Below are 230,686 nucleotides of genomic sequence, written 5' to 3' on the forward strand. Positions count from 1 at the left end.
TTCCTTGATTTCAGTATAAGGTCCATCAGTGATGATATTGTTGGGTTTTACAGTTTTAGCTGTTTCCGGTGTGGGCAGAAGTGTATTTCCTTTATCGACCAGCTTATCTTGTGCGGCAATGCTGCCCAGCCAGTTCATCCGTTCCTGAATTTGTTCCGGAGTGGGTTTAAAATCTGAAATGTCTTTTAATCTGAAGATAAGTGCAAATTCTTTCATTGTAATTTTTTTTAAAATGACGATTCTACTTTTAAAATGGGGACAGCTTTTTCAATATAAATGTGAAATCTTATTCTGTTCAGTGTTTCCCGAGAAACTCTAAGATACGAAACAAATGCATAATCTTCAGGTGATGGAAATGTTCAGGGCACTTTTTTCACGTTCTAATATTCCAAATACTTTCCAGTGATCAAGTTCTACAAAAGCACCATCCAGATCTTCCTCTGTAGACAGGGATTCAAAAGTAGAAAAACACACAGAATCATCCTGAGTCAGAGGGCGAATGTCCTCATTATAGTTCAGGTTTAAAATTTCAACTTTTTCGTTTTCAGGGAAATAAAAAATATAATCTGCTCCGTACAAAAAGATATGTTGGCCTTTGAGAGTATTCATGAATTTTTCAAAATTAAGATTACTAAAGTCAACATGCTTTAAGTGTGAGGCCACTTTAGAATTGATAATAGCCCAATGATCTCCGGATGGAAATTCCAAAGTCATAATCTGAATGTCCTTCAATAGGCTTTTGTTTTTCTTTCAGGTCTTCCAGTTTAGCAATGTCCAGAAATCCGTTTCCGTGAGAATAGGAAATATTGTTCCAGTCTTCACAAAAAGATACAGGTGCATTATCCAGATAAAAATTTATAAAATCCTGCCCGTTATATAATTCTTTAATTTCAGATTGTTTCATTTCATTCTTATTCTTACAGAATATTCAGATCTTCTAAGATAGCTATATATTGTAATTTTTTACTTTACATCGTATCTATGGATACTATAGAAAAAGTATATCCCTGATTTGTAGTTCAGGGACTGTACTTTACTTAACCTGAAGGCAGATTATGTATTTTTAATCACTCAATAATGGCCTTGGGTCAAATAAGACTTTAAATGAATGAATCTTTCCTTCAATAATGTGATACCATCCCGAAGCCAGTAATGTTTTTTTTCCCATATCAATATGATACCACATGCAGATATCTTCTCCTGAAATAAAAGTCTTAAGAACTTCATACTTGAATTTCATCTTCTTCATATCGTCGATGTAGGTGGCAGCACTTTCTCTGTGGCCTAATACACCGGTAAATTTGAAATCAGAATCAAGACATTTTTCTGCCTGATCAAAATTTTCTTCATTTAAATATTGAATAAACAGTTCAGCTACATTTTGGGTTGTATTGTCCATAAGTATTTATTTTTATTAGAGACAAAATTAAAAGTTCAGAGAGTATTGCGCTTGTGATTATAGTCACAAAAATCACCCGATAGAAATTTTCTGAACATTAATGATAACAATAGGAGGTCTATGCAGATGTTGCTGAAAATCGGGGCGAAGTTTCAACAGTTGCTGATCGGGAGCTGGCTCTTCAATGTTTTTTAATACAAATCCTGCTTCCATGAGGTGATTGATAATGGTACTGAGTTGATGATGATATTTTTCTACATCCTTTACAAACCAGTTCTGTTTTCTGATCCCTTCCTCAGCATAATGATTGACCGGCCAATATTGTTCACCGTCTAATTCTTCCCATGGTCGTAATGCGGCTGTACATATCGGATGTTCCATCGAAAACAAAAATTGTCCTCCCGGTTTCAAACTTTTGAATATTTTAAGGAAAAGCATTTTTAAATCCTCAACATAATGAAGGGTCATAGAGCTGATGATCAGATCATATCTGTTTTTGCCAAAATCATAATCCTCTAATGCAGAACAGATCCAATCTACTTTGTGAGAAGAAATTCTTTCCCTGGCTTCCGAGAGCATTTTTTGTGAAATATCTAACCCTGTAATCTGTTGTGGATCGTGAAGAAGTAATGATTGAATCTGTTGTCCAAGACCACACCCCATATCAAGAATTGCTTTTCCCTGAACGGGTGTCATTAATTTTTTCATCACAGGTTGCTCCAGTAGCTCATTGAGTCCTTTATCTCCATCCCGGAGTGCTTTATAACCGATAAAAAAATCCGGATTATCATAAATGTTTTGTTTCATAAGACTTTCTAGGTATGAGATAATATGGGTATGATCAGTATTTGTTGTTCAAAAATTTCTTGCAATTCAGAAGTTACAAAGAGATATAAGTCATCATTTTGCCATTTTCGATATTCAAAGCCGGATTGCTCCGGAGTGAATCCTAAAATTACTTCCTCAAACGGGATATCTGTAAATGCTGAAATAATCTGATTGACATTTACTTTTCCCGGACTGAAAATTTCCAGAATGCGAAGCCTCAGATGATCGACTTCTGTGATGACAATACAATTTAATTCTTCGATGTAATAAACAGAGTCCTTATAGCCCATTTCAGGATTAGCATAACAATAGAAGAAAGTAAGAGCTTTACTTTTGACAGGAAAAAGTGTGTTGGAGGCTGCATTTTCAACCAGCTTTTCAAATAATTTTAAATCTTTCTGCTGGTCCAGATCCAATTTCCTTTTCTCATATTTTTCTGAAATATTTAAATTTTTCAGGTGTTGAAATGCCTCAAATTCTGATACAGGATTAAAACCGAATTTTGGGTAGAAATCCAAAACTGTTTCATTGGCAAAAAGGAACATCCCATCATGTTTACCTTTAAAATCAGTCATAATTCGTTCCATTAAAAAACGGCTCAAACCCTGCTTTTGATAGGCCTCATCTGTCATGACTGTTCCGAGTTGGATTAATTTTTTTGTTTTTCCTTCAAAGTTTCCGATAAACAGACTGACAGTTGTATGAGAAACGATCCTTTCTCCATCAAATAAAGAATATAATTGGCAGGTGTTATCCCAAAAACCGGATTGATAATAATTTTCAAAGTCAAAATTCCAGACTTCTTGGGTTAAGCGGTTAAATTCTGATCGCAGCTTTTCATCGTTTTGATACCCGATGTATAAAGTATAGTTTTTTCCGTGGATAGAAACGTTTTCTTTCTTCATTTTTTTGAATTAAAATATCATTCTGCAACGTTGTTTCGTAAGATAGGTCTCCGTCTGACCTTTTTTGTTACAGTTTAAAGTGTTGGGTAATTCTTTATAATACCGGAGTCAGCTTTTGTGATTTTCATGATTTTAGGATGAGCACAGGATTTAAAAAAACCATCATTTAATTTCCGTTTAAATTACAAAAAAAATGGAAAAACAGTACAATAGATAAACTCCTTATACTTTCTGAAATAAAAGATTTTGATCATCTTGAAATGTCTTACTAAATAAATGAATTAAGCAGTAGAAGTCGGATTTTCATGGGCTATTAATTTTATAACTAAAATATCAGTTATTTGATAAACGGACAAGTTTAACAGGAGTTTATTGGGGTTTTTAGGTAATTTCCGCAAAATGGGATCTTTCAGACTAAAGTTTTCTTATATTCACAATATGGCCCTTTCATAAAATTTAATATGCGAATGCATTAAAAACTATATATATTATGGAAATAAGATCTGTGAAATCATTCATCGACTATTACGAAAAAATCCGCTCGAGAACAAATCGTTTAATTGCAGTTGTTCCTCCTGAACATATTGATTTTACCTATAAACAGGGGAAATTTACCATTGGTGATCAGATCAGACATATTGCCGGAATTGAAAGGTATATGTATGGTGAAACCATTTCAGGAAGGAAAAGTGCTTATCCCGGATGTGGAAAAGAACTGGCTGACGGTTACGAAAATATTGTCCTGTTTTTCAATGAAATGCATAGGCAGACTATAGAAATTATTAAAGGATTTTCGGATGAGGATCTTAATCGTAAATGTATAACTCCCGGGGATAGTGAAATTTCTATCTGGAAATGGTTGCGGGCTATGGTAGAGCATGAAATACATCACAGGGCAGAAATATATATTTACCTTAATATGCTGAATGTGAAAACACCTCAGATCTTTGGGCTTTCTGCAGAAGAAGTTCAGGAAAGAAGCGTGAAGATATAGGAAGGTGGATCAACCTTAATGAGACAAAAAATAGTGGCCGTAAATGGATTCTTTACGGCCATTTTAGTATACAAAATTCGTCTGGTAAGTACGGAAATATGATGTGATTTTTATTTTATTTCTCTTTTGAGTGGAAAATGTATTCTGCAGTTGTTTTCGGTATTTTATTTAATTATTTGATATTTAGTTATTTATTTTTGTTTTTATATCAATGAAAATAGAAATATTTTTAAAAAGTCGTAGAACTACTACAAATTTTCAGATTGATGCCCGAATATTTTTTGGATACAATGAACCGTTTTATCTTTGTAATACAATCACCCCATTACAAAATATTAATACCGATTAAAATGTACTAATCATGGCTGAAAAAAATTCTAGAGGAATCTTAAAATTCAACGGAGGAGAAGGACAAAAATTACTTAAGCTCAACTATACAGTATCCAGAGCTATTGACGTGTCAGGACGCGTCGCTTCAGATCCTTCCAATGCATTGATCAAACTTACAGTGGAGGCCACTGAAAAGTCTGATATTCTTGAAAGTCTGCTGAACGGAAAGTATAAACCCACCAGCGGAGAGATTACATTCAATAAGTCCCATGAAGAAGGAACTCTGATTACCTTACATTGGAAAAACGGATATGTCATCCAGCATGAAGTTGATTTTGATGCAATTGACAGCAATAGTATGCTGATCACTTTTATAATAAGTGCCGAGACAATCAACTACGGAAATTCAGAATATGACGGCTTATGGCCCTCATCTGCTAACTAAAATTTAGAATCATCCCCGGTAATATATTATTATAGAATGGTTTGTCTTATGGTACATGCTGTTCTCTTTATATTTTACCGTTATTTATCAATATATTTTTGACGTACTCACGTGTTTTTCATGAGAATGAATAAACCGGTTAAGATGGTTTATTTGAATTTTTCTCAAATAAATCTTTTTTGAATATAAAAATATATCACCAACCTATCAAAATAATAACATTATGTTTAAGGATGATCATTCACCTAAAATGTCTGTTCCCAAAAATGAAACTTTGCTTGCCAATAAAGCTCAGGAAACTATAAAAAATGAGGCTGTAAGTAAGGCTACCCAGGAAATACAGGATAAATCCAGTGGGACAGTGAAGAAAGCTACAGAGAAAATGGCTCAGGCTCAGGCTTATTCAGGAATGGTACAAAGTACCTCGCAAATGTTTATGAATCAGGTAAAACAGCCCAATTCTCCTACTACGGTAGAAAATAAAGTCTGGGCAAAACAACCGACTTCAGGAATATATAATGCAAGCACTATCCCTGGAAATCAAGTGCTGGGGATTAATCGTGTAGTAAAACTGGAAATTGTAATTGATGGTAAAGTCATTAAACATTTCAAGCATTTTAAATTAAAACAAAGTGCTGTAAGGCATCATGAATTTGATCTTATGCTTGCCTATGATACATTAGGAAATCCTGAAAATCATAACCTTGAAGAAGCTCAGAATTTTTTGGGAAAAAGAATTACGGTGATCTTCAGATATAAAGACGTTGAAGATGGTCCCGAAAGAAACTTTGTAGGAGTCGTTACAGAAGTTGGTTTCAGTCAGGAAAAAGGGAGTCTGGGAAATATCGTTCTTACGGGCTCAAGTCCCACTGTGCTCCTGGATGCGGCACCTCATATTCAAAGCTTTGGAGGAGCACAGGAAATCAGCCTGAATAGTATTGCCGATCAGGTGATTAAAGAAGGGCTGGGACAGAATTCATTTGATTTCAGGGTAGATGCCAACCATGGAAATATTTCTTACAGTTCTCAGTACGAAGAAACCCATTACAACTATCTGGCAAGAATTGCAGAAGCATATGGTGAACAGTTCTATTATGATGGCGAAGTTCTTCATTTCGGAAAATTGCCCCCCCAGGAAAAGCCAGTGAAATTAACGTACGGAAGTAGTGTTAGTGATGTGAAAATCAAAATGAAAGCACAACACGTTAATCCAACATTTTATGGATATAACAGTAGCAAAAATGAAAAATTAACTGCTGGAAACTCAAAAATAAACCATACTTCCAATATTGCCAAACGGGCTTATGAAATTTCAGAGAAAACGTTTACCACACCTTCGTTAAGAGTAGCTCCAATAAAAGCGGTTTCGTTTATGGATGTTGAAAATTCTCAAAAAGGAACAGCCGGAAGTAAGGCCTCAGAAGTATTTGTTATCTCAGGAACGACGACCGTTCCATTCCTTTATCCTGGCTGTATTGCTGATATCGAAATGCGAAAAGCAGAGACTAATGAAACCACTTATTTTACCAAACTGATGATTACAGATATGTATCACGAGGTAGATGCAAGAGGATATTATACAGGAACATTTGAAGCGATTGCTTCTGATACGGGATTTATTCCCCGACCAGAATTTCACGCTCCAAAAGCAGATGCACAATTTGCCAAAGTAATTTCCAATACTGATCCCCAAAACCAGGGACGCGTAAAAGTTCAGTTTGACTGGCAAAACGGGTCCAGCACTACAGAATATATACGGGTAATGACTCCTGACGGTGGAGGAAGTGAAAAAGTGAGTAAGAACCGTGGGTTTATGGCAATTCCGGAAGTTGGAGATCAGGTTGTTGTCAATTTTGCTCATCAACATCCTGACCGTCCGTTCGTGATGGGGGGAATGTTTCACGGTGGTGTAGGTGGCGGAGGTGGCGCCGGAAATAATATTAAAAGTTTAAGCAGTAAAAGCGGACATACGGTAAGCCTAAATGATGGTGGTGGAATTACAGTGAAAGATAAAGATCAGAATTCCGTTTTTCTGGACGGAGCAGGAAATATAACCGTTGATAGCAAAATAACAATTACATTGACCTGTGGGAATAGTTCTATTTTTATGGATAAAGATGGAAATATACAGATCAAAGGAAAAGAAATTATTGTACAAGGTGATAATATTGGTGTCGGAGGAACGGCAAGTGTAGGAATCGGAGTAGGGCCGGAAAATGGCGATCCTACTTCCGGAATCGGAATTAAATCTGAAACTTTAGACGTCGGGACCAAAACACTTTCTATGGGGGCAGAAACAGAAGCCAATCTCAGCGGAAAGAAAATTAATATCGGAGGTGGAAGTGAAACCAATATTGTAAGTGGAACCGTAAAATTGAATTAGAACTGATGAATCCGGTAGATTTGGAGTTGGTAAAGTTAAAACGGCAATGGAAGAAGGTTGTTTCAAAGAACGAAGAAAAACCGATGCTTATTTGTTTAGGAGAAAAACATGAAACTGATCTCTTTGATGGATTTTTAAAGTCAAAATTGTCTGAGGATGAAGAAGGAGAAGATATTTTTTTACTTCATTATCAGGAATTCAATGGGATGAATTCCTTCGGGCAAACCTTATTGGATGAATGGAAAGAATATTATGAGATGTTGGGGAAAAGTGAAACAGCCCTTCCTGAATGGAAAACCGATATTCCAGAGGGTGGCTTTAAAACTGATGCTTACAAAGCTTTTTATCCTTTATTGGAATTAAAGAAGAATTTTCCCAGCATTAAAGATTCCAGAATCTATCTCTATATTGCTCCGGTACGTATACATAATATTGAGGAGTTGTCGCTTTGGATTAAAGAATGGTGTAACATCTGCGAAAAAGCAGAAAATAATGATATTAAGCTGGTTTGGACAGAGCACCATACCTACAAAACGTTGCCACATAATTCATCAGCACACAGTTTCAGAGTAGAAATAGATATCCATCAGCTTATGCAGAACACAGCTGCTCACACCAACCGAAAAAAGAACAGTGCAGATACGGATTTTCAGCAGCAGATTCTTATTGCAAGCAATCATTTAAGCAAAGGAAGATTTAAAGAAGCAGAACATGCACTGAAAACTGCTGTAAAACTGGCCAAAGAGCAAAATAATAAGCAAGGAGAGATTTCCGCCTACTTTATGCTGACTCAGGCCTATATTGCAGACAGAAGAAAAGATAGGGCTGAGGATACGTACAGAACTATTTTTGAAGAAGTGGAACCCAATTCACCTTTGCAGGTTCAGATGTATATGAACTACGGAAGTTATCTGTTGGGGAATTCGAAAAAAGGAAAAGCTGAACAAGCCTTTGAAAAAGCAGCAGAAATAGCCCAAACTATTCATGAACCTTCGATGGCAATAGAATGTTACAGAATCATCGGAACATTGAATGATTCTGTTCTGACGAAAGATAAAATGATAAGGTATTTTGAAAAATGTCTGGACATCGCAAAACTCATGGAGCCTTCAGCCAGGGAGCAAAGCAGCATACGGTTTGTTGCTTCAATGCTTATCCTTAAATATGAGGGAGATACAGACAAAAAGAACAGGCTTGACAGCGAAATGAAAAATTATTTTGGTGATGACTGGAAGGTGAGCGTAGAAAGACCAAAAGCAGGTTAATCTCAAATTAAAGTATCATGGCAGATCAAAATAAAAAAACAATAAAACCAATAAAGGTTTCAAAACCGAATATGAACCCGGATCGCTCCTGGAAGGTTAATACAGACGTCACTTCAGTGAGTTGGGATAAAACCATACAGGGATGGAAGCACGGGATGAAAAATAATTTTGACTCCCTGAATCCGGTTTCTATGGTTAAATCTATAGCCGGAGCAGAAGACACTCAGACAAAGACCAGTGGTAATGGTGGCGGGGGAGATAGTGCTGTTACCACTGAAAAAGCAACTCCGGAAAGCAAGGTAAAGCTGATAAAAGTAAATAACCCTACACTTTCCTCTACAGCCATTCAACATACAAGTAAGCATTTTGATATTGTGCTGGCCATCGATATCCACTGGACACTGATTCCGCCACCGCCGTCATTTATGCTGATTCCATTACCGTTGCCACATCCCTTTATCGGGATTGTCTTTGATGTAATGGATTATATTAAATTCACTATTCCTATTCCACAGTTTATCAGGAATATGAAACCTGATCTTCCTGAAAGTATTCCGATGGGGGGCTCAATATATGTTCATGGAAGACATAAGGCAACCACAACTACAAGTGTTATAGGAGTCATTATTCCTTTCAAACATGTAACATCGTTGATTCCCGTCTATATGATTCCCTTTATTCAGGAGGCACCTCATGAAGGAGAAGTGTATTATGGGTCACAAACTGTTTTGGCTCAGGGAAGTAAAATGAGTGGAAATCAGCCGCAGCAGGTTCTTACCTGTATGGGATTTCCTTTCGGAATGACAATGTTGCCGGCTATGCCGAATAAACCGAAGAAAAATCCATTGGCCTATTTTGCTTTTTACAATAACTTTTCAAGTATGTATATCCAGATCAATACGGGAGGACCTGTATTGGTGGGGGGGGCTTTTGTTCCCCATGTATATACGCCGGGAGAGATGCTGATGCGACTTGCGGGGATGTTTCTCATGAGAAGTTTAACCAAGAAAATAGGAAAGGGACTTACTAAGTTTAATCATGTTTTGCAAGGAAAATTCGGGAAGACCAATCCTATTTCAAAAGCTTTGTGTAAAGTGGGACTGGAACCTGTGAATTTTGCTACAGGTGCCATGCTTTTTGAATGGGATGACTTTAAAATTGAAGGAAATACCCCTTTATCCTGGGAAAATGTGTGGTACAGCGACAGACCTTATCAATATGGAATATTGGGAAATGGAATTTTTAATAATCATGATCTTTATATTGTTCCTGATGAAGAAGATAAAGTGGCAGCATGGATTCACCCCGACGAACTTCAACCCATGGCAGTTCCTTATCCTGAAGTGGAAGAAGAACCCACTTACTACAGAAGTCAAAAGATCTGGCAATACAGACCTGATGAAAGGACCTGGATTATTCGTAAAGGAACAGATGTTTATACTTATCAGCGTTTTCATCATCATACTGAAGGTGTGATTTTCAAAGTAGTCTATATTGAATATGGGGATGGAACCATAAGGGAATATGAGTACCAGGATCGTACTATTGTTTTGAAAAGAATCAAAGATGTAAAAAGTGGTTTCAGTATAGAAACTGTTCTTCATCCTGAGTTAAAAAAGATATCAGAGGTTTATTATTGTTATAAAAACCAGAAAGATCTACAGGTTCGCTATGATTATGATGAGTATGGAAATCTTATTCATGTTTGGGACATTCACAAAAAAGCTATTGTTTTTGAGTATGATGGTGAAAATCGGGTCATAAAAAGAACCAACCGAAATGGGATGAGGTATCATTGGGAATATGATGAAAAAGGAAGGGTGGTTCATACCAGAGGCCTTGAAGGATTTATGGAAGGAAGACTTCGTTATGACGAAGAAGAAGGCTATACAGAAGTGATCTATCCCAGACAAAATAACAAAACAGAACAATACTTCTATGATGAAGACTATCTGGTATACAAAAAAATAGATGGTGAAGGAGGGGAAACCTGGTATGATTATACTTCCTATAATGAATTGAAAATGATAGGAACTCCTCAGGGAAGGGTTCAGGGGTATACCTATGATGATATGGGAAATATTGCCATTTTTCATAGCCCTGACGGTGAGGAATACCATTACCAGTACAATGAATTCGGACAGGTGATTGCCCGCTTTTCGCCTTCTGGGGCTTCAGAAACTTGGAATTATGATGATGAAGGAAAGTTAATCAACTATACCGATGCAGCAGAAGAAAGTATTTATTATCAATATGCGGATGACGAAAAGCTTCCTGAAAGTAGCAAAAGAAAAGATACTGTTACTCATTATGAATACAATCAGAGAGGTCAGCTCACCCGATTAACCAATACTGCCGGAAAAGAGCAATATTGGAAATATGATGAGTATGGAAGACTTCTGGCTTTTAGTCCGAAACCCTTAAACAGAACTCTTTGGAACAGAGATAGAATGGGAAGGGTAGTGGAAATCAATGAGCAGGGACAATTACCTTTAAAACTCCGTTATGATGCTTATGATCTTCCTGTGTATGCCACTGATGGACAGGCTGAGTGGCTGATGAGCTATACTGCAATGGGAAGTTTAAAACGACAGGTACGCAGAAATTCACTAACCCTCAGAAAAGAAGAAACATTAGTATTTGGGTATGATGCTTATGAAAATTTAACAAGCATTACCAATGAAAAAGGGGAAGTTTATCATTTTGAAAGAAATAATAATAATGAAGTTACGGGAGAAATAGGTTTTGACGGCCAGAAGAAATTTTTTGTGAGAGATAAAGATGGATTGGTCACTCAAAGCAGAACTCCCCATGGGAAAAATACTTTATATGAATATGATTTAGGAGGCAGGTTGACACAAGTCCATTATCCGGATGGCACCTGGGAAGCGTACCAATACGATTCTTCAGGATTGTTGATTAAAGCAGACAATGAGAATAGCAGTGTAGGCTTTCAAAGAAACAAGCTCGGACTGGTTACCAGTGAAAAACAAGGTGAACACTCCATTCAATATGAGTATGATCAGGATGGTAATCTGATCAGTTTGCTAAGCAGCCTGGGAGCAGAAGTGGATTATTCGTATAATGATCTTGGCTTACTTACGAAGGTAACTGCCAGTAACAAAGATGTTCCTTTACCATGGCATATGAATCTGAATATTAGTCATAACGGACAAATGCACACCCGTGAAATGACAGGTGGTGTAGAAAGTTCCTTTGAATTTGACCATATCGGGATGCCGGTAAGTCAGAAGGTTGTGGTTAATAACAAAAAAACTACTTTCCATAAAGATTACCATTGGGAAGCCGGAAGCCGCTTATTACAGGTGATGGACAGGGTTACAGGAGGAAGAACAAGGTTTGATTATGATGCCTTCGGAAGCCTCATCGCTGCAGAATATTCCAATGGGGAAGTGCAATATAAAAACCCTGACGAGACGGGAAGCCTATATGAAACTGTAAAACGCTCTGATCGTGTATATGATAAAGGCGGAAAACTGATGCGGGATAAAAACTGGTTTTATCATTACGATGAAGAAGGAAATTTACTTTTAAAAAGTAAACGGCCCGTCAACAATATTAAATCTGAACATCGGGAAGAACAGATTGATATACATCCTTATTATAAAAATATTGCTTCCGACTGGATAAAGACATCAAAGCTTCCGGATGGAGCTGCTTTACCTGATGTCAATGAAAACTTTTCTATAGAAATGCAAAATCCGGAATGGGAACCCGGAGACTGGGCTTATTTCTGGATGGCAAATGGAATGCTGGCCTCTGTAAAACGACCTGATGGAAAAGAAGTGAACTTTGAATACGATGCGCTGGGAAGAAGAACTGCAAAAATTGGAGCAAAGAAAATAACTCGGTATATTTGGGATAGCGATGTTCTTTTACATGAGTGGAGTTATGATATTGAAGATATTCCTCTAACAGTAGTTAATGAAGATGGAGGTTTACATAAGCTTCCTGAACCTAAAGAAAATGTCATAACCTGGATTTATGAAGACAATGGCTATACTCCGGTAGCTAAATTAATTGGAGATGAAAAATATTCAATACTAAGCGATTATTTAGGGACTCCGATTCAGGCTTTTAATGAAGAAGGTATTTTAATTTGGGAAAGAGAACTCGATATCTATGGAAATCTAAGGGTAGAAAAAGGAGATTTTAATTTTATCCCTTTTCAATATCAGGGCCAATATTATGATAATGAAAGTAATTTATGTTATAACCGGTTCAGGTATTATGATGTAGAGTCAGGATTATACATTAGCAAAGATCCGGTAGGTTTACTTGGAGGCTTTGGTTTGTACAATTACGTCAAAGATATTAATGTATTATTGGATATTTTAGGCTTAATGGCCAATAATACTGCTATTGGAGACATGGCAGAAAAAAACTTTGTGGACGGATTGGAGAAAAGAGGTTGGAAAATATATACAGAGATTAAAAATGGCTCCCAAAATGGTATTGATGTCGTTGCACAGCACCCTTTGACTAAAAAGGTTCACGTTTTTGAAGTCAAAGCAAATACATCAAGATTAAGTGTCCTTCAGAAAGGAGATGATTATATTCAGAATATCCTGGATGAAATAAGGAATAAAGGAACATTAAGAGGACAAAAAATGGATGCCGGAATGATAAGAACAGCTAATATAATTGATAGAGATATTAAAGTTCATGGTATAGAAGGGAGGTTAATTAAATATAAAGTAAATAAAACTACCGGAGATGCTACTATGACAAGAATGAGTAACTGGCCACAGAAATATAGATAAACAATGGAACACAAAAAAATAATCAACGAATTTAACAAGCAGATTAATAAAACAAAGAAAGAAGGAGTAGATGAAAAGGAGATTACTCAATATTATGATTTAATTAAAGAAAGTATTCAGGATGATATTAAAGATGGTTTTAAAGGAACAATAGCCCGTAACCTTACCTTAGGGATCGGTGTCCATGCCGGAGAATATCCTAAACATTTAATTTTAAATGATCAGAAAGAAGGTTGGAAATATATCACCCGCTATCTATTGTGGCAGGAGCATATTTTAGAAAAGCTTTTTAATGAAAAAGAAGTTACTCCCAGATCAATTGGTTGTATTATTGGAATGTCAGTGCTATGGAATATGGGAGATCTGGCTAAGCTCTCAAGAGCCTATTTTGAGCTTTTATTTGAAGATGACAAAGAAAAATATAAGCATAAAGAAACATATCATTTGTTTATGGCTTTATTGTATGATCTGTACGAGACGAAAGAGATCAATAAAGATTTATATGCTGCTTTGCCTGAAGATAATATTTATAAAAGATTTCTTGCTCATTGGGATACAACAGATCAGAAACTGCTGGGAGATTTACTTTTTGAGATTTGTGATTTTCATATTTACAGCTCTTTAGACCTGAAAGATAAATTTTCTGAAATTCTATCACTGAACTATATCCCTTCGGAGATTCGATTGATTGAGAAAATAAGAAAGGGAAAAGAACTTGTCAATGTTCAGGTTGATCATCCTTTATTGAAAACTCAGCTCGCAGATATCCCTGATCACAAATATGAATGGGATTTGTCTAAAGATGAAATATATCAATTTTTGATACGGAGAGAGTAATCAACAGGCAGTTGAGGATGTACGAACGAAATCAAAAGATAATAAATGATGCCGGGTATTTGAGCAGATGAATCTGGAGACATGAATTGTATTGATTTTGCAAAGAGTCACAGTAAAAATATAAACCAAATCTTATCAAATATACATTATGAAAAAAATATTTTCGGAACTTAAAGGTTTTGTAATCTACAATCCTGATCTTTTAACAAAGTACCTGCTGGAACATAATTTACCAGGAACAAATATTTTGAAATACTTCGTCGAAAACGAACACGGAGATGAAATTACAAAATCAGGAATTGCTATCCCGGTCATCGGAGTAGAAGAGGGGTATTATTCATTCTATCTCTCAAACCATGGAGAGCAGATTCTCACTCAGGAAGAAGTAGCTGTCCAATCACAAGATTGGATATTTCAGTCTACCAGTAATGAAGTGAAAATAGTTGGTATTGGATATTTGAAAGACATTTCTTCCATTAACGATCAAAATAGTGTCAGCATTCCCATAGAAAACGGATGGTTTTCATTAAAAATACACGGCGGAATGAAAAACGGAGAGCGAATATTTGAATTAAATATGCAAAAACAAGACTTTAAACCCATTTTTAATGGTGATCTCACGACTGAATATTATTACGGATAAAAATATAAAGCATATGTAACGCTCAAGTCATATATAAATATCGCTTTTTGTTTCTGATTTTATTTTGTTCTAACAGTTTGTTAATCATATGATTTCGTGTCTCGTTATCGTTGATGCCCCGATAAAAACTGCGCAAATACTCATTTTATTGAAAAAATATTTTGTCAGTATTGAAAAACTTTCTATATTTGCACCACTGAAAACAACGATACAATCGGAGTTTAAGGAGAGTTGGCAGAGTGGTCGATTGCGGCAGTCTTGAAAACTGTTGACTGTAACAGGTCCGGGGGTTCGAATCCCTCACTCTCCGCAGAAAAAGGGTTAAGTCTATAGATTTAACCCTTTTTTTATTCAGGAATGTCAAGAAAAGAAAATTATGATTGCTTTAGATTATTAAGAGTATATGGTTGAGGATTTCTAAGTATATTTAGAATATATGATCATCAGCTATGCCGGAATAGAGTAAAAATAAGTAATATTGTTACTTAAATTAAAATGTTCAATACTGTATGTCAAAACTTCTTAAATATAGAGAAAGTCTGAATCTCACCCAGGAAGAGCTGGCTGCAAAGTCTGGGATTTCCATAAGAACGATTCAACGTATTGAAGCCGGTACTGAACCAAAAGGTTATACTTTAAGAGCACTGGCAAAAGCACTTCATATAAAAGAAACTGAATTATTAAAAAGTCCCGTTAATGAGGTTGTACATTACCAATTGATTAAACTTATCAATTTATCTTCTTTACCTTTTATTATTTTTCCGCCAATGAATATATTCGCCCCATTGCTCATTATGTATTTTAAAAAGGAAAATAATTTAATGGTAAAACAGATTGCTTCTCTTCAAATTTTATGGACATTAGTATCAGCAATTTTATTTTTCTTAAGTCCATTTTTGAATAGGATATTTTCTATTGATTTTCCATTTATATTAATTGTAGCTGCTACAGCTTGTATTATAAATATTTGTATTATCATTCTAAATGCGATTTCAATTGACAGGCAAGGTAGAATGTGTATATTTTTGAATTTCAGCTTTTTATAAGGGTTGTCGTGTGACTGGCGTGTTCTTGTCATGCTAATTTTTCTTATAAATCGATAATCATTTTGAAATTTGTCTCATTGATTAATAGTAAATATTTTAACAATGAAACAATTAAATTTAATTATCGCTATCTTAATTTTATCCTCAATAAATATAAGAGCCCAGGTAAACCAAAAGTCAGAATTATTTATTACCCTCCAGAAAAAAGACAGTATTTTATTTGAACAAGGCTTTAATAAATGTAACCTGAATGCTATCGTGAATCTGATCACTTACGATTTTGAATTTTACCATGATCAAAACGGGATTCAGGACAAAAAAACATTTTTAACTAATTTTAATGAAAGTATTTGTGAAAATCCCAGGGGCAAACCAATCCGAAAGTTAGTAAAAGGAAGTCTCCGTGTTTTTCCTTTATATAATGAAGGAAAATTATATGGTGCCATTCAGTCAGGAATTCATGATTTTTACATGATAAATAATAGAGAACAGCGTTTTACGGAAAACGCAAAGTTTCTTGCAACGTGGATTTTGGAAGAGGGAGAATGGAAGTTGAAAAAAGAACTGAGTTATGATCACAAAAAGCCGGAAAAGTATGATGTCAGGTTTGAAGATGGTTATCCTTTTCCTTTATTCAATACAGATTTAGAAATTCAATCTCTTTTAAAGGATTTAAAAATTCCTTCTTTGTCAATCGGATATATCTATGACGGACAATTGCAGCAAATAAGATCTTTTGGAGAGCAAAAAAAAGATATTCCGGTGAGATACAACAGTATTTATAAAGTAGCTTCACTTACAAAGCCAATTACAGCAATAGTAGTATTAAAGCTTGTTGAGGCAGGAAAATGGAACTTAGATGAACCTTTAGCAAAATATTATATTGATCCCGACATTAAAGAAAGCTCATTTTTAAATCAACTAACAACCAGAAATGTTTTGTCTCAAAAATCAGGTTTTCCCAATTGGAGATACTTAAGAGCAGACAAAAAATTAACGTTTGAATTTAAGCCGGGAACAAAATTTCAATATTCAGGAGAAGGATTTGAATATTTAAGAAAAGCTATTGAAAGGAAATTTAAAAAATCTTTGGAAAAAATTGCAAAAGAAATGCTTTTTACCCCGTTAAAAATGAATGACACCTTTTATTATTGGACGAAGACAACAGATGAAAGCAGATATGCAGTAGAAAGTGATACAATGGGACAACCTATGAAGTATGAAAAATATTATACATCAAATGCTGCTGCAAATTTGCTCACCACAGTTGAGGATTATAGTAAATTTTTAACGCATATTTTACAACATGCAGGGCTTTCACAACAGTTATATAATGAATTTATTCAATCACAAACCGAGGTCAAAACAGGTGTGAATTGGGGATTGGGGATGCAGATTCTTCCCAATCTTCCTGATCATGAATTAGCACTGCAGCATACAGGCGGGGATGATGGAACTAAATGTATGGTCTTGCTTCTTCCAAAATCAAAAAGAGGACTTATTATTTTTATAAATTCTGAAAATGGACTTATTATTTGGAAAAAAATAATTGAGGAATATTTAGGAGAAACAGGTAAAGAAATTGTAAAAAGAAATCTAAATAAAACTGAAAAACAGGATTGATTGATTGATTGATTGATTGATTGATTGATTGATTGATTGATTGATTGATTGATTGATTGATTGATTGATTGATTGATTGATTGATTGATTGATTGATTGATTGATTAAAAGTGTGGGGTAAAATCAAAAGCTCATAACTGAGAAACGGTTTATAAATGGTTGAGGGTTGGATTAAAAAGAGATTCTGTTTTATCTTAAATTGACTTTTAAATTTGAAAATTTCTTATTTTCCAATACCTGAAAAAGCCTTAAAATGTAAAATTCTAAGGCTTTTTTAATTTGTTCTATGACCAATAAGAAGCCCCTGCTCAATATTCTTATTTAATAGAAAATACGTATTTCTACTATTGCACGGTTGATGAGAAATTCTGAAATTCAGGAGAAAAACCATGAACAAGAAAAAACAATTTATTAAAGTACATCCGCATTCATTTCACAGGATTTTAGAAGCGGTCAAAGAATTTGAAAAAGAAAATAATCCTATTCAGGTTGGTGACATTTTGTTAAGCGATTTACTCATAAAGGCGTCGGACTTTTCTATTTCAAAGGCTTCAATTCCTAATGAGGTTAAAACAGCAATACTAAAGACAAATAATAGTACAAATACGGATCCTTCAACTTTGGAGGATAATAAAAGTATGTCTGAATTTGGTTTTGGTAAAATGCAATACCGCTCTTTAACAATTAAGTTGAATCGTATTGCAAATGGGCATAATACTTCAACAACAGAAATGAGTATTGATGAGGTCAAAAGCTGTGGTACTGTAAAAGACTGCATTAGTCTTGTCACGAAGTCATCAGGTTTTTCCTTCAATCAAATACCTTCACTATGAAAAAGAACCATATCTTATTGTTGTTGTTTATTTTCACAACTTTCTTGAAGGGGCAGGATAAAAAAGAGGAAAGTAAATTTTGGAATAAAATTCTGATAGGAGAGTCTATGGAAACTGCAGAACAAAAGGAGAGCCCTGCTCAAATTCAGATAACACTTCCTAAAAAAGACTCTACTTCATGGCTTGTGAACGTTGGAGTTTCGTATGATATTGCAAGCTCAGTGAGAAACTTTTCAAAAATAGAGATCGAATATCATAAGAATACGCTTACAGATAAGAAGCAGAATAATTTTCAGACCGGCTATGGTTTAACCCATTTTTTTTCTGAAAATCCAAGTACTTTTTTTCTGAATGCCGATGCTAAGTATGTTTATGACGGAGTAGATGTTAAAAATTCAATCGCCTCTAATTTGCTTTTTAGTTACTATGGGGATGGGGATGATTTTAAGTTTAATACTCTTCTCAATAGAGACAAGAAGTCCTTTTGGTTCTTGTCTGGTTTTGCAGGAACACAGCTTCAGGGGATCATAAAAGCAAAAGATGAAGCAGCCCAGGGATTTATCGTACGACCATTGTATGTTTTAGGTATTCAATATAATTTTACAAATAAGCCGGGGCACACTTCCAAACCCATTTTTAGGCTTTGGGCTGATTATACTGGAAGATATGACCTGATTAATTCGACAAGTTATCAGGAAAAGTATACCCACCTATTTAAAACGGGTGGTGATATATTCATTGCATACTGGCCGGTAAAAGTATCGGTCGGGGCAAGTTTTAATTATGGCTCAGATCCTATAAAAGGACTCAGGCAACAACAATTTTGGCTGATAAGTCTGAATTTCTCGAGAGGAAGAGAATAATGGTATTTAATAAGTTCGTTTGGAGAAGCGATCTTTGAAAATGATAACGTTTAAATGCTATAAAAGCTGCAACATCAGTCGCAGCTTTTGTTAGCCGGATATGATTTTTTTAAATAATTTCTACATTACAACTTTATTATTTTGTTAATAATTCCTCTTTTGAGAATTAAACGGTATAATAACTTTGATTGTAGTCATCTGTTTCTTATTTTTCACTTTTTTTATTAAAAGCAAAATATACAATGATTACACTGGCAGCCATTAGCACAGAAGCCAAAAGAAATGGTGCTCCTGGAAATCTAAAAGGTACTTCTTCCTGGCTGAAGTAATAAAACAAATTGGTCATGAGAGGAGGCCCTATAATTGAGGTTGCGCTTACTAAGCTGGTTAATGCTCCCTGAAGTTCACCTTGTTCATTTGATGGGATATTCTTCGTGATGAAAGATTGGAGAGCCGGTCCACAGATTCCTCCTAATGAATAGGGAATGAGAAAAACAAACATCATCCAGCCTTCCCAGGCAAAAGCGAATAACAGAAGTCCCAATGAGTAAAAGGTTAATCCATAATATATACTTTTCTTTTCACCAAGCCTTGGGATTATCCATCGTATCAAAACTCCTTGAACTATCCCCAGTAATAATCCCAATACACCAAGAGACATTCCTACCATTCGTTCTGACCATCCAAATCTGTACATTGTAAAGAAATGCCAGTTGCTCTGTACCGCATGAATACCAATATAAATCAGAATCAGTGCAATAACCATATTTGATATTTCCGGATGTTTTCTTAAGAATTTAAGGGATCCTACAGGATTGGCACGTTTCCATTCAAATGATCTCCGTTTGTTTTTGTCAAGACTTTCCGGGAGAATAAAATAGCCATATAGAAAATTTAATAAGCATAGGAAGGCTGCTGCATAAAAAGGTACCCTTGCGCCATAATATCCCAACAGACCTCCCATGACAGGACCAATAACAAATCCTAAACCTATAGCGGCCCCAATCATTCCAAAATTTTTAGCTCTGTCTTCGTCTGTGGATATGTCAGCTATATAAGCTGTAGCTGTTGAAATACTCGCTCCTGTCAGTCCTGCAATTATTCTTCCTAAAAATAGCCAGACAATAGAAGGAGCAAACGCAAGGAATATATAGTCTGCAGCAAACCCCAGAAGAGAAATTAAAATAATAGGGCGTCGCCCATATTGATCACTAAGATTTCCTACAAGAGGAGAGAAAATGAATTGTATAAAAGCATAGACAAAGCCAAGCCAGCCTCCGTATTGAGCAGCTTCGTTAACATCACTGTGAATAAGCTCTTTAATCAGTTTGGGAATTACAGGAAGTATAATTCCCCATCCCGTAATATCAATCAGTATGGTCACAAATATAAACCCAATAGCTGCTTTTTTGTTCAAATTTTTCATGGGGTAAAAATAGAAACAAAGGGATCGTATCTTCTTTACACTTTTATGGGCTTTATGTGCAATTTGTAATATTAATTCTCAACGATTGTAATAATTATTTTGAAAATAAAAATCTACTCATAATACTATCTATTGCTCGTTTCTAAAAGTTCCCGGTGAAACTCCGGTAATTCTTTTAAAATAACGACAAAACAAACTCGTTTCTTCGAAATGGAGTTCATTACTTATTTGTTTTACAGATAAACTCGAAGATTTAAGCAGTGTTTTAGCATGTAATATAACAGTATGATCAATCCATTGTAGTACTGATTTTCCTGTTTTTTGTTTCAAAAAAGTAGAGAGATATTGAGGGGTGAGATGAAGCCTCTCTGCATAAAACTTTACAGTGCGTTGTTGAGTTGCATACTTTGAAATTAACAGGTAGAAATCGTCAATAATTTCATGGGTACGGTTCTTTATAAGGCTTTTATGGTCTTGTAAATCAGAATATGCCTCGGAAATCATGCACATCAGGCTTATAACAAGATGTCGTAACATTTCAGCTTTTCCAGGACTTTCTTTTTTATGATAAAATTTTTGGATAAGACTCAGCAGTTCATTTTGGAGAACGAACTCTTCCTCTTTAAGCCTGATTACCGGTCTCCATCTGATTTGATCATTCATTATGAATTCACGAAGGATAGGAAATGAAGTAATGAAATCCGATGAAAGTGCAATACTTATGATCTCTGCATCGTCACTCAGGGATTTTGTATCAATCATTAATTGAGGCTGCAAAACAGCAATGTCGCCTGCATTGATTTCATATTCAAGAAAATGGATCTGTGCTTTCATGGAACCTTTCATTAAAAAGCCTAGCAACAATCCGTCAAAAAGACGTGTATGCTTGTGATATTCTTTTGCCGGATGATGGTGTTGATGAAGAACAGCTATTCCATCCATCTTTTTTGAAACATCAATATTATACAGCGTATGGACGTTGTCTAAGGTAATAAATAAAGCCATATTCAAATGTCGGCAAAAATGCATATTGATGACAAATATTTATTATTTAATCTGAGTTCAGATTAATATACCCTAAATTCAGATTATTTAACTACCCGAGTTTGTCATAATTTATCCACAAAGCTGTGGCAATATTTTTACATATGTTTTTTTTTCCGGACGGTGGGAACATCTAGTTTTGTAGTACTAAAACTGCCTGCAATGAAAAAAAACATGATACTTTTTTCTTTATTTAAGTTGTTTCAATAGAACAAATTGATTACTGGGGCAGATCTCTTTCAATAGTATTTGCAAGTAATACTGTACATACATAATGGTTTTCAATTTTGCAGACTGCCAATACACAGGAAAAATACTAAACTATAATTATATCATAATGTTTAAAAAATTAACTACAGTATCAGTGCTGACAGCATTGTTTTCTTATAGCCTTGTATATGCACAAAGCGTTGGGGTTAATACGGACAAACCCGGTTCAACACTGGATATTAACGGATCTTTAGCCGCAAAATACAGTACAGTCACTGCTGCGACGTATGCGATGACTTCCGGAGATTTTCATATCTCTTATAACGGGGCAGGAAATACAACTTTTACATTGCCGGCAGCTATATCAGGCGAAGGAAATTTTAAAGGCAGAATGTATACCATTAAGAACAATACTGCTTTTACTATAACCATAAATCCGGCAGCTTCGGAGACAATTAATGGAAATGCCAGTTTCACGGTGGCTCCCAATCAAAGTCTGCAGCTGATCAGTACCGGTCTTACAGGTGCTGCTTCCACATGGGATGTATCAGGAAATTCTTCAGCAGCAATAACAGCAAGTAATGGACTTAGCCTTGTAGGAAATGATGTAAGGCTTGGTGGAACACTGACCCAAAATACCGCTATCGACTATGCAGATAAGGCATTGTATCTGAGAAGCAATAATACAGGTTTCGGACTTACCGGAATCAGTAATATCAATGCGGGAACCAATGCGGCTACGATTTTACAACTGACCAATGATTCGGGGAATGCCCTCAATATGTTTTTAAACTCTTCTACAAGATCCTTCGACGGAGGAGCCAATGCCGCGACCATAAATAATTCAGGTGGCCCGTTGACTGTGGCCGGGAATAATAATTTAGCACAATTTGCGATCGGAACGAGCGGACTGCAGTACAATTATGCGACCTTAGACAGGCTCAGGGTAGACAGTAACGGTGATATCTACATGAACAGACCCGAAGAACCCGGAGGAGGAGGGAATAAGATCTCGGCAAGTAAGGGACATCTTGATTTGAGTGGCTATAACACCCTTAACGGCAGCAGTACACAGGTTTATCTTGGAGCCGACGGATTCAAATATAGTTATAATGGAAGCACTAAGGTAATTATTGATGGTAATGGTACGGTGAGTGCAGCCGGTGGCTTTGTCAACACCTCAGACATGCGTTTGAAAACACAGATTAAAGAAATAGAGTACGGACTACAGGCAATTATGGCTTTGCAACCCAAGCAATATGAACTATCTGATAATCCTGAGATTAAAGGAGGAAAACCGGCTGTGGATCCTGCCTTAAAGTCGCAGCATAAAATCGGATTGCTGGCTCAGGATTTATATAAACAGATTCCCGAGGCCGTCTATAAGCCGAAGGATGATACTAAACAAGCCTGGGCTGTGGATTATACTGCCCTTGTTCCTGTATTAATAAAAGCGATTCAGGAGCAGCAGGTTGAAATAGAGCAGCAAAAAGTAAAAATAACTAAGCTCGAAGCAGAGATACAGGCAATCAAAAAGAAGCTGGGATTGTAAAAACATAACAAAGGTGAAAAATTGTAAACACTAGAATCCACAAGGTTCTAAAAATATAATTTATTTATCGTGAATGGTGTGGTTAATTATTTCTTTGGCAGATAAAATGATTGTAATGAAACGCTCCTCCATTTCTATTAAAATTAAAAAAGCAAAATTATATATCGGTAGCATTTGTGTAAATTTGTTATCAATAGATGGATATGGTAATATATAATGCCGGTCCTTCAGAGATAAACAGAAAATAACCTACTAAAAGAATAAGTTCATGGAATTTTCACCATTTAATGCGGTCGTTAAACTATGTCTTCAGGGAATGAGCCTGGAAGAAAAAAATGAACCGGAAGAAGCCTGTAAAATGTTTATGCAAGGCTGGTCTGAAGCAACCAATGATCTTGAAAAATTTCTTGCTGCCCATTATATATCGCGACATCAAAAAACAGTTTCTGATAGATTAGAATGGTTGAATACCACTCTGAAATATGCTTTGAAAATAAATGATGACACAGTTAAGACTGCATTGCCCGGACTTTATGTAAATATTGCTAAATGTTATGAAGACCTTTCTGACATGGAAAAGTCAGATGAATATTCCAAACGGGCGTCATTATGTAGAGACCATCCTTCAGATAAAGGACCCTTTTATCACGGGACCAAAGCAGATTTAAAAGTTGGAGATCTGTTGATAGCCGGAGGTGATTCTAATTATCAGTCTGATCTCAAAATGAATCATATTTATTTTACAGCTTTGCCAAATGGGGCAGGGTTAGCAGCAGCATTGGCAAGAGGCAATGGACAGGAAAGGGTATACATTGTTGAACCAACAGGGGATTTTGAAAATGATCCTAATGTAACAGATAAAAAATTTCCGGGAAACCCGACCCGTTCTTATCGTTCTCAATTTCCTTTGAAAATTGTAGGTGAGCTAACCGATTGGGTAAAACCGGATCCCGAAGATCTGCAAAAATTCCGGGATAAATTAGGAGATAATGAAGGACAAATTATAAATTAATAAAAAAGGATGAAACAAAATATTGCTTCATCCTTTTTTCTAAGGTAAACTGATTTTTTTGCCTTGTTCAGGAAAAATATAATGTACCTGTAGAGGATTATTCTCCAATAATTCCTTTTTAATAATTTCAGGATTATTGCCTGTAGGCTTTCTATGGGTGACAACAATGTTTAACCCTTCAAGATTTTTTTGCCCGGTTTTTTCTTTTAATTTGTTCAATTCTTCTAACAGCAAATTAGGGGTCAGGTGCCCAAACAATAAGTTTTCAGGCTGGCTGTTTGGAAAAGAAACTTCAATTAAGATGGTCCGTAATTGTTTCTTTTTAACCAAAGGAGCAATGCTTTGCCATAGTTGATCAAGTTTATCGGATTTTTCAATTCTGTCAGCCCCTGTGTCTCCCAAATAAAGCAAATAATCTTCTCCGCTTCTAACGAGTGCTGCACTGCTCTTATAAGGATTAACATGGCTTAGCTCAAATGCTTTTAAAAATAAGGACGTACTTTGTACCGGAACTTCCATACCATTCTGAAGCTCATGGTAATGATACTTTCCAAGAATTGGTTTCTGTCCCTGATCAGCAAAATTGATCCAGGTGTCTGTAATAAAATAGTGATTTTGTAGAATTTGAAGCACTGGTGCAATACCAAAAATATCTTTTTTAGTGTCGGCAGGGGAATTGATGATCAGCCCGGCCAGATGATCCAGATGACCATGGGAAATAAAATATCCTTTTATCTGATCTTTTAAAACAGTTTCTTCCGGGCCTGTAAGGCTTTTCATTTGGATAGCCTTACGTATTCCTGTATTTATAGTTCCTGCATCCAAAGAAATATAGGTATTGTCTTTAGGTGCTCCTACTAAATAAGCAGATAAATTATCTTCTTGTTCTCCACCATATATACCCAGTGGAATGATATCGAAACTTTGAGCCTGACAGCCAAAATGCGCACAGAAAGCAAGTAAAGAGAGTGCAATTTTTTTCATAATATTAAAACTAAATCTATCCTTTTCGATAGAATGAAGCAAAATTACATTATTTTTTGGCGATTATATGAGTGAGGAAGAGGTTATCCATGTAGGAAATTGGATTGTTTTTTTATTTAATACGTTAATTTTAATAAATTTAAACATTAAATTGTTCACAAATAAATGTAAACCATATGCATATTAAACCATTGACTCTTGTTTTAACGATAATTTTTCAATTATGCAGTGTAACAGCGTTTTCACAGAAAACAGCAGGCTTAAATTCTTTACTGGACAAAAACTCTGAATTTGTTTTTCCACAAACAACGGAAAAAATTTCAAAGATTTTACATGTAAAAACAATTTTTTATGAAGATGCCAACGATCAGAAATATGCCAAATGGATTACCAAATCAGGATTAGAATTGTATTGTAGTCTTGGGAAAAACAATGTGGTCAATGAAATGTTTTTTGATATTCCTGATGATCAGGTTTTAGTTGTTGAAAATCTACCTTTTGGTCTTGCGCTGAATAAAAGTACTTTACAGGAAGCGAAAAGCCGCTTTAATCGGTATGGAGCCCAATCTCAAACGCTGGGGAAGGGCAGTATGTATCCCAATGGAGCTCAGCTGACTTTTAAAAAAGGAAAATATTATACAACTTTGCTTTTTGATAACAAGAATCTTTTAAGATCTGTGGGAATTACCACTGAGCTTGTTGATCCTGCAGTAAATTAATATATGCCGTTCATTTTGTAAAGTCTGGTTTAAAATTGTAGGTCAGTTTGAATACTTTTTATCCTGAACCTAAGTTATGTATGCAGGTTACGAATAAAATTGTTGAGATCTTCATTTTTATCAACATCCAATTTTTGTTTTAATCGGTATTTGGTAACACTCACTGTTTTAGGATCTACTTTTAGAGCTGCCGCGATCTGATTGTTATCCATATTCATATAAATATAAGCTGCATATTTTAAATCAAGATTGGTGAGCTTTGTTTTAGTAATTTCATTGAGACGCTTAAAAAAGTTGGGATGTGTTTCCTGTATAATATTTCTGATCGTGTTGAAATTATTATCAACCAACTGTTCATTCTTTATCAAATGATGTAAGTTATTGTCTTTTTGTACATTTTCTTTCAATTCATTAATAAAATTGTTTTTATGTTCCAGTTGAATGGATGTGGCAAGGGCTTGTTTTTGGAGTTGCTCCTGTTTTAGGATGGAAAGTTCATGTTCCATTTTTAAATTTTCTCTTTCAGATTCCAGAAGACTGGTCGTTCTTTTATTCAGTTTTTGACGATAATATAACATAAAGAAGAGAAAGAAGAGACATGCAATTGCAAAGGCAATAGCGGTGATATACCATACTTGGTATTTTTGATACATTTTATTTCTCTCTGCCAGATTATTTTTTTCCTGCTCGGTCTGGTAAAAAGTTTCCAGTGACTTGGTATTATGGTTATATTGTAGTTTATCTTCTTCAAGAGTTGTTGCCATTACTTTCTTTTCATAGGCCAGCGCTTTATCATATAGATGTAGTTTTTCGTAAGCTTCAGATATATTTTGATAAATTGTAAGTTTAAGTATATTAGTCACTTCCTTATCTCCGGTCATAGACTCTGCTTTCAGATAGTATTCTAATGCGGTTGTATTATTTCTCATAAGAGCATACGTATAGCCTATATTATTATAGAGATTGACTAAGTAGAATTTATCATTATCAGTGTATAGTTGTAGCCCCTTGTCATAATTTGCCAGAGCCTCTGGATACTTTGCATTATTTAAGTAAATCAATCCGATATTGGTATAATAAAAAAACTGTAATCTTTTTTTTGCATTGGGATCCTGCACTTGTAAAGCAATGTTGAAGCTTCTGTCATAAGCTGCTTGCGCAGAATCATTATATTTTTTTTCTTGAGTAGTATCAAATTCATACGTGTAAAAATTACCTATATCATTATAACTGGAGCTTATTAAGATTTTATCCTTTGATTGCCTGGCAAAAGCATTGGCCAACGTATAATTTGCAAAATTCCTTTTTTCAGGACGATTTTGGTCTACAGCTGAAAATTTTAAATGATACAGAGTAGCAAGCATAAAATTTTCATTGGGGTGTTTTTTGAAAATACGGATACTCTTCTCCAGGGATTTAATGTATAAATCCCATTGATTTATTGTGGTATAATATGCTGCATAACCATATTCTACATAGGCAATATCAATTTCTTTCCCTGTTTTATCAGCAATTTCTTTTGCTTTTTGTAACGCTTTCAGAAGCAGGTTATTGCTGTCATGGTTATCAATAATTTTATAATAGAGGGAGAGGTAAACATACCCGATCACTTGCCTGGATTCATCGTTTGCTTTTAGAAACTTATTCTCGATAAGAACTTTAGTTTTTTTTAAATTTCTTCCAAATAAAAAGGCATTGAGCTCCTTGAGATCTTTATCATGGTCACTTTGAGCTGATGAAAAAACGGGAAGCAGAAGAAAAATAAAAACTGTAATATACCTTTTCATTTTCAAAATTTGATTTTTAATATTCTATTATTTGTGTTTTTTAGGATATAGATAGGTACGTATTTAGGTCAATCTGACTACGAAAGTGAAAAAATTTTATTCTATCGTATTTTTTCAGTTTTAATAATTACGCACCTTCTCTATTTTCTCTATTGTAAATATACGAATGGTTTGTTAAAATGATAGTAAAACAGTGGAGGTTGTAATGTGTTGATTTGTAACGCCGTGTGCGTGTTGTATATATATTGTATATGTCTCAGATTTCAAATGTATACAAATTGTCGTTCCTATAATTATTGTTAAACCGGTATTTAAAAGATATTTGTCAATATTGATGATATTGTGTTTGGTGACTTATTTTCAATATATGATGTCATACTTAATATTAAATTATAAATAATTGACGAGGCTAGAATGAATTTTAAGCACATACCTATAGGGACTTTAATACAGCAATTAGCCTCAGAAAATGAAGTAGGAATCGTGGAGATCTGTAATTTTTTACAATGCAGCAAAAAAGAAGTAGAACTTATGTACCAGGCCGAAAGCTTAGATACAGAAGTCATATTACAATGGAGCAAATTACTGAAATATGATTTTTTCAGAATCTATAGTAAACACTTAATTGTGTATGCTTCATTAGGCGCTTCTTCCGATTATAAATATACTCCAGAAAAGCAATCTGCAGTACCCGGATTCCGTAAAAGTATTTACACACCTGAAATTATTGAGTTTGTATTGGAACTTATTGAAACCGGTGAAAAAAGTAAACGCCAGATTATAGAAGAATACAGAATTCCTGAAACAACACTACACAAATGGATGGACAGAAACAAAAAATAGAACCTAATTATCAGAGAATCTATACTGATCTTATCAATAAAAAATTTCCCCATAAAATTGAAGAATGTAGAAAATTTTTAGAAAAGCCAAATTTATCAGCATTAGAAATTATTGCATTAAATAAAAAAATTTTTGGATGTACAGAAAAAAGTACGGGCAAACATAAATCTTATACAAAGACGGATATTCTGGAAATTTTGAATTACCAGAAAAAGAATAAATTAAATAATAAAGAAGTGGCAATCCATTTTTCTTTAAGCAGAAACTCTGTGGCCAAATGGAAAAAACAATTCCTGTAAATGTAAAATGATTTTTATTTAATTTTTATTCACCGGAATTTAGATGGTTATTGTTATATTTTATGTAATTTTTGAAGATAATCTACTAAAATTAATTACTTTTATCATAACAAAGTAAATAACTCGTTTTGGGAACAACTCGTAAACCTATTACCGCTTAGCATTAGCCTTAATAACCACAGGCTAATCATTCTTTTGTTTGGGTAATTCTACCTGAACAGGTTGTCATTTGAAACATATTATTAAAAACATTGCTCAAAAAAGCAATGGTATCGGCTATTTCTATTATCTGATCTCATGCATCAGGTAGTATCGTAATAGAATAATATGTAAAAACTAAACAAGAATCATAAGAATGGTAATAAGTAATGAGTCAACAACATATATGGGAGGTAAAAACCAGAAATACCCCCCTTCTAAAAAAGAAATGTAACCACTGTGATGGTGAAAGATTTTACTGCAGTGATAAATTTAGATTAAATGCTCAAAAAAAGAATATTGATATATGGCTGATTTACAGGTGTGTAAAATGTAAAAGCCGCTATAATATGACTTTGTTTTCCAGGATCAGGACAGAATCCATAACCAAAGAAATTTTTAATAAGTTTTCGGAAAACAATGTAGATCTTGCCTGGAAGTATGCATTTTCTTACGAAATCAGAAAGAAAAATAATGTGGAAGCTGATTTGGATAGTGTAGAATATGATATACTATATAGTGATATTTTAGAAGACATGGCGAAGCCGGATAATGAAGAGCTGATGTTTATAATAAAGTGTCCCCTTGAATTTGGGCTTAAAATTTCATCAGTTGTCAGAACCTGTCTGGGACTTTCATCAGGAAAACTGGATCAATTAATTGAAATGAATGCGATTTCGGTTCAGGAAAAATCTTTACAAAAAAAACATAAGATCAAAGATGGTGATATTGTTTATATAGATAAAGAAAAGCTTCTTTCGATCTGTAGTGCAAAGATTGTGTAATAACGTTTTCCGGAAATAGAATAGACCTGCATTTAATGTTGCACGCAGATAAACACTTCATTAGAGGGCTGTTCCGTCGTGGTACAGCCCTTTCTTATACTTTCAGAATTTTTCAGATGGATGTAAAATATTGATATGCTTTAATAAAGTTTGTTGTTCTGCCTCTGATTTTGTAAGACGAATAGCTTCTTCATAATGGGTGATTGCTAATTCATTGTTGATTTCCGTATATAAATAACCTAGTAATCCGTGATAATATTCATTGCCTTTAAGGTTGAGCTTTTCAGCTTCAATAATAGCTTTTTCATTCCCAAAGACTTTAGAAACAGCAAAGGTTCTGTTTAAGGCGGTAATAGGAGAGTACTCCATTATAACAAGCTGATTGTACAAATCTAAAATAGATTTCCATTTTTGTTGATTTGCCGGTGAAGTATGCCAATACGCGATAGCGGCTCCAAATGATATTTTGAAATTTCGATACTGCTTACTTCACAAGCCTTTACCAGATAATAATTACCTTTCTCTATCAGTTCACGATCCCAGCAAGCCTTATTTTGCTGATCAAAAAGAATTACTTCTCCCTGATGATCGATCCGGGCATCAAGCCGGGAACTTTGAAAACACATTAAAGCGAGTAAAGCATTAGTTTGGGTAGTATTTGTAAATGGATAATCTGTTAATATTAAAGTTAATCGGATCGCTTCCAGACAAAGGTCTTTACGAATTAAAATGCTATTGCTTCGCGAAAAATAGCCCTCATTAAACAATAGATACAATGTTTTTAATACAGTTTCAAGTCGTAGCAGGATATCCTTTTTGCTCAGTGATTCTATTTTAAAATGTCGTGTTCTAAGAACTTCTTTTCCTCTTTGTAAACGTTTTTTAATCGTTTCTGTTTTAGAAAGAAATGCATTAGCAATCTCTTCTACGCTGAAACCACACAAAATTTGGAGTGCTAAACTGATTTGTGTTTCCTGAGAATTAATGGGGTTACAAACCCAGAAGATCATTTCCAGTTGGCTATCCGAGATATTTTTGAAATCAAAATCAACCACTTGTGATAGTTCTGTATCATTAATTTTTGCTTGCTGTTGTATGTTTTTCTCAACAATAGCGCTATGTTTAAAATAATCTTTTGTCTTATTCTTTGCCACAGTATACAGCCATGCTGCAGGATTTTCCGGGAGCCCGTTTACCGCCCAATATTCTGAAGCTTTGAGAAATGTTTCACTGGCAATATCTTCTGCTATCTCAATATGCTTTATATTGAAAGATTTGCAAAGGACTGCCACAATTTTGCTGTACTCTGTCCTGAATAAATGCGGAGTTAATTCATTTGGATTCATCAAATTAAAACTAGATGGTATAATACTGGTAAATACAGAATGACGATTGAGTGTATATAACAGGGACCTATGGTTATGAAACCTAAGAAGAAAACTCATCCAGCATATCTGCCGAAGGAACGAAAAATAAAGTTCCTGTTTGAGCGCTGCTGAAATCAAGAATTCTGTCATAATTCCCCACCGGATCACCAATAAACATATTGGTCAGCATTTTTTCTACAGTACTGAAAGTACTTGCATAGCAGATAAAATAGGTTCCCATTTCATTAGTGGCCACATTTCCAAAGGGCATATTATCTCTTACTACCTTAAAATCATCTCCTACATTAGCTAATGCAATATGGGAATTTTTAGGTTTTACATCATCATCCATTTCTATATCCTGTTCTTTAGATCTTCCGATAACTTTTTCCTGATCCTCCACAGAAAGTGATTTCCATGCATTCATGTTGTGAATATATTTCTGAACAAAAAGATAACTGCCCCCGGCGTACTGAGGATCCCCTTCATTGATCACCGCAAAATAATCGCGATCTTGCCCGTGTGGGTTTTCAGTTCCATCTACAAAGCCAAGAATAGATCTGCTGTCCCAGTACCGGAATCCCTGAACCTCAACTACACAATTTGCAATATCTTTCATAAAATCAGAGATTGTAGAGGCCATATCGTATGCAAAACTTTTTTCATCCGCACGAATATGGAAATGCAGATCTCCCCGGGTACTCACAGCAGTATGTTTACTTCCTTTTATTTCTTCAAAACTTTTAAATTCTTTAGGTAATGGTGTAGGCAGTTCAAGCTCTGACCATGCCTCATATCCTATACCCATCACACAACTTGCTTTTGAATCTGGAAACCGGTCAAGCGCAGAATTATTAAGATTGGTGACCAGGGCACACATTCGCTGAAATACAGATTTTATTATAGAAGAATCTATTTCTTGTTTAAAATTCCAGACAAGAAAATAGGTGTTATTGTTTGGATAATCGGTGACATTTTGAGAATTCATTTTGTTCTGTGTTTCGTTTTTAGGCATTTCTGATTATTTCTAATAAATCAAATGTAATGAATGATCATGATACCTCATTACTGTATTCTTTAGATAAACAATTTATGACATTTTTTTCACAAATTATAGCAAAGACTTTTATATTTTTCTTCTTATACCAGCCTTAAAAATGAGTATTATTGTAATACAATTAAACTTCAGTAAAAGACGATGGAGCATTGGGAAATATTTCTCTTTTTTTTGATAATCGCTTTTGTGTATTCATCAGTGGGATTCGGTGGGGGATCAAGTTATCTTGCGGTTTTGGCCATGTATAATCTTCCGTATCAGGAAATACGGTTAACGGCCTTGATCTGTAATGTCATTGTTGTTGTGGGAGGAGTTTATATTTATATTAGAAATAAGCAAATAGATTGGAAGAAAGCAATCCCCATTACTTTCATGAGTGTTCCAATGGCGTACTTGGGTGCAATAGTAAAGATCAGTCAGGAAACGTTTTTTCTGATTTTAGGAGTTACTTTAATTATTGCAGCCATACTCTTATGGATAAAGACAGATACCAGATATGACGAAAAATCAATTGACGTCTCAAAACAATCTGTATCTGGAAACAGTATGTTGGGAGGAGGTATAGGCTTTCTTTCCGGATTGGTAGGGATTGGAGGTGGAATTTTTCTTTCTCCTCTGCTTAATCTTATGAAATGGGATACTCCAAGGAAGATTGCTGCTGTATCTAGTGTTTTTATTTTGGTGAATTCTATTTCAGGGATTTTCGGACAAGCATCCCAATTGACTGTAGGAATTGATTCTGTAAGAGTCATTAGTTTGTGTCTGGCCGTTTTTATTGGAGGACAAACAGGTTCCAGAATATCTCTCAAATGGAATCCTTTGGTTATAAAAAGAATGACAGCAGTTCTTGTCCTTGTAGCCGGGGTAAACGTCTTAATTAAATACTGGTAGACTAATTTAAAAGATAAAAATGAAACTAAAAATATTAGCTTTTGGAATTGTAAAAGACATTTTCGGAGCCTCAAAAAAAGAAATTGAAACAGAAAAAAGCCTTAGCGTAAAAGAATTGAAAATAGTACTGGAAGAAGAATTCCCGGACTTGAAAAAATTAAAATCTTACTTTGTTGCTCTGGATGAAGAATATGCAGAAGATGATCAGATGGTTAACAGTGCTCAAGAAATTGCAATAATACCTCCGGTAAGTGGGGGATAAAAGGATTAATTCACACGATCTTTCTTCAAGACTAAATAGAAACAAAATGATTGATATAAAAATAACGGATAATCCCTTAAGTATTACAGAATGCCTCAATGTAGCAAAGGATTTAGGTAGTGGGGGGATTGCCACCTTTATAGGAGCAGTTCGTAATATGACAAAAAATAAAAAGGTTCTACGTCTGGAATACGAATGCTATGAATCCATGGCTATCAGGGAAATCAAAAAGATCGTGGATCAGGCTGTAGCGCAATTTTCCGTTCGTAATGTGGTGGTTCATCATAGAACCGGAATTTTGTTTCCGGGTGATGCAGCTGTAATAATTGTTGTGGGTGACGGGCACAGAGATGCCGTTTTTGAGGCTTGCCGTTTCATCATTGATACTGTAAAGCAAACTGTTCCCATATGGAAGAAGGAAATTTTTGAAGATGGAGAAGAATGGGTTTCTGCTCATCCATAATTTTAGAGAGCTAAATTTCGTATATTTACTATATCAGATCATTCAGATATGAAAACCAATCTATTAGAAAATAAATCGGTACGTCAGATCGATATTATAAAAGTAAAAGGCAATGAAAATTTTCCTTCTACAGATGATATTGCTGTGGAAGAACCTTTGGAAATAAGGGTTTCCTATGGTCCAAAAGATCATAGAGAATCTAAAAATATATCGGTAACCATGAGAACTCCAGGTAATGATGATGAGCTGGCAGTAGGCTTTTTGTTTACTGAAGGAATTATTTCAGCCGATAATCAGATCAAGAGTGTACAACGCCCGGACGCTGATTGCTCAAGAAATCAGGATAATGTAATTATTATAAATCTGGCAGACGATTTCGTTCCTCAGTTGATGAAGACAGACCGGAATTTTTATACAACATCCAGTTGTGGAGTCTGTGGAAAAGGTTCTATAGAGTCTATCCGGACGGTAAGTTCATTTCATACTATGGAGAGAGAACCTCTTATAATACCGTTGGAAATTCTATATCAATTATCAGAAAACTTAAGATCTTTTCAGAATAACTTTAGTGCTACCGGGGGAATCCACGCTTCAGGTATTTTTGATAGCAGTGGAAGATTGCTGGCACTCAGAGAAGATGTTGGCAGGCATAATGCATTAGACAAATTGATTGGACATGCGCTGTTTACCAACCAACTTCCCCTGAAAAATATAATTTTGGTACTAAGTGGGAGAGCAAGTTTTGAACTGATTCAGAAGGCAGCGATGGCTGGTATCTCTGCAGTTGCTGCTATCGGTGCTCCTTCAAGTCTCGCAATAGATCTGGCAAAAGAATTTGATATAACATTGTTAGGGTTTCTTCGGGAAAACCGGTTTAATATTTATCACGAAAGTAACTCCCATAAAATAATTCGTGCATTCGTGGCAAAAAAGTAAAATGGGTCACAAATTTTAGTGGAAAAAAGAAATAAAGCAATGAAAATAAGAATAAAAGACAACTCAGTAAGATTTCGTTTAACTCAATCAGAGGTTGCAGAACTAGGTAAGAATGGTATTGTTTCCAGTGCGACTGAGTTTATCGACAGCCCTTTTATTTATATGATAGAAAAAACAGAGAATGATGTATTGTCTGCAGCTTTTATTGAAAACAGAATAGTGCTAAAGATGCCTGTGGCAATGATTGAAGAATTAGTGTCAACCGATATTGTTGGTTTCAGTGGTCAGACAGGTGCTGTAAGTCTCCTGATAGAAAAAGATTTTGTTTGCATAGACAATACCATGGAAGATCAGAGCGATAATTACCCGAATCCTAATCTTACATGCTAATCACTTAATACATATAAGAGGTTATGGAAGACAACAATAAAAAGAAAATAGAGGAGGAAATCAGCAAAGAACCTAATGCTGAGAATCCGTTTAGCCTGTTAGATCTGAAGCTGACACATGTAGAAAAAGCTGCAGCAGGAATGCCGGCAGTGTTGGCTGCTTTCAGTGATTTGTTTGAAGAAAGAACTCCTGTCAGAGGAATGAGAGCTTTGTTTAAAATGAATCAGATGGGTGGTTTCGACTGTCCAAGCTGTGCCTGGCCAGACCCCGATGATGAACGCTCAGTATTAGGGGAATATTGTGAGAACGGAGCGAAAGCCCTTGCAGAAGAAGCAACAACTAAGAGGGTGACTCCTGAGTTCTTTAAGCAAAATTCAGTATATGACCTCGCCCAATTGGATGATTATCAAATTGGAAAGATGGGAAGACTTACTGATCCCATGTATCTGGCTCCCGGGGCAACTCATTACGAGCCTATAAGTTGGGACAATGCTTTCAAAAAAATAGCAGATCATTTCAATGCGCTGGAATCGCCGGATGAAGCGGCTTTTTATACTTCAGGAAGAACCAGTAATGAGGCGTCATTTGTGTATCAGCTGTTTGCTAAAGAATTTGGAACGAATAATATGCCTGACTGTTCCAATATGTGTCATGAAACTTCAGGATCAGCACTACGCCCGACTATTGGAATAGGGAAGGGAACTGTAACCCTGGAAGATTTTTATGAAGCTGAGGTCATCATCATTATAGGACAAAACCCAGGAACGAATGCTCCAAGAATGATGAGTGCTTTAGCAAAAGGAAAGAAAAACGGAGCCAAAATTATTGCGGTCAATCCATTGCCGGAAGCTGGTTTAATGGGGTTCATTAATCCACAAAACGTGAAAGCTATTCTTACAGGTGGGGTACAGCTTGCAGATCTTTATTTACCCGTGAAAATCAATGGTGATATGGCGCTGTTAAAAGCTCTTGAACTCCTCTTAATAGAATTTGAAAAGAAAAATCCGGGTAAAGTTTTTGATGAAGAGTTTATTAGAGATAAAACGGTTGGATATGAAGAGTTTTTAAAACAATTTGATCATCTTAGGCTGGATGAACTGGCTGATCTGTCAGGAGTATCTAAGGAAGCTCTTTATCAGGCTGCAGAGATGATTGCTTTCAAAAAACGTATCATCGTCAGTTGGGGAATGGGGCTTACCCAGCAACCTAACGGAGTAGATATGATCAGGGAAATTCTTAATATCCTTTTACTTAAAGGAAGTATCGGTAAACCGGGAGCAGGAGTGTGCCCCGTTCGTGGTCACAGCAATGTACAGGGAAACAGAACCATGATGATTGACGAAAAACCTACTGATGAACAACTTGATCGTCTCGAAAACTTCTATGGATTTAAAATGCCCCGCAAACACGGATATGATGTTGTAAGAGCTATCAAGGCAATTCATGAGGAAAAAATAAAAGTAATGTTTTGTATGGGAGGAAACTTTTTGTCTGCAACGCCAGACACTACCTATACAGCAAATGCTCTGAGAAAGCTTAATCTGTTGGTATGTGTCTCAACCAAACTCAACAGAGGACATCTTGTTCATGGTAAAGAAGCACTGATTCTGCCAACTTATGGACGTAGTGATAAAGACATTGTAAACGGAGAAATACAGATTGTAAGTACTGAAAACTCAATGGGAGTGGTGCAGAGTTCAAAAGGGATGCTGGATGCCGTATCAGATAATTTAATCAATGAAACACAGATTGTATGCCGAATGGCCATGGCTACGCTGGGAAGCAGATCTGTAGTAGATTGGCAATTATATCATGATAGCTATGACGCTGTAAGGGATGCTATTGAACAGTGTATTCCTGGATTTACAGATTATAATGTTCGTGTAAGAGAAAAAGGGGGCTTCTATCTTCCGAATGCTGCAAGAGATGAACAAAGTTTTTCTAAAGAATTACGTGGCAGGGCTCCGTTTACTTTAACGGAAATACCGGATAATAGCCTTGAAGCAGATGAATACATGATGGCAACTACCCGTACCCATGATCAGTTTAATACCACTATTTATGGGCTTGATGACCGATACCGCGGAATTAAAAATGAACGACGTGTCATCTTTATGAACCAGAAAGATATTGATAAGGCCGGATTTAAAGCCGGAGATAAAGTGGATTTATACAACTTTGATGACGGTATAGAAAGAATTGCCCCATTGTTTATTATTGTTTCTTATCAGATTCCTGAAAAAAATACAGTTACCTATTTTCCGGAAACCAATGTACTGGTCTCTGTAAATAATGTGGTAAAAGAGAGCAATATGCCGGCCTCCAAATATGTTAAGATTAAAATAAAAAAACATAATCCTGAAGTCTATAAAAAAGTAGATCAGATGCTCTACAGAGGAGCTGTTCAAAGACCATGACCATCATAATCCGAGTATTACATGAAAAAAATACTGCCTTTGGCGTTCTTATTAATTTCAGGATGGCTATTTTGCCAGTCAGGATTCAAACTTAAAGTAAGCGGAGATGTTTCAAAGCTACTGGAACTGAATCTGACTGATTTATCAAAGATGCCCCGAAAAGAAGCTTCATTAAAAGATAAAGATGGGATTGTTCATAAATATGCCGGGGTTTCACTTTCTGAAATTTTATCTATGGCCGGTGTACCTTCAGGGAAAGACCTTCACGGTGAAAACCTTTCAAAGTATCTGTTGGCAAAGTGTTCTGACGGATACCAGGTTTTGTTTTCACTGGCAGAACTGGATGCTTCCATTGCAGATAAAAATGTAATTGTAGCCGATACCGTTGATGGAAAACTACTGCCTGAATCAAAAGGACCTCTTCGTCTTATTGTGGAAGGAGAGAAAAAACCGGCAAGAAGTTCTTACCAATTGGAAGCATTGACTGTGGGGCAGATTCAAAAATAATTTTTATATTGAAGACTTTACAAAGTTCGTATGATTATCAGGAAGAAGGAACACTGGTTCAAAATGCTTTTTGTATGGCACGGTTCGGTTTTACCGGGGCTGTTGCCACGTCTTTTTTTACTTTTTATTTTGTCTCTGGGAGTTGTATATTTACGTGGAATCATTTTTTCCTTTAAAATTCCACTTAATCCGGCTCCATTAACACTGTTTGGTTTTGTACTGGCTCTGTTTCTTGGTTTTCGGAACAATGTAAGTTATGAGAGATTCTGGGAAGGAAGAAAATTATGGGGAGCCTTATTGAATACGGCAAGATCATTAACCCGGCAGGCATTAACTCTTAAAAATTCAGATTGCAATACGGTTTCCGTTTCTGAGTTTATACAATTATTAGGTGCTTTTATTTTCGCATTAAAACATCAGTTAAGAGGAACGGATGCTCATGAGGATTTACAAAACAGACTTAAAGAAGACCAGCTTACAATTGTTGCCGCATCAAAATATAAACCCACAGTGATTATGAAATTAATGGCTGACTGGGTAAAAAAAATAAAGGATGAAGGTTGTATTGATTCTATTCAGCAGGCACGTTTTGATGAAAATTTTGATAAGCTTTCAGATATTGTAGGCGGATGTGAAAGAATTGTTTCAACCCCGATTCCATATAGCTATAGGGTTTTATTACATCGTACAGTATACATCTATTGTTTTTTATTACCGTTTGGCCTCGTAGATTCACTCAGGTGGTTTACTCCTCTTATTGTTGTGTTTATAGCATACACATTTGTAGCTTTTGAAGCCATTGCAGATGAAATTGAAGAACCTTTCGGTACAGAAGCTAACGATCTGGCTCTAAATAGTATGTCTGTTATGATTGCAGAAACCATTCATGAAATGGCGGGAGAACCAGTTGCAGCTTCCAAAAAAGTAACACAGAATATCATTGACTGATGTTGTAAAAACGGATATTGGGATGGAAAATACAGAAAAACCGGTTATTTATACCATTGGACATTCTGTTCATGATTGGGAACACTTTATAAAGATGTTGAATTCTTTCCATATAAAAGAACTTTTTGATATCCGACGATTTCCCGGGTCTAAAAAATATCCGTGGTTCAGCAAAGATAATCTTGAACGTATGCTGCCGGAAGATAGTATAGATTATTTGCATATGGAAGAGTTGGGAGGCAGAAGAAAAGTACAGCTCAATTCAGTGAATACCCGCTGGCGAAATGAATCCTTCCGTGGATATGCAGATTACATGCAAACCAACGAATTTGTACAGGCGATAGAAAAACTGGAAAATATTGCATTAAAAAAAACAACTGCCTTTATGTGTTCTGAAGCCGTCTGGTGGCGTTGTCACAGAGCTTTGGTTTCAGATTATTTAAAAGTCAAAGGGTGGAATGTTAAACACATAATGAATGTCAATAAGGTGGAAGAGCATTCCTACACTTCCCCTGCAAGGGTATGGGATGGTCAAGTTTTCTATTCTGATGTAGGTTTGTTTGACTAGTTAAAAGCCATGTATCGCAAAAAAAATCGTAATTAAGTGTATGGAAACAAAATTCAAAACAGGAGATAAGGTAAGCTGGAATTCAGAAGCAGGCAGGGTATCGGGAACAATTATAAAGGTTCACACCAAAGACTTCGATTATAAAGGATATACCCATCGTGCGAGTGAAGATGATCCGCAATATGAAATTAAAAGCGATAAGTCTGATCACATTGCAGCCCACAAAGGTTCTGCTCTTACCAAAATTCAATAGGGTTTATGGATGTATTTTTCCCACACCGTCTTTCAACGAAAATACTTCTTTATCAGGAAAAGCTTTTTTTATGATCACAGCAGCTTCTCTGCTACGTTTTCCGGATTGACAGTACACAACAATAGGTTGGGAAATAGAAGAAATAACAGGTAAATAATTTTGCAGCTCTTCCAGCGGAAAATTGTTCCCTCCAATATTGAAATCCTCATGCTCATGTGGAGTACGAACATCGATAATCTGAAATTTTTCTCGTTCCAGGGTTAACTGATCGAAAGAAATAAACTCAACAACTTGAGGTAGGCAGGTAATGGGGGAAGATGTCTTCTTCAGTTTTACAATTTGTGTTCTGCCACTTATAACATCCATCATCCATAATTTTCCTGCCAGAAGATCATTCGATTGTGTTATATATTTTATCGCTTCATTAGCCTGCATACATCCTACGATTCCTGCCAGTGTAGGAATCACACCACCTTCTTTGCAATTGGGAACCTGTGAATCTTCTACATCAGCGAAAACATCTCGATAATTAGGTGAATAGGTGTTGTCTTTTTGTAAAACATTCCAGATGCTTACCTGTCCCTCATATTGATAAATAGCCCCATACACTAAAGGTTTTCCGGCTAATACACACGCATCGTTCAGCAGGCATTTTGTTTCAAAATTGTCTGTTCCTTCAATGATCAGATCAAACTCTGAAATAAGTTCCATAATATTGGAAGAAGAGACTCTGAGACGGTAGGGAATAATAGATACAGAAGGATTTTGTAATTGAAGCTTTTGTGCTGCTATGTCTACTTTGTAAGCTCCGATATCATTCGGGTTATATAAAATCTGACGGTGCAGATTACTCAAAGAAACTGTATCATCATCTGCGATACCTATAGTTCCTACTCCTGAAGAAGTAAGATATTGAGCACACGGACAGCCAAGACCTCCCAATCCTACAATCAGGACTTTTGCGTTAGCAAGCTTTTCCTGAGAAGAATCTCCAAATCCGGGTAAAGCAATCTGACATTGGTAACGTTCAAAAGAGTCATTCATAAATTTTGCTTTTTTATGGAAACAGGATCATTTTTAAAATCATATATGATGTAATCTTATAGTTGCGAATGCAGGAATTATTTTAAATCCTGAGTCAAAATTATCAACTTTTAACCCTCATGGGATTGCATTATCTCTTTAAAATTTCACTCGCTTTCAAAGCATCTTCAGGGGTATTTACATTCATCAAAGCATCAGGGTTTTCTGGTTTTAGAATAAGGGTATCGCTATTGATTAAAACCTTTCTTGGGCATGTATTTCCTATGCCTAGAAAATTCAGCAGTAAAGGGTAGCTTTTGGGTTCCCAGATCGTAATTAATGGTTCAGGCAATCCATCAAAAGGACTTTCATAAGTAGTTGCTGCTTTTTCAGGATCTCTGGATTGTATCAAAAGCTCTAATGATTTCTTGTCCAGCAACGGAAGATCACAAGCTACGACAAGCCATGCCTTATCTCTCTGGGCACGTAGGGCAGAAAGAATTCCTCCGAAAGGCCCCATATTCAGAAAGGTATCAGGAAGAGGATAATAATGAGGATCAATATCTACCATCTGATCTTGTCTGCACGAAATAAAAACTTCGGTACAGAATGGAGCCAGTAAATCAGCAGCAAAATACCGTTGTTCTTTTCCGTGCCAGTTCAGAAGATCCTTAGCGGTCCCCATTCTTCTGCTCTTCCCCCCGGCCAGAACAAGCCCGTTGAGTAACGGAATTGTATTATGCTCTTTTGAAATCATTTTTTCCACCTGATTTTTCGATTAATTTAATTTCTTTAATGATAATATTGTGACTCAAAGCTTTGCACATGTCATAAATGGTTAATGCTGCAATAGAAGCGCCTGTCAGGGCTTCCATTTCCACTCCTGTTTTAGATTCAATAGTTGTGGTACATTCTATGACGATTTCACGATTTTCATTGAGCTCTATCTGAAGGTTGCAATGATCAAGTCCTATAGAATGGCAGAGAGGAATGAGATCACTCGTTTTTTTAGCGCCCATAATGCCCGCTATCGTGGCAATCTGGAAGACGGAACCTTTTTTTGTAGTAAAACGGTCTTGTTGTAAAGCTTCCAAAATATTTTGGGGTAAAGAAATAATGGCTTGTGCAACAGCTTTTCTTCGCGTTATATTTTTGCCACCAATATCTACAATAGCTGGTTGGCCGTTTTTATCAAGATGAGTAAATTCTGACATATATTTTTTTTTACTACAGATGTGAATATTTGTTGGCCACGGATTCACGAATTTTTTAATAAATGCATTAAGTAGATGCTTTTACTGGAACAATCTCAGTCCTATTGATTAAACATGTCCTTATTTTTTACTTACAAATTCATATCATTCGTGTATTAGTGACGTTATTATCTGCAAAATTTTAAAGTTCTCATTTATTTGTTTGTGGTTGATGCATGAAATTTTTATCTGTATGCGCTAATTTATCAATTTGTATTATTCTATGTTTCTATGTGGTAAAAAATATAACCCTACAGAAACATAGAATATCAGTAACATTTTCACATTATTTTAATCATTATACTTCCATGTTTTATAGACTTCCCCTTTTTTAAAGCAATTCTGTTCCAAAGGCAACTCTATAAAAGCATCGGTTTCAGCCAAATGGGAAAAATCTCCTGAACCATTCGTATTCACCGATTCAGCAGTAAGTTGCCCTGATTCATTTACTTTTAGTTTTACCTGTGCAAAATACTGAAGCGGAAATTGAAAGTCGATATCATTTTGTAATACAGCAAATTGATAAGAATCTTCCCTGATTTCCAATGACGTCTTCAGCCACGGAATAAAATACCGGTGAAGGCACATAAATACTGAAACAGGATTTCCCGGAAAAGCAAATATCAATTTTTTGTTCCGGGCTTTACCAAACCAGAAAGGTTTTCCTGGTCTTTGCTTAATTTTATGAAAGAGTTTTTCTATTCCAAGTTCTTCACAGACTTGAGGCAGATAATCAAATTTTCCCATCGAAACACCTCCGGTCATCAAAAGAACATCATATTCATCAATACAACGGATAAGTTCTTTTTTTATCTCTTCATAATGATCATCAAGATGGAGGGTATCCGCATCAATATTATACTTTTTTAAAACAGATTGTACTGTAATACCATTGGATCGCCTTAGCTGATAGGGACTGGGAATCTTTTCCGGACGTATCATTTCATCTCCCGTGGAAATGATAATGATGTTGGGTAGTTTTTTAACTGATATTCTTGTTTTTCCAATTGACGCTGCAATTCCTATGATGGCAGGAGTAATAATCTGATGGGCTTTTACCAGAATTTCGCCTTCTTTTTTATCTTTCCCTTTCAGGTGGATATTTTGCCCTTTTTTACTATTAATATTAACTTTTGCTATTCCACTATCGATAGAGATATCCTCATATCTGATCACTGTATCAACGGTATGGTCGAGAGCCGCTCCGGTCATGATTTCAATACATTCTTCCTCCAGGTCAATAGCAACAGAAGGTTCACCCGCAGATTGTACAGCCTTAATAACAAAAGAACGATTTCCCTTTTCATAAGAACTATGGCATATGGCAATTCCATCCACGGTCGGCCGGTCAAAAGGAGGTAAATCGCGGTCTGCTATGAGATCTTCTGCGAGAATTCTTCCTAAAGCCTGTTCATAGGGAATATATTCTTTTCCAAAATCCTGGTTTTGGGAAAGTATAATGTCTTCTGCTTGTTGTACGGTGATCATTTCCATAGTTATCCTCCTATTGTGGCCATAGACTGATGAAGTGATGCTGGGGTAAGATTCAACTTTTCAGCTTCCCATCCGTCTTTTGGTTTTTTATGTATGCTGTTGATAATTATATTTTTAAGTTCTTCATTGTTTTTTCCGGTTCGGATTTCATCTTTTAAATTGATGCCACCATCTTCGTACAAACAATTTCTTAATACCCCTGAAGGAGTAATCCTGACTCGGTTGCAATCTCCACAAAATGAACGTGTATACGCTGCTATGATGCCAACATCTCCTGCAAATCCGGGAATTTTATAATTATAGGACGTAGACCCTTTGGGATCCGATATTTTTTCCATGTCTGGAAAATGATTTTTGATATGATGGTAAATTTGCGAATAATTCCACTTTAAAGAGGCTTGGGTATTATTACCATTAAAAGGCATTTCTTCAATAAAACGAACATCTGCCGGAAGGTCTCTTGTGAGCTTTACCAAAGGAATGATGTCCTCAATATTTTGCCCTTCCATGACCACCGTATTGATTTTTACTTTGATCTCATATTGTAATAAGCGATCTAGAGTTTTCATTACTTTATCAAAACTTTTTCGGCGTGTTATTGTGAAAAAACGTTCTTCATTCAACGTATCAAGGCTCAGATTGATAGATTGTATTCCAAATTCTTTAAGCTTCGGAATGTATTGTTCAGTAAGAAGCCCATTTGTTGTTATGCTCAGATCATTAAGCCCGTCCAGACGGGATATTTTTCCAATAAGATCAATGACATTTTTTCTTACAAATGGTTCTCCACCAGTAATTCTGATCTTATTAACTCCAAGTTCCGTAAAAATAGAACATAATCTGAGCATTTCTTCATCGGTCATCAGTTCATTTTGTTTAATCCATGAAAGACCGTTTTCCGGCATACAGTACGTACAACGGAGGTTGCATCGGTCTACAACGGCGAGCCTGAGATAGTTAATATGTCTTCCGAATTTATCTGTTAACATGGGATGGAAAATATGAACTTTATACAAATATACTTATTGTTTTTACGACAAGCCAAAAATCTCTATATTGATCTGAGGTAAGTTGAATCTTGGTTTTAAGTGACTGTAAATAAGCCTATAGTAGTGTTTGTTTAGTTTTTTTTCTACTTTACAGAACATCTGATTCATGATATTTTGTATTAAAAGATGACAGTCCTGTCACAGTTCTTGATATTCACAGACCACACAGACTAAGTATCTTTGTACCCATTAATGTATGTAACGAATATTTCATAAATTAGTATGGAATATAACAGGACTCTGTAGTAAAAGAATGTATGATAATAGATAAAGCACGGATAAATAAAAACTCAGTAGAAGAAGTGTACAACCAGGGGATAGACGTGGTTTTTCAGGATGAAATCAATGCTGAATCACTCAACTTCTTTCCTGACAATTCTTTTACAATTATCTTAATTGATCAATGTGATCATGGGAAATGCATTACGGATCTTGGCAAATACGATCTTAGAGATCAGCAACTGTTTATTCATCTTCCTAAAAGAGATTATAAGTGGGATTTGCCTCTCCATACAGTAGGGCGAAGATTGATTATCAAAGATTCTGTACTTAAGACTTTCTCGCCAACACTGAAATTTACTTTTTCTTCTTACAGTAAATTTGAAATGATACAACCTGATGAAGAAACATATCATCGGTTCAGTATAGAATTTAATGCAATACGGAAAGAAATTCTCGCAGATAATGTTTTTCCGGAACTTATCAATGCGAGGGTGCGTCTTTTGGCGCTCATTATTAATTTATGGGTAGAACATGCCTACGGAAATAAAGCATTGAATACTCCCGATAATCTTGCATTCCGTTTTCATATGCTGGTTGATAAAAACTTTAAAAACCAGAAAAATGTGGCTTTTTATGCTCAGGAATTATGTATTACACCAAATTATCTGGGTGTAATCTGTAGAAAACAATATGTGGTATCACCGTTGGAGTTTATTAAAGAACGAATTATTCTGGAAGCCAAAAATTTACTCCATAGTTCTGATAAATCAATTAAGGAAATTGCTTTTGAATTAGGATTCCGGAATTTTTCTCACTTTTCCTATCTTTTCAGAATGAAAACTGGTTCAACGCCAAAAGCTTATCGTGAAAAATTAGCAGAAACAGGTTCTCATTCTGATTACAATATTAAAAGATAGATATAATTTTACTTTCAAAAGTTATCAAAGAATCAGCTGTTGGAAAGAAAAATCGGGGTTACGCATTTCGATTTCGTTGAGGGATGATGAAATTTGGGCTTCTTTGGCATAGATAAACATTTGTTGTTCATAATTGTCAATAGCATCCTGCACACAGGTATATATTCCATTCGTTAAATTATTGGATAATATCAAAGCATCCTTCAATCCGATGTTAACTCCCTGACCTGCAAATGGAGGCATCATATGAGCTGCATCACCAATAAGAGTAATAGGCAGGGGACGATTGTGTTTCCAAGGTTTATTCACAGGAAATTTTCTGGTAGGCAGACACCAAAAAGATAAGGTTGACTGGAATAAATCTCTATAATGATGATCCCAATCAGAAAACTTTTCCAACAGGAATTCACGAATGCTGTGATCATCTTTAGATGCGAAGGTATAATCATCAGAATTTTTTAAAATAATACCATAGCTTAGTGCTCCGTTATTGTTAGGATTAATTACAATTAAGGTACCTTGATAAGCAGTCATTAATCTTTTGCCATTACATAATTTATAAAATTCAGGACATTCTTTTTCAGGATCCGGAATATCACCTTGAATGATGAGCGTTCCTGTATCTTCAACTTGTGTGTCTGTAACGAACTCTCTTATAGCAGACATTCCGCCATTAGCTACTATAATGAAGTCTGCAATCGCTTGTGTACCATTTTCAAAAGACAAGACCCATTGGTTATCATGAATTTCAACATTCATACATTTTCGATCCCATACAACCGTGTTGTCTGCTAAGCTATCCAGTAACATCGTTCTTAGATTATTTCTGTTGATTTCAGGGTTATCATATTGATTTTCAGGAGTGATTTTTTTTTGTAAACAGAGTATTAAGCTGATGGTCAGTAATGGTTACTCCCATAGGTATTGCCATTTTATAGTAAGTGTCCAGTAATCCGGCTTTTTTCATAGCCTCCTGACCAGTACCTTTATGGAGATCCAATGTACCTCCAAAAATCCTGGCATACTGATCTTTATCTCTTTCGTAAACGGAGACATTAACGTTTTGCTGTTGAAGTAATCTGGCTATTGTAAGCCCAACCGGACCTGCTCCGATAACGGCTACTTTTTTATTATGTAGTATCATAGTTTTATATTATTATATATTGATACAAAATTGCATGATGTTTTAGGAATAAAATAATTATATTAGACTTAAAAATAGCTGTAAAAGACCCCTATGGATACGCATGATTCAACAGTTCCTCTGGTTTTAAGAAAATTGGCCGATTCTTTAGGAACAGAAATAAAAGACAGAAAACTTGAAATTCCTGCCCGTTTTGGGAGTGGATATTGTACAGGATTTATTTTTAATGAATATATCCGGATGCTCATCAGCAACTACGAATTAAATGATAACATTAATATTGAGAACAAAGACTTTAATCCGTCGAGAAGGATGTTATTTTTTAAGTTTCAAAATGTGTTCCCTAAAGATAAAACGTCATCAGAAGGGAAAAACAGATCTGATTTGCCTTCTGTCTTAATAGGAACCAGCCGGATCAATACCGATGGAGTGATTGCAATACATAGTAATACTGCGACGATAAATATCGAGATTGACGCTGAGTACCTGAGCGGAATGTTTCTTTCATCACATCAATCTCCTGTTTTGCAGGGCCTTTTGAAAAATGCCCAACCTTTTCTTTTTGAGCAAATGATTCATCCTGCCTTGCAACACGTCGTTGATGAAATTATTTCTGATCATACAGAGGACGTTTTTAAACTGTATTTCTTAAGGTTAAAAGCTGAAGAATTAATCTGCCGATTGTTGATTGAACTGGAAAAGCGGGATGAGCAACAAGTCTATGCTTTGAATTTACAAGATATTAAAACCATATACCAAATAAAAGAAAAAATTCTCCGGCAACTTGAAAACCCTCCTGTTATTAAGGATTTGGCAATAGAATCAGGCATGAGTCCAACCAAGCTCAAACGTTTATTCAAACAGATTTTTGGGAATAGTATTTTCAGCTATTATCAGGAATTCAGGATGAAGGAAGCTGCATTTTTGTTGAAGGATAAAAGATATACTGTTTCAGAAGTAGGGTATATGTTGGGATTTACCAACTTAAGCCATTTTTCAAAGGTATTTAGAGAACATTTGGGAATGAAACCCAAGCAATATTCAATGCTTTATTAAAAGAGAAGTGATGGTGAATATTTTTGCCACGAATATATCAATGCAATGATTAATACATCCGTGGCAATTAAAAATACCATTACATTTTCAGGGATTATAGCGTTAAACTAATCCCATTTATTTTGAGTAGATACTGAATATTTTCCTGCTCCTGCAAAGAAGAAACTTACGCTTATCAGCATATAGATGACCAAAAGCTCTAAAGCCCAACCTCCGAATTCATTAAGCTTAAATATATTGCTTGTTTGTGCAAGAATAGTGGCTGTAAAACAATTGGCCGCAAAAATTAATCCTGCAAGACGGGCCCTGAATCCTATGATAAGCATGATGGGAGCTATAATTTCACCGGCGAATACACCATAGGCAAAGAAAGAGGGTAAACCATGCATTGTCATCATATCTTCAATAAATCCAACTCCGTGAATCAATTTGTTTACTCCATAAACCGACATGGGAAATCCAATGGCTATTCTGCTGATCAATATTCCTAAATCAATGTTCTTTTTCATTTTTTATTTATTTAAAAGTTATATTTTACAAACGCCCCAATATTTTTCAGGGTCTTTTTTCCGTTATTAAACTGATCAAAATTGCTAGCAAGCCCGTACATTATTTTATCTTGTTTTACTCCCAATCGCAAAAACTGTAACCCTCTCGGATAGCCGCTATGATCAAGATTTCCTATAGCAAGTACATTAAAGTAGCCCTGAAGATTCTCTTTCACATACGGTGTATATTCAAATGAAACAGATTGCTCAAGAGAAAATCCTTTCTGATAGGTGGTTCCTATAGAGTATGAAAAAGAGTAGGTGGGGTGTGCCACTTTATACTGGATATAAGCACTGAAAAATGCACCCGGGTTTTTCATTCCAAATGCGGCATTGACAATAAGCTTTTTGCTAAGGCTATAAGCCAGGGTGTTTCTGATGAAGAATATATTTTCTTTATCCCTGGTGTATTCAGTGTCAAAGAGAGTAAGGTTGTTCAATTTCAATCGGTCATTCAACTGATAATTGATATTGTGCATATAGGTATAGGAACGGTGTCCTAAAACAAGATCGGGGGAATAAGAAAGTTTTTGCGCATTCAGGTTCAAAGAAGCTGATACAAGCGCTGTCATGGCAACATATTTAGCCTTCATATTGTACTCATTAAAAATCTGTGAGCAAAATTATTCAGGCCGGAACGGAATAAACTTAAGATTTCTTAAGAAACGTCAGACAGGTGCTTTTTTCTCAGGTAGCTGAGGTATTCTACTGTAATTCCGAGGAAGGAGGCCACCATATATTGTGGGAAACGTTGTTCAATATTACGATAGGTCGTTACGAAGGTTCTGTATTTTGTATAAGCATCAACCCGGGAATGTTCGAAAGTTCTTTCCTGTAAAGTAACATACGCACTTTGCATTTTCAGTCTCCAGAATTCGGAGATAGCGGGAACCTCTTTGTAGAGTAATTCAAGATTGTTTTTACTGATCTGAAGAATAATAGCATCTTCATTAGCTTGAATATACATTCTGGAAGGTAATTCACTGAGATAACTATACAGGTCATTTATCCACCAGTTTTCAATGCCTAACTGGGTAATATTTTCTTTGCCTTTTTCATCAATATGATAAGCATATAAACTTCCTTGTGCAATGAAACGCATGTGTCTTGAAACTTCCCCTTCCCGAAGCAGAAATTCTTTCTTTTTAAGCGGTATTATTTGTAATTTGGATGTGATATAATCTATATCAGTGTCCTGTAAGGGGACTATTTCTCTCATATGTTCTATCAGCTGTGAAATGATTATATCTGTATCCATAATTCTATCTTGTTATATCGAAATTCACTATAATTTATGAAGGAGCAAATTTACGTAAATATTATAGTTTGAAACACGAATGACTTTCTCAGGAAGTCAGAATAGTTTTGCCTTTTTTATTAAAAACAAACAGGCCAGACAGAAGTTTTCTTTGTATTTTTGTAATAATCAAAGAAAAAAAATATGGCATTAATAAATGATTTAGGTAAAATTATTGTTTTCATGTTTTTGCTGTTAAGTGTTTTTCTGATAACAGCGAAACCTCAAAGAAAATTACCCAATTATTTATTTGCAGCTTTCCTCCTGATTTCAGTAGTGGATCTTTCCGGCTTTTTCCTCAATACCCCCGATTATAGAATGATAAAAGCATTTAAAGCCTCCAGTATTTTGCTTCAGATGCCTTTATATTATTTGTATGTTAATGCAGCATGCTATTATAATTTTAGACTTCACAAAAAGCATATTTTGCACGGGATCCCATTTTTCATTTTCTTTTGTATATTAAGTGTAACCGGAATTTCAGAGAAGGTTGAACAGGCTTTTGATATTGTTTCTACTGTTCAATATTACTGTTATATTATAGCGGTTTTTTTAACATTAAGAACTTTCAGAAAATTGTATCAGGAGAATTATTCCAGCAATCATCATCTTACGTATAAATGGTTACTCCGGACAACGATTCTTTTTCTTATAGGAAACTTTTTTGTCTTACTGAGAGGTTTTGTAAAGAATGATGATCCGGCTTTCCTGTACCTATATACATTTTCTTCACTCTTCGTTTTATTTGTCATCAGTTGGTTTGTAATGACAGCTTTATACCGTCCCAATCTGCTGTCAGGGATCAACAAAGACCTGGTTTCTGTAAAATTGGTGAATGAAATAAAAGAAAAACCAGAAGAACTGGAAACTCTTATCAATTTTATGGAAAAGGAGAAACCTTATCTGGACGATAAACTTACCCTGCAAAAGTTAGCGGAGCAGATTGAGCTCCCTGAAAAGCAACTCTCCTCATTAATTAATCAGCATACAGGAAAACATTTTTTTGACTTTATTAACGATTTTAGAATTAAAGATGCTAAAGTCCTTCTCCGAAATCAACCGCAATTAACTGTACTGGAAATATTATATGAAGTCGGTTTCAATTCTAAATCTTCCTTTTATACTGCATTTAAAAAAGAAACAGGTAGTACTCCTACAGATTACAGAAAATCAGTCATATAGCAAGTGTCCGACTTAAAGTCGAACTGATTTTTTTGAATAAAAAGAGTCCTACTTCCTGTATTCGGATGTTTAAAACAACGTAAAGTTTCAGATTTGCTTCATTATTAAAAATTAAGAAAATGAAGACACTTACTCAACTTACATTTGTATTTTTTTGTTTATTGAATTTCACAGTCTTTTTTGGGCAATCCGATAATAAAGATAAAATTCAAAAAGCTGATTCTTTAATAAGCAGCTATGCCAAAAAGAACGCTCCGGGAATGGCTGTAGGTATTATAAAGGACGGAAAAGTAATTTATAAGAAAACCTATGGATTTGCCAACCTTGAGAATCATGTTCCGATAACAGATTCTACATCTTTCGACATTGCATCAGTCTCAAAGCAGTTTACGGCTTTTGTTGCATTGAAAGCTGAAGAAGAAGGTAAACTATCTTTCAATGATGATATAAGAATTTATCTGCCCGAACTAAAGCATTTACCCTATAAAATCACCATCCGGCAATTGGCGAATCATACCCATGGACTTCCGGACTTTACAACTATAAAAAGGCTACAGGGTTTTGGTGACGAATTTCGGGTAACCAACACAGAAGCCTTAAAAACAGTATTGGCTATTAAAAGTATAAATTTTAAACCCGGAGATGAGTACAGATACAACAATACCGGTTTTATGCTGCTTGCAGAAATCCTTCATCGGATTTATAAGAAAGATTTTAGCGAAATATTAAAAGACTATATTTTCAAACCATTGCATATGAATAATACAGATGTAGTCGATGATTCTGAGAAAATGATCTCTAATAGGGCAGAATCATATAAAGAAAGTGGAAATATTTTTTCTAAACATCCTCTTGGGCAAATGGAATCGGGTTCATCCAATATTTTTACAACACTTGATGATTTTTGTAAATGGGCTATTAACTTTCAAAAACCATTAATCGGAAGCCGTGAACTCTATGATAAAATGCAGGAAAGCGCGTTTTTGAATACCGGAGAAAAAGTGAGCTATGGGCTGGGTTTACAAACAGGCAAGTATAAAGGACTTGATATTGTATTTCATGGAGGAGGAACGGCGGGCTATCGATCTTATATATTGCATATTCCTGCATACCATTTGTCGATTGTCCTGGCAGGAAACAGAAGTGTTTTTCATGGATTATTGATTGCTTATCAATTGGTAGATGTGTTTCTTGGAGATAAGCAGACATTAGCTCCTTCTCTACAGAAAATAAGCTATACATCTGCTGAACTGAAAAAATTTGAAGGAACGTATGAATTAAACCCCGGGAATTATCTTAATGTGATAACGGATGGGAAAGAATTATTTCTGCGTGAAGATAAAACATATTTTACCACTATCGGTGATAATCAGTTTGGCATTCCGGCTATTCCTACTGCACGTATCACTTTTCATCCTCAATCCATCACTTTGAATATCGGAGATTTTACGTTCAATGGTAAAAAAGTGATCTTAAATCCTTTAGATGAAAATAAAATAAATCTTAATGAATATACAGGATTTTATAGAAACGAAGAATTCAATACGATATATCAATTGGCTATAGAAAATAATAAACTAGTTGCTAAACATGCTATTAACCATGATATACAGGTATATTTTTCGAGCTTAAAAAGACTGTATTCCTATAAATCATTTTTCGGCCAGGTTGATTTTAAATATGATAAGAATAATAAGATAACAGGATTTATGTTGTCAGGAGCAAACCTTCATAATGTCGAATTTAAAAAATTAAAATAGACTTGATATCTGAAAAATATCATGAATAAATAAACAGGTAACAGCAGGTCATCTCAATTTGAGATGACCTGCTTTTTGAAACCTTTATATACTTTTTATATATTTTTAACGTTTTTTTTATACGTATGTACTTCTTTATCAATTAGAAATGTTTATTTTTTAGAATTGGAATGCTATTTGTAATGCAATACTGAAATTTTGATGCTTAAAATTGAATACCAATGAAAAACTCATAAATGATTTGAAATTTAATAATAATTACCATATTAAAAAATAATAAAAACATGTTCCCCTTTCAAACACAATTGAATAAAATCTGCTTTTCAAATAATCATCTTTTCATACTTCTGTTATGTTGTATTTTTAACAGTAGCCTGCATGCACAAACATCTTTTCAGCCCAAAAAATTTGATAGTTTATTGCTTAAAAAAACAGAGTCGCTCCGTATTCAGGGGGATTATGAAAACCTGGTGAGGCTGAATAAAGATTATTTGAATATTGCGGAAGAAAATAAATACAAAGAGGGGGTTATTCTTTGTTATATCAATATTTCCAACATTTCTGCAACCATTGGAAACTATAAAAGAGGATTGTCTTATCTGTCTTTGGCTGAGAAAGAACTTAAAGCAGTTGATAGCCACGTATTAAAAGCCAGACTTTATCAGGAACATGCCCAGTTAAATTATGTAATCGGTTTGTATAAAAGTGCATTAGAGTTTAATGCAAAAGGACTTTATTATCTGAAAAGCACAAGTGAAAGTGATAAAAGAAAGTACTATTTATACAGGTTGTATGCCAACAGGGCAGAGTGCTTGTATAAAGCAAATAAAACAGATTCGGCGTATATATATTTGCAAAAGGGTCAAAAAGTTGACAGTCGGGGAGTACTGCTAAATACACTATTGGCTAAACATCACCTGTTGTATACAAAAAGGTTGGATTCTGCTTTGATCTATCTTCAGAAAGCATCACAAAAAATTGTTAATACCGGAAAGGTGAATGTGCAAAGTGGATTTGTTTATCTTACTTATGGAGATTATTATTATGAGTTGAAAGATTATAATACTGCTTTAAGCTACTATAAAAAAGCTTTGGATAATTATAATAAAACCAATAGATTATATAATATTCCCGGAGCCTATGAATCGATAGCCAATACCTATAAAATGCTAAATGAACCGGAAAAAGAAGCAGAAGCCAGGCAAAGGTATAGAGAAGAAAAAGTGGACCTGGAGAATATCCAGAATGAAGCAATCAATATCTCAATCGATCAGATGCTGAATGATAAAGATGAAGAATCTCTTGGTTTTGAGAAAAAAATATATCTCTTCGGAAGTGTTATTATTATCTTATGTGTGATCATTTTTCTTCTTTTATATACACATAACAGGTCATTGAGACAACGGAAAAATGAATTCAAGAGTGAAGCTCTTTCTTTGAAGAGTAAAATCAACGATTCGTTTGATGAATTGGTTAATTTAGCCAAGAAAAATGACTCTACTTTTCTAACCAGATTTCAGGAAATCTACCCTGATTTTTGCCCAAAACTCCTGGAGATCAATTCGAAATTAGGAGCATCGGAACTTGCGTTCTGTGCAATGATAAAACTTAATTTTACATCAAAAGAAATTGCCGAGTACACTTTTATTCAACATAAATCTGTACAACAAAAAAAACATCGTTTAAGAAAAAAGCTTGATGTTCCCAGTGATCAGGAATTATTTATTTTCTTTGATTCATTGTAATTAAAATGACATCAGAACATTAAATAGGGATAAAAAACAACTGTACACTCATTGCAGTTGTTTTTTGTTGCCCAAATAATAAATGGATGAGAATATATCTGAGTTTTCCTTGTTTTTTCTCTTTCCTGCTTCCTTATTTTTTATAACAGAATTTATATGCTATCACTTCTCAAAAACGGTTCGACGAAATGTTAAAATATAAGCATATTTGCATTTAACTTTTCTGAAAGGATAGAAAGACTTGAAAAAAAGTGTCTGGATTTATGACATTTTTGGAGCTGTGAGAAAAAAGTAAAATCCTCTTTTTATGGCGTGTACGAAGATGTGGTATGTATGTAGTACTATGATGTTGTTGTTATTTTGGATAAATTTTTCACTTTTACAAAATCAATGGAGGGGCGGAAAATACACATGAAAAAAATAAGATTCTAAAAACACAGAATGATTAGTCCCTCTATATGATAAAAAAGTTTTATATTTATAATAAGTATCATAAGTCGTGAGAAATGAAATGAAAACGAATCATTGCTCAGTGATTATGGTAGAAATGAACCTATTACATGAAATAAAATTTATTAACACATTCTAAATTTATGAAAAACACAAAATTATTAGGTACTGCAATAGCAATGATGATGTTCTCTTCAACAGCATTTGCTCAACTTGCACCAAAAGGATTAGGATCCGATAAAGACAAACACGGATGCAAAGCCTCAGCGGGTTATACCTTCTCAGTAATAAAAAATGATTGCGTAAGACTTTTTGAGCAAAGTATCCAACTTAAAGAAGTAGATAGCAAAAAGTCATACACTTCTAACGCTACGATTATTCTTAGTGATGATGGGCAAAAAGCAGAATTGTTCCTGCCTGCTTCAGAAGGAAGTCTTATACTTGATAAAGGAGCTTCGAAAAAAAATACAGTGTATAAAAAGGGAAAATATACTCTAACCAAAGTTAAAAAGACGTATACCTTAAAATTGGCCAATAAAACTGTTTTTAAAAGCTGATTTTTTTCTAAAATCTTCAATCGACTAATAAAACAGAAAAACGACTATCAGGTTTTGACGGTCGTTTTTCTGTTTGCTATAACACATAGCAGAAATAAAAATATATACTTACACAGGGAAAATAATCGATTTATAATTTCTTGAAAAAACAGGTTATTTACTTTGTCCTATGTCTAGTCTTTCAAATTTTCCTTCAGGGTTTTTGTGGAACTTAAAAAATACGGGAAATGTACCCCATTGTCCGGCCTTAAAATTTCCATAAATATCTTTTCCTTCATTTTCAACACGGTCTATACTCAGAAACATCTCTTTCCCTAAGGCATTCGAAAAAAAAGATTTAAAATCTACTGTATGACCATCATCAGTCATAACCGGGTTTTCTGTGAAGAAATTGTACCAGTTTTTATCACCGGCCTGAAGGGCTTCTATCGCTTGCTTTACAGTAGCATCTGTTATTTTTGATACATCCATTGTTTGTTGTTTTTTTGAAGATTGTATTTCTGTTTTCTGTTTGTTTTTCATCGTTTGCCCGCAGGCTATCATAGAAAGACTTGTGGTAAATATTGTAATGATACTATATATTTTCATATCATATTGAGTTTTTAAGAGGGTGTTGAAGATAAATGATAAGCAAATTAAGAAGAATGAATGGCAGCTCAATCAATACTCCTTTAAGGTCTTTATCCATAAGGTGAAAACAGATGATTAATAATATGCCGGCTGCCATAAGGAAGTTTCCCCAGATAAAAGTTTTAGGAAATAAGATCATTACTGATGCCACAATGGTAATAGAGCCATTAATCATAAGCGCTGTTTTATCAAAGCCCCATTTACCAAACATTTCTGTCATCTCGGGTTTGGCAGAAAACATAGCAGTTCCCTGTTTAAAGCCCATAAAGACAGCCGTAAGAATAAGTATTGAATTAATAATCTTTATAATCATTTTAGGTATTTTTTAATGCTTTGCCCATTATTTATTTACTCACGTAATTTTTCGAACAAAATAGTTACTTATACAAATATGCATGAAATCAATGACATATGAATGGTGAATTTTTCGGAACTTTCAATTTTTAATGGGAGTACGTATTGTGGTCTCTGGCTTATAATTTTAATGAAATTTAAACATTCCTTTTAGAATCAACAACTCCTAAATAGAAAACCACAGCCTATTACTAAGCTGTGGTTCTCTACAATACGTAAGAAGTATTTAATTAAGATTCTGTTTTCAGATAGCCATATTGTACAGCGGATTCTTTTCCGAATAAACACGAAAAGATATTTTGAAACTCATGAATATACCTACATCTGATAGCATTTCCATATATTTTAAGCCCTTCCAGTATTTTTTTTGAACTAAGGTCTATATCATATTTTATAAATGCTTCCGGTCTTTCATATCGAATACTCTGATCTGAGCTGTAGGTTCTTGAAAAACCTAATTTTTCAAGCCATTCTTCTGTTATTTTAATAGGTTTAATACGATCTGCCGGAACTGAGATACTGTGAACATCATTTTCAATTTTAACAAAATATGCCTGCTCCATACTCTGAAAGATTTCGATGATCGTATAAATCTGATTTTTGTACTCGACTAAGTTTTTGATTTTAAGATCTGCTACGTCCATAATATTTTGATTTTTAGTGATGATATTGTGTACTGAAATATAGCAAACACTATGCCTTGCATTGTAGTATAATACTGTGTTTTAGTGAAGATTAGGTTAAATTTTGGCTGCTAATAATTAATGTTGTGTTAAAACTGAGCTCTAATCGTCAGTCTGAAGGTTTTTGTCACGGTACAAACATGGTATGTGTGTGGTATCAATAACTTTTTTCCTGGGTAGAGACGTTACCTGTGGCGAGCAAGAGGGCTATTACAACAGAACACATGAGGACAGCAATGAAAATGTTCCAGGAATAGGCATGCAGAAGATATCCGGATCCGGTTCCCAAAATGCTTGATCCAAAGTAGTAAAACAGCCAATAAATAGAGGTTGCAGAAGACTTTCCACGTTTTGCATACAGAGCAGTCATCTGACTTGCCATGGTATGAGCTGCAAAAAATGAAAGTGTAAAAAGACCCAGGCCGAAAATAAGAATACAGATATTTTCTGTGAGCAGGAATAAAGCTCCTATCACCATAAAAAGAATAGAGCCTTTCAGAATATCATTCATACGAAACCGTTTAGAAAGTCGTCCTGCAAGCATGGTTCCAAATACCCCGAAAATATACATCAGAAATATAAATGCAATGACAAAATGACTCAAAGAAAACGGTTGGGCTTCCAGTCGGAAAGTGAGATAATTGTAAACACTTACAAAAGCCCCCATTAATAAAGCTGCAATACAATACAAACGAAACATATAAGGATTCGTCAGAAAAAATTTCATTTGCTTTACCTTCAGATGATAATCTGTTTTCTGTGGGGCAAAGAATTTAGATCTGGGAAATAGCTTCCAAAATATAAGGCCAAGAATTAAGCTTTCTATTCCGATCAGCAGTACAGCATTCCGCCATCCAAATTCTCCGGCTAAAAGAGTTGCCATTATTCTTCCACTCATTCCTCCGATAGTATTACCACTAAGATACATGCTGATAGCAGATCCTATCACTGCGGTATGTACTTCTTCTGTAAGATAAGCCAGTGCAACGGCCGAAACTCCCGAAACCACAAATCCCTTAAAAACGCCAATGGCAATCAACAGGCTTAAACTTGGAACCCAGGTAGACATGATGGTGAGCAAAGCTGAAGAGATCAATGAAAAAGTCATCAGGGCTTTTCTGGAATAACTGTCTGCTTTAAATGCAAAAAACAACAAGCCTATCGCCATACCAATAGTGGAGGAAGATACAAGTAAAGAGGTGTCTCCCACTGATACTTTAAAATATTCGGCAGCCATAGGCAGCATAGGCTGGAAAAGATAGAGCTGGGCAAATACAGAAAGTCCTGAAAAGAAAATACAAAGTTTTATGTATCGGAAGCGAAGGCTTCCCTGATCTGCTTTTTCAGATATATTCATGATATTTTTTGCAATTAGCAATGCGGGTTTACAGAAATCTTAGTTGGGTAAATTTCCTGATTATTTTTTGAATGTAAAAATCATTATTTCAATGGTTATAATAGGTTCTGATTATTGAATATACCTGATGCATCAATGCATCATTTCATAGACTTTAATCAGTTCTGCAATATTGCTAACATCAAGCTTCTGAAAGATCCTTTTTTTGTAAGTACTTACAGTAGACATTTGAATGTTTAGTTTGTTGGCTATTTCAAGGTTTCCATATCCATCTGCCAGTAATTTAAAAATTTCATATTCTCTTGACGAAAGCTTTTCTGCAGGATTATCCCTCTTATTTTGGATAATAAGCCCTATGAGTTCTGCCGGATAATAGTATCCTTTTTCAATCACTGCTTTTACCGCATTCTTGATTTCTTCTTCACTGCTTTGTTTATTGAGATAGCCTTCAGCTCCTTCTCTGATATATTGTATGGCAACCTCTTTATCATATCCTGAAAAGACTAGGATTTTTAAATCTTGTTGTATATTTTTAAGCTCAGAAACCATCTTTTTATACTGGGTTCCCGGCATATCAATATCTAAAATAAGAAGATGATAGTGATGAATACTCAGCATTTTCTTTACCTCTTCGTAGTTTTCGGCAAAGTGTATTGCCAGTTTAGGATATGCAGACTCCAGAACAAGAGCAGTTCCTGCTCTTACTACATAATGATCATCAGCTATTAAGATTCTTTCGTTCATAGGAATTAGTTTTTATTGAGTGTTATATCTACAATTGTTCCTGTAGGATGATTGTGTTTGAAATTGATTTCAGCATTAATTTTTTTGACCAGATGAATTACCATATGTAATCCCAAGCCTTTTCCTTTGAAGCTTGGAGTTTCCAGTTTAGGATTTTTAAAGAGATTCAAGTATACAACGATTTGTTCAGCAGACATTCCTGCTCCTGTATCAGTTACTGATAGTACAGTTGTATTTTTATTTTCTGTAATACCAAGGGCTATAGTCCCTTGAAAAGTGTTTTTTACTGCATTATCAAGAATATTATGAATGATTGCTGTCAAAATACTTTCATTGACTTTAGAATAGACATGTTCTTTGGCTTCATTGATAATAATAGTGCCTCTTTCTTTGGCAATTTCACAAAATAATTTTTTCTTGGTCTCAAGAATCCTGTTAATGATATATTCGTGTTCTTCAAAGATATTTTTAGCTTTATAAAGCTCCGTGTATTCTTTTAAATTTAATGTAAACTGATACAATTGTTCAGAAGACTTATAAATGCTGTCAAAATACTTTTTCTGTAGCTCCACATCATCCGATTCGTACAGTTTTTGAGAAAGCATGGCAATAAACCTGATGGGAGTGGTAATATCATGGCTGATTGTCTCTACCAGTTTTTTCTGGTATTCTGTTTCTTTCTGTAAATCGCTCTTTACTACTTCAAGGTTAAGAGATGTTTCTTTAAGTTCTGAATTTTTGTTGTGGACAATTTGTTTTAATGCTTTATTCCGTATCCTTAAAATATTGGTTGTAAGCTGAACAATACCCATAATGATTATCAAAACAATGATGGAGACAGATACCCGAAATAATACTGTTTGATAGAAGAAAGGCTGGATTTTAAAACGGATCAGTTTTTCTTCAAATTCTCCATCGGGAGAAATCAACATTTTTACCCTAAGTACATAATCTCCGGGAGATAGATTACTGATGGTATATTTTAATTCTTTTCCGGCAGGAATTTGTTCCCATTCTGAACTTTCCTGTCCGGATATTTTGGTAGCTATATAAAGATTCTCAAGATCGGAGAAGTAAGGAATGTCAATGAAAACCTCAGCCGTTTTATAGTCATTTTGTAAATCAAGCACGTTACGGAAATAACGTGTTTCGGAATTTCCAATCTTTACTCTTTCGATATAGATTTGCTTTCTGTCCGGGTAATAGGTTTTAATCCGGGCAGGATTGAAAAATACAAATCCATCCATAGATGGAAAAACAAATTCCCCGTTTTCCAGTACCGAGGCGTTGGGTTGAGAGCTGCCGTTAAATTCATTAGTTAGAAAACCATCTCTTTTCGTGAAACGATAATAGAAAACAGGGGTGTTTCTGTTTTCCACATACTGAAGAAGCTGCCTTTTCGGTACTTTAAACAAACCATTGTTGGACGATATCCAATAAGCTCCGTGTTGATCCTCCAGAATATCATGCGCAGATTGTAGATAATTGCCTCTGTCATTTGGCATTTTAATAAGTTTTTGATCTTTAAATAGATAGAAGCCGTCTTTATTGGTCATCACCCAGATTAAATTGTCTTTGGTTCTGATAATACTTTTAACATGAGTATTTTTTAGGATAGGGGTAATGGTACTACTTCCCAGAACAACAGAATATAATCCGTCACTGGTACCTACCAGAATTTTCCCATCGGAATATTGGAAGAAAGTATTCACGAAGCTCTTAAAATTGTACACAAAATCCGGCTTTGAAAAAAGATCATTCCTGAAAATATGCAGTTGAGTACTTGAGAAATCAGAGAATGTTGCACCATACAGATCACCATTTTTGATAAGAGATTCAAATCCCTTTTTTATAAAAGTAGAATCTTTCTTTTTGTATCCGGAGTTCTTATAAAATCTGACAATACTATTTCTCTTTCGGATCAGAATATCACCCGAATTATTATACATCATGGGATAATTATCATTGCTCCCAAATCGATATCTGTTAACAATGCCCTCTTTCCCAAACTCTGTTCCGTCTTCTGCAATGATGGTATTCTTGCCGGATGGGAGGGAAGCGTAATAAATATTGTTTGAAAAATCTGCTTCTTTTTTGGCCACATAAAAATCAGAGAGCCGAAGTACATTGAGCCCATTATTGAGAGTTCCCAGATAAAGTTTATTGAAGTCTGTATCATAAAACATAGAGCAATAGGAATGATTTCCTATTTCATCATATTTCACAAGAAACCTTAATGAAGGTTCATTTCCTTTGTTCTCTACAATATAAATGTTATCGCGATTGATTATAAATGTTTGATTGGTTATCTGTTGCCAGTATATTTTGGTGTGTGGATCATTAAATAAAGTTGGTTTTTCAGAAACGAAAAGTTTTCCCTTGTCAATAGAGTATGTCTTTCCTTTCTTTAAATCATTGATAAATAGTACCTCATTGAATACAAAGATATTGTTCAGTTCTTTATTTGAGAAAGGAATAGAGATTCTGGTTTCATATCCTTTTTCATTTTTATAAATAACAGCATCTTTTTCCGCGAAACGGTAGGTTGAATTCTTAAGTTGAATAAAATAATGAATATCATTATAAAAATTGGATGTAATGATATTATTGGCAACCCTGTGGGCAAAATCCTGCCCCTTTGAAAAAGAGCCTTTATCCCTTTGAGAAAGTCTGGCAAGTTTTGGAAATCGGTTTTTAATAATAATTTTATTCTCATGGAAATTATTGAGAACAGTAATGCTGTCTAAAAGAGGATCCCCAATGAATTCTCCAAAATGCAGATTGTTTACTTTGAAATTATTAAAAGTAATAAACGAGAAGCCATCATATCGGACAAGACCATTTTCTGTAGATATCCAGATAAAGCCATACCTGTCCTTGACAATGGCCTTGGCGCTGCTTTGCGGAAGTCCATTATCAATATTATACCAGGTAGATGTATACCGTTGTCCGTAGATGTTTATATATAAGAAAGCAAAAAACAATGCCCAAACTCTCATATGTGCATGACTGATCTATGTTTTCTGCATTACAGCAAAAAACGGTTAATAATAGTTTTTGTACAAGCCGAAGTTTTTTTAATGGGTAGGAATGATTGAGAATAAATTTTGATCACTAAGTTTTCTTGGCCATTGTGTTTTATTTTTTTTGATTCTGTAAAAATAGTGAAATTATATACATAAACAGATATGTCTTAAATGTTTTTTATTTTAAATATTATCTGTTTATGTTGATAATGAATGACATAAGAGTTCTTTAATAATATAATATTTCCTGCAATAGTGATAATTTGCTGTTGAAACGAAACAACAACAGATTTTTTATAAGATTTCACAAAGGCACCTATTTTTTGTAGTAAAAATTTGACAGAAAAATGAGGTTAATTCTACTTAAGATCCTTGATAAGGCGCATTAGTATTTATATTTTTGCCCAACAGTTTCCATAACATGAGAAGACATTTTTTTAATTTTAAAATTAGGATTCTAAGAACACAAACGATTTTATCTCAGAAATAAAGGGTCTCTTTTAAGAGGCCTTTTTCTTTTTCGCTCATGGGACTTGTATATATATTGTAAAAAATGATGATACAGAAAAGATAATCGTGCCTGAAAGGAATAACATCTAAACTAAAACACGGAATTAAATAGTTGCTTTAAAGTATTTTTTTTACGGTATTGAATGATGAGTTTTATCGGTTTTGAAGAAGGGCTTAAAGTTGATATTCAGGATAATGGTCTCAATTTTGATGATTAAATACAAACACGAAAATTATGAAAAAAGAAGACTTTAATCATCTGATGGGTAAGACTCGTCATGAAATCACGGAAGAATTGGGAGATGGTTTCAATTTTTTTACAAATGATACCTGGACTTATCAGGTAGGAAATACCTGGATAGGGAGAAAGATTATTCTATCTATTGATTTTAAAGAGGGGAAAGTAGCTGCTGTTGACCTTTATAAAACATTTAACAGAAGCTGATATCTCTGATTTCATTACACCGAAATTATCTAATAAATAACGGGAAAAGCTATATTTTATATAGCTTTTTTTGATTGGCTTTAGGGGCAGGAATAAAAACCTCCCAGGTTGGGAGGTGAATAAAATTGACTGTATATTGAAGTGTAATTCAATTATTGATTTTTTTTAAGCCAATCCTGTCTGCGTTGGTCCGGAAGGTGTTTTACTTTGAAATTTTCAAATACAGCATTAAACCCTTCTCCATCCGGACAAGCGGCCATTAGCCCTACCATTACAGGAGTGTTATCCTGAAAAGGAGCATTTCTCATCATAGTGTAGTTTTTGTCATCAAAAGAATAAAATATTTCAACAGCATCTAATCTTCTGACGGCTTTGATCCATATAAATGAAGGGCTTTTATCCAATGTAATGACACTCCAGTCGCTTTTCTGATTGGTGACTACAGTGCTGAGGTTATATTTGCCATCCACAAATTCTACTCCGGTTTTAATGTAATGATCTTTATCCATTCTTAGCATAAGCCCCATTTGATCAAATCTGGTCTTGTAGTTACCTGTTATTTTTACCTTTGCTTCAAATTCTCCGCCATAAGTTGTATAATAAAAAGGAGCATCATCTACCGTGAATCCATAATGTGAAACTCTCCAGTAATCACTTTGTGGAGTTACAAACATTGATAAGCTGTTGTTTTTGATTTCCCATTTTTCAGGTTCATTAAACCAGGTCATTTTTTCCAGTGTCTGAGCAGAAATTTTTTGAATAAAAGATAGCACACAGAAACTTAAAATTAACTTCTTCATTTTTTTTATAGATAGGTTTTAAGGGCAAATTGTTATTTTAGCAAAAGTATAATTAAACCTACGTTGCGTCAATACTGATAAATAACCATTATGGAAATCCGTGAAGAACTAAGTCATAAATTGCTTGACAATACACCGGGGAAATGTTTGTTGGATATAGAAGTCTATAAACAAAGGGCAAGTATGTATTCCCGGATGGAAGGGGCAATAGCTGTACTGAGTGACATGCAGACTAATAAAAGCTATATATACAAGTCTAAAGCGGCATTGGAATTAGGATTGAGTTTTGAAGAAAATCCTGTTGAGATTGAAACTATTTGGGAGGAAGAAATGCTGAAAAAATTACATCCTGATGACAGATTAAAAAAGTATATTCATGAACTCCGTTTTTTTAAATTAATGGATTCACTGAAAAAGGAGGAACGGGCAGACTATTGTGTAATGTCTAAAATTAGGATGAAAAATGAAAATAATGATTATAAATGGGTAAAGCATCGTATGTTTTACATTTATTCACCGGATAATGGAAAACTGAGATTTGCGCTTTGTCTTTATAATTTGGCCTTAACTCAATCTGTTGTTTCTGATTTTTTGATTATCAACACCATTACAGGCGAAATAGTGGTAAAAGATAAATTGGATTATAAAAATATTTTGAGCCCAAGAGAACTTGAGATCCTGAAGTTTGTTGGAGATGGATATGCCAGCAAACAAATTGCAGATTTACTTTCAATAAGTGTAAATACAGTAAGCAGACACCGCCAGAATATCCTTGAAAAACTAAAGGTGAAAAACTCAACTCAGGCATTTAAAGATAGTTTTTACTGACCTGTTCTAATCAATTATCCGAAAAGTTCACCATGTTGTTTAAATTCTTATTCTTAAATTTATTATTTCATTTAAAAATAAGAACAAAACACAATGAGACGTAGTGAAGAAATTGTTAGTCAATATTTTGCTTTTTTAGAAAAGCATATTCAGGATGTAATTTCAGGAACGACCCCTGAGTTCATGGAGGTAAATGAAATTGCAGGGAAACTTGCTATTTCTCATAAACATCTTACCGATACGATTAAAAAAGAAACAGGGAAGCATCCATGTTATTTCTATGATGCAAAAATTATTTTAGAAGCCAAAGGGATGTTGATTACATCGGGTAAATCTATTGCAGAAATTGCCCGTATCCTTACTTATGATCCCTCCAATTTTTCAAAATTCTTTAAAAAAATGACCGGCTTTACTCCCGGAGAATTCAGAATTTCTAAAAAAAAATAATGTATTTTTGTGAAATATTGTCATTAAAACCTAATGTTTATGGAGCTTTGGGTGTATTTTTTTTTCATTTTGATTAAATAGTATGTACAATTTCCTTTGGGGTAATATTTTAAATTAGCTGCAATTAAAAAATAGAAAAAAATAATCTTTTATAAATGAGATGGTTGTGGAAAATAATCATCTTTTTTGTTATTTATTTAATAATATTTCTTTATTGTTTACTTTTTTTATTAAATTTATGTAAAGAAAAACATAAAAACTCAATGAAAAAAATATTTAAAAATTGCAGATATATTTAAAAAAAATGGTTTCCAAAGTATAAGGGCGAAATTGCCGTGTGGTTAATAACATTTAATTTCGTCCCGAGGCTTACACCCTTTAAATAGTTATATATTTGTTTCTTCAAACCACATACAAACAAAATTAAGGATGAGCATCAATTTCGCAACAGCAACCTTCAGGGACTTCGAGAATATTCCTGATTATAATATGACTCAAAGAGCAGAGCATTTTTATGAATTTCTGGAATATTTGAAGTCTAACGGACATGTCAATTACAGACTAAAAAATAATTCAAGCTGTAACTCTGTAATGAATGTTGATATAGATAATACATCAAAAGATTATGTCAGCTTTGTTTCTAATGATTATCTTGGGTTTACCCAACATCCAAAAGTGAAACAGGCTGCCGTTGAAGGCATTATGAAATATGGAACAGGAGCTGGTGCTTCACCATTGATTGGAGGACACTTTTCCTATCATGATGATCTGGAGAAAAAAATTGCATCTTTCTTTGGAAGAAAGGATGGCGAGGCGGTCATATTTACAACCGGATATACGGCAAATAGTGCAACCCTTCAGATTTTGCTGCAAAAAGAAGATATTGCTATTGTAGATATGGCTGTACACACAAGTGTGAGAGAAGGATGTGTTTTTACCAATTCAAAAACATTTCCACATAATAATTTGGAAGCTTTGGAACAGATTTTGATTAAGTCCCAAGATAAATTCCGTACCAAGCTAGTAATTATCGATGGTGTGTATTCTCAAGATGGTGATATATCTCCTTTGAAAGAAATCTATGACTTAGTAAAAAAATATGATGCCTATTTGATGGTTGATGATGCTCATGGTGTTGGTATTTTAGGAGAAACAGGAAGGGGAGCCTTGGAAGACGCAGGGCTAATGGATAAAGTAGACTTTATTACAGGGACCTTTAGTAAAACATTTGGTAGTGTTGGAGGATATGTAATTTGTGACGAAAAAATAGCAACCTTTATAAAGTTTCAATCACGTCAGCAAATATTTTCCGCAACAGCCCCTCCATCTATCATGGGAATTACCAAAGCTATTGAGCTCGTAGATGAAGAACCGATGTGGCGTATGAAACTTTGGGAAAATATAAATTATTTTAAAAAAGGATTAAATGACATAGGGTTGGATACGGGAACGACCAGTTCTGCAATCGTTCCGGTCAAAATTGGAGATCAGAGTCTAACCGGAAATATTGGGAAGATTCTTCTGGAAAAAGGAATTTATGCGAATGCGATCATGTATCCGGCAGTATCGAGGAAAGATTCAAGAATCAGAATGGCTGTAATGGCTACTCATGAAAGAAAACATTTAGATAAAACTCTAAATGCATTTGAAGATATCAATAATAAATTGCATATTGCAAAAAAATTTAATAACAACCATGCCTAGGAAAGTTGTACAAGGTCCTATCAGAGATAAAGAGAAGACCAAACAGAAACTGTTGGCCGCAGTTGGTAAGATTTTAAGAGTAAAAGGTTACTCTGGCCTGAAAGTAAGCAAAATTGCAGCAGTCGCTGGTTTTGATAAAAAGTTAATCTATGAGTACTTTGGAAGTACTGATAAATTGATTGATGAGTATATCAAATCCCAGGACTACTGGAGCAACAATCTTGCAGCCGGTAATAATGGAGAAGTTGATTTTTCAGATGGAGGAAAAGAACTGACTAAGATTGCTGTGATCAATCAATTTGAAAGCCTGAAAAAGAATAAAGAGCTTCAGAAAATTATTCTTTGGGAACTTTCAGAACCAAAACCGATCCTCAGAAGGCTTGCTGATGAAAGAGAAGAAATGGGTAATGTAATCTTTAAGAGCGTTATAGACCCTTACTTTGGAGATGAGAAAGGAAAAAGAATCAGAGCGATCATGGCTTTGCTTATTTCGGGTGCTTATTATCTGAATATTCATACCGCAGCTAATGGAAGTACTTTCTGTGGCTTAGATATGAAGAGTGAGGATGGAAGGTCCGAAATTGAGAAAGCAATTGCTGAAATAATTGATTTTGCCTACCAGAAATAATCAATAAAAGTTTTCCAATTTGATCAGAAATATGTTTTTCTTGATAATTTGAAAACTTTTAATTTTCAAATTAAAACTATATTTCTTATTTTTGGCCAATGGAAAATTTTATAGTATCTGCAAGAAAATATCGTCCTCATGAGTTTGATACAGTTGTAGGGCAATCTCACATTACGGATACTTTAGAACATGCAATTGAAGAGAGTCAATTGGCTCAGGCATTACTTTTTTGTGGTCCTCGTGGAGTAGGTAAAACTACTTGTGCCAGAATTTTGGCAAGAAAGATTAATGAAAAAGATGGCTCGGTTTCAGAAGACGGTTTTGCGTATAATATCTATGAGTTGGATGCTGCATCCAATAATTCTGTAGATGATATCAGAGAACTTATCGATCAGGTACGTTTTGCCCCTCAGGTAGGACAATACAAAGTGTACATTATTGATGAGGTGCATATGCTGTCTTCTGCCGCTTTCAATGCTTTCCTGAAAACACTTGAAGAGCCGCCTGCGCATGCCATTTTTATTTTGGCTACTACAGAAAAGCACAAGATTATTCCTACTATTTTATCCCGGTGTCAGATTTATGACTTTAAAAGAATTACCATTGAAGACATTCAGGGGCACTTAAGGAATATTGCTCAAAAAGAAAATATTCAGTACGAAGATGACGCTCTGTATTTAATTGCTCAAAAGGCTGACGGTGCATTAAGAGATGCACTTTCTATTTTTGACAGACTGTCTACATTCTCCCAAAAGAACATTACATTAGCAAAAGCAGCAGAAGTATTAAATATTCTGGATTATGATCAGTATCTCAATATTGTTGATCTGGCCAAAGAAAATAAAATTCCGGAAGTACTTTCAGCTTTTAATGATATTGTGAAAAAAGGCTTTGATCCTCACATCTTTATTGCCGGATTAGGAAATCATTTCAGAGATTTAATGATGGCACAGAATGCAGCCACCATTGATTTGATTGAAGTAGGAGAGAAAACAAAGATCAAGTTTGTGGAGCAAGGACAAAAGTGGGCTGCCCAACAATTGATTGATGGTATTGAGATCTGTAATCATGCCGATATTAATTATAAAAATTCCAAAAATTCCAGACTTACCGTGGAAATTGCTTTAATGCAGCTGGCTTCTCTGACAGCGAACTTAGGCGATACTAAAAAAAAAAGTTCTTAATACTGGCGCCGTTTCTCAGTGAAAAACAGGAAGTGAAAATTCCTGAAAAATCTCCTGAGAAAATAAAAGCTAACACAGAACAACCCCTATCATCTGAAAATATTCAGGAGGCCGTTGTTGTTACTAAAACAACAAAACCCCTATCAAGACCTGGTATTTCTTCAGGTTTTAGCATCAATTCCTTTTTAAATAAAGAAGATAAGGTAGAAGCAAAAGAAGATGTTGTTGTGAAAACCAACAATCTTCCTCAACACCATTTCACAGACACAGATCTGCAAATGGAGTGGAAAATTATGCTTAAACAGCTGCAGATGAAAAATAGCTTTGTTTTTAATGCTGTAAAAACCTTCAAACTGGAGAAAGCTGACGAAAACAAAATCAAGGTTTTATTTCCATCGGATTCTGCAAAAGTGGAATTTGATAAAATAAGTGGAGAATTTTTCAATCATTTTAGAAGAAAAGTTCAGAACCATTCTATTGAGGTAGAATACCACAGAGACGTTGAAAATCTGAAGATTGAGGTCGTTACCAAAAGAAAAATATTTGAAAAGTTTATCGAAAAAAATCCACTTTTGAAAGATCTTGATGATTTAATGAAGTTTGATTTGACATAATTTTTATATATTTGTCAAATCTTTTTGTACAAAATAATTTTTTGACAAAAAGAAAATGTAACCAGAAACGCTAAAACAAGACATTTCCAGAAGAAAAAATGGAAAAATTGACTAACACATATCTGTCTTTTTTTACACCCGCTAATTACTTTTTTAGCGGATATTTCAGTTTTTCTGTTTCTTATTATAGAAATTTCAGAACGTATTACCGATTTTATTGGTACTGTTAACTGAATTTCTTTCCAAAAAATACAGGAGAAGTAGAGCCCTTTTATTTTCCTGATTCCTTTAAAACAACTTTGAACGGCATTTTTTGAAAAGAATTATAAAGTAAATTTTATAATCTAAGGGCCGTTGTTGTGAACTTTAAAAAAAATATAAAAACAATAAAATTTAAAATATGAATCTAAAAGATTTGAAAAACGAGTGGATCAATGAGCTTACGCAACCATTAATGATCGCAGGACCGTGTAGTGCAGAAAGTGAAGCTCAAATGCTTGAAACAGCCAGAAGAATAAAAGAATCTAATGCTCAGGTATCGGTTTTCCGTGCAGGAATCTGGAAGCCTCGTACAAAACCCAATGGTTTTGAAGGAGTAGGGGTGATTGGTTTGAACTGGTTAAAGAAAGTAAAAGAAGAATACGGTTTTAAAACAGCTACAGAGGTTGCCAATGCTCACCACGTATTTGCTGCTTTAGAGGCTGATGTAGATGTTCTTTGGATCGGAGCTCGTTCTACGGTAAACCCTTTTACAGTACAGGAAATTGCAATGGCATTAAGAGGTACTGATAAGCCGGTATTCGTTAAAAACCCTGTGAATCCGGATCTTGCATTATGGGCAGGAGCTTTGGAAAGACTTTTAGGACAGGATATTAAAAACCTTGGGGTAATTCATAGAGGATTCTCTACTTACCAGAAAACAAAATACAGAAACAATCCAAACTGGCAGATCGCTCTTGATTTTAAAAGCCAGTTCCCCAATATACCAATGCTGATTGACCCATCTCATATCTGTGGAAACAGAACAGGCTTGGCAGATATTACACAGGAAGCTCTTAACGTAGGGTACCAGGGAGCCATTATTGAAACGCATTCCAATCCTGATGAAGCATGGAGTGATGCAGCTCAACAGATTACTCCTGAAGTACTGGCAGAGCTTATTGGTAATTTAAAAGTAAGAAATACAAATCTGGCCGGTTTTGAAGGAGAAATGGGAAGACACAGAACTTTAATTTCTGATCTTGATTTTCAGCTGATTGAACTTCTTTCCCAAAGAATGAAAATTTCTGAAAAAATCGGTAAGCTTAAAAAAGAAAATGATATTGCCATCTTCCAGCCGGAACGTTGGAAAGTTATTACTGAATATGCAACTCAGAAAGCTAAGGAAACAGGAATGTCTCAGGATTTTATTGAAAAAGTTTTCAAAGCAATCCACGAAGAATCTATTGAAGTTCAGAATAATATCATGATTGATAGAGACTAGGCAGTAAGGAGCAGACATAAAGGTAAAAAGGATCTTATCTTTAATGATGCCTGGATAAAAAATCAGGGCTTAGATTCCGGAATATAGAAGAATTGAAACATGTGTTTTTAAACCTATTTCCTGAATCCTAAGCCCTAATTGCTTATATTTGCACCAGTATTATCTATGAAAGGAAAAATCATTAAATCTACAGGCAGTTGGTACCAGGTTTTGGAATTGGAAACTAATAAAATTTTCGAGGCCAGAATCAGGGGGAAATTCAAATTAATAAAAACAAGACTTACCAACCCGCTGGCAGTAGGAGATTATGTTGAGTTTCAATTGGAACAGGATGATATTGCCTGGATTACGAAGATAGAACCCCGTCGAAATTACCTGATCAGAAAATCAGTAAACCTTTCAAAAGAAGCCCATATTATTGCCTCCAATATTGATCTTGCTTGTTTTATTTTTACATTGAAACATCCCGAAACATCTTTAGGATTTCTGGATCGTTTTTTAGCATGTTGTGAAGCTTATAATATTACCCCGCTTATTCTTTTCAACAAAATTGATGTTCTTCATGAAGAAGAAATTGAAATTGTAAAAGATGTTGAATTTATTTACCAGGAAATAGGCTATGACACATTAGAAATTTCTTCTTACTCTAAATTAAATCTGGACCAGCTTGCGGAGATTCTTAAAGATAAAACTTCAGTATTCTTTGGCCATTCGGGTTGTGGGAAATCTACATTAGTAAATGCGTTGCAACCAGGATTAAATCTGAAAACTTCTGAAATTTCTGATACTCACTTAAAAGGAAAGCATACAACAACTTTTGCGCAAATGCATTTTTGGGATTTTGGCGGAAATGTAATTGATACCCCGGGAGTACGGGAGTTTGCGATGATTGATATTGAAAAAGAAGAAGTGCAACACTACTTTCCGGAGATTTTCAAAAAAAGAGAAGAATGCAAGTTTCATAATTGTCTTCATGTCAACGAACCCAAATGTGCTGTGATTGACGCCCTTGAAACAGAAGAAATTCAGCATTCCCGCTATGCAACCTATATTAAATTAATGGATGAAGCAGAAGAAGCTTCTGTAAAATAATAAAATCAGAGACATTAATAAATACAGATGACATAAAACAATCTGTACGTAGAAATGTGACAAAATTACATGTTAATTTGTCACATTTTTATTTCTATGCATTTCTAATGGTAGTGGTAAGTCTTTTTGTCATATGAAAAATAGGACATAATGACTTATAATGGATAGGGAATGATTTTGTTATTACTTAACATTTTACATTATTTTATAAATTCAACGTACTGTATGTTAATAATTGGTTATTTACAAGGGGTTGATTTCCAGGCTATTTTAATCTGATTTTTTTGACTTATAATTCTTCACAATGAAAAAGCTTCATATTGTCTTGTTCTAGTATCTGCTATTTTGTTTTTTAATAGCTTAAAAGGATTTGAAAATCCTACCCGCTGTCAAGGTTAAAAACCTTGACAGCGGGTAGAGCTAAGAGAAAAAAAAGGAAAATATTATACCAATGATTGAAAAAGAAGCAATAGTATATTAATATGATTTAATATAGTTTTTTATTTTATCAAATTAATAACAAAATGGTTAAGTTTTTACAAATAAAAAACCCAGCCGAAGCTGGGTAAAAACTAATAACCATGAAAACTCAAATTAAACATGAGAATCGCAATAGAATAAACAATTACTGTGCCAAAGTTTGGTTCATAATTTCTTAATAAAAGTTATTTTTATGTTAAAGAAAAATTAAAATCAAAATCAAAGATATTTTTTGTAATTTTGCGGCATTAAAAAAATATACATTTATGTCTAACATTACATTCACTATGATTAAGCCTGATGCTGTTGCTGACGGACATATCGGTGCTATATTGGGTAAGATTGCTGAAGGAGGGTTTAAAATCAAAGCTTTAAAATTAACTCAGCTTACAGTTGCTGACGCGAAAAAATTCTATGAAGTACATGCTGAAAGACCATTTTATGGTGAGTTGGTAGAATTTATGAGTTCAGGTCCTATCGTAGCTGCAGTTTTAGAAAAAGCAAATGCAGTAGAAGACTTCAGAACATTAATTGGTGCTACTAATCCTGCAGAAGCTGCAGAAGGTACAATCAGAAAGATGTTCGCAAGAAGCATCGGAGAAAATGCAGTTCATGGTTCAGACTCTGACGAGAATGCATTAATCGAAGCTCAATTCCATTTTTCAGGGAGAGAGATTTTCTAAGAAAATTTTCTTACAAAATAAAAGATCCGGAGAATATTCTCCGGATTTTGTTTTTTATAACGGTTTAAAAGCTTTAGCCCTCTGTTAGAGATTATTTTCAATAGCTCCCACTTTTTCCCTATACAGCTCAAGAGGTTTACTGAGTAAAACAGCAATGACAGTCATATTTCTGTCAAGTCTTTCTCTGGGAATATCAATATATACAATACCTGGCCTTTCACTCCAATAAAGTTTGTTGTAGATTTTATGATCCAATAAAGTTCCGTCACCTACAATTCGTATTCTTGCAATTTCATTTTTTATCCCCTTTAAAGCGATAGGGCCGTTAGGAATCCCTTCTACAAAAAGATAAAGAGTCTGCCGATCCTTCGAAAGTGTACTCATTCCGGAATAATGACCGTCCGGTAGGCCATTCCCCGTTTCAAAAAGAGCTTCAGCACTTTTGCTGAGCCAATTGATCGTTTCCGGATTTGTTTGAGGTGTTGTCTTTATAGACAGGTCGAGTCCGTCAGCGGTTAGTCCTGAGTTGGTCAGAATATTGTTACCATTATGCAGTGCATCGGCTATGTCATAGACTGCCAGCTTTGTATTTTTGTTTTCCAGTAATCTTGATAATGAATGATCTTCTTTCACAGAATTTTTAAAGAAAACCGGAGGAGTTTCAAAAGCAAGTTCAACAACAGTGACATCCTGATCAAATTTTACTTTTGAAAGATGAATGGTTAATGTTTTTTCTTTATTATAATCAAAATTGACGATAGCCTGATCGTCTCCCAGAACTTTCACGGCACTGGGCATTGTCGCTAACCCATATATTTTCGTAAAATCTTTGGCTTCTTCCAGGTATAGAAATAATGACTTTTTAGAAGATGATAATGCAGATTTTCCTTTGTAATTCTCAAAAGGAATCCCGTGGTCAGTTTCATAAATAGCCTTTTTATTTTTAGAAGTCCACCGTCCGAGATTCTTTAAAATCTCAACTTGTTTTTGTGGAATAGTACCGTCAGATTGTGGACCAATATCCACTAATAAATTACCGCCCATACTGATTACATCGGCAAAGGTCCGTACAATCATGTTGGGAGTCTTGTAGTTGTTGTCGTAAGGTTGATACCCCCAGGAGTCATTCATTGTATAACACAGCTCCCAATATGGCGTTTGAGGAGCAATAACCGGAGCACCCTGTTCAGGAGTTTCATAATCACCGTGAGTAGTAAGCCGGGAATTGATAATAATATCAGGATTGTATTTTTTTAAGAGATTTAAAGTTTCAGGAGCCTGCCATTCTTCTGATGTATGTTCCCAGTCACCATCAAACCATAAAAGATCCGGATTATAAAGAGAGGAAAGCTCATTCAGTTGCTTCTGATAATAACTAATAAAACTTTGCCAGCGTTTTGGATCAGTTTTTATTTCGTATCTTTTTTTTGTCCGGGTATTAATATCGTAATAGGGGTGGCTCCAATCAGGAAGTGAGAAGTAAAGCCCGGTTTTTAACCCTGTATTTTTTAATGCAGACACAAAAGGGCTTAAAACATCTTTTTTTGCCAATGCATCACCGGGAATAGTGATTGCCCGCTCAGCTTTAGAATTCCAGAGAGACACTCCATCATGATGTTTGGTAGTAATGACTGCATATTTAGCTCCGGATTCTTTGATCAGCTCCGCCCATTGTCCAGGTTTATATTTTGATGCTGAAAATCCGCTTAATTGCTTCATATACTGATCATGATTGATATAATTGTTGAAAAAAGACCAGGATTCTGAAATTCCATTAACAGAATAAATTCCCCAATGTATAAACACTCCTAATTTGGCTTTTTTAAACCATTCCATTTTCTGATTACTAATAGCCCGAGCTTGTGCGTTTACGTTGGATACAGACAATAGTAGTCCAAGTAAAACCACTTTAATCGCTCTGTTCTTCATAGATATTTATTTTTGACATTAAATATAAAGAAAATGTAGTAGAGAATAGCCTCTCGCTATTCTTTATGGACTATGTATGAACACTTCTTTTTTGTTGTATCTTTATACCTGATGAATTGAATTTCAAATCATAGCAAGGAAGATATGACGCTGGTATCAAATGGAACGTTTATTGTAAATTTTATTAAAAAAAGCGATTATGAAAATTCCAACATTATTAATGGCTAGTCTGTTAGCAGTCGGAGTATCAGCACAGACGGCTAAGCCTGCTTCCCATACGAATACTAAAAAACCTGTAAAGAAAGTAAAAAAAATAGTTGACCCTGAGACCCCGGGGAGGCCCAAACCTGCAAATCCAAAAAAGATAGTGGAAAAAGATACGATTGTACGTACTCCTTTTAACTGCCCGGCCTATGGGATGGGATAGCACATGGAGAAACCACTATTAGGAATATCCATGATGGGGGAAGCAGAATTTCTTTCTGCTGTTCTGCCCTTGTTACAAAACAATCTGGTGGATGTGTTGGAATGGTCATTTGATACTTTTTTTAATGCGAAAGAACCGGATTGGCTGGATAGCCTGTTAAATTTTTATGCTGAAAATAATCGTTTGATAGGACATGGGGTCTATTATTCATTATTTGATGCAAAATGGACTGAAAGGCAGGAAATATGGCTTGAAAAATTGAAAGAGGAAATTTGTAAACGAAAGTATAATCATATTACAGAACACTTTGGGTTTATGAATACTGAAAATTTTCATCAAGGGGTCCCGTTGCCTGTTTCTTTACACCCAAAAACCTTGCAAATCGGACAGGATAGGCTCCAAAGACTCCAGAATGTAATAAATTTACCTGTTGGAATAGAAAATCTGGCATTTTCGTTCTGTTTGGATGATGTTAGAGAGCAGGGAGTATTTCTTCAGCAATTAATAAAAGATGTAGATGGATTTTTGATTCTTGATCTTCATAATATCTATTGCCAGGCTTGTAATTTTGAGATAGGGATGCAGGAAATTATTGACCTGTATCCGCTAGATAAAGTGAAGGAAATTCACCTTTCAGGAGGGAGCTGGGAGGAGAGTGTATATGGAAGGAAAATGATTCGAAGAGATACTCATGATCATGCCATTCCGGAAGATATATTTTCTATTCTGCCCTTTGTATTGTCGCATTGTAAAAATTTAGAATATGTTATTATTGAAAGGCTTGGTAGCACAATAAGAACAGCAGATGAAAAAAAGAAGTTTCTGGATGACTTTACGCGGGTGAAAGCGATGATCGACTCTTCAGTTTGGAATGAAAGACAGAAAGATTCCTGGACGAAAAAAGAATATAATCTTTCAAAGACTCCTGTTGAAGATGTAATGTTTTATGAAGAACAATCAAGGCTTACAAAAATACTATTTGACAATACAGCAGTAGATGCTTTAAAAAATGAAAAGTTTCATTATTTTAATACGGTTAACTGGGAGCCTGAAATGATACGGACAGCTCAGAATATCATTAAAAAATGGAATCCATATTAAGATGGATATATACTAATAATCACAAATCGAATTATATGAAAATGGCAACTCTATTACTAATTGTTACAGCAGTACTTACGGCTCTGGTCGCGGGTTTGTTCTACGCTTATTCATGTTCTGTCGTCCTTGGGTTGGGAAAGCTCTCTGATGCTGAGTATCTCAAAGCAATGCAGAATATCAACAGAGAAATTCTTAATCCTCTTTTCTTTATGAGTTTTATGGGGACAGCTCTCCTTCTTCCGGTATCTGCCTTTGTATTTCGGGGGCAACAACCGGCTTTTATTTTTCTTTTAGTGGCGACATTAACTTATTTGACCGGTGTTTTTGGAGTCACTGTTGGGGGGAATGTTCCGATGAATGATATACTTGATAAGTTTGATATTCCAGGCTCTTCGGCCGAAGCTCTTAAGCAAATGCGTGATAATTTTGAAAACAGATGGAACTTTCTGAATAATATAAGAACTGTTTTTTCTGTGATCAGTATTGCTTTGGTTATTTGTGCGTGTCTTTGGAATAAAGAAGTATAAAATTCGAAATGTAAGTGGAAATACTTATCTGTAAATTACGTATTTCTACGGATTGAAATGATCTGTTTTATTCGGATCTTTGTGTTGTTAATGAACAAGAATTTAAACATTATATTGAAAATAATAACCAGGAAAACTCAATCTCAATGAGAAAAAGGCAGCCCCAACAGAGCTGCCTTTTTCTTGATATATTATTGAAGATAATTTAAATTTTTAAAAGCTCAATTGTTCTTTCCGGGCTGTCTGCAGAAAATACTGCATTTCCGGCAACAAGAACATCCGCTCCGGCTTCAAAAAGCTTCGAAGCATTATCAAGATTTACTCCTCCGTCTATTTCAATTAATGCAGTAGAGTTATTGCTCACAATAAGATCTTTGGTTTCAGCGATCTTTTTATATGTGTTTTCAATGAACTTCTGGCCTCCGAATCCCGGATTTACACTCATTAATAATACTAAATCTACATCAGCAATAATGTCTTCAAGCATTAAAACCGGTGTAGATGGATTTAAAACAACACCTGCTTTCACTCCTTTACTCTGAATATGATGGATGGTTCTGTGAAGATGGGTACATGCCTCATAATGTACTGAAATAAGATCTGCACCGTGATTGATGAATTCGTCAACATATTTTTCTGGCTCAACGATCATCAGGTGAACGTCTACAAATTTTTTAGCATGTTGCTGAACTGTTTTCATCACTGGAAAACCAAATGAAATATTAGGAACAAATCTGCCGTCCATTACATCAATATGGAACCAGTCGGCCTGAGAGTTGTTCAACATTTCAATATCTCTTTGCAGATTCCCAAAGTCTGCCGATAAAAGGGATGGAGCAATAAGCTTCGTTTTCATTTTTACTTTTTATACTTTTACTTAGATTTCAGATAGTAGAAATCAGATATCAGATTTAGAATGTCTAATATCTAAGGTCTTTAATGATACTTCAGCTTCATTTCCGGTTTGATCTTCAGAATAGTTTCATAAATAAGTTTAATGACATTTCCTACGTCTTCTTTAGAAACCATTTCTACTGTTGTATGCATATAACGCAAAGGTAAGGAAATTAAAGCACTTGGTACTCCGCCATTTGAATGAGCGAAAGCGTCTGTATCAGTTCCTGTAGCTCTGCTTGCCGCTGCTCTTTGGTAAGGTATTTTTTTTGCTTTTGCTGTATCAATGATAAGCTCTCTGATAGTATGATGAACGCTCGGAGCAAAGAATACTACCGGTCCGGCACCACATTTCTGATCTCCTTCTTTCTTCTTTTCAATCATTGGAGTTGTGGTGTCATGGGTAACATCGGTAACAATGGCAATATTAGGTTTGATGGTATCTGCAATCATATCGGCTCCGTATAGACCAACTTCTTCCTGTACAGAATTGGTAATATAAAGCCCGAATGGAATAGATTTTTTATTTTCCTTTAGAAGTCTTGCCACTTCAGCAATCATGAAACCGCCGATCCTATTGTCCAGAGCTCTGCAGACAAAATATCTGTCGTTCATTTCAAAGAATTCATCAGGGTAGGTAATCATGCACCCTACGTAGATCCCCATTTCTTCCACTTCTTTTTTGGAAGTAGCCCCACAGTCGATGAAAATATTTTCAATTTTTGGAGTAGGTTCATTCTGGTTGCTTCTTGTGTGAATAGCCGGCCATCCGAATACTCCTTTTATAATACCGTTTTCTCCATGAATGTGAACGACTTTTGATGGTGCAATAGTCTGATCTGAACCTCCGTTTCTGATTACATAGATCAATCCGTCATCTGTAATATAATTGACGTACCAGGAGATTTCATCTGCATGAGCTTCAATTACTACCTTAAATTCAGCTTCGGGATTGATTATACCGTAGCATGTTCCATAATGATCGACTTCTATTTTGTCAACATAGGGTCTGATATAGTCCATCCAGACTTCCTGACCTTTATGTTCATAACCTGTTGGAGACGAAGTATTTAAATATTTTTCTAAAAATTTCAAAGATTTCTTTTCAAATTTCATAAAAAGGAATGATTTTTGCGTTCAATTTTTGTTCTTATAAGTGTAAAAATAATGAATTTTAGTAAGATTATCTGCCTTTTTATTTTCTTTTTTGGGGTCAGCGTTTTTGGTCAGAAAGATACCGTGGAGGCAAAACCACTTAATCAATATCCGCCTGAATCATTAAAAGTAGATGAATTTGGTAATAAATATTATTATGATGAAAGGCAAAAGGTCAAGGTATATGAAGTCAATGGTGAGCCTGTAGTCGTATTGGATGAACTGGTTTTGGTTAATAAACCTAGATTTAATAATCAGCTGGATAAGAATTACTATTATTTTCTCAACAAGAAATTATACAGGGTCTATCCATTGTTTGTAACAGCGTTGCAACAATACAGAGATATCCAAAAAGATATGAACGATATGGACAGTAAAGCGAAAAGAAAATTTGTCAGAGAAAGACAAAATATGCTGGCTGACCAATATGAAAAACAATTAAGAGATCTTACAACTACCGAAGGACAGGTTTTTGCAAAGCTAATGAATAGAGCTACCAGCAAAAATGTATATGAGATTATTAAAGAGCTGAGAGGCGGGTGGAGTGCTTTCTGGTGGAATGTAAAGGGCAAGATGGCAGATATTGATCTGAAAGAACAGTATGATCCTCACAAAAACAGAACGGATGAATTTATAGAGTCATTGCTTCAATCCAATTGGAATTCAGGATATCTACAGCCTTATCCCGGGGCAAATGATTTTAAAGTTAAAAAATAATAGAATAAAAATACCTGTAAAAAGTTTTACAGGTATTTTTCTTTTAATTTATCGAATACGATTTTGTCTATAGGAAGGGGGAAAGGATTATCCGGTCTGTTGATCTCCATCCACTCTGTTTTTTCGATGCATGGATCCAGAATAAGAAAATCTTCTTCATTTACAATATTGACAATATAATAGATGGTAAGAAGCTGCTCATTTTCTCTGAATCGGGAAACCAGAAATTTTTCCTGAGTGTAAAAATGTTCTACAATATCTATCTTTACATTAAGCTCTTCATCAAATTCACGATGTAAACATTCCAGTACTCCTTCACCATATTCTAATCCGCCACCCGGAAATTTCACTAAAGGTTCACCGGCATATTCCTCAAATAACGTTAAAACTTTTTTATCTTTTACCGCACAAGCATACACTCTAATGTTGATCTTGTCTATCATATATATAAGGTATAATATTTTGTAAAGCTAAGGTAAGGAATTTTACTGAAGCAAAAAGGAGGGAATAGTGGTAAGTTACAATTTCACGGCATTGATCATTTCCCTTTTCCCCGGAGGTCCCTGTTTCTTTTCTACATTAAAAGCAAGCTCCTGAAGAATTCTTCTTACACTTCCTTTCGAGGAATATGTTGTTAACAATCCATTAATGGCCATTTTGTCAGAAACCAGCTCAAATAGTGGTTTTTCCCAAAGATCCGGTTGTACTCTCGCTCCAAAACAGTCGAAGTAAACAAGATTAATTTTGGGCAAATCAATGTCTTTTAGGTCGAAAAAGTCACATTCTATCTTTTTTAAGTTAAAACCACTAATGATTTCAACTGGTTTTTCCCAATCTGCCAGATGAATTTTCTGATAAATATTTTTGAACTCTGGGTTATCAAAAAGTTCAAAATATGCCAGGTCGTTAATTTCGGATTCATTTATGGGGTATTTTTCGAGTGAAAAATAATTGATGACATGATTTTTGTCAGTTTTTAAATATTCATTAATTGTCACCAAAACATTCAAACCTGTTCCAAATCCGAGTTCTAAAATATTAATTTCGTAATCATTAACCAGATTTAGTCCATTTTTGATAAACACGTGTTCAGCTTCCTGTAGGGCTCCGTGATGAGAATGATAGTTTTCATTTAAATCATTGATAAACAATGTTTTACTCCCGTCGTTTGTGGTCTTAATTTCTCTTTTCAAGCTATTTTTTTGTCAAATTTACTCTAAAATTTTTATATTTAGAAAATTATGTTAAATTTGTAGAACATCGTAAAAATTTTAAAAAATGATAATTCAAAAAACTGAAAACTCCAGAATTTCTACATTCGACCCAAACAATTTTTCATTTGGTAGTACTTTCATTGATCATATGATCATTTGTGAGTATGAAGATGGAAAATGGGGAGATGTAAAATTAGTTCCTTACGGTCCGATTCCATTTACACCTGCTATGATGGGAGTAAACTATGGGCAAGCTTGTTTCGAAGGTATGAAAGCCTATAAAGACAAAGACGGGCAGGTTTTCCTTTTCAGGCCTGAAAAGAATTTTGAACGTATCAACAAATCAGCAAAGCGTCTTGCAATGCCTGAGGTAACTGAGGAAATGTTTTTAGATGGATTAAAAGCATTAGTAGATATCGACAGAGACTGGATCCCTCAAGGTGAAGGAATGTCATTATATATCAGACCATTAATTTTTGCTACAGAGGAAGCTTTGAAAGCAAGAGTTGCTAATAAATATATGTTTGCTATCGTGGCTACTCCGGCGAAGAGCTATTACGCAGAACCTGTTTCTGTAAAAATCTCTGATCACTATTCAAGAGCCGCAAACGGAGGAGTAGGTTCTGCAAAAGCAGCCGGTAACTATGCTGCTTCTTTCTATCCAACACAGTTGGCTATTGAAGAAGGCTATGAGCAAATTATCTGGACCGATGATGCTACTCACGAATACTTTGAAGAAAGTGGTACAATGAATGTATTTGTTAGAATTAACGATACAATTTATACACCTCCGACTTCTGAGAAAATCCTTGATGGGGTAACAAGAGACAGTTTCATCCAATTGGCTAAGAGAAGAGGAATTGAAGTGAAGATAGAGCCTGTTGCTGTAAAAACAGTCATTGAGGCTTTAAAGGATGGTAGCCTTAAAGAAGTTTGGGGAGTAGGTACTGCAGTTGTAACTACTGAATTCCAGGCTTTAGGATATGAAGGCGTGAAATTGGAGCTTCCAAGATTATCTGCTGAAGAAAGCTATGCTGCAATTCTTAAGAAAGATTTGGTTGATCTTCAAAACAATCTTTCTGAAGATCCATTCGGATGGAGAGTGTCTGTGGATCACGCACTTGAAACAGTATAATAGTACATTGATAAACGATAAAAAAAGCCGGGTATTCCCGGCTTTTTGCATTGAGATCAAAATGAGTGATGGGTTTTATTGCAGGCAGGTAATTCTGAAGATTTATTTTTAGATGCAATAATACATAGATACAATCATACATTTCTTCATCAAGTTTTGTAATTGATTCTTGAAATGTGTATTTTCGCAAATGTTAATGAAAAAACTAATCTTCATATCAATCATAAGTCTGTTGGGTTGCAACAGGAATGCACAGACGGCTCATCCTCCTGTAGGTGGGGTTTTAAGTCAAAAGGATCTGGATGTTTCCAGAAATAGGATGAAAAATCTAAACATTATAGAAAGAGGACAAATCCAGGATTGGATCAACGGCCAGTCTGTGAAATATTATCCTACACAACTTAATTACTGGGTAACAGTGGAAGGGTATGATCAGAGAGAAAGAAGAGCTGATAACAGTCTGATCTCTTATTCGTACGATTTGTATGATTTTGATCAAACCAAAATTTATGATCAGTCGATTGAAAGAAGGGAAGCCAAATTTGGACACTTTGATGAACTGAAAGCAGTAGAGAATGCCTTGCGTTTTATACATGATGGAGAGGAAGTAACACTTTTAGTCCCATCTTCTTTAGCCTATGGAACTTTTGGAGATGAAAAAAAAATAGATAACGATATCCCATTAATCATAAAATTAAAAGCATTATAACAAATGAAATTGTTTAACAAGAATATAATTCTGGCAGCGGCAAGTGTTTCGCTGATGAGTTGTACCCCAATTTATAAAAAAATGAACGTAGACAAAGAAACTTACGAAGGTCTTAATGACGGACTTTATGCCAATCTTCAAACCACTAAAGGTAACATGATTGTTAAACTTGAAGACAAGAAAGCACCAGTAACTGTAGCCAACTTTATCGGTCTTGCAGAAGGGAAAATCGATAATAAAGCTAAGGCTAAGGGAGTTCCTTACTATGACGGAACTATTTTCCACAGAGTAATCAAAGATTTCATGATCCAGGGAGGTGATCCGCAAGGAACAGGAATGGGAGATCCGGGATATAAATTTGAAGATGAAAGAAATGACCTTAAGCATACAGGAAAAGGAATTCTTTCTATGGCGAATTCAGGACCTAATACAAATGGTTCTCAGTTTTTCATTACTGAAGTTGCTACCCCTTGGTTGGACGGAAGACACACCATCTTCGGAAAAGTGGTAAAAGGAACTGAGGTAATCGACGTTATTGCTAATGTTGAAAAAGGAGCTCAGGACAAACCTAAAACAGATATCGTTCTCGAAAAAGTTTCTGTTTTCGGTAAAGGTGACGAGTATAAGAACTACGATGCTGCTAAAACTTTCAACGAAGGAAAAGCTAAAATCGCAGAAAATAATAAAGCTTTTATCGCTAAAGAAGAAGCTGAAAAGAAGAAAAAAGAAGAAGAATTCAAAGCAAACCAGGAAAAATTAGTTGAAAACTTAAAGGCCGGAATGCAGAAAACTGAATCAGGTCTTTACTATAAAATTACAAAAACAGCTGATGGTAAAGCTCCAAAAGCTGGTGATAACGTTTCTGTACACTATGCAGGGAAATTAGTAGATGGGACTGAGTTTGATTCTTCATTCAAGAGAAATGAGCCTATCGAAATTCCAATCGGGATGGGAAGAGTAATCAAAGGATGGGATGAAGGTATCCTTTTATTAAAAGAAGGTGAAACTGCTACTTTATTGATCCCGCCGGCAATGGCTTACGGAGAAAGAGGTGCAGGAGGAGTGATCCCACCAAACTCCTGGTTAATCTTTGATGTAGAACTTGTAAAAGTAAAATAATTACCTCTTATTAAGATATGAACCGCCCCGCAATGGGGTGGTTTTTTTGTGAATGATTTTAATGATTGCAGATGAAAATAAAATTAATCGTAAGTATAATTTCTCTTTTTTCAGTTTTATCCTTTGGTCAGACGAAGAAAGTGAATGATGAAGTGGGTATAAAAAGAGATTTTACCTCTTTTTTCAAAAATATAAAAGAAAAGAATATTGAGAACGCAGTAAATTTTGTGTATCCTAAATACATCCATGCTATAACCCGGGAGCAAATGTTTAAGGTTTTGACTCTATCTTATAATAATCCGGCATTTATTACAGATATTCAGGATTTTACAGTGGATCATGTTGAAAAACCTGAGCTCATAAATGGTGAATATTTTTCAGTAGCTGATTATTCTTTTAGTATGAAATTTAAAGTTGATTGGAAAGTAATTCAGGATGAAGAATCGGTAAAACAAAAAATGAGTGATCTATTGATGTCACGATACGGTAAGGATAAGGTGGTTTATTTCAGTGACGGAGATTATTATTTCATCAAAGCCAATATGAAAGCATGTGCGGTTTCAAAAGATCAGGAGGACTGGAAGTTTTTGATAATTGAAAAAGAGTATAGCCGCGAGTTGATCAATATTTTACCAAAAAAAATCATGGAGAAATTGTAAGGTCAGACATTGATGATTACTATAAATAGACTGTTTCGTGATTTTTCAGGCGACATAAATACGATATGAAAACCACTTTTTAAGTGGTTTTTTTGTTCCTATAAAAATACCGTAGAAATACGGATTTCTGTAAAGGCCAATTACTTATATCTTTACAAATCACCGATAAATAAAATATAAGATATGTTTGATCTGGATTATACTTTAATAAAGCAGGAAATTGAATCGGAAATATGTAAAGAACACGATTTGCATCCTGAATTTGTGAAAACAGATGAAGGATTTGGAATAAAGGCCTGTTGTGATCCTTTCAGGATAGAATTAGTTCAAAAGTCTGAGAAGATGATTGAAGAGCAGACCGAAAAGCTGCTTGATAAAATCATGAAAGATATGTTTAAAGAATAGATTTTGTACGATGCGATAATAATTATTTTATTATCAAAAAAACCGCCCCCAAAAGGGCGGTTTTTCAGTAAAAGAAAGATTAAAAGTTATACGTTTCTGCCGGATCCCTTCTTCATACTTGTTCCGGCAAGGGAACTGATGAATACAAGACCAAAGCCGATATAAGCGGCAAATGCGGTCAGATATATTATTAAGCTGTTAAAGCTTGGTTTTGAGATGTATATCAACACTGAAAAGGCAGCAAAACTCAACACCATCAACAGGCTCCAGATATGCATTTTTGCAGCATCTTCATTTCTCTTAAAAATCATTTCAAAAAAGGCTCTCATCATTACTAACATTTTAAGGGTTATACATTAATTTATATGATAAATCAGCGCATGTATCACGGTAAAAAGAATGGCATATTCTTTTACTTGGCTAAGGTTCGTGATCACTCTGCCGTTTATTCAATAGCATTATACCGGATTAAAATCCGGAATAAAAAATAGTTTTCTGAATCATTACTACATGATCCGAGGGTTGATGATACCAGTCAGATACGGAGCATATAAATGCTGTGAAAAATCGACCAAAGGTCAATTAATCACGTTCCCGTATCTTTTACGGCATCGTAGAAAAAAAAGGATTCATATACATCAATATGAACTTTGAATCAGTGGAAAACTGAAAATCCACAGAAAACCTTTTTTCTCATCCTTAGTGCTTTTTTATAATTTTTTCTCGCTAAATTACATGCTAATATCATGCCAAAGTGACAATTTAGCGATTAACACTTTGTTTTTGGCGGGTGTAAGTATTTGTTTTTTAGTTTGATAAACATATTATTTCCTTAAACAAAGAAAAAAGAATGATAAATTGTATTTTTAAAAGGAAAAAATTAATAAAATATAGAATTGTTCATCACAAAGATTTTGAAGTAAGTATCCCATAAATTTAACTTTATGACGTAGTAAAGGATATGGAACATAATGATTTAAAAATACGAATCTGGTCTTCTGTCGAAGGTCTCTTAAAGTTGGCCAAAATACATTGTTGGAATTCGATTTCCGGTACTATTCATTATATTGTATCTGACTTTAATGAGTTTAAAGGAGATAATTATAGTGAACATATGAAGTGCAGACAAAGAATTAATAGTTCAAAAGAACTGTTTGATTTAGATGCTGCAGTATCAATACTACTTCCGGAATATTATGATCTCTATGATGTTAATTTATATATTTTCAGATCATTTAAAAAAGAAACTATTGTAGAGATTCAATTTTACAGAAAGTCCAACTTTGATGCTGATTATTTTGCTTTAGTTAAAGACAATCCACCTATGTTTCATTCTAAGTTGTCATTGCCGGTTTATGCATGGGAAGGAGGGAAGTTTGATGTGAACCGGGAATCGGGGAAGGGAATTCATCACCGATGGAAAAACTTCTTGTTTAAAACGTTTTTATATCAACATAAGGTGAAAGGAAAAAAATAAAATAGGATATAAGGTTGAGTTCAAAATTATCCTGACGAAACTTGTACGATCAGTAATGTCAGTATTTTAAAAAGAGTCCATAAAAATCCCGTTTTATCGGGACTTATATGGACTCCTAATGGATGTAAGCTACTGCTCTTATATTATTACCAATTTTTATCAATCATATAAATAATCTGTGTCAACGCCGTCGCTCCCAGTAAAAGTTCTCTTCGGTTTACCTTATCAAATGTATCTTCTTCCGTATGATGAATATCAAAATAACGTTGAGAATCCGGCATCAATTCAGCGGCAGGAATTCCCATATCGTGGAGGGGGTACAGATCTGTTCCTGAAAACCTTTCTTCAAAATTATAAACTCCATAAGGAAGAAACAGATTTGACCAGCTTTGAATTTGTTTTCTTTTGGAATCATCCATATCCAGGGCAATTCCTCTAGGTGCAAAGCCTCCTGCGTCTGTTTCTATAGCAAAAAGGTGTTTTTCGTTCTTTTCTTTTACGGTTTTGCCATATTGAATTCCACCCTTTACACCGTTTTCTTCATTGGCAAAACAAACAACTCTTATGGTGTGGTTATTTTGTATACCCAGTTTTTTAAAGGTTCTCAGTACTTCAATACTTTGAACAATTCCTGCCCCGTCATCATGGGCACCTTCGCCCACATCCCAGGAATCAAGATGGCCTCCGACTACAATGACGCTCTGATCCTTTTTGCCTGTAATTTCACCAATAACAGAGTGGGAGAGTTTTTCTCCTTTCATTCCGCAGTTGGAATTGAGCTTAGCAGTGATCTTCTGATTTTTTAATAAAGCCTCTAGCTCATCAGCGGTAGTGCTTCCGATGGCTACAGCCGGTATTTTAGAAACCTTCTCTTCATAACGCATTGCACCCGTATGCGGAACGTCATCAAATGCTGAGGATAGTGAGCGTATAATGGCAAACTTTCCTCCTTTTTTAGCCGTTAAAGAAGCTGCTGTCGTTCTGTACTTTGCAGCGTCACCATACCCTTTGAACGTTTCTATGAAGGACTGGTTGAAGGCATAGTTGAAAAATAGAATTTTATCTTTTACTTTTTCTGCCGGAAGTTGATTGTACTCTTCCATGGATTTTACCATGATAATTTCTCCTGAAACATCTTTTCCGGCTGTCCCTTCAGAGTTTCCTAAAGAAAGCATTTTGAGATTTTTCCAGCTTCCGTTGGATGTCCTGATGTGTAAGGATTCTTTGCCTCTCTCCCAAACGGGGATCATGACTTCCTGCAGCCATACTTTATCAGCTCCGGCGTCACGAAGTTTCTGTTCTGCCCATTTTACAGATTTTTCGTAAGCTTCGGATCCGCTCAGGCGATGCCCGATGTTTTTTGTAAGCTCACGTAATTCGTTATATCCCTTTCCATTATTCAAAATCTCTGTAGAGATCTTTTTGAACTGGATAGAATCTTCTTTGGCCTGGCCAAATGCTGCCATTCCAATAAGTAGTAAGGAAGTTCCTAATATCTTTTTCATTGTTACCAATTTTTATCAATCATATAAATAAGTTGTGTCATCACCGCAGAACCCAGTAATAATTCTCTTCGGTTGACTTTTTCAAAAGTATCTTCTGCGGTGTGGTGAATATCAAAATAACGTTGAGGATCCGGTACCAGTTCAGCTGCAGGCACCCCCATTTCATGGAGAGGAGCGATGTCTGACCCGGAGTACTTTCCTTCAAAATTATACACACCATAAGGCAGAAACAGTTTTCCCCAGCTTTTGATCTGGTTTCTTTTGATATCATCCATTTCCAGAGAAATTCCTCGTGGCGAAAATCCTCCTGCATCAGATTCTATTGCAAAGAGATGTTTTTCACTATTTTCTTTGGCTGTTTTGCCATATTGCTTGCCTCCTTTTGTTCCATTTTCTTCGTTGGCAAAGCAAACTGCTCTGATGGTATGATTATTCTGTATCCCCAGTTTTTTAAACGTTCTCAGTACTTCAATACTTTGAACGATTCCTGCTCCGTCATCATGGGCACCTTCGCCTACATCCCAGGAATCGAGATGACCTCCCACAACAATAACTTCCTGATCTTTCTTACCTGTGATCTCACCAATTACGGAGTGGGAGAGTTTTTCTCCTTTCATTCCGCAATTAGAATTAAGCTTTGCGATAATCTTTTGTTGTTGTAATAACGTTTCAAGTTCGTCTGCAGATGTGTTTCCAATGGTTATCGCCGGGACTTTAGCACTATTTTCTTGATAACGCATATTACCTGTGTGAGGTACGTCATCAAATGCTGAGGAAAGAGAACGGATAATAGCAAATTTTCCTCCTTTTTTAGCCGTTAATGATGCTGCGGTACGTCTATAAGCTCCTGCTTCTCTGTATGCAATAAAAGTCTGTACATGTTCCTGATTAAAAGGATAATTAAAGAATACTATTTTGTCTTTTACTTTTTCTGTAGGAAGTTTTTCATATTCGTCGAGGGATTTAACCATGATAATTTCGCCTGAAATATCTTTTCCGCCCGTCCCTTCAGAATTTCCCAGAGAAAGCATTTTTATGTTTTTCCAGCTTCCTTTGGAAGTCCTGATGTGTAAAGATTCTCTCCCCCGTACCCAAACCGGGATCATCACTTCCTGCAGCCATACTTTATCAGCTCCCGCGTCACGAAGCTTTTGTTCTGCCCATTGAACGGATTTTTCATACGCTTCCGATCCACTTAAGCGATTGCCAATATTTTTTGTAAGCTCTTTTAGCTCACTATATCCTTTTCCGTTATTCAGGATTTCTGTTGAAATTCTGTTAAATTGTATGGAGTCTTCTTTGGTCTGAGCCAGAACTGTCATTCCCGCAAGTAATAGGGAAGTTCCAAATATCTTTTTCATAGTTACCAGTTTTTATCAATCATAAAAATTAATTGGGTCATCGCTACAGCTCCTAACAGAAGTTCTCTTTTATTTACTTTATCGAATGTATCTTGTTCGGAGTGGTGGTAATCAAAATACCTTTGTGTATCCACAACAAGCTCTGCTAAGGGAATATCCAGTTTTTTTAAAGGTGAAATATCCTGAATTGCATCTGTTTGGTCGAAATCATAAACTCCGTAAGGAAGAAAATATTCTTTCCATGGATAAATCAATCTTCTTCTTTGAGGGGACATATCCAGAGAAAATCCTCGTGGAGAATATCCCCCGGCATCAGTACCTAAGGCAAATACATGTTTTTCATCTCTTTTTTTCACATAAGCGGCGTACATCTCGCGGCCTTGTCCTCCGTTTTCGCTGTTTGCGTATAAGACCACCCTGATGGTATGATTATTTTCATATCCAAGTGCCTTGAATGCTCTTAACACTTCAATACACTGGACAACCCCTGTTCCGTCATCAATGGCACCTTCACCAATATCCCACGAATCAAGCTGAGCACCTAAGACGATCACTTTAGAATCTTTTTTACCCTGAATTTCTGCGATAATATTTGGATTTGTCGTGTCGCCTTTTGATTCGGCAGTCATGTTGATTTTGGCAGTGACTTTTTGCTTCTTTAGGATCTTTTCTAATTCGTCTGCTGACCTTACTCCTATTGATAAAGCAGGGATCTTAACTTTATCATCTGGTTCGTAGTAAATCATTTTGGCATGTGGAACATCATCATTGGCTGTTGTTAATGATCGGATAATGAGCGCTTTTGCACCTGTTTTAGCAATTACAGAGGCGGAAATTAATTTTGATTTTGCAGTTTGCAAATAAGAATCACTTGTGTTAATGATTTTCGGATCCATAGGAACATTTACAAAAACTATTTTGTCTTTTAACTGTCCTATTGACATTGCATTAAGATCTGAAGTAGAATTAATCAAAACAATTTCACCTGTCAGATCTTTTCCGCCTGTTCCTTCAGAGTTTCCGAAGGAGAGCATTCTGATATTTTTCCAGTCTCCATTTCCAGCTTTTATTTGTAAAGATTCTTTTCCTCTGATCCAGACCGGAGCTTTAGCTTCCTGCCTCCAGATCATATTAATATCGATTTCTTTGAACTTTTTTTCTGCCCATTCTACTGCTTTTGCATAGCCTGGAGTTGCACTGAAACGGGATCCGATCCCTTTTGTGAGCTCTCCAAGGTTATCATAAGCTTTGCCATTGGTCATGATCTCGTCTGAGATCTTTTCGAATTCTTTGTGGTAATTTAATTTGACAGGAATCGATGATTTACCGGCAGTTTTTTTCTGAGGCTTTTTTTGAGAAAATAAAAATCCACTCAAAAAGAGTGGAAGTATAATGAATATCTTTTTCATTTTTTATTTACCTTTCTTTTTCCGATGATAAAAGTAGGGAAAAAATAGGAAATTATTAAGGTTTCATATCGTACATTAACAGAGCTGTAATCAATTTTGGTTCAATAAATGTACATTTTGGAGGCATGCTTAATTTTAAGTCTGAAATTTTAATCATGTCGTTGAAACTTACAGGATAAATTCCAAATCCCACTTTGCCTTCACCGCTGTCAATCTTTTCCTTTAAAAGATTAATCCCGTTAAGGTTAGAGGTTCCTTTTACATAGGAGATCTGCTCGGAACTATCCGGATCTTCAATTTTTAAAATATCTTTAAAAATATATTTGTCTAAAAGATGGTGATCCAGGTTATCCAGAGACATTTCTTTGGAACGGAGATCATGTTTTACATGAAGTGAGTAAAATTTACCATCCATGTACATTGACATGTGGAATTTCTGAGATGGATAATAAGGAATTTCTCCTTTTTCGTGGATCAGGAAATAGTGATCAAGTTCTTTCAGGAACTGCTCATTGGAAAGACCGTTCAGATCATGCAAAATCCTGTTGTAATCATGAATTTTAATCGATTGGTTGGAAACAATAAAACTGTATACAAAGTTATAAAGCTCCGTACCGTTATGTCTTTTGTTTTTGTCTTTTTGGCGTTTTGCATTCAGTGCTGTAGATCCTATTCTATGGTGACCATCTGCAATGTAAAATGAATCGATCTGATCGATTACTTCTTTAAATTGTTGTAATTTCAGACGATTGTCTATTCTCCATATTTTGTGTCTGATGCCGATAGAATCTGTGTGATTAAAGATAGGAACATTTTTTTCCTCATGGTTCATCAGCAATTCAATCTTTGAATTGGCAGGGTAAGTAAGCAATACGGGTTCTGCCTGTAAGTTAACTTTTTCAAGGTAATGAGCCAGATTTTCCTTTTTCTGGGGAATGGTACTTTCGTGCCTTTTTATTTTTCCGTTCCAGAAATCTTCAATACTTGCTAAACCAAGAAGTCCTCTGAAAACCTGTTTATTGGGATAGATCTGCTCATAAAGATAGTAGGCGGAATTGTCCTGGACCAGTTTTTTATCGTCCAGAAGTTCTTCAAATGTAGATCGGATCTTTCGTAAGTTCCGGTCAATATCTTTTGATTTACTCACAACGTATGGCTTAATCATGTTGATGTAAGTATTTTCGACTTGAGCCTTCTCAGTGATCTCTTCCTGGGTAAAATTATCCAGTGGATGGGTAGGGAAGGTACTCTCAATATCTCTATGAGGTCTTATTCCACGGAAAGGTTTAAAAACAGGCATATTATCTTATAGTTTCTTTTTGTAGCTTAATAATTTGTTCTGCAAGTTCGATACCGATTTTCTCTTGCGCATCCACTGTATTTCCTCCTACATGGGGAGAAAGAGACAATGCTGGGTTCATCAATAGAGGCAGTTCCGGGGCCGGTTCGTTTTCAAAAACGTCCAAAGCTGCTCCAGCCACTTTTCCTGACTCAATGAAATCAATCAATGTTACTTCATTAATGACTCCGCCTCTTGCTGTATTTGCAATATAGACTCCATCTTTCATTTTTTCAAACTGAGGGGTATCTATAATATACTCATTTGTTTTTGGAGTATTGATACTGATGAAATCCGCATCTTTAAGGAATGCTTCCATGTCATTGGTAGAAGTGATTTCAAAATTAACTGACTGTCCGTCAAAAAAGTTCAGGGTAAGAACTTTCGTTTTGGGGTTTTTAGTCAGAACTTTTACTTTCATTCCCAGCGCTATTCCTATTTTTGCGACTTCCTGGCCAATACTTCCAAAGCCGATTACTCCTAATGTTTTTCCTGAAAGTTCATATGCATTGCTGAATGATTTTTTCATGGCGTTGAAGTGGGTGTCACCCTCCAAAGGCATTAATCTGTTGGATTCATGAAGAAATCTCGCCAATGAAATAAAATGCCCGAACACCAGCTCGGCAACTGATTTTGAAGATGCTGTAGGGGTATTGATTACCTTAATTCCTTTGCTTTTTGCATATTCAACATCAATATTATCCATTCCGATACCGCCTCTTCCAATGATTTTAAGGTTGGGGCAGGCATCAATCAGATCTTGTCTCACTTTTGTTGCACTTCTTACAAGAAGAACATCCACATTATTATCGTTGATAAAATTAATAACGTGATCTTGAGCCACTCTATTGTCCAGGATGTTAATTCCGGCTTCTTTTAAAGCCTGTTCTCCTGATTTTGAAATTCCATCGTTTGCTAAAACTTTCATGTGTTATTTTATTATAGATCTTAGAGGTAAGATGTCAGAAGTAAAACTTTCATGTTTGTTATCTGATATCTTTTGTCTGATATCTTTTTATTTTTCGGTCGCCTAATATAAGTTATTTTATCGACTTCATTACATCTACTAAAACCTGTACGCTTTCAATCGGTAAAGCGTTGTATAGGCTGGCTCTGTATCCTCCAAGGCTTCTGTGTCCGTTTAATCCACTAATCCCTGCAGCCTTCCATGCGTTGTCGAACTCTTCTTTCTTGCTTTCATCTGTAATGTTGAAAGAAACATTCATCAGAGAGCGATCTTCTTTTACACAGAACGTCTCGAATAGAGGATTGCTGTCGATCTCATCATACAAAAGCTTGGCTTTAGCTTCATTTCTTTGTTCTGCTGCTGCAATACCTCCGTTGTTTTCAAGGTTTTGAAGAGTCAGTAAAGATGCATATACCGGAAATACAGGTGGGGTATTATACATTGATTCTTTGGCAATATGCTGAGAATAATCCAATATTGAGAACATGTTTTCTCTTCCAGTTTTACCCAAAATCTCTTTTTTGATAACTACTAATGTTACTCCTGCGGGCCCCATGTTTTTTTGAGCTCCGGCATAGATCAAATCAAATTTGGAGAAATCCAGCTGTCTGGAGAAAATATCAGAACTCATATCACAAACCATCAATGTGTCTACTTCAGGGAAAGATTTCATCTGAGTTCCATAGATCGTATTGTTGGACGTACAATGGAAATAATCATATTCTGCACCAACGGTATAATTTTTAGGAATGAAAGAATAGTTTTCTTCTTTTGAAGATCCTACTACATCTACTGTTCCTACTTTTTTTGCTTCTTTAATGGCTCCGGCTGCCCATGTACCTGTATCGAGGTAAGCTGCTTTTCCGCCTACTTTCATCAGGTTGTAAGGAACCATCGCAAATTGCAGACTGGCACCACCTCCCAGATAAATCACTTCATATTCATCTCCTAGATTCATCAGTCTTTTTACAATCGCACGTGCTTCGTCCATTACAGCAACGAAATCCTTACTTCTATGAGAAATTTCAAGAAGCGATAAGCCAATACCATTGAAATCCAGAATGGCCTGTGCTGATTTTTCGAATACTTCTTGTGGTAAAATACATGGTCCTGCGCTGAAGTTGTGCTTTTTGTTCATATTTTTATTTTTTGGTTACTGTAGAATTTTTGAATTCTTTCAGTTTATATTTTGTTTTTTCTTAAAGTTATTAAGCTATTGGTTAAAAAAAGCCGCCTCACAAAGCATGAGACGGTGTATTTTTATTCGCCGTGTAAGAATGCTTTTTTGTTTAGTAAAGCTTCTTCTGATTCTACATGATCCTCATCCGGAACACAACAGTCTACAGGACATACAGCTGCACATTGTGGCTCTTCGTGGAATCCTTTACACTCTGTACATTTATCGGTTACAATGAAATATACATCATCACTTACCGGCTCCTGCGATGAATCAGCATCAACAGTAAGTCCTGAAGGAAGTGTTACTGTACCTTGAAGACTGGTACCTTCTGAAGCTTTCCAATCTACGGCTCCTTCATATATTGCATTATTTGGGCATTCAGGTTCACAAGCCCCACAGTTAATGCATTCATCAGTTATTTTAATAGCCATCGCTAATTTTTTTTAAATTTGCACAAAATTACAAAATATTCCCCAATTTTAAAGTAATTATGAATACCGAAAATCAAGTTTTAGGACTTATTAAGTTAAGCGATTATATAAACGCTTTTTTAGCTAAGAAAATAGAGGATCAGAATGAAGATGATGTTAATATTGAATTATTATTAAAGAAATCTGAAATAGAGAATCCGTGGTTTACAGTTGATAATCAGAAATTTGCCTTAAAACAATGGGCAGATCTGTTGACTGAAGAAAAGATCAGAAACTGGCTTCAAAATTATTCTATCTCCAAGATTTCCAAGAGAGTAGGATTGATTCTGGCCGGCAATATTCCGCTGGTAGGGTTTCATGACGTGGTTTCTGTGGTATTAGGGAATCATATTCCGGTCATTAAACTGTCTTCAAAAGATAGATATCTGATTCCCTTTCTGTTAAGAAAATGGAAAGAGCTTTCTGATGACAATGTAGCATTTGAATTTGTAGAAAAACTGGATAACTTTGATGCTGTGATTGCGACAGGAAGCAACAATACGGCAAGGTATCTGGAATATTATTTCAAAAATCACTTGCATATTATCCGTAAGAACAGAACTTCAGTAGCGGTTTTAAAAGGTGATGAAACTAATGAAGATCTTCAACTTTTGGCGAAAGATATTTTTCAGTATTTTGGATTAGGCTGCAGAAATGTGACCCGAATTTTTATTCCTCAGGATTTTGTAATCGACAGGCTATTTGAAAACTTCCTGTCATTCCAGGATATTATCAATCATAATAAGTATGCCAATAATTACGATTACAACAGGGCTGTTTATCTTTTGAATCAGGATAAATTCTGGGATAATAATTTTGTGATGCTGAAGGAAGATGACAAGTTGTTCAGCCCGCTTTCTGTGATTAATTTCAGCAGATATGAGTCGATGGATGACGTTAAAAATTTCATTGCTGAAAATGAAGAAAATATACAGTGTATTGTAGCTAAGGATCAATTGCTTCCGGATTCTATTTCTTTTGGAGAAGCACAAAATCCCGGACTTGATACCTATGCAGATAACGTGGATACTATGAAGTTTTTGGAACTGGTCTGATTTTCGTATCTTCCATCACTTATTTTACTAATAACAAAATGGATAACATGAAAAAATTATTTTTAGGGCTCGCTATTGCCGGAGGGCAATTGATGTTTGCACAGAAAGTGGTGGGTTTGCAAGTTGATAAACAACAAAAAGAACAACCCGCTACTATCAGTAAGGAAAAAGTAGATCTATATGATGATAATTTCCAGGCATTTGTCGTTGCACTGAAAGCTTCAGATCGCAAGACAATTGATGGATTACTTTCTCCTAAAGTAAAGGAGATTGTAACAGATGATGTACTTAAAAAGGTAAAGGCTGGTATTGATGTCAATAAAAGGCTTGAGGTTTTAAAAGCAGGATATTATAAAACAATGGATGGTATTAATCATCCTAGTATCCGATATAAATATGCAGGGGAAAATTCTTCGAAAGAAGTTATTACAGCTGTATTTGAAGAGGATGGTAAAATTCTCGGAGTATTACCGGCCAAGAAAGATAAATAAATTTTTTTCGATTAATAAAAAATATTAACTATGATGACAGATGTTTTAGTCGCTCATTCTTCGGATGTGGAGAAAGCGAATTTTTACAAGAAAACGTATCTACATGTTGCTTTGTCAATTCTTGCGTTTATAGGAGTTGAAACTATTTTACTAAATATAGTTCCTCCCAAAGTTATTGCCATGATGTTTGGTCAGAGATATATCTGGTTATTGATTATTGGTGTTTTTTGGTTAGCCTCTGTTTTGGCTTCCAAATGGTCACTTTCACAAAGTAAATCAACACAGTATCTTGGTTTAGGATTTTACATTCTTCTGGAAGCGGTAATCTTTATGCCATTGCTTTATATCGCTGTGAATATAACAGGCGGAGGAAATGTGATTTTCCAGGCTGCTACTTTAACTATTGCAATGTTTGCAGGTATTTCTGCAGTGGCTTTTACCTCTAAAAGAGATTTTTCTTTTTTAAGAAATATTATTGTAATCGGTGGATTTATTTCACTCGGGTTAATTGTTGCCGGAATGATCTTTGGGTTTAACCTTGGACTGTGGTTCTCTGTAGGAATGGTTATCCTGGCTTCAGCTACTATTTTGTATCAGACAAGTAAATTAAAAGATTCTTTTGGAACAGAACAGTATGTGGGGGCAGCATTGCAGCTTTTTGCATCTATTATGCTTTTGTTCTGGTATATCCTGAGCATATTGATGAGCAGAAGAAACTAAAAGATAAATTTATCTTTTCAAATAAACAGTCCCGGTGAAAATATCATCGGGATTTCTTTTGTGAATACAAATATCATACATAATTTCACAAAGAATACAGCAAGTGCTTCACCTGTATTATCTTTATGCACTGATGATTGTGTATGTTTTCTGATGAATAAATTATTGGAAGAAAATTAATGTTAAGATATTAGTTTTAAGAGTGTTTTTAGAAGTAAATCAAAAAATCCCAATAACAAATTATTAGGATTTTACTAGGGTATTCTTTATTTTTGATCATACATCGAACCTCTTCATCTTGCGGTACAGCTTTTTGAAGTATGAGTGATTAATAAAAGAATAAGAAAAAGTATAGTAATGAGGAAAACCTCTGGTATTTTGTGTTTTAAAGGCTTTTAAAGAAGCTTTAACTTCTCTACGGTTTAGAACGTATTACTTGTCAATAGATCCCAATACCTTTTGTGCAAAAGAATTTAAAGCATCCTTTTCGCTCATTCCGTTTTGTACGTTAGCGTGAACTTCTAAAGCGCCGCAAATATTCGTGATCAGTTCTCCTGCTACATTTAGATCTTCCTCACTTGTTCCTCTGAATTCACTGAAACTCTCCAGAACTTCCAGGGTTTTTTCAAGATTTTCAGGAGTCTGATTTTGATAAAACTGTCTGATTACGGGTAATTTCATTATGATAATTCGTTAAAAAGGTTAATTAAACTTTCTGCCTGATTAGACTGAACCTGGTTGACCAACTCACCATTTTTAAAGATGGCGAAAGTAGGTAAATTGTCCACTTTTGCTAATTTTCTGCTTTCAGGAAGTTTTTCAGCATCCACATATAAAAACGGAATTTCATCATTTTCAGATGCTAATTTTTTGAATTTTGGCTTCATGATCCGGCAGTTTCCGCACCATGTTGCTCCGTATTGAACAACTACTTTTTCGTTGTCACTTACAATATTCTGTAATGTATCTTCGGTTAATTCTGTGTACATGATTGTAATTTGAAAATTTGTTAATTTGAAATGTGCCAATGTTTATCAAGAAGAAAATGAGATAATTTCAGATCATCCGGAGATTAATTTTCAAATTATCTCATTTTCAAATTAACACATTATATTAGTTCTTAGCTAAGTATTCAGCTGTAGAAGTTCTGTCTGCTTTCATTGCATCTTTTCCTTCTTCCCAGTTTGCAGGACATACTTCACCATGTTTTTGAACGTGTGTATAAGCATCGATCAATCTTAAGAATTCTTTTACATTTCTTCCTAGTGGCATATCATTTACTGCTTCGTGGAAGATTTTTCCTGTTTCGTCGATAAGGTAAGTTGCTCTGTAGGTTACATTAGAACCTGTGAAAACTTCTTCTCCTTCTTCGTTGTATTCGAAATCCTGATCTACGATTCCTAAAGTATTTGCTAATTGTCTGTGAGTATCGGCTAAAAGTGGGTAAGTAACTCCTTCGATACCTCCGTTGTCTTTTGGCGTGTTCAACCAAGCGAAGTGTACTTCGTTAGTATCACAAGATGCACCGATTACTTTGGTGTTTCTTTTTTCGAATTCACCTAAAGCCTCCTGAAAAGCGTGAAGCTCAGTAGGACAAACAAATGTGAAATCTTTTGGATACCAGAATAAAAGAACTTTTTGCTGGTTGTTTACTGCTTCATCAAGGATGTTGATTCTTAAATCGTCACCCATCTCAGACATTGCGTCGATTGTTAAATTGGGGAATTTTTTTCCTACTAAAGACATAATTTTCTGTTTTTATATTTAAATTTCTGATGCAAATATAGAAAAGATTTATCTATCAAACAAATGAATTTTGATAAATAAAATCTATAATTGTTTTTGATTGAGAGTTAAATAAAAAGCCCTGAATTCAGGGCTTTTTTGTTTATTTTAATAACCAAATACTTCGGTCAGGTTGAGCTTTTTAAGCTCGCCTAATTTTTGCATATCGGCTTCATTTACTTTATCTTGTGACGCGACAAGGCAGTAGGTGTAATTCTTGTTTTTCATTTCTTTATCATGAAAAGCATTGATGTCCGTAAAAGACAGTTTGGGAGCCTGTTCATAGACATTTTTTCTCATATCAAAATCGTTTCCAAGTCTTTGAGATTTTAAATAAGAAAAGATAATACCGTCCTGTGTAATTCTTTCAGAAGCAATTGATTTTTTCAATCCGCTCTTGGCGGTTTCAAACAGCTGCTCAGATTTCGGAAGAGTCGTTAACAGTTCATTCATTGCAGTGGTAGACTCATTGAATTTATCTGCCTGAGTTCCTACATATGCCATGACCATATCTTTGTCTGCCTTCTTGTTGGGAAGGGCAAAATAAGAATAAGTAGAGTAGGCCAGTGCTTTGGATTCTCTGATGGTCTGGAACACAATGGATCCCATGCCACCTCCAAAATAATTATTGAATAAACTGACTGTAGGGGTAGTAGAAGCATTATACTGATCAGAGTTTCTTACCCAGAATACTTCTGCCTGCACCATATCATAGTGTGCAAACAGGACTTTGTTTTTATCGGTTGGGATTTGTGTGAAAGTCTTTGTTTTAGGAAGGTCTTTCAGGGATGCAGGAAGTGTGTGAACAGGTTTCAATGATGCCACAGTTTCACCTCCTGATTTTGGACCGTAGTATAACACTTTATGTTTAAAATTGAATAAGTCGTGAAGAACATTGACGAGGTCTTCAGCTTTTAATGCATCCAGTTCGGCATCACTCAATACATTGTTGAATGGATTTTGCGCACCATACTGAGCATAGCTTCTAAGGCCAGCCATAATGGTTCCCTTGTTTTGTTTTGCGTTGGCTCTGGCTTTCTTCAATCGAACTTTATAGGCGTCCAATGCTGTCTGATCTGCCTGGCAGTTTTTGATGAGATCTTCAAATAAGGAGATTGTTTTATCAAAATTTTCATTTAAACCTTCGAGGGTTACATAGGTTTCCTCATTCCCGGCACTTACATTAAAGCTTGAAGCCAGTTTGTAAAATTCTTTACTGATCGCCTCTGAAGATTTACTTTTTGTCCCTAAATATTGAAGATATTCTGCTGCCAGCGGAAGAATTTTGTTGTTCCATTTTCCGGAATCAAAATGATAGTACATTCTGAACAGGGCATTGTCAGTATTTTTTACCGAAAGAACTTCTACTTCGCCTAATTTGTTTTTGGCAATATCTTTATTGTAATTGAGCCATACCGGAGAAATAGCATTTTCCGGCATCTCATCAATCTTTTTAAGGAAAGGAGATTGATCCTCTCTGTTTACTGAAACCGGGGTAATGGTAGGTTTGTCTACTTTTACGATACTCTTGTCTTCTCCCTTCTTTTTGTAAACAGCAACATAATTGTTGTTTTGAAGATATTTAGTGGCGAAATCCATGATGTCTTTTTTAGTAAGCTTCGAGATTTCATCAACGTATTCCAGGGTCACTTTATGATCAATGTCTGAAGTAAATTCATCCATTAAAATACTTGCCCTGGAAGAATATTTTTCATCCTTCTGAATAATACTCTTCTTTTCATTATTTACGATAGATTGGATAAGATCATCAGAAAATTCCCCTTTTCTTAATTTGTCAATTTCCTGAAGGAGAAGACTTTTTACTTCATCCAGAGATTGTCCTTCTGTAGGTTTCCCCTGTAAAAGTAGAACGGAGTAATCTTTCAAGGCGTATGAGCCTGCATAAGCCCCTAAGAGTTTTTGTTTTTTTACCAGATCAAGGTCGATCAATCCTGCTTGTCCGTTGGTAAGCATATTTCCTACAAGATTCAATAATCTGGCATCTTTGGTAGAAGCTCCCGGAAATCTGAAGCCAAGCATCACATTTTCAGGATTCGGCCCTACAACTTCTTTTATAACAGGTGTTGTAATTGGTTTTTCCTGTCCAACTTTATATTCCGGAATCGCTTTAGGTTTCATATAAGAGAAAGCCTTGTCAATTTTTGCAATGACTTCATCAGGATTGAAATCTCCGGACATGATAATCCCCATGTTGTTGGGAACGTAATAATTGTTATAATATTCTCTGATGGCGTGCAGAGAAGGATTTTTCAAATGTTCAATAGTTCCGATGGTTGTCTGTTTCCCATAATTGTTGTTAGGGAAAAGATTGGCAAACATGGTATCGAAAACTTTGTCTCCGTCATCATCCAACGATCTGTTTTTTTCTTCATATACCGCTTCAAGCTCAGTGTGAAAAAGTCTAAGCACGGGTTCTCTGAATCTTTCTGCCTGTACAGCCAGAAATTTATCAATCACGTTGGCAGGAACATCTTCTGTGTACACTGTTTGCTCAAAAGAGGTGAAGGCATTGGTGCCGTCAGCTCCCATTCCGGCCATCATTTTGTCATATTCGTTAGCGATCGCATATTTAGCTGCCTCTCCGGAAACTCTGTCAATTTCCTTGTAAATCTCTTTTCTTTTGGCTTCATCCCTGGTCTGGTTGTACTTCTCATAAAGAGCGTCAATCTGGTCCAGAAGAGGTTTCTCTTTTGCCCAGTCTTTAGAACCAAACTGATTGGTTCCTTTGAAAAGCATATGTTCCAGATAATGGGCAAGCCCGGTATGATCTGCGGGATCCGTTTTGCTTCCTGCTTTTGTGGCAATATACGTTTGTATCCTTGGATCTTTGTTAGTGGGGCTCAGAATAACGGTAAGTCCGTTTTTCAACGTGTAATACCTTGCAGAAGTAGGGTCACTGGTTACGTATTTGTATTTGTAGCCATTCGAAGTAGCTTCTTTCCATTGGAAATCTTGTCCATAAGCATATCCTGCGAAACTTGCAGCGGCAATGCTGGTGGCAATTGTTAGTTTTTTTAACAGATTCATTGCTGTTGTGTTTTATTTAGATTATTAGTTGAATTGTTCCAGTAGATTTTTGATGCGTTTCATCGCTTCTCTCAATTCTTCCTCAGAAGCTGCATATGAGAATCTGATGCATTCAGGGCTCCCAAATGAGAATCCTCCTACACAACCTACATGAGCATTCTCAAGAAGGAACATGGCAAAGTCATCAGAGTTTTTAATTTCAGTTCCATTTAATGTCTTTCCGATATAATGGGAAACATCAGGGAAGAAATAAAAAGCAGCTTTGGGAAGTAAAACTTTGAATCCAGGGATTTCCTGAATTAATTCATACACAAGATCTCTTCTTTCCTTAAAGGCATCAATCATGTATTTATATTCAGACGGATCAGTTTTTAAGGCAGTAATAGATGCTCTCTGAGCCACAGTGTTGGCACCGCTGGTCATTTGTCCCTGTACCTTTTCACAAGCCTTTGCCAGCCATTCAGGACATGCGGAATATCCGATTCTCCATCCTGTCATTGCGAAAGCTTTTGACATTCCGTTGATAACCGCAGTTTGTTCATATACTTCAGGAAATTGTGCAATGGAAGTGGTCTTTGTTTCGTAGTTGATAAATTCGTAGATCTCATCTGAAATAATAGTCACCTGAGGGTATTTGGCAATAACTTTCGCCAGAGATTTCAATTCATCATGGGTATAATATCCTCCTGAAGGGTTACAGGGTGAGCTGAAAAGAACAGCCTTTGTTTTGTCTGTAATTGCTTCTTCCATTTGCTCTGCAGTGACCTTGAAATCGGTCACATAAGAAGTAGGAAGCATAACGGAAACACCACCCATCATTTTTACCATCTCATCATAACTTACCCAGTATGGAGCCGGAAGTAACACTTCATCCCCATCATTGATAAGTGCTGCCAATACATTTAAAATGGCTTGTTTCGCACCATTTGAAACACAGATTTGAGTGGGTTTGTACTCCAGATTATTATCTCTCTTTAGTTTGTAAGCAATAGCCTCACGCAATTCAAGGAATCCCGGAACAGGAGAGTAATGGCTATAGTTTTGATTAATGGCATCAAAAGCCGCTTGTTTGATATTATCCGGAACATCAAAATCCGGCTCGCCAAGAGTCAAGCTGATCACATCAATTCCGTTCGCTTTCATTTCTCTGGCTTTATTTGACATTACAAAAGTCTGTGAGTATCCTAATCTTTTTACTCTATCTGATAATTTATCCATGTATTTTTTGAATTTTAACAAATATATAATAAAAAGGCCTTGCGGGGGTAATAAAAATGGGGTAGAGTTTAAAGATTTTTGTCAGGTTTTGAATCAATTGTTGAGTTTGTAAATGATAATTGTGATGACTGTATACTGCGAAATTTCTATATGAAATTTAATGTATTGGGCTGCTTCTTTTGGTACATAGAAGGTGTGTAATAAAAACTTTTACAGATCAATGAAAAACAAAATGCATTTACATGTAGCTCTTTTGTATCTTTAAACCATCTAAGACCTGCTTTATGAAATATTCCTTTTTTTTAATACTGATTTCGTGTACTGTTTTTTCTCAGGGACATTCAAAAGATATTGAGATACAGAAATATGTCTCACAGGTAAATGAGGACTCATTAAAATCATATATCAACAAGCTGGTAGGCTTTCAGACCAGGCATACTTTGAGTACAATAGATGATCCTAAACAAGGAATAGGCGCGGCAAGAAACTGGGTTGTTGAAAAGTTTAAAGATTATGCAAAACATTCAGAAGGTAGGATGGAAGTATATCTTCAGCAGGAGGATCTTCAACCGGATGGAAAGCGTATCGATCGGGTTGTCAGTTTAGGAAATGCAATTGCCTTTCTGAAAGGAAAAGATCCGGATGATAAAAGAATCTTCCTGATCGGCGGACATCTTGACTCAAGAGTGACGGATGTGATGAACCGAACTTCCGCAGCGCCCGGAGCGAATGATGATGGTAGTGGGGTAAGTGCTGTTATAGAAGCGGCAAGAATACTGAGCAGGTCTTCATTTCCTGCCTCCATTATCTTTGTGGCATTTTCCGGTGAAGAGCAGTCGTTATTAGGTTCTAAAATGTTGTCTGAAAAAATTAGAAAAGAAAACGGACAGCTGGAAGCAGTTCTCAATAATGATATGATCGGTAATCCTAAAGCAGGAGAAACAGGTGAATTGAATACCCGTATCCTTCGGGTATTTAGCGAGGGTTTGCCTTATAAAGATCTTGATCAAAAAGCGATGACGATCAGGAATCTGGGTTTTGAAAATGATGGTGAATCCAGGCAGCTGGCAAGATACATTAAAGAGATTGCAGAACAATACGTTAAAGGGCTGGAGATAAAGCTTATTTACAGAAATGACAGGTTTTTGCGCGGTGGTGACCACTCCAGCTTTGTGAATAATGGTTTTCCTTCTGTAAGGCTCACGGAGTATTATGAAAACTACAACCATCAGCATCAGGACATCAGAATGGAAAATAATAAACAGTTTGGTGACTTGCCGGAATTTATAGATTTTAAATACCTGAAAAGAAATGTTGCTGTTAATATTGCTGTTCTGGCAAATCTTGCAAAATCCACTTCAAAACCTGAACGGGTAGAAATGGATGTAAAGGAATTAACCAATTCAACAACACTTCATTGGGAAAAACCAAAATCAGGTACTCCGGTTGGGTATTACGTGTTGGCAAGAGAAACAGACAGCCCGGTATGGCAGGAAAAAATATTTACAAAAGAACTTTCTATTAAGATTCCTTTATCGAAAGACAATTATATTTTTGCGGTACAGACAATCAATCAGTACGGTAATTTGAGTGTGCCTGTAATACCGGGTATTGCAAAATAATGCTTATGTGATGGCCTGATTCGGAAAAGTAGATTTGAATACAAAAGAAATAAAACTTATTTTTGCGGATTATAATAATTCACATGTCTACATCGTTACTATTAAAATATTTTCCGGATCTTACAGAAAAGCAGGTAGAACAGTTTTCAAAATTGGAAGAGCTGTACAATGAATGGAATGAAAAAATCAATGTGATTTCCAGAAAAGATATGGAATCGCTGTATGAAAAGCATATTCTACACTCTTTGGGAATTGCAAAGGTGATGGCATTTGCTCCGGGCACCAAAGTTTTGGATATCGGAACCGGTGGTGGCTTTCCCGGGATTCCTCTGGCTATTTTATTTCCTGAAACGGAGTTTACTTTAATTGATTCTATCGGAAAAAAGATTAGTGTGGTCAACGCGGTTGCCGAAGGAGTAGGACTTACCAATGTAACGGCAATTCACGGTAGAGCAGAAAAGCTAAAGGAAAAATTTCATTTTATTGTCAGCAGAGCAGTCACTCAGATGCCGGAATTTTTAAGATGGTTGAAAGGAAAGTTTGAAAAGGAGCAATTTAATCCAAAGCATAATGGAATTTTATATTTAAAAGGTGGAGATCTTGCTGAAGAGCTTGCCGGACTGAAATGTGAAATTTTCAATCTTAAAAATTATTTTGAAGGTGAGTTTTTTGACACTAAAAAAGTTGTTTATCTGTCAAAAGGTAACTTTAATTCCTAAATTTGTATCATTAAGGAATAATTTTTGCTAAATATTTGTTAATAATCAGAAAATTACAGATTATGAAAAAGCTTTTAAATATTGGGTTTTCCCTGTTTGTGTTTGGCGGATTTTTAGTCTCGTGTAAAGCTGATGATTATGGTACGGTTCAGTCTATTGATAAAATCAAAATAGACAGTGTAAAGCTTGTTAATGACACGATGAATGTTTCAGGGATACAGCGTATAAAAACGTATTCTACCTATCAATCCCAATGCCAGGGGTTTTATGGTTATGACTACGTGTATGATACTGAATTCAACAGAACCGTTACCGCCTATAAATTTATTACCAATGAGCCGTGCACACAAGCAAACTATGCAAGTGTCAACCAGATTAATTTTAATCCGCAAAAAAGAGGAATTTATACGTTAAGATTCTGGAATGGAGGCAACAACTGGATTACTAAAACAATTGTAGTGGAATAATGAAGTTTGCTTTTCTTCTTTGTGTACTGGTTACCAATGCCCTCTTTGGGCAGAAAATAATCTGGAAGGAAGATCAAAAGCTTACGTGGGATAATTTTAAAAGTCCAATCAACAGGAAAAATAATGCAGATATAGCAGCCTATACCAATTGCGGTTGGGAATATTCAATTGTGAAATCTTCCAATCCCAAATCTCCGGTTACTTTTGAAATACAAGCCATATTTACTGAGAATAAATCCTGGAAGGATGTAAAAAAGATCAGTGATTATATTCTTTTGCATGAGCAAAAACATTTTGATATTGCCGAGCTTTTTGCAAGAAAGTTTAGAAAAGCGGTTGCCGAAAAGATCAAAACTTCAGGAGACTACGACAAATTATTTAAAACAATTTATAACGGAATAAGCAACGATTATAAAAATTTTCAAATGTCCTATGACCGGGATACCCGCCATGGGATGGATAAAGAAAAGCAGGCAGAGTATAATGCTGTTATTTCTGAAGAATTAGAAAACCTTAAAAGCTATAAAGCCCCTTGAAATTTCTCAATAAGATCATTCATGAACTACTGACGCAAAACCCTGACCTTTCTGCGTTTAATATCGTCCTGCCTGGGAAACGTCCTATTGTGTTTATCAGACAGATTCTTGAAGAAAACAATTACTCCGGATTTCTCCCTAATTTTTTTACAGTAGAGGAACTGATTAATTCCATTGCAGATCAACAACCTGTCCAGGGAATTCCATTATGGCTTTTTTCCTTTGATGTTTACAGAAGCCTGAATCTTATTCCAAAAGATGACTTTTCAGACTTTTTAAAGTGGTTTCCAATCCTACAGAAGGACTGGGATGATATTCTGAAGTTTTCAGAAAGTGACATTGCTGTTTTGCAGTATATGTTTGATGAGGAAAGAATCAAAGAATGGGCTCAGAATTTAGGTGATGAAGACGGCGATGTTCCACGAAAGAAGTTCCTTAATTTCTGGCAAAATATGAATGTTTTCTTACCTGTACTGAAAGAAAAGTTGCGGGAGCGAAATCTGGCAACTTCAGGAATGATTCATGAGACCGCTAAAGAGAAGATTCACGAATTTGCTAAAAATACTTCTGAACACTTTGTTTTCTGTGGCTTTAATGCCTTTACGCCTGTTGAAGAAAAACTGGTAAGGAGCTTGTTGAAATGGAATAAAGGACAATGTTTTTTTCAGGCAGATAAGTATTATTTTGATGATGAAAGACAGGAGGCCGGAAAATTTCTGAGAAATCATAAAACATGGAAAGAATTTGATGATAACAGAGCTTTTCATTGGATTGAGGATGATTTTAATCAACCCAAGAAAATTAAAGTATACGAAGTTTCCGGAAATGTCACCCAGACCAAAGTTTTACCGGAGATTTTTAAGGAAATTAATAATAAGACCTATTCCAATACGGCTGTCGTATTACTGGATGAAAACCTGCTTCCTGCCAGTCTTGATGTAATGCATGGGGTGGATAATTTAAATATTACAATGGGATTCCCATTAAAAAATTTATCTTTTTCAAATGCAGTTAAGCGGCTGTTTTATTTGCAAAAACAACTGGAAAAGAATAAATTATCTTATTATTACAGAGATGTTTTTCCTATTCTGGAGGAGCTGCCCAAATCTGCTGAAGACGAATTGATCATCAGTAATTTTAGAACAAAAGTAGAGGAGAGAAATATTGTCTATATTTCTAAAAAGCTTTTGAATGAATTGCTGGGGGACTTATCCTATTTCAATCTTCTTCAGAAAGCAGAGAATACCGGTGTTTATCTGGACGTACTTATTGCTTTTTGCCAGGAGGTAAAGTGGCTTGAGATAGATGATATACAGTATGAAAATATTTCTCATTTTGAGAATGCATTCAGAATCATCAAAAATCAACTTACACCGTACAATATTGAGATCAGGATGGATACCTTGGAAATTCTGATCAATCAGCACATTAATTCCGAAAGTATAGATTTCCAGGGGGAACCTTTACGGGGGTTGCAGATCATGGGACTGCTGGAGACCCGTTTGCTGAATTTTGAAAATGTGATCCTGCTTTCAGTGAATGAAGGTAAGCTCCCATTGGGAAATTCACAGAATACCTATATTCCTTTTGATATCAGGAGGTTTTTTGATCTCCATACTTTCCTTGAGAATGACGGTATATATGCCTATCACTTTTACAGACTGATTCAGGATGCCAAAAATGTTCACTTACTGTATAATGCTTTAAGTTCCGGGGTTAATACCGGAGAGAAAAGCCGGTTTATTACACAGATCGAAATGGAGAGTTCTCATGAGATTGAACATCTGATTATTGAAAATTCTTCCGAACCGATTGTAAGCAAGCCTATAGAAATTTCTAAAACCCAAATTGTACAGGAACGTTTACTGAAATGGAAAGAAAAAGTATCTGCTTCCCATCTTACAAGTTATCTTTATAACCCCATTGATTTTTATCTTTCTAAAATTTTAAATACTTCTGAGACGGACGAAATCGAAGAAGAGCTTTCGGTGAAAAACTATGGAAACCTTGTTCATTATACCCTTCAAGAAGTGTATGAGATAATTAAGGGTAAGGTTTTAAAAGAAAGTGATTTAAAAGATTTGATTAAAGCAATAGATCAATATATAGATATTGCTATAGAAAAGCTTAAACATCAGCCTGAATTTTATGAGAAGGGAATGAATTATATCCATAAGGCTATTGCTAAAAAAGTGATTGAAAATGTCCTCACCCATGATCTGGAATTGGTACAACAAGGAAATAAATTAGAGATCATTGATATAGAAAGAAAGTTTGAAAATATAGATTTTTACCTTGGTGAAAATGATAAGATTTCTTTTTTGGGATTCATTGACAGAATAGATAAACTCAACGGAACATTAAGAATTATTGACTACAAAACAGCTAAAATTAAAAACCTTAATGTGAAAATTGACGAAGATAATGTTGAAGAGTATTTTCATAATAGTGACAGGAAACAAGCTCTTCAGCTTTGTATTTATCATTATGTGGTACAGCATCTTCCGGAATTCTGGGGCTTTCCTATTGAAACAGGTATCTGGAGCTTTGCTGATGCCAGAAAAGGTATGGTTTCCCTGCAATTTGATAAAGGGGATATCAATGATGCCATGAAATCTGTTAAAAGTCTTGTTCTGGAGATTCTGAATCCGGATATTAATTTCGTGGAGAATGTAAAATCGTACTAAGATTATGTTCTACCCGATAATATCAAGTTCTTTCTGTATATTTGATCTATTGAAAACTTTTTGATTAATAGTTTATAGTAAACCTTTTATCATCATGAAAATTAAATATGTTTTCTATTGATTATCATGACATAGTCGTATATTTACTGTAAATTTTTTACTTTATAACTGGCTTACCTCATGAAAAAGCTTCTGATACTTTTAGCTATTATTCTCTCTTTTACCATTCAATCCCAGCAAAGAAATGATTCCCTGAATGTCACTCTTCAAAACATAACCAAAGACACTAAATTTGGCCTTGCATTGAGTGGTGGCGGCGCAAAAGGCTTTGCCCATATCGGTATTCTGAAAATGATTGATTCTCTGGGGATTAAGGTCGATTATATCACAGGAACAAGTATGGGAGGGATTCTGGGAGGTTTATATGCCATGGGTTATAATGCCGATCAGTTGAAAAAAACCGTTTATAAAGTAGACTGGAACAGAATTCTCAGCAATAAAATTCCTTACAATAAAGTCAATATCAGTGAAAAGGATGAATATGACAAATATATCCTTGAATTTCCGGTTGTTAAAGGGATTCCCACTCTTCCAAGTTCCTATATTGAAGGGCAATATATGGGAGAGGTTTTGAATACGCTTACCTTTAATGCCAAGCATATCAATGATTTTAGTCAATTACGCATTCCTGTAGAACTTACATCTTCTGATATTGAAAATGGGGGATTAATCATGCAGAAAAAAGGATCCTTGCCCTTGGCTATCCGCGCTACGTTAGCAATACCAGCTGCTTTTGCTCCCGTTTATATTGATGGAAAGCTTTTGGTAGATGGTGGACTTGATCGGAATTTTCCGGCTAATGAGGTACATCAGATGGGAGCTGATTTTGTTATAGGAGGGTATACAGGATTCAGGCTTTTTACTAAAAAAGAAATGGAGAATCCGATGAAAATGATTTATCAGACCCATGCCATTCGCTCTGTGGAAGATTTTAAGCATCAGAAGGCTTTGTCCAATATCTTAGTTGACTTTGTAAACCCTCTTGGAGATATCACGACGAAAGATTTTGCCAAGTACAGAAGAATTATCAAAATTGGAGAACAGGAAGCTAAAAAGCACCTGCCTGAATTTGTAGCATTGGCAGAAGCCCAACGAAAATTAGGGATTACCTATGAGCATAAGATGATTGAGGAGGTAAAGCTTCCTACTACCAGGTTTACCTTTAATGAAGAAGATGGTACTCCCATTAAAGATGCTGCCGAAATTGAGGTTATAAAGAGTCAAATGAACCTGACAGAAGGAAGATATTATGATGTAAAAACGGTTAATGCCGCAATCGACAGGGTATTTGGTATGCGCCAGTATGAAAAGGTGTATTATACCTACACCAATGTTAATGACGGTCTGGTGATGAATATCTTTGTAAAAAGAGCAAAAAAAGGAGCTTTTAAGCTTGCCCTTCACTATGACAATGAGCAATCAGTGGGAATTATTGTCAATTATACATACAGAAATATTTTGTTAAACAGATCAAGATTTCTGGCTACGGTTGATATTTCAGAACGTTTCAAAGCCAGAGTTGCTTACCAGCAGTTTCTGGGAACCAATGACCGATGGTGGTTTGATGTTGAGGCGAAAATGATTCACCTTAAGAGTAATGACTTAACCTTTAGATTGAATACTTTTGATGATGAAAATGGTAGTACAAGGTTTCCTAACCACATTTATAGAAATATTACCGGGAAAATAGGATTGAATTATAATATCTCCCCCAATGCTTTTTTTTCTGTAGGTACAGAATTTAATGTCGAAAGGATGTATACCTTACTGGATAAAATTGATCAGGCCAAAACGGATAGTTATAACAGAAAATTATACAATCACAGTAATTTTAATACATTTTTAAAATTTGAGCAGAATAATTTCAATAAGAAATATTATTTTACAAAAGGAAACCACCTTCAGGTAAATGCCCGCTTTTATTATGGTGACAGTTATAAATTATATGATTTAGATCGTGTGCAGCCTCTGTTGTATTCTATATTAAATCCTGAACAAGGTTATTATTTTAAACCCAGAAATCTGGTTTCTTTTACACTGAATGAGAATTTTGCTTATCCTATTACCAGGAGGCTTGCTGCCAAGGTAAATCTTTTTCTTGGAGCCAGTTTTGGCTCTGTGAAGGAAGATAAAATACCTTATCTTTTTCTGAATGAAAAATACAATATAGGAGGTAGTGAGTATAATAATGAGCTGATGAACCCGGAATTTAACGGACTTCGCCAGAAAGAATTGCCAACGAATTCCATTGCTAAAATGGGAGTGTCGTTGCAATATAGAGTAATGAAGAGATTATATATAGCTCCTTCATTCACTTACGGAAAGATCAGTGACGAATTTTCTCCTTTTACCGATAGCTTTAATATGTTTGGGTATGGAGTTAATCTTGGGTATGAGTCACTTATAGGTCCTATTAATATTAATGTTTCGAGAAATAATCAACTTGATTTTTCGAGAATATACTTCAGTGTAGGATTTAAGTTCTAATGAAATACGGACGTTTGAAACTGGAAGAGGGAAGAATGTGATGGGTATGCCCGGATTTTATACAGGGGGCTGAGTTCCAGCCTTCTTTTTCCAGCTTCTTGTCCTCAAGCCATTATTTCCTTGGAATTTCCGGACGCGGCATTTTATAATAACTTCCTGACATACTCTTTAGAAAAGAGACAATAGCATCTATTTCCTGATCATTAAGGTTCAATGGCTTCATCAGGTGATCAGTGACCGGAAAGTTAGGATCTGCTTTCTTTTCTTCCGGACTAGGATTAATCATCTGCATACCGCTGTTATATAAATTAACAATCCCATGCATGTCATCCATCAGCCCGTTGTGCATCCATGGAGCGGTATAATTAAGGTCTCTTAAAGAAGGCGTTTTAAATTTTCCGACATCCTTAGAGTCTTTCGTTATATGGTACAGTCCAAGATCTTCATATTCACGTTGATAGTAGGTGAGGCCTATGTTGTGAAAAGATTCGTCGGTCAGATATTTCCCATAATGACAATTCATGCATCTTGCTTTGGTGCGAAATAAATGCATCCCATAAATTTCTGTGTCACTCATTGCCTTATAGTCTCCTTTGATAAATTTATCCAGCTTGCCTGGCTGGCTGGTGATCGTTCTCTGGAAGGTGGCCAGTGCATTGGCGATCTTCTCAAATGTAATTTTATCCGTATGATAAACCTCCTGAAAAAGCTGTTTGTATTCCTTGATCTTTGAGAGTTTTCCAGCTAGTTTTTCCGGCTTCATATTCATTTCATTATGAGCTGAAATAGGGCCTATCAATTGTTCTTCCAGTGTTTTAGCCCTTCCATCCCAAAAGAACGATTTTCTGTTGGCGATATTGTAAAGTGACTGAGTATTTCTTTTTCCCAACAAATGATCATTCCCCAATGCAACTTCCTGGCCATCACTCCATCCTAGTTCCGGATTATGACAGCTACTACAGGAAACCTGACTGGAAGATGACAGTTTAGGATCAAAGAACAGTTTCTTTCCAAGCATGACCTCAGGAAGTTCCTGCGTCTCATAATAATTGGAATCCCATTCTATTGCTTCAAATTCTTTCCAGTTGACTTCTGCATCTATAGAAGGTTTTGGCCAGTATTTAATAGGTTTCTTATACTGTTCTACTACTTCTCCATAGTCTGTACTGTACTTCCGCAGAGTATGTTGCATAAAGAATAGAGCAACGATTCCCAATAACACTATTAATTTTATATCTGAAGATTTCATATTATTTTTTTAAACTTAAAAAATGCCTCCTATTGTTGCTGCCAATGACATATTTTTACCATTATTAAAATTACTGTACAGCATTTTACCTCCTACATAGGCATTCTTTATCACAGGAAAGTTGAAATGAAAATTAATATCAACCTTTGCCTGCCAAAAGTCTGAAGACTGGTAATTATAATTGTCCTGCAACATCTTATTGATAGAGGGGGTTCCCGAATTATTAAAAACTGCACCTTTCTTATATACATCTGTCACTGAAACACCGAGTGAGAGTGAAAGAGCAAGATTGCTGTCAAAAGTTTTTAGCCATTGATAGTCTGCACCATATATAAGCTTATTGAGTTCAATACCTGAAACCGGATTATGGTATTTTTCATTCTCCTTGGTGATACCCACAAACGGAAGTAGGGAAGACTTTCTGTTGTTATTTTCTAGCTGAATAAGTCCTTTGAAAACTGCAGCGGTAAGCTGGTGATTGTATCTTTCTGCAGATCCGATCCGGATATAATTCCTGGAATTATCATTTAAGAAAAGGTTCTCTGTTCCTTTTCTTTCAATATGGCTTGCATCAAGAAAAAGTCCCCACGATAATTTATTTGCGGTAAAAAACTTTCCTGATGAAAAAGTGAATTGTTGTTCGTTGATCCTGGAGGCATTAAGGTCAGTGTACTCTGTAAGAAGTTTGTCCAGAGTAAATTTTTTCATCCCTAGGTTAAGGTACCAGTTTCTGTTTTCAGCTTCAAATAACTGCAAGCCACCTCCGTAAGACCAGCCTTCATAATACGCTTGCCTGAGTTTTCCGGAAAGCAATTCATTATAATTACCCAATCCGGTCATATTGTATATCATTGGGAATCCCTGATTGCTGACAAAGCTCAGATAGTGTTTTTGAGTATATTTTTCAGCATCCACATACGCTCCGATTTTAATTTTTTGGAATATAGAGGTATTGGCTCCCAATGCCAAAGAAAAACTGGCTGTTGTATTCTTGGGTCTCGGATCTACATCACGATAACTTAGGGAAGCTTTGTAGCTTCCGGTAATACCAATAGTGAAAGAGTTTAAAGCTCTGGAGTATCCTCCTGAAAAGATATAATCTTCAAATTTCATATCACCTCCAACACTGTCAGCAGCGAGGTAAGGGTAAATGATATCATAATCTGCATTTTCATTCCACATGACCTGTTTTTTCTTACCCTGACTGTAGATTGCATTTCCCCAGACAACCGTTTTAGGATCCAAAATTTGCAGGGTACGGGCTTCCGCACCCCACAAATTACTTCCTTTTCCTTTTTGTTGTACTTCATTAGGCGTATCATCATTTTTTGAAAACAAATTGAAAGTCGTAATACTATACGTCCTCGCTCCCGAAGTATTGGAGGGATTTACAATTAATGTATTTTTTAATAACCTTTCGTAGCTATACTCCTCACGCACTTTTTCAATGATGGTATCGTTGATCTGACCGTGCAGATTTGTAGTCAGTAATGATGTCAATAAAGCAGAGATGGATAGGAAATATTTCATTTAGTTGAATAATGAAGGTTTTACACCATGTTCAAAATCTGCAGTGGAATTGTTGGTGTCTTTTAAAATGCTTTTGCCTTCCATTGTTTTTCCGATTACTCTTCTGCGAACAGCTTTTCCAAAACGGTTTTTATCTCCGTCAAAAGAAGTGACAGAAGTCCATCCCATATCTAAAGAAGGAGAAGTTACCAGCCATTGAAAAGAATCCTGTACACTAAGATTTACAGCATCTGTAATCCATTCATTAGGGATTTTAACAGCCGTTCCGTCCATAGGGTAGACATCCCCTCCAAAAGTAAGATTGTACGTGTAGGTGTAGGTATTCTGGCTGATCAGAGTGTTGCTGGTCATTCCTTGTGGCATACGAGCCAAAGCATAGGCATAGTATCCCTGGGTATGGATCACCATTTTTTCAAAAATATTAATCATTTTTGGGACTGAAGGATTGTCAATATCATCAGAATCTTCTTTGAAGATCTGGAAGTTTGCCTGAGAAAGATTAATCGAAGAGGGGTTAAATTCCTTATGATTAATTGCATCTTCAGCAATGATGATAGATTCTCCTGGTTTTACAGGATATGTATTTCCTGTTCCCGGAATTCTGATAATGGCTCCGGCAGAGAATGTACTTGCCATAATATTCGGAGTGTAATCCTGTTTTTCGTTGGTCATAAAACTGGATTGGATTAATAACATGCCGTCTGCATATAAAGTCTGATCTGTATTATTTGTGATTTTAAAATACTGATCTCCGAAATACATAGCTCCCTGAGGAGTTTTGGTTCCTGTAAAAAATATTTCCTCCAGAATAAGATCGCCACTTCCTGCTTTCAGAGAAATATCCATTGTTTTTGTCTGTTCGCTTCCATTGATTACCACACCAGTCTGTACTCCGCCAACTTTGCCCTCAATAAGTCCGGAGTCATCAGAATATATAATGTTTCCTTCTGCAATAATATGATAGGTTCCTGTAGGAAGAGTTGTTTTCAGGGAATTGGTGTTGGTAAGTTCCTGAGTGGTTGTAAATCCTGTATTTAATTCTTTAAAGCTTATTTTAAGATGTTTATATTCTTTCACCTGAATGTTTTCAGGAACTAACTTCAGTTCTAGTTTTAAGGTGGTTTGTGCCTGTGATTCCGGAGCGTCGGAATCTGATGAACATGCTGTAAGGCTGACGACAGCACACAATACTAATAGTGTTCTAAATAATTGTTTTAACATAATGTATTAAATTGAAATTGTTATAAATTGAAATTGATTTCCATCCCGAAATAAGGATCGTAGGCCCCCTTTCTGTTGATGGTAAAACCATGGACGGTATAAGGTGCATAATAACTGAAAAGCCTGTTGGCAAACATTGAAACGACAACTGCTTTATTTCTGAAGCTTTTGGTAACCTTAAGGTTAAGATTCATCTCCATTGGTCTTCTGGAGGCATTATAGACGTCATTATTCTGAGCAATGATTAATCTTTCAAGCAAGGTTCCATGCGCAGTTTCAGCGTTAAAAGGGAAGATGTTACCATTCTGATCTACATAGTGGCTGGGAACTCCGTTCATAGGGTTCAGTTTTCTCATCGAATACCAGGAAAACTGAAATGAGGAAGAGAATATAAGATCCAGTTTAGGAATATAGGTATCCAGCATTAAGTTGGTATTCAGAACTTCATTCACTGAATTGGGTTCCATTCCTTCATACAATCCCAGATAAGGATAAGGTTTTCCGTTAATCAACAGATCACGTCCTCTATACACGGGAAGGGTATTACCATATCTGGTTTTGAACCATGCCCCGTTTAAGGTGAACCGCGTATTTATTTTTGGAATCCTGTTCGATGAATATTGAAACTCTATCCCTTCTTTATCTATTTTGCTTCCATTACGCTGAGTAGAATAGGTGAAGTTTTCATTACTATTTTGATAGGGAAGTGTATTGATATCCGGAGGAGATGTTATGGTATTATGATCAAGCCCCGATGTATTGTATTTTTTATACTGATATACTGCATACTCGTTCATGGAGCGGAAAGCATTGTGCATATTTTCCTTAAAAACAGTAACCGATAATTGATGTAATCCCAGGCTGAAATCGAGTCTTGCTTCAAATTTTTCATTGATAGCAGGTTCTATTTCCGCATTCTGGGGATTGTAAATCATTGTTTTATAATTGACTCTTCTATAGTTCGGATTATTGTGAAAATAATTCAGTTGTTGAACATCTTTGTAAATCAGTTCGGGATACAGAAGGTTGAGGTCGGGAAATAAGCTTTGTTTACCATAGCCCAGAGTCAGTGCTAATTGTGCTTTTTGATTAATAAGAGTAAATGAGGGAAGATTCCATTGTAGGTTCACTCTTGGATCTGCATATATCTTTCCGTGCATTCTGAAGTGGGAAGGAAGATTCAACATAGAATTTCCTCGTATCCCAAGGGCTACAATGAATGAGTGCTTTCCTATGTTTGCAGAACTAATTGATTCCAGAAATAATGCAGAAGTGCTGTATGCCGGAATATCACGGTAAGGACGTGGTCTGAAAGTAGACTTTGGGTCAATGGGTTTATATACATCAAATAACTGGCCCTGTCCCCAGTTTTTGCTCAGCTGCCAGTCAAATCCTGTATTGATTTCCGTTTTGATAGATTTAATATCCAACTGAAAAGTATTGATCATTTTAACAAATAGATCCAGAGGTTTGCCATCTACCTTGTAATCGGAAACATAGCGGGCTTCCGGATAATAGCCATCATACTCACCCTCGGTTCTGGACAACGGAAAAGCTGTGGCATTCTCCAATTGAATGAACTTGGTTTGTTTTATTTTATCGAATCGTTGATTGATGGTAGCCTGAACTTCTGTTGATCTGTAAAATGAGGGTTCGTTTTCAGTATAGGTAAATAGATTTGAAAGACTTAAAAGGTGATTATTCACTTCATAAGAATTGAGTTCTGATAAGTCTATATCAGGATCAGATTTTGATCCGTCCAGGGAACCGGTATAACTAAGATTTGTCTGCCATCTGGAATTTCCGTGATGATGTTTCTTTTCTTTTGCCAGGGCAAAATTAGCTGTAATTCTCTTGTAATTTTCAAGTCGGTCCCTCGGATCTGATTTTGCGTTTAAATAATCAACTCCAACATTGATTTTCAAATCTTTTTCTATATTTTCAAAACCTTTGTTTACGGCAAAAAGTTTACTATAACCATCTGCTTTAAATCGTGCTTTCCATTGAGTATATCCTGATTTATTGGTAATCTTTACAATTCCGGAAGTGAGATTTCCATATCGTACAGAAGGTATTCCACGAACGATTTCAACTTTTTCGATCTGGTCGGTGGAAATGCTTCGCATATCTACACCACTTGTGATATTCAATCTTCTTTTTAATCCATTATTGGTTTTCTCTGAAAAATCATAGGTGTACTGAAGATTAGCCCCTGAGTTGATGGGAGCGCCATCCACCAGAAACGTAGTACCCATAGCAGAAGTATTATAATCGTTTCCGGGATTTCCTGTCTCCCGAAGGCCAATTTTATTAACCTGATTCATCACAGGATCTCCTGACCTGCCTCCCGGAATCAACTCCAGAAGATCGGTGAAACTGGAAGGTTGTAAGTGCTGCATCGCCCTTTGATTGATCACTGATGAGGATGTGAGCCCTTTGCTTTCTTTAGCTGTAATGACCACTTCCTCAATTGTGGTTATTTGATCAGCAAGTGAAAATTTGAATGTTTCAGGTTGGGTAATCTGTATTTTACCGGAATACCGGACACTATTGTTTTTACGGATTTCTATACTATACTCTCCCGGAATGAGAGAAACAGTTGCCAAACCTTTCTCATTTGATCGAATAGAATATTTCTTTGAACGGGACGTAAGGAGTATTTCAGAACCTTTAGCAGGGTCAGAATGAGAATTGTTCACTTCAACAAAGATGGTCACCGGTCTTTCCTGCGACTTAACTGTTATGAGTGTGATAAAGAAAAAGAAAAAAATATAAAACTGGGATTTGGAGGGAAGGTGTGGGGCATTGTCTACCATCTGGCATTATTCTTTCGGCAAAATTAAGAGCCTCGGGATGAGTTTTCTAATTTTATTTAGAATAATTTAAAATAATTGACAAAAATCATTTCAAAAGAAATTTATCAACAGGGAAATATCAGATGTAAAAAAGAAGGATTTATTAATGTAATGTATTGTATTACATTTTGTTATATAATTTGCTGTGATGGTCGTGTGCTGATTATTTCTAATTTTATTTTTTAGAGTTATTTTTTCTTACGAAAGAATAACTGATTTTTGAATCAACTAAAAAGCACCCCATTGCTGGGGCGCCCAAAATTAACTTGAAATGATTTATATGAAGATGGATTATGCCCTAAAGCTTTACTTTCTTATTTATTGTTTTACCATTAGCCAGCGTTATCTGAACGATATAGACTCCGGCATCTAAACTTCCTGACTCAAATTGCGTCTTATTCACTTCCTGCTGATGTACTAAAGCCCCCGAAATACTATAAATACTAATATTTTTAATGGAATCATTGGTTCTGGCTTTGATTTGGCGATTTTGCGTAAAGATATCGGTGCTGCTTTGTAGTGACTGACCCCCAACGGCCTTATTGAACTGCAGATTATAAAAAGGGGTTACCACCTCGAAAGTGTACGTTTGAGTGTCTAGCGTTTTCAGATCAATACCTCCTGTTTCCAGATATTTTTCTTTTGAAATACTGGTAATTAAATTTTTATTCTGATCAAAAACATTCACTGCAGAAAGTTCATCCTGATCAATTTTTAATTGTAAAATGTGATTAATTTCTGACTGTACGATTTCATTTTCAGCAATTGTAGCAGGTGTATTTTTGATATACGGAATCATTTTATTTTCATTGTTGTCCGTTACTTTGAGTAGATAAACACCATCTTTTAAAGCAGATAAATTTTGGTCTGCAATAGATTTTCCAACTGCTTTCTCTTTATTGAAATCTGTAATTTCCATCAATTGCATACTTCCAAGATCCGGTTTTATCTGGGAAGAAGATAATGGGTTAACATCTGATGATTTATTGTCTGACTGCTTACCAAAGATTGAACCTGCAATCGCCCATTGATTGAGAAGCCCACCGCTTCTTAACGTATTGAACTTTGCATTAGATGCCAGGGTGAAAGGGACAATTCCTCCTACATGGCCTAATGGTCCCCAATAAAAAGACTCCAGTTTATATTTATTTAAATCCCACCAAGGATAGTAGCCTCGTTGTACATCAATGGTCTTTGATGTGTTTTCAGGTGGGATAGCCAGATCAATGCTGGAGTGCCCCAATGTCATAGGAGTTTTATTATACCAATTGTATACATCTTTAGGCTTAAGGCATTGTCTGAATACATGATTCGGGTTGCTGGTCACTTCACTGATGAAATTATTGGTAAAAAGTTTTCTCCATATGACAGGGCCCCATAGCAGGCCTCCGTTGTCCTCAACAACATGATAGTTATACCGATCCAGATATTCCGCAGAGATAACTTCTGAAATATTGTTGGTGTAGGTCTTGTATCCGGTATTATTACAACTGTGAAGAACATTGGCTAAAAAAGCTGTAAATGGATAAATATCCTTTTCTAAAACGCCTTTTTTTAACGTAGTTTCTGACATGTCATACGGTCCGTCTCCCATATAAGCATACTTGAATTTCAGGTTATTGGGATTGGATACATTTAGCATTTTTATCGTAGACATCGCTGCATGAGCCCCCTGAGAATAACCGGCCAGAAAGTATTCATCATACCGCTTTACCCCCAGCTGGGTCAATACTTTATTGGCCGCTGTTACAAAATCAATAGTGGCTCCGGCTTCGGTTGCATAGTCAACATAGGGATGAACACCATCTCCGGTTCCCATCCCAACGTAGTCAGGAGCCATGAGAATATAACCATTGAGTACGTAAGAAAGCTCAACAACAAACCCGGCAGTTAAAGCTCCCTTAAAATTAGAAGGAACATTATTTCGGCTGTCGGTGGTACCATGATCTGATACGACAGTAGATAGTTTATAGCCTACGTTAGGAAACATAAGCAATCCGGTTGCTTTTACAAGCGTATTGTTCTCATTCTTTGTATAATAAGTTATTTTATACCCTTTTAGCCCCACATTGAAGCTATTGAGATAACTTACAAAATCCGGAGCATTTTGATCACCAAGATTATTGGCAATAAAATTGATTACTCCCTGCGGAGTTAAATCCAGTTTTTGTTCTGAACTGATAAGATCACCTGCTTGCTGTGCAAAGTAGAATGGAGCAGTAAGCCCTAATAAAAAAGTCGCTATTTTTTTCATATTGCTATTTTTTTAACGACATCAAGATAATATTTTTAATGAAAGTTGTAAAATGTTGTGACATTAATAACTATTCATCGAATACCAATTCTCAGGAAAGTGAATAAAATAAAAGAGTCTGATCAGTTGACCAGACTCTTATTATATATGTTAGCTTTACTTAAAAAGCGTTGATTCCCGTAATATCTAAACCGGTGATTAACAAATGAACATCGTGAGTCCCCTCATATGTAATTACGGACTCCAGATTGGCAGCATGTCTCATCATCGGGAATTCACCCATGATTCCCATACCTCCCAGAATTTGTCTTGACTCTCTGGCAATGTCAATAGCCATTTTTACGTTATTACGCTTAGCCATTGAAATCTGAGCAGGAGTGGCCTTGTGATCATTTTTAAGGTTTCCTAGCTGAAGACATAATAACTGAGCTTTTGTAATTTCTGTTAAAAATTCAGCCAGTTTTTTTTGTTGAAGCTGGTAGGATCCGATTGGTTTTCCAAATTGTTTTCTTTCTTTGGAATACTGAACGGCAGTACAGTAACAATCAATAGCTGCACCGATTACGCCCCAGGAGATTCCGTATCTTGCAGAATTTAGACAAGATAAAGGTCCTTTTAATCCTGTTACTCCGGGAAGCAGGTTTTCTTTAGGAACTTTTACATCATTGAATACAAGCTCTCCTGTTTTAGAAGCTCTCAAGCTCCATTTATTGTGAGTCTCCGGAGTGGTAAAGCCTTCCATACCTCTTTCAACGATTAATCCCTGTATCTTTCCTTCCTCATTCTTTGCCCACACTACAGCAATATCACAAAGAGGAGAGTTGGTGATCCACATTTTAGCCCCATTCAAAAGATAATGGTCTCCCATATCTTTAAAATACGTTTCCATTGAACTTGGATCAGAACCATGATTAGGCTCAGTCAATCCAAAAGATCCAATCATTTCTCCTGCAGCAAGCTTGGGAAGATATTTCTTTTTCTGCTCTTCAGAACCGAATTCATTGATGGGAAACATAACTAAAGAGCTTTGTACTGAAGCAGCAGAACGTACTGCAGAGTCTCCTCTTTCCAACTCCTGCATAATCAGACCATAAGAAATCTGATCTAATCCTGAACCTCCATATTCAACAGGGATATAAGGACCCAGCGCCCCAATTTTACCCAATTCTCTCATAAGACCGGGAAGATCTGTATGATTTTGGGCGGCCTGATCAATCTGCGGCATTACAAAACTTTCAACCCAGTCTCTTACAGATTGGCGGATCAGTTTGTGTTCTTCAGTAAGTAAAGCATCAATTCCGTAATAATCAGGGATGCTTGTAAGAGGATAATATGACATGATTTTTTGATTTTGTTAAAAATAACATTTTTCGTGGTGTTCTGAAAATTTTTTTGAAAACTTATATTGATGCTGGTTTTCAGTTATATAACGGGTTTTTAACTCTTTTTAGTACCCAACCCTGTGTTTTTAAATCTCCTCATCATTGGATATAGGATACTGATGAATAGCGTTGTGAACTTTGCTTTTGAATTTATATAAGTATGGAGCTTTGTTGGCTGATCCGTCATAGAGTTTTTCCAGCCTGTCCAGAATATTTAAACTTAAAATTTTTCGCTGGAAGTTGTTTCTTCTGAATTTCTGACCTAAAATAGTCTCATACAATAACTGAAGATCCTTCATCGTAAACTTCTCAGGAAGCAAATTACTGGCTGCTACTTCGGTATTGATATTCATCCTTAAGTATTCCAGACCGGTTTCTATAACTCTGTCATGATCAAAAGCCATTTTGGGCAATTTGTTAACTTCAAACCATTCGCAGCTTTCATTGAATGCATCCGGAAAAGTATTGGCCATGGAAAAGTCAATTAGGCTGCAATATCCTACAGTAATGAATCTTTGAAAAATCCAGTGATCTTCAGGAACTTCTATTCCTTTGTTTTTGAGAAGAATCTGATGTACATTGTTTTCGGTACGATCTATTCTTCCAAAGGTATGGAACTGCTTTAAAAATAAACCCTTAAGTTGTGTTCTTTCGTATAAAACTCTTTCTGCGGCTTCCCGAAGATCCTCATCATTGAAAACAAAACCACCCGGAAGTGACCACAGATCCAGATCATGATACTTTAAAAGTAATACTTTTAAAATATTATTATGAAACCCGAATATGGTACAGTCTACTGATATATGAGCAACAAAGTCTTTGGTTTCTATCAGTTCCCGAAGTGTTTCTTTGCTTTTTGTGTCTTTGATTTTCATGGTTGTAAAAATAAAACTATTTTCTATATTTTCTTTTTCGTGATGCTAAAATATATCAAACTAATCACAAAAAGAAGAATTACAGATGTTAAAATATATAAAGGATAAAAACTTAATAGTTGCTTTCCAAATAATACAGACATGATAATAGAACTCACAGAGCTTCCTAATGATGAAAAAATCACGATAAGCGAAGTGAACAGATTAACCTTATCTTTACCAATCTGTGAAATCATTTTGGAATTGATAACCGGGTAGAGTGGTGATAAAAAAAGACCTACGATGGGAAACAAAAAGAGAATTGACTTTGAACTTTCTGAGTCAAAATACTGGATTCCTACAATGGTAATCAATACGATCAGAATGAAAAGCATACATGAAATATAGTAACCCTGCAATGGAAATTTACGGATAATATTGGCAGTGACAGTTCTTCCTGCATAAGAGAATATGGCCAGAAAGGAGGTTGCCTGAAGGGCAAAGAACGAATTGACCTTCAGATGGTTTTTATAAAAAGATGGTAACCAGGAATTAAACCCTTGCTCTACGAAAACAATACAAAAGATTACTGCCAGAAATAATATCACTGAAGGAGTCGTAAAACCGGATAATTCAGAAAGTATATTTTTATTTTCCAACGGCTTAGATTCAGATATCTCCGTTTTTGATAAGAGGAGTATGGTGACTGCTGACAAGACAGCAATCATTAAAAATCCAAATTTCCAGAACTCCGAATACTGACTGGATATGAGCCAGCCAAATCCGGTATTGACTACAAAAATTCCGATCATAAACGAAGCTTCAACGCTACTCATCGTTTTGGCCAGTGACTTTTCATCTGAAATATTATTCCTGATCATCCCAAAAACACAAATTTTTCCGATCGCAAAACATGCTCCTATAATTGCAAACCAGACTTTATAAAACCAGAAATGCGCTATAAATGGAAGCAAACAACAACAAAGACCGACAATAGCCAGTGCCAGGATTAAAGCTTTCTTGGCTCCGGTTTTATTGATAAAACTTACTGCGAAAAAAGAGATAAAAGCAATAGGTAAATCTTTGAATGATTCTAGTAATCCCAGCTCGCTATAGGTTACTTGAGCCTCAGAAAGCTGTAAAATAATAAGCCCCATGCAATTTAAAACCATTGAAAAAATAAGAAAAGTAAGTTTAAGGGGAAGAGAAATACGGGAAAGCTTGGTTGTCATTTTGGGGATTAACTTTTTAGGATTTTTCTAACTTTTTAAGAAATATTAGCGCTAAGATAGGGCTTCTAACCCTTAAAAATAAAAGAAAAATTAAAATATTTGTGAATGTAATGTTAATTATATGAAAAAAAATATATTTTTATTGTCTCAATTTGAGAATTAAACAATAACTGTATATGAATGTAAGAATATCAAGAAGCTTAGGGTTGGTGGCTGTCCTCTATTTTACGGCCAACTTCAGTGCCCAGACCAAGGTAAAGGACACGCTTTCTAAAGAGAATAAAATAGACGAGATCATAGTGATCGGATATGGTACGCAGAAGAAGAGTAATGTAACCGGAGCTATTGCAAGTATTAAAGCCAGTGATATCGAAAACATCCCTGCAGGTAAACCGGAACAGGTATTGCAGGGGAGGGCTGCTGGTGTTTCTGTAGTGACGAACTCTGGACAACCCGGAGCTCCGGCAACTGTACGCGTAAGAGGGATTACCAGTTTCGGAGCGGGGAGTAACAGTCCTTTATGGGTAGTAGATGGTATTGTTGTTGATAATATAGGATGGCTCAACCAATCAGATATTGAAAGTATCGAAGTCCTGAAGGATGGAGCCTCATCGGCTATCTACGGAGTTTCGGCTGCTAAAGGAGTAATTCTTGTCACTACAAAAAAAGGGAAAAAAGGAAAATTAAGTCTTTCTTATAATGGTTTTTTTGGAGTGTCAAACACTGCTAAAAAACTGGATCTGCTGAATGCCAGTCAATATGCACAAATCATTAATGAAGGTCTTGTAAATGACGGTGGCGCACCAAGATTTACCAATCCCGAATCTCTTGGACAAGGAACCAACTGGCAGGATACTATTTTCGGAACCGGTGAAAAGTCCTCTCATGAGGTAAGTATCACAGGAGGGAATGAAAAATCAAGTTACTATACATCTTTTGGATACTTTGATCAGAAAGGTATTGTAATGAGTGATATTTCGTATTACAAAAGAATCAATGCCAGATTTAACTCCAGTCATAAAATAACGGATTATTTAACCATAGGACAAACTTTCGCATACACTCATACCAAATCTCAGGGGGTAAGTGCCAACGAAGAATTCGGAGGGCCTTTAGCTTCAGCAGTTAACCTGGATCCTACAACCCCGGTCGTGGTGACAGACTGGTCTGCAGTAGATCCGAGTGGCTATACGAATCCTTATATCATTCGTGATCCTAATGGCAATCCTTACGGGATTTCAAGGTATGTAAACAATGAAATGACGAATCCAAGAGCTTTCCGTACTATTCAACAGGGAAACTATAGTTGGTCTGATGATTTTGTAGGAAATGTTTTTGCAGAACTTAAATTTCTTAAAAACTTTACTTTTAAATCCAGTTTAAACGGGAAGAAATCATACTGGGGTAGCCGTACTTTTACTCCGAAATATTATTTGAGTCCAAATTATAATAACACAAGCTTTAACAGTTTGAATAAGGTGGATGAAAATAAATTCGAGTGGAGTATGGAAAATACTTTGACTTACCAGAATAAATTTGGAGATCACAACATCAGTATATTGGTGGGACAGGGGGTTTATCGTTATAACATTGCAGGAGGTGCAAGTCTCACTTATACAAATCTGCCTGTTGAGCGATGGCAGGATGCTTCTTTCAACTTTACCATTCCTCAGGATGACATTACTGCAACGGGATGGGACGGGATCCAGACCCGTAAGGCATCTTATTTTGGTAGAATTATTTATGATTATGCCGATAAGTATTTGTTTACGGGGACCATTCGTAGAGATGGTTCGTCAAAGTTTGCGACCAATAAGCATTGGGGAACATTCCCATCTTTATCTTTAGGATGGAATGTGCATAAAGAAAATTTCTGGCCGGAAAATAAAGTTATTAATAATTTGAAATTGAGAGGAGGTTATGGGGTTCTAGGAAATGATGAAATGGATAATTTCAGATTTGCAAGTTTCATGGTTTCAGGAAGTAACTATACCAATTCAGGAAATAATATCATTATCGGATATGCGCCGAGCACACTGGAAAATCCAAACCTTAAATGGGAACAGACGAGCCAACTGAATATTGCAGCAGATTTAAAACTATTTACCAATTTTACGTTAACGGCAGATTGGTACAAAAAGAAAACTGTAGATATTCTTAGAAAAGTTAATATTCCAGGCTATGTAGGGGTGCCTGAATTACCTTGGGCTAATGTGGGGGATATGGAAAATACTGGTTTCGAGCTTGAATTAGGGTATAAAAAGAATTGGGAAGACTTCGGAATATCTATTAACGGAAATTTTGCGACCATCAAAAACAAAGTTCTCAGACTGGAGGATGATATTGATTATTTCAACCTTGCTTCTTTCCAGACGATGGGAGCTGTATCAAGAGTAGCTGTAGGACAGCCTTACGGGTCTTTCTATGGGCAAACATACAGCGGTGTATTCCAAAACCAGGCACAAATCGATGCGTATGTCAATTCCAACGGAACAAAATTATTACCGAACGCAAAGCCGGGAGACTTTATCTGGCAGGATAATAACGGAGACGGTAAGATTGATGAGGAAGATAAAGTAAATTTAGGGAGTTCTATTCCAAAATATACTTTTGGACTTACCATCAATTTAAATTATAAAAACTTTGATTTTATGATGTTTGCCCAGGGGCAGGCTGGTAATAAGATTTTTCAGGGGTTGAGAAGATTGGATTTGCCTGATGCCAATTATCAGACAAAGATTTTAGATCGGTGGACAGGAGAAGGTTCTACTAATGATAACCCAAGAATTACCAGAAATGACCCTAACCATAATTATTCATGGATGTCTAGCTACTATCTTCAGAAAGGAGATTATGTGCGGTTGAAAATTATTCAGTTAGGATATACATTGCCTCATGAGGTAACGAGTCGTTTCGGAATGAATAAAGTAAGACTTTTTATAACCGGAGAAAACGTATTTACCTTCACGAAATATACAGGTTATGACCCTGAAATTGCCGGACGAAATAATTCGGAACAAGATATCATCGGCGTCGACAGAGCTTATTATCCACAAGCCAGAACGTTCATGATAGGGGCTAATATTCAATTTTAATACGTAATAACATGAAAAATAAGAATTTTTTATATAAAGGATTGGCCATTACAGTGTTAACAGGTCTAAGTTTTAGTAATATAGGTTGTAGTGATTCCTATCTGGATGATGTGCAAAATTCGGGGGCTTTTAATACTGATTTGTATTTTCAGAACGAACAGCAGTCTTTTAGTGCGTTGGTTTCCGTATATGATGTTTTGAGAAAATATTCCGGAGGATTCGAGAATACTGTCACTTTTTTTAATGCCGGATCTGATGATTTTTATTCTGGAGGCGGAAGCTCCAGTGACGGGGCTGGTATTCAGGGGCTGAATAATTATATGATTAATCCCAATACCATGCCTGCAAGCTACTGGAAGGATTTTTATCAGGGGGTAGCCCGTGCAAATCTTTTAATTGAAAGGGTTCCGGGTGCTTCTATGAGTGATGATCTTAAAAAAAGATACATTGCGGAGGCAAAGGTTCTCCGTTCTTTATACTATTTTGAGCTTGTCAGAATGTTTGGAAATATTCCTATAATTCTTAAAACGCTGAAATTCAATGATGACTACTGGCACATTCCACAAGCTAAGCCGGGCGATGTGTACGCACAGATAGAAAGTGATATCAATGCTGCTATTCCGGATTTGATGATGACGGCAAGTGGGAATGACAAAGGAAGAATTACACAAGGAACAGCAAGAGCCATATTGGGGAAAATTTATTTGTATGATAAGAAAATGCCGGAAGCAGCTGCGCAATTTGCAGAAGTGAATGGTACTCCGGGAGGCACCAGTCAATATGGATATAAATTGGTAGCCAACTACGCTGATTTGTTTAAAGTAGGCCCGGAAACCTCTGACCCTTATAAATTTTCAACAGAATCTATTCTTGAAGTAATGCATACCAATAAAGGAAATTCCGATTGGGGATTCTGGGGACAAGGAAAAGATGAAGGCAACTCTATCAATGTAATGGTATGCCCGCGTTCTTATTCCTTGAAAAATATTCCGAATAATGATGCCCCGGATATCTTTTCAGGATGGGCTTTCAACACGGTGACTGATGACTACGTTACTTTCATGCAGGGAGATCCAAGGTTAGATGTAACTGTTTTCAATGCCAAAAAACTCGTGGCGGAAGGTAAAATTTCTTACAGCCCTGCATTTGCAGATACCGGTTATTTTTTAAATAAATATTTACCCACCAATGCTTTAAAAAGTTCACTTCCAGGTCCGGCAGAACTGAATTTCAGACAGAATTATGTTGCTATAAGATTAGCCGATACTTATCTGATGGAGGCTGAAGCTTTAGGAGGTGCGGGAGGTAGAGCTCAGGCATTACTGGATGCTGTGAGAGCAAGAGTAGGATTAGCATCTGTTCCTGTGTCTATTCAGGCTATTAAGGATGAAAGAAGAAGAGAGCTCGCAGGAGAAGGACATCGCTGGTTTGATTTGGTGAGATGGGGAGATGCTCCTACGAAGCTTGCGTTCAAAGGATTTAAAAGTGGCAAAAATGAAATTTTACCGATTCCGTTTAATGAATTGCCTAATACCTCTTTAAAACAAAATCCAGGCTACTAAACATGAAGTTTCACAACTTATATAGTTTCTTTAAAGGTACTGCACTGCTCTGTGGTGTAGTACTTTTTCCTTTATCGTGCACCTCTTTAGGGAAAGATAAAGGAAATGAAATTGAGTATTGGCTTACAAAGGGGGATGAGAGCGTAAAACTACAGCAACAAACTCCGATCAGATTTGTAAAAAGTTCCAATAACTATCAGAATATTGAAATTGATGCCAGTCAAAAGTTTCAATATATTGACGGTTTCGGATATACATTGACGGGGGGAAGTGTGGAAGTAATTAACCGTTTGTCTCCTTCAAAAAGAAAGGCTTTGCTTACCGAACTTTTCGGAAAAGAAAAAAATTCAATTTCAGTCAGCTATCTGAGATTAAGCATTGGAGCTTCGGATCTTGATGGCGAAGTGTTTTCCTATGATGATTTACCGGAAGGACAGACTGATGTTGAGCTTTCAAAATTCAGTCTTACCAGAGATAAAAATCTGATAACGATGCTGAAAGAAATTTCAATCATCAACCCTGATATTAAAATTATTGCTGCACCCTGGTCGCCTCCGGTCTGGATGAAAGATAACGGAAAATCGAAAGGAGGAAGTCTGAAACCTGAGTTTTACAGGGCATATGCCAATTACTTTACAAAATATATTCAGGGAATGAAAAAAGAAGGGATTAAGATTGATGCAATAACTCCTCAAAACGAACCTTTGCATCCCGGAAATAATCCGAGTTTATATATGTCGTCTGCTCAGCAGGGAGATTTTATTAAAAATCATTTAGGTCCGGTTTTTAAAACAAATGGAATCACTACAAAGATTGTCATCTACGATCACAATTGTAATAAGCCTGAATATGCCCTTGATATTTTAAAAGATCCTGAAGCCTATCAATATATAGATGGATCAGCTTTTCATCTCTATGAAGGAGAGATTTCCGCATTGACAGCGGTTCACAATGCTTTCCCGGATAAAAATCTATATTTTACCGAACAATGGACAGGTTCCAAAGGAAATTTCAACGATGATCTCAATTGGCATACTAAAAATGTTATCATCGGTTCGATGAGAAACTGGAGCAAAACTGCCCTCGAATGGAATCTTGCTAATGATCCCAAATACGGTCCCCATACAGATGGCGGCTGTACCGAATGTAAGGGAGCAATAACTGTCTCAGATAGTGAGAACTTCACAAGAAATGTCGCTTATTATATTATTGCCCATGCTTCTAAATTTGTTCCGGCGGGCTCTCAAAGAATTAGCTCTACGCAGACAAAAAATCTTTCGACGGCAGCTTTTATGACTCAATCTGGGAAAATAGTAGTCATTGTTCAGAATGAGAGTAAGGAGAATGAACATTTTAATATTAAATTTGCCGGACAATCTGCTGCTGTAACAATTTCCGGACAATCTGCAGCAACCTATATTTTTTAATCGAATACTATGAAAAGAGTTTATTTCTTATTGGCATTCTCAACATTGGGGATGAGTGTCTATGGACAGAAAACAACAGATCAGAAAGTAGCAGAGCTTTTGTCTAAAATGACATTAGAAGAAAAAGTGGGGCAAATGGTCCAATACAGCGGATTTGAATATGCCACAGGACCCCAGCATTCCAACTCGGCTGCGGTATTGGAAGAAATAAAAAAAGGAAAAGTAGGCTCAATGCTGAATGTCGCCGGAGCAGAAGAAACCCGCGCATTTCAGAAACTGGCTATACAATCCCGATTGAAGATTCCTTTATTGTTCGGGCAGGATGTTATCCATGGATATAGAACGACCTTTCCCGTTAATATTGGTCAGGCGGCAAGCTGGGATCTGGGAATGATAGAAAAATCTGAAAGAATAGCGGCTACGGAAGCATCTGCTTATGGTATTCACTGGACTTTTGCACCCATGGTGGATATTGCCAGAGATCCCAGATGGGGAAGAGTGATGGAAGGTTCCGGAGAAGATACTTTTCTTGGAACTCAAATCGGATTGGCAAGGATTAAAGGATTTCAGGGGCAAGGGCTAGGGAGCCTTAATGCAGTGATGGCCTGTGCCAAGCACTTTGCGGCATATGGTGCTGCAGTGGGCGGCAGAGATTATAATTCTGTTGATATGAGCCTCAGACAGTTGAATGAAACGTATCTTCCTCCTTTCAAAGCTGCAGCAGAAGCAGGAGTTGCAACGTTTATGAATTCTTTTAATGATATCAACGGAATTCCGGCAACGGCCAATCAATATATCCAGAGAACATTACTGAAAGGAAAATGGAATTATAAAGGTTTTGTGGTTTCAGACTGGGGAAGCATTGGCGAAATGGTTGCGCACGGCTACGCAAAAGATGGTGCTGAAGCTGCGGAAAAAGCCATACAGGGCGGAAGTGACATGGACATGGAAAGCCGTGTATACATGACTGAGCTTCCAAAGCTTGTGAAAGAAGGCAAAGTAGACGAAAAGTTAGTGGACGATGCTACAGGAAGAATTTTAACAAAGAAATTCGAAATGGGGCTTTTTGATGATCCTTACCGGTTTAGTAATGAGAAAAGACAAAAAGAACAAACGGATAACCAGGAAAACAGGAAATTCGGGAGAGAATTTGGCTCTAAAAGTATTGTTCTCCTGAAGAATAAAGGAAATATTCTCCCTCTTTCAAAAACGGTAAAGACCGTTGCCTTGATTGGTCCGTTCGGAAAAGAAACGGTGGCGAATCATGGATTTTGGTCTGTTGCTTTCAAAGATGACAGCCAAAGGATCGTTTCGCAGTTTGACGGAATTAAAAATCAACTCGATAAAAATTCAAACTTATTATATGCCAAAGGCTGTAATGTGGATGATCAGGATAAAACAATGTTTGCCGAGGCTGTAGAAACAGCTAAAAAAGCAGATGTGGTTATTATGACCCTTGGAGAAGGCCATGCCATGAGTGGTGAAGCAAAAAGCAGAAGTACGATCGGTTTCTCCGGAGTTCAGGAAGATTTATTGAAAGAAATTGCCAAAACAGGAAAACCAATCATTTTAATGATTAATGCAGGAAGACCTTTGATCTTCAATTGGGCGGCAGATCATATTCCTGCTATTGTATATACCTGGTGGCTGGGGACAGAAGCAGGAAATTCTATTGCCGATGTATTGTTCGGAACTGTGAATCCGGGAGGAAAACTTCCCATGACTTTTCCAAGAACAGAAGGGCAGATTCCTGTGTATTACAACCATTATAATACCGGCAGACCTGCAAAAAATACGACAGACAGAAATTATGTTTCAGCCTATATTGACCTTGATAACGATCCGAAATTTCCGTTTGGATTTGGTTTGAGTTATACGGAATTTACCTATTCCGATATGGTTTTAAGTTCTACAAATCTGAAAGGGAATCAGTCGTTGAACATCAGCATTACGGTTTCAAATACAGGAAAATATGATGGGGAAGAAGTGGTACAGCTTTATATCAGAGATCTTTTCGGTAAAGTTATACGACCTGTAAAGGAACTGAAAGGCTTTAAGAAAATATTCATCAAAAAAGGAGAAAGTAAAAAAGTAGAATTTACAGTGACTCCTGAAGATCTGAAGTTCTTTGATGATGCATTGAATTTTGATTGGGAAGGAGGTGAATTCGATGTTATGGTGGGAACTGATTCTCAACATGTGCAGACCAAAAGATTGAATTGGATGAAATAATTCATTTAATTGGAAAAAGATAAACTCTAATAATCATAGTCTCATATGAAAATCAAATCTAAAAATATCATTCAGCTTTGTACGGCAGCAGTATTTATGTTGATGGTAACCAACTGTACTTCAACAAAAGCTGATTCAGGCAGAAAACTGATTTGGAGTGATGAGTTTAATGGAAAAGGCCTTCCTGACTCGTCAAAGTGGAATTATGATGTTGGAGGAGATGGTTATGGAAATAATGAAGCTCAGTTTTATACCAAAAACAGACCCGAAAATGCCAGAATGGAGAAAGGAAATCTGGTGATTGAAGCCAGAAAAGAAAATTGGGAGAATAATAAATATACTTCTGCAAGGCTGCTAACCAAAGGAAAATTTTCTTTTCAATATGGAACCGTTGAGGTTCGGGCAAAGTTACCCAAAGGCCGTGGTACCTGGCCGGCGATCTGGATGATGAGTGAAAATATGAAGAAATGGCCGGATGACGGTGAGCTGGATATTATGGAACATGTGGGCTATCATCAGGGATACATCCATGCTTCGGTTCATACAAAAAAGTATAATCATATCCAGGGGACCCAGAAAACAGACACCGTTTTTGTAAAGGATGTCAGCGAAAAGTTTCATGTATACAAAGCTTCATGGACACCGGAGAAAATTGATATTTATATAGATGATCAAAAGTTTTTTACGTATGAAAACAAAGAAAAAACCAATGAATCATGGCCGTTTGACCGACCGTATTTTGTCATTTTAAATCTGGCTGTAGGAGGTTTCTGGGGTGGAAAAGAAGGAATTGACGACCATGTTTTTCCGCAAAAGTATTATATAGACTACGTAAGAGTCTATCAAAATAAATAATGAAAAAGGGGACAAGCGTGTCCAAAAATAAAAAAATCATGAGAAAACTAATTGTAAGTTGTTTTGTAGTGGGTGTTGTTTTCAATGCGAATGCACAGAATTATTGGAAAAAAAATGCAGAAAAAACAGCTAAAGTAATCCTTACCAATTCTAAGGCAAATGAGAAAATGGCGGATAAGGGCCTTGTAAAATTTGAAAAGTTTGGACAACCGAAAGAAACGGATGCCTGCATTTTTGTAGCCCCCAATTTTAAATACCAGAAGTTAATAGGAATTGGAGGTGCCATTACAGATGCATCGGCAGAAACTTTTTATAAAATGCCCAAGAACAAGCAAAAAGAAATTCTGGATGCTTATTATGGTAAAAACGGGTTGGGATATACTGTTGTGCGTACCAATATGAATTCCTGTGATTTCTCAAGTGACTCTTATACCTATGTGGAAGACAATGACACTTCTTTGAAGTCTTTTAATCTTGCTCATGATGAAAAGTATAAAATCCCAATGATTAAAGAAGCTCAGAAGGCGATTGGAAACAATTTCACTTTCTATTTTTCTCCATGGAGCCCCCCGGCCTGGATGAAATCCAATAAAAGCTTGTATAAAGGAGGAAGACTGGAGAACCAATATTATCAGACATGGGCTGATTATTATATTAAATTCATTAAAGAATACGAGAAAAGAGGAATCAATATCTGGGGATTAACCGTTCAGAATGAACCAATGGCTACCCAAAGCTGGGAGTCTTGTATTTACACTGCGGAAGAAGAGGGCGATTTCCTGAAAAACAATCTCGGACCAACCCTTTGGAAAAACGGATATAAAGATAAAAAAGTAATGATCTGGGATCATAACAGAGATTTAATTTATCAAAGAGCTACGACGACCTTAGGTGATCCTGAGACATCAAAATATGCCCACGGAATCGGATACCACTGGTATGAAACCTGGAACAATAAAACTCAGCTTTTTGACAATCTTGCTGAAACCCACAGAGCTTTCCCAGACAAATTTCTGGCTTTTACAGAAGGTTGCAAGGAACAGTTTAATATGGATAAAATCTACGACGTTAGTCTTGGTGAATTATATGGTAAAAATATGCTCAACGATTTCAACAAAGGAAATGCGATGTGGACAGACTGGAATATCCTGTTGGATGAAACAGGAGGGCCTAACCATAAAGGAAACCTATGTTTTGCCCCTATCATTGCAGACACTAAAACAGGAGAAGTCCTGTATACCTACGAATACTATTATATCGGACATGTTTCAAAATACATCAAACCGAATGCTCAGAGAATAGGAAGCTCTTCCAACAGGGCAGCCCTTACATCAAGTGCATTCATGAATGAAAACGGACAATTGGTGACCGTGATCATGAACGATTCAGACAACGATATAGAAACCAATCTTTGGATTGAAGGAATGGCTGCCAAACTGACGGCACCGGCTCATTCTATACAGACTGTAATTTTATAATTTCATATTAATATTATTTTGTACAAGAATCGGCGGCCTCGAAGAGGCCGCCGATTCGATTTATCACCTATCTCAATAAAAATTACTGTACCGAAAACTTCCCAGAAAAAGTTCGGTTACTGTTTTGAGCAATATAGAAATAGACTCCGGCTCTCATTCCTGTAGTTGATATAATTGCTTTACTAGCTTTCACTTGTTGTGATTTTACTGTTACTCCTTCTGCATTGACTACAGTCAGTTTGTAAAGAGTATTTTCGTTTTCCGGAAGACTGATGATCAGATTTTCACCTTGTTTTACGGGATTGGGATAAACCATGGAGGTTGTCTCTTGTTTTGCCAAAATACCCGAAGCAGAAGTTGTTACCTGTTCAAGAACCCATTGATGGTTAACACCTGCCGGGCCGTTTATATCCTGATCCCAGATATTGATATTTGTTCCTGAAGTTTGTGAATTGGCAGGATTATCGATTGCTTTCATATTGGATAAAGCAGTTCCTATAACAACGGTATTTGAAGTGTAAGGTCTTAATATCCATTGCTGATTATTACCGCCATGTTTCGTATATTGCACCAGTGTAGTTCCATTGGTTGTATTGGATCCCGGAACATCCAATGCTAATCCTGATGCACGGTTGATAATAATATAATTATTTCCTGCTTTTTCCAGCTTCCATTGTTGAGCAAGATTAGCGTTAAAAGGATACTGCACCATTTTGGTATTGGAGGATGTACTGTAATTGGTTGGGCTTATGTATTGGCTGCTTCCTGCACATTTAATTCGGTAATAGGCGTTTGGGTCAATAGTAGGTGGTGTCACAATATTGCTGATCGTCAAATTATTATATCCAAAATTAGAAGATTGTGTAAAGATATCTTCCAATACAACACTTACATAATATTTACCCGGCTGAGAATTTGCCGGAAGCGGAAGCTGAGCACTTCTCTGGTCGGGACGAATCCCTGTAACGACTGCTACAGGAGTATAGGAATTTCCCCAGCTGGCTTCCGTGTATAATGAAACTTTATATGAAAACTGTGGGCTTGTTGTTTCTGAGTTGGCCCAATTTACCTTGACGGTATTATTGGACGAATTATACGATGGAATCACGCTGGTCACCATAACAGGTACAGTTGTTCCTGGTTTTGTACCGTCCTGAGTTATTCCGTTAAAAGTTACTGAGCTTCCGGCAGGCGCCGGAGAGGTACCACAGGAAGTTACTTTGATTGCAGTATTATTGAAAGCTGTTTCTGCTCCCCATGAGCCGGTTCCGGCTGAAGCGGTATATCGTGAAGGCTTCGACCAGCTACCTTGCGCATTCATGCTCCAGAAGTTTCTGAAATATCCGCAACGGGTAGCCTTACTTGCTGCTGAATTCCAGTTTTCAACAAAACCTCCAAGTTTTGTTCCGGTGAATTTTGCATCGTTTTCAGGAGTGACAATGGTGACATAATGTTTCCATTTTCCTGTACCATAATCAAACATAAAGAATCCAATCCTGGTTTTTCCATCACCAACAGACCATCTTCTTACTACCGTAGCGTACCATATTCCTGGGGTCCATGGCATAGGATTGTCTGTATGAAGGCCGGTTCCTTCTCCACCAAAACCATCTACAAAAGTATTGGGAGCAGTATATTCTGTGGTACATTGGGGAACAGAAGTATCCTGTAAATCCCACATCGAAAAAATGTTATTATAAATTTCGTTCTGCTTATACTGAATTCCGGCATATCCGCCTCTTGGGCCCAGAGAAAAATTCAGAGTAGAGTAGTAGGTATTCACTTTTTTACAGGTGTTGTCTGCCATTACTTCAGAATACCAGAGTTCACCGGAATTAGCCATGTCAAAACCTTCAAGATACGGTCCCCAACTGGGGCAGGTCTGGCCACTCAAGGCAGTGACGAACGAAGCTGCGGCAATACATACTACTGCGACGCAAGACTTAAATTTTTTTTCCATAATTAATTTATTTGGTAGAGCTAATTTATGGATATATTGATAATTTAATAAATATTTAGTATTAATATTAAGAATTGTTTGTGTAAAACATAAAATATGTTTCGCCGGATAAAGTGTACCTGTTTATCTTTATAAAAAAAGCAATGCATCATTGATGCATTGCTTGTATTTGATAGGATTGCTCCTTCGTTTTATTGGAAAATTATTCTTCTTCCTGATTAGTTTTCAGAATCATATTTGCTGATTACTTTCTGAGTAACTCCTGAGCTGCTGAAACCTCCATCATGGAAAAGATTCTGCATAGTTACTTTCTTTGTAAGATCAGAGAATAAGGTTACACAATAGTCTGCACATTCAAGAGCTGTTGCATTTCCTAGTGGAGACATATCTTCTGCATATCCCAGGAATCCTCCAAAACCTTTCACTCCGCTACCGGCAGTAGTCATAGTTGGAGACTGAGAAACGGTATTTACACGTACTTTTCTTTCACCCCAATAGTTTCCGAAAGTTCTTGCGATACTTTCCAGATAAGCTTTGTTATCAGACATATCATTATAGTCAGGGAAAGTTCTTTGAGCTGCAATATACGTAAGAGCAAGGATGCTTCCCCACTCATTCATACAGTCTTTCTCCCAGGCTACACGCATCACTTTGTGGAAAGAAACAGCAGAAATATCCCAGCCTTTTTCCAACCAGTCATAATTCATTTCAGTATAGTGCTTTCCTTTTCTTACATTGATAGACATACCTATAGAGTGAAGAATAAAATCTATTTTTCCAAATTTTGCTGTCGCAGCATCAAAAAGTTTTTCAAGGTCTTCAATTGAAGTCGCATCAGCACCAATCACTTCTGAACCTGTTTTTTCTGCTAAACCATTAAGTTCTCCCATTCTTAAAGCAATAGGAGCATTTGATAAGATGAACTCTGCACCTTCCTCATGGCATCTTTCAGCAACTTTCCATGCAATGGATTGTTCATTAAGGGCTCCAAAAATAATTCCCTTTTTGCCTTTAAGTAAACCGTATGACATAATTTTCTAATGTTTATTATACTACAAATGTAGCAATAATTGTGGTTATGACATAATAAAAATGGAGCCTTATCAATTATAAGACTCCATTTTCTTGAAAATATTTATATGACTGAATTTTTAATTGGTTTTCTTGTTCCATTCTGCTTTTACATCCTCTGCTGCGTCCTTAGTTTTTTCCCAGGCATCATTCGCCTGATCTTTAATATCATCCCAGGTATCGGATATATTAGCTTTTACCCTGTCGAACCAGTCTTCCTGATTAGCTTCCTGATCGTTACTCCTTTTTTCATTAATGTAATCTTTGGCTCTGTCTGCCAATTCATTGATTTTCCATTTTGCTTTTTCCGTTGCATTCTGTAAAGAGTTTTCTACATTATTCACTGCATTTTCCGCTTTGTTATAATCTGAATTGTTCATAATACTATAAATTTTGTTTGGTATGTAAGATTAAACAATAACCATTCCTAAAATTGGGCAATTGTGTTAAATTTTTCACAATGTTTTGTTATGGTTTTCTAAATCAGTAGTACATTTAACGTATAAAATTTAATAATTATGGAAAAAATACGTTGCGGATGGTGTTCAAAAGATGATCTTTACAGAAGTTATCATGACAATGAGTGGGGGAAGCCGGTTTATGATGATGAAACAATATTTGAGTTCCTTATTCTTGAAAGTTTTCAGGCAGGATTGAGTTGGTATACTATTCTATCTAAAAGAGATCATTTTAGAAAAGCATTTGATCACTTCAATTATAAAAAAATGGCTTTGTACACCGACAAGAAAGTTGAAGAGCTCATGAATAATCCGGGAATTATCAGAAACAGACTTAAAATAGTAGCCGCCATTACCAATGCACAGAAATTTTTGGAAGTTCAAAAAGAATTTGGAAGTTTTTCAAAATATATCTGGGGTTTTATATCTGGGGTACCAATAGATAACATGCCTAAAGCCCTATCAGATGTCCCTGCAACAACTGAAATATCAGATGTCATTTCTAAAGATTTGAAAAAAAGAGGGTTTAAATTCATGGGGTCAACAGTTGTATATGCTCATATGCAGGCAACAGGAATGGTAAATGATCATATTGAAAGTTGTTTCATTAGGTTGTGATAAATTTTAATTTGTTTAAACTAATAAATGTTTTTTTAATAATAATATAATTTGTTTTTTTGTTTATACTGTCCGTTTTATAAAGCTTGATTTGTATTTACTAATGTAAGTGGTTGATATGTTATATTTTTCAATGTTTTGTGAATAAGGATTTCTTTAATCACATTCCAGTGGTTTAATTGTAAATTTAATAAAATAATCATGTATTTATTAAATATTTTGTATATTTGCAGCCGCAAAAAATAGCAGTGGTGCAAAAAACACATACATTTCAACTCGGTCTTCTCTTTTTACTGATTCATACTTTTGTATTTGCCCAGGTGGGGATTGGTTTATCAAATCCTGATCCTTCGGCAATGCTTCAGATTGATGCTAAAAATAAGGGAGTACTTCTGCCAAGTGTAGCTTTGACATCACTGACTGATACCGTTACGATTCCTACGCCGGCAGACGGACTTATTATATGGAATAACGGAAATGGGAATTTAAAAGAGGTTGGGTTTTATTATTGGTTTGCTTCCAAATGGAACAGGTTTTCAAATTCGTCTGAAACAAATAAGGGAGATGGCGATAGCGGAATGGGTTGGAATACCACGGGAACAAATGCCGGAAACTATGGTGGAGCAGACACTAATCTTTCATTAGGAACTAAAACGCGTGATGATTTAGTTTTTAAAGTCAATTCTTCGACTGCCGGAAGACTGGGCGTAGATAGCTCTGTAAGTTTGGGACTGGGCGCGAATGCCGGACAAAATGGAATTGCTATCGGAAGTTCAAGTTCTGCATTTCAAGGGGTATCGATTGGAAGTGCTGCATCAGTTTCAGCCAACGACGCTCTGGCAATTGGAAACAAATCATCCGCAGGAGCATTTAAGTCAATAGCCATTGGATATAATGCACAAACGAGTAAAAATGAATCGACAGCAATTGGTAATCAGGCATTTGCAGGAGGTTTCCAGTCAGTAGCAGTAGGGTATAATGCAAAAACAAACACAAATAGTGAAACTGCTTTGGGATATAATGCAGTGACCAATAGTGAAAATTCAACAGCTGTAGGTTCGGGAGCTAATGCTTTAGGACAATATTCAACAGCAATAGGATATGGAGCAAGTACCTCACAGGCCAATACCATTGTGTTGGGGAATAATAATGTAAATGTTGGTATTGGTACGGGGGCTCCAAATATTTCTGCAAAACTGGATGTCAATGGGCAGTTTAAATTGGGCGATAAAGGAACTATTCAGAAAAACCAGATAAGCTTTGAAGTATGGCCGGGTGTATCTATTAATAATCTACCTCCGGGAAAGTCTTTTACATTGGAAATTCCTGTTCCGGCAGCTATGAAGCCTGGTTCAACCAGAGCAGTGATCGTCGTTTCTCCTGCTGGAGATTTTGCCGGAAATTCAACTTTTTCAATTTCCAATCCCAGAATGACTTCCACCTCCAGTATTGCTATTAATCTGACAAATATCTCAGGAAGTGCAGAAAGTTTATACTCAGGCCATTTTTATATAATGATCAATGAGTTTTAATTTGAATAATAAGTTTTATTATAGTTGATATGGTGTTAGGACTTCCAAAACGGAAGTCCTTTTTTAATACCTATAGTTGTATCAGCGTTCTTATTTTAAAGGTGGAGAATTATAAAATTAAAATTGTTAGCACTTTTTCCTACAATATATTCCCTGATCCAAATGCCAGACAGCATGGATGAAATCATTTTCTGTAAAATGCTTCAATAGATACCTGTGGATACTTGTCCTTTGCCCGCAATAACCACAGTAGTGAGTAGTTAAATGCACTTTGTAAGAGGTTTTTAGTTGGATTTTCGGGATTGAATTTCTTTGCTTACCTCTTTTTTACTCTTCCAAATAAACCAATTCATGGGTATAAAAAATAAAGGAAGAATACTTACAAAAGTGAGCCCGTGTTTAACGGTGGCATATATTGATGTTCCAATCATAAATCCGATAAGAACAGAATACGAAATATGTATGCTGGAACGTTTTTTTTCTTCTTTTTTCAATTCATCTACAGATAAATCAGAGAGCTTAGTAGTTTTCATGGTAATTAGTTTTTGCTAATTTAAATAAAAGTGGATAGTATAATTATAAATTGAATAAAAAAAAGGCAATACAAGAGAAAATATACACTAAAGTGTAGTGAGTGGTTGGAAATTTATAAATTTTGGTTTAGGTTATTGTTCACAAAGTAATTTTCATTTGTAGTTGGCTTTAAATTCAAAAGAGAGAGGTTTTTAGTTCTAAAATCAATCAACCTAAATATAAAAAAGGCTATCCTTTCAGAGAATAGCCTTTATTTCTATAAAATTATAATAATTTTTATTTAATAATTCTGTCAAGTACCCAGTTAATAAGGTTTTTCTCAGAGGCATGGTGATCAGCAGAGAATTCACCACGTCTTCTGTTGGCAATTACATTGTTTACAGTAATTGCTTTGTGTCCCAATAATTTTGAAAGGGCATAGATAGCAGAAGTTTCCATCTCGAAATTGGTAATCCCAAGGTCATTTAATGTTTCCAGGAATTGATCATCAACGGCTTTCAGACGAAGTTGTCTTCCTTGTGGAGCATAGAACCCAGGGAATGTCGCTGTATTTCCATGATATTTTGCATCTTTATAATATTCACCCATTTCTTCCGCCCAATCTGAGAAGTACAACATAGGCTTGATTCTTTCGTAAGGGAATCTTTCCATAAAGCTTTTAGAAAACTCATTTTCAAAATTGTAGTCCTGATAGAAATGCATTAAACCGTCCAATCCCACTACGTTTTGAGTAACAAGCATATTGTCAACCTGTACATCAGGATTTACACTTCCGCAAGTTCCCATACGGAATAACTCAAGGGCCTTATGTTCTGTTTTGAACTCTTTGTTCTTCAGATCGATGTTAACCAAAGCATCAAGTTCATTCATTACGATATCAATGTTTTCAGTACCAATACCGGTTGACATTACCGTAATTCTTTCTCCACGAAGTGTTCCTGTATGGGTATAGAATTCTCTTTTATTTTTTTTGATTTCTACCGTATCAAAGTATTTTGAAACTTTTGCCACTCTGTCAGGGTCACCCACAAGGATGATTTTATCAGCAATATCTTCGGGCAAGAGGTTAAGGTGGTATACACTTCCGTCTTCATTCAGAACAAGTTCTGAGGCTGCAAGTTTATTGAGCATAATATGTATATTTTTGTTTTTAATTGATGAAAATAGCTTCTTTATAAGGTGATGCCATAACCTGAATGATAGAGTCGTACTCTTCTACAATTCTTCTTTGACCACTCATTACTTCATATACTGTAATGGTTGTTTTCTCAAAATTCTTAGGATCCTTTCTCTGGGATGTGATCTCATAGAAATGATTGTCCTTTTTAAGGATAGAAACCAATTCTTCCTTAGTAGAATTATTAGCTTGCATCATGCCGGGAAATTCAATGACAACGTCTTTAAGCTCAGCATAATTTTTATAAGGTTTTGTTTCCCCATTAGAGTAAACATAAACATTAGGAACATTTTTATCTTTCTCCAGACGTACCAGATAATACTCATTACCTTTTTTTTCTGCGTATACTGCCATTTCCTCAGGCTTAGTCTGTGTTTTTTCCTGTGTCTTCTTCTTTTGCGAAAATGCAGTGAGAGAAAGGAAGCTGGCTGCAAATGCAAACAATAGTTTTGTTTTCATAATACTATATTTAGTTTTTGATATGTTTAATTGAGTTAAAAAATCCTCTCCCAATAACCTCCCGCCATTATTTTACCGGTATTTAAGAATAAACCGTTCTTAAAGAATAATGAATTTGATTTTGGGGTCTAAAATTAGTAAAAAATATTTTACCTGAAACATAAACATTTTTTAATCTGTTATTAAAGTTGAGATAATATATGATTAATACTTTTGCCGTTAAAAATTAATGAGAGTTTATCCACTGCTTGTTGTCATCCTTTTAACAGGATTTGCAGTAATGTCCTTTAATCCTGTTTATAAAGGAAAAGAAACTGAGAATACATTTGTCAACAAAGGCTTAGCTGATTTCAGAACCAAACTTGAGCAGCTGAAGTACGATGCTTATAAATTCTCTGAAGACCGGATTTCTCTTCAAGACCTGCAAAAATCATTGAGGAATACCAGAAATTCATTCAAAGAAATAGAATTTTATATTGCTTACCATTATCCTGAGTTTACCAAGACTCATCTGAATGCAGCTCCGTTATTCCATATTGAAGCTGCGGGAACCACAGCATACACATTACCACCGGAAGGGTTACAGGTTTTGGATGAGCTTATCTTTTCAGATGAAGCCAATGATGAAAAAGAGAAAATCAAAACGATTACCGGTTTCTTATATAATAACTACTCCGGCTTTTATTTAAGTGCTATGAAAAACGGCTTAACTAAGGGGAATAATAAAACGCTACCATTGCGTATTGAACTGATCCGAATATATTCTTTGGGAGTAACCGGTTTTGATACACCCGGCTCATTGAATATTTCCGAAGAAACAAGCCATGCACTTTCAGGGATACAAAAATACATCAACAATGATCCCTATTTCAAAAATTTTAATGTTGAGAAGGCTGATCAAATTTTAACTACCACAATCAGCTATCTTTCAAAAAATACCAATTTTGAAACTTTTGACAGAATTGAATTTTATAAAAAATATATACAACCCTTATATGAAGAACTAGGTAAATGGGATGGAAGACCTGACGATCTTAAAGAATTTTCAGGCTGGAATGTAGGAAATAAAGACTTTTTCAGTAGCGATTTTCTGGATCCTTATTTTTACACCTTGTTAAAATCTTCAGAAGATAATCCTGATCTTCGTCATTTGGGCAAATCTATTTTTTATGACCGGAACGTAAGTGGTAATGGCAAAATGAGTTGTGCAACATGTCACCTTCCGGAAAATGCATTTACCGACCTTAAAACAAAATCACAAAGTAATGTAGAAGGAAAAACTGTTTTAAGAAACTCTCCAAGTCTTTATAATGCTGTTTTTGCCAAAAGATTTTTCTATGATCTTCGCGCTTTCTATCTGGAACAACAGGCAGAGCATGTGATTTACAATGAAGAAGAGTTTAATACAAGCTACGAAAGTATAATTCAAAAATTAAAAACAAAACCGGAATATAAGAAGGCATTCCGTAAAGCCTTTAAAGATGGGAAGATCAACAAGGAAAATTTCTCCAGGGCCTTAAGTTCTTATGTGGCTTCATTATATTCTTTTGACAGTGATTTTGATCGTTTTATGAGAAATGAAAAGAATGTTTCTGATGAGGTTAAAAAAGGGTTTAATCTGTTTATGGGCAAAGCGGCTTGTGCGACTTGCCATTTTGCGCCCCATTTTTCAGGATTGGTACCCCCGTTTTTTAATGAAAATGAATCTGAAGTACTTGGAGTTACCACAAAACCTGTTAAGCAACTTCCCGTTAAGCTTGACAGTGATCCCGGAAGAGGAAATAGCCCTGTAAAAAAGGAAAAATCATGGATTTATGACTATTCATTCAAAACTGTGACTGTAAGAAATGTTGCCCTTACAAAACCTTATTTTCATAATGGTGCTTTCACTACCCTTGAGGAGGTTCTTGATTTTTATAATGAAGGCGGGGGCGAAGGATTGGGATTGAAAATGAAAAACCAAACTCTTGCTCCGGATAAACTTAACCTTACCCAAACAGAAATCCAGCAAATTATTGCCTTCCTGAATGCCCTCACGGATGTAAGTAAAGGGAAATAGGTGAGTGCAGTATTCGGGATACAAGATGTGAGATTCGTGGGGTGAGTTTGAGAGGTAAATGGTCTTTTTCCTATAAAAATGAGAGGTTTGAGTGATTTTAAAGATGAGATAAATTCTTAATGACTATAAAAAAATCAAACTTCTTGTTGTATAAGGGTACCGCCTATTTTTGGACATCAACTAAGTCTAAGACAATTATAATCTAATTGCAGTTCAGCCTCTCATATGTAGACAAAAACAACATCTATACCTATATTTATACTTTGCATCCCGGCTCGCTCATCTCGTCCTGAAACTGCCTTCCCCGTATCCAGACTATTTAATGAAAATTTAATCCCCTTAACATTTGGTTTCAAATTAATTAATATTCTCACGTTCATATTTAAACTCCAATTAACAGAGTAGTAGTCGTAAAAAAATAGTTTTGCAGAGTATTTAAATAGAAGTAAAATGAAGAAAAAACTACTAACAATTGGAGCCCTGGCTCTATTTGCAGGCACTACTATGCATGCACAAACCTTACTCTTTGATAAAGGCGCATCCTGGAGTTACAAAGATAACAATCAGGCGCAGCCGGATGCATGGAAAAGTAAAACCTATGATGTGTCTTCATGGGCAACAGGAAATGGTCCCTTAGGATACGGGGATCCTGTAACCACAACTATCAATTCCGGCCTTACTACAGCTTATTTTGCGAAAGACTTTACTGTAGATGTATCTACACTTTCAGACAATATGGAACTGGGGGTAATGAGAGATGACGGTATTATCGTATACCTTAACGGGGAAGAAGTGGTACGTGATAATATGCCTGCAGGCACTATTACATTCAATACATTTTCCAGTACTACAATTGATGGTGCGGCAGAGAATGTATATAACATCTTTTCGATTCCAAAATCAAAATTTGTAAACGGAGTCAACAGAATTTCTGTTGAATTGCATAACAGAAGTGTAACGAGTTCAGATCTTAGAATTGATGCTTACCTGAAAACAACTCCGAATACCACTACGCCGGTAGCGTGTAACAGTACTCACATCAGCTGCTTTACTTCAATTGTTCCTACTGCACAAACCAATAAGCTTATTATCCCTGCAGAACACAAATATCAGCTTGTTCTGAAAGAAGGTGATAATTATACAGAAGGTGGCGGCCTGGTAGGGGGACAAAATGATTTTACAGCATATGTTGCAAAAACAGGAAGCAGTACCAATGGATACCTTTCTGTGAACCACGAAACGAATCCGGGTGGGGTTACCATGGCAGAAATCAATTATAATGCAGGTACCAAACTATGGCAGTTGACGAGGTCAAGAGCTGTAAACTTTTCAGATCCTGGTCTTGTGCAAACCATCAGAAACTGTTCGGGAGGAATTACTCCATGGGGAACCGTAGTTACTGCTGAAGAATCTGTGACTTCCAGTGACGTGAATGGTGATGGATATAAAGATTACGGATGGCTTGTAGAAATAGATCCTGCAACCGCTCAGGTGATTTCTAAAAATCCTGATGGAACCAAAGGAAAGCTATGGCAAATGGGAATTATGAATCACGAAAACGTAGTGATCAATAATGCTGGAACCATAGCATACTATGGTGAAGATGGTGGTACACATATGGTATATAAATATGTAATGGATACTCCAAATGACCTTTCTTCAGGAAATCTGTTTGTATTAAAATTAGATCAGGGATTAACTGCTGCCGGTGATCCTGCCGGAACTACAGCCACATGGATGCCGGTTCCCAATAAACTGAAACAAGATCAAAACAATACAGCAGCGGCAGCACAAACTGCAGGAGGAACAAAATTTAATGGAGTGGAAGATGTGGACATCAGTCCGTTGGATGGGAAGATTTATTTCACCGCAAAAGGTTTAGACAGAGTATATCGTTTACAGGATAACGGGACTACAGCTTCTCAGGTAGAAACATTTGTAGGAGGAGCGTCGTCCGTATATTCTTTCAATACTGCTCAGGGTATGAAATCTGAAGCCTGGGGAGATGGAAACGACAACCTTACTTTTGATGAGCTTGGAAACCTTTGGGTACTTCAGGATGGGGGGAAGAACTATATCTGGGTAATTGCTCCGGATCACACACCTGCTAATCCTAAGGTAAGACTGTTTGCTTCAATGCCGGCAGGAGCAGAACCGACAGGACTTACATTTACTCCTGATCACAAATTTGGTTTCTTCTCTATTCAGCATCCAAGTTCTACCATTGCTACCGATGTTGACGCTACAGGAAATACCATTGATTACAGAGGGAAATCTGCGACAATCGTTATTGCACTTAAAAATAATTTAGGAACGGAAGGTTCTTTAGGAACAATCGAAAATAAGACGACCGAAAATACAGTAACAGTAGCACCAAACCCAACTTCAGGGCTTGTTAAAATCAATTCTTCAAAAGGATTGAAAGATATTTCTGTAACAGCTTACAGCATGGACGGGAAAATCATTCATACTAAGAAATTTACAGGTTCAAATAAAGTATTGGACCTTGACTTTACTCAGCAATTGGAAGCATCCGGAATTTTGATATTAAATATCGAAGCAGAAGGAGGTTTCCAGAAAACAGTAAAACTTTTAAAAAAGTAAATTATTATTAAATCCAGTTTTCCGGCAACGAAGTTGCCGGAAAACATTTTCTATCTATGAAAAAACTGTTTGTATTCACCTCTTTCCTATTCATTTCTCAGGCCAAAGCTCAGATTGATCCTGTGAAATATCCTACTTATACCAATATTGAAGATGCTTTAAGTAGTAAGAAGACTGTTTATAGTATCAGCTTCAGGGAAAAAGGATTATTTAATCTGCCACCCCAGCTGGCTAAACTTGATTCAGTATTCTTTTTGAATATTATGGGCAACAAGTTGGAGAAAATGGATCAACAAATATTTGTATTGAAAGAACTGGAGATCTTAAATGTTAATGAAAACAGCATTAAATATATTCCTGATGAAATCAACCAGCTTCAAAAACTGACGACATTCTCTATGAATCTCAACGGTCTTACCCGTATTAATCCCAATGTTGCAAAATTACAACATTTGAAATCGGTTCACTTTGATGCCAATAACCTGAATGTCTTTCCTGAAGCATTGATGGAAATTCCTTCTTTAGAAGAAATTAACCTTCAGGGAAATCAAATCAGTTTCATCACTGATGGTTTGTATAAGATCAAAAATCTAAAGTTTTTAAACCTTTCTGATAATCAGATTAACGATTTAGCGAATTTGTCTTTTCCCAAACAATTAAAATATCTTGAACTTCAGCAGAATGCTATTGTGAAACTTCCGGAAAATCTGTTTAAGGCAGAGAATCTTGAATACCTGAACATAAGTGGAAATAATATCACCACAATTTCTTCCGGAATAAAAGGATTGAAAAATATAGTCAGTATGAACCTGGCTAACAATAATTTAAAAGATATCCCTGCAGAAATCAAAGAATTAAAAAATCTGAAAACTTTGATTCTTACAGGAAATCCTATAGGAAAATCTACAATTGAAAAATTAAAAACCTTACTGCCGGATACCCGGATTTATTTCTAAATCTATCCGCCAACACGTTTGGTTTTGTATCCCATTTCTTTAAGGATATTCATTATTTTATCACGGTTATCTCCTTGAATGATGATCGTTCCATCCTTCTCAGAACCGCCTATTCCTAAGGTGGTTTTTATTTTCTTTGAGATTTTTTTAAGGTCTTCCTCACTGCCTTCCCAGCCTTCAACAATAGTTACAGGCTTTCCATTTCTCCCTTTTTTCTCAAATTTGCATACCAAAGGTTCTTTCTGTTTGAATGCTTCTTCAGGCATCTCAAAATCCTGCTCTTCGTGTTCAGGAAAAAGGTTCTTCAATTGATCTCGTAAATCCATAGAGCAAAATTAAAAAGATTTTTTGAGAGTAACGGTAAAATTTGTATCTTTTAAAGAAGGAGAGACTGGTTCCCTTACATGTTTTTCCTTCATTTAAAATATTTATATGATTGACTATGAGGATGGGATAAAATTAGGAACACCAAATTCTTCTGTTCATCGAAAATTAGGTAAATTTGTATAACAAAAGTTTTACAAAATGTCGAAAAAAGCAATATTAGCAATTCTTGACGGATGGGGATTAGGAACAAACCCGGACGTTTCCGCCATAGACAAAGCAAATACACCATTTATAGATAGCTGTTTTAAAAGATTTCCACATACTACCCTTGAAGCAAGTGGCTTAGCGGTGGGGCTTCCGGCTGGTCAGATGGGAAATTCTGAAGTAGGCCATATGAACCTTGGAGCAGGAAGAGTGGTTTATCAAAATCTGGTTAAATTGAATATGGCTGTTGAAAACGGAACGTTGGGCCAGGAAAAAGTAATTCAGGATGCTTTTGAATATGCTAAAAAAGAAAATAAAAAAGTACACTTCATCGGACTGGTTTCCAATGGAGGAGTACATTCACATATCAATCATTTAAAGGGGCTGTTAACTGCCGCTAAAGAATCCGGTCTGAATGACAATGTATTTGTTCACGCATTTACAGATGGTAGAGATTGTGATCCGCATTCAGGGCTGGGCTTCATCGACGAGCTTCAACAGCATATGGAGGCAACCATCGGAAAACTGGCGACGGTTGTAGGCAGATATTACGCAATGGACAGAGACAAAAGATGGGAACGTGTAAAATTGGCTTATGATGCCCTTGTAGAAGGAGTAGGAGAGGAAACAAAGGATGCGCTTGCAGCCATTAAGGCTTCTTATGAAGAGAATATCACAGATGAATTCCTTAAACCCATTATTCTGGTAAATACGACTGCTACCGGAAATGTAGTGCCTGTAGCAAAAATTATAGATAATGATGTAGTCATCTGTTTCAACTTCCGTACAGACAGAGGTAGAGAAATTACAGAAGTTCTTTCCCAGAAGGATTTCCCCGAATATAACATGAGAAAGCTCAACCTTTATTATATTACGTTGACCAATTATGATAAAACATTCCAGAATGTTCAGGTTGTTTTTGATGAAAATGTTTTAACGGAAACAATGGGAGAAATTCTTGAAAAGAATGGTAAAACTCAGATCAGAATTGCGGAGACTGAAAAATATCCTCACGTTACCTTTTTCTTCTCTGGTGGAAGAGAAGAGGAATTTAACGGTGAGAGAAGATTACTTTGTCCGAGTCCAAAAGATGTTCCTACCTATGATCTGAAGCCGGAAATGTCAGCATATGATATTACGAATGCTATCGTACCGGAGCTGGAACAAGGAACTGCAGATTTTGTATGTTTAAATTTTGCCAATACAGATATGGTTGGTCATACCGGGGTTTTTGAAGCAGCCGTAAAAGCTGCTGAGGTGGTAGATCAATGTATTGAGAAAGTGGCCACTGCTGCTTATGAAAACGGATATGCTGTTTTCATTCTGGCAGACCATGGAAACTCTGATGTAATGATTAATGCTGATGGAACTCCAAATACTCAGCACTCTACCAATCTTGTCCCCTTTATCGTAATGGATAAAGACCATGTCTGGAATCTGAAGCCTGGAAAACTTGGTGATGTAGCCCCTACAATCCTTCAGGTAATGGGTGTACAAATACCGGATGCGATGACAGGAGATGTTTTGGTTGACTAATATTCAATAATAATCATAAAAAAATGTCGTTATACTTGTGTATCGGCATTTTTTTATGATTTATGTCAGATAAGGTATGAGTTGCATACTTTATTATGCGCCAAATAATAAATAAATCATATCTTTGTTAATTAAAACTGAATAGTAAAATGTATCAAAAGCTTGTTAGGAAAGAAGTAATGGGAATATTGGAAAAGGAAGTAGGTTCTTTTCTTGATAAATTTTTAACGCCAATCGAAAAGATCTGGCAACCTTCCGATTATTTACCAGATCCTTCAAGTGATGAATTTAAACATGATTTAGAAGAAATTCAGACTTTTGCCCGTGAAATGCCTTACGATCTTTTCGTAACATTAATTGGAGACTGTATCACAGAAGAAGCACTTCCTTCTTATGAATCATGGTTGATGGGGGTTGACGGAATCAATCAGGAAGAAAAAGTAGGATGGGCCAATTGGGTAAGAGCATGGACTGCCGAAGAAAACAGACACGGAGATCTATTAAATAAATACCTTTACCTGTGTGGAAGAGTAAACATGAGAGAAGTTGAAATTACCACTCAGTACCTGATCAATGACGGCTTTGATCTTGGAACCAGCATGGATCCGTACAGAAACTTTATTTATACAAGTTTCCAGGAAACTGCTACCAACATTTCTCACAGAAGAGTAGGTACATTAGCTAAACAATCCGGAAACGGAAAATTGGCTAAAATGTGTGGGGTAATTGCAGCAGACGAAGCAAGACATGCTAAAGCGTACAAGCACTTTGTTGCTAAAATTCTTGAAATTGATCCTTCAGAAATGATTCTTGCATTTGAAGATATGATGCGTAAGAAAATCGTTATGCCGGCTCACCTGATGAGACAGTCAGGGCAGAAAGCAGGAGAACTATGGGGGCATTTCTCAGATGCAGCGCAAAGATGTATGGTATATACCGGTAATGATTATATCAATATTATGAAAGATTTGCTGGATGAATGGAAAATTGAGCACGTAAAAGGTCTTACAGAAAAGGCGGAAAAAGCTCAGGAATATTTAATGAAACTTCCTGCAAGACTACAGAAGATCACAGACAGAGTTTCTACTCCGGATCTTCAGTTCCAGTTTACCTGGGTTAAAAGCTAAGAGTTTCCCATTTATTTAAAATATAAAAGTATTGAGTGCCTTTCTTTTTGGCACTCTTTTTTATTTCTTATCTTTGCAAAGCTAAAAAAAGAACAAAATGTTAAATAATAAAAAGATTGCTGTTGACTTTGACGGAACTATTGTTGATGATGCTTATCCGGCAATTGGAAAGCCGAAAACCTTTGCTTTTGAAACCTTAAGAAAACTTCAGGCTGAGGGATATCGATTAATTCTTTGGACATACAGACACGGAAAAACGTTAGATGAAGCCGTAGAATTCTGCAAACAGAACGGAATTGAATTTTATGCCATAAATTCAAGTTTTGAAGGAGAAGTTTTTGACTCTGAAAATCAATCCAGAAAACTGGATGCAGACTGGTTCATCGATGATAGAAATCTAGGCGGATTCCCGGGATGGGGCGAAATCTACAATATTATTCAGGAAAGAATAGAATTCCGTGTAGAAGGAAAAGAAGTTCTTGCTTATTCAAAAATTAAAAAAGAAAAGAAAAAAGGACTTTTCTGGTAAGATAAAACATAACAATTCAACAGTGTACCAGGTTGTCAATAAAATATTGTTACACTGATCCATTAATACATTGGTAAATTAATACAATGATTCAATTAAAAACGATAGACGAATTACGTCTGATGAAGGAGAGTGCCCGATTAGTTTCTAAAACATTGGGAATGTTGGCAAAAGAGATTAAACCGGGAATTACAACTTTATATTTGGATAAGTTAGCCTATGATTTTATTAAAGATCATGGGGCTGAACCTGCATTTTTAGGATACGGGGGCTTTCCAAACTCTTTGTGTATTTCTCCAAACGAACAGGTAGTTCATGGATTTCCAAATAATGAAATAGTGAAAGAAGGCGATGTCCTTTCCGTAGACTGTGGAGTTATTTTGAACGGATTTGTAGGAGATCATGCTTACACTTTTGAAATCGGAGAAGTAAAGCCTGAAGTTAAAAAAATGCTACAGGTTACCAAAGAATCTCTTTACAAAGGTATTGAGCAATGTATCAGGGGAAAAAGAATCGGAGATATTTCTCATGCCATTCAGGCACATTGTGAAAAAGAAGGATACGGAGTTGTAAGAGAACTTGTAGGACATGGTTTGGGAAGAAAAATGCATGAAGATCCGCAGGTACCTAATTATGGAAAACAAGGAAGTGGAAAAGTGATCAAAGACGGATTAGCCATCGCCATTGAACCTATGATCAACCTTGGAACTGAAAAAGTAAAATTCCATAATGACGGATGGACGGTAACTACTTTAGATAATATGCCATCTGCTCACTTTGAACATGATGTTGCTGTTATCAACGGTAAACCGGTATTGCTTTCAACATTTGAATATGTTTATGAAGCTTTAGGTATCGTAAGTGACGAAGAAAAGCCGTTCCAACTGGATTTTTAATGAAAAAGATTACTAAGCTTTTACTCAATAAAATTCCACGTCCGATGCTTATTAAAATGAGCATCTGGGCAAGGCCATTGATCTATCAGTTCTTCAAAGGAGAAGAGTTCTATGACCCTATTGACGGAAGATCTTATCGTAAATTCCTTCCTTATGGATACGGAAAGCAGAGAGAAAATGCGCTTTCCCCCGGAACATTAAGTCTGGAAAGACATCGTCAGATGTGGCTGTATCTTCAGAATGAAACCGAATTTTTTATTAAAAGTTATAAAGTTCTGCATATTGCTCCCGAGCAGGAATTTCTAAGGAAATTTAAGAGAATGAGTAACCTGAATTATATTTCAGCAGATTTATACTCTCCGATTGTAGATGTAAAGGCAGATATTCTTGATTTACCTTTTGCAGATGCAAGTTTTGATATTGTTTTCTGTAACCACGTTCTGGAACATATTGAAGATGACGCCAAAGCAATGAGTGAGTTGTATAGAGTGATGAAGCCAGGCGGATGGGGAATTCTTCAGGTTCCTATGAAAAATTCACTGCAAAAAACCTATGAAGATTTCACAATTAAAGATCCGAAAGAACGTCAGAAACATTTTGGACAATACGACCATGTTCGATGGTACGGAATGGATTATTTCGACCGTTTAAGAAACGCAGGTTTTGAAGTTGATCCTAACTTCTATTCACAAAAATTTTCGGAAGCTGAAATAAAAAAATATGGATTAAGAAGCAATGAAATCTTACCTGTAGTATACAAAAAATAAATCAAACCCCCGTTTTTCAAATACTGAAAGCGGGGTTTTGATATCATGCCAATAAGCTGTTATTCTTTAGTAAAAGGGAAAGATTGGTAGTTTTCTACGATTAAAATATATTGTCCTTTTTGCAAACTGTTAGTATCAATGGATATTTTACGGTCATTAGTTTTGGTTTCAAACACCAGTTTTCCGGATAAATCATATATTTTTAAAGGAAGATTTCTTTCAATATTTTCTATCGTTAAAACTTCTTTTACAGGATTTGGATACGCTTTAAATGTTTTTTTGACAGCTTTCACGTCCTGAGTACTCAGGTTAGCACTGTTATTATAGTAAATCTTATTTCCTGAAGGATCTGTAATAACGAGCGTTTTCGCATTACCATTTGTTGTGATCTGGTAATTATACATGGATGCATAAGCACCGTTAACGTAAATATCAATGTTTTTCTGATCGTAATTTCTTACAGGACCTGCATTTCCTCCGTTATAAAATAAAGAAGTAAATGATTGAGCAGTTTTCATGAGATTATTGCTGCCGGGTACGATAGAAAACAGCATGGTCGCTGTATTGTAGTACTTAGAGTTGATAACATAACTCAGACCACCTGCTGATGTAATTGTCGTTGCAGGAACTCCATTGTCAATTAAAGGAGTATTGGTTGTTTGTCCGCTGCTTGTTACCATCTTTGAAATATACCAGTTGTTGCCAATCAGCTCAGAAGTTTGGGCAGATAATAATCCGCCTACCAAAAGAAGTAGAAGTTTTTTCATGGTTAAAAATTTTCGGCAAAGATATAAAAAGGATTTATAAAGCAAAACCGTCTCCAGACTGAAGACGGTTTCAATTTAAATATAGATAGATGTTTATGCCTTTTTGAAGAGAAAAGTAAGTTTTAATGGGATGATGAAACCGCCTTTAATCCAACCACAGAACCAATTAAGGTCACAATAAAAAATACTCTCCAGAAACTTACAGGATCTTTAAAGAAGAAAATACCCATTAAAGCTGTCCCTACCGCTCCGATTCCTGTCCATACCGCATATGCAGTACCGATAGGCAATGTCTGGGTAGCTTTGATCAGCAAAAGCATACTTATGGTCATCGTTATCAGAAATCCCGTGTACCAAAGGTACATTTCGGTTCCTGATGTTTCTTTGGCCTTTCCTAAGCATGAGGCAAAAGCCACTTCAAATAATCCTGCGATAACTAATATGATCCAATTCATTTTGTAAATTTTTCTTCTGCAAATTTCAGAAATTGAACAGAGAAAAAATTTTACAATTGTTAAAAAATGATTTTTTTATTGCTGGAAGCCAGGAGTAGCGGTGGTTTGCATACGGGATCGCATGCAATTTTACCAATAGGGCATTATTCGGTAAGGATGGCTTTGAGTATCTGTTGCTTGCATCCCCAATACTGATGGTAAGAACATCATTATATCAATAGGAGCGGACTGTAGTCCGTTTTCAAGATGAAAATCATCCATTGGCTTGAGCCCAAATATATAATACCCTGGAGTCATTAATAAAATGTAAGATGATGTCATAGGCTGTAAGAACTTTTAGTCTCCTTTCTTCCTGTTCCTTGCTTTAAATACATTTCTCACTTAATCTCTGCCCGGATCCTGCTTAAGCTCACCTGAGTAATTCCGAGGTAAGAGGCGATATGCCCAAGCTGAACCCTTTTCAGCAGATCAGGTTGGTTCTGAATAATGTCTTTGTAACGTTCCAAAGAGGTTTTGAATTGTCTTGATATAATAAGTTCTTCAGATTTTATCATTTCTGCTTCAGCTAATTTCCTGCCCCAGTTGGCAATATGGATATCTTCATTGAAAAGTTTCTTCAGATTTTCCGTTTCCATTCTGTAGAGGTCACAGTCTTCCAGTAATTCAATACTTTCATATCCGGGCTTATCTTCTACATAGCTTTTCATAGAAAGTATACATTGTCCTTCACTACCAAACCAAAATGTGATATCATTATCAGAAGTGGAAGCGTAAGCACGTGCCATTCCTTTACGGATGAAGTAGAGATAGGGGATCACCTTATCTGCTTCCATAAGGCAAAAGCCTTTAGGGTATGAAACTTCTGTGATATGTGCTTTTAAACTATTTCTGGATGTTTCCGGAAGAAGATAAATTTGGTCAAGAATCTGGTCTATATTCATAAAGATGAATTCTAATATTCAAAAATATTAGTTTTAGGTAATGCAATACAAAATTATCGTATGGTTTTTATTAAAAAGTAAATTATTAGAAAAAAAATGAAAAAAGCCACGGCAGGCTACAAGAACTACGATTACCCATGTAGTTTGTCATTTCGGAGAATATCAACAAAATATTTGATTTATTATAAATGGTTTAGATCTTTATAAGATGATAAATAGAATGTTTTGGGAATTACGAATTTGTCATAAGATTATATAATGTAATTCCCTTTTATAATCCAATACCGGGATAAATAACTCTCTTTTTTCGTTTAAATATTGAGATTAACTCTAAAGACCAATTTTGTTTTAGTAACTTTGCAGTTCGTAATATTATTTTTATGCACAAAGCAGGATTTGTAAATATAGTTGGAAAGCCCAACGCCGGAAAATCAACACTACTTAACCAATTAATGGGTGAGAAGCTGGCGATTGTAACGCAGAAAGCTCAGACAACCCGTCACAGAATTTTTGGTATTTATAACGAAGATGATCTTCAGATCGTATTTTCTGATACTCCGGGAGTATTGGATCCTAAATATGGACTTCAGGAGAAAATGATGGATTTTGTAAAAGATTCTCTGCAGGATGCCGATGTATTCCTGTTTATTGTAGATGTGACTGATAAGGCAGAACCTTCAGAGTTCCTGATTGATAAATTGAATAAAATTCCTGTACCTGTACTTCTTTTATTAAACAAGGTAGACCAAACCGATCAGGCAGGTCTTGAAAAACTGGTAGAAGACTGGCACAACAGAATTCCAAAAGCAGAGATCCTTCCTATTTCTGCATTGAATGCTTTCAATACGGAAATTATTTTACCTAAAATCAAATCATTATTACCTGAGAGCCCGGCATACTATGATAAGGATCAGTATACGGACAAACCGGAAAGGTTTTTCGTGAATGAAGCTATTCGTGAGAAAATTCTTCTGAATTACGAGAAAGAAATTCCATATTCTGTAGAAGTAGTTACTGAGCAGTTTAAAGAAAAAGAAGGGATTATCTTTATAGATTCTATTATTTATGTAGAAAGAGATACCCAAAAAGGAATTATTATCGGACATAAAGGCGAGGCTATCAAGAAAGTAGGAACGGATGCAAGACTGGATCTTGAAAAGTTTTTTTCAAAAAAAATTCACTTAAATTTATTTGTAAAAGTGAAAAAAGACTGGAGAAAGAATGATCGTGACCTAAAAAATTTCGGCTATAGATAAACTAAAAAAGCTGTAAACCCCTTTCTATTAAAAGATTTTTATTACCTTAGTATAAATTTTTTAGTACATGAACTATAATAATTCAAATTCGAGCTCAATACTTAAAGATATTATTTTATTGGCCGTAAGGGTTTTCGTAGGTTTTGCAATGCTTTCCCACGGATTTCCTAAGCTCCAAACCTTATTATCAGGCGGTAAAGTTGAATTTTTTGACTTTATGGGAATGGGACCTCAGATCTCTCTGATTTTAACGGTTTTTGCAGAATTTGTATGTTCTATCTTGCTTATACTAGGACTTTTTACAAGAGTTTCTTTAGGGTTTTTGATCTTTACCATGGCTATGGCAGCTTTTGTGGTTCATGGAGCAGATCCTTTTGAGAAAAGAGAATTGGCTCTTGTATATCTTTCCGTTTATCTTTTGCTCATTACTTGTGGAGCAGGAAAGTTCTCGGTAGATCACATGATAGAAAAAAGAAAGAGAGCTTCAGACTGGTAATACGAATACAACAATAAATAAAAGGCACCTTTAAGGTGCCTTTTTATATTTTAATAATTGCAATGAGGTAAGCATTCCAGAACAGGGCTATGCCTTCGTCTCTTACTCTGCAAGCCATATATCAGGATTCAAATAGTGGAACATTTCCTCCAGGAATTCTTTTCAGGTTTCCTTCGATAATTTTCTTAAATTTTTCACATTGCTCTATTTTTGTTATATAAAAACATTAAAAAACATAATACAACACTATTTGGTGTGTTGTTTTTTTGAATTTTATAAATCTCCTAAAATTCACTACATTCGTGGAAAATGAATTTACATGAAGATAAAACTGACTATTTGCCTTTTGGCATTTCTCAATTTTTATAATGCACAGGAGAATATTACGTATCAAAAACCCTCAGCAGAAATCTTAAAACTGGCAGATTATCAAAGACCACCAGGTGTTTTGATGAACAGTAAAAAAGACTGGGTTGTTTTCACTTACCGCCCAACCTATAAAACGCTGCAGGATCTTAGCCAACAGGAGATGAAATTGGGAGGATTAAGGATTAATCCCATTACTAATATTGCAAGTACTGTCACTTATTTCAATGATCTGAAAATCAGAAAGATCAATGATAAAAATGAAGTGCAGGTGAAAAACCTGCCTGCAGAGGCTAAAATCACCTATATTTCATTCTCTCCGGATGAAAAAAAACTGGCTTTTACCAATACGACCAATAATGGAGTAGAACTGTGGCTCGTGGATATGGAAACAGCATCTGCAAAAAAGATTTCTGAAGACAATCTGAATGCCAATCTGGGAATGCCTTATCTGTGGTATAACGATTCACAAAGTTTACTGATTAAAAAACTTCCTCAAAACAGAGCTGCATTAATTGATGCAGGTAAGGACCTCCCTACAGGACCTATTGTTTCGACAGCAGACGGTAAAGTATCGCAGAACAGAACCTATCAGGACCTTTTGAGAAATCCTCAGGATGAAAAAAACTTTGAAGTTCTTACAGCTTCTGAAATCTATAATGTAGACCTTAATGGCGGGCAGAAGAAAGTAAAAGACCAGGATATGTATGTTGGTTTAAGTTTTTCTCCCGACGGGAATTATTTACTGGCTACAGTCATTAAAAAACCGTTTTCTTATATCGTTCCGCTGAACCGTTTTCCAATGACAACGACTGTATATGACAAGAACGGAAATACCGTAAAAGCGGTCAATGAAGTTCCTTTAAATGAAATAATGCCTAAAGGCTTTTCTTCCGTAAGAACCGGCAAAAGAGATATGGCATGGCGTAGCGACGCTCCGTCAACTTTGGTTTTTGCAGAAGCACTGGACGGTGGTGATCAATCTAAAGCTGCAGAATACAGAGACGAAATCTTTACATGGGAAGCTCCGTTTACAGCTACTCCAAGGTCTTTTTTTAAAACAAAACAAAGATATGAAGATGTAAACTGGACAAACGACCATTATGCAATTGTTTCAGAAGAATGGTATGATACCAGAAATACAAAATCTTTCCTGGTAGATCTTAATAATGGAGAATCAAAGGTGATTGATGATAGAAATTCTCAGGATGTTTACAGTGATCCGGGACATTTCAATACCACGAAAAACCAATACGGAAGAACTATTATTGATATGAAAGGCGGGAAGGCCTATCTGATAGGGGCAGGTTTTACAAAAGACGGGCAGCATCCTTTTATTGATGAAATGGATGTAAAAACATTGAAGAAGAAAAGGCTATATACCTCAAATCTTAAAAATGCTAAAGAGGGGATTGTTGATATTTTAAACCCTTCAAAAGGAGAGATTTTGACGACTCAGCAATCGCCGAGCCTGTATCCGAATTATTTTAAAAAAAATATCAAATCCAGTAAAGCCGAAGCAGTAACCCATTTTGCCAATCCTTTTGAAAGCATAAAAGATGTTTATAAAGAAGTGATTACTTATAAAAGAAATGATGGTGTTACTTTGACCGGAACTCTTTATCTTCCGGCCAACTATGACAGAAAAGCAAAAAAAGAAAAACTTCCTTTACTCATTTGGGCATATCCAACAGAGTATAAGGATAAAAATACGGCAGGACAGAGTAAGCAGAACCCCAATGACTTTACTTTCCCTTCTTATGGATCTTTTATCTATTGGACGACCAAAGGATATGCGGTTTTGGATGATGCCGCTTTCCCAATTATTGGTGAAGGAAAAACAGAACCAAACGATACTTTCATTACCCAGCTGGTAGCGAATGCAGATGCTGCAATCAATGCTGTAGATCAGTTAGGATATATTGATAGAAAAAAAGTCGCAGTGGGGGGACATTCTTATGGGGCTTTCATGACAGCCAATTTATTAACCCATTCCAAGCTTTTTGCTTGTGGTATCGCCAGAAGTGGTGCGTACAACAGAACACTGACTCCATTTGGTTTCCAGAGCGAGCAAAGAAACTATTGGGATGTTCCGGAAATTTATAACACAATGTCTCCGTTTATGCATGCAGATAAGATGAAGACTCCACTTCTCCTGATACATGGTGATGCAGACAATAATCCCGGAACTTTTACATTGCAGACAGAAAGATATTTCCAGGCTTTGAAGAATCTTGGAGCACCGGTCAAAATGGTTCTTCTTCCTAAAGAAGCTCATGGATACCAGGCTAAAGAAAATATTCTGCATGTTTTATGGGAACAGGATCAGTTCCTTGAAAAGTGTTTGAAGAAATAATAATTAAAAAGGCTGTTGATCATCAACAGCCTTTTTTGATTAAAAAATATAATAAGGAAGTTATAAGTATTCCTGCCCAAGCAGAAAACTTACAGCATAATAGTGATCAAATCATAGATACTCCAAGATCTTATCAATACTTTTAAGTTCCATGAAATGTTTATGTTCCAAACGATGTTCATGTTGTTCATGACTCCATGTTACATGATATGGAATGTGAGCAGCGGATCCACCGATCTCCAATACTGGCAAAATATCTGATTTTATTGAATTACCAAGCATCAGAAAGTTTTCAGGTTGACAATCAAGATGCTTCAGAAGCTTTTTATAGTCACGGTCTTTCTTGTCGCTCATGATTTCAATGTGGTGAAAGAAGTCTTGTAATCCTGAATTTTTCAATTTGCGCTCCTGATCCAGTAGATCTCCTTTTGTAGCCACTACAAGCCTGTATCTGCCTTTTAAGCTTTCCAGAGTTTCCGTTACTCCATCCAGCAGCTCAATGGGTTTTTGAAGAAGTTCCTGGCCCAATTCAATAGCTTTGCTTACGACCTGTAGAGAGGCCGTTCCATTCGATACTCTATTAATAGTCTCTACCATACAAAGCATAAAACCTTTTACGCCATAGCCATATAAATGCAGGTTTTGCATTTCAGTTTTAAACAATTCCTGAGATACCGAATGTTGTGGTAAATAATCTTCAAGTAATATACAGAACTCTTTTTCTGCTTCCTGAAAATAAGGTTCATTGATCCAAAGCGTATCATCTGCATCAAAAGCAATCGTTGTGATCTGATTATTCATTTTTGTTTTGTAATTTTCTGCTTTCAAAATTCAACATAAAAAATAAATCAAACAAGGACATTTGTCCCGGATTACTATGCTACGGACGAATCATAAATTTTTAAAGTATCTTGAACAGCTCTACCATCAGCAGGATCATAAAAAAGATATTGTATTGGAATCTTTTGGACAAGGAAAAGAAATATTAATTCAAGATCAAAAGCCCTCCCAGGTGTTACTGATTAAAGACGGAATTGCCAAATGCTACGTTGCTGAAGAGAACGGGAAAGAATATATTGTTGAATTTCTTGGGATGGGTGAGATTATAGGGGAAGTGGAGTTGATCAAAAATATAAACTACCTGTGTAGTATCCAGGCAATGACAGATATCATTGCCTATTCGGTGAGTATTCCTTATTTTAAATCTTTGATTCAAAAAGATATTACCCTGAATAATCTATTGTTGGATAGCTTTGCGGAAAGAGTGATTAATACTTCAAGCAGGGCATCTTACCAGCAACTTTATACCACAGAACACACGCTGACACAATTGCTTACAATGCAGGAAAAACAAGGGATCCAACTCTCAAAAGAAGATATGGCTGACTATCTGGGAATTACGGTGAGAAGCCTGAACAGAATTTTAAAGGATTTGAAATAAATTTTAGCTTTGAAGTTAAATAAATATATTTTTAATAGATTTTCATGATTTTGGAAGGGGTGTTGTTTTGATTTTTCGTTTTATTCTTTAAATATATAATTATTTTGTAGGGGTGTGTTTGTAAAAATATTATTTTTGTATACTTAAATTTAACATCTCATCCGTGGAAAAATTAAAATTCAGAAATGCTGAAAGGGCTGATCTCCATAAAATTGTAGCTATTTATAACTCAACCATTGCTTCAAGAATGGTGACTGCTGATATGGAAGAGGTTTCTGTAGAAAGCAAACAAAAATGGTTTGACGAGCACAATCCTGATACAAGACCGCTTTGGGTAGTAGAGGATACTGAAGGTCAAGTGGTGGGATGGGTGAGTTTCAGCTCATTTCACGAAAGGGCAGCGTATAGCGGGACGGTAGAAGTAAGTATTTACCTGGATGAAACGTGCAGGGGAAAAGGATATGGTAAAACCATTCTTCAATATTGTATTGATAACGCTGGAAAATTTGGAGTCAATAATCTCGTCGCTCTTATTTTTCTTCATAATGAGCCGAGTTTAAAGCTATTCAGGTATTTCGGATTTGAAGATTGGGGAACGCTTCCCAATGTCGCTATTTTGGATGGAGTTGAGAGAAGTTTGAAGATTTTAGGAAAGAGAATTAATTAAAAATAAAAAGCGGCCTTTAAGACCGCTTTTCCTTTGTTTCCTGTCTAGCTTTTAAAAACAGGCTCCTTATCTTTTTCAAGATAAATATATCGGCCTTTGATGCCATTCTGGAGCATTTCTTTTTTCTTGTTTAGTTCTTCAGCAGATTCTATGCTTTCATTTTTAAAAGATAGATTTCCACCGTTTTTTACTTTTTCAGAAAATATCCTTGTGGGATTTTGATAAATATCTTCAATATATTTATTAAATTTTTCATTGGTTATCAAAATAGCCGGCTTACTGTAGTGAGTTTCCACAAATTCTCTGGTGTCATAGTCTGTGCCCAGTTTTTCATTATTGATTAACTGATAAACAAAATTCTGATCTGCATCTTCAAGGATAAAAATAAGGCCCGGAAGACCTCTGAATTTATATGGACCTTCCTTAATATTAATCTCATTAGAAAACCATGCGCTCCAGCTTCTGCCTCCGAAATGGGTTGTCGCTTTTTGAAGCTTATATCCGTTATAATCCTTAGTTTCCTGAAGTACCTGCCATGTCATTTCATCATGTGTTTTCACCACAAAATAATCAAAGAAATCCCTGTACCATTTATTGTCGAAGGAATCCGGTTTTCTTTCGATAACCTGATCCGTTTTTGTGCTGTAACGGGAGATTGGTTGACTGGAATTTTTATTTTTCACATCATAATCAGCGAAGCCTTTATCATAAAACTTAACAGACTTTGGGCTGATATCCAGATTCATCAGATCTCTTCTATACTCCTGTGAGGGATCTTTCCGGTACTGAAGTTCATAGGTAAATCTGTTGGTTTGAGATTGATAAAAAGAACCTGCACAGAAAGCAAGTAATAGGAGTGTTTTTTTCATGTAAATTAGTTAACCGGGCAAAAATAAATAAAAAAACGCAGAACAAAGCTCTGCGTTAATTTGTTTACGGTGTTTTTACCTGTACATTCTGCTTAATTCTTTTTGCGGACATATTCAAGAATCGTTTAACAAGGAATACGGCGGATATTGTTAATCCTAATCCGAGAGCGATCCACATTCCGAATGCTCCCATTTCCAATGTTACACAGAAGAAATAACCTAAAGGAATCGTGATGACCCAATATGCAATAAAAGTGTAAATGGAAGGTATTTTCACATCCTGCAATCCTCTCAACATCCCTAAAGCGGTTACCTGTATACCATCTGAAAGCTGGAATAAAGCAGCAATAATCATTAGTTTTGATGCCAGCGTAATGACTTCAACCTCTTCTTTTTTGGTGAAGAAAGTAGGTAATATGTTTCTTCCCAGAATGAATACCAATCCACAGATACACATGAAGATAAAGGCAATCTTCAAATTGTTGATTCCTACTTTTCGGAGTTCAACAAAGTTCTGCTCACCCAGTTTTCTTCCAATCATTACGGTAGAAGCGACACTAAATCCAACGCAAAGGTTGAATGTAAATGAAGCCATACTTAAAGCAATCTGATGAGATGCAATATCATGAGCAGAAATCAAACCACATATAAATGCAGCTCCGGCAAATGCCGTTACTTCAAAGAACATCTGTAAAGCGGTTGGTAGTCCTAGTTTTACCATTTTATCGAACATCTTCTTAGAGAAATTCTGCATTTTCAATGAGAAATCTTTAATATAACGTCTGGTTCTTTCTTCTTTAACTAAAACAAAATAAAGGAAAACAACCATGAAAATTCTGGAAATCAAAGTGGCCAGAGCAGATCCTTTGACTCCCATGGGAGGTATTCCCCAAAGACCTTTGATAAACACATAGTTTAAGGCAATATTGATAATGTTGGCAATAATAGTCGCCTTGGTCACCCCTATGGTATAGGATAAGCCTTCAGAAACCTCACGAAGCGTCTGGAAAGCCATAAAAGGAATCATACTCACCACCATAATACTTAAGAAGCTTACGGTATCTGGAATGATCTTTGCCGGCTGACCGGAATGATAGAGTAGAGGCATTCCCAGCAAGAGGATCGCCATAAGAATAACTCCCACCGACATATTGATTACAAAACCATGGCTGAATACAGAATTGATGGTATCATGATCCTGTCTTGAATGTGCTTCCGAAACCAGGGGAGGGATCGCAAATGAAAATCCCAGTGCTAACACAAATATGGAGAAGAATACTGCATTCCCCAATGAAACAGATGCCAGCGCATCAGCTCCCAAAAGTTGTCCGACAATGATATTGTCAAATAAGTTGACCGAAACCTGCCCCACCTGGGTTAGCATAACAGGCAGAGCCAAAGTCAGGCATTCTTTTGTGTAGTTTTTGTTTAAAAAGTTCATAATATTTTAAGATTCATATAGTTTATACTGTAAATAAGGCAAAAAAAAATTTGCAGTGAGTACTGCAAATTTTTATAAATATTGTAAATAATAATGTATTATTTCCTTACAAAACTTGCAACGTCACTTTCAGAAACAGTGTTTCCACCAAGAATAATTAATCTCTCAACAACATTCCTTAATTCTCTGATGTTCCCAGTCCACGAAAGAGCTTTTAAAGCATCAATAGCTTTATCATCAAACTTTTTCACTGCAGTACCATGCTCATCAGCAATCATACCTGAGAAATGCTCAACCAACAATTTGATGTCTTCTTTTCTTTCATCCAATGGCGGAACATAAATTTCAATTACAGAAAGTCTGTGGTAAAGATCTTCTCTGAATTTTCCTTCTTCAATCTCCTTCTGCATATTTTTATTGGTTGCCGCAATTACTCTCACGTCAACTTTAATCTCTTTATCGCTTCCAACAGGAGATACTTTGCTTTCCTGAAGGGCTCTTAATACTTTTGCCTGAGCGATAAGGCTCATATCTCCAATTTCATCAAGGAAGATTGTTCCTCCGCTTGCCTGTTCGAATTTCCCTTGCTTATCCTTAATAGCACCTGTAAAAGATCCTTTTACGTGTCCGAAAAGTTCAGATTCAATAAGCTCAGACGGAATCGCCGCACAGTTCACTTCAATCATTGGTCCTCTTGCACGCTCGCTTTGATTGTGAATAGCATGAGCCACTAATTCTTTTCCTGCACCATTAGGCCCTGTGATTAAAACTCTTGCATCAGAAACAGCTACCTTTTCGATCATGTCCTGAATTTTCTGCAGAGCAGGAGAGGTACCGATCATCTGGTATTTTTTATTTACCTTTTTCTTTAGCGTTTTATTTTCTGTCTGAAGGTTTTTGTTTTCTTTTTTCAACGTTTCCTTAACCAGAGCATTTTTTACGCTGGTGATCAGTCTGTTGATGTCAATAGGCTTAGAGATAAAGTCATATGCACCCTCTTTCAAGCAGGAAACAGCGGAATCGATGTCTGCGTGACCCGAGATCATGATAAAAGTTGTTTCAGGCTTCAATACAAGACTTTGCTTTAAGAGCTCAGTTCCTGAAAGTTTAGGCATTTTGATATCAGAAATCACCAGAGCGAAATCTTCTTTCTCTACCTGCTTGTAGCCTTCAAGGCCGTCTTCGGCGATAACAAATTCATAATCTGTAAGTTCATCAGAAAGAATACTGTGAAGTACTCCCGATATTGCTTTTTCGTCTTCTACTATAAGGATTTTTTGCATAGTCGCAAATTTAAATTTTTTGTTTCAATTATTAGCAAAAATCGTACCTAAAAATTCTATTTTGAATAATCTCTTCTGCCAAAAATCGCAGATCCAACTCTTACAGAGTTGGCTCCACATTCAATAGCAATCGGGAAATCATCACTCATTCCCATTGATAATGTTTTTAAAGGTTTTAGTTGATTTAATTCATCAAAAAGCTCTTTTAAAGTTAAAAATTCTTGTGTAACCTGTTGTTCGTCGTCAGTAAAAGTAGCCATTCCCATCAATCCGGTCATTTCTATATGAGGAAATTTTCCTTCGAGGTATTGTTGGAAAATATGTTTTGCCTCCTGAATTTCAAGCCCGAATTTGGTGTCTTCAGCGGCAATTTTTACCTGTAGTAAAACATTGATCACTCTGTTATTTTTGCCTGCTTCTTTATTGATTTCAGCTAATAATTTTTCAGAATCTACACTTTGTATCGTATCGATAAAAGGAGCTATATATTTAACTTTGTTTGTTTGTAAATGACCAATCAGATGCCATTGGATATCTTTGGGAAGCAGGGGCGATTTTTCCATCAATTCCTGAACTTTGTTTTCTCCAAATACTCTTTGTCCAAAACCGTACACTTCCTCAATAGCTGAAACCGGATGTGTTTTGGATACAGCAACCAACTGAATAGGGTCAGGAAGTTGATTTTTTATAGTCTGATAGTTTTCTTTAATACTCATACGTGCAAATTTCCGAAAATTACTTGACAGTTGCCAGTCTTGGATACATTTTACCTTATCCTTTTTACAATACAATTAATTCAAAACTTCATTGATCTTCGGATATTGCGAAATCTTTCTGAAAACAAATTTGTTTGTTTTTTGCAATTTCTCAATAAACAGATCAAGTTCGTTGATGGAATCAGTGTCTCTAAGGTATTGATCATGGGTAAGAAAGACAAGGTGTCTTGAAGTTTTTTCCAGATCATTCAGGAAGATGCTGTCTACTTTTTTCAGCATGGCTTCATGGCTGCCCTTTAAAGTCATTTTCTGGGATGGTCTCCATTCAAGATCCCAACCGATTACCTTATATCCGGCATTTTTAAGCCCGTTGGCGGCAGAGGCAGAGCTTTTAATATCGGTCACGTTAATAGTATTGAGTCTCCAGATATTTCTGCCCGGAGTTCTTGCAATTTTATCAGTAAGTTTTAAACTGTCTTTGGCAATGTCGAAATCATGCACAACGGCATCAGTATTTTTATAAAAATCTGAGTATTTGTTGTGAGCATGAGAAAAACTATGATTGGCAAGCTCAATCAGCGGATTTTCTTTTAAAAGTTTAAAATCATTTTTTTGTTTGGTGCTTCCATACGCATGTTTTCCTACCAGAAAGGCGGTGGCACATACGTTTCTTTTATTCAGGATTTTTAAAAGGTTTTCTGTACCCTGATTAGGGCCGTCATCAAAGGTTAGGTAGATGACTCTTTTGTCCGGATCTACTTCTTCATCATCCATCTTGGGGACTGCTTCTGCGGCAGGATGTTCCTGTGAATTCAGTTTTTCATTCACATCATTCTTGAAGTTACAGCTGTTCAATAAAAATGAAGTTGCACTCATCAATGCAAACATCCCGAGAAAAGTCATATTTTTTGACTTTCCCGCAAAATTTTTTTTCATAAAAATTAATGGCGTTTTATTTGTTAAAAATCGTTAAAAATAACAATCGAATGTTAACAAAATATATGCCATATTGCTCCCTTTTTTTCTTTTTAAGATTATTTTAAGAACTTTATAATAAGGGAATTTTTTATGAATTTGTTGATTGCAAATTGATAATGCCCGGATCTTTGGTTTTTAACATTTATAAATGTTAAAATCATAGTAATTTTCTATATATATTGATGTTTTGCTATTTTTTCTGATTTGAAGAATTATTTTATTTTATCAAATCAATCTGTGATCATTATTCTAAAATGTTTTTTAAATATAAGGCATTGTTGATTGCTGATGTTCCCCAGGTATTATTAAAGAAAATAAAAGCTTTTTGCGTAGTACCTTTGATTTGTTCCGCCAAATGATCAATAAAACCTGTGTTGTAAGAAGATTTGTAAAGTGTTGGGGTGCCGTGAAGTCTGTAGTAAAGTGTTTCAGGGTTGTTGATAATAATGTCTTCAGGAAGGGGACCCGGAAAACTTACCCCCGAAAAAATGATATTCATACTTTTTAAAAGATTAAATATCTCCTTTTGCCACCATGATTGATTCCGAAATTCAATAACATTAAGAAAATTATTGTCTATGTTTTTGATAATTCTTTCAATATTTTCCTCACCGCTTTCAAAAGAAGGAGGAAACTGATACAAGAAGCCGGAAAGTTTATCTTTCAGGTGATTTTGAATATAAATACAAAATTCAGTAATTTCTTTTTTTGAATCTGAAAGGCGGTTTTGGTGAGTAATTGTTTTGGGAATTTTAATGAAAAATCTGAAGGTGTCAGGAGTTTCTTGATACCACTTTAAAAGGGTCTTTGCAGTTGGTTTCCTGTAAAATGTAGAGTTGATCTCAACGGTATTAAAAACGTTTGCATATAAAGAAAGAAAATCTTTACTTTGAGCATTTTCAGGATATAAAGACCCTTTCCAGTCGTTATTATAAAATCCTGAACATCCTATGTAAAGATTTTCTTTTTTCATGAGAATTATTTTATATCCAAATCTACTGAGTTTAATCTTAAGGAATTCAGGATTACTGACAGAGAGCTAAAACTCATGGCTGCAGCAGCAATCATTGGTGACAAGAGAATTCCAAAGAATGGATACAATAATCCTGCCGCAATTGGGACTCCCAGTACATTATAAATGAATGCAAAGAACAGATTTTCTTTAATGTTTCTAAGAAGTTTCTCACTTAATAATTTAGCTTTTGCGACGCCTAGAATATCTCCTTTGAGTAAGGTAATTTCTGCACTTTCAATCGCGACATCTGTTCCTGTTCCCATAGCAATACCTACGTCAGACTGTGCAAGGGCAGGAGAGTCATTGATTCCGTCTCCTGTCATGGCAACTATCTTTCCTTGCTGTTGAAGTTTTTTGACCTCATTCAGTTTATCTTCAGGAAGACAATTGGCTTTGAAATGTTGTATTCCAAGTTCATTGGCAACTGCTTTTGCAGTATGCTCATTGTCCCCTGTCATCATGATCACGTCAATTCCTTCACTCATCAGTTGTTTAACTGCTTTTTTGGAGCTTTCTTTGATTTTATCCGTAAAACTGATAAATCCTAATACATTTTTGTCCTGAGCAATATAAGAGATGGTATGAGCCTTAGATTGTACCTCTACTGCTTTTTGCTTTAAATCTTCCGGAATAACAATTTGATGAGAAATCAGCAGACTTTCGTTTCCAAGATACGCAATTCTGCCGTTGATGTTACCTTTTACTCCTTTCCCTGAAATGTTTTCAAACTGTTCTACCTTTTCAGAAGTGATATTTTCGTCCTTAGCTCTTTTGATCACAGCATTTGAAAGAGGGTGTTCAGAATTTTGATTCAGTGAGTAAGCCAGTTTTAAAATCTCATTCTTATCTTCATAATTTACTGATTCAATATATTCTACAGATGGTTTTCCTTCTGTTAAAGTTCCTGTTTTGTCGGTGATTAAAACATTTACTTTATTCATTTGTTCTAAAGCTTCAGCATTTTTGATAAGAATACCGTTTTTGGCTCCTTTACCAATTCCAACCATTAATGACATTGGAGTTGCCAGTCCCAGAGCGCATGGACATGCTACAATTAACACGGCAACAGCATTTACAAAAGCGAATAAGCTTCTTTTTCCTTCAGGCCCGAAAAACTGCCACGAAATAAACGTAAGAGCCGCAATAAGGATCACCACGGGAACAAATACTTTTGAAACTTTATCTGTTAATTTTTGAATAGGAGCTTTGCTTCGGCTGGCTTCGTTGACCATTTTGATAATCTGTGAAAGAAGGGTTTCATCTCCTACTTTTTCAGCTTTCATAATGAACACCTGATTACCGTTAATGGTTCCGGAAGAAACTTTGTCATCAACAGTTTTTTCAACCGGAACGGGTTCTCCGGTAATCATACTTTCGTCTACAATTGAGTTACCTTCTGTAATTTTTCCGTCAACGGGAATTTTTTCACCAGGTTTTACTTTCAGAAGATCTCCGATTTTTACCTGAGAAAGCAAAACTTTCTTTTCTTCACCATTTACAATAAGGTTGGCTTCATCCGGTGAAAGATTCATTAATTCTTTAATGGCATTACCTGTTTTTTTATGAGCAGCCGCTTCCATCAATTGACCTAAAATCACCAGAGTGAGAATCACACAGACTGCCTCAAAATATAAAGGTATTTCATGGTTATGACCACGGATTTCGTGCGGAATGATGTCCGGAAAAGCTAATGCTACAATACTGAATATAAATGCTGCTGCTACTCCTAATGCAATAAGGCTGAACATATTCAGATTCCAGGTTTTAAAAGAAATCCAACCTCTTTTCAGTAAGAACCATCCTGAATAAAACATGACAGGAAGTGTCAATGCCAGCTCTATAAAGCCTTGAGTCTGATGTGAAAACGGAAAGTTGATCAACATACCGCCCATAGAAAGTATAAAGACGGGAATGGTAAACGCCAATGAAATGAGGAATTTTCTTTTTAAAATAGTATACGTTTCATCGTCATCATCGTCACTGTTGTCTGGTATTCTAACGAGATCCATTCCGCAAATAGGACAGCTTCCCGGTTCATCACGAATAATTTCCGGGTGCATGGGACAGCTGTATTTTGCAGTTTTCTTTTCCGGATATTTTACAAGATCCATCCCGCAAACAGGACAACCTACGTTGGAATCATAAGTTTTATCTCCTTCACAGTACATGGGGCAATAGTATCTTCCAGCCATGTCATCAGTAACTTTAGGAGCTTCATGATGATGATGGTGGTGAGCATGTGAATGTGAATGTGAATGTGAATGTGAATGTGAATGGCTTACATCTGCATTTTTTACGAGATCTTCGGTGATTTCTTCCAAATGCATATGACATACGGGACAATCACTCTTTTCATCATACACCTTATCTCCTTCGCAAAACATCGGACAATAGTATTTTCCGATGCTGTCTTTAAAGATTACCGGAAGGTGAGTTGAGGAATAGGTGGGTTTGTGATGAGGGTCTTTCTCTAGTTTTTCTTCAATAGGAACCAGATACATATTGCATTCCGGACATCTTTGTCCTTGTTTGAAATATACTTTTTCACCTTCACATTCCATCGGGCAATAATATACAGATGACGGAGATACGCGATCCTGAGGTTTCACAAAAGCCTTTTCGGGGTTGTTAGGATCCTCAAGTTTGTATTTTCCTATTTCTTCTAATGCATCGTTCAGTGTAATAAGTGCTACTTCATGATCTGAAGTAATGGTTGCTGTATTATTTTCAAGATTCACATCAGCCTGAACACCTGGTATCGTATTCAGTTGATTGGAGATCTTTTTCTGACAGCCTGAGCAGGTCATTCCGAGTATTTTATACTGTCGTTCCATGATTCTAAATTTATACTACAAAGTTCCAAAACGGAGCTTTAATGTTGTTATAAATTTAAGGATAATAGTTATAAAATTAAGTTGGAGTGTATTTGAGTTGAAGGACTGGAGGGTATTAGAGTGTTGAAGCGAATGGGTATTGATGAATGTTGTAATAGTCGATATTCTTACATTTCAAATACGCGCACGCTCCAACTTTCTGTTATTTCGAATAGATTAAAGGCTGTCCAGTGGTTTTCTATGATGATCTTTTAGTTTTTTGAATTCAGTGGGCGTGAATCCGGTCACGTTACGGAATTGGGAGGATAGATGCTGAACACTTTTATAGCCCAGTTTTCCCGCAATTTCGGTAAGGTTGAATTCATTATATAAAAGGAGTTCTTTCACTTTTTCAATTTTTTGTAAAATGAAAAATTGTTCTAATGTGACATTCTCGTTTTGCGAGAAAGTTTTGGAAAGGGAACTATAATCCTTATGTAGTTTTGAGCTCAAAAACTCTGAAAGTAAAAAGTCTTCATCAATATCAAGTTCACTTACTTTTATAATAATGAGTTTTTTTATTTTTTCAATAAGTTGATGAGCAGAATCCATGATTCTTTCAAAGCCGCTTTCAAGGAGGCGATTTTCAATAAGCTGCATCTTTTCATCAGGAACATTGGAATCGGTTTCTGCTTCTCCCAATATGACAGAAGTTGTTTTTACATGGGCTGTATTAAAGATGTTTTCAACAGCAGCAATGCATCTGTTGCAGACCATGTTCTTTATAAAGATCTTCATGCTCCGTTGTTTAGCCTGTCTTTTACAAATTCGATCTGTGTTTTACCATGGGGAGAAGGGTTGCCATCGGCATCAAGATTAACCATTACGATTCTGTCAACTGTAATAATAGTCTGATGGGTCATTTTGTTTCGGACGTCACATTTTAAGGTGATTGAAGAGGAACCAAAATGGGTGGCCTCAATTCCGATTTCTATAATATCTCCTTGTTTGGCTGAGCTTACAAAGTTGATTTCAGAGATAAACTTTGTAACTACTTTTGTGTTTTCCAACTGAATGATGGCATACAAAGCTGCTTCTTCATCGATCCATTGTAAAAGTCTTCCTCCGAAAAGAGAGTGATTAGGATTTAAATCTTCTGGTTTTACCCATTTTCTTGTATGGTAGTTCATATATCTTAATAATTTGTACTGCAAATTTAGTGTTAAAACCTGGTGTTATCAAAAGAATCGTATTTAATGATCTGAAAAGAATTATGCATTTTCTCGATCATTTTCTTTTGGAACGCATTGCTTTTGTTTTTTTGACAGAATGATCTTTTAAGAACTTTTGATAGTCTTCACTCTCTACAGGAACCAGACCTACTTTTCCTTCCGGATTATGGTAGATCCCAAATCCGTATCTTTTTGTTAAAGGTGAAGAACGAAGGCATGCCTGTCCCCTGGAAAAGAACTTTTCTCTTTCTTTTTCTTTTTCGTTCTCAGAAATGTCATTTTTTATCGCATAGCATTCAAAGATGATATCATCAGAGGAGTAGGCGTAAGGATGCTTACTGATTTTTTCATATTGAAGACTTGCCAGCGTCTTTTCTTTTTTCTCAGGAGGTATTTTTGCCTGAGTGACAGGGCAGTCTTCTGCAACTTCTATGAAGGTATTGGTGTAATTGGTGGTGTGCTGTGTCATATCAATAAAGCATGGATAAAAAATCTGAATCACAAAGATCCATTTTTTGGGATGTATTATTCTTTATATTCTAAAATTTCTCCCGGCTGGCAGTCGAGTGCTTTACAAATAGCTTCAAGAGTGCTAAAGCGAACAGCCTTTGCTTTGCCGGTTTTTAAAATAGAGAGATTGGAAAGTGTAAGGTCTACTTTTTCGGAGAGCTCATTCAATGACATTTTTCTTTTCGCCATAATCACATCTAAGTTTACTATAATCGGCATAATCTATATCGTTAAATCGTTTTCGGATTGTATTTCTATTCCTCTCTTAAATACCTGTGCAATGATAAAAATGATTCCTCCAAAAAACAAATACTCGGCTCCTGAACCTATAAAATCGTATGTGTTACTTAATGGCACTCCTTTTTTAATAAAGTCTTCACTGTAAGAAGTAGCAATTACAGAAAGGAGACCAATAGCCAACGCCGAGTAACTGATTTTGATAATAAGCTGCATGATCATTTCGCTGAAAGGAGCTGTTAGATTTAATCTCTGAAAAATCTGAATAACCAGAAATGCAAGATAGGCTTTATATCCTGCCAGGAAAATAATAAAAGACATCATTGATTTGTAAGAATTTGTATTGTACTGATAGAGTTCGTACAAGTTTAATCCCTCATAAAGATTCTTTGCTCCCTCCGGGTTAACAATTGTTATTATAAAGGTAAAGGTAAGTGCACCTGCTTTTATACATGAGCCAATAAAGATGATCCAGACAATAACGTTCAAGATAGATAAAATTTTTTGTGTTTTCATATTAATGTATTTTGTTTACGCAAATATCAATAAAAATTTATTGTAAAACAATAAATTTTTGCTTTTTTTCAATTAATACGATTTTGTCAATTCAACATAATGAGAGAAATAGTTAAAAAAAGCTTTGATTTGAAGTTTTTAATTGTATCTTGCATACGTTTATATTTGGAATCAATATTTGTTCATTAATTTATGTTGCTTTTCTTTTATATACCAAATTTTTATTAATTTTTTAATTTATTTAAAATGAACATTTTTGTTTCAAACATCAATTACGCAACTAAAGAGTATGAGTTGCACGATCTATTCGCAGAATTTGGAGATGTAGCATCTGCCAAAATCGTTACAGACAGAGAAACTGGTCGTTCCAGAGGTTTCGGTTTCATAGAAATGGGTGATGAAGAAGGACAGCAGGCTATTGAGGCTCTTAACCAAAAGGAATTCAACGGAAAAGCTTTGAATGTATCTGAAGCTAAACCAAGAGAAGAGAAGCCAAGAAGAAGCTTCGATAACAACAGAGGTGGAGGTTATGGTAACAACAACAATAGAGGCGGAGGCTTTGGTGGTAACAACCGAGGCGGAGGCGGAAATCGTTGGTAAAAATATGAAGCGGCTTTTAGCCGCTTTTTTTATGAAGTATGATGAAACTTTTGATGTTTGCAATATACTTTGTACTGAGAAGTAAAGTCAAATGTAAAAGACTTAGTTCTTAATAGATAAAAAAAGAGCTGTTTCAAATATTGAAACAGCTCTTTTTTTATTTCAGTTTGACTAATATATAGACGTCTCCGCAATAGATATTATCTCTATGGTTATAGGTATCTCTCTCTTTTGTAATTTGTTTCATAATAATCCTGATATGGTATTTTCCAAGATCATCTTCCATGGTAATATCAGGTACATGTATGGTTCCGGTTTTACCTTTATTTTCCTCAAAAAGTTTCATGATCATAGGTCCTGCATTTATTTCATCTTTGTTATTGAGCACGATCTTGAATGAAGATTTTTCAGTAAGCTGATCTATTATTTTAAATTGATCGTCATTGAGTTTTTGTGATTCCTGATTATAGCCGGATACATTGAAGAAATATTGATAATCATCAATTTTGATGGCTTGTTGCTCAGAAAGAATCACAAGTCGCTCTGTCTCATAAGAATTATTTTTTGACGTCTTATGTACATTGGTAAACTTTCCCTGAATATCATATCGGATGGTGTAAAAGCTCCCTTTATCAATATTTTTTTTCAAATCAACCTTGTCTTTTTTGCTGAGCATATTAAGTATAAATTCAGTCTGTTTTCTTTCAGCCAGAAACTCGAATTTACCAGCTATTTCATCTCTTACGGTATCAGTAATTTTCTTTTGAAAGTTTATAGTACCCTCATGTAATAGCTGTTGTTGATTTAATACTTTTAACAGCTCTGATCTTTGACTTCTCTTGGCTACACTAAAGGCATTTAAATAAGGGAAAATCAAGGCAAAAGTGCCAAACAGGAATAAGCTGACCGGAATAAATTTTATAGTGGCCTTTTTATTGAAAACAAAATAGATTACAATACTTAGTAACCATAGAGCCAGAAGGAGTACAAAATATCTTGGCTCTGTATATCCGTACTCTAGAATTCTTGTGAAAATAGCGATGAAAAGCAGCGCTATCAAAGGAAGGATGGTATAATAAAATGCTTTAGAAAATATTTTAACCCATGATTTAGCATTTTCTTCCTTTAATGGATGAACGAGAAGTAACGCTAAAATTCCCACTATACTATATGCTAAAATCAGATATGAAACCCAGCCTCTTGGAAGTTGCCAGTTCATCAGAATTTTAAATGAGTAGAAATAAAGAATAACTACATAGATTAATAATAATGGGATTAAAATAAACTGAGTGAAAAACTTTAATATAACCGGGTATGTTCCGTCTTTTTCCAAATTGGATAGTCCTTTGTCATTGAACAAAAGAAAGATAAAAGAGCTTCCGAAGATGGCAAGGACAAAAAATGTATCTCTATACAGTTTATCATTAAAATGGAAATCAAAAAGCTTATCAATGGCTAAAATGGCAAGTTCTACACCACCGGTTAAAACCCCTGTAAATACCCCTGTGAGGAAAATATTGATAAAAAGGTTTTTGTTGTATTGCCAAAATCCCAGTTCTTTATTTTTTTGTAAAAATGGAATGAAAGAAACTAATAAGTGCATCAGAATCGCCATAACGATAATGAGATAGGAATAGTCTTCTGTAAAATCACTTTGTTTGCCCGGAAGAATATTGTAAAAACCGATAAGAAAGGCAACTCCTGATATTTGTAACAGAAGTTCTTTACCTACTCTCTGTGAAAGCATTTTTAATGCAAACATCAAAGAAATTCCAAGACTGGTACAAATGGTAAATTTTGAATAGGTAATAAACAGATCAGACTGATAGCTGGTTTCAATCATACAAATTGCCCCGACAGAAGCTAATATAGCCATTACCAGAACGACAGGATAACGGAAAATGACTTCATTGGTCCGGCTTAAAGTTTCCTGAAATTTTGTTTTCATGATTTGGTGTTTCTATGATTTATTCTTTCTTTTTCTTCTTCTTTTTATCCTTCTCCTTGTCTTTCTCTTTTTCTTTTGTCTTGGTTTTCTTCTCTTTTTTCGGATTTAAAATTTCTTCCGCGATTTCGAACTTCGGTTCTTCAATTTTTACAGGTTTAGTCGGCTTAATTTCTATTTTAAGATCGAAATACCCTTTTAAATCATTCTGCGTTACTAACTTTTCGTTAAAGAGAAACTCAAGAATTTCTTTTCCTGAATTATTAAAGAAATTGTGCGAAAGTTCCTTTAACAGAAACTTTTTATAATTTTCAAAAGGAACAATAACTGTATATTTAAAGATTCTCCCTTCTTTTACAGTGGACAAATAACCTTTTTCAACTAATATTTTCAGATAGGTAGAAACCGTATTCTGGTGCGGTTTTGGTTCCGGATGCTGTTCCATAACGTCCTTCAGATAGAAAGATTCCATTTTCCAAAACAGCTTCATAAAGTTTTCTTCTGCGGCAGTAAGATGATTGATTTTCATAGAATTTCTTAATGTTGAAATTGAATATTGCAATAAAGATATATAAAAGATACCATAAAAGCTATTCCAGCGCCCATAAATACCTCTTTTACGGTATGTCTTTTCAAGATAATTCTGGTAATACCAACCAAAATAGCTATTCCCAGCCATACCAGACCCATTTTCCAGTCTAATGTGAAAAATAATGCGGCAACAAATATATTAAATGCGGTGTGCATTGAACTTTTAATAAAAAGATTGCTGATCTGAAGGGCGAAAAGAAGGATTAAAATAAACAGCATCACCAGATCAACATAACCATTCCTTATATAATGAAAGACCAGGTAAGCAATAACACAGGCAGCGATAAAAAGGTAAAGTGTTTTTCTCTGAACCCTGTTCGATACATCCATATTGGTATATCTTCCTGTTTTTACATTCCATACCAGCCAGATAACAGTAGGAGTAATAATCATTAATAATACAGGAAGAAAATAGAGAAGAGAATCTTTCAGGGTATATTCTTTACTACTCATATATATAAAAAAGATAACCAAAGAAACAAGAGGGTTAAAAAAGTCGGAAATGACTTTCGAAGTTTTGTGTAACAATGAAGACTGTTTTTCTTCCATATTCAAGTTTAAAGGTCAAATATAAGATTATAACCCCAAAAAACCAATGAAGCTGGCGTACTGAAATATTAATGACACTTTAGAAATAAAATCTTTTACCATGCTTATATATTGTCATGAAATTTTTAATTTTATTTATCTTGTATAAAGGGATAAATGTAATAATACCATGAAAGAACTAATTGCCATTTTCTTGATTATTCTGTCCGGTACTGGCTTCGGACAAAAGTTCCCTGAAACAGAGTTTTCTCCTGTGAAACTTCCTGTTCATCAACTAAGAATTTATGAAATCCCCAAAGAAAACAGACAGGTTTTTCTGGATAGGTTAAAGATCATGCCCTTAGATTAATGAAAAAGTATGGTTTTACAATAGTAGCTATTTGGGAAGCAGAGGTGAATGAAAAAACTGAATTTGTTTATTTGCTTGAATGAAAAGATGAAGTTTCTATGAAAACAGCATGGGAAGGGTTTATGTCAGACAGGGAATGGAAGAAAATTAAAGCGGAAACTGCGAAGCTGCATGGCAATTTTGTTAATACTATTGAAGACCGGACTCTGAAATTAACAGAATTTTCACCACAAAAGAACCTATTGAAATAACCAAAAGATATGTTAACGATAATTAAAGATAAAAGAAGAAGGGAATAAAATTGAATGTGTTTTTGATGTTAGAGTATTATTCATTATTCCAGAGAATCCGTACAGACAGGTAGATTCTTTATATATGCCAATATGAAAACATGAAGAAGGATCTTGCTGTACAATCTTTTTGAAGGGTCGAAAATTAATAATAATCCATTCGGCCTGCAAGTAGATTTTACAGAAAAATCGAAAAGTTACTTATGCATACAATAAAAACAAAGTTTTTTTCATAATTTTGCTCAACTATTTCATAATAAAAAAGCAAGAGCTAACACATGAAAGAATTTTCTAAAGAGGTATACCTGAAGTGGTATGAAGATATGACAATGTGGAGAAGGTTTGAAGACAAATGCCGTTCTCTTTATCTAAAACAAAAGATCAGAGGGTTTTTACATTTGTATAACGGGCAGGAAGCAATCCCTGCCGGATTCACACATGCAATGGATTTAACCAAAGACAGTATGATTACTGCTTACAGATGCCACATCCATCCAATGGCGATGGGAGTAGATCCTAAAAGAATCATGGCTGAACTTTGTGGTAAAGCTACCGGAACATCCGGAGGTATGGGTGGGTCTATGCACATTTTCAGTAAAGAACACCGTTTCTATGGAGGACATGGGATTGTAGGAGGACAAATTCCTTTGGGAGCAGGTATTGCTTTTGCAGATAAGTATTTCGACAGAAAAGCGGTAAACATTTGTTTCTTCGGAGACGGTGCTGCCAGACAAGGTTCTTTACATGAAACATTCAACATGGCAATGAACTGGAAGCTTCCTGTAGTATTTGTTGTAGAAAACAACCAGTATGCGATGGGAACTTCTGTAAAAAGAACAGCCAACCACGAAGATATCTATAAATTAGGATTAGGATATGAAATGCCTTGCCTTGCCGTAGATGCAATGGATCCGGAGAAAGTAGCTGAAGCTGCTTACGAAGCGATTGAAAGAGCAAGAAGAGGAGATGGGCCAACGTTCATCGAAGCAAGAACCTACCGTTACAGAGGACACTCTATGTCTGATGCTGAGCCATACAGATCCAAAGAAGAAGTAGCTATTCATAAAAATGATGACCCAATTGAATTGGTGAAACATAGAATTCTTGAAAACGGATGGGCTACAGAAGCTGAATTGGAAACTATGGATAACAAATCAAGAGATTTCGTTGATGAATGTATCGAATTCATGGAAAACTCTCCTTATCCTGAGGCTGAAAAAATTTATGAGTATGTATATGCTCAGGAAAATTATCCATTCCTAGACAAATTAGAAAACTAAACGATAATGAGTTAATTTGACAATTTGAAAACTTGGAAATGAGATGATAATCCATCCTTTTTTAATTTTCAGATTTTCAAATTGCTAAATTTTCAAATTAAAATAAATTATGGCAGAAGTGATTACGATGCCCCGCCTTTCGGACACTATGACGGAAGGGAAAGTGGCGAAATGGCATAAAAAAGTAGGAGATAAAGTAAAAGAAGGAGATATTTTAGCTGAAATTGAAACTGACAAAGCAGTTCAGGATTTCGAATCTGAAGTAGAAGGTACTCTTTTATACATTGGTGTAGAAGAAGGAGGTGCTGCTGCTGTAGACTCTGTTTTGGCAATTATCGGTAATGAAGGAGAAGATATTTCAGGATTAACAGGTGGAGCAGCTGCTCCCGGTGCAGGTACTGAAGAAAAAAAATCAGAAGAACAACCTAAAGCTGAACCTCAGGTTGTTGCTGAACCGGCTTCTGCAGAAGTTCCGGCAGGAGTAGAAGTGATTACGATGCCAAGACTTTCTGATACAATGACAGAAGGTAAGGTGGCTAAATGGCACAAAAATGTTGGTGATACAGTAAAAGAAGGTGATCTTCTTGCCGAAATTGAAACAGATAAAGCAGTTCAGGATTTTGAATCTGAATTTAACGGAGTATTATTGAAGCAAGGTGTAGAAGAAGGGGGGGCTGCTCCGGTAGATTCTGTGTTGGCAATTATTGGCCCTGCAGGGACAGACATTTCAACGTTAGGAGCGCCAAAAGCTGCTGCTCAGGCGTCTGAAAAACCTGCTGAACAAAAAACAGAAACTAAAACTGAAGAAAAAACAGCTCCGGTTGCGAATTCTTCATCTTCTGACAGGGTAGCAATCTCTCCTTTAGCTAAGAAAATGGCTCAGGATAAAGGGGTTGATATCAACAGTGTTCAGGGATCTGGAGAAAACGGAAGAATCGTTAAGAAAGATATCGAAAATTATCAGCCGTCTGCCAAACCAGCTGCTTCAGCTCCGGCTGCAAGTGCTGCTGCTCAGGTTGCGGTAAGCTTTGTTCAGGGAGAAGATACAGAGACTCCAAACTCTCAGGTAAGAAATATTATTGCAAAACGTCTTTCTGAAAGTAAATTCTCTGCGCCTCACTATTATCTGATGGTGGAAATCAATATGGATAAAGCAATTGATGCAAGAAAAGAGATCAACTCTTTACCGGACACTAAAATTTCTTTCAATGATATGATCATTAAAGCAACTGCGATTGCTTTAAGAAAACACCCTCAGGTAAATTCAAGCTGGGCGGGAGATAAGATTATCCACAGAGGAAATATCAATGTGGGGGTTGCAGTAGCTATTCCTGACGGATTGGTAGTTCCTGTATTGAAGAATACAGATCAGATGTCTTACACTCAGATTTCTGCAGCCGTAAAAGATATGGCTTCCAGAGCTAAGAGCAAAGGTCTTAAGGCTAATGAAATGGAAGGGTCTACATTCTCTATTTCTAACCTTGGAATGTTCGGAATCGAAACATTTACAAGTATCATCAACCAACCTAACTCTGCCATCCTTTCAGTAGGAGCAATTATCGAAAAGCCAATTGTTAAAGATGGTCAGATTGTAGTTGGAAACACCATGAAACTTTCATTGGCATGTGACCACAGAGTAGTAGACGGTGCTACAGGTGCTCAATTCTTACAAACATTACGAACATACTTAGAGAATCCATTAACTTTGTTACTGTAATTTCTAATATGAAAATAATAAAACCTCCCAATTCGGGAGGTTTTTTGTTTTTGTATCAATATTGTTGGGGTAACCTGTTGTAAAATCAACAATATGTTACTATTTTTGAATCATGATTAAAGCAAGAAATATCCATAAATCTTATGGGAATTTAGAAGTACTGAAAGGGGTTGATATTCATATCAAAATTGGAGAAGTGGTATCCATTGTTGGAGAGTCAGGAGCAGGTAAATCTACATTGTTACAGATTTTAGGAACACTGGATCACCCGACTCAATCAGGTAAATTTGATACTGAAATAGCAATCGCAGGAGAATCATTTATCAATATGAATGATAAACAGTTGTCTAAATTCAGAAACCAGAATATTGGTTTTGTATTTCAGTTTCATCAGCTTCTTCCGGAGTTTACTGCATTAGAAAATGTATTGCTTCCTACAAGAATTGCTGGAGCTAATGAAAGAGAGGCTATTGAAAAGGCGTACGCTTTATTTGAGGATTTAAAGATTGAACAGAGATTAAATCATAAACCTAACCAGCTTTCTGGTGGAGAAGCGCAAAGGGTTGCAGTAGCAAGAGCTTTAATCAATTCACCAAAAATTATTTTTGCTGACGAACCTACCGGAAACCTGGATTCAAAGAATGCAGATGATCTTCACAGATTGTTTTTCGATCTGAGAGACAAGTACAATCAAACTTTTGTGATTGTAACACACAACCCGAATCTTGCAGAAATTACAGACCGTAAGCTTGTCATGAAAGATGGGATGATCATAGAATAACAATTACAAACCCTGTCAATGATGAAATACTTTCTTTTTCTTTTTATAATTCTCATTTCCTGTTCAAAAGCTGAATCTCAGCAGATGAGCACTTTGGGAATACCGCAATCAAGGATTGGGGAGGTAAGAAATTACATTAAGGGAAAAGAGTATAATCAGCAGCTGGCGGTTTTTATTAATTTTAAAATACCATCCGGAAAGTACCGCTACTTTATCTATGATTTAAAGAATGATAAAGTGCTGCAGAAAGCTGTCGTTTCTCATGGTTCTGGTTCTGTTATTTCCAGATCAGATGCTTTACAGTTTAGTAATGTGGAAGGCTCTTATCAATCTTCTCTCGGTAAATATGCCATTGGAGAAAGCTATAACGGGAAATTTGGTAAGGCATATCGTTTAAAAGGGCTGGATTCTACAAATAGCAATGCAATGCAGAGGGCAATTGTTCTCCATTCTTATGGATGTATTCCCGATAACGAATCTCAAAATCCGGCTTGCTTAAGTTTAGGTTGCCCCATGCTTTCTGAAAATGCTTTTAAAGAGTCTGCCCAATATATTGATCAATCAAAACAGTCAATTATATTATATGCATTCTACTAATTTATAACCTATTTATAATCAATTTCCATGTCCATAAAATTTCTTGCAGAAGATGACAGACCACGGGAAAAATTCTTACAAAAGGGTAAGAATTCACTTTCTGATTCGGAACTGTTGGCAATCATTATGGGGAGCGGAAATAAGGAGGAAAGTTCGGTAGAATTGGCAAGGAGGATTTTAACCTCGGTCAATAATAACTGGCATCAGTTGAGCCTTCTTTCTGTTAAAGATTTGATGAAATTTAAAGGAATTGGCGAGGCAAAAGCTATTTCTATTGCTTCCGCATTAGAAATAGGAAGAAGAAGGGCAGGGCAGGAAATTCCGGAAAAGTCAGTGATTGGAAACAGCCATGATGCCTATGCTATTCTTAAAAATCAGCTTTCAGATTTAAGAACTGAAGAATTTTGGGCAATTTTTCTAAATAACAGTAATAAAGTTATCCATATTTCGCAATTGACCCATGGAGGAATCAGCCAGGCTATCGTTGATGTGAGAATATTATTTAAGATCGCTCTGGAACATTTTTCGACAGGTATTATTATCGCCCACAATCATCCCTCCGGAAGTTTAAAACCCAGCAAGGAAGATATTAATATTACAAGAAAGATTAAAGACGGTGGGCAAACACTAACCATCCAACTTTTAGATCACATTATTATTACACAGGATTCTTATTTTAGTTTTTCTGATGCAGGTTTATTATGATTAAAAGATTAAAATACCATGAAATTGACTTTGTGAAATATGCTCAATGCGTTGATCATTCTGAACAGAAGAAATACACAGCTACCCAACATTTTTTAGATGTTACTTCCAAGAAGCAATGGGAACTGCTGGTATATAAAGATTACGAAGCTGTAATGCCCATCCCTTTCGTAAGAAAATATGGGCTAAAAATTGTACACAATCCTAAACTTTGTCAGCAGTTGGGGATTTTTTCAGCTAAGGATAATATGGCCCTTAACGAAGCTTTTTTAGATTATTTCACAAAAAATTATTTAGTAAGTCTTTATCAGTTTAATGATGCAAATCAATTTCAGAGAGAAATAAAAAGGAAGAAGAATTTTTTGCTATATCCGGATTCCTATGAGAAAGTATATGCGAGATATTCTCCTAAAAGAAAGAGAAAACTCAGGATAGATCAAGATATTCTACATAAGGTAGCTACAAAAGATGTTACTTACGAGGAAGTGAAGAATTTTATAGAAATTCATACAATAGGAGCGAGTAAGGAAAAAGATTTATCGGAGTTTATTAAAATTTTTAAAGATTTGTATGATTCAAATCGTTTAAAGTTCTTAGCTTTTTATTATAATAATGAAATAATCAATGCTATTGCCACTTACAGGGATTGTAAGATGGTGGCTCTTTTGGGTACTTTTAATGATAAAAATTATGTAAAATTATCCGGTGCGTCAATATTAATTGATAAAGTTATTGAGAGAACAATTGAAACAAATATTTTTGACTTTGAAGGCGGAGAGCTACCTAATATTGAGGAATTCTTCAGAGGTTTTCGCCCGGAACTTAAACCGTATGGAGTCATTGAGAATTCAAAAAAAAATCTCATTAAAAAACTGGGATATTTGATTATAACCGGAAAATGTTTTTGAGGACGGGGGTGCTATAGTATGAATAGAATAAGTTTCTCATAGTGATTTGTTTATGAATAAATCTTGTTAATAGTATTGTTTTATGAAAAAAAGAAAAAATCTTTTGCTCTTTATATTCTCAATCTATGTATGCATCATGTCATACTATCTGTATACCCATCAGTATTACAATACAGATATGGAGGCATATATGGGATTGATCTATAAGACGGAATATCCAGATATGAAGATTGAAGAGATCCATCAAAAGGTTTATTCAGAATTAAAAGAAAAAAATCCCGATTTTGCAGGACTGGGGCCCGTAGATCCAATGGTAGAGGAAGTAGCAAAAGGAGAGAGTACTTATTATAAATTTTTATCAGAGAATCCTAAAGCCTATGGAGAAGAATTACAACTTTTTGCCGTAAAACCTTTCTATAATTTTATCAACTGGTCTTTTTTCAAACTTGGTTTTGAGGCCTCTGCTGCAACATTTTTGATTTCCATTATTTCATATGCGCTGATTCTCGTACTGATTTTCTGTTTCCTGATCAGAATTTTAAAAAATTATACCCTTGCAACAATAATCACTATTCTTCTTTCATTATTTAAACCCATCCTTGAATCCAGCCGGCATGCCTCTCCCGATTCTTTATCTTGCGTATTGCTTCTGTTAAGCTTTTATGCATTTTTGATCAGGAAAAATTTCTTTTTTGCAACCATCTTTGCTGTCCTATGCATTTTAACAAGACCTGAGTATTTTATTTTTTATTCATTTGTCTATATTCTTCTTTACTTTTATAGAAATAAACGACAACTTAGTAAAAAGATTTTGTTTTTGTCATACGGATATTTGCTTGCATCTTTTCTATTGATTCAGTATTTCAACCAGATATCATGGTCTGTTTTGTTTATGAACCAGTTTACACAAGTTCAGCTATATCCTGTATCTCACCCTGATTTGTTTCAGTTTTCTGACTATCTTCAGTTTGTCAAAAGAAATATAATGTTAGAGTTCAATGCTTCCTATTTTCCTCTTTTATTAATAATTCTGGTGATTATTTTAGCCAATAATTTTTCTCTGAGAGATAAAGAAAAACAAGCTCAGTATTTGTTTTTTGTGATTATTTATGGGTCCGTTTTTCTAAGATTTTTAATTTTTCCTTCTTTGGTAAACAGAATGATGATAGGCTTTTATCTCCTCATTATCCTGTCTATGATCTATATACAAAACTCTAAAGAGGATATCTTTAAAAACTCTTTAGAACACGGAAAATAATTAGTAATTTTGCAATCTAAAATTATGACGAGTTTATCAGGATATCTACCGTATGCATTTGCATTGATTATTGCAATCCCTTTTCTGGTTTTGTTGAGACAATTTGTACATTCATATATCACTCTTAAAAACCAGGAAATCAAATTGCTTAGTGTGAAATCCAATTCGGAAAACAAAACACATTCTTATGAAAGGATGACATTATTTCTGGATAGAATAAAACCGTCTCACCTCATTCAGAGATTTGACAGAGAGTTAGCCGTTCATGAATTTATTTTCCTTACCGAAAAGGCTATTAATGAAGAATTTGACTATAACTCATCTCAACAGCTGTACATCACAAAGCATTCCTGGAAAAATATTGTAGATTCTAAAAATGCTGTTGTGGAGCTTCTTCACAAAACACATGACGGCTTGAAAGAAAATATTGAGCTGGATGAGTTTAAAACGATATTCATCATGAATTATATGGAAAGCAACGATTATATTGCGGAAACCATTGAAGATTTAAGAAAAGAAATTTTAATAATAACTTAAAAAATAACAGACAAAATAATGATTCCAAATTTTAAAGCACATCCATGGCACGGTATTTCTGCAGGAGAAGATGCGCCAAATGTTGTCAACGTATTTGTGGAAATTGTTCCTTCAGATACGATCAAGTATGAAGTAGATAAAGAAACAGGATATTTAAAAGTAGACAGGCCACAGAAGTTTTCTAATATTATTCCGGCTTTATATGGTTTTGTACCAAGAACTTATTGCCACAATGAAGTGATGAAACTTGCCATCGAAGCAGGAGCTGATGATGTGACGATGGGAGATCATGACCCGCTTGATATTTGTGTTTTAAGTTCTCACAATATTCATGCAGGAGGTTTATTGATGGAAGCTATTCCTATCGGTGGATTTAAAATGATTGATGGAGGAGAAGCTGACGATAAAATTGTTGCAGTAATGATTAATGACCATGCATTCGGACATTTCAGAGATATTTCTGAATTACCGGAAGCTGAAGTAAAAAGATTAATGCATTACTTCTTAACATACAAAAACTTACCGGATGAGCCTGCAAAATGTAGAATTCAGGAGGTATACGGAGCTGAACACGCAAGAAAAGTGATTAAAGCTTCTCAAGCAGATTATGCAGAAAAATTCGGAGGATAAAATTCTCTGATCTACCATAAAAAAAGGATAAACAAATTAGTGTTTATCCTTTTTTTATGAAAGAAAATACAATAGTAGGTAGAGTTTGAAAGATCGATTTTATAGATCATTGAAGGCCAAAAAAGGAGCCGTCTCATTTTATCCTCTTAAAATTATTTCTATGATATAAAGCAGGACTCCCAAATTTTTTAATGCTTTGATGGTAATTATTTATTATATTTAATTTTCTATTACCAAAAAAATATTAAACTATGGATCTATTTATGTTAGTGCCAATTTTTGGTGTCGTAGCTTTGCTCTATACATTTCTTCAGAGTAACTGGGTTAGTAAACAGAATGCAGGAAATGAAAAAATGAAAACAATCAGCGGACATATTGCTGATGGTGCCATGGCTTTTTTAAAAGCTGAATACAAAATTTTAACTTACTTTGTCGTTGTTGTCGCCATTCTGTTAGCAGTAATGGGATCCAGCAATGCCAATTCACACTGGAGTATCGGGATAGCCTTTGCCGTAGGTGCTGTATTTTCAGCTTTGGCAGGTTTTATCGGGATGAAAATCGCTACAAAAGCCAATGTGAGAACCGCAGAGGCAGCGAAGACCTCACTCTCAAAAGCCCTTAAAGTATCTTTTACCGGAGGTTCGGTAATGGGAATGGGGGTGGCAGGACTGGCAGTTCTCGGACTAGGAGCTCTCTTCTTAATTATCAAACAGATCTTTGCTCCTGATGCAACTGTTGATTCTCATGAGATGGAAAAAACAATCGAAATCCTTACCGGTTTCTCTTTAGGAGCCGAGTCGATTGCTCTTTTTGCCAGAGTGGGTGGTGGTATTTATACAAAAGCTGCAGATGTCGGTGCTGACCTGGTAGGAAAGGTGGAAGCAGGTATTCCTGAAGATGATCCACGAAATCCTGCTACCATTGCTGATAATGTCGGGGATAATGTTGGGGATGTTGCCGGAATGGGAGCTGACCTTTTCGGGTCTTATGTTGCAACGGTTCTCGCAACGATGGTATTAGGAAGAGAAACCATTTCAGATGATTCCTTCGGAGGATTTGCTCCGATTCTTTTACCTATGCTTATTGCAGGAACAGGAATTATTTTTTCAATGATCGGAACTTTATTCGTAAGAATTAATGATAATGAAGGCTCAACAACCTCCAGCGTTCAAAATGCCCTGAATTTAGGAAACTGGGGAAGTATTATTATTACTGCAATATCATCTTATTTTCTGGTGACTTATATCCTTCCTGAAAAAATGGTTCTCAGAGGCCATGAATTTACTAAAATGGGAGTGTTTGGAGCCATAATGGTGGGATTAGTGGTAGGAACTTTAATGAGTATTATTACAGAATATTATACAGCTATGGGGAAAAGACCGGTTTCAAGTATTGTGAGACAGTCTTCAACCGGACATGCTACCAATATCATCGGTGGTCTTTCTGTAGGAATGGAATCAACCTTTCTACCGATTATCGTTCTGGCGGGAGGAATCTATGGTTCTTATCTCTGTGCCGGACTTTACGGAGTAGCAATTGCGGCTGCCGGAATGATGGCTACTACAGCGATGCAACTTGCTATTGATGCCTTTGGTCCCATTGCAGATAATGCCGGAGGTATTGCAGAAATGAGTGAATTACCTAAAGAAGTACGTGAAAAAACTGATATTCTTGATGCAGTAGGAAATACAACCGCAGCTACAGGAAAAGGGTTTGCTATTGCTTCCGCAGCTTTAACGGCTTTGGCTTTGTTTGCTGCTTTTGTGGGAATTGCAGGTATTGATGGTATTGATATTTACAGAGCAGATGTTCTTGCGGGGTTGTTTGTAGGAGGAATGATTCCGTTTATTTTTTCCTCGTTAGCCATCACTGCAGTAGGGCAGGCTGCCATGGCCATGGTAGAAGAAGTAAGAAGACAATTCCGTGAAATTCCAGGCATTTTGGAAGGAAAAGCACAACCTGAATATGAAAAATGTGTAGCCATTTCTACAGATGCTTCCATCAGAAAAATGATGTTACCGGGAGCTATAGCCATTATATCACCCTTATTAATCGGGTTTATTTTTGGACCGGAAGTATTGGGTGGATTTTTGGCAGGTGCTACGGTATGTGGAGTTTTAATGGGGATGTTCCAGAATAATGCCGGAGGTGCATGGGATAATGCTAAAAAATCATTTGAAAAAGGAGTTGATATTAACGGACAAACCTATTATAAAGGTTCAGAACCTCATAAAGCTTCTGTAACTGGAGATACAGTAGGAGATCCGTTTAAAGATACTTCTGGTCCGTCAATGAACATTCTTATTAAATTAATGTCAATCGTTTCATTGGTGATTGCGCCAACATTAGCCGTTTTACATAAGGATAAAATTGAAGCAAACAGAAAAGCAAAAATTGAGGCCTTAACCGGAGTTTCCACTGATCATTCTGCTATAGGCTCTGTTGATCAGTCAGTATTAGCTTTAACGCCTGCAGAAATTAAGGGACATTTGAATGAAAACGGTGATTTTGTGTATGAGACAGGAAATATTCAGAAATTAAAATTAAAAGGTGGAAAAACAATATCCATAGGGGAAGGCAGCCAGATCTATCAGCTGTATAAATCCATTGATCAGAAAGATAAAACTATTGTAGATCCTAATAAATGGTTTACCATTGAAAACCTTTATTTTGAAACCGGTTCAAGTGATTTAAAACCCGGTTACGAAATGCAGCTCAATAACCTGGCAGAAATTCTAAATGCATATCCTGATCTGAAAATAAAATTAGGAGGTTATACAGACAGCAGTGGCAATGAAGAAAGCAACCAGCAACTTTCTAATCTGAGAGCACAAACCACAAAACTTAAATTACTCGAGCTTGGAGTATCAGCAGACAGGGTAGAAGCAGAAGGGTATGGCTCACAACATCCAATTTGTGAAGCGAATGATACAGATGAATGTAAAGCCAAAAACAGAAGAATTGATGTACGGGTATTAGCCTTATAAAATCAGTAAATATAATATCAAGCACTGCAAATGCAGTGCTTTTTTGTTGGAAAATTTCTGATTTTTCAAACAGATGCAATCCCGGGAACAATCATCCGTACAGCCTGTAGCTAAACAATATGGAAAGGATTTCTCATCAAAAACTAAAGATTCTTTCTCAGATGTTCCAAAGCATGAATAATAAGCTCATCTTTTTTAGCAAAACTAAACCTGATATAATCTGAATCTTGCCGGGAATGGTAAAATGCAGAAAGAGGAAGGCATGCTACTTTCTTCTCAACGGTTAACCACTTTGAAAACTCTACATCCGTCATTGTTTTAGAAACATTCCGGAAATTAACCACCTGAAAAACACTTCCTTCAGCCTTTTGCTCGATTTCCATAGGAGTATCCTGAACCAGTTCATTAAAGATGTCTCTTTTCACCTGCATCTGTTTTTGATTGACCGTGGGATCAAATATGTCCAGATATTTTGCTAATGCATATTGTGCTGGTGCATTGGCACTGTAAGAAATATATTGCTGGTGATATTGGAACAGGGAAGTTAATTCATGTGAAGCCAGCATATAACTTACCTTCCAGCCGGAAGTATGAAACATTTTTCCAAATGAAAAAATACAAAACGTCCTGTTTTTAAGTTCCGGATGCAAAAAAGAACTATAATGCTCTATCCCGTCATAGCAATACGTATCATAAATTTCTTCTGAAACCAAATAGATCTCGCGGTCCTTTATCAATTCATACAATGCATTCCAATCATCCTGTTTCCAGATTTTTCCGGTTGGATTTTGGGGTGAATTGACAATGATGGCTTTGGTTTTTTCTGAAATGCAGTTTTTAAGATTTTCCCAGTTGATGACAAAATTATTATCAAGATCACAATACACGGGAACACCTCCGTTCATTACCACGGAAGGGGCATATGTATAATAAGAAGGTTGTATGATAATGACTTCATCTCCTTGATTTAAAATAGATGTGAGGGTAGTATGTAAAGCAAAGGTTGCGCACGGAACAATAGTGATTTGCCGGGTGGTCAGCGAAATACTGTTTTTGCGTTTTGCATTGAATCGGATGATGCTTTCGATGAGTAAAGGATTGCCCCAAAGAGGTTCGTAGTGATGCGTATTAAGATCTGCAGCCTCTTGTAAGAAGGTTTTTAGCCGCTGGTCAATGTCAAAATCGGGGAGACCTAACGAAAGATCATAGCTTCCATGTCTCTGAGCCAGCTCAGACATTTCCGTAAAAAATGAATAATGCGTAAAACCGATAATTTTTTTCATCTTTGCATTTAAATCAAATATAATGAAAATAACATTCCAACAAAGATTAAATAAAAATTGTTATTTTTAAGAAATTATTCTTTATGAAAAAACTACTTATCCCGCTATTTTCCTTAGCTGTAATGACCAGTTGCGGAACGACAAATATTTCTGACGGAACAACTTCAAATCCTGTATCAACAAACCATGACAAAGCTTTTACCAATGCGTATAAAGAGATCAAGGCTGAAGATTTAAAAAAGAATCTCTATGTAATTGCTGCTGATGATATGGAAGGAAGAGATACCGGAAGTAAAGGACAGAAAAAAGCAGGAGAGTATATCACAAACTATTATAAAAGTTTAGGCATTTCTTATCCTAAAACCTTAGGTTCTTATTATCAGAAAGTACCTTCTGAATTTATGAAGAAAAGAGGTGGGGGCAGCCTTCCGGACTCTGAAAATATCCTTGCCTTTATTGAAGGAAGTGAAAAACCAGAAGAAATTGTTGTGGTTTCTGCACACTATGACCATGTAGGAATTAAAAACGGAGTTGTGTATAATGGAGCTGATGACGATGGAAGTGGAACTGTTGCAGTCATGGAAATTGCCAAAGCCTTCCAGCAAGCCAAAAATGCAGGAAAAGGACCAAAGAGATCTGTACTTTTTCTTCATGTAACAGGTGAAGAACATGGTTTATTCGGATCAGAATATTATTCTGAAAACCCGGTTTTTCCACTTGCCAATACAGTGGTTGATCTTAATATTGATATGATAGGACGTGATGATCCCGGGAACAGAGGAAAACAATATGTGTATGTAATAGGATCAGACATGTTGAGTTCTCAGCTTAAAGTAATCAATGAGGCAGCGAATAAGAGAACAAATAATCTGGAATTGAATTATAAGTATGATGATCTTAATGATCCGGAGCAATTATATTATCGTTCAGACCATTATAATTTTGCCAAACACAATATTCCGGTGGCATTTTTCTTTGATGGAATTCATGAAGATTATCACAAACCAACAGATGATCCTGAAAAGATTGATTATCCACTTTTGCAAAAAAGAGCACAGCTTATCTTTACCACCGCCTGGGATATAGCCAATAGGGAAGAAAGAATTGTGGTTGACAGAAAATAATCAGATATCATCCTTGACAAGGATTAAAAAAGCAGTTTGAAAAATAAAAACAGTATGAAATCACAGCTGAAATCAATCAGACCATTTATTGGTGCACTTAATTTTGAAGTGAGCAGAAGCTTTTATAGAGATCTTGGGTTTGAAGAAGTTGTGCTTGAGCCTAAGCTTTCCCTTTTTATACAGCAGGAAACAGGCTTTTATCTTCAGGATTATTATGCAAAAGAGTGGGTTGACAATACCATGATTTTTATGGAGGTTGTCAATACAGATGAATTCTGGAAGGAACTTTTATCTTTAAGGCTTACAGATACCTATGAAAATGTAAGGCTTACTCCTGTGAGAACCATGGATTGGGGAAAAGAATGTTTTGTACACGATCCATCAGGGATTTTGTGGCATTTTGGTGAGTTTTTTAACGAAGGAAAAATATGATTTACGCTTTTGATACCTATTATTATGAAGATTATGCCAATACCGTGTGTATTGCATTTGAAGACTGGAGTTCAGAAAGGGAGGTAGAAATTTTCACCGAGCAAACACCAATCAACTCCGGGTATGAGAGTGGTGCTTTTTATAAACGAGAATTACCATGCATACTTAGTCTGTTGACAAAGATCGTACTTAAGCCAGGAGATATTATTATTGTTGATGGATATGTAACCCTGGACAATGAAGGGAAAATCGGGCTTGGAGGACATCTTTATGAGATGCTAAAGGAAGAATATCCTGTAGTAGGAATTGCAAAGAATGAATTTACGACTCCTGATTCTCAAAGAAGAAGTATAATCAGGGGAGAAAGTAAAACACCACTTTTCCTTACTGCAAAAGGGATTGATGTAAACGAAGTGAAATTAAAGGTTGAACAAATGCATGGTGCATACAGAATTCCGACTTTATTAAAAAAACTGGACCAGCTAAGTCGGGAATAAAAATAAGAAAATGTCTTAGCTCCAGCTGAGACATTTTTTCAAACCTTAAATATACCGATCAGTATATTTTGTTTATATTTGTATTCCTCATTGATTATTATTACAAGAGTTTATTTTTCAATCACAAACATACCGATCGGTATATTTTAAAATTTAATATCTTATGAAAGAAGTATTTATCATTGCTGCAAAACGAACTCCCATTGGAGGTTTTATGGGAAGTTTATCAGGGTTTACAGCGACTCAACTGGGAGCTATTGCCATACAGAATACCTATGAAAGTGTATCACTTGATCCGGATGTTATAGACAGCGTATATATGGGGAATGTTTTGGGAGCAGGATTAGGACAGTCACCGGCTAGGCAGGCTGCTATTTTTGCCCATATTCCCGTAGATAAGGATGCTACAACGATTAACAAGGTTTGTGCCTCCGGAATGAAGGCCGCAATGATAGGGGCCCAGCAGATTCAGCTTGGGTTGGAACATATTGTAATGACCGGAGGAATGGAAAGTATGAGTAATGTTCCTCATTATACGTATCTCAGACAAGGAAAAAAACTGGGAGATGCAACCCTTACAGATGGCTTAACCAAAGATGGTTTATGGGATGTGTACAACGATTTTCATATGGGAAGTGCTGCAGAACTGGGAGTCAAAAAATATGGGCATACAAGACAAGAACTTGATGACTATGCTCTTTTATCATATCAGAAGGCTCAAAAAGCAACTTCGGAGGATAAGTTTATTAAAGAGTTACTCCCTATATCCGTTATGGGAAAAAAGGACACAGTCATCGTCAATACAGATGAAGATATAGATAAACTTATACCTGAAAAGATTTCTTTATTACAACCTGCTTTTGAACCAGATGGGTTTTTAACTGCCGCCAATTCCAGTAATCTGAATGATGGGGCAGCAGCCCTGTTACTGGGATCAAAAGAAGCTGTTCAGGAACATCAGCTTATTCCATTGGCAAAAATTATAGCTTATGCTGATGCTGCTCAATCCCCGGAATGGTTTACCACTTCACCTTCCATAGCGATTAATAAAGTATTGAAACAAGCAGGTCTGAGTCTGGCAGATATTGATTATTTTGAGATCAATGAGGCCTATTCATCAGTAATTTTATCCAATCAACAAATTCTGGGATATGATCTGCACAAAGTAAATGTTTACGGAGGTGCTGTGGCATTGGGACATCCGATTGGAGCTTCAGGAGCAAGAATTATAACAACCTTAGTCAATGTATTGCGTCAGGAAGGGGGAAGATATGGTATTGCCGCCATTTGTAACGGAGGTGGGGGAGCTTCGGCTGTTCTTATTGAAAATTTAGGATAGGATTATCTCAAAGTTGACTTACATGAATGTTTTAAATTCATTTTCAAAAGCATTAATTTATGAAACATAATGTTTTTATAGAAGTAGCTATAAATCAGGTTACTAATGGGTTGCGGGCTTAATGTATGCTATATTCCCGGGTAAAGGAGCGGGAAGATGTAAGTTTAATACTCCGGATGCTGTAGCTAAAATTGATACTTTTTAAGAATACATATGAAGAATACAGGCTCGCCCCGACAATATATTCAAAACTATATGAGTTCTTATACCTGATTTTGAATTCTTACCCGTATAATGTGGACTATTTTTTAAATTTAAAAATGGTCTGCGTTTTTTATTTGTTAATTTTTATTTCCTTATTGCTTTGTTTTTAGATGGTTGTATTAATGTTGTCCCTTAAATGTTAATAAACTGACAAAAATCATTGCTATCTTATTTTTATTGATTCTAAATAAATATAAATTTGTTTCATCAAAAATTAAGAACTCTATGAAGAAAATAACTACTCTTTCTGGCATTGTACTTTGCTCACTTGTGAATGCTCAATTACAATATTGTATGCCTGTATTCCAGTATGGGGCTGACAGTAATATGATCAGTAATGTAACTTTTGGATCAATCAATAATTCATCATCGGTTCAATCCGGGAATGCTCAGATCTATGAAGACTTTACCTCAATATCTACAGATCTGCAAACCGGAAATTCTTACCTGATATCGGTGAAAGGGCCATCAAGTACATTCCCAAGTGATGTGGTAGTTTTTATAGATTTTAATCAGAATGGTAATTTTGATGATTCAGGAGAGCGCTTCTACATTGGTAGACTTGAAGCAGCAAACCCCGCCAATGCATTTACCATCAATAATTCTATAGTAATTCCTGCCAATGCCACCGTTGGAAGCACAAGAATGCGGGTACTCAAAAACACAAATGTGGAGGCATATTCAAATTCGGCGGCTCCGAATTCTATCAATTCAGCCTGTGACTCTGATCTGAGAGCAGGACAGGTTGAAGATTATACTGTGATGATTTCAGGCAATAATGCTGTATTTCCATTCCCTTACTGTGGTGCTGAAAATGTAACTACTCTTACTGTAAGCGAAATCAGTACAGTAGATTTTGCGGGAATAAGCAATGACAGTGCAATGGGTGGAAATTCAGAAGTTATTGAAAACTTTACATCGGTTGTTTTTAATGCCAGTAGAGGGAATGATTATCCTGTAACTGTAACAGGTGGTACTCACGGACAGACATCGGTTTCAGCGTATGCTTACATAGATTTTAATCATAATAATGTATTTGATGCGGATGAAAAATTTAACCTGGGATATCTGGACAATTCAGATCCGGTTTCAGGTCAACAATCGGGAGTTACATCAGGTACTATTACAATCCCTGTCAATGCATTACTTGGAAACACCCGTTTGAGAATTGTAAAAGCTTATGAATCCAGTTCATGGATGGGAACATTGGAGAACTTACCTTGTCCTTCGGGTTGGTTTATCGGGCAAACGGAAGATTATACGATCAATATACAGCCGGAAAATCTTTCAACTACAGAAGTTTCTAAAAACACATCAATAAAAGTATTTCCTAATCCAACCACGGGCATCATTACGCTTAAAGGGATCAAAGGATTGGAAAAATATGAAGTATACAATATAACAGGTCAGAAACTGCTGGAAGGTAATTCTGAAGTAATCAGCCTGGAAAGCTTTGTTCCCGGAACATATCTGCTGAAAATCCAGACAAAAGATAAAAAGATGATCACTGAGAAGATCATTAAAAAATAAAAACACACATCTAAATCATATCCATATCAATTTTTGTTTTTTAATCGACAGACTAAGTGTCTGTCGATTTTGTTTTTTTGCATGGATTTTAGAACACAAATAAAGGTGAGATTCTTGGTTCTAATCTGATTCCAGAATGTCCAACAGATCTTTTTTTGAAAACCCTTGAAATTTAGATTTATCTCTGCTGAGCAGGTTTTGAGCAAGTTGCTTCTTCTTGTTCTGAAGGGTCAGAATTTTTTCTTCCACGGTATTGGAGCAGATCATTCGTACAGCAATCACATTTTTAGTCTGACCGATACGATAACTACGGTCAATGGCTTGATTTTCAGTAGCAGGATTCCACCACGGATCAATCAGGTAGATGTAGTCAGCCTGAGTAAGATTAAGCCCGACACCACCGGCCTTTAAACTGATCAGAAATACTCTGATATCTTCATTTTCCTGGAAATTAGTCACTTTTTTTCCCCGGTCTTTAGTTTTCCCCGTTAAGTATTCAAATGATACTCCATGACGTTCCAGTTCGGCTTTTATCAGATCAAGCATCTCAACAAATTGAGAGAATACAAGGATTTTATGATCTTTTGATTTACCAAGGATCTGTTCCATCAGAATTTCAATTTTTACCGCGTGCTCTCCTGAATGGCCCTCTTTGAGAAGAACCGGAGAATTACAGATCTGTCTGAGCCTTGTGAGACCAGTAAGAACATGCATGCTGTTTTTGTTAAGTTCATCGTCATCATTGGCAGCAATAAACTCACGAAGTTCTTTTTCGTAGGCATCATATATACGACGTTGTTCGGCATTCATTTCGCAATAAATTACCGTTTCTGTTTTCTCAGGAAGTTCTTTGGCAACCTGTTTCTTTGTTCTTCGAAGAATGAAAGGTTTTATTTTCTGTTGAAGTTCAATGGCACGTTTATTATATTCAAATTTGTCAATAGGAATAGCATAAATATCTTTAAAATACTGCTTGCTTCCCAATAATCCGGGACAGGCAAAAGAAAGCTGGCTGTATAGATCAAAAGTGCTGTTTTCGACCGGAGTTCCGGTTAAAACAATTCTGTTTCTCGATTGAAGAAGACGGGCAGCTTTATACCTTTCAGAATTCGGATTCTTGATGGTTTGTGATTCATCAAGAAAAATGTAATTGAAGTTAAAGTTTTTCAAAAAACGGATATCAGAAAGAAGCATTCCATAGGTAGTGAGAACGACTTCATATCCCGTGAAATGAGCAATGCTTTTTTGTCGATCCGGCCCATAATGCAATAAAACTTTGATGGAAGGAGCAAACTTTCGGATTTCTTCCTGCCAATTGAAAAGAAGAGAAGTCGGTACGACAACAAGCTGGGTCGTATGGCCTCGCTTTTCTCTTTGTGACAAAATAAAAGCAATGATTTGCAGTGTTTTTCCCAACCCCATATCATCTGCCAGACAACCTCCAAAGTTGAACCCATCCAGAAAATTCAGCCAATTCAGACCATCATGCTGATAGTCTCTTAACTGAGCATGTAAATCAGCAGGAATACTGACGGCAGGAATCTTTTTTGGAGATGAAAATCGGGCAGAATAAGACTTAACCTCGTCCTGTATTTCTTTGCTCAGGATTTCCTTGTCAAAAAGAGAGGATATTTCAGTAAAGTTAATTTTCGGAATTTTCAACAGTTCTTCATCAATTTCTCCGGCCCTGAAATAAGCAGACATCTTCTTCATCCACTCCTCAGGAAGGATTCCCAAGGTACCGTCATCCAACTGAATGAACTTACTTTTATTTCGAATCGTTCTATGAATCTGTTTTAAGGTAGCTTCTTTCTGTCCGAAGCTCACTTTCAGCTGAGCATTAAACCAATCCAGGCCACTGGTAATCTGGATGTTAATTTTTGCCTGATGCGGATTGATTTTATTGTCCTTCAGCTCATTAAACCCAAGAATAACGACTCCTTCATTTCGCCAGGCTTCAAATGCTTCCAGAAACCAATTGTTATCCAGAAATTTATCTCTGTGAAGATAGAAGTATTGGTACCCATCCATCTGTTCTTCAAAATCCGGATGCTGCTGCATGATAAGAGAGGTGAAGCGTGCTTCTGCAGAATCGTTTCTCTCTATTTTAAATAAATTACCATTCTGGTCAGTATCAAAAAGCTGCTTTCTGGAATATACCGGAACTTCAACCTGACCGTATTTCATAACAGGAGTGATCCCGATATAATTATCCTGTTGGCGAAGGTAAACTACCTTTTCTATCTCAAATCCCGTATGTTCAAGTTGTACTTTCTTTGCGGACTGTATGTACTTGTAATTGACGTGTATACGATCTTCTAAAACAGATAATATATCCTTAGTAAATTCCTCATATTTTGAGGAGTGTATCAGTAAAATCTCGTTGTTTGCCTTAAAAAAACGAATGATTCTTAACATGTCCGGATGGTCTATAAGACTGAAAGTGTTGTGGTTATAGACGAAATAGTCGTTTCTGAGGACAATGTTTTTGAAAGGAACAGAAAGGTCATTGAATTGTAATTCTCCTGTTACTTCATAAAACGGATCTTTCTTAAATACAGATAGTTGTATCTCTGCATCTAAAGTGTTAAGTTCAATAGGTAGGAGGGATTTGGTGGAGATAATTTCTGCCAGATCACGGTCATGATAATAGACCTCAAAGTTCAGTGGATTCTGAGCAATGCGTTTCAATGCTTCAAATTCTGCGGCATTATATTCTTCGTTATAATTATTCTGAAAAGAGGTAATGGCGGTATAGAATTTAATGTCTTCAGCTTTCTCAGCTTCCCATATAAGTTGTAGTGCATCTACAGGAACAACCGGATTTTTGATTTTCCCTGTTTGTGTTGTTTCTGCTTCCATCAGAGAAAAGATCAGATGGTTGTAATAGCGGTGCTTACTGATGACCAATATTCGTTTTTTACCGGTTTCTCTCAATGCAAGTTCTTCCAGTTTGGATGGATGTTGGGGGAGAAGATCCCTTTGGAGCATTGCAGTGTCCACAGGAAGCATTTCTTTGATCCTTGGGGAGATCTCAATTTTCCCATCAGAATAGTCTAACCGGAAGTATATATCAAGATCCGGTTCGTTTTCTAATCCATACCCTTTTGCTTTAGAGATCAGTGTCTTTTTCCTAAGATGATCATCAAAAAAGATTCTGTAATTTTTCTCTTCTAAGATGCAATGAACAATTTCAGCCTGATGAGCACAAAGCTGTGTTTTAGTTTGATCACAGGTGCAGGAGCAGAGTAATGAATTGTTTATTTTACTGATAGCTACCACCGGAAACTCCGTAATAGATCCATTTTTAGTAAATATTCCCGTATTATTTTCCAGACTAACGGGATATACCTCATGAAAATCCCTGATTCCAATGAATGTACTCTCTGTGGTATGTTTCATAAGATCGTACACAGAAAGAGTAGTGATATTGATGTTGTCAAGAATATATTCGGCCATAAAAATTGATGGAGACAAACTTACAAAAAACAAATGAATCTAAGAGCTGCAAATGCCTCAGGTTATCTTAGAAAACACATCATATCAGTGTATTTTTGGAATGCTTTTTTTGTACTCTGGATGATCCATGCATAATAGTAATAGACGCTATTTAAAGGAATATTTATTATATATTGATTTTTAGCTCAGGGAAGTAGCCATACCTGGTTTCCGGAGTGAAATATTTGTTGGAATGATCAATTAAATCATTTTTTTGCTTCAATACTTTTCATTTTATTTCCATCCGTTTTGGCTACAGCTTACCCCGTTTTGGCAACTCTTGAATTTCTCCTGATGCTGAACTTTGTCCTGTAATTTTTAACAAAGAAAAAAATGAAAACAATTTTTATAACAGGGGCTTCTACAGGATTAGGAAAAGCAACTGCTCAATTATTTCAAAACAAAGGATGGAAAGTAATTGCAACGATGAGAAATCCAGAAGCGGCAGCCGATCTTGCTGACTTGGAGAATGTAACAGTACTTCCACTGGATGTGACCAATCCGGAACAGATACAATCAACCGTACAACAGGCTCTTGAGCTTGGAGATATTGATGTTGTCTACAATAACGCAGGTTATGGTCTTATAGGCCCTTTAGAAGCCCTTTCTGATCATCAGATCGTAAAACAGCTGGACACCAATTTATTGGGGGTTATACGTGTTACACAGGCTTTTATTCCTTACTTCAGGGAACAGAAAAAAGGAATGTTTATTTCTACAACGTCTATAGGTGGGCTAGTTGCCTTCCCGTTGGGCTCTACGTATCATGCAACCAAATGGGCGCTTGAAGGCTGGAGCGAAAGTCTAGCGTTTGAGCTTAATACTTTAGGAATTGATATTAAAACAGTTTCTCCGGGAGGTATCAAGACAGATTTTGTAAGCCGCTCGCTGGATTCAGCATCCAGTCCTGCTTATGAAGAAATGACCAATTCTCTGTTTTCTAAAATGGAGGGAATGATGGAAGCTGCTTCTACACCGGAACAGATTGCAGAAGTGGTGTATGGGGCAGCTACGGACGGTAAAAAACAACTGCGATATGTAGCAGGAGAAGATGCTAAAGCGATCTATGCGCAACGTCTCGAATTAGGTGATGAAGTGTTTAGAGAACAGTTTGGGAAACAGTTTATTTAATCAGGCTTTTAAAAGGCAGTATAAAGTAAACTTCATTTTATACTGCCTTTTCAATCAAATAATTTATAATTTTATATCATGGAAAAGAAAGATAATGTCCCTTTGAAAATTTCATCCATCTCTGAACTGCATGATTTACTGCAGCTTCCGAAACCTCTTCACCCACTTGTAAGTTTGGTGGATAATACTAAGATGAACATTAACAAAGAGTTTTTGATTAAAAGTTTTTTGTTTAATTTTTATAAGATCTCTTATAAATATTCTACAGTCGGAAAAATGGGATATGGACAAGGATATTATGATTTTAACGAAGGGGGCATGATGTTCACCGCTCCGGGTCAGGTTCTTTCTGTAGATATGAACGCTGAATATTGTGGCCATACTTTGCTGATCCATCCGGATTTTCTCCGAAGTTATCCGCTGGCAAAGACGATTAAAAACTTTGGATTCTTTTCTTACGATACCAATGAGGCTTTACATTTATCAGATCAGGAAAAAACAATAATGACCGGATTGCTGGATAGTATTCAAAATGAGCTGAATACAGCAATTGATGAAGTGAGCCAGGATGTTATTATTTCTTATATTGAAGTTTTACTCAATTATAGTAATCGTTTTTACAAAAGACAGTTTATCACAAGAAAAGCCGTGAATAATGACCTGTTAACGAAAATGGAAACTATTCTGGAGAATTACTTCAACCAGGAGGAAACATTGCAAAAAGGACTTCCCACCGTGGAATATCTGTCTTCCTCACTCCATTTATCACCTCATTATCTCAGTGACATGCTCCGGAATCTTACCGGTCAGAATGCACAACAACATATTCATGAAAAACTGATTGAAAAAGCGAAGGAATATCTCACATCCACCAATTTTTCAGTTTCGGAGGTGGCTTATGCGCTGGGATTTGAACATCCGCAGTCATTCAATAAACTTTTTAAAAAGAAAACGGATAAAACTCCTTTAAGTTACAGACAATCATTTAATTAATGCTTTGTCCGGCAGTATTGTCGGGTATTTTTATCAGAAGAGAAAATAAAGTTTTGAGCTGAAATAAAAAATACCTGATTTCAGGTATAAAAAAATACTTCCTTTTCAGGATTGATAGGTTTTTAAACTAAAAATACATTTGTATTGGAAATAAACACCTATCAAATCCAAAAATACATCCTATGAAAAAGCTTAACTTTTCTTTATTTCTTGTTGCCGGAATGCTGGCTCACGCTCAGCCTTCAATAACAAGAGCAGCTATTGATAAGATCAATATTCCTATTACTTTCAGAGCAGGAGATGTTGCGCCCACTGTAACCGCAGGGGCTTCGGGAGCTAACGCAACCTGGGATTTTTCTGCTTATATAGTTCCTAATGTATCTACCAGTACCACAAATGAATGTCCGGGGCAATCCAACTGTTTCAGATTTCCGGGAGCCAACAGAATTACCAGACCAACACTCTCAGATGTCTACGACTTTACTTTAATATCGGATACTGAAGCTTCAATGCTAGGTACCTATGCGGTTCCGGGAGATATGACAATGACCTATACGGATCCGCTGATTAATTTTAAATTTCCGGCTACTTACCTGCAGCAATTTACCGATACCTATCAGTTCAGTACCGGTGGAGCAGGTAGCAGTACTGAAACAGGGCAGGTAGACTATACCGTAGATGCTTACGGCACGATTACAACTCCTACGGGCACTTATCCTAATGTTTTGAGAATAAAAAGAATGAGAACCGCTACACAAACACCGGGACCATTCAATTATACCAATGAATCTTATATGTGGGTAAGCCCAAGTGCAGGGATTGTATTTAATTTTGCCATCAATACTTTTACTGTAAGCGGAACAACGAATGTGACAAAAAGTGTTTCTTATCCGGAGGCAGGATCACTATCTACAACTGATTTAGATACTAAAAAAGAGCAGATTTCGGTTCATCCTAATCCAAGTGCCGATATGATCACGCTGACATCAAAAGAAGACTTTAAAAAGATCACTGTCACTTCCATGGATGGTAAGGCCGTTATAAGAACCGGAAATGTTAAGAATATTGATATTTCCAAGCTTCCCAAAGGGGTATATATCCTTCAGGGAGAATTGAAGAACGGAAATACTGTATCTAAGAAAATTATTAAACAATAAGAACAGATTGAATATAAAAATTAAAAAACAAAATAATTTAAAATCTACTTATTTCAGAATATGCCCGGGAAACGGGAAATGCTAAAAATAAATGGAAGCAGAGAATGGGCAATTTTGGTGAAGCCTGTTCTCTGCTTTCTGAGTATAGCAAAGGCATTTTTTCTTGTTTTTAAGTATGGAAATTAGTAAAAAGGATCAGACTCCAAATTGTCTTAAATGATGGTCCATGTGTTTATAGGCTGCAATTCCCCATTCATTGGTTGAAATATTTCCAAAAGCAGGATGAGGAAGTGTTAAAGGGCGGGTAGTAACAGAAAACAATGCAATTAAAAGAATAAAGTCAGTTTTTTGTTCTTCAAAATCAGCATTGTCAACCTTTCCTTTGGTATCATGTCTGGATTCACCTTTAATATTCTTTTTAAAATTGGGAGCAATGTAAAGAGCCAGTATCCTCAAAATAAACTGTTGCAGAGTAGTAGTTTTGTTTTTGTTTTCATTTTCCTGCAAAATTTGCTGGTTACAGGAGTTACAATGAAGAAGCATCTCCGTAGCGGTCATTTCTCCCCAAAGAGGAGTATGCGAAGCAGAAAGATTTTTTACCCTTGCAATGATCGCAGTAGAAGCTTCATTCTTTAACAGATTTTTTCTCATGGTGATGCTGGTTATCAGGAGAGCAATTGGTTATGCCTCTTTTATAAGTTCTTTTTTCGCTTCAATCTTCCCTTCAATTTTAACCTTTGGTTCTTCCCATGGAATCAGCTCCCAAAGTTCTTTATCTGATGCTGCGGTATACAATTTTTCAAAATATTCTTTATCAAGCGAAATTAAATCTACAGTTATACCTTCTAAAATAAGAGGATATGTAATCCATTTTTCTTTCATAGAAATAGTTTTTAACAGAACAAAATTAATGAAAATAGCAATCTGTATTTCTGAAAATATTGTTATTTCTTAATCCTGTAGTTTTCCCGGTAGGTGTTTGCTGTTATTCCCGTACAACGTCTGAAATATCTGCAAAAAAGAGAAGAATCTACAAACTGTAACCGGTTACTGACTTCTTTAATGGAGAGGGAAGTCGTTTTGAGAAGTTCTTTGGCATGTTTGATCACCTGATAACTTATCCATTGTTTAATCGGTTTTCCTGTTTCTTTTTTGATGAAGCTGCTTAGATATTGAGGGGAAAGATGAAGCTGATCAGAATAAAATATGACACTTCTCTGCAGATGTCCGTGTTCGTTGAGTAATTTGAAAAAATGCTCTCTGATATCCTGGCTTCTGGTTTGCAGAAGGGTGTTATTTTTTATAACCGGTAAAAAAAGCTTGGAAACCAACTCAAGCAAAGCATACAATAAATACTGTACAGATTCCGGAGTACTTTCTTTGTCGGTTTGGGTATGATAATCCCGTATCAGGTTGACAGTAGGCCAGATGAGATGGCCCGTTGGATTTTCCAGTTGGATGACAGGATTGAATTTAATTTCATCACTGGCTAAAAGTGCGGTCAGAAAACTGTATGTGCTGATGAAGTCCAATGAGATAAAAAACACCATAAAATCCAGGTCGTTACTGCCAGAAATGTCCAAAAGATCTGTGTCTGGGAGCAACATGATGATTGAATTTTTTTGAATATGAAAATCGACTTCATTCATTCTGATTCTCATTTCACCATCAGATACAAAACAAAGCAACAGCTTATTGAGTTTATGAGCTCTTTTTCGAAACCAGATTAGCTCGCTTGCTGTATATTTCTTAATATATAACCCTTCAAAATTTGGTTTGATATCTATCATTGCAGTGATGAATTATTCCTGTAAACAGTGGTGATTTTTGTTTCCTGTATTGTTGCAGACAAATGTAAGTAGTTAATTTTTCTTTTGAGGCAGATTGTTTAAAATGGAATATAAAATGACAAAAATGGAATATATATTATTGCGCAACTGTACCTAACTTTGCAAGCAGAAATTTTACTAAATGTTGTTATAATGCAAGATAGAGAATCTTATAGTGCGAAAATGCCTGCCGCCTGCTTTTTACTTTTCTTCGCCCACGGGCTTGTTTTTTCTTCATGGGCCAGCCGGATTCCTATCATAAAAAATACACTTTCCATCAGTGAGGCAGAATTGGGAACTCTTTTGCTTTTGATGCCGATCGGACAGCTTTCCACTATGGTTTTAGCAGGTAAACTGATCAGTATTTATGGGAGCAGTTGGGTAATTAAGAGGTGTTTTTTGCTGTATCCTGTTTTCCTCTTATTGATTGGGATTTCTCCATCATATTGGGTTTTGGCTGTTGTACTGTTTTTCTTTGGAGTGTCGGGAAATTTGTGCAATATTGCGATCAATACCCAGGCTATAGAAATAGAATCTATTACCAAAAGAACATTATTGTCTTCATATCATGGTGCTTGGTGTTTTGCGGGATTGATGGGTGCCCTTATCGGTTTGTTGATGATTACAATGAATGTAGGAACATTTTACCATTTTGTATGTACCTTTATCCTTGTTGCAGGGTTTTGGTTCTACAGTAAAAACTATTTAACCAATGTAATTCATAAAGTGGAGCCTCAAAAACAATCGCTTTTTAAGTCTGTTAATCCTACATTGGTGGGTTTGGGAATCATTGGATTTTTAAGTATGGCTATTGAAGGAGCAATGTTTGATTGGAGCGGGGTGTATTTTCAAACGATTGTGAAAGCTCCGGAAAAGCTTGTAATACTGGGGTATACGAGTTTTATTTTAATGATGACTTTAGGTCGGTTTGTCGGAAATCGGATTATTGAAAAATATGGGAAGAGACTGGTTTTACAAGGTTGTGGTATCCTGATGAGCAGCGGGCTTTTTCTGAGTGTTTTCTTTCCTGAACTCTGGGTGTGTATCATTGCATTTATGATTATTGGTCTGGGGGGATCTTTAAGTGTACCGTCAATTTATAGTAGTATAGGAAAGGTCAATACAGTAGCTCCCAGCATTGCATTATCTTTTGTTTCAAGTATTTCTTTTTTAGGATTTTTAATAGGTCCACCGTTGATAGGATATGTTGCAGAAGCTTTTGATCTTAGATATTCTTACGGACTTTTTGCCTGCTTTGGAATCTTACTGGCTATTATGGCAAGACAGATGGATATTTTTAAAACCAAAAACTAGTACACATCATAAATTAAAAGCTACCTAAGAGGTAGCTTTTTGAACATTCTAAAAATCATTTGTAAATTCTTAAACATGATTAAATCAGTGATTTTATATCCATTTTTCTACAAGATGGAACCATAAAGCTTTTTCCGGATGTAGTAAAAAAATACCAGAAGATTGCCTTTTGTTTGAAGATTCTCCTGTAATCTGAACTTCTGTATAGGTAGCTAATCCATGATGGTCAGAATGCCAGACTTTTATATTTTCTACATACACAGTACGTTCAGGAAATTTTCCAAATACGGTCGGGAGCCAATCTGAAAACGCAGATAATGTGACGGTATACCCATTTCCGTTTATCATTTTGAATTCCGGGGAAAAGCCGGATAATAATTTTTTGTAGAGAAGATCCCGGTCTTCGGCCGTACCTTGAAACCATTTTTCGATATCCTGATGAAATTCTGTGATTTCCTTGACAATTTTTTCTGTATTGTTCATAGGTTTAAATTTGTAATTATTTTAATTGTAAAAAAAGATGAATCAATATTGTTCTGTGTACTTCTTTAATCTGACATTCGCGTATATCCCGATAATCTGAAAAACCCCAATCAATGAAATAGCTATGGCAAAGGCTTCAGAAAACTCTACCACCTTGATGATATTGAAAAATAAAGTACCAATTACTGCTCCTCCCGTTACACTCCCTACTTGTATTCCAATGCTAATTAAACCTGAGGCTTGTCCTGCCTTATTTTTAGAGACCAGGGAAATAGAGGTTTGCATCATCACCGGCATAATGGTACCATGTCCTAATCCAGCTATAAACAGGGTGATGTGGGTGATTAAGGATGGTTTTTGTTGAAAATAAAAGGCGGCCGCTGTAAATATAAATCCTGATATCAATAGTCCCAGTCCCAGATAAATCATTCTATGTGGAGCTAATTTCATTCTGGTTATCGTTAGAGGTCCCAGAAAAAAAGCAAGTCCATAGGGGATAATAGCCAGCCCTGTTTGCAGAGAATTCTGATGCAAAAACTCTTGCAGATAATAAGGATAACAAATAAATAAACCGGCTGTAAAATTATAAAAAAAGATAATCACCAGACTTAATGCAAATGATGTATTCTGCAATAAAGTAGGATCTACCAGTACGGGTTTGTCAATTTTTAGCAGGTACATTTCGTAAGTAAAAAAGGCTGTCAATAATGTAGCACCAGCCAGCATTATTCCAAATATCCACCATACCCATTCATATTTTTGTCCAAAAATAAGGGGACAGATCAACATAAGTAAAGCCAATATTAAGACTATAGAACCGATGAAATCGATTCCGGCTTTTTCGTCTTTATAACTGTTATCCATTGTAAAATGAATTCCCAGTATGCAGATGATGGTAACCGGTACATTAACCAGAAATACGAGTTCCCATGAAAACGTTACCCAATGCATGCTGAGAAGGACACCACCAAGAAGCTGACCGATCACCGAAGCAAGACCAAATACTGAACTGAAAAAACTTACTGCCTTAGGTTGCTCATTACTGCTGAATAAAATTTTTATTGAAGCCAAAACCTGAGGTGCAAGTAGAGACGCTCCCACACCCTGAAAGAGTCGTGAGATGATCAACCCTGTAATATCTGTGGAAAAGGCACAGGCAAGAGATGAAAACAAAAAAGTATATAATCCTAATATGAAAATTTTCTTTCGACCATACATATCACCAAGCCTGCCTCCGCAAACGACAAGGGCAGCATAGGTAAGTCCATAGATAGCGACGACCATCTGCAATTGATGATCACTGGCCTTAAATGCTTCTTTTATGGAAGGCAAAGCCATATTAACAATAAAATAATCTAAGGGCGAAAGGAACGCCCCTGCAATCAGAAAAGAGAGTGCCTGCCATCGTTTCGGGTATGTATTCATATTTTTTTTGCAAATGTAACCTCTTAATGTTATGTGAAAATTGTACTTTTGGAGGAAAAATAAGCACGTAAAAATGATAGGATTGCATTCAGAAGGAATTGAAGTAAACGAAATATTGCTGAAAGGGGAAGAGGTCAGTTTTAAAACACAGGCTTTTCTCTCTTTTGTGTATGTCGTAAAAGGTGCGGGAGCTTTTATGTACGATGAACGTTGTATCAGTTTTTCGGAAGGAAAGCTTTTTATTATTCCTCAGAAAGAATCCTATTGTTTTAAGAGTGAAAGTGCAAAACTGATTACCATACAATGTCCGATTGAGTTTATTGATAAAATACGCTTGGAGGCAGACCGCATTGAAAGCTGTGAAAATTTATATAAACTACAATACATCAGCAATAATTATCATACAAAAGCGGGCTGTGTATTCCGTAATAAAAGTGACGAGAGTTTTGCGGAAATCCTGATTTTACAAATTGCCCGGGAGTTTAAAAATAAAGTGGATGATTACCTTATTATACGTAATTGTATATCCATTCTTCTAAATCTTGTTGCCCGTAATATTATTAAAAGTGAAACCTCTGAACTGCAGGAAAACAGAAAAGCTTTTTCTATCATGAAAATCATTACGTACATCCAGCAACATATAAAAGACAGAGAAAAAACCGGTATTCGAACTATAGCAGACCATTTTGGCATTTCCGGGAATTACTTCGGGGAATACTTTAAGCAACAAACCGGAGTTTCCTATCAGGATTACTTATTAGATTACAGACTTAAACTGGTGGAAACTTATTTAAAATATAGCAGTACCCGTTTGAGTGAGATCGCATATGAACTTCAATTTAGCGATGAAAGCCATCTTTCCAGACTCTTTAAAAAGCACAGAGGTGTAACACCGGGAGAATTCAGGAAAACACAAAAATAATGTTTTAAAAGAGATGTAATACTGTATCCATTCTAATTTTGTTCATTTAGATACTAACATGAAATAGTTAGAATCAGTTATTATATAAAAAAAACATAGTCAACTATATAGTCGACTATGTTTTTTTATATATTTACATTTAAATATATTAAAATGGAATTCGATTTTATCAAAGATTTAGGATATAAGGCTTTGGATAGCAGGTTAAAACGAATCAGTGACCGGATGTCTCATGACGTGAGGAAATTCTATAAAGAGTTTGGTGTTGATGTTGAGCCTAATTGGTATTTGATTTTTATGATGCTGCAAAAGAATAAGGAAATCTCTATCACAGATATTGCTGAACCTTTAGGATATTCTCATCCTTCAGTAGTGGTAATTGTTAAAAAAATGACGGAGAAGGGCTATCTCAATATCAAAAAAGATGAAACAGATATGAGAAAACAAATGATTTCACTTTCTCCAAAAGCTATAGAAATGCTTCCTCAGCTGGAAAAGATCTGGGATAGTTGTGAGAGAGCTATATTAAAGCTATTATCAGAGGATTTAAGTCTTTTCCCTTACCTTGATAATATTGATCAGGAACTAAAAAATGATTCTTTCCATAACCGATTTAAACAAGAATATTTAAAATCAATCAACCCATGAAAATACTAATTCTTATTACTGCATTGCTATTCTCTAATCTTACGATTTCTGCCACTGAGACTAAGGTCATGATAAGAGCAAAAGCAAGAGATGCCAAATTTATCGGAACTTCCTTAGGGGGAGCTCATATTATTATCAGAAATAAATTGAATCAACGGATTCTGGCGGAAGGAAATACCTCCGGAAGTACCGGCAATACCGACTTGATTATGAAAACCCCAAAAGTAAGGGGAAATTCAATTGCTGATGATCATACAGGAGGATTTATGGCTGCCATAGATATAGATGAACCCACTTTTGTTACTGTTGAAGTGATTTCTCCCCTGAATAGTAAACAAGCCCAGGCAGTTGTCACTACAGAATTATGGCTGATTCCCGGTAAACATATTTTGGGAGAAGGAATTATTCTTGAAATTCCCGGATATATTATTGATATATTGAAACCCCGGACCCATCAGTATATTTCACTAAAAACGATTCAGGATAAACCATTTCAGTTTCAGGCAAATATTGTGATGATGTGTGGATGTGTGATTGAGAAGGGAGGAGTCTGGAATTCTGACGAAATTGAGGTTAAAGGGATTCTTAAAAGAGATGGAAAATTTGTTAAAAACATTGATATGTCATTAGTATCAACCAATTTATTTGAAGGGAGCTATTTACTTACTATTCCGGGAAATTATGAGCTGGTACTGTATGCTTATCATGAAAAAACAGGTAATACAGGAGTAGATAAAGTGAATTATGTTGTTTTTGAATAGGGAATACACTTTTACAAGACATTTTTTTGAAAACAAATAGCCGGAAGCGCTTCTTCCGGCTATTCTGTGAGATTGAGATTATTTAACTAAGGTTCTTTGTAAGTAGTAATGTCAGTAGGGGAATTCGGAAGGTTTAATGCATTGATTTCGTCGTAAATTGATTGATTAACCTTAAATCCGTATTTTTTAAAATAGGATGATAAATTAAAACCTGAGGCCTTGGATGCATATATCATCAGTACACGCATTTTTTGTTCATTATTTGTTGCGTTCGGCCTATCCTGGCGTATGAGCTTATGAAGATTAATGAAAAATCCTTCACCAAATGCCAGACGTAATTGTTCATAAAGAGCCAATCTTACTTCACCTGAAGTGGTTGAAGCGGTATAATCCCGGGAGCTTTTTTCAAAATACTTCTGAAGATCAGTCCAATTAGAGCCTGTCAACCATTTGTACCCTGGTTTCATAGTACGCATCACGGCCAAAGTATAAATATTGGGATTAACTTCATGAACAGCATCAAAATTCCAGTTATACATTTGATGATGGTGCCCCATTTCATGAAAAAGTCCCCATCCATTATTTTGTATAACATCAGGATCAAGTACCCTCTCAAATTGTGAACCAATTACCCTTATTTTCCCGTCCGATTCTGCATCCATATACCCTGAATTTCTTTCTATAATCATAACATTCCCCGTCCATGGAGTAGGAACATCCATATAGCCAATGGAATTTTCAATGTTTAATGCCAGATCTATACGTGATAATACCAAATCCTGGTTTTTATTTTCATATTTTTTTGCGATCTCCCGGGAACATACAATAAAGGATTTATGAGAGACTAGAATTGCATTGGGAGCAGAACTTGATGCCAGCATTTCTTTCCATTGTGCATTAGAATTTACTCCCAGAATGTAAAATGGAATAGTACTGTATCCTTCTTTGAAATCCACCTTCACAGAATTGTTTGCAGATGGATTGTCTGATGAAAATTTTAAATAAAGATCACCTCCATTGGGATTGATAATACTATTATTCCCTTCCTTCAATTGATGAATCGTTACAGCTTCTCTATCGTAACTGCCGATAATCAGAGTTGGTAGTGCATTTCCGGAAAGTATGGTAACATTAACTATTAATGTTGTATTGGCGTGGAGACGTAAGCCAACCGGATTTTGATCTGCGAAAGTAAGCGATAACATCGCTCTTTTTTTTTCTGATTCTGCACTTGCTGTTTCATTCAATATCCACTGAGTAGGGGTAATTCTGTTGATAGACCCCGAAAGTGTTCTGTTAAAAGCCGTAGTGGGCTGAATACCGATTTTATCATTTTCAACAAAATCGTCTGCTCTGTTACATGATAATATAATCTTAGATACTATTACCAATAGACAAAAAAAATAAATAAATTTCATAACGGATATTTAAGGATTGTGTTACTTAAGATGATGGTTGGCTTTCAATATTTAAATTTTAACCACATATTTTTGAATACTATTTTGAAGTCGAAGTAACGAAAAAAAGGATAAGCTTTTACTTTACTGAAAAGGCATTGTCAAAATGTAGTATATATGTCAGATATTTTTAGAATTTGATATAATAATCAGTATACATAATGTAGTTGTTTAAGTAACAATAATTATTATTATACATTTTATTGTATATTTTCCGTAGAGGTCAGAATGGCAAGGTGTTGAAAATCAATGCGGGGTGTTTATTAGAATTATTTGAAATTTTCAGATATTATAATAACAGTGATTGGTAATATTAGTTGAGATGAAAAAGTTTGGTAAGTGATCATCTTTAATTAAAGTAATCGTTTTTATATCAAAATTAAAAGGAGACTGTATAGCCTCCTTTAATAATTTTTACTGAGTATTAATTATTCCCAGGTAAATGTATAAGTATATTTTGTACCGTTTGAAAGTGAGTATTTAGCGGTTAAAGGATACCTGTCTTTATCATAAGTATAATCAACGGTATACCCCGTAGTTGATGAACCTGCAGAATCCTGGTTCGATACAGATATTATATTGTGCTCACGCTGGTAAATAAATGGAGCCAGTACTTTATCCCAGGGAATTGAATTGTCTCTCATCGTAGTTGTAACATTGGTTTTTGTTCCTGCTGCATTATGAACTTCAACTTTGTTACTTCCATTGTTGTCAAGATAAGTGACAATGGTTTTTGAAACTAGGCTTCCTGAGCCATCATAATATTCTACGCCGATAATGTTATTGAAAGGTTTGCCAGCATCATTCGTATAACGGGTTACTTGGGTCAGGACCTCCTGACCTGTTGAAGGATGTATAGAAAAAGATGATCTCTCAGAAATCAACTTCCCAGTGTAGGTATACGTTTGATAATTAAATAAAGTCCCTTTTGAATTATAAATATTTCTTCTGCTTTCAAGCCCATTGGTGTATTCTACCTTTGTAACATTAGATACAATGCCATTAGAATAGTTTTCTATTTCAGAAATAGACCCTGTAGTATTGTAGGTAAATTTATAAAACGGCTGATTGTCATGTTTTACTTCAATAATTTTCTTTTTTTTAATAGCAATAGGAATGGTTACCTCATCAGAATCAGATGTACATGAAAAGAATATACTCAAAGGTAAAGTGAATAATAATAGTTTTTTCAAGGTTATCATTTTTGCAAAGAAAAGATTTTTTTTTAAGTTTTTAAATATTAACCTTAAAAAGTGGAGTTATTCTTTATACATTGCGTCTGAAGAAGCTATTTCTCTTATTTTATGTAGCCATTTTATTCTTTCTTTTTCTTCCATTTCATAAAGAGGACCTATAAAATGCGTGTTGATGGAAGATACACCACAGTATTCCAGAATCCCTTTTTTCAGCTGAACAAGCCCGCTCGAGACATATTGTTCTCTATATACTTTTTCTGAGAGATCACCTGCCGTATTAATAATTCTTGCTGATCGTGCACTTAATAAGCCTTCACTGGTTCCTTTTTTATTACTTTTAAAGGCTATGCCGGGAAGAAAAGCCCTGTCGAAAAAACCTTTCATCACAGCAGGCATGCCCAGCCACCATATAGGATGTATCCATATCTGATGCTCGCTCCAATGAATGTCTTCCAGTGCTTTTAGTAAATCTGGTTCCAATTCCATTCTCTTTTGATAACCGAATTGTAAATTAGGATTAAAATCCAGCTCACCAATACCAATATACCGTACTTCTGCCCCGGAATCTATCGCTGAACTGATATAAGATTGTGCGATGACGTGATTAAAACTTTCTTTGTTTGGATGTCCGTTGATCACTACAATTTTTTTCATATAGCCTGAGTTAAAATGTTTTTAAAAAGTTCTGTTTGTTTTGTATAAAATGTTTCAGATAATAAGCAGGGAAAGAAATCGAATGCATGTACAGCTCCTTTAATTTCTATAAAATTGACGGAGATTCCTGCCTGTTGCAGCTTATCTGCATAAGCTTTTCCTTCATCTTTTAAAGGATCCAGTTCACACACAATGATGGTAGCCTCCGGAAGATTCCGGAAATTATTTTCCAATAAGGGAACAGCGTAGGGAAGAGATTGCGTTTTATGAATATCCAGATAATGTTTCCACATCCATTCTGCAGCTTTCTTTGTTTGCATAGGAGCATTGGCAAGTTCTTTCATAGATGGGGTTTCTAAAAGGTCACTCATTGGTGGATACATTAAATACTGATGTTTAATCTTGACTTCTTTTCTATCTCTGGATAAATGCGTTATTGATGCCGCGATCGTGGCTCCTGCACTGCTTCCGCCTATAAGTAGATGCCTGTTGTTTCCATCTATTAGAGAAGCATTTTCAGATAGCCAAAGCAACGTATCATAACCATCTTCCATAGCAGCCGGAAATGGATGTTCCGGTGCAAGCCTGTAATCTACTGAAACAATCAGCATTTCTGTATCTATTGCTAACCGAAAGAAGAAGAAATCATATTGTTCAGGTGTTCCGTAGATAAATGCTCCTCCATGAAAATATAGAAATACCGGCAGATTCTGCTTACCTTTTGGCCGATAGATCCTCAACCGGATATTTCTTGATGAATCTATAGAAGGAATGTATATATATTGTACTGAAAGTATTTCAGGTATAGGTATTGGCTGATCCTGCAAAGAAATTTTCATTTCTTCATTTCTGATTTGTGCAGGATTGTGGACAAGGAGATTTTCATAATCTATTGTATTAAATGGACTTTTTGTGATCGCTTTCCAAAGCTCTGCATCAATTTTGCTTTTCATACGTTTTAATTTAAAGCAAAAATAGACCTGAAAAAGAGGTGAGAACAGGTATATTTCAAGTCTCTTTAGGTATCTTTGCAGCATGGCGGCAGAAAATATATACCAGTCCCTTGAAGTATTTTACGAAAAATTAGATCAATGTCCTTTACGGGATCGGCAATTTAATTTTTTTGAACTGGTGTATGTGATTTCCGGGATTGGAGATCATACGGTGAATGGAAACAAGATTACCTATACGGCCGGAGATTTATTTTTGATTACCCCAAACGATTGTCACGAGTTTAATCTGGATGGTGTATGTGAATTTATGGTGGTTCGTTTTGGTGAAAATTACGTCAGGGAATACCAATGGAAAAGTATAGACCATATTGAGTGTCTTTTGTATTATGCCTCTCATCTTTCAGGCTCAGTACTTGTGAATAATGATGATAAGAAAATGGTGAGTCTACTCATTCAGAATCTGCAGCAGGCCATTAAATATGAATCAGTCTATAGTGAAGATCTTACCCGTCATCTGGTGAATGCTATCATTGTTATCGCAGCAAGGAATATTGCTGCTATCAAGCCGCAGAGTATTTCATCCAATGCAGACATCCGTATTCTTCAGATCCTAGACTATATTCAGGAAAATATACGGCAGCCTAAACTTCTGAAAGTAGAAACCATAGCCAAAGAGTTTGGATTATCCCCGACATATCTTGGAGCCTATTTCCGTAAACACTGTAATGAATCGATTCAGCAATATATATCTTCCTACAAAATCCGGTTGATTGAGCACCGCCTACGTTTTAGTGATAGGAGAGTACATGAAATTGCTGATGAATTTGGTTTTGCTGATGAAAGCCATATCAATAAGTTCTTCAAAAGACATAAAGGCAAAAGTCTGAAAGTTTACAAACTTACCATAAATAACTGAAACTCGTCTTTCTCAGCTTTATTTCTTAATATTTCCTTTGGTAGCCATTTGGCCGTTTCTTGTATTCTGGTGTTAGTTTGGTTTTGATGGTTTTAAATAATTTTACCAAAAGCTTCGATTTTTTTAAGTATCTGATATTATTTTCATTATTACAAAAATCGTAGAACTACTACAATTTTTCAAAAAATGACTATTTCATTTTGCAGGGACATTTTATGATGATATATTAGCCACTTAAAGTAAAGAAATGGCTAAAGGAATATGAGAATAAGCCATTGGAAATAATGTTGTTAAGGACTCAAGGGAATAACCCGATTGGTTCTTTATACTATTTGAATGCAAAACATTTCTTTAATGACAGATTATATCCGGGAGGTCAGTATGTAATTTGTCTGAATTGTTTGAAAAAATGATCTTACCTCTCCGGCCAGAACCGGAGAAAAAATAAACACATCAAAAAAAATTATTATCATGACTAATCAACCAAAGGAGAACTTATCTAAAAACAAAATAGATTCTAATCCAGCAGATACATTCAATACATCAGATTCTACTGCAAAGTTCATGGGAAAAACTTTGCATACCAATAATCCAACAGTAACAGATAATAAGGTCTGGTCCAAACAACCTACTTCCAAAATATTTAATGCACAGGGAATTCCTGAAAATGACGTCGCAGGAATAAATAGGGTTGTGAAGCTGGAGATTTTTGTAGAAGGGAGACCAATCAGATTTTTCAAGCATTTTAAACTTACACAAAGTGCCGTAAAACATCATGAATTTAACCTTGTCCTTGCTCATGATACCCTCGGAAGTGCAGAAAATCATAACCTGGAAGAAGCACAAAGTTTTTTGGGAAAAAGAATAACCGTTATTTTCAGATATAAAGATGTTGAAAGTAGCCCGGAAAGGAATTTTGTAGGAGTAATTACAGAAGTAGGATTCAGTCAGGAAAAGGGAAGCCTGGGGAATATTGTTCTCACAGGTTTCAGTCCCACAATCCTTTTGGATGCAGCTCCCCATATCCAAAGTTTTGGAGGAGCTCAACCGATAAGCCTGAACAGTATTGCCAGTGAAGTCATTAAAGAAGGGCTCGGGCAGGAGAAATTTGATTTTAGGGTTGATGCCCGTTATGGAAATGTCCCGTATAGTTCACAATATGAAGAGACCCACTATAATTATCTGGCACGGATGGCAGAATCTTATGGTGAACAATTCTTCTATGATGGGGAGATTCTTCATTTCGGAAAGCTTCCGCCACAGGAGAAACCGGTAAAGCTTGTTTATGGTAGCAGTCTGAGTGATGTTAAGATCAAAATGAAAGCTCAGCACGTCAATCCAACATTTTACGGATACAATAGCAGCCAACACGAAAAGTTGACTACCGGAGCATCTAAAGTGAGCCATACCTCAGATATAGCAAGAAGAGCATATGAGATCTCTGAAAACACTTTTAAAACACCATCATTAAGAATTGCCCCTATCAATGCCTCTACGTTTATGGATGTTGATTCATCACAGAAAGGAAGTACAGGAAGTAAGGCTGCACAGGTTTTCATTACCTCAGGATTTATGACCATCCCATTTTTGTATCCGGGATGTATTGTAGACCTTGAAATGCGTAAAACAGATACCAATGATACCGCTTACTTTACCAAACTGATGTTGACAGAAGTTATTCATGAGGTGGATGCCCGTGGCTATTACGATGGGTATTTTGAAGCGATCGCTGCAGATACAGGGTTTATTCCCCGTCCAGACTTCCATGTGCCCAAAGCAGAACCACAGGTGGCAACGGTTATTTCAAATACAGATCCACTGAATCAGGGACGTATACAGGTGCAGTTTGACTGGCAAAAAAGTAATACCACTCAGTTTATACGAATGATGAGCCCCGATGCAGGAGGTACAGATCAGATCACTCAGAACAGGGGATTTGTGGCAGTACCTGAGGTAGGTGACCAGGTCATGGTAGGTTTTGAATATCATCATCCTGATTTCCCTTTTGCAATGGGAGGAATGTTCCACGGTCAGGTAGGGCTGGGAGGTGGTATCGATAATCATATCAAATCAATCCAGACCCGAAGTGGCAATAAAATTATTTTTAATGATACAGAAGGAAGTATTTATATCGAAGATCCAAGTGGAAACTCCTATTTAATGGATGGTAAGGGGAATATTACGGTGACGGCTCCGAAAAATATGACTTTCAATGTAGGAGAAAATCTTACGGTGAATGTAGGACAAAATATGAGTACAACAGTGGGAGCAGATCAAAGTAATATAGTCGGCATGAATAAAACGGAAAGCGTGACGCTGAATTCTTCCCAAAGTATCGGAGCAATGAAGATGACTTCCGTGGTGGGGGATGCCAGTATGCTGATTACCGGTAAGCTTACGGAGATTATAGACGGAGATGTACATAGTGAAACAAAGAAAGAAAGAAATGAGGTAAGCAAAGGAAAAATAATTTCTCAAAGCGAAGGGACACACGAACATCATTCCGGGACACAGGTGAAAAATAATTCCTCTGAAAAAAGTAATAATTTCTAAGAACAATCTGATGAGCAGAACAAGAATTGTCAAAGGGAATATTACCAAAAAAACAGGTGGCAGTTATAAAGTATATTCCAAAGAAAGTATAGAGAATATTGGCTCTAAGGTTATTCAGATTGGCAAAGAAAAAGGCGTTATTTATGGAGAGCCTGAAATTCCGCCTACAGAAAACAATGAGGAGGTCATCACTTTTGAATCTGAACTTTATATGCATAATGATCAGGAGTTAAAAATTCCTTATCTGGATGAAACAAAAATTTTCAACTATAAAACTTCCAAGCCATTTATAGCCGGGATAAGAAGCATGTTTGGGGATGATATCCGGCATAAAGCTGTTAAAGGACTAAGGCAAGATCTCCTGAATAAGAGTTTACCGTATCCAAAGTATGAAGTCGACCGAAAATTATCCAATTACCATGGCGGTTATTATCATGAGGGAACAATCTATATCAATGAAAATTTAATTTTAGAGTCTGAAAAGGATCCGAAGAAGGCATGGTTACTTTTCAGGGTAGTGATGGAAGAAATCGGACATTATATTGATGATGTGTTAAGAAATAAATATGACACTATTGGTGGAGATGCACCAGACGATGAAGGTGTTCTTTTTACAGCAGATTTTATCCGGTTTAATGAGGCTTTGCTGAAAGACTTTGAATTTGCAAGTGTCAAAATACGTTCTAAGGATGGAAGTACCCGGGAATTTAAGCCAAAGGTATTATATGAAAACCCGAATATTGAGATGAAAGCCCGCGATTTATTATATATGCTGGAAAAAGAAGATGATCATGGAATTGTAACGATGAAGTCGGGTGAGAAAGTAACGGTCGAATTCTTTAAGATCAGGGGTGGTGGGGCTGTACATGAAGATATTACAAAACAGGCTGCTAAAGCTGCAGGCGTTGTTTATGATTACCGGCTGGATGAAGGCTGTGCCTGGCCGGATGTTCCTTGTGCTAATGAGGATTCTATAGAAACCTGTTATTATAATACATGGAGGGACCTTGAAAAAAAGGGAACAATGGCTTATGAATCTCATAACGGATCAAAACAGTTCTGGCACTCTATGGCTCCTTCAGGGAATAATACCAACCAACAGGTAATAGAGTTGATTGTAGACCAGGCAAAAAAATGGTTTAAAAAAGGCTTTGAAACACCTGGGGATGATGGGTTATTTCATATTGGAAAGATGTTGCATATGGTTCAGGATTCCTATTCATTATCTCATGTAGTACGGGATCAGAATAATCACATTATGCAGTTTCAGGGGTATGATGTTCAGGATTCTAGTAAACATGGAGAATCAGATAAGGATGGAGACTCAAAAGGAGCTAGAGACGCTATGCTTGCATCAGTTTGGATATTAACGTTTTACAAAGAAAGTAAAAAGCATGGTGGGAAGGTGGATATTTATTTCCCGGCTTTGGAAAATTATTTAAGAAATACAGTATATCCTTTAGTCAAAGGAAGAGCAGGGATAAAGGCAGGGGGAACTTTAGATCAGTTTAAAAAGAAAGCGGCATAAATATCACAAGATGTAAAAATAAGAACTAAATTAAGTTTTAAAATTTAAATGTAGATAATGAATAAATTACAAATATTTCCTGTTACAATAATAGTATTACAATTAATCAGTTTAGGTCATCTGTATTATACCTATAAATATGGCAGCACACAGATTCCCGCAGCATTTATTGAGCTTAATATTCTTGCTGTTCTCAATATTGTTGTGCTGATTCTGTCTTATTTCTTTTATTTTAATACCCCGGAGAAGCAGGGGCTGTGGTGGCTTCCGATAACTATTTCAGTTCTTATCATTGTTTTTACACTGATTTGCTATATCATTATGGGGATTGATAAATATAAATAGAACCTGTTTACTGGCGTTATGAGATGTCAATGATTTACTTCAGGAAAGTTAATCAGTACAATTAGAATGAAAGACACTACAACAAAAGAGTATAAAAAGGTTAAAATAGAAGGAATTCTAAGCCTTACAGAGTTTTCCGGGGAATATGGCATGACTCCGGAAGAAGTGGTGGTATTTCATAATAAGCATTGTAGTATTCAGGAAATATTGACATTGTCGCTACCCAAATATGTTGAATATGTGTATATACCCTCTGATAAATTTGAAATCAGAGAACATAAATTACTGAAAAGCGCAACACTGGATCTTCCCACCCATCTTAGTGAAAAGATATATGGAGTGATCATCAGATTTTTACCTAAAGACCTTCAGATCCATTATAAGATAAAAGTAAAAAGAACTCCAACTTATGTTGAACTGACTAAGGAAAAAACATATGTAAACAATCAGGGAATTGATAAGATTATAGAACAACTGTTTGAAAAGGCAGAACAGGTCTTGTACCCGTTGCAGATTTTGGTTAAGAACAATGGTGGACTTGATGCAATTGTCAATCATGAGCAAATATCCCATCGTTGGAAAACAGATTGCTTTCCCAAATTGAAAGAATATTATCAGTCTGAAACTACAGATCAGATTTTAGAACAAATGGATCAGGCTTATACAGATCTGAATCTGAAAAAAGATCTGCTTGACAGGAATCTGTTTTATAAGTTTTTCTTCCTGCCTGTTTACAAGGGATATCCCCGGTTTCTGAAAAAAGATCTTTTGGAGGTCTGTTTTTCAGGATTATCACAGCAGATAGGATATGAGGCAGAATTTGCATTGAGCAGGGAATATACAAGAGGTAACAAAATAGCATTAAAAATAACGGGAACAGAAGAAGATAATCCCTTTAATAGAAATAAAGCTAAAGGACAGGTGAACTTCCTGTATAAGTTTCATAGAGAAACAAGAGAAATATTTTCAATCACCGGTTATTGTTCAACTTTTGAAAAAGGAATTGAATACAAAATCGATTTTCAGTTGTATGAGCAATAAAAAATAAGAACCCAAAAACACAATATACCATGAGTGAAAAACATTTAGTTTGCCAGGGAGCGACCTGCCAATGTAAATTCGGAACAACTCCTGATAAACTTACCGTAAAAACGCAAAGCAAACGCTACATCAATGAGAAGGATGGAAGCAAAAAACTGCTGGCTACCCATATAGATATCGGACCTACCTTTGAGAAGAATACTTTCGGATCATGCAAAAAAATGAATAATAACCCTTGCCAGGCAGTCGTTACCCAATGGAGCGGTTATTATGAGAAGATCATGCTGGAGGATAATAATGGAAAAGCTCTTTTGGAAGACAGCAAAGCTACTTGTCCTGTCGGAGGTCCGGATTGTATCACTATTATCAATCATGGGCAGACTGCTGAAGCCTCTGCACAGAATGTGAAGAATGCAGATAAAGAGGTTTTGGCTGAATTATTACCGTTTGTTAACCCTAATAAGTATATCCGGAAAACTGATATGCTAAACGTTAAAAACTAATGTAATCCTATGGAAATTAATAAAACCAAATTAACAGCAATTATTCTCCCTCCAGGAAATACAAATTTTAATGAACAATATCGGGCACTGACTATTCAGGAGGGACAGAAATTTACGGTGAGTGTCAAGGAATATGAAGAGGAAAAGAAGAAAATATTAGATAGAATAGACCTTCTCAATAAGGAAAAAGAAAAAATTGAATCTGATTTAAAAATTGAATCTGACCGCTTGCTGAATGAAGCTAAAAAACGCCATAATGAAGGAGGAAAATGGCTGAAGATGGAGAAACATAATGGGCAGGAGGCAACTCATGTTCAGGTAAGCCTGGACGAGAATATCAGAATTGCAAGAGAAAAAGCAGATAGAATAAAAAAGCCGAAAGATTCGGAATTAAAAAAACAACAGACTGCACTGGATGCACTAGAGAAGACCTGTAAGTCCATTGTTTGGGCCTGGCATCTTGCGAGATCAAGAAGTAGTAAGCCAAATGGAAGAAATGAAACGTTAGACCCAGGGGCAGTGCAACCTAACATGACTCTAGACAGGCATATTTATGGAGGAGGATTTGTATGGATTGAACCTTTCTGGGAAAAAGGGAAGCCTACCGGAAGCCCTCAAAATGGGATTTATATACATACAGATTCTGTCAACCCAAAAGTGAATATTGCGGAATGGTATGGTTTTGATAGTACTGGATTTCCTAAAAAAATTAATGCACCCATCCAGCCGGGAAGTAAAGTTGAATTACATGTCTATACAGAAAGAATGTATGGACAGAATATAGGGATCGAATTGAAGATAAACGGAGAAATCTTAAAAGCCAATACCTATAGCCGGAACAATAAGTCTGATAATAGTTCAACAGCAAAACAAGAGGTCACTGAATCTGAAAATTTATTTCAAACTGAGGTAGAAATTTATGATTATTCAGACAGTAATAGTATTAAACCGCCGCCGGGAGCAATTACTGGAGTTTTAGTGGATAATATGGGTAATGATAAAGATGGAAAGACGGAAAAAACAGAAAATGTTCAGAAAGCAGTCCTTACTTTATATATTGATCCTATATGGTGTATAGGAAGAAATGGATTGATTAATATAATCCCTACAGTGGTTTTTAAAGATAAAAGATTTGATTTAAACCAATTTCCTTTATATATACTCTCAAACGCATCTCCTAATATTACAATTCCTGAGTCTGGAAATAAACCCGTTTTTGTAGATAATGTAGAAACCAATTTTGAAGCTTTCCATCATTGTAGATATGATATTGTTAAAGGGTCATATACTAAACTGGATGAAAGAGAAAATAATGAACCTCTGGAAATTACAATTTTCAATTCTAAAACAGATGCAGGAAAAAATGATCTTTTTATGCCTGTTATTGCCGGAAATAAACAAGCCAGAAGAAATGTTAAGATTACTGTAGATTCAAATACTACAGAATGCACTTACGCAGGTGACAAGATAAAAGATCATACGAGTAAGGTGTTTGATCTGTCTCAGATACAGCAGGCAATAGTCGTTGAAAAAAGTACCAGAGTTGATGAACAGTTGGTCTTTAGCAGAAATGAATTCAAAATTGAAATTCTCAGTGCTAACTTTGGAAAAGAAGAAGAAGGTCATGGTGACACGAATGATGATAATGAGATCAATGCTTCACATACTACAGGGAAAGGTGGTGTTAAAGGACTAATTGGAATGAGTAGGTCAAGTAAATCCACAATATTTAAGGATGAACGGAAGATTGGAAGATATCCCAATTCAGACAGAGAAATAGTATTAGATATTGGATTTGAATATGGAAATGGCTCAGCGGCTTCATTATTAAAATATATTTGGCCAACAAGAAAGACTGCCTTACAAAACTATCCTGTATTACTTCATACCTGTGCTTATCCTCAAAAAACACTTAATATTGGAGTTTATCCTGATATCAAATGGATATTACAATTTGCGTATGATTGTGATCCTGAGAAATTTCAGGAAATGAGAGGAGAAGCATACGATAAATATCTGGTAAGAAAAGAAAAATTAGCAGATAAATATAAACCTGAAAAAATTGATGAAAGGATAGCTAAAATTGATGGAGACTTAGAAAATGCCAAAGCTAATTTGCAAGCGGCAAAGAAAAAAGAAGATAAAACAAAAGCAAGAAAACTGATTGCCAAACTGGAACAGAAAAAAAATAAGCAGCAGGCACAAACCAGGAAGTATAATAAAGAAAGTACAAAATCAAAACAGCAGTATCGAAAAGACCGTCCGGATCTGTTTAGTTTTAAAGATAATATAAGTTCAGGATTGTCAGACCTGGTTCTATCTCTGAATGTAGAATATGATCGTCCGGGTGAAGCTGTAGAAATTTCCGCCAGCTATCAGAGATATGTAGATATTGTAAAACAGCTTATTGATATTAAAAATACAGTTGAATTAATTCTAGATGGTAAGAAAAAGTCAAAGAAGAAATTAGATAAGAAATATAAAGAGATCAACGAAAAAGCTGCTGCTGAAAATTTGGCTAAGTTGGGTGATGCATTAAAAGGAAGACCTTTGCTCTCTATTGATGTTATTCCTCCATCATTAGCAATTTTGGGTTCTTGGTATGCTGAAAATCCAAAAGAAAAAAATATAGATCAGGTTGGTATTGTGGGAGAAATTCAGGTGATGGCAGAACCTCTTATAGGGGGAGAATTGACCTTCGATTTTTTAGCTTTGGCACAAAAAGCACATCCGGTTGCAAGAGGAATTATTACTCTTGTTGATATGGGGGCAGCTATTGGTATAGCTCCTGAAATAACTCTCGATCTGGTTGCCAGCGGACAATTGGAAATTGAAGGAAAGCTAAGATACAATAGTGCAAGTAAAACATCAAATCTTAATCAGGAGTCTCTTTCTAAAGATTCTGAAGATGATAGTCCATTAACGGTAAAAGGCGTATTTTCGTTAGAATTAACAGCCGGGATAAAATATAAGACCAAGAGACAATCATTCTTATTCGGATCAATTACATTTTATGCTGAAGCGACCCTTTCTGTTAAAACAGGATTTACATTGTCAGGAGCAATAAAAGCTGATGATAAAGGGTTTTATCTGGATCCTCTTTTAACATTCCATGGAATAACAGTAAAAGGTTCGTTGGAAATGGGTTATATTGCTGAGAATTATGATGGAGGTGAATATTCATCAGGAAAAACATCTGCGGAGTTTGAATTGGTTCTGATGCATGAGTATGAAGGAAGTTTTGAAAATTCTAAGGGAGAGAAAATCCAATTTTATTTAACATAGTTATGAAAAATTTAATATTTATTTTACTAGCGACATCTTTAACCGCATGCGGACAGAAAAAAAATGAAAATATGAAAACATCTCAGGACATTTATACAATCGAAAAAGAAATAAAACATTTTGATAATCAACCTCATTACGGAGCTTACATTTCTACTAATAATTGTTCTTTTGATATTTTGATTAATGGAATGCCGGTTATAAAATATATGGATACCTCCGGAAGCGGATTGTCAGGATCCTATTTTCCTTTGAATTGGAATATAGCTACAAAAGGAAGTCAGAAGATAACGATTAAGTTGCGCCCGGGATTCAATCAGAATACTAATGTCCTGAATGAAACTTTACATGCTAATTCCGGGGTTCAGATTAAGATTGTAAAATCCATGACCAATAAAGATGGAAGTCTGGGGGATGAAGAAGAAGTTAAAAATTATATTACTCCTCAAAAAGAATTTGAAAATAAAAAGGTAGCATCTTATGATGGTCTCAAGTCTTTTGAAGATCAGTTCACTTTCAACGCCGAAGTTCCCTATAGTATTAATAATTTGGAAACAGCAGAGGTCCTAGTTACTAAAGATGAGCAAAAATTAAAAAAATTAGAAAGTGAAGTTGTTGCAAAATATAATGAAATAAGAAATATTTATATGCAGGGGACTAAGGACGATCTTGCCAGTCTCAACTATAATAAAGAAAAAAGAGTCGCTCAGCAATTATATCTTTCCGATAAAGATATAAAAGAAAGGTGGGATAATGATTATCAGTTCAGAACAGACTCTAACCTTGAGTTTTTTGATTTGAAACCTATTGAAAATTATAAAATGACTTTTTATGCTGATGGTAAAATTGTCTGTCTTGAGAAAATAAACAATGAAAAATCAGCACTTTGGGGTGGTTTTAAAAAGAAAGATAAAGACGTTGTTACAACCACTTATATTTCCTTGTATTTATACCGTCCTAAAAACAGTAATAAACTTGAAATTTATTAGATGAAATAAAGAATATTAATGAACATTTCCTTATTTATCTAGAAGGAAAATGAGAAAGGGGAAAAAAATAAGTTTATGTCTATTTATTTTTTCTGTGCATTATTGGTATTCACCTTATTTCCCTTTTTTATAACTTATATAGATATGCTGTTATATATTCCAAAAGGAACACAAAGCCTGCAAATTATCAGATAAATACAGATGCCTAATAAAAAGCTGCAAAACGACCTCAAAAAAATTCAGGAACAATACCAGGAAAACAAAGGAAAAGCCATGCCTTTGACCCGCCCTACGCTGATGCAAATGGGAATTAATTTCCTATGGGCTGTTTTTAATACGTATATGTTTCTGGAAAATAAAACTGTTGAGAAATCTTCATTTTTCAATTTTTGGGTAATGTTTTTTTTATTGCTGATGAATATTCCTTTGTTTATCTATAAGGAAAATGAGAAAGAGAGTAAAAATAGGTTTGTGGCTGTTTATTTTTTCTGTGCATTATTAGTATTCACTTTATTTCCCTTTTTCATATCATATAATCTGGCAATGGTGTTTACCGTGGCTTCATGGCTGCCCAATTATATTTATTCATATTCTATAAAAGATAAGAAGACTATAGATAGTTTAAAGGGAAATACGGGATGCTTTACCCTCTTTTGGTTGGGACTATTGGTGATGAGCATCATTATAAGTATTTCGGGGCACTCTTTAGGGACCGAAGTATTTCCAAAGGGATACAATTACGGATATCTTATTAATATATTGTATAATCTATTTTTTATAGTATCAATTTATTACTCAGATCGGTATCGAAATATGTCTGTTTGAAAATAGTAAAGGTGCAAACCCTTAATCATAATATGGCTTATAATACTAATCAAGATGGCTGCGCATCCGTTTCTATTTTAATCGTTGCAATTGCTCTATTAATTGGAAATGTTTTATTTCATACTCAGGAAAGCTATGTGATCAATTATTTTGGTCAATCCTATGAAGGAGATATTGTATCTGTAGATAGTATCCATACCGGATATGGCAAGTATAGATTTGAGTATAAAGTAAAACTTCAGAATGCCGGATCAATAAAAATAACGGAAGGTAACTTCAAAAGAAAAACTCATGAAGCCTGACAGCATGTCAAAGTGAAAACTTATAAAGGAAAATCAGAATTTAAGATTCAGGCTCCCAATATATATATTACATTGGTTTTGGCCGGGCTTTTAGTATTTTTTGTTAAGGCTTATTTTGTTTTTAGAAAAACAGATTAGAAGGGAGGTTCAAATTTTAAATGTATCCAACAAATGATCATAAAAAAAACTTTTGCAGCTATTATCCTGTTATTAGGAGCTTTTATCCTATTTGCAATGTATAAATCTTCTTTGCCTATCATCTATGGAACTAAGGTGAAAGCAAATATCATTGGTGTAGACAGTGCGAAGAGTAGGAGGTTTACCTATGTGTATTATCCTGTTATTCAATTGGATCATAATAATCATCGCATTAGATTCACGGATGATAGTAGTAGCGTTGATAAAAATATCAAAAAGTCTGAGATAATGGTATATTATGATCCTCATTATGGCCTAAGTCAAGGATTTACAGTAGTGACAACTACTTTTTTAATTATTGGACTATTAATGTTTATGCTTGGAATATTAGCCTTGTTCACTCTTTTAAAATTTAAAGTTGATCGGAAATAAATAATCATGTTTGGAAATCATATTAAAGAGTATCAATCAATTTATATAAGCATTATTACGATGCTTATTATCCTGTTCCTTTCTTATCGATGGTGGATTAAAGAAAAGAAGCTCAAAAGCTTATTTAAACTCATCATCATCGCAGTAATAGGCTTTATTTTTTATAAAGTAGTCATCTTAGTTGTGTCAGTAAGTGTATATCTGGCTAATACGGCTAAAGATCATCTATTTCCTGAAACAAAGAATGCTATTGTTATAGATTATAAAAAAGAACAAAACCGACGCAAGAAAGGAGCGTTATTCTATCCGGTTGTTACCTATGTGAATGAAGCAGGACATACAACAACAGCTACCGTTGATACCGGATTTGCATATTCAATGGCTCCCAAACTTCAGGAAACAGTAAAAATCGTTACGAATGATAGCAATGATGAGGTAAGGCTTATTACCGATGTGAAAACGATGCTGATGGTGGGAGAGGGGTTGTTTGTTTTCCTGGCAATACTAATTTTAGTGGGAATCACAGAGTATGCCCTTGCTTTGCGTACTGATTATCTTCAGGCATTTGGCCTTGTCAGTGTTTTTTATATTGTCATTCCTCTGATGATCATTGGAGCAGGGTATTTCTTTGGCAGCTCAGCATATAATTATTACTTAAAGAATAATGTTTCAAGCCGTTTCTGGATTCATATCTCTATTGCTGCAGGATGTATTCTTTTCATGATAGGCTATGCCAATATGTTGAAGGAGCAGTTTCGTAAGAGAACCGGAAAAAAGAAAAATTCAAAAAAATAAACGATATCAGATCAATTTCAAAGCGCTTTAAACACTTCAATGATTGCTTCAATAAGCCCTTTTTCTATAGAGTTATCTGACGTATTGTCCGGCAACATTGCCCGTAAGTTTCCTTCATCATCCCGCTCAAAAATCACTTCAACACCATTGACATCAACATAAAATTTGTAACCATAGGTAAAGGTGGCAAGACGCCCATTAAAAAGATATTCCTGACCTTTATAGGTTACGGGGATTTCAAATTCTTCCATTAAATTTTATTTATTGCTCAATTATAAGAAAAGGACTAAAATTCTGCATTAAATCACTTGATAAAACTACAGTGCCTCGGCTGGTGAAAAGGCTTTTAGCGCCCAAATATACAACCTTATTGTGATTTTTTGCAACCTGTATTTTTCAAATCCTATAAGTTTAAGACTGTACTCTTTTGTTCTTTGGGGTGACAAATGTATCATGATTCGCTCTGCTGAGAAGGTTAAGTTCTTCAGTTTTCAGGGGTAAAAGCGGGGTAATATCTCTGCAAGTGCATTGTTTAAACGAAAATTTGCAGCCTCACCAGGGATCGAACCTGGATCTAAAGTTTAGGAAACTCTTATTCTATCCATTGAACTATGAGGCCTTTAAAAAATAAATGTACATATAATTTTTGTTGAATGATGCTTTTAAAAATAAGATGATGCAAAAGATCTTTGTTAAAAAAGAGATATAGAATAAAAGAACCTGCTCTTTAGGAGCAGATTCAGTAGATAAAACATCTCATTTTTTTAATTAGACAACAATAAAAAGCACAGCCGACAATGCTGTGCTTAAATTTTTATTTCAAATTTAATTGCAATTTCAATAGTAGTAAGAAAAGCAAATAAAGTTTCCACTTCGATTATTATTACATAGTAAATGTAGCGATATTTTTAATACGTTGTATGAATTTAATGTTAAAATTCACAAGTTATCCACATTTTATTGTGGATAAGTCTGTAAAACCAATGAAGATGGGCGTTTTGAGACATCTCGTTATTCACATTCATACCATTGTCTATTATTATTGTATAAAAAATAGAAAACTATGATTCTTTAAGATATTTCAGAACAAAATCATTGAGTGTCTTTTTTTCCTCTTCGCTGCCCTTATTATCCATGTGTCCATGATTGATAGAGGTAGGCTGTATGGTTATCTTATACTTTCTCTGCTCCTCTTCATTGGGTAAGACACCTTCATCAGCGGGATAATCATTGGAACGCAAAGAATAAATTTTAGGAATAGAGGTTCTTGGAAGAAGCATTCTGCGGTTATCCATAGTAATAATTTTGTACACCAGATGAGGATGTTGATGAGCAAATAACGCGGTCATGTCGCCACCATTAGAGTGTCCGATGATAGTCAGATGTTTGTAATCAAGATCAGGTTGTGTTTTCTTAAGCTCATTTAAAACAAACAAAATAGTATCAGAACCACTTTGCCAGAAAGGTCTTCTCACCAACTGTAAATTTCCCTCCGTGGGCAAAGGCATATCTGTAGCAAGCTCATGTTGAATACTTACTGTATAAAATCCTTTTGAAGCTAATTTATTGGTTAAATATGAATACACAAAGTAGTCCCCACCTTTATTAAAGCCATATCCATGATTGAAAATAATTACCTGCTGATTGGGGATTTTTGGCTTTGCCTGAGGTTTATAAATAGCAATGGGAATTTTGCGACCCCTGCTTTGATCAAAAAGTGTTAAAGTATCCAGTTTCACCTGATAATTATCGACCGTGGTCATATTTTTCTCTACTGAACAAGCAATAAGAAGTGGGAGAAGGGGAAGGAGATAGATTATTTTTTTATAATACATAATTAAGATGAGCTTATCACAAAAATCTGAATTTTCTGTGAGATAAACAGCTTGTAAAATAATTTTATGCATTGATGTTTTGGAGTTATAAAAAAGAGCAGCCAAAAGCCG

The 230,686-nt window shown here is 35.7% G+C and carries 212 protein-coding genes, 2 tRNA genes and 2 pseudogenes (1 of these 216 running past the window's edge); 121 read left to right on the top strand and 95 right to left on the bottom strand.

Annotated features, from left to right (window positions below):
- The 6 genes from C1631_RS00240 to C1631_RS00265 form a co-directional block, all read right to left on the bottom strand.
- On the bottom strand, positions 1-216 hold the 5' portion of the coding sequence (locus C1631_RS00240) for a YciI family protein (protein ID WP_109709642.1). Its footprint begins 129 nt before the window's first position; the window shows 216 of its 345 coding nt (coding positions 1-216); its start codon is at positions 214-216; its stop codon lies beyond the left edge, outside the window.
- A gap of 126 nt (positions 217-342) precedes the next feature.
- Positions 343-609, bottom strand: a complete 267-nt coding sequence (locus C1631_RS00245; RefSeq protein WP_103248272.1) for a hypothetical protein — start codon at positions 607-609, stop codon at positions 343-345.
- Between the two features lie 55 nt (positions 610-664).
- Positions 665-904, bottom strand: a complete 240-nt coding sequence (locus C1631_RS00250; protein WP_103248271.1) for a hypothetical protein — start codon at positions 902-904, stop codon at positions 665-667.
- Positions 905-1,063: 159 nt separating this feature from the next.
- Positions 1,064-1,399 (bottom strand): nuclear transport factor 2 family protein, encoded by a 336-nt coding sequence (locus C1631_RS00255; protein WP_109709644.1) that lies wholly within the window; start codon positions 1,397-1,399, stop codon positions 1,064-1,066.
- Positions 1,400-1,471: 72 nt separating this feature from the next.
- Positions 1,472-2,206, bottom strand: coding sequence for a class I SAM-dependent methyltransferase (locus tag C1631_RS00260; protein ID WP_109709646.1), 735 nt, complete (start codon positions 2,204-2,206; stop codon positions 1,472-1,474).
- Between the two features lie 8 nt (positions 2,207-2,214).
- A complete protein-coding gene (locus tag C1631_RS00265; protein WP_103248268.1) occupies positions 2,215-3,132 on the bottom strand; it encodes a GNAT family N-acetyltransferase in 918 nt (305 codons plus the stop codon).
- A 490-nt stretch (positions 3,133-3,622) separates the two neighbouring features.
- On the opposite strand from C1631_RS00265, the gene C1631_RS00270 reads away from it, so the two are divergent.
- From C1631_RS00270 to C1631_RS00325, 12 genes are all read left to right on the top strand, one after another.
- Positions 3,623-4,126: a DinB family protein gene (locus tag C1631_RS00270; protein ID WP_109709647.1), complete on the top strand. Its 504-nt coding sequence runs from the start codon at positions 3,623-3,625 to the stop codon at positions 4,124-4,126.
- A gap of 361 nt (positions 4,127-4,487) precedes the next feature.
- Positions 4,488-4,901, top strand: a complete 414-nt coding sequence (gene tssD, locus C1631_RS00275) for a type VI secretion system tube protein TssD (RefSeq protein ID WP_109709649.1) — start codon at positions 4,488-4,490, stop codon at positions 4,899-4,901.
- Between the two features lie 223 nt (positions 4,902-5,124).
- Complete coding sequence (locus C1631_RS00280; RefSeq protein WP_109709651.1) at positions 5,125-7,284, top strand: type VI secretion system Vgr family protein; 2,160 nt, start codon at positions 5,125-5,127, stop codon at positions 7,282-7,284.
- Positions 7,285-7,289: 5 nt separating this feature from the next.
- Positions 7,290-8,549 carry a tetratricopeptide repeat protein gene (locus tag C1631_RS00285; RefSeq protein WP_109709652.1) on the top strand — a complete coding sequence of 420 codons (1,260 nt, stop codon included), beginning with the start codon at positions 7,290-7,292 and terminating at the stop codon, positions 8,547-8,549.
- Positions 8,550-8,566: 17 nt separating this feature from the next.
- On the top strand, positions 8,567-13,333 hold the full coding sequence (locus C1631_RS00290; protein ID WP_109709654.1) for an RHS repeat-associated core domain-containing protein: 4,767 nt from the start codon (positions 8,567-8,569) through the stop codon (positions 13,331-13,333).
- Positions 13,334-13,336: 3 nt separating this feature from the next.
- Entirely contained in the window at positions 13,337-14,170 is an 834-nt protein-coding gene (locus tag C1631_RS00295; RefSeq protein WP_109709656.1) for a hypothetical protein, read from the top strand.
- A gap of 148 nt (positions 14,171-14,318) precedes the next feature.
- Complete coding sequence (locus C1631_RS00300; protein ID WP_109709658.1) at positions 14,319-14,813, top strand: hypothetical protein; 495 nt, start codon at positions 14,319-14,321, stop codon at positions 14,811-14,813.
- A 225-nt stretch (positions 14,814-15,038) separates the two neighbouring features.
- Positions 15,039-15,123: transfer RNA gene (locus tag C1631_RS00305), tRNA-Ser, on the top strand.
- A gap of 199 nt (positions 15,124-15,322) precedes the next feature.
- A complete protein-coding gene (locus C1631_RS00310; protein WP_103250032.1) occupies positions 15,323-15,859 on the top strand; it encodes a helix-turn-helix domain-containing protein in 537 nt (178 codons plus the stop codon).
- Positions 15,860-15,961: 102 nt separating this feature from the next.
- On the top strand, positions 15,962-17,482 hold the full coding sequence (locus tag C1631_RS00315) for a serine hydrolase domain-containing protein (RefSeq protein WP_109709662.1): 1,521 nt from the start codon (positions 15,962-15,964) through the stop codon (positions 17,480-17,482).
- A 389-nt stretch (positions 17,483-17,871) separates the two neighbouring features.
- Positions 17,872-18,315: a hypothetical protein gene (locus C1631_RS00320; protein ID WP_109709663.1), complete on the top strand. Its 444-nt coding sequence runs from the start codon at positions 17,872-17,874 to the stop codon at positions 18,313-18,315.
- Positions 18,312-19,178, top strand: coding sequence for a hypothetical protein (locus C1631_RS00325; RefSeq protein WP_109709665.1), 867 nt, complete (start codon positions 18,312-18,314; stop codon positions 19,176-19,178). The genes C1631_RS00320 and C1631_RS00325 overlap by 4 nt, the downstream gene beginning before the upstream one ends.
- A 205-nt stretch (positions 19,179-19,383) precedes the next feature.
- Here C1631_RS00325 and C1631_RS00330 read toward each other — a convergent pair whose 3' ends face one another.
- The gene (locus tag C1631_RS00330) at positions 19,384-20,604 is read right to left on the bottom strand and encodes a TCR/Tet family MFS transporter (RefSeq protein ID WP_109709667.1); all 1,221 of its coding nucleotides are present in this window, start codon (positions 20,602-20,604) and stop codon (positions 19,384-19,386) included.
- A gap of 129 nt (positions 20,605-20,733) precedes the next feature.
- Positions 20,734-21,609, bottom strand: a complete 876-nt coding sequence (locus tag C1631_RS00335; RefSeq protein ID WP_109709669.1) for a helix-turn-helix transcriptional regulator — start codon at positions 21,607-21,609, stop codon at positions 20,734-20,736.
- A gap of 376 nt (positions 21,610-21,985) precedes the next feature.
- Here C1631_RS00335 and C1631_RS00340 point away from each other — a divergent pair, with 376 nt between their 5' ends.
- Both C1631_RS00340 and arr read left to right on the top strand, forming a co-directional pair.
- Positions 21,986-23,410, top strand: a complete 1,425-nt coding sequence (locus C1631_RS00340) for a tail fiber domain-containing protein (protein ID WP_165828211.1) — start codon at positions 21,986-21,988, stop codon at positions 23,408-23,410.
- A 571-nt stretch (positions 23,411-23,981) separates the two neighbouring features.
- Entirely contained in the window at positions 23,982-24,422 is a 441-nt protein-coding gene (gene arr / locus C1631_RS24550; RefSeq protein ID WP_368731363.1) for an NAD(+)--rifampin ADP-ribosyltransferase, read from the top strand.
- A 39-nt stretch (positions 24,423-24,461) separates the two neighbouring features.
- Here the strand turns inward: arr and C1631_RS00350 are convergent, their stop codons facing one another.
- Positions 24,462-25,406, bottom strand: coding sequence for an MBL fold metallo-hydrolase (locus tag C1631_RS00350; protein ID WP_109709672.1), 945 nt, complete (start codon positions 25,404-25,406; stop codon positions 24,462-24,464).
- Positions 25,407-25,582: 176 nt separating this feature from the next.
- On the opposite strand from C1631_RS00350, the gene C1631_RS00355 reads away from it, so the two are divergent.
- Positions 25,583-26,125, top strand: coding sequence for a hypothetical protein (locus tag C1631_RS00355; protein ID WP_109709673.1), 543 nt, complete (start codon positions 25,583-25,585; stop codon positions 26,123-26,125).
- Positions 26,126-26,199: 74 nt separating this feature from the next.
- Here the strand turns inward: C1631_RS00355 and C1631_RS00360 are convergent, their stop codons facing one another.
- On the bottom strand, positions 26,200-27,912 hold the full coding sequence (locus tag C1631_RS00360; protein ID WP_109709675.1) for a LuxR C-terminal-related transcriptional regulator: 1,713 nt from the start codon (positions 27,910-27,912) through the stop codon (positions 26,200-26,202).
- 414 nt (positions 27,913-28,326) lie between these two features.
- Here C1631_RS00360 and C1631_RS00365 point away from each other — a divergent pair, with 414 nt between their 5' ends.
- From C1631_RS00365 to C1631_RS00375, 3 genes are all read left to right on the top strand, one after another.
- Positions 28,327-28,755 (top strand): YfdX family protein, encoded by a 429-nt coding sequence (locus tag C1631_RS00365; protein ID WP_103249043.1) that lies wholly within the window; start codon positions 28,327-28,329, stop codon positions 28,753-28,755.
- On the top strand, positions 28,731-29,054 hold the full coding sequence (locus C1631_RS00370; RefSeq protein ID WP_103249044.1) for a transposase: 324 nt from the start codon (positions 28,731-28,733) through the stop codon (positions 29,052-29,054). The genes C1631_RS00365 and C1631_RS00370 overlap by 25 nt, the downstream gene beginning before the upstream one ends.
- 368 nt (positions 29,055-29,422) lie before the next feature.
- Positions 29,423-30,037, top strand: a complete 615-nt coding sequence (locus C1631_RS00375) for a DUF1062 domain-containing protein (protein WP_103248928.1) — start codon at positions 29,423-29,425, stop codon at positions 30,035-30,037.
- Between the two features lie 102 nt (positions 30,038-30,139).
- Here C1631_RS00375 and C1631_RS00380 read toward each other — a convergent pair.
- Together C1631_RS00380 and C1631_RS00385 are read right to left on the bottom strand one after the other, a co-directional pair.
- A pseudogene (locus tag C1631_RS00380) lies at positions 30,140-31,383 on the bottom strand (RNA polymerase sigma factor).
- An 82-nt stretch (positions 31,384-31,465) separates the two neighbouring features.
- A complete protein-coding gene (locus C1631_RS00385) occupies positions 31,466-32,392 on the bottom strand; it encodes a Dyp-type peroxidase (protein ID WP_103248931.1) in 927 nt (308 codons plus the stop codon).
- 210 nt (positions 32,393-32,602) lie between these two features.
- Here C1631_RS00385 and C1631_RS00390 point away from each other — a divergent pair, with 210 nt between their 5' ends.
- Genes C1631_RS00390 through C1631_RS00435 form a run of 10 tightly spaced genes read left to right on the top strand, consistent with a single transcriptional unit; the run spans position 32,603 to position 40,096 of the window.
- Positions 32,603-33,352: a sulfite exporter TauE/SafE family protein gene (locus C1631_RS00390; protein WP_109709677.1), complete on the top strand. Its 750-nt coding sequence runs from the start codon at positions 32,603-32,605 to the stop codon at positions 33,350-33,352.
- Positions 33,353-33,371: 19 nt separating this feature from the next.
- Positions 33,372-33,614, top strand: a complete 243-nt coding sequence (locus C1631_RS00395) for a MoaD/ThiS family protein (protein WP_109709679.1) — start codon at positions 33,372-33,374, stop codon at positions 33,612-33,614.
- A 46-nt stretch (positions 33,615-33,660) separates the two neighbouring features.
- Positions 33,661-34,077, top strand: coding sequence for a molybdenum cofactor biosynthesis protein MoaE (locus tag C1631_RS00400; RefSeq protein ID WP_109709681.1), 417 nt, complete (start codon positions 33,661-33,663; stop codon positions 34,075-34,077).
- A 48-nt stretch (positions 34,078-34,125) separates the two neighbouring features.
- A complete protein-coding gene (gene fdhD / locus C1631_RS00405; RefSeq protein ID WP_109709682.1) occupies positions 34,126-35,013 on the top strand; it encodes a formate dehydrogenase accessory sulfurtransferase FdhD in 888 nt (295 codons plus the stop codon).
- Between the two features lie 39 nt (positions 35,014-35,052).
- Entirely contained in the window at positions 35,053-35,403 is a 351-nt protein-coding gene (locus C1631_RS00410) for a DUF7009 family protein (protein WP_103249749.1), read from the top strand.
- A 23-nt stretch (positions 35,404-35,426) separates the two neighbouring features.
- Positions 35,427-37,820, top strand: coding sequence for an FdhF/YdeP family oxidoreductase (locus C1631_RS00415; RefSeq protein WP_109709684.1), 2,394 nt, complete (start codon positions 35,427-35,429; stop codon positions 37,818-37,820).
- 21 nt (positions 37,821-37,841) lie between these two features.
- Positions 37,842-38,327, top strand: a complete 486-nt coding sequence (locus C1631_RS00420; protein ID WP_109709686.1) for a molybdopterin-dependent oxidoreductase — start codon at positions 37,842-37,844, stop codon at positions 38,325-38,327.
- A gap of 30 nt (positions 38,328-38,357) precedes the next feature.
- Complete coding sequence (locus C1631_RS00425; protein WP_103249603.1) at positions 38,358-39,275, top strand: bestrophin family protein; 918 nt, start codon at positions 38,358-38,360, stop codon at positions 39,273-39,275.
- A 22-nt stretch (positions 39,276-39,297) separates the two neighbouring features.
- Entirely contained in the window at positions 39,298-39,843 is a 546-nt protein-coding gene (locus C1631_RS00430; RefSeq protein WP_103249605.1) for a DUF488 domain-containing protein, read from the top strand.
- 40 nt (positions 39,844-39,883) lie between these two features.
- A complete protein-coding gene (locus C1631_RS00435; RefSeq protein ID WP_109709688.1) occupies positions 39,884-40,096 on the top strand; it encodes a hypervirulence associated TUDOR domain-containing protein in 213 nt (70 codons plus the stop codon).
- A 3-nt stretch (positions 40,097-40,099) separates the two neighbouring features.
- On the opposite strand, the gene C1631_RS00440 is transcribed toward C1631_RS00435, so the two are convergent.
- From C1631_RS00440 to moaA, 5 genes are all read right to left on the bottom strand, one after another.
- Positions 40,100-41,140: a HesA/MoeB/ThiF family protein gene (locus C1631_RS00440; protein ID WP_109709690.1), complete on the bottom strand. Its 1,041-nt coding sequence runs from the start codon at positions 41,138-41,140 to the stop codon at positions 40,100-40,102.
- A gap of 130 nt (positions 41,141-41,270) precedes the next feature.
- Positions 41,271-41,876: an NTP transferase domain-containing protein gene (locus C1631_RS00445; RefSeq protein ID WP_109709692.1), complete on the bottom strand. Its 606-nt coding sequence runs from the start codon at positions 41,874-41,876 to the stop codon at positions 41,271-41,273.
- Positions 41,857-42,333: a cyclic pyranopterin monophosphate synthase MoaC gene (gene moaC / locus C1631_RS00450; protein WP_109709693.1), complete on the bottom strand. Its 477-nt coding sequence runs from the start codon at positions 42,331-42,333 to the stop codon at positions 41,857-41,859. The genes C1631_RS00445 and moaC overlap by 20 nt, the downstream gene beginning before the upstream one ends.
- Positions 42,334-42,663: 330 nt before the next feature.
- Positions 42,664-43,866, bottom strand: coding sequence for a molybdopterin molybdotransferase MoeA (locus C1631_RS00455; RefSeq protein ID WP_109709695.1), 1,203 nt, complete (start codon positions 43,864-43,866; stop codon positions 42,664-42,666).
- Between the two features lie 2 nt (positions 43,867-43,868).
- Positions 43,869-44,855 carry a GTP 3',8-cyclase MoaA gene (gene moaA, locus C1631_RS00460; RefSeq protein WP_109709697.1) on the bottom strand — a complete coding sequence of 329 codons (987 nt, stop codon included), beginning with the start codon at positions 44,853-44,855 and terminating at the stop codon, positions 43,869-43,871.
- A 317-nt stretch (positions 44,856-45,172) separates the two neighbouring features.
- On the opposite strand from moaA, the gene C1631_RS00465 reads away from it, so the two are divergent.
- Positions 45,173-46,054: a helix-turn-helix domain-containing protein gene (locus C1631_RS00465; RefSeq protein ID WP_109709699.1), complete on the top strand. Its 882-nt coding sequence runs from the start codon at positions 45,173-45,175 to the stop codon at positions 46,052-46,054.
- Positions 46,055-46,078: 24 nt separating this feature from the next.
- Here C1631_RS00465 and C1631_RS00470 read toward each other — a convergent pair.
- Positions 46,079-47,198: pseudogene (locus tag C1631_RS00470) on the bottom strand (FAD-dependent oxidoreductase).
- 93 nt (positions 47,199-47,291) lie between these two features.
- Between C1631_RS00470 and C1631_RS00475 the strand changes: the two are divergent.
- Positions 47,292-48,254 carry a helix-turn-helix transcriptional regulator gene (locus tag C1631_RS00475; RefSeq protein WP_109709701.1) on the top strand — a complete coding sequence of 321 codons (963 nt, stop codon included), beginning with the start codon at positions 47,292-47,294 and terminating at the stop codon, positions 48,252-48,254.
- A 107-nt stretch (positions 48,255-48,361) separates the two neighbouring features.
- Here the strand turns inward: C1631_RS00475 and C1631_RS00480 are convergent, their stop codons facing one another.
- From C1631_RS00480 to C1631_RS00490, 3 genes are all read right to left on the bottom strand, one after another.
- Positions 48,362-48,763, bottom strand: a complete 402-nt coding sequence (locus C1631_RS00480; RefSeq protein ID WP_109709702.1) for a DoxX family protein — start codon at positions 48,761-48,763, stop codon at positions 48,362-48,364.
- Between the two features lie 11 nt (positions 48,764-48,774).
- A complete protein-coding gene (locus C1631_RS00485) occupies positions 48,775-49,395 on the bottom strand; it encodes a hypothetical protein (RefSeq protein ID WP_228440926.1) in 621 nt (206 codons plus the stop codon).
- A 65-nt stretch (positions 49,396-49,460) separates the two neighbouring features.
- Positions 49,461-50,060 (bottom strand): Crp/Fnr family transcriptional regulator, encoded by a 600-nt coding sequence (locus tag C1631_RS00490; RefSeq protein ID WP_109709705.1) that lies wholly within the window; start codon positions 50,058-50,060, stop codon positions 49,461-49,463.
- 183 nt (positions 50,061-50,243) lie between these two features.
- Here C1631_RS00490 and C1631_RS00495 point away from each other — a divergent pair, with 183 nt between their 5' ends.
- The 4 genes from C1631_RS00495 (at position 50,244) to C1631_RS00510 (ending at position 55,793) form a co-directional block, all read left to right on the top strand.
- Entirely contained in the window at positions 50,244-51,281 is a 1,038-nt protein-coding gene (locus tag C1631_RS00495) for a helix-turn-helix domain-containing protein (RefSeq protein WP_109709707.1), read from the top strand.
- Between the two features lie 119 nt (positions 51,282-51,400).
- Positions 51,401-53,041 carry a serine hydrolase domain-containing protein gene (locus tag C1631_RS00500; RefSeq protein ID WP_109709709.1) on the top strand — a complete coding sequence of 547 codons (1,641 nt, stop codon included), beginning with the start codon at positions 51,401-51,403 and terminating at the stop codon, positions 53,039-53,041.
- 419 nt (positions 53,042-53,460) lie between these two features.
- Complete coding sequence (locus C1631_RS00505; RefSeq protein ID WP_165828212.1) at positions 53,461-54,786, top strand: tetratricopeptide repeat protein; 1,326 nt, start codon at positions 53,461-53,463, stop codon at positions 54,784-54,786.
- A 593-nt stretch (positions 54,787-55,379) separates the two neighbouring features.
- Positions 55,380-55,793 carry a hypothetical protein gene (locus tag C1631_RS00510; RefSeq protein WP_228440929.1) on the top strand — a complete coding sequence of 138 codons (414 nt, stop codon included), beginning with the start codon at positions 55,380-55,382 and terminating at the stop codon, positions 55,791-55,793.
- Between the two features lie 153 nt (positions 55,794-55,946).
- On the opposite strand, the gene C1631_RS00515 is transcribed toward C1631_RS00510, so the two are convergent.
- From C1631_RS00515 to C1631_RS00540, 6 genes are all read right to left on the bottom strand, one after another.
- Positions 55,947-56,381: a hypothetical protein gene (locus C1631_RS00515; protein WP_109709713.1), complete on the bottom strand. Its 435-nt coding sequence runs from the start codon at positions 56,379-56,381 to the stop codon at positions 55,947-55,949.
- 1 nt (position 56,382) lies between these two features.
- Positions 56,383-56,736: a DoxX family protein gene (locus C1631_RS00520; protein ID WP_103250014.1), complete on the bottom strand. Its 354-nt coding sequence runs from the start codon at positions 56,734-56,736 to the stop codon at positions 56,383-56,385.
- Positions 56,737-57,007: 271 nt separating this feature from the next.
- Positions 57,008-57,421, bottom strand: coding sequence for a hypothetical protein (locus C1631_RS00525; RefSeq protein WP_109709715.1), 414 nt, complete (start codon positions 57,419-57,421; stop codon positions 57,008-57,010).
- A 196-nt stretch (positions 57,422-57,617) separates the two neighbouring features.
- Positions 57,618-58,817, bottom strand: coding sequence for an MFS transporter (locus C1631_RS00530; protein WP_109709717.1), 1,200 nt, complete (start codon positions 58,815-58,817; stop codon positions 57,618-57,620).
- Between the two features lie 132 nt (positions 58,818-58,949).
- Positions 58,950-59,561, bottom strand: a complete 612-nt coding sequence (locus C1631_RS00535; RefSeq protein WP_103249953.1) for a response regulator — start codon at positions 59,559-59,561, stop codon at positions 58,950-58,952.
- 5 nt (positions 59,562-59,566) lie between these two features.
- Complete coding sequence (locus tag C1631_RS00540) at positions 59,567-62,560, bottom strand: sensor histidine kinase (protein ID WP_109709719.1); 2,994 nt, start codon at positions 62,558-62,560, stop codon at positions 59,567-59,569.
- 772 nt (positions 62,561-63,332) lie between these two features.
- On the opposite strand from C1631_RS00540, the gene C1631_RS00545 reads away from it, so the two are divergent.
- On the top strand, positions 63,333-63,542 hold the full coding sequence (locus C1631_RS00545) for a hypothetical protein (protein ID WP_109709720.1): 210 nt from the start codon (positions 63,333-63,335) through the stop codon (positions 63,540-63,542).
- Between the two features lie 152 nt (positions 63,543-63,694).
- On the opposite strand, the gene C1631_RS00550 is transcribed toward C1631_RS00545, so the two are convergent.
- Complete coding sequence (locus tag C1631_RS00550) at positions 63,695-64,342, bottom strand: DUF1349 domain-containing protein (RefSeq protein ID WP_103249753.1); 648 nt, start codon at positions 64,340-64,342, stop codon at positions 63,695-63,697.
- Positions 64,343-64,432: 90 nt separating this feature from the next.
- Between C1631_RS00550 and C1631_RS00555 the strand changes: the two genes are divergently transcribed.
- From C1631_RS00555 to C1631_RS00595, 9 genes are all read left to right on the top strand, one after another.
- Entirely contained in the window at positions 64,433-65,170 is a 738-nt protein-coding gene (locus tag C1631_RS00555) for a response regulator transcription factor (RefSeq protein ID WP_109709722.1), read from the top strand.
- Between the two features lie 93 nt (positions 65,171-65,263).
- The gene (locus C1631_RS00560; RefSeq protein WP_109709723.1) at positions 65,264-65,617 is read left to right on the top strand and encodes a helix-turn-helix domain-containing protein; all 354 of its coding nucleotides are present in this window, start codon (positions 65,264-65,266) and stop codon (positions 65,615-65,617) included.
- Positions 65,618-66,046: 429 nt separating this feature from the next.
- Entirely contained in the window at positions 66,047-67,321 is a 1,275-nt protein-coding gene (locus C1631_RS00565) for an aminotransferase class I/II-fold pyridoxal phosphate-dependent enzyme (protein ID WP_109709725.1), read from the top strand.
- Complete coding sequence (locus C1631_RS00570; protein ID WP_103250165.1) at positions 67,314-67,949, top strand: TetR/AcrR family transcriptional regulator; 636 nt, start codon at positions 67,314-67,316, stop codon at positions 67,947-67,949. The genes C1631_RS00565 and C1631_RS00570 overlap by 8 nt, the downstream gene beginning before the upstream one ends.
- Before the next feature lie 98 nt (positions 67,950-68,047).
- A complete protein-coding gene (gene dnaX, locus C1631_RS00575) occupies positions 68,048-69,133 on the top strand; it encodes a DNA polymerase III subunit gamma/tau (protein WP_109709727.1) in 1,086 nt (361 codons plus the stop codon).
- Between the two features lie 32 nt (positions 69,134-69,165).
- Entirely contained in the window at positions 69,166-69,747 is a 582-nt protein-coding gene (locus C1631_RS24310) for a DUF8439 domain-containing protein (RefSeq protein WP_228440934.1), read from the top strand.
- A 400-nt stretch (positions 69,748-70,147) separates the two neighbouring features.
- Positions 70,148-71,230 (top strand): chorismate mutase, encoded by a 1,083-nt coding sequence (locus C1631_RS00585; RefSeq protein WP_109709729.1) that lies wholly within the window; start codon positions 70,148-70,150, stop codon positions 71,228-71,230.
- A gap of 165 nt (positions 71,231-71,395) precedes the next feature.
- Positions 71,396-72,322 (top strand): ribosome small subunit-dependent GTPase A, encoded by a 927-nt coding sequence (gene rsgA, locus C1631_RS00590; protein WP_109709730.1) that lies wholly within the window; start codon positions 71,396-71,398, stop codon positions 72,320-72,322.
- Positions 72,323-73,068: 746 nt separating this feature from the next.
- Positions 73,069-73,485: a nucleoside-diphosphate kinase gene (locus C1631_RS00595; protein WP_034727888.1), complete on the top strand. Its 417-nt coding sequence runs from the start codon at positions 73,069-73,071 to the stop codon at positions 73,483-73,485.
- Between the two features lie 84 nt (positions 73,486-73,569).
- Here C1631_RS00595 and C1631_RS00600 read toward each other — a convergent pair whose 3' ends face one another.
- A complete protein-coding gene (locus C1631_RS00600; RefSeq protein ID WP_109709732.1) occupies positions 73,570-75,414 on the bottom strand; it encodes an alpha-L-fucosidase in 1,845 nt (614 codons plus the stop codon).
- 199 nt (positions 75,415-75,613) lie between these two features.
- Here C1631_RS00600 and chrA point away from each other — a divergent pair, with 199 nt between their 5' ends.
- Genes chrA through chrI form a run of 3 tightly spaced genes read left to right on the top strand, consistent with a single transcriptional unit; the run spans position 75,614 to position 77,469 of the window.
- Positions 75,614-75,841, top strand: a complete 228-nt coding sequence (gene chrA / locus C1631_RS00605) for an MNIO class RiPP chryseobasin precursor ChrA (RefSeq protein WP_109709733.1) — start codon at positions 75,614-75,616, stop codon at positions 75,839-75,841.
- Between the two features lie 3 nt (positions 75,842-75,844).
- Positions 75,845-76,942, top strand: coding sequence for an MNIO family chryseobactin maturase (gene chrH / locus C1631_RS00610; RefSeq protein WP_109709735.1), 1,098 nt, complete (start codon positions 75,845-75,847; stop codon positions 76,940-76,942).
- Between the two features lie 41 nt (positions 76,943-76,983).
- The gene (gene chrI / locus C1631_RS00615; protein ID WP_228440937.1) at positions 76,984-77,469 is read left to right on the top strand and encodes a chryseobasin maturation helper ChrI; all 486 of its coding nucleotides are present in this window, start codon (positions 76,984-76,986) and stop codon (positions 77,467-77,469) included.
- 205 nt (positions 77,470-77,674) lie between these two features.
- Here chrI and rpe read toward each other — a convergent pair whose 3' ends face one another.
- Together rpe and chrP are read right to left on the bottom strand one after the other, a co-directional pair.
- Positions 77,675-78,325 carry a ribulose-phosphate 3-epimerase gene (gene rpe / locus C1631_RS00620; RefSeq protein WP_103249392.1) on the bottom strand — a complete coding sequence of 217 codons (651 nt, stop codon included), beginning with the start codon at positions 78,323-78,325 and terminating at the stop codon, positions 77,675-77,677.
- Between the two features lie 80 nt (positions 78,326-78,405).
- Positions 78,406-79,479 (bottom strand): chryseobasin maturation metalloprotease ChrP, encoded by a 1,074-nt coding sequence (gene chrP, locus C1631_RS00625; RefSeq protein WP_109709736.1) that lies wholly within the window; start codon positions 79,477-79,479, stop codon positions 78,406-78,408.
- Positions 79,480-79,530: 51 nt separating this feature from the next.
- Between chrP and C1631_RS00630 the strand changes: the two genes are divergently transcribed.
- The gene (locus C1631_RS00630; RefSeq protein ID WP_109709738.1) at positions 79,531-80,235 is read left to right on the top strand and encodes a DUF4294 domain-containing protein; all 705 of its coding nucleotides are present in this window, start codon (positions 79,531-79,533) and stop codon (positions 80,233-80,235) included.
- Positions 80,236-80,261: 26 nt separating this feature from the next.
- On the opposite strand, the gene C1631_RS00635 is transcribed toward C1631_RS00630, so the two are convergent.
- Complete coding sequence (locus C1631_RS00635) at positions 80,262-80,678, bottom strand: NUDIX hydrolase (protein WP_109709740.1); 417 nt, start codon at positions 80,676-80,678, stop codon at positions 80,262-80,264.
- Positions 80,679-80,753: 75 nt separating this feature from the next.
- Positions 80,754-81,428, bottom strand: a complete 675-nt coding sequence (gene mnmC2 / locus C1631_RS00640; RefSeq protein WP_109709742.1) for a tRNA (5-methylaminomethyl-2-thiouridine)(34)-methyltransferase MnmC2 — start codon at positions 81,426-81,428, stop codon at positions 80,754-80,756.
- An 85-nt stretch (positions 81,429-81,513) separates the two neighbouring features.
- Here mnmC2 and C1631_RS00645 point away from each other — a divergent pair, with 85 nt between their 5' ends.
- From C1631_RS00645 to C1631_RS00665, 5 genes are all read left to right on the top strand, one after another.
- Complete coding sequence (locus C1631_RS00645) at positions 81,514-82,584, top strand: branched-chain amino acid aminotransferase (protein WP_109709743.1); 1,071 nt, start codon at positions 81,514-81,516, stop codon at positions 82,582-82,584.
- A gap of 196 nt (positions 82,585-82,780) precedes the next feature.
- Entirely contained in the window at positions 82,781-83,293 is a 513-nt protein-coding gene (locus C1631_RS00650) for an FKBP-type peptidyl-prolyl cis-trans isomerase (RefSeq protein ID WP_109711397.1), read from the top strand.
- 81 nt (positions 83,294-83,374) lie between these two features.
- Positions 83,375-84,412, top strand: coding sequence for a peptidylprolyl isomerase (locus tag C1631_RS00655; protein WP_228441088.1), 1,038 nt, complete (start codon positions 83,375-83,377; stop codon positions 84,410-84,412).
- A gap of 71 nt (positions 84,413-84,483) precedes the next feature.
- Positions 84,484-85,071: a hypothetical protein gene (locus C1631_RS00660; protein ID WP_109709745.1), complete on the top strand. Its 588-nt coding sequence runs from the start codon at positions 84,484-84,486 to the stop codon at positions 85,069-85,071.
- Positions 85,072-85,254: 183 nt separating this feature from the next.
- Positions 85,255-85,476: a hypothetical protein gene (locus C1631_RS00665; RefSeq protein ID WP_103249493.1), complete on the top strand. Its 222-nt coding sequence runs from the start codon at positions 85,255-85,257 to the stop codon at positions 85,474-85,476.
- An 86-nt stretch (positions 85,477-85,562) separates the two neighbouring features.
- Here C1631_RS00665 and C1631_RS00670 read toward each other — a convergent pair whose 3' ends face one another.
- A complete protein-coding gene (locus C1631_RS00670) occupies positions 85,563-85,808 on the bottom strand; it encodes a hypothetical protein (protein ID WP_123966544.1) in 246 nt (81 codons plus the stop codon).
- Between the two features lie 629 nt (positions 85,809-86,437).
- On the opposite strand from C1631_RS00670, the gene C1631_RS00675 reads away from it, so the two are divergent.
- Positions 86,438-86,953 (top strand): hypothetical protein, encoded by a 516-nt coding sequence (locus tag C1631_RS00675; protein ID WP_103249492.1) that lies wholly within the window; start codon positions 86,438-86,440, stop codon positions 86,951-86,953.
- Positions 86,954-87,099: 146 nt separating this feature from the next.
- On the opposite strand, the gene C1631_RS00680 is transcribed toward C1631_RS00675, so the two are convergent.
- The 7 genes from C1631_RS00680 to C1631_RS00710 all read right to left on the bottom strand — a co-directional run bounded on the left by C1631_RS00680 (position 87,100) and on the right by C1631_RS00710 (position 95,145).
- The gene (locus C1631_RS00680) at positions 87,100-88,458 is read right to left on the bottom strand and encodes a M20/M25/M40 family metallo-hydrolase (protein WP_109709749.1); all 1,359 of its coding nucleotides are present in this window, start codon (positions 88,456-88,458) and stop codon (positions 87,100-87,102) included.
- Positions 88,459-88,460: 2 nt separating this feature from the next.
- Positions 88,461-89,819, bottom strand: a complete 1,359-nt coding sequence (locus tag C1631_RS00685) for a M28 family peptidase (RefSeq protein ID WP_109709751.1) — start codon at positions 89,817-89,819, stop codon at positions 88,461-88,463.
- A gap of 2 nt (positions 89,820-89,821) precedes the next feature.
- Entirely contained in the window at positions 89,822-91,228 is a 1,407-nt protein-coding gene (locus C1631_RS00690) for a M28 family peptidase (protein ID WP_109709752.1), read from the bottom strand.
- A gap of 55 nt (positions 91,229-91,283) precedes the next feature.
- On the bottom strand, positions 91,284-92,528 hold the full coding sequence (locus C1631_RS00695; protein WP_109709754.1) for a DUF1015 domain-containing protein: 1,245 nt from the start codon (positions 92,526-92,528) through the stop codon (positions 91,284-91,286).
- Position 92,529: 1 nt separating this feature from the next.
- Complete coding sequence (locus tag C1631_RS00700; protein ID WP_109709756.1) at positions 92,530-93,495, bottom strand: D-2-hydroxyacid dehydrogenase; 966 nt, start codon at positions 93,493-93,495, stop codon at positions 92,530-92,532.
- Positions 93,496-93,607: 112 nt separating this feature from the next.
- Positions 93,608-94,672 (bottom strand): 3-phosphoserine/phosphohydroxythreonine transaminase, encoded by a 1,065-nt coding sequence (gene serC / locus C1631_RS00705; protein WP_109709758.1) that lies wholly within the window; start codon positions 94,670-94,672, stop codon positions 93,608-93,610.
- 122 nt (positions 94,673-94,794) lie between these two features.
- Positions 94,795-95,145, bottom strand: coding sequence for a 4Fe-4S binding protein (locus tag C1631_RS00710; protein WP_109709759.1), 351 nt, complete (start codon positions 95,143-95,145; stop codon positions 94,795-94,797).
- A gap of 59 nt (positions 95,146-95,204) precedes the next feature.
- Between C1631_RS00710 and C1631_RS00715 the strand changes: the two genes are divergently transcribed.
- The 3 genes from C1631_RS00715 to C1631_RS00725 are packed head-to-tail and all read left to right on the top strand — an operon-like array spanning position 95,205 to position 97,450.
- Positions 95,205-96,239 carry an acyl-CoA reductase gene (locus tag C1631_RS00715; protein ID WP_103249367.1) on the top strand — a complete coding sequence of 345 codons (1,035 nt, stop codon included), beginning with the start codon at positions 95,205-95,207 and terminating at the stop codon, positions 96,237-96,239.
- Positions 96,240-96,286: 47 nt separating this feature from the next.
- Positions 96,287-96,730, top strand: coding sequence for a peptidylprolyl isomerase (locus C1631_RS00720; RefSeq protein WP_228440940.1), 444 nt, complete (start codon positions 96,287-96,289; stop codon positions 96,728-96,730).
- 30 nt (positions 96,731-96,760) lie between these two features.
- A complete protein-coding gene (locus C1631_RS00725) occupies positions 96,761-97,450 on the top strand; it encodes a Bax inhibitor-1/YccA family protein (protein WP_103249365.1) in 690 nt (229 codons plus the stop codon).
- 432 nt (positions 97,451-97,882) lie between these two features.
- Here C1631_RS00725 and C1631_RS00730 read toward each other — a convergent pair whose 3' ends face one another.
- The 5 genes from C1631_RS00730 to C1631_RS00750 all read right to left on the bottom strand — a co-directional run bounded on the left by C1631_RS00730 (position 97,883) and on the right by C1631_RS00750 (position 103,501).
- Entirely contained in the window at positions 97,883-98,131 is a 249-nt protein-coding gene (locus tag C1631_RS00730; RefSeq protein ID WP_027375263.1) for a DUF6952 family protein, read from the bottom strand.
- Positions 98,131-98,439: a thioredoxin family protein gene (locus C1631_RS00735; protein WP_109709763.1), complete on the bottom strand. Its 309-nt coding sequence runs from the start codon at positions 98,437-98,439 to the stop codon at positions 98,131-98,133. Before C1631_RS00735 ends, C1631_RS00730 begins: the two co-directional genes overlap by 1 nt.
- A 124-nt stretch (positions 98,440-98,563) precedes the next feature.
- Positions 98,564-99,196 carry a peroxiredoxin gene (locus tag C1631_RS00740; RefSeq protein WP_047098363.1) on the bottom strand — a complete coding sequence of 211 codons (633 nt, stop codon included), beginning with the start codon at positions 99,194-99,196 and terminating at the stop codon, positions 98,564-98,566.
- 147 nt (positions 99,197-99,343) lie between these two features.
- Positions 99,344-102,283 carry a M16 family metallopeptidase gene (locus tag C1631_RS00745; RefSeq protein ID WP_109709765.1) on the bottom strand — a complete coding sequence of 980 codons (2,940 nt, stop codon included), beginning with the start codon at positions 102,281-102,283 and terminating at the stop codon, positions 99,344-99,346.
- Positions 102,284-102,307: 24 nt separating this feature from the next.
- Positions 102,308-103,501 carry a pyridoxal phosphate-dependent aminotransferase gene (locus C1631_RS00750; RefSeq protein WP_109709767.1) on the bottom strand — a complete coding sequence of 398 codons (1,194 nt, stop codon included), beginning with the start codon at positions 103,499-103,501 and terminating at the stop codon, positions 102,308-102,310.
- Between the two features lie 284 nt (positions 103,502-103,785).
- Here C1631_RS00750 and C1631_RS00755 point away from each other — a divergent pair, with 284 nt between their 5' ends.
- The 6 genes from C1631_RS00755 (at position 103,786) to C1631_RS00780 (ending at position 112,079) form a co-directional block, all read left to right on the top strand.
- Positions 103,786-105,123 (top strand): M20/M25/M40 family metallo-hydrolase, encoded by a 1,338-nt coding sequence (locus tag C1631_RS00755; protein WP_103250070.1) that lies wholly within the window; start codon positions 103,786-103,788, stop codon positions 105,121-105,123.
- 83 nt (positions 105,124-105,206) lie between these two features.
- Positions 105,207-105,842, top strand: coding sequence for a 16S rRNA (guanine(527)-N(7))-methyltransferase RsmG (gene rsmG / locus C1631_RS00760; RefSeq protein WP_109709768.1), 636 nt, complete (start codon positions 105,207-105,209; stop codon positions 105,840-105,842).
- A gap of 62 nt (positions 105,843-105,904) precedes the next feature.
- The gene (locus C1631_RS00765) at positions 105,905-106,309 is read left to right on the top strand and encodes a hypothetical protein (protein ID WP_103249907.1); all 405 of its coding nucleotides are present in this window, start codon (positions 105,905-105,907) and stop codon (positions 106,307-106,309) included.
- A complete protein-coding gene (locus C1631_RS00770; RefSeq protein WP_103249906.1) occupies positions 106,309-106,845 on the top strand; it encodes a DUF922 domain-containing protein in 537 nt (178 codons plus the stop codon). Before C1631_RS00765 ends, C1631_RS00770 begins: the two co-directional genes overlap by 1 nt.
- The gene (locus C1631_RS00775; RefSeq protein WP_109709770.1) at positions 106,842-109,532 is read left to right on the top strand and encodes a PD-(D/E)XK nuclease family protein; all 2,691 of its coding nucleotides are present in this window, start codon (positions 106,842-106,844) and stop codon (positions 109,530-109,532) included. The genes C1631_RS00770 and C1631_RS00775 overlap by 4 nt, the downstream gene beginning before the upstream one ends.
- Before the next feature lie 180 nt (positions 109,533-109,712).
- A complete protein-coding gene (locus C1631_RS00780; protein ID WP_109709771.1) occupies positions 109,713-112,079 on the top strand; it encodes a patatin-like phospholipase family protein in 2,367 nt (788 codons plus the stop codon).
- 112 nt (positions 112,080-112,191) lie between these two features.
- Here C1631_RS00780 and C1631_RS00785 read toward each other — a convergent pair whose 3' ends face one another.
- The 8 genes from C1631_RS00785 to C1631_RS00820 form a co-directional block, all read right to left on the bottom strand.
- The gene (locus tag C1631_RS00785) at positions 112,192-113,328 is read right to left on the bottom strand and encodes a cytochrome-c peroxidase (protein WP_109709773.1); all 1,137 of its coding nucleotides are present in this window, start codon (positions 113,326-113,328) and stop codon (positions 112,192-112,194) included.
- Between the two features lie 15 nt (positions 113,329-113,343).
- Positions 113,344-114,858, bottom strand: coding sequence for a DUF6850 family outer membrane beta-barrel protein (locus C1631_RS00790; protein WP_109709775.1), 1,515 nt, complete (start codon positions 114,856-114,858; stop codon positions 113,344-113,346).
- On the bottom strand, positions 114,859-116,079 hold the full coding sequence (locus C1631_RS00795) for a DUF4876 domain-containing protein (RefSeq protein WP_109709777.1): 1,221 nt from the start codon (positions 116,077-116,079) through the stop codon (positions 114,859-114,861).
- Between the two features lie 20 nt (positions 116,080-116,099).
- Positions 116,100-118,895 carry a TonB-dependent receptor plug domain-containing protein gene (locus C1631_RS00800; protein WP_109709778.1) on the bottom strand — a complete coding sequence of 932 codons (2,796 nt, stop codon included), beginning with the start codon at positions 118,893-118,895 and terminating at the stop codon, positions 116,100-116,102.
- Positions 118,896-119,232: 337 nt separating this feature from the next.
- A complete protein-coding gene (locus tag C1631_RS00805; protein WP_109709780.1) occupies positions 119,233-121,188 on the bottom strand; it encodes a T9SS type A sorting domain-containing protein in 1,956 nt (651 codons plus the stop codon).
- A 160-nt stretch (positions 121,189-121,348) separates the two neighbouring features.
- Positions 121,349-122,527 carry an acyl-CoA dehydrogenase family protein gene (locus tag C1631_RS00810; protein WP_109709782.1) on the bottom strand — a complete coding sequence of 393 codons (1,179 nt, stop codon included), beginning with the start codon at positions 122,525-122,527 and terminating at the stop codon, positions 121,349-121,351.
- A 129-nt stretch (positions 122,528-122,656) separates the two neighbouring features.
- Positions 122,657-123,445 carry an NUDIX hydrolase gene (locus C1631_RS00815; RefSeq protein WP_103248831.1) on the bottom strand — a complete coding sequence of 263 codons (789 nt, stop codon included), beginning with the start codon at positions 123,443-123,445 and terminating at the stop codon, positions 122,657-122,659.
- A 23-nt stretch (positions 123,446-123,468) separates the two neighbouring features.
- Entirely contained in the window at positions 123,469-124,656 is a 1,188-nt protein-coding gene (locus C1631_RS00820; protein ID WP_109709784.1) for an MFS transporter, read from the bottom strand.
- Between the two features lie 176 nt (positions 124,657-124,832).
- On the opposite strand from C1631_RS00820, the gene C1631_RS00825 reads away from it, so the two are divergent.
- The 6 genes from C1631_RS00825 to C1631_RS00850 are packed head-to-tail and all read left to right on the top strand — an operon-like array spanning position 124,833 to position 135,305.
- Positions 124,833-127,751, top strand: a complete 2,919-nt coding sequence (locus C1631_RS00825) for a SusC/RagA family TonB-linked outer membrane protein (RefSeq protein WP_109709786.1) — start codon at positions 124,833-124,835, stop codon at positions 127,749-127,751.
- A gap of 11 nt (positions 127,752-127,762) precedes the next feature.
- The gene (locus C1631_RS00830) at positions 127,763-129,313 is read left to right on the top strand and encodes a RagB/SusD family nutrient uptake outer membrane protein (RefSeq protein ID WP_109709788.1); all 1,551 of its coding nucleotides are present in this window, start codon (positions 127,763-127,765) and stop codon (positions 129,311-129,313) included.
- Positions 129,314-129,315: 2 nt separating this feature from the next.
- The gene (locus C1631_RS00835; protein WP_109709790.1) at positions 129,316-130,740 is read left to right on the top strand and encodes a glycoside hydrolase family 30 protein; all 1,425 of its coding nucleotides are present in this window, start codon (positions 129,316-129,318) and stop codon (positions 130,738-130,740) included.
- Positions 130,741-130,749: 9 nt separating this feature from the next.
- Complete coding sequence (locus C1631_RS00840; protein WP_109709792.1) at positions 130,750-132,972, top strand: glycoside hydrolase family 3 N-terminal domain-containing protein; 2,223 nt, start codon at positions 130,750-130,752, stop codon at positions 132,970-132,972.
- A 45-nt stretch (positions 132,973-133,017) separates the two neighbouring features.
- Complete coding sequence (locus C1631_RS00845; protein WP_109709793.1) at positions 133,018-133,827, top strand: glycoside hydrolase family 16 protein; 810 nt, start codon at positions 133,018-133,020, stop codon at positions 133,825-133,827.
- Positions 133,828-133,865: 38 nt separating this feature from the next.
- Positions 133,866-135,305 (top strand): glycoside hydrolase family 30 protein, encoded by a 1,440-nt coding sequence (locus C1631_RS00850; protein ID WP_109711401.1) that lies wholly within the window; start codon positions 133,866-133,868, stop codon positions 135,303-135,305.
- Between the two features lie 82 nt (positions 135,306-135,387).
- On the opposite strand, the gene C1631_RS00855 is transcribed toward C1631_RS00850, so the two are convergent.
- From C1631_RS00855 to C1631_RS00865, 3 genes are all read right to left on the bottom strand, one after another.
- Positions 135,388-137,265, bottom strand: a complete 1,878-nt coding sequence (locus C1631_RS00855; RefSeq protein ID WP_109709795.1) for a DUF3472 domain-containing protein — start codon at positions 137,263-137,265, stop codon at positions 135,388-135,390.
- A gap of 218 nt (positions 137,266-137,483) precedes the next feature.
- A complete protein-coding gene (locus C1631_RS00860) occupies positions 137,484-138,296 on the bottom strand; it encodes an enoyl-ACP reductase FabI (RefSeq protein WP_103250024.1) in 813 nt (270 codons plus the stop codon).
- 120 nt (positions 138,297-138,416) lie between these two features.
- On the bottom strand, positions 138,417-138,716 hold the full coding sequence (locus C1631_RS00865) for a hypothetical protein (protein ID WP_109709797.1): 300 nt from the start codon (positions 138,714-138,716) through the stop codon (positions 138,417-138,419).
- A gap of 138 nt (positions 138,717-138,854) precedes the next feature.
- Between C1631_RS00865 and C1631_RS00870 the strand changes: the two genes are divergently transcribed.
- Both C1631_RS00870 and C1631_RS00875 read left to right on the top strand, forming a co-directional pair.
- Complete coding sequence (locus tag C1631_RS00870; protein ID WP_109709799.1) at positions 138,855-139,412, top strand: DNA-3-methyladenine glycosylase I; 558 nt, start codon at positions 138,855-138,857, stop codon at positions 139,410-139,412.
- A gap of 251 nt (positions 139,413-139,663) precedes the next feature.
- On the top strand, positions 139,664-140,944 hold the full coding sequence (locus C1631_RS00875) for a phage tail-like protein (RefSeq protein WP_123966546.1): 1,281 nt from the start codon (positions 139,664-139,666) through the stop codon (positions 140,942-140,944).
- 284 nt (positions 140,945-141,228) lie between these two features.
- On the opposite strand, the gene C1631_RS00880 is transcribed toward C1631_RS00875, so the two are convergent.
- From C1631_RS00880 to C1631_RS00890, 3 genes are all read right to left on the bottom strand, one after another.
- Positions 141,229-141,477: an FUSC family protein gene (locus tag C1631_RS00880; RefSeq protein WP_109709803.1), complete on the bottom strand. Its 249-nt coding sequence runs from the start codon at positions 141,475-141,477 to the stop codon at positions 141,229-141,231.
- Between the two features lie 277 nt (positions 141,478-141,754).
- Positions 141,755-142,609, bottom strand: coding sequence for a nucleoside phosphorylase (locus C1631_RS00885; RefSeq protein WP_109709805.1), 855 nt, complete (start codon positions 142,607-142,609; stop codon positions 141,755-141,757).
- 19 nt (positions 142,610-142,628) lie between these two features.
- Complete coding sequence (locus C1631_RS00890) at positions 142,629-143,114, bottom strand: hypothetical protein (RefSeq protein WP_109709807.1); 486 nt, start codon at positions 143,112-143,114, stop codon at positions 142,629-142,631.
- Positions 143,115-143,343: 229 nt separating this feature from the next.
- On the opposite strand from C1631_RS00890, the gene C1631_RS00895 reads away from it, so the two are divergent.
- From C1631_RS00895 to C1631_RS00905, 3 genes are all read left to right on the top strand, one after another.
- Entirely contained in the window at positions 143,344-145,173 is a 1,830-nt protein-coding gene (locus tag C1631_RS00895; RefSeq protein WP_109709809.1) for a cytochrome-c peroxidase, read from the top strand.
- 450 nt (positions 145,174-145,623) lie between these two features.
- Entirely contained in the window at positions 145,624-147,777 is a 2,154-nt protein-coding gene (locus C1631_RS00900) for an alkaline phosphatase PhoX (RefSeq protein WP_109709810.1), read from the top strand.
- 56 nt (positions 147,778-147,833) lie between these two features.
- On the top strand, positions 147,834-148,733 hold the full coding sequence (locus tag C1631_RS00905) for a leucine-rich repeat domain-containing protein (protein WP_109709811.1): 900 nt from the start codon (positions 147,834-147,836) through the stop codon (positions 148,731-148,733).
- A gap of 2 nt (positions 148,734-148,735) precedes the next feature.
- Here C1631_RS00905 and C1631_RS00910 read toward each other — a convergent pair whose 3' ends face one another.
- On the bottom strand, positions 148,736-149,059 hold the full coding sequence (locus C1631_RS00910) for a translation initiation factor (protein WP_103249481.1): 324 nt from the start codon (positions 149,057-149,059) through the stop codon (positions 148,736-148,738).
- A gap of 199 nt (positions 149,060-149,258) precedes the next feature.
- On the opposite strand from C1631_RS00910, the gene gpmI reads away from it, so the two are divergent.
- The 5 genes from gpmI to C1631_RS00935 all read left to right on the top strand — a co-directional run bounded on the left by gpmI (position 149,259) and on the right by C1631_RS00935 (position 154,119).
- Complete coding sequence (gpmI, locus tag C1631_RS00915) at positions 149,259-150,800, top strand: 2,3-bisphosphoglycerate-independent phosphoglycerate mutase (protein ID WP_109709812.1); 1,542 nt, start codon at positions 149,259-149,261, stop codon at positions 150,798-150,800.
- A gap of 149 nt (positions 150,801-150,949) precedes the next feature.
- On the top strand, positions 150,950-151,927 hold the full coding sequence (locus C1631_RS00920) for an acyl-ACP desaturase (protein WP_109709813.1): 978 nt from the start codon (positions 150,950-150,952) through the stop codon (positions 151,925-151,927).
- 97 nt (positions 151,928-152,024) lie between these two features.
- Positions 152,025-152,456 (top strand): BT0820 family HAD-type phosphatase, encoded by a 432-nt coding sequence (locus tag C1631_RS00925; RefSeq protein WP_103249252.1) that lies wholly within the window; start codon positions 152,025-152,027, stop codon positions 152,454-152,456.
- 86 nt (positions 152,457-152,542) lie between these two features.
- Positions 152,543-153,352, top strand: coding sequence for a type I methionyl aminopeptidase (gene map / locus C1631_RS00930; RefSeq protein ID WP_109709814.1), 810 nt, complete (start codon positions 152,543-152,545; stop codon positions 153,350-153,352).
- Positions 153,352-154,119 carry a class I SAM-dependent methyltransferase gene (locus C1631_RS00935; RefSeq protein ID WP_109709816.1) on the top strand — a complete coding sequence of 256 codons (768 nt, stop codon included), beginning with the start codon at positions 153,352-153,354 and terminating at the stop codon, positions 154,117-154,119. Before map ends, C1631_RS00935 begins: the two co-directional genes overlap by 1 nt.
- 59 nt (positions 154,120-154,178) lie before the next feature.
- Here C1631_RS00935 and C1631_RS00940 read toward each other — a convergent pair whose 3' ends face one another.
- The 4 genes from C1631_RS00940 to C1631_RS00950 all read right to left on the bottom strand — a co-directional run bounded on the left by C1631_RS00940 (position 154,179) and on the right by C1631_RS00950 (position 156,282).
- Entirely contained in the window at positions 154,179-154,886 is a 708-nt protein-coding gene (locus tag C1631_RS00940) for a T9SS type A sorting domain-containing protein (RefSeq protein WP_109709817.1), read from the bottom strand.
- A 122-nt stretch (positions 154,887-155,008) separates the two neighbouring features.
- Positions 155,009-155,341 (bottom strand): DMT family transporter, encoded by a 333-nt coding sequence (locus C1631_RS00945; RefSeq protein WP_027375222.1) that lies wholly within the window; start codon positions 155,339-155,341, stop codon positions 155,009-155,011.
- 129 nt (positions 155,342-155,470) lie between these two features.
- Entirely contained in the window at positions 155,471-155,662 is a 192-nt protein-coding gene (locus C1631_RS23835; RefSeq protein WP_123966548.1) for a hypothetical protein, read from the bottom strand.
- A gap of 56 nt (positions 155,663-155,718) precedes the next feature.
- Positions 155,719-156,282, bottom strand: coding sequence for a Crp/Fnr family transcriptional regulator (locus tag C1631_RS00950; protein WP_109709819.1), 564 nt, complete (start codon positions 156,280-156,282; stop codon positions 155,719-155,721).
- A gap of 380 nt (positions 156,283-156,662) precedes the next feature.
- Between C1631_RS00950 and era the strand changes: the two genes are divergently transcribed.
- From era to C1631_RS00965, 3 genes are all read left to right on the top strand, one after another.
- Entirely contained in the window at positions 156,663-157,538 is an 876-nt protein-coding gene (gene era, locus C1631_RS00955; RefSeq protein WP_109709821.1) for a GTPase Era, read from the top strand.
- 67 nt (positions 157,539-157,605) lie between these two features.
- Positions 157,606-158,034, top strand: coding sequence for a DoxX family protein (locus C1631_RS00960; RefSeq protein ID WP_109709823.1), 429 nt, complete (start codon positions 157,606-157,608; stop codon positions 158,032-158,034).
- 319 nt (positions 158,035-158,353) lie between these two features.
- A complete protein-coding gene (locus C1631_RS00965; RefSeq protein WP_109709825.1) occupies positions 158,354-160,756 on the top strand; it encodes a S9 family peptidase in 2,403 nt (800 codons plus the stop codon).
- 111 nt (positions 160,757-160,867) lie between these two features.
- Here the strand turns inward: C1631_RS00965 and C1631_RS00970 are convergent, their stop codons facing one another.
- A complete protein-coding gene (locus C1631_RS00970; RefSeq protein ID WP_109711403.1) occupies positions 160,868-161,557 on the bottom strand; it encodes an HAD family hydrolase in 690 nt (229 codons plus the stop codon).
- A gap of 76 nt (positions 161,558-161,633) precedes the next feature.
- On the opposite strand from C1631_RS00970, the gene C1631_RS00975 reads away from it, so the two are divergent.
- Positions 161,634-162,197: a Crp/Fnr family transcriptional regulator gene (locus C1631_RS00975; RefSeq protein WP_103248592.1), complete on the top strand. Its 564-nt coding sequence runs from the start codon at positions 161,634-161,636 to the stop codon at positions 162,195-162,197.
- 163 nt (positions 162,198-162,360) lie between these two features.
- Positions 162,361-162,864 (top strand): GNAT family N-acetyltransferase, encoded by a 504-nt coding sequence (locus C1631_RS00980; RefSeq protein WP_109709827.1) that lies wholly within the window; start codon positions 162,361-162,363, stop codon positions 162,862-162,864.
- A 44-nt stretch (positions 162,865-162,908) separates the two neighbouring features.
- Here the strand turns inward: C1631_RS00980 and C1631_RS00985 are convergent, their stop codons facing one another.
- The 12 genes from C1631_RS00985 to C1631_RS01040 form a co-directional block, all read right to left on the bottom strand.
- On the bottom strand, positions 162,909-163,733 hold the full coding sequence (locus C1631_RS00985) for a GLPGLI family protein (RefSeq protein WP_109709829.1): 825 nt from the start codon (positions 163,731-163,733) through the stop codon (positions 162,909-162,911).
- A gap of 64 nt (positions 163,734-163,797) precedes the next feature.
- Positions 163,798-165,174: an MATE family efflux transporter gene (locus tag C1631_RS00990; protein WP_109709831.1), complete on the bottom strand. Its 1,377-nt coding sequence runs from the start codon at positions 165,172-165,174 to the stop codon at positions 163,798-163,800.
- A gap of 98 nt (positions 165,175-165,272) precedes the next feature.
- Entirely contained in the window at positions 165,273-166,457 is a 1,185-nt protein-coding gene (locus tag C1631_RS00995) for a sigma-54-dependent transcriptional regulator (RefSeq protein ID WP_109709833.1), read from the bottom strand.
- A gap of 56 nt (positions 166,458-166,513) precedes the next feature.
- Positions 166,514-167,173, bottom strand: coding sequence for a YggS family pyridoxal phosphate-dependent enzyme (locus C1631_RS01000; protein WP_109709834.1), 660 nt, complete (start codon positions 167,171-167,173; stop codon positions 166,514-166,516).
- 75 nt (positions 167,174-167,248) lie between these two features.
- Complete coding sequence (locus C1631_RS01005) at positions 167,249-168,109, bottom strand: polysaccharide deacetylase family protein (RefSeq protein ID WP_109709836.1); 861 nt, start codon at positions 168,107-168,109, stop codon at positions 167,249-167,251.
- 286 nt (positions 168,110-168,395) lie between these two features.
- A complete protein-coding gene (locus C1631_RS01010; protein ID WP_109709838.1) occupies positions 168,396-169,124 on the bottom strand; it encodes a DUF72 domain-containing protein in 729 nt (242 codons plus the stop codon).
- 5 nt (positions 169,125-169,129) lie between these two features.
- Positions 169,130-172,000, bottom strand: a complete 2,871-nt coding sequence (locus tag C1631_RS01015) for a heavy metal translocating P-type ATPase (RefSeq protein ID WP_109709840.1) — start codon at positions 171,998-172,000, stop codon at positions 169,130-169,132.
- Between the two features lie 216 nt (positions 172,001-172,216).
- Complete coding sequence (locus tag C1631_RS01020) at positions 172,217-172,777, bottom strand: helix-turn-helix domain-containing protein (RefSeq protein ID WP_103249471.1); 561 nt, start codon at positions 172,775-172,777, stop codon at positions 172,217-172,219.
- Positions 172,774-173,169 (bottom strand): acyl-CoA thioesterase, encoded by a 396-nt coding sequence (locus tag C1631_RS01025; protein WP_109709841.1) that lies wholly within the window; start codon positions 173,167-173,169, stop codon positions 172,774-172,776. Before C1631_RS01025 ends, C1631_RS01020 begins: the two co-directional genes overlap by 4 nt.
- A gap of 97 nt (positions 173,170-173,266) precedes the next feature.
- On the bottom strand, positions 173,267-173,713 hold the full coding sequence (locus C1631_RS01030) for a DUF6157 family protein (RefSeq protein WP_228440943.1): 447 nt from the start codon (positions 173,711-173,713) through the stop codon (positions 173,267-173,269).
- 23 nt (positions 173,714-173,736) lie between these two features.
- Positions 173,737-173,940, bottom strand: a complete 204-nt coding sequence (locus C1631_RS01035; RefSeq protein WP_027375204.1) for a helix-turn-helix domain-containing protein — start codon at positions 173,938-173,940, stop codon at positions 173,737-173,739.
- A 3-nt stretch (positions 173,941-173,943) separates the two neighbouring features.
- On the bottom strand, positions 173,944-174,474 hold the full coding sequence (locus tag C1631_RS01040) for a DUF2975 domain-containing protein (protein ID WP_103249346.1): 531 nt from the start codon (positions 174,472-174,474) through the stop codon (positions 173,944-173,946).
- A gap of 246 nt (positions 174,475-174,720) precedes the next feature.
- On the opposite strand from C1631_RS01040, the gene rbp reads away from it, so the two are divergent.
- Positions 174,721-175,074 (top strand): RNA-binding regulator, encoded by a 354-nt coding sequence (gene rbp, locus C1631_RS01045; protein ID WP_103249345.1) that lies wholly within the window; start codon positions 174,721-174,723, stop codon positions 175,072-175,074.
- A 157-nt stretch (positions 175,075-175,231) separates the two neighbouring features.
- Here rbp and C1631_RS01050 read toward each other — a convergent pair whose 3' ends face one another.
- Genes C1631_RS01050 through C1631_RS01060 form a run of 3 tightly spaced genes read right to left on the bottom strand, consistent with a single transcriptional unit; the run spans position 175,232 to position 178,159 of the window.
- On the bottom strand, positions 175,232-177,022 hold the full coding sequence (locus C1631_RS01050; protein WP_103249344.1) for a DUF4153 domain-containing protein: 1,791 nt from the start codon (positions 177,020-177,022) through the stop codon (positions 175,232-175,234).
- Between the two features lie 19 nt (positions 177,023-177,041).
- Positions 177,042-177,548, bottom strand: a complete 507-nt coding sequence (locus tag C1631_RS01055) for a BlaI/MecI/CopY family transcriptional regulator (RefSeq protein WP_109709845.1) — start codon at positions 177,546-177,548, stop codon at positions 177,042-177,044.
- 8 nt (positions 177,549-177,556) lie between these two features.
- Positions 177,557-178,159 (bottom strand): phosphatase PAP2 family protein, encoded by a 603-nt coding sequence (locus C1631_RS01060; protein WP_109709847.1) that lies wholly within the window; start codon positions 178,157-178,159, stop codon positions 177,557-177,559.
- Positions 178,160-178,328: 169 nt separating this feature from the next.
- On the opposite strand from C1631_RS01060, the gene C1631_RS24315 reads away from it, so the two are divergent.
- From C1631_RS24315 to C1631_RS01115, 12 genes are all read left to right on the top strand, one after another.
- Positions 178,329-178,508, top strand: coding sequence for a hypothetical protein (locus tag C1631_RS24315; RefSeq protein ID WP_228440946.1), 180 nt, complete (start codon positions 178,329-178,331; stop codon positions 178,506-178,508).
- Positions 178,509-178,606: 98 nt separating this feature from the next.
- Positions 178,607-178,759, top strand: coding sequence for a hypothetical protein (locus tag C1631_RS24320; protein WP_228440949.1), 153 nt, complete (start codon positions 178,607-178,609; stop codon positions 178,757-178,759).
- A 317-nt stretch (positions 178,760-179,076) separates the two neighbouring features.
- A complete protein-coding gene (gene pdhA, locus C1631_RS01070; RefSeq protein WP_109709849.1) occupies positions 179,077-180,078 on the top strand; it encodes a pyruvate dehydrogenase (acetyl-transferring) E1 component subunit alpha in 1,002 nt (333 codons plus the stop codon).
- Between the two features lie 109 nt (positions 180,079-180,187).
- A complete protein-coding gene (locus C1631_RS01075) occupies positions 180,188-181,795 on the top strand; it encodes a dihydrolipoamide acetyltransferase family protein (protein ID WP_109709851.1) in 1,608 nt (535 codons plus the stop codon).
- A 112-nt stretch (positions 181,796-181,907) separates the two neighbouring features.
- On the top strand, positions 181,908-182,576 hold the full coding sequence (locus tag C1631_RS01080) for an ABC transporter ATP-binding protein (protein WP_109709853.1): 669 nt from the start codon (positions 181,908-181,910) through the stop codon (positions 182,574-182,576).
- Between the two features lie 18 nt (positions 182,577-182,594).
- Positions 182,595-183,173: a murein L,D-transpeptidase catalytic domain-containing protein gene (locus C1631_RS01085; protein ID WP_109709855.1), complete on the top strand. Its 579-nt coding sequence runs from the start codon at positions 182,595-182,597 to the stop codon at positions 183,171-183,173.
- A gap of 27 nt (positions 183,174-183,200) precedes the next feature.
- The gene (gene radC, locus C1631_RS01090; protein WP_109709856.1) at positions 183,201-183,878 is read left to right on the top strand and encodes a RadC family protein; all 678 of its coding nucleotides are present in this window, start codon (positions 183,201-183,203) and stop codon (positions 183,876-183,878) included.
- On the top strand, positions 183,875-184,786 hold the full coding sequence (locus C1631_RS01095; RefSeq protein WP_109709858.1) for a hypothetical protein: 912 nt from the start codon (positions 183,875-183,877) through the stop codon (positions 184,784-184,786). The genes radC and C1631_RS01095 overlap by 4 nt, the downstream gene beginning before the upstream one ends.
- An 82-nt stretch (positions 184,787-184,868) precedes the next feature.
- A complete protein-coding gene (locus C1631_RS01100) occupies positions 184,869-186,044 on the top strand; it encodes a glycosyltransferase family protein (protein ID WP_109709860.1) in 1,176 nt (391 codons plus the stop codon).
- Between the two features lie 24 nt (positions 186,045-186,068).
- Positions 186,069-186,581: a DUF7935 family protein gene (locus C1631_RS01105; protein WP_109709862.1), complete on the top strand. Its 513-nt coding sequence runs from the start codon at positions 186,069-186,071 to the stop codon at positions 186,579-186,581.
- Between the two features lie 18 nt (positions 186,582-186,599).
- Positions 186,600-187,211, top strand: a complete 612-nt coding sequence (locus C1631_RS01110; RefSeq protein WP_047495607.1) for an inorganic pyrophosphatase — start codon at positions 186,600-186,602, stop codon at positions 187,209-187,211.
- 251 nt (positions 187,212-187,462) lie between these two features.
- Positions 187,463-190,198, top strand: a complete 2,736-nt coding sequence (locus tag C1631_RS01115) for a sodium-translocating pyrophosphatase (protein ID WP_109709864.1) — start codon at positions 187,463-187,465, stop codon at positions 190,196-190,198.
- Between the two features lie 143 nt (positions 190,199-190,341).
- On the opposite strand, the gene C1631_RS01120 is transcribed toward C1631_RS01115, so the two are convergent.
- Positions 190,342-191,481 carry an aminotransferase class I/II-fold pyridoxal phosphate-dependent enzyme gene (locus C1631_RS01120; protein ID WP_109709866.1) on the bottom strand — a complete coding sequence of 380 codons (1,140 nt, stop codon included), beginning with the start codon at positions 191,479-191,481 and terminating at the stop codon, positions 190,342-190,344.
- 83 nt (positions 191,482-191,564) lie between these two features.
- Between C1631_RS01120 and C1631_RS01125 the strand changes: the two genes are divergently transcribed.
- From C1631_RS01125 to C1631_RS01145, 5 genes are all read left to right on the top strand, one after another.
- Positions 191,565-192,605, top strand: coding sequence for a M28 family metallopeptidase (locus C1631_RS01125; protein WP_109709868.1), 1,041 nt, complete (start codon positions 191,565-191,567; stop codon positions 192,603-192,605).
- 54 nt (positions 192,606-192,659) lie between these two features.
- Positions 192,660-193,037, top strand: a complete 378-nt coding sequence (locus C1631_RS01130; protein WP_109709870.1) for a VOC family protein — start codon at positions 192,660-192,662, stop codon at positions 193,035-193,037.
- The gene (locus C1631_RS01135) at positions 193,034-193,534 is read left to right on the top strand and encodes an endonuclease V (protein ID WP_109709871.1); all 501 of its coding nucleotides are present in this window, start codon (positions 193,034-193,036) and stop codon (positions 193,532-193,534) included. Before C1631_RS01130 ends, C1631_RS01135 begins: the two co-directional genes overlap by 4 nt.
- Before the next feature lie 163 nt (positions 193,535-193,697).
- Positions 193,698-194,873 (top strand): acetyl-CoA C-acyltransferase, encoded by a 1,176-nt coding sequence (locus tag C1631_RS01140; RefSeq protein WP_109709873.1) that lies wholly within the window; start codon positions 193,698-193,700, stop codon positions 194,871-194,873.
- A gap of 489 nt (positions 194,874-195,362) precedes the next feature.
- The gene (locus C1631_RS01145; protein ID WP_123966550.1) at positions 195,363-196,667 is read left to right on the top strand and encodes a GEVED domain-containing protein; all 1,305 of its coding nucleotides are present in this window, start codon (positions 195,363-195,365) and stop codon (positions 196,665-196,667) included.
- Positions 196,668-196,787: 120 nt separating this feature from the next.
- On the opposite strand, the gene C1631_RS01150 is transcribed toward C1631_RS01145, so the two are convergent.
- Positions 196,788-200,126 carry a DEAD/DEAH box helicase gene (locus C1631_RS01150; protein WP_109709876.1) on the bottom strand — a complete coding sequence of 1,113 codons (3,339 nt, stop codon included), beginning with the start codon at positions 200,124-200,126 and terminating at the stop codon, positions 196,788-196,790.
- Positions 200,127-200,498: 372 nt separating this feature from the next.
- On the opposite strand from C1631_RS01150, the gene C1631_RS01155 reads away from it, so the two are divergent.
- The 3 genes from C1631_RS01155 to C1631_RS01165 all read left to right on the top strand — a co-directional run bounded on the left by C1631_RS01155 (position 200,499) and on the right by C1631_RS01165 (position 203,446).
- Positions 200,499-201,296 carry an SDR family oxidoreductase gene (locus C1631_RS01155; RefSeq protein ID WP_103249280.1) on the top strand — a complete coding sequence of 266 codons (798 nt, stop codon included), beginning with the start codon at positions 200,499-200,501 and terminating at the stop codon, positions 201,294-201,296.
- Between the two features lie 78 nt (positions 201,297-201,374).
- Positions 201,375-202,289 (top strand): helix-turn-helix domain-containing protein, encoded by a 915-nt coding sequence (locus C1631_RS01160; protein ID WP_109709878.1) that lies wholly within the window; start codon positions 201,375-201,377, stop codon positions 202,287-202,289.
- 182 nt (positions 202,290-202,471) lie between these two features.
- Positions 202,472-203,446, top strand: coding sequence for a T9SS type A sorting domain-containing protein (locus C1631_RS01165; RefSeq protein WP_103248600.1), 975 nt, complete (start codon positions 202,472-202,474; stop codon positions 203,444-203,446).
- Between the two features lie 195 nt (positions 203,447-203,641).
- On the opposite strand, the gene C1631_RS01170 is transcribed toward C1631_RS01165, so the two are convergent.
- The 3 genes from C1631_RS01170 to C1631_RS01180 all read right to left on the bottom strand — a co-directional run bounded on the left by C1631_RS01170 (position 203,642) and on the right by C1631_RS01180 (position 205,053).
- Positions 203,642-204,097 (bottom strand): DUF1569 domain-containing protein, encoded by a 456-nt coding sequence (locus C1631_RS01170; protein WP_109709879.1) that lies wholly within the window; start codon positions 204,095-204,097, stop codon positions 203,642-203,644.
- A 30-nt stretch (positions 204,098-204,127) separates the two neighbouring features.
- Positions 204,128-204,328, bottom strand: coding sequence for a hypothetical protein (locus C1631_RS01175; RefSeq protein WP_103248599.1), 201 nt, complete (start codon positions 204,326-204,328; stop codon positions 204,128-204,130).
- A 62-nt stretch (positions 204,329-204,390) separates the two neighbouring features.
- Positions 204,391-205,053, bottom strand: coding sequence for a helix-turn-helix domain-containing protein (locus C1631_RS01180; protein WP_228440952.1), 663 nt, complete (start codon positions 205,051-205,053; stop codon positions 204,391-204,393).
- Positions 205,054-205,428: 375 nt separating this feature from the next.
- Between C1631_RS01180 and C1631_RS01185 the strand changes: the two genes are divergently transcribed.
- The gene (locus C1631_RS01185) at positions 205,429-206,589 is read left to right on the top strand and encodes an MFS transporter (protein ID WP_109709881.1); all 1,161 of its coding nucleotides are present in this window, start codon (positions 205,429-205,431) and stop codon (positions 206,587-206,589) included.
- A gap of 93 nt (positions 206,590-206,682) precedes the next feature.
- On the opposite strand, the gene C1631_RS01190 is transcribed toward C1631_RS01185, so the two are convergent.
- Together C1631_RS01190 and C1631_RS01195 are read right to left on the bottom strand one after the other, a co-directional pair.
- Entirely contained in the window at positions 206,683-207,072 is a 390-nt protein-coding gene (locus C1631_RS01190) for a hypothetical protein (protein WP_109709883.1), read from the bottom strand.
- 42 nt (positions 207,073-207,114) lie between these two features.
- Positions 207,115-208,497, bottom strand: coding sequence for an MFS transporter (locus C1631_RS01195; RefSeq protein WP_109709884.1), 1,383 nt, complete (start codon positions 208,495-208,497; stop codon positions 207,115-207,117).
- A gap of 73 nt (positions 208,498-208,570) precedes the next feature.
- On the opposite strand from C1631_RS01195, the gene C1631_RS01200 reads away from it, so the two are divergent.
- From C1631_RS01200 to C1631_RS01210, 3 genes are all read left to right on the top strand, one after another.
- Positions 208,571-209,419: an AraC family transcriptional regulator gene (locus C1631_RS01200; protein WP_103250087.1), complete on the top strand. Its 849-nt coding sequence runs from the start codon at positions 208,571-208,573 to the stop codon at positions 209,417-209,419.
- Between the two features lie 153 nt (positions 209,420-209,572).
- Entirely contained in the window at positions 209,573-210,067 is a 495-nt protein-coding gene (locus C1631_RS01205) for a MarR family winged helix-turn-helix transcriptional regulator (protein ID WP_109709886.1), read from the top strand.
- Positions 210,064-210,828, top strand: coding sequence for a hypothetical protein (locus C1631_RS01210; RefSeq protein ID WP_109709888.1), 765 nt, complete (start codon positions 210,064-210,066; stop codon positions 210,826-210,828). Before C1631_RS01205 ends, C1631_RS01210 begins: the two co-directional genes overlap by 4 nt.
- Before the next feature lie 86 nt (positions 210,829-210,914).
- On the opposite strand, the gene C1631_RS01215 is transcribed toward C1631_RS01210, so the two are convergent.
- From C1631_RS01215 to C1631_RS01230, 4 genes are all read right to left on the bottom strand, one after another.
- Complete coding sequence (locus C1631_RS01215; protein WP_109709890.1) at positions 210,915-212,246, bottom strand: M60 family metallopeptidase; 1,332 nt, start codon at positions 212,244-212,246, stop codon at positions 210,915-210,917.
- Between the two features lie 467 nt (positions 212,247-212,713).
- Positions 212,714-213,478, bottom strand: coding sequence for a hypothetical protein (locus tag C1631_RS01220; RefSeq protein WP_123966552.1), 765 nt, complete (start codon positions 213,476-213,478; stop codon positions 212,714-212,716).
- 66 nt (positions 213,479-213,544) lie between these two features.
- A complete protein-coding gene (locus C1631_RS01225) occupies positions 213,545-214,135 on the bottom strand; it encodes an NAD(P)H-dependent oxidoreductase (protein ID WP_109709893.1) in 591 nt (196 codons plus the stop codon).
- Positions 214,132-215,088 (bottom strand): alpha/beta hydrolase, encoded by a 957-nt coding sequence (locus C1631_RS01230; protein ID WP_109709895.1) that lies wholly within the window; start codon positions 215,086-215,088, stop codon positions 214,132-214,134. The genes C1631_RS01225 and C1631_RS01230 overlap by 4 nt, the downstream gene beginning before the upstream one ends.
- 82 nt (positions 215,089-215,170) lie before the next feature.
- Here C1631_RS01230 and C1631_RS01235 point away from each other — a divergent pair, with 82 nt between their 5' ends.
- The 12 genes from C1631_RS01235 (at position 215,171) to C1631_RS01290 (ending at position 228,740) form a co-directional block, all read left to right on the top strand.
- A complete protein-coding gene (locus C1631_RS01235) occupies positions 215,171-216,004 on the top strand; it encodes an AraC family transcriptional regulator (RefSeq protein ID WP_185144641.1) in 834 nt (277 codons plus the stop codon).
- Positions 216,005-216,568: 564 nt separating this feature from the next.
- Positions 216,569-218,557: a type VI secretion system Vgr family protein gene (locus C1631_RS01240; RefSeq protein ID WP_109711408.1), complete on the top strand. Its 1,989-nt coding sequence runs from the start codon at positions 216,569-216,571 to the stop codon at positions 218,555-218,557.
- Between the two features lie 10 nt (positions 218,558-218,567).
- A complete protein-coding gene (locus tag C1631_RS01245) occupies positions 218,568-220,085 on the top strand; it encodes a hypothetical protein (protein ID WP_103249295.1) in 1,518 nt (505 codons plus the stop codon).
- A 57-nt stretch (positions 220,086-220,142) separates the two neighbouring features.
- Positions 220,143-220,430, top strand: coding sequence for a hypothetical protein (locus C1631_RS01250; protein ID WP_103249294.1), 288 nt, complete (start codon positions 220,143-220,145; stop codon positions 220,428-220,430).
- Positions 220,431-220,496: 66 nt separating this feature from the next.
- Positions 220,497-221,471 carry a hypothetical protein gene (locus tag C1631_RS01255; protein ID WP_109709896.1) on the top strand — a complete coding sequence of 325 codons (975 nt, stop codon included), beginning with the start codon at positions 220,497-220,499 and terminating at the stop codon, positions 221,469-221,471.
- A gap of 29 nt (positions 221,472-221,500) precedes the next feature.
- Positions 221,501-221,974 carry a DUF4280 domain-containing protein gene (locus tag C1631_RS01260; RefSeq protein WP_103249292.1) on the top strand — a complete coding sequence of 158 codons (474 nt, stop codon included), beginning with the start codon at positions 221,501-221,503 and terminating at the stop codon, positions 221,972-221,974.
- A 9-nt stretch (positions 221,975-221,983) separates the two neighbouring features.
- Complete coding sequence (locus tag C1631_RS01265; RefSeq protein WP_109709898.1) at positions 221,984-225,259, top strand: hypothetical protein; 3,276 nt, start codon at positions 221,984-221,986, stop codon at positions 225,257-225,259.
- Between the two features lie 71 nt (positions 225,260-225,330).
- Entirely contained in the window at positions 225,331-226,248 is a 918-nt protein-coding gene (locus C1631_RS01270) for a hypothetical protein (RefSeq protein WP_123966554.1), read from the top strand.
- 201 nt (positions 226,249-226,449) lie between these two features.
- Complete coding sequence (locus C1631_RS01275; protein WP_103249582.1) at positions 226,450-227,073, top strand: hypothetical protein; 624 nt, start codon at positions 226,450-226,452, stop codon at positions 227,071-227,073.
- Positions 227,070-227,375: a hypothetical protein gene (locus C1631_RS01280; protein WP_103249583.1), complete on the top strand. Its 306-nt coding sequence runs from the start codon at positions 227,070-227,072 to the stop codon at positions 227,373-227,375. Before C1631_RS01275 ends, C1631_RS01280 begins: the two co-directional genes overlap by 4 nt.
- A 171-nt stretch (positions 227,376-227,546) precedes the next feature.
- On the top strand, positions 227,547-227,945 hold the full coding sequence (locus C1631_RS01285; RefSeq protein WP_103249584.1) for a hypothetical protein: 399 nt from the start codon (positions 227,547-227,549) through the stop codon (positions 227,943-227,945).
- Positions 227,946-227,951: 6 nt separating this feature from the next.
- The gene (locus C1631_RS01290; protein WP_109709903.1) at positions 227,952-228,740 is read left to right on the top strand and encodes a hypothetical protein; all 789 of its coding nucleotides are present in this window, start codon (positions 227,952-227,954) and stop codon (positions 228,738-228,740) included.
- A gap of 17 nt (positions 228,741-228,757) precedes the next feature.
- On the opposite strand, the gene C1631_RS01295 is transcribed toward C1631_RS01290, so the two are convergent.
- The 3 genes from C1631_RS01295 to C1631_RS01305 form a co-directional block, all read right to left on the bottom strand.
- Positions 228,758-228,991, bottom strand: a complete 234-nt coding sequence (locus tag C1631_RS01295; protein ID WP_109709905.1) for a hypothetical protein — start codon at positions 228,989-228,991, stop codon at positions 228,758-228,760.
- A gap of 296 nt (positions 228,992-229,287) precedes the next feature.
- Positions 229,288-229,359, bottom strand: a tRNA-Arg gene (locus C1631_RS01300).
- A gap of 442 nt (positions 229,360-229,801) precedes the next feature.
- Positions 229,802-230,647: an alpha/beta hydrolase family protein gene (locus C1631_RS01305; RefSeq protein WP_228440955.1), complete on the bottom strand. Its 846-nt coding sequence runs from the start codon at positions 230,645-230,647 to the stop codon at positions 229,802-229,804.
- Between the last annotated feature and the right edge of the window lie 39 nt (positions 230,648-230,686).

Origin of the sequence: Chryseobacterium phosphatilyticum (assembly GCF_002899825.2) — a bacterium.
In the GTDB taxonomy this organism is placed as follows: Bacteria; Bacteroidota; Bacteroidia; order Flavobacteriales; family Weeksellaceae; genus Chryseobacterium; species Chryseobacterium phosphatilyticum.

Bases quoted from the DNA above. Each gene is read 5' to 3' on its own strand.
- C1631_RS00245 (WP_103248272.1), bottom strand. From the start codon at position 609: ATGAATACTCTCAAAGGCCAACATATCTTTTTGTACGGAGCAGATTAT.
- C1631_RS00250 (WP_103248271.1), bottom strand. From the start codon at position 904: ATGAAACAATCTGAAATTAAAGAATTATATAACGGGCAGGATTTTATA.
- C1631_RS00255 (WP_109709644.1), bottom strand. From the start codon at position 1,399: ATGGACAATACAACCCAAAATGTAGCTGAACTGTTTATTCAATATTTA.
- C1631_RS00260 (WP_109709646.1), bottom strand. From the start codon at position 2,206: ATGAAACAAAACATTTATGATAATCCGGATTTTTTTATCGGTTATAAA.
- C1631_RS00265 (WP_103248268.1), bottom strand. From the start codon at position 3,132: ATGAAGAAAGAAAACGTTTCTATCCACGGAAAAAACTATACTTTATAC.
- C1631_RS00270 (WP_109709647.1), top strand. From the start codon at position 3,623: ATGGAAATAAGATCTGTGAAATCATTCATCGACTATTACGAAAAAATC.
- tssD (WP_109709649.1), top strand. From the start codon at position 4,488: ATGGCTGAAAAAAATTCTAGAGGAATCTTAAAATTCAACGGAGGAGAA.
- C1631_RS00280 (WP_109709651.1), top strand. From the start codon at position 5,125: ATGTTTAAGGATGATCATTCACCTAAAATGTCTGTTCCCAAAAATGAA.
- C1631_RS00285 (WP_109709652.1), top strand. From the start codon at position 7,290: ATGAATCCGGTAGATTTGGAGTTGGTAAAGTTAAAACGGCAATGGAAG.
- C1631_RS00290 (WP_109709654.1), top strand. From the start codon at position 8,567: ATGGCAGATCAAAATAAAAAAACAATAAAACCAATAAAGGTTTCAAAA.
- C1631_RS00295 (WP_109709656.1), top strand. From the start codon at position 13,337: ATGGAACACAAAAAAATAATCAACGAATTTAACAAGCAGATTAATAAA.
- C1631_RS00300 (WP_109709658.1), top strand. From the start codon at position 14,319: ATGAAAAAAATATTTTCGGAACTTAAAGGTTTTGTAATCTACAATCCT.
- C1631_RS00310 (WP_103250032.1), top strand. From the start codon at position 15,323: ATGTCAAAACTTCTTAAATATAGAGAAAGTCTGAATCTCACCCAGGAA.
- C1631_RS00315 (WP_109709662.1), top strand. From the start codon at position 15,962: ATGAAACAATTAAATTTAATTATCGCTATCTTAATTTTATCCTCAATA.
- C1631_RS00320 (WP_109709663.1), top strand. From the start codon at position 17,872: ATGAACAAGAAAAAACAATTTATTAAAGTACATCCGCATTCATTTCAC.
- C1631_RS00325 (WP_109709665.1), top strand. From the start codon at position 18,312: ATGAAAAAGAACCATATCTTATTGTTGTTGTTTATTTTCACAACTTTC.
- C1631_RS00330 (WP_109709667.1), bottom strand. From the start codon at position 20,604: ATGAAAAATTTGAACAAAAAAGCAGCTATTGGGTTTATATTTGTGACC.
- C1631_RS00335 (WP_109709669.1), bottom strand. From the start codon at position 21,609: ATGGCTTTATTTATTACCTTAGACAACGTCCATACGCTGTATAATATT.
- C1631_RS00340 (WP_165828211.1), top strand. From the start codon at position 21,986: ATGTTTAAAAAATTAACTACAGTATCAGTGCTGACAGCATTGTTTTCT.
- arr (WP_368731363.1), top strand. From the start codon at position 23,982: ATGGAAAAGTCAGATGAATATTCCAAACGGGCGTCATTATGTAGAGAC.
- C1631_RS00350 (WP_109709672.1), bottom strand. From the start codon at position 25,406: ATGAAAAAAATTGCACTCTCTTTACTTGCTTTCTGTGCGCATTTTGGC.
- C1631_RS00355 (WP_109709673.1), top strand. From the start codon at position 25,583: ATGCATATTAAACCATTGACTCTTGTTTTAACGATAATTTTTCAATTA.
- C1631_RS00360 (WP_109709675.1), bottom strand. From the start codon at position 27,912: ATGAAAAGGTATATTACAGTTTTTATTTTTCTTCTGCTTCCCGTTTTT.
- C1631_RS00365 (WP_103249043.1), top strand. From the start codon at position 28,327: ATGAATTTTAAGCACATACCTATAGGGACTTTAATACAGCAATTAGCC.
- C1631_RS00370 (WP_103249044.1), top strand. From the start codon at position 28,731: ATGGATGGACAGAAACAAAAAATAGAACCTAATTATCAGAGAATCTAT.
- C1631_RS00375 (WP_103248928.1), top strand. From the start codon at position 29,423: ATGAGTCAACAACATATATGGGAGGTAAAAACCAGAAATACCCCCCTT.
- C1631_RS00385 (WP_103248931.1), bottom strand. From the start codon at position 32,392: ATGAATTCTCAAAATGTCACCGATTATCCAAACAATAACACCTATTTT.
- C1631_RS00390 (WP_109709677.1), top strand. From the start codon at position 32,603: ATGGAGCATTGGGAAATATTTCTCTTTTTTTTGATAATCGCTTTTGTG.
- C1631_RS00395 (WP_109709679.1), top strand. From the start codon at position 33,372: ATGAAACTAAAAATATTAGCTTTTGGAATTGTAAAAGACATTTTCGGA.
- C1631_RS00400 (WP_109709681.1), top strand. From the start codon at position 33,661: ATGATTGATATAAAAATAACGGATAATCCCTTAAGTATTACAGAATGC.
- fdhD (WP_109709682.1), top strand. From the start codon at position 34,126: ATGAAAACCAATCTATTAGAAAATAAATCGGTACGTCAGATCGATATT.
- C1631_RS00410 (WP_103249749.1), top strand. From the start codon at position 35,053: ATGAAAATAAGAATAAAAGACAACTCAGTAAGATTTCGTTTAACTCAA.
- C1631_RS00415 (WP_109709684.1), top strand. From the start codon at position 35,427: ATGGAAGACAACAATAAAAAGAAAATAGAGGAGGAAATCAGCAAAGAA.
- C1631_RS00420 (WP_109709686.1), top strand. From the start codon at position 37,842: ATGAAAAAAATACTGCCTTTGGCGTTCTTATTAATTTCAGGATGGCTA.
- C1631_RS00425 (WP_103249603.1), top strand. From the start codon at position 38,358: ATGATTATCAGGAAGAAGGAACACTGGTTCAAAATGCTTTTTGTATGG.
- C1631_RS00430 (WP_103249605.1), top strand. From the start codon at position 39,298: ATGGAAAATACAGAAAAACCGGTTATTTATACCATTGGACATTCTGTT.
- C1631_RS00435 (WP_109709688.1), top strand. From the start codon at position 39,884: ATGGAAACAAAATTCAAAACAGGAGATAAGGTAAGCTGGAATTCAGAA.
- C1631_RS00440 (WP_109709690.1), bottom strand. From the start codon at position 41,140: ATGAATGACTCTTTTGAACGTTACCAATGTCAGATTGCTTTACCCGGA.
- C1631_RS00445 (WP_109709692.1), bottom strand. From the start codon at position 41,876: ATGATTTCAAAAGAGCATAATACAATTCCGTTACTCAACGGGCTTGTT.
- moaC (WP_109709693.1), bottom strand. From the start codon at position 42,333: ATGTCAGAATTTACTCATCTTGATAAAAACGGCCAACCAGCTATTGTA.
- C1631_RS00455 (WP_109709695.1), bottom strand. From the start codon at position 43,866: ATGGAAATGATCACCGTACAACAAGCAGAAGACATTATACTTTCCCAA.
- moaA (WP_109709697.1), bottom strand. From the start codon at position 44,855: ATGTTAACAGATAAATTCGGAAGACATATTAACTATCTCAGGCTCGCC.
- C1631_RS00465 (WP_109709699.1), top strand. From the start codon at position 45,173: ATGATAATAGATAAAGCACGGATAAATAAAAACTCAGTAGAAGAAGTG.
- C1631_RS00475 (WP_109709701.1), top strand. From the start codon at position 47,292: ATGGATACGCATGATTCAACAGTTCCTCTGGTTTTAAGAAAATTGGCC.
- C1631_RS00480 (WP_109709702.1), bottom strand. From the start codon at position 48,763: ATGAAAAAGAACATTGATTTAGGAATATTGATCAGCAGAATAGCCATT.
- C1631_RS00485 (WP_228440926.1), bottom strand. From the start codon at position 49,395: ATGAAGGCTAAATATGTTGCCATGACAGCGCTTGTATCAGCTTCTTTG.
- C1631_RS00490 (WP_109709705.1), bottom strand. From the start codon at position 50,060: ATGGATACAGATATAATCATTTCACAGCTGATAGAACATATGAGAGAA.
- C1631_RS00495 (WP_109709707.1), top strand. From the start codon at position 50,244: ATGGCATTAATAAATGATTTAGGTAAAATTATTGTTTTCATGTTTTTG.
- C1631_RS00500 (WP_109709709.1), top strand. From the start codon at position 51,401: ATGAAGACACTTACTCAACTTACATTTGTATTTTTTTGTTTATTGAAT.
- C1631_RS00510 (WP_228440929.1), top strand. From the start codon at position 55,380: ATGAAAAACACAAAATTATTAGGTACTGCAATAGCAATGATGATGTTC.
- C1631_RS00515 (WP_109709713.1), bottom strand. From the start codon at position 56,381: ATGAAAATATATAGTATCATTACAATATTTACCACAAGTCTTTCTATG.
- C1631_RS00520 (WP_103250014.1), bottom strand. From the start codon at position 56,736: ATGATTATAAAGATTATTAATTCAATACTTATTCTTACGGCTGTCTTT.
- C1631_RS00525 (WP_109709715.1), bottom strand. From the start codon at position 57,421: ATGGACGTAGCAGATCTTAAAATCAAAAACTTAGTCGAGTACAAAAAT.
- C1631_RS00530 (WP_109709717.1), bottom strand. From the start codon at position 58,817: ATGAATATATCTGAAAAAGCAGATCAGGGAAGCCTTCGCTTCCGATAC.
- C1631_RS00535 (WP_103249953.1), bottom strand. From the start codon at position 59,561: ATGAACGAAAGAATCTTAATAGCTGATGATCATTATGTAGTAAGAGCA.
- C1631_RS00540 (WP_109709719.1), bottom strand. From the start codon at position 62,560: ATGAGAGTTTGGGCATTGTTTTTTGCTTTCTTATATATAAACATCTAC.
- C1631_RS00545 (WP_109709720.1), top strand. From the start codon at position 63,333: ATGAAAAAAGAAGACTTTAATCATCTGATGGGTAAGACTCGTCATGAA.
- C1631_RS00550 (WP_103249753.1), bottom strand. From the start codon at position 64,342: ATGAAGAAGTTAATTTTAAGTTTCTGTGTGCTATCTTTTATTCAAAAA.
- C1631_RS00555 (WP_109709722.1), top strand. From the start codon at position 64,433: ATGGAAATCCGTGAAGAACTAAGTCATAAATTGCTTGACAATACACCG.
- C1631_RS00560 (WP_109709723.1), top strand. From the start codon at position 65,264: ATGAGACGTAGTGAAGAAATTGTTAGTCAATATTTTGCTTTTTTAGAA.
- C1631_RS00565 (WP_109709725.1), top strand. From the start codon at position 66,047: ATGAGCATCAATTTCGCAACAGCAACCTTCAGGGACTTCGAGAATATT.
- C1631_RS00570 (WP_103250165.1), top strand. From the start codon at position 67,314: ATGCCTAGGAAAGTTGTACAAGGTCCTATCAGAGATAAAGAGAAGACC.
- dnaX (WP_109709727.1), top strand. From the start codon at position 68,048: ATGGAAAATTTTATAGTATCTGCAAGAAAATATCGTCCTCATGAGTTT.
- C1631_RS00585 (WP_109709729.1), top strand. From the start codon at position 70,148: ATGAATCTAAAAGATTTGAAAAACGAGTGGATCAATGAGCTTACGCAA.
- rsgA (WP_109709730.1), top strand. From the start codon at position 71,396: ATGAAAGGAAAAATCATTAAATCTACAGGCAGTTGGTACCAGGTTTTG.
- C1631_RS00595 (WP_034727888.1), top strand. From the start codon at position 73,069: ATGTCTAACATTACATTCACTATGATTAAGCCTGATGCTGTTGCTGAC.
- C1631_RS00600 (WP_109709732.1), bottom strand. From the start codon at position 75,414: ATGAAGAACAGAGCGATTAAAGTGGTTTTACTTGGACTACTATTGTCT.
- chrA (WP_109709733.1), top strand. From the start codon at position 75,614: ATGAAAATTCCAACATTATTAATGGCTAGTCTGTTAGCAGTCGGAGTA.
- chrH (WP_109709735.1), top strand. From the start codon at position 75,845: ATGGAGAAACCACTATTAGGAATATCCATGATGGGGGAAGCAGAATTT.
- chrI (WP_228440937.1), top strand. From the start codon at position 76,984: ATGGCAACTCTATTACTAATTGTTACAGCAGTACTTACGGCTCTGGTC.
- rpe (WP_103249392.1), bottom strand. From the start codon at position 78,325: ATGAAAACGAAGCTTATTGCTCCATCCCTTTTATCGGCAGACTTTGGG.
- chrP (WP_109709736.1), bottom strand. From the start codon at position 79,479: ATGAAATTTGAAAAGAAATCTTTGAAATTTTTAGAAAAATATTTAAAT.
- C1631_RS00630 (WP_109709738.1), top strand. From the start codon at position 79,531: ATGAATTTTAGTAAGATTATCTGCCTTTTTATTTTCTTTTTTGGGGTC.
- C1631_RS00635 (WP_109709740.1), bottom strand. From the start codon at position 80,678: ATGATAGACAAGATCAACATTAGAGTGTATGCTTGTGCGGTAAAAGAT.
- C1631_RS00645 (WP_109709743.1), top strand. From the start codon at position 81,514: ATGATAATTCAAAAAACTGAAAACTCCAGAATTTCTACATTCGACCCA.
- C1631_RS00650 (WP_109711397.1), top strand. From the start codon at position 82,781: ATGAAAAAACTAATCTTCATATCAATCATAAGTCTGTTGGGTTGCAAC.
- C1631_RS00655 (WP_228441088.1), top strand. From the start codon at position 83,375: ATGAACGTAGACAAAGAAACTTACGAAGGTCTTAATGACGGACTTTAT.
- C1631_RS00660 (WP_109709745.1), top strand. From the start codon at position 84,484: ATGAAAATAAAATTAATCGTAAGTATAATTTCTCTTTTTTCAGTTTTA.
- C1631_RS00665 (WP_103249493.1), top strand. From the start codon at position 85,255: ATGTTTGATCTGGATTATACTTTAATAAAGCAGGAAATTGAATCGGAA.
- C1631_RS00670 (WP_123966544.1), bottom strand. From the start codon at position 85,808: ATGATGAGAGCCTTTTTTGAAATGATTTTTAAGAGAAATGAAGATGCT.
- C1631_RS00675 (WP_103249492.1), top strand. From the start codon at position 86,438: ATGGAACATAATGATTTAAAAATACGAATCTGGTCTTCTGTCGAAGGT.
- C1631_RS00680 (WP_109709749.1), bottom strand. From the start codon at position 88,458: ATGAAAAAGATATTAGGAACTTCCTTACTACTTATTGGAATGGCAGCA.
- C1631_RS00685 (WP_109709751.1), bottom strand. From the start codon at position 89,819: ATGAAAAAGATATTTGGAACTTCCCTATTACTTGCGGGAATGACAGTT.
- C1631_RS00690 (WP_109709752.1), bottom strand. From the start codon at position 91,228: ATGAAAAAGATATTCATTATACTTCCACTCTTTTTGAGTGGATTTTTA.
- C1631_RS00695 (WP_109709754.1), bottom strand. From the start codon at position 92,528: ATGCCTGTTTTTAAACCTTTCCGTGGAATAAGACCTCATAGAGATATT.
- C1631_RS00700 (WP_109709756.1), bottom strand. From the start codon at position 93,495: ATGAAAGTTTTAGCAAACGATGGAATTTCAAAATCAGGAGAACAGGCT.
- serC (WP_109709758.1), bottom strand. From the start codon at position 94,672: ATGAACAAAAAGCACAACTTCAGCGCAGGACCATGTATTTTACCACAA.
- C1631_RS00710 (WP_109709759.1), bottom strand. From the start codon at position 95,145: ATGGCTATTAAAATAACTGATGAATGCATTAACTGTGGGGCTTGTGAA.
- C1631_RS00715 (WP_103249367.1), top strand. From the start codon at position 95,205: ATGAATACCGAAAATCAAGTTTTAGGACTTATTAAGTTAAGCGATTAT.
- C1631_RS00720 (WP_228440940.1), top strand. From the start codon at position 96,287: ATGAAAAAATTATTTTTAGGGCTCGCTATTGCCGGAGGGCAATTGATG.
- C1631_RS00725 (WP_103249365.1), top strand. From the start codon at position 96,761: ATGATGACAGATGTTTTAGTCGCTCATTCTTCGGATGTGGAGAAAGCG.
- C1631_RS00730 (WP_027375263.1), bottom strand. From the start codon at position 98,131: ATGAAATTACCCGTAATCAGACAGTTTTATCAAAATCAGACTCCTGAA.
- C1631_RS00735 (WP_109709763.1), bottom strand. From the start codon at position 98,439: ATGTACACAGAATTAACCGAAGATACATTACAGAATATTGTAAGTGAC.
- C1631_RS00740 (WP_047098363.1), bottom strand. From the start codon at position 99,196: ATGTCTTTAGTAGGAAAAAAATTCCCCAATTTAACAATCGACGCAATG.
- C1631_RS00745 (WP_109709765.1), bottom strand. From the start codon at position 102,283: ATGAATCTGTTAAAAAAACTAACAATTGCCACCAGCATTGCCGCTGCA.
- C1631_RS00750 (WP_109709767.1), bottom strand. From the start codon at position 103,501: ATGGATAAATTATCAGATAGAGTAAAAAGATTAGGATACTCACAGACT.
- C1631_RS00755 (WP_103250070.1), top strand. From the start codon at position 103,786: ATGAAATATTCCTTTTTTTTAATACTGATTTCGTGTACTGTTTTTTCT.
- rsmG (WP_109709768.1), top strand. From the start codon at position 105,207: ATGTCTACATCGTTACTATTAAAATATTTTCCGGATCTTACAGAAAAG.
- C1631_RS00765 (WP_103249907.1), top strand. From the start codon at position 105,905: ATGAAAAAGCTTTTAAATATTGGGTTTTCCCTGTTTGTGTTTGGCGGA.
- C1631_RS00770 (WP_103249906.1), top strand. From the start codon at position 106,309: ATGAAGTTTGCTTTTCTTCTTTGTGTACTGGTTACCAATGCCCTCTTT.
- C1631_RS00780 (WP_109709771.1), top strand. From the start codon at position 109,713: ATGAAAAAGCTTCTGATACTTTTAGCTATTATTCTCTCTTTTACCATT.
- C1631_RS00785 (WP_109709773.1), bottom strand. From the start codon at position 113,328: ATGAAATCTTCAGATATAAAATTAATAGTGTTATTGGGAATCGTTGCT.
- C1631_RS00790 (WP_109709775.1), bottom strand. From the start codon at position 114,858: ATGAAATATTTCCTATCCATCTCTGCTTTATTGACATCATTACTGACT.
- C1631_RS00795 (WP_109709777.1), bottom strand. From the start codon at position 116,079: ATGTTAAAACAATTATTTAGAACACTATTAGTATTGTGTGCTGTCGTC.
- C1631_RS00800 (WP_109709778.1), bottom strand. From the start codon at position 118,895: ATGGTAGACAATGCCCCACACCTTCCCTCCAAATCCCAGTTTTATATT.
- C1631_RS00805 (WP_109709780.1), bottom strand. From the start codon at position 121,188: ATGAAAAAAATAGCGACTTTTTTATTAGGGCTTACTGCTCCATTCTAC.
- C1631_RS00810 (WP_109709782.1), bottom strand. From the start codon at position 122,527: ATGTCATATTATCCTCTTACAAGCATCCCTGATTATTACGGAATTGAT.
- C1631_RS00815 (WP_103248831.1), bottom strand. From the start codon at position 123,445: ATGAAAATCAAAGACACAAAAAGCAAAGAAACACTTCGGGAACTGATA.
- C1631_RS00820 (WP_109709784.1), bottom strand. From the start codon at position 124,656: ATGACAACCAAGCTTTCCCGTATTTCTCTTCCCCTTAAACTTACTTTT.
- C1631_RS00825 (WP_109709786.1), top strand. From the start codon at position 124,833: ATGAATGTAAGAATATCAAGAAGCTTAGGGTTGGTGGCTGTCCTCTAT.
- C1631_RS00830 (WP_109709788.1), top strand. From the start codon at position 127,763: ATGAAAAATAAGAATTTTTTATATAAAGGATTGGCCATTACAGTGTTA.
- C1631_RS00835 (WP_109709790.1), top strand. From the start codon at position 129,316: ATGAAGTTTCACAACTTATATAGTTTCTTTAAAGGTACTGCACTGCTC.
- C1631_RS00840 (WP_109709792.1), top strand. From the start codon at position 130,750: ATGAAAAGAGTTTATTTCTTATTGGCATTCTCAACATTGGGGATGAGT.
- C1631_RS00845 (WP_109709793.1), top strand. From the start codon at position 133,018: ATGAAAATCAAATCTAAAAATATCATTCAGCTTTGTACGGCAGCAGTA.
- C1631_RS00850 (WP_109711401.1), top strand. From the start codon at position 133,866: ATGAGAAAACTAATTGTAAGTTGTTTTGTAGTGGGTGTTGTTTTCAAT.
- C1631_RS00855 (WP_109709795.1), bottom strand. From the start codon at position 137,265: ATGGAAAAAAAATTTAAGTCTTGCGTCGCAGTAGTATGTATTGCCGCA.
- C1631_RS00860 (WP_103250024.1), bottom strand. From the start codon at position 138,296: ATGTCATACGGTTTACTTAAAGGCAAAAAGGGAATTATTTTTGGAGCC.
- C1631_RS00865 (WP_109709797.1), bottom strand. From the start codon at position 138,716: ATGAACAATTCAGATTATAACAAAGCGGAAAATGCAGTGAATAATGTA.
- C1631_RS00870 (WP_109709799.1), top strand. From the start codon at position 138,855: ATGGAAAAAATACGTTGCGGATGGTGTTCAAAAGATGATCTTTACAGA.
- C1631_RS00880 (WP_109709803.1), bottom strand. From the start codon at position 141,477: ATGAAAACTACTAAGCTCTCTGATTTATCTGTAGATGAATTGAAAAAA.
- C1631_RS00885 (WP_109709805.1), bottom strand. From the start codon at position 142,609: ATGCTCAATAAACTTGCAGCCTCAGAACTTGTTCTGAATGAAGACGGA.
- C1631_RS00890 (WP_109709807.1), bottom strand. From the start codon at position 143,114: ATGAAAACAAAACTATTGTTTGCATTTGCAGCCAGCTTCCTTTCTCTC.
- C1631_RS00895 (WP_109709809.1), top strand. From the start codon at position 143,344: ATGAGAGTTTATCCACTGCTTGTTGTCATCCTTTTAACAGGATTTGCA.
- C1631_RS00900 (WP_109709810.1), top strand. From the start codon at position 145,624: ATGAAGAAAAAACTACTAACAATTGGAGCCCTGGCTCTATTTGCAGGC.
- C1631_RS00905 (WP_109709811.1), top strand. From the start codon at position 147,834: ATGAAAAAACTGTTTGTATTCACCTCTTTCCTATTCATTTCTCAGGCC.
- C1631_RS00910 (WP_103249481.1), bottom strand. From the start codon at position 149,059: ATGGATTTACGAGATCAATTGAAGAACCTTTTTCCTGAACACGAAGAG.
- gpmI (WP_109709812.1), top strand. From the start codon at position 149,259: ATGTCGAAAAAAGCAATATTAGCAATTCTTGACGGATGGGGATTAGGA.
- C1631_RS00920 (WP_109709813.1), top strand. From the start codon at position 150,950: ATGTATCAAAAGCTTGTTAGGAAAGAAGTAATGGGAATATTGGAAAAG.
- C1631_RS00925 (WP_103249252.1), top strand. From the start codon at position 152,025: ATGTTAAATAATAAAAAGATTGCTGTTGACTTTGACGGAACTATTGTT.
- map (WP_109709814.1), top strand. From the start codon at position 152,543: ATGATTCAATTAAAAACGATAGACGAATTACGTCTGATGAAGGAGAGT.
- C1631_RS00935 (WP_109709816.1), top strand. From the start codon at position 153,352: ATGAAAAAGATTACTAAGCTTTTACTCAATAAAATTCCACGTCCGATG.
- C1631_RS00940 (WP_109709817.1), bottom strand. From the start codon at position 154,886: ATGAAAAAACTTCTACTTCTTTTGGTAGGCGGATTATTATCTGCCCAA.
- C1631_RS00945 (WP_027375222.1), bottom strand. From the start codon at position 155,341: ATGAATTGGATCATATTAGTTATCGCAGGATTATTTGAAGTGGCTTTT.
- C1631_RS23835 (WP_123966548.1), bottom strand. From the start codon at position 155,662: ATGACATCATCTTACATTTTATTAATGACTCCAGGGTATTATATATTT.
- C1631_RS00950 (WP_109709819.1), bottom strand. From the start codon at position 156,282: ATGAATATAGACCAGATTCTTGACCAAATTTATCTTCTTCCGGAAACA.
- era (WP_109709821.1), top strand. From the start codon at position 156,663: ATGCACAAAGCAGGATTTGTAAATATAGTTGGAAAGCCCAACGCCGGA.
- C1631_RS00960 (WP_109709823.1), top strand. From the start codon at position 157,606: ATGAACTATAATAATTCAAATTCGAGCTCAATACTTAAAGATATTATT.
- C1631_RS00965 (WP_109709825.1), top strand. From the start codon at position 158,354: ATGAAGATAAAACTGACTATTTGCCTTTTGGCATTTCTCAATTTTTAT.
- C1631_RS00970 (WP_109711403.1), bottom strand. From the start codon at position 161,557: ATGAATAATCAGATCACAACGATTGCTTTTGATGCAGATGATACGCTT.
- C1631_RS00975 (WP_103248592.1), top strand. From the start codon at position 161,634: ATGCTACGGACGAATCATAAATTTTTAAAGTATCTTGAACAGCTCTAC.
- C1631_RS00985 (WP_109709829.1), bottom strand. From the start codon at position 163,733: ATGAAAAAAACACTCCTATTACTTGCTTTCTGTGCAGGTTCTTTTTAT.
- C1631_RS00990 (WP_109709831.1), bottom strand. From the start codon at position 165,174: ATGAACTTTTTAAACAAAAACTACACAAAAGAATGCCTGACTTTGGCT.
- C1631_RS00995 (WP_109709833.1), bottom strand. From the start codon at position 166,457: ATGCAAAAAATCCTTATAGTAGAAGACGAAAAAGCAATATCGGGAGTA.
- C1631_RS01000 (WP_109709834.1), bottom strand. From the start codon at position 167,173: ATGAGTATTAAAGAAAACTATCAGACTATAAAAAATCAACTTCCTGAC.
- C1631_RS01005 (WP_109709836.1), bottom strand. From the start codon at position 168,109: ATGAAAAAAAATTTTGCGGGAAAGTCAAAAAATATGACTTTTCTCGGG.
- C1631_RS01010 (WP_109709838.1), bottom strand. From the start codon at position 169,124: ATGAAAAAAGAAAATCTTTACATAGGATGTTCAGGATTTTATAATAAC.
- C1631_RS01015 (WP_109709840.1), bottom strand. From the start codon at position 172,000: ATGGAACGACAGTATAAAATACTCGGAATGACCTGCTCAGGCTGTCAG.
- C1631_RS01020 (WP_103249471.1), bottom strand. From the start codon at position 172,777: ATGAAGATCTTTATAAAGAACATGGTCTGCAACAGATGCATTGCTGCT.
- C1631_RS01025 (WP_109709841.1), bottom strand. From the start codon at position 173,169: ATGAACTACCATACAAGAAAATGGGTAAAACCAGAAGATTTAAATCCT.
- C1631_RS01035 (WP_027375204.1), bottom strand. From the start codon at position 173,940: ATGCCGATTATAGTAAACTTAGATGTGATTATGGCGAAAAGAAAAATG.
- C1631_RS01040 (WP_103249346.1), bottom strand. From the start codon at position 174,474: ATGAAAACACAAAAAATTTTATCTATCTTGAACGTTATTGTCTGGATC.
- rbp (WP_103249345.1), top strand. From the start codon at position 174,721: ATGAACATTTTTGTTTCAAACATCAATTACGCAACTAAAGAGTATGAG.
- C1631_RS01050 (WP_103249344.1), bottom strand. From the start codon at position 177,022: ATGAAAACAAAATTTCAGGAAACTTTAAGCCGGACCAATGAAGTCATT.
- C1631_RS01055 (WP_109709845.1), bottom strand. From the start codon at position 177,548: ATGAAAATCAATCATCTTACTGCCGCAGAAGAAAACTTTATGAAGCTG.
- C1631_RS01060 (WP_109709847.1), bottom strand. From the start codon at position 178,159: ATGGAAGAAAAACAGTCTTCATTGTTACACAAAACTTCGAAAGTCATT.
- C1631_RS24315 (WP_228440946.1), top strand. From the start codon at position 178,329: ATGAAAGAACTAATTGCCATTTTCTTGATTATTCTGTCCGGTACTGGC.
- C1631_RS24320 (WP_228440949.1), top strand. From the start codon at position 178,607: ATGAAAACAGCATGGGAAGGGTTTATGTCAGACAGGGAATGGAAGAAA.
- pdhA (WP_109709849.1), top strand. From the start codon at position 179,077: ATGAAAGAATTTTCTAAAGAGGTATACCTGAAGTGGTATGAAGATATG.
- C1631_RS01075 (WP_109709851.1), top strand. From the start codon at position 180,188: ATGGCAGAAGTGATTACGATGCCCCGCCTTTCGGACACTATGACGGAA.
- C1631_RS01080 (WP_109709853.1), top strand. From the start codon at position 181,908: ATGATTAAAGCAAGAAATATCCATAAATCTTATGGGAATTTAGAAGTA.
- C1631_RS01085 (WP_109709855.1), top strand. From the start codon at position 182,595: ATGATGAAATACTTTCTTTTTCTTTTTATAATTCTCATTTCCTGTTCA.
- radC (WP_109709856.1), top strand. From the start codon at position 183,201: ATGTCCATAAAATTTCTTGCAGAAGATGACAGACCACGGGAAAAATTC.
- C1631_RS01095 (WP_109709858.1), top strand. From the start codon at position 183,875: ATGATTAAAAGATTAAAATACCATGAAATTGACTTTGTGAAATATGCT.
- C1631_RS01100 (WP_109709860.1), top strand. From the start codon at position 184,869: ATGAAAAAAAGAAAAAATCTTTTGCTCTTTATATTCTCAATCTATGTA.
- C1631_RS01105 (WP_109709862.1), top strand. From the start codon at position 186,069: ATGACGAGTTTATCAGGATATCTACCGTATGCATTTGCATTGATTATT.
- C1631_RS01110 (WP_047495607.1), top strand. From the start codon at position 186,600: ATGATTCCAAATTTTAAAGCACATCCATGGCACGGTATTTCTGCAGGA.
- C1631_RS01115 (WP_109709864.1), top strand. From the start codon at position 187,463: ATGGATCTATTTATGTTAGTGCCAATTTTTGGTGTCGTAGCTTTGCTC.
- C1631_RS01120 (WP_109709866.1), bottom strand. From the start codon at position 191,481: ATGAAAAAAATTATCGGTTTTACGCATTATTCATTTTTTACGGAAATG.
- C1631_RS01125 (WP_109709868.1), top strand. From the start codon at position 191,565: ATGAAAAAACTACTTATCCCGCTATTTTCCTTAGCTGTAATGACCAGT.
- C1631_RS01130 (WP_109709870.1), top strand. From the start codon at position 192,660: ATGAAATCACAGCTGAAATCAATCAGACCATTTATTGGTGCACTTAAT.
- C1631_RS01135 (WP_109709871.1), top strand. From the start codon at position 193,034: ATGATTTACGCTTTTGATACCTATTATTATGAAGATTATGCCAATACC.
- C1631_RS01140 (WP_109709873.1), top strand. From the start codon at position 193,698: ATGAAAGAAGTATTTATCATTGCTGCAAAACGAACTCCCATTGGAGGT.
- C1631_RS01145 (WP_123966550.1), top strand. From the start codon at position 195,363: ATGAAGAAAATAACTACTCTTTCTGGCATTGTACTTTGCTCACTTGTG.
- C1631_RS01150 (WP_109709876.1), bottom strand. From the start codon at position 200,126: ATGGCCGAATATATTCTTGACAACATCAATATCACTACTCTTTCTGTG.
- C1631_RS01155 (WP_103249280.1), top strand. From the start codon at position 200,499: ATGAAAACAATTTTTATAACAGGGGCTTCTACAGGATTAGGAAAAGCA.
- C1631_RS01160 (WP_109709878.1), top strand. From the start codon at position 201,375: ATGGAAAAGAAAGATAATGTCCCTTTGAAAATTTCATCCATCTCTGAA.
- C1631_RS01165 (WP_103248600.1), top strand. From the start codon at position 202,472: ATGAAAAAGCTTAACTTTTCTTTATTTCTTGTTGCCGGAATGCTGGCT.
- C1631_RS01170 (WP_109709879.1), bottom strand. From the start codon at position 204,097: ATGAGAAAAAATCTGTTAAAGAATGAAGCTTCTACTGCGATCATTGCA.
- C1631_RS01175 (WP_103248599.1), bottom strand. From the start codon at position 204,328: ATGAAAGAAAAATGGATTACATATCCTCTTATTTTAGAAGGTATAACT.
- C1631_RS01180 (WP_228440952.1), bottom strand. From the start codon at position 205,053: ATGTTGCTCCCAGACACAGATCTTTTGGACATTTCTGGCAGTAACGAC.
- C1631_RS01185 (WP_109709881.1), top strand. From the start codon at position 205,429: ATGCAAGATAGAGAATCTTATAGTGCGAAAATGCCTGCCGCCTGCTTT.
- C1631_RS01190 (WP_109709883.1), bottom strand. From the start codon at position 207,072: ATGAACAATACAGAAAAAATTGTCAAGGAAATCACAGAATTTCATCAG.
- C1631_RS01195 (WP_109709884.1), bottom strand. From the start codon at position 208,497: ATGAATACATACCCGAAACGATGGCAGGCACTCTCTTTTCTGATTGCA.
- C1631_RS01200 (WP_103250087.1), top strand. From the start codon at position 208,571: ATGATAGGATTGCATTCAGAAGGAATTGAAGTAAACGAAATATTGCTG.
- C1631_RS01205 (WP_109709886.1), top strand. From the start codon at position 209,573: ATGGAATTCGATTTTATCAAAGATTTAGGATATAAGGCTTTGGATAGC.
- C1631_RS01210 (WP_109709888.1), top strand. From the start codon at position 210,064: ATGAAAATACTAATTCTTATTACTGCATTGCTATTCTCTAATCTTACG.
- C1631_RS01215 (WP_109709890.1), bottom strand. From the start codon at position 212,246: ATGAAATTTATTTATTTTTTTTGTCTATTGGTAATAGTATCTAAGATT.
- C1631_RS01225 (WP_109709893.1), bottom strand. From the start codon at position 214,135: ATGAAAAAAATTGTAGTGATCAACGGACATCCAAACAAAGAAAGTTTT.
- C1631_RS01230 (WP_109709895.1), bottom strand. From the start codon at position 215,088: ATGAAAAGCAAAATTGATGCAGAGCTTTGGAAAGCGATCACAAAAAGT.
- C1631_RS01235 (WP_185144641.1), top strand. From the start codon at position 215,171: ATGGCGGCAGAAAATATATACCAGTCCCTTGAAGTATTTTACGAAAAA.
- C1631_RS01240 (WP_109711408.1), top strand. From the start codon at position 216,569: ATGGGAAAAACTTTGCATACCAATAATCCAACAGTAACAGATAATAAG.
- C1631_RS01245 (WP_103249295.1), top strand. From the start codon at position 218,568: ATGAGCAGAACAAGAATTGTCAAAGGGAATATTACCAAAAAAACAGGT.
- C1631_RS01250 (WP_103249294.1), top strand. From the start codon at position 220,143: ATGAATAAATTACAAATATTTCCTGTTACAATAATAGTATTACAATTA.
- C1631_RS01255 (WP_109709896.1), top strand. From the start codon at position 220,497: ATGAAAGACACTACAACAAAAGAGTATAAAAAGGTTAAAATAGAAGGA.
- C1631_RS01260 (WP_103249292.1), top strand. From the start codon at position 221,501: ATGAGTGAAAAACATTTAGTTTGCCAGGGAGCGACCTGCCAATGTAAA.
- C1631_RS01265 (WP_109709898.1), top strand. From the start codon at position 221,984: ATGGAAATTAATAAAACCAAATTAACAGCAATTATTCTCCCTCCAGGA.
- C1631_RS01270 (WP_123966554.1), top strand. From the start codon at position 225,331: ATGAAAACATCTCAGGACATTTATACAATCGAAAAAGAAATAAAACAT.
- C1631_RS01275 (WP_103249582.1), top strand. From the start codon at position 226,450: ATGCCTAATAAAAAGCTGCAAAACGACCTCAAAAAAATTCAGGAACAA.
- C1631_RS01285 (WP_103249584.1), top strand. From the start codon at position 227,547: ATGATCATAAAAAAAACTTTTGCAGCTATTATCCTGTTATTAGGAGCT.
- C1631_RS01290 (WP_109709903.1), top strand. From the start codon at position 227,952: ATGTTTGGAAATCATATTAAAGAGTATCAATCAATTTATATAAGCATT.
- C1631_RS01295 (WP_109709905.1), bottom strand. From the start codon at position 228,991: ATGGAAGAATTTGAAATCCCCGTAACCTATAAAGGTCAGGAATATCTT.
- C1631_RS01305 (WP_228440955.1), bottom strand. From the start codon at position 230,647: ATGCATAAAATTATTTTACAAGCTGTTTATCTCACAGAAAATTCAGAT.